The sequence below is a fragment of the Robertmurraya korlensis NBRC 107688 genome (genome assembly GCF_001591645.1).
Classification (GTDB): Bacteria; Bacillota; Bacilli; order Bacillales; family Cytobacillaceae; genus Robertmurraya_A.
Window position 1 is genome coordinate 460,602 of the sequence record NZ_BCVH01000001.1, and the last position, 230,686, is coordinate 691,287.

Below are 230,686 nucleotides of genomic sequence, written 5' to 3' on the forward strand. Positions count from 1 at the left end.
AGCAAGGCAAAGAAGCTCTACGAAGTAGATTTATATAAACCGGTACAGAAGTTTTTTTCTAAGCATGGCTACGAGGTGCATGGAGAGGTTCATCATTGTGATGTAGTAGCGTTAAAGGATAATGAATTGGTTATTGTTGAGTTGAAATTATCATTAACAGTAGATCTTCTTATGCAGGCAACAAAAAGGCAGAAACTAACTGATCAAGTGTATATAGCGATTCCTAAGCCTAAATATAAAATGAACTCAAAGAAATGGCAGGATTTATGTCATTTATTAAAAAGGCTAGAATTAGGTTTAATTGTAGTTTCATTTTTAAAAAGTGGTGAAAAAATGGAAGTTTGTTTTTCACCTCAACCTTTTAACAAACAGAAAAACAGGAATTATCATGTTAGAAAAAGAAAAAAAATGATTGAGGAAATGAAGGGGAGAAATGGAAGTTATAATGTAGGTGGTAGTTCAAAAACAAAAATTATGACTGCTTATAAAGAGAATTGTATACAAATCGCAAGTTTGTTAGAAAGAAACGGTCCTATGTCTCCCAAGGCACTACGTCAGCAGGGGACGGGTGAAAAAACATTATCAATCCTTTCCAAGAATTACTATCAGTGGTTTGAAAAGGTGGCTAGAGGTGTATACACCGTTAATGATTTAGGAAAAAAAGAGTTGAAGGACTATCCTGAAGTCGTCAATCATTTTCTTGTCGCCGAAGATAGTAAGATAAACGATGAGTATATAAACGAAAAATCATAAATTAAGGCTATGAGAATAGGAGAAGCCGTAAAACACAGGGGAGTACATAAATTTTACTCCCATGTGTTTTTACGGCTTTTTTCTATCTTGAAAATGTTTAAGATGATTTTTGTTTTTCCTCTAAATGGATAAGGGACCCTTTTTTAATCCAATATTGGAAGCTGTCAAGAGGGAAAACACCTCGACAATTAGAGTTTTCCATTTGAATCACAACACCATCTCTTGTTAACTCTATAATTTTTAGTTTGTCAGATTTACTAATATTTGGGATGAAACTCTTTGTCATTTCAAATGACATATTGTTTATTAAATCCATATTCTCATGCTCCTTAATGGTAACTTTCTTTCCTCTATAATTTGTCCAAAATTAGATATTATATCCATAATTTAGTAATCATTTTTTTTCAAGAGCCCAAATTTGAACAATGATGTAACAGTCAGTAAAATAAGGGTACAGACCGATACTGCTATAGGAGAAAAAAGATGAAAAAAACTTACGTAAGCATTATCTCTTTCCTATCAATTGGAGCATTCCTAGTAATGCTTTTTGGATTTTTATGGACCATTCAGAATCAGTTGGTTAAAAAAGAAACAACAGTAAGGGAACAAACTCAAGTAGTAGAAGAACCTGAAAAAAGAAATGAAGGAAAAATCATTGTTGCACTTGGTGATTCTCTTACCAGGGGAACAGGTGACGAAGAAGGAAAAGGATATATTGGTTATTTAATTGAAGAATTAGAAGAAAAAACGGATGAAAAGCTTACTCTTCATAATTATGGGGTGAAAGGGTATCGTTCAGAACAGCTGCTTTCTCAAGTTAAAGGGGAAACAATACAAAATCAAATCAAAAATGCAGATGTTATTCTTATGACAATCGGAGGGAACGACTTATTTCAAGGGGGACAAACCCTTGTTAGTCCTGACAAGGAGGCGATTGCTCTTATTAAAGAACAATATTTAAACAACCTAAAAGAAACAATGGATATCATTAAATCAACTAATCAAGATGCCATCATCTATCTAGTAGGCTTATACAATCCTTTTATTGATCTTGATGATGCAGCGATGACAACAAAGGTTGTAAGAGATTGGAATTATTCAACGAATCAGCTTCTTGATCAATACTCGAATTCCGTTTTTGTACCAACATTTGACTTATTTCAGCTGAAGGTGAATGACTACTTGTTTTCAGACAAGTTTCATCCAAACAGCAAAGGATATCGATTAATTGCCGAAAGAGCAGCTTCACTAATAACATGGTAGGAGTTTTTTTATGACGGAGATAACTTTATCTATTAAAGGCTTGCGGAAAAAAATTGGGAAAAGAGAAATTATTAAAGGATTAGATTTTGAACTTAAAAGTGGAGAGGTATTTGGGTTTTTGGGGCCTAATGGTGCAGGTAAGACAACAACCATTCGAATGTTGGTAGGGTTAATCCGTCCAACGGCAGGAAGCATTCAAGTTTGTGGATACGATGTGAAGAAGAATTTTGTTAAAGCGATGAGTCATCTAGGTTGTATTGTAGAAAATCCAGAGCTTTACCCGTATCTAACCGGGCTCGAAAATCTCCAACATTTCTCTCGGATGATTCCGAACTTCGATTCCAACCATTTAGAATATGTGATTAAATTAGTAAGACTTCAAGATCGTATCAATGACCCTGTTAAAACCTACTCACTTGGAATGAGACAAAGACTTGGGATCGCTCAAGCACTACTTGGAAAGCCGAAGGTACTTATTTTGGATGAGCCCACAAATGGGTTAGATCCGATGGGAATACGTGAAATGAGAGAATTTATCCGATTTTTAGCTGAAAAAGAAGGGTTAACCGTCCTCGTTTCAAGTCATTTACTCAGTGAAATACAATTGATGTGTGATCGGGTTGCTGTTATTTCAAAAGGAAAAGTAATAAAGGTGGATACGGTGAAAAATTTATTACATTTTCAAGAGCAGTTAGTTTGGAAGGTGTCTCCCGTAGAAGAAGGGAAAAAGCTCCTACAGACGGTTACAACGGTAAAACTGGATAAGGAGAACAGGTTAGTAACCCCATTATCCGATAAATCCTCTTCATGGAATCACATGCTCGTAGAACATGGTATAGAAGTCCATGAAATTCAAAGGAAAGTGCCTGCACTAGAAGACCTATTCCTGGAATTAACAGGAGGAGAATCCGTTGAATAAGTTAATTTTTAATGAAATGCTAAAAATTATACGCAAGAGAAAACTCATTGTTGTTGTTGCGATTATGGTCGTTTTAATTAGTCTTTTTACATATGCACAATTCCGAGAGGTTCAAAGACAAATTGAAAAACTAGGAGATGTTGATTGGAGAACCACCTTACAGCAACAAATCGTTGATACACAAAATCGTCTAACGAGTAGCGGTATATCTGATGAATGGAAAGCTCAGTTGCAAATTCGAGTACAGCAGCAACAATACTACCTAGATAATAATATTAATCCAGCAGAACCGGGTGCTCCTACATTTGTTCGTAGTTTCGCGCAAGAATCAATTACCCTTTTTGTCCCATTACTTATTATGATTATTGCTGCAGATATAGTATCCTCAGAAAGGAGCGCTGGTACGGTAAAGCTTCTTTTAACGAGGCCGGTAAAAAGGTGGAAGATTCTATTAAGCAAGTATATTGCTCTTTTATTATCCATTTCCATCATTGTCGTCCTTATGGGAGTATTAGCATATCTAATCTCAGGAGTTGTGTTTGGATTTGGAGGATGGAATGCACCTGTCTTAACAGGTTTCACTAGTATTGGCGGAGAGCTTAATACATCAAATGTACAACTAATAGATCAATGGCAATACATTTTGATGGAATTTGGTTTAGTCTGGTTCGTTGCCATCGTGGTAGGAACTCTTAGTTTTATGTTATCAGTTTTACTAAAAAGTACGTCAGCTAGTATGGGAGTCATGCTTGCCGCCTTAATTGCTGGATTAATCTTGAGTAACCTTGTATCCTCCTGGCAGTCTGCTAAATATTTATTTATGATCAATCTTGACTTAACTGGATATATCGCAGGAAGCTCTCCGCCAGTACCCGGAATGACACTTTTATTTTCCATTGGGGTACTATCTATTTGGGCAGTTGGAGCATTACTTATTTCATTTTCTGTGTTTGTCAGACAAGATGTTTACTAAAGAAAAAGTACCACTACACAATTAGTGGTACTTTTTTAAATGACTGCAGGAACATCAGCCTCTATTAGTGGGAGAATCACCTCGAAGGTTGTCCCAATATCAACTTGGCTAGAAATATGTATTTTTCCTTTGTGATTTTCTATAATTTTAAAGCAAGTCGTTAGTCCTAATCCCGTCCCTTTTTCTTTAGTTGTATAAAATGGTTGTCCAATCTTATCAAGGGTGTCCTTAGGAATACCGCATCCTGTGTCAGAGAAATAAATAGAAACTGACTTGCAGTCTTTCACAAGGCTTACATGAACTTTTCCACCATTTTGCATGGCTTCAATGGCATTTTTAATAATATTGATAAAAACTTGTTTCATCTGATTTTCCTCCCCATATACCCATATGGGGTTGTTGTGGTGATTATCTTTCTTCAACATGATCTCAATACTATTCATATTGGCTTTTGTGCTTATAAGTGCAATAACATAGTCCAAAGTATTAATAAGGTCGAATTTTCTAAGATTGACTACTTGTGGCTTGGAGAGAAGAAGCATCTCGCTTAATACGAGTTCGATCCTTTCAATCTCTGAAAATATAACATCAATATACTCTTTTTGAAGATGACGTTGTTCTTTAAGTAACTGAATAAAGCCCGAAATAGAGGTAAGTGGGTTTCTAACTTCATGTGCAATGGCTGCAGACATATTTGCCACCACACTTAACTTGTCAGAGTGGATCGCTAGATCTTCATTTAATTGAAGCAATTTTAGTTCTGAAAGCTTCCAGTCGGTAATATCAGTTAATGTTCCAACCGTTGAAATTAGGTCCCCACTATCGTTAAAGTTAAATTTAGAATTTACTTCAATCCAAACAAAGCCACCATCCTTCTTACGTAGACGGAGTTCTTCTTGGACAATTGGAGTGTTATTCTTTATCGTATCGATAGCCCTTTGGTTCATCCATTCTTGATCTTCATGGTAGACATAAAATAATAAGGAGCGTCCAATACTCTCTAGAGGGGCGTACCCAGTAATAGACTCCCAGGCAGGGTTCAATACGGTAAAACAACCCATGTGATCGGTTTGATAGACAACTTGATTTAAATTGTTAAATAAGTATGTATTTGTTTCTAATAGTTTTTTGTAGTTTTCTTCACTATTTGAGAGCCTTTTAAATAGCACCTTTGATTTGTCAAAATAGGAACCAAGGTACCAAGCTGTAAGAGCAAAGGCCAAAGTGAAAGGAAGATCAAGCCATGGATCGTATTCATAATTTTTTACTACATAGAAAACAATATTCCATGCAGTCATTCCAATTAAAAACGCAATAGTTGAAATTAATCTACCTTTGTAGCGTTCAAACATTGGCCCAACTCCATCTCATAAATACTTTATATCATTCCTAATATAACCTAATTTTGTTATTCTTGGAATAGTAAAACCTTTGATTTCAAAATAAAAATTGGAAAAATTCAAACAACTCACGAAACAAGAGGAAGGGAAGAGACCGCCTAACAGATCTTTCCCTACAAATCTATTAAAATTGCTCGTCTTGAGCGGAAGATGGAATGCTTAGACGTCTTTCAACCGTTCTAAGTCTTTGATTAATGAGACTTAAACGACGAGTGTGTTTTTCATCGTTTTGGTTCAGTGTGACAATTTCTTGATTAATTCTCCCGATTTCTTTATAGATTCTTGTAATTTCTTGATTTTGGCGTGTCAATTCTCGATTTAATCGTTCATTTTCTTTCTTTTGAGTTTCATTTTGGCTTTCTAAAGCTGTTAATCTTCTTTCTAAAACTTGAAATTGAGGGGGTTGCCGATAATGCTCAACTTGGCTTGGAGGTGCTACTACATAACCAGTTGTAAAATAGGTAGGGTAGTGATACATTTGAGGCAGCTCTCCTTTATGTTTTAGTCGGTATAATCTATGAGTTCCATAAAGATTTGACAGGGCAGTTGCCCATGTAGATTTTTGTCATTCCTTACATTATTTCTCGGGAAAGCGCAAGACTTGACATTTCCCGCGAAGTCTGTGTCGGATATTGTAGCACAAGGGGGTTTATTGTCAGAAAATTGTAATAAGTTGTGCGTGCAAGCTGTCAGATGGTGTAATAATATTTATCTTAAAGGGGAAATATCTTCATAGCAAGTTGCTAGTTGATGAAAGAAATTCTACTACATAATGAAGTTGAAAAAAATATTTGTATAAAACGGAAACTTCTTTTGAAAGTTGTCGTATCTATTAGTAGTTTTAGGTCAATTTAGAACAATTACAGTTTGATTTGGGGGAAATGAAGATGAACAATCATGAAATTGATTTTAAGATTTACGGTGATGACATGCAATTTGTTGAAGTGGAACTTGATCCAGGTGAAACGGTAGTCGCTGAAGCAGGGAGTTTAATGATGATGGAGGACCATATCGAAATGGAGACGATCTTTGGTGACGGATCCTCTAGTGGTAGTGGAGGTCTAATGGGCAAATTGCTAGGAGCCGGAAAAAGAATGATTACTGGCGAAAGTTTGTTTATGACAACATTCACGAATCAAGGCAGTGGAAAAAAACACGTATCCTTTGCCTCTCCGTATCCGGGGAAAATAGTTCCTATGGACTTAAGTGAGCTTGGCGGAAAAATAATTTGCCAAAAAGATGCATTCTTAGCAGCAGCAAAAGGTGTATCTGTTGGAGTTGAATTCCAGAGAAAAATTGGAGCAGGTTTTTTCGGTGGAGAAGGATTTATTATGCAGAAGCTTGAAGGAGACGGAATGGCGTTTGTACATGCTGGTGGAACCATTTATAAAAAAGAGCTTTCACCAGGTGAAGTTCTCCGTGTTGATACAGGTTGCTTAGTCGCAATGACGAAGGACGTTGATTATAATATTGAAATGGTCAAGGGCGTGAAAACAGCCTTATTCGGTGGAGAAGGATTGTTTTTTGCTACTTTACGTGGACCAGGAACTGTTTGGGTTCAATCATTACCATTTAGCCGTTTAGCTAGTCGTGTATTTGCTGCTGCCCCGCAGGCTGGAGGAAATGGAAAAGACGAAGGTAGTCTGTTAGGTGGCGTTTTTAGAATGTTAGATGGTGATTGATAATAGCATGTCGTACAGGGAGCTGCTAAGGCAGCTTTTTTTATTTTTATTTAGTCACTGTCCGCCTGAAAAGGACAAAATGACAAAACTGTCCACGAAGGGTGTCTGACACCTATGTAATTCTTTCGTAAATGGAGTTGTTGCGGTATAATATTTCATGTGATTAAGAATAAGCCTATCGAGTAGGCGAAATATGTAGATACAAAGTTGAAAGAGAGTGTTCATTATGGGCCGTAAGTGGAACAATATTAAAGAAAAAAAGGCGTCTAAAGATGCGAATACAAGTAGAGTTTACTCGAAATTCGCATTAGAAATTTATGTAGCAGCAAAACAAGGAGAGCCAGATCCGGAATTAAACCAAGCGCTTAAATTCGTTTTAGAGCGTGCGAAAACGTATAATGTACCAAGAGTAATTATTGACCGTGCGATTGATAAAGCTAAAGGTGGAGCTGAAGAAAACTATGATGAGCTTCGTTATGAAGGCTTTGGACCAAGTGGATCAATGATTATTGTCGATGCACTTACAAATAACGTAAACCGGACAGCTTCTACCGTTCGTGCTGCTTTTGGAAAAAATGGTGGAAACATGGGAGTAAGTGGATCGGTTGCGTATATGTTTGATAATACTGCTGTTTTTGGTATTGAAGGCAAATCATCTGATGAGGTACTTGAGTTGCTTATGGAAGCAGATCTAGACGTGCGTGATATTCTTGAAGAAGAGGATACAGTAATTGTTTATGCTGAACCAGATCAGTTCCACGCTGTACAGGTTGCTTTTAAGGAAGCCGGTATAACAGAGTTTACCATTGCTGAGCTAACGATGCTTGCACAAAATGATATTAGCTTAGACCCAGAAGCTCAGGCACAATTCGAAAAATTAATAGATGCATTAGAAGACCTAGAAGATGTTCAACGAGTGTACCATAACGTTGACCTTGGTGAATAAAAGATAAGAATAGGCCCAAAACTGGGGCCTGTTCTTTTTTATACTCTTATGGTCGATAAATGAAGAAAGGAACCTCTTCAATTCCTAAAAGACGAGCATATGTAAATAATTGCCCTTTATGGTGAATTTCATGATCTTTAGCAAGCTCTAAAATAACCATACCCGGTAAATCCATTCCCGCAAAGGCGATAATGCTATTTAACTGTTCCTCAGTTAATGCCTCAAGTTCTTGTTTTACATTCTCAGTTTGAGCTTCAACCCATTCAATTAATTCCTGTGTACTAGAGACTTCCTTGTTATTAGTTGGAGGTGTAAAAACACCCGTCTTAACTGTGTTTACGAACATCGACGTGGAACCCGAAATATGAAGGGTAAGCTCGGAAAACGACATTCCTTTTTCCCATGGTTTAAAGGAAAGCTGCTCATCATTAACCACTTTTAGTAACTCAAGTAATGCCTTTCTATGCGATAGCCAGCTACCGATGAAACTCGATAATCTGTTCATAACTCTTCCTCCTTTTGTTTGAAAAATAATCACCTAGACTATTATATGATACGAACTCATTTCTAACAATTTTTAACTATTGATAAATAAAATACTTAAATTAGAAAAATAATATAATTGGACAAAAAAATGGCTAAAGTAGTTGAAAAAATGAGGAATCAGACAATTATTGAGTTTATTAAATTTTCTATTGTGGGAGCAATTAATACGGTAGTTGATTTTGGGGTTTTTAGCTTACTAATTTCAAATGGTTGTTCCATTCTATTGTCTCAAACCATCTCTTATAGTTGTGGGATGCTGAACAGTTTTATCATGAACCGCTCATGGACATTTAAGGAAAGCAAAAAAAACGAATATACTGAGCCATTAAAGTACCTAGTAGCTAACGTTACCACATTAATCCTAGTGTCAATGCTGCTACTTCTCTTTATTAATCAGGTGAATCTGCCTGTTCTTGTAGCTAAGGTTGTATGTACAGGAATTGGGATGATAATCAATTTTCTAAGTAGTAAGTTCTGGGTTTTTCAAAGAATGGAAAGAAGTAGAGGGTACGAATAATTCGGAACGTAGGTTTGAAACAGGTTATGTAAGTGGAAATGGGTGAATAAGGAAAGAAAAGTCTTTATCCATGAGATAAAAAAGACAAAGTGAATTCAACACTTTGTCTTTTTTATCTATTTAATCAGCCCAAAGTCTCCACCAGCTGCGTTTTTTTGTTGTTTTTGCTGCGGCCGCTTCACGGAAAGCTGAAACTAGATCTTGAAATCCTTCTTCACGTTGATGAATGTGACTTGTGAATTCTTGGAGCTCGTGGATAGATTCTCGAAGCTGCTGTTGATCCTCATGCAATGAAAAGGCAACGGTTCGAACATCATTTTTTACATCTGCTACTGTTTGGGACACTACTGATAGAAGCTGGTCATTCTCTGATTGAACCGCTTGGTTCATCTGTTCTATTTTTTGTTCAATACTTTCGGAGGTTACTTTTGAATGTTTCGCAATGGTCTCTGACAAGGTTCCGAATGTTTCAGAAGTATATTTTGAATTTGATTGAATCGCTTCAGTGAGCACTTGCATGTCTGCCTTGCGCTTATCATTGGACCTTTGAATAGATTTTGAGATATCAACCACTGTTTGTATAGAGGAATTTGCTAACTCGTGTTTGATTTCATCCAGAAGAATAGAGCGTTGCTCTATCATTTCTCTCCGTACCTCGTGAATAACACCTTCTTTTATGGACTGAAGGCTAGCTTGAATGTCAGTTAATTGTTGCAAGTGCTCGTTTTGAGTTTCCGCCTCCTCTACATCTGTTGATGATAGAACCATTTCGAAGGATTCAGAAGCGGGTTCTGAAGGTGATTGTAGGTGCTTCTCAAGGAGCGTTCGAATCATTCCCTTTCCCACATTTTGAGCTCTCATCGCCTGAATTTTTTCCAGTAGTTTGATTTCAACATTTGTATAATAACGCGCGCCTTGCTTAGTACGCGGAATAATTAAAAGTCCACTTAAATCTTTTTCCCATTGTCTGATCGTTCCAGAAGGAATCCCAAGTAATTTGGATACCTCTTGTATAGAATAGGCTCTTGTAATTTCTTGATTTATCATATTGACGTTCCTTTCTAATAAGTATTTAGTGGTGCCCTATTATTAACAACTATTCTCTATGAAACTAGTGAAATTCCTGCAACAAGACAAAAGCTATCAAAACTAGTGCTCTTTCTCCAAAAGCTGAGGTTTATTGAGTCGGAATGAAAAAAACATCGAAAAAGTGAAGTGCCTCATAAACGAAAATAGGGTGCTTTTAATTTTTTTGAAAAAACCTCTTCTATTTTTTAGACATTTAAAATATAATCAAACTGTACCATCTGTATTACGATTGATAGTACACTAGGTACAGATTGGAGGGTGACCATGTTTGAGCTAGATATTAGAAGTCGAAAGCCAATTTATGAGCAACTGGTAGACAAATTAAAAGAACTTATTATTAGTGAAGTAATGAAAGCAGATGAACAGCTACCTTCTGTTCGGGTAATGGCACAGCAACTAACGATTAATCCAAATACTATTCAAAAAGCGTATCGAGAACTTGAGGTGCAAGGATATATCTATTCAATCAAAGGAAAGGGAAGCTTTGTGAGCCCAGATACTCCAAAGCAAAATGGTGAAAAAATGAATACAATTAAAACAGAGCTAATCAAACTTTTGTCAGAAGCGATGTATCTTGGAATCACAAGTGACCAACTTGTCGAAATGATAAAGGAAGTGGAATCTACCATAGGGGGAGGGAGCAAGATTGATTCAATTTAGTTCTATATGCAAATCCTTTGAGGGGACCGGTGCAGTTGAAAATATTAATCTACATGTCCAAAAGGGATCTATTTATGGGTTGCTTGGAACTAATGGAGCGGGGAAAACCACTCTGTTAAAGCTCTTAGCAGGCATATATGTTCCTGACAATGGGTCGGTAATTGTTGATGAAAGCTCTATCTTTGAGAATAGTTACATAAAACAGCGTGTTTTCTTTATTCCTGATCAGCCATTTTTTTTCTCTCACTACACATTAACTGATATGGGGAAGTTTTATAAGAAAATCTATCATAACTGGAATCAGGAGAGGTATGAGCTACTTGTAAGTGCTTTTAAGATAGATGAAAAGAGAAAGCTTCATAAGTTTTCAAAGGGTGTACAAAGGCAAGCAGCTTTTATTCTAGCATTGTCAACTATGCCAGAAATCCTTTTATTAGATGAGCCAATGGATGGCCTAGATCCTGTTATTCGGAAAAATATTAAGAGTTTAATAATTGAAGATGTAGCCTCGAGGGAAATGACCGTTCTCATCTCCTCCCATAATTTGCGTGAAGTAGAAGATATATGTGATTATATAGGCATTTTGCATAAAGGAGAGCTATTAATTGAAAAAGATCTTGATGACTTAAAGTCTGACACTCATAAAATTCAAATGGCATTTAAGGAAAATGTTCCTGAGGAATTATTTAATGGTGTCAAGCTTTTGCATCAAGAGAAAAGAGGTAGCGTCTTTATCTGTATAGTGAAGGGAAAAGAAGCGGAAATAGTAGAGAAAATCACGAAGTTTCATCCTGTTATTCTCGATATTCTTCCACTGACATTAGAAGAAATCTTTATTTATGAAATGGAGGGTGTTGGGTATGCCATCAAGAACATCTTTGCTTAATCCAGAAATTTTAAAACTTATACTTAGAAGCTCTGGTTGGATATCTATTATTTATTTTCTTGTACTGTTGTTTGCAATCCCATTTGAAATATTAATGACCACCTCAGATAAACGCTTAATGTTTGAACCAGCGAATGTGTTTCAATACAATCTAGAACTTCAATATATTTTACTTGTATCCGTGCCGGTTATATTGCCATTGTTCCTGTTTCATTTTATGCAGTCCAAACAAAGCTCAGATCTCATTCATAGCTTACCGGTAAAGAGAGACATGATTTTCCATCAGTACACGCTTTCAGGTTGGTTTATGGTTAATATACCTGTCGTGGTCATTGCTATAATTGTTTTCGTTCAGCGTAGTGTTTTGAATATACAATCAATACTAGAAATGGACTCTATTTTTTATTGGTTAGGAATGACAATTCTATTTAATACCATCATATATATTAGTACAGTGTTTATTGGAATGATCACGGGCATTTCATTTGTACAAGGCATCCTGTCTTATATTTTTCTGCTTCTGCCAGTAGGATTATTTGTACTAAGCGCGTTTAATCTAAAGTTTTTTATGTTTGGTTTTCCTGATAGTTATCATTTAAATGGAAAAATACAATATTTATCTCCGTTAACTATGCTAGAAGGAATACAAGATATTCCAAATAGGTTACCTTTATGGATCTATGTTGGTATATCTATCTTATTGTATTTCTTGAGTTTACTACTCTATAAAAATAGGAAGCCGGAATCTGTGTCACAAGCTGTTATTTTTCCAGTTTTAAAACCGATATTGAAATTTGGAATGACTGTTTGTTGTGCATTATTAGCCGCTGCATACTTCGGTAGCTACCGTGAGCTATCGGAAGGATGGTTATTTTTTGGCTATCTGTTTGGATCCTTTTTTGGTTATGTTCTAGCTGAAATTCTACTTCATAAAACATGGAGGGTATTTGGTTATCTCAAAGGATACCTATACTATGGAGGGATTCTTGTAGTTATTATTGCTATATTTCAGTTTGACCTGACTAACTTTGAGGATCGTATCCCGGAGATGGAAGAAATTCAGCAGGTACATTTAAGCAATGGGCCGTATCTCTATTTGAATCCTGAGGAGAGTGGCTATTCAAAAGAGACCTTTTACTTAAATGAAAAAAACAATATTCAATTGGTTCGTGAATTGCATGAACAGATACTTTCTAATAAGAACAATAAGAAAGTATCTAATGAACTAAGTGAGTCGGCCTTTTTTGTATATGAATTAAAGAATGGGAAGAAACTGGTTCGAGAATACGAGATTAACAGAGATGATTACTTGGCATATTACAAGCCAATTCACGAATCAAAAGAATACAAAGAGGTAACTTTTCCATTGTTCAATTTAACATCTGATGAAATTAACATGATTACAATTGAGTCAAGTGGATATAAAAATGATCGTGCAGTTATTTCAGAGAGAGCTGAAATTATCGAACTTCTCGCTATTATTAAAGAGGATATTTTATCTTCAACCTATGAGGAGATGTATAGTTCAAAATCTTTTCAATCTCATATTTCTTTTTCTTTAAACAATAGTAAGGAAGGTAAGGAATATTATGGTTACGCAGATACCCGTGCCTTAGTTAGTTATAAAAGGATGCAAGATTGGTTAGAAGGTAAAGAGTTACTTGACAATGCCTTTATTTCAGAAGACGATATCGACTTTGCAGTAGTTCTTAAAAAAGAGGATCTTAAGTTAAATCATGATGGCTATTCAAATATAGAAGTTTTGACAAATATGCATAATCATCCAAGTGCCACTACATTTAAATCGAAGGATCAAATAAAAGAACTGATGGATATTACAGAGGATGCTTATATACCTGACAGTAAAGAGACGTACGTAGTTGCCTACAAAATTAAAAATCAATTGGACCCTTACCTTGGAACGTTTGATCAGAACGAGGCACCAGTGTACGTGAATGATAAGTTTAAATAATTGATAGATGGAAAGGGGAGGGAGTGATCATGAATGAGCAATTATCGAAGGAGGATATGATGGTTATTTGCTATAGTCATCAAAAACTACTCTTTCATATCGCCTTCGGTATCACCAGGGATTACCATTTAGCACAGGACGTTGTCCAAGAAACGTTCATTAAAGCTTATCGAAAATTGGACACAGTCGTTGACGATGCCAAGCTCCGCTCGTGGTTATCCTCCATTGTTACAAGAACAGCAATAGATTTTGTGAGGAAAGAAAAAAGGAGAAAAGAAGTGCTTGAGACGGAAATTACCTACCAAGAGGTGGCTTCTTACAAAAATGTAGAAGAAGAAGTTGATCATTTGTTATTACAGAAGGAAATATCCAAAGCATTTGGTGTGCTTAACCTTAATCAACAATCTGTTCTTCATTTAAAGGTTGTTGAAGGCATGAAGGAAAAAGAAATAGCTGAGGCACTACACCTTAATCAAAATAATGTCAAAACCGTATTATACCGAGCCAGAAAAAAACTATCCATGTATCTAGCAGAAATAAACTATGCATAAAATAAGAGTAATAATAGAACAAACGTTACTGCTATAAGCAGTAACGTTTGTTTATTTCTTTCGAGGATCTGACTCCTCAGCAAATTCAGTTCCGAACGCTAGTTTCTGTGAAGGACGTAGAGGATTTTTTCTTTCTATAGAAGTTGTTTGGGATAATCGTCCTAAAATAATCAAATGTACAGCGACTTCAGTAACACCGATTAATGTTGCGGCCATAATGCTTCCCCACGCAATTTGTTCATAGCTGTGTAATAGAATATTTCCGAAAATCCATACAATTGCATATACAGTGAAAAAGTCAATGACAGCAGCTGCTCGGTTTCCAACCATAGGTAAAATAATTTTATCTCCAATGAAATAGGAAACAATTGTTACTAATATACTGAATGACAAAATTTCGGATGCACCAGCTTCAAAGAATAAATCAAAGGCAATAGTAAATATAATAACACTTGTAATTAACTTAATAAGGATGATTCGAATATCTGTACGCATACCTTCCACTCCTTTTTGCTTAGTGTAAATCGTTAGTTACTATTCCATTCACCAAATGAAATGAAATATAAGAAAAACGAAAATGTCCTCTCTGAAAATACAATTGTCCATCTAATGAGGAAAAAATGCTTGATTCTTTATTACTTTGAAGCGATAATAAATATAAATTTTATTTATCAGGGGATGTTTACATGAAGGTAGCAAAATTCGGAGGATCGTCTTTAGCAAATGGAGAGCAGTTACAAAAAGTATTTCAAATCGTCACAGCGGATCCTAGTCGAAAAGTAATTGTTGTATCAGCACCAGGAAAAAGAAAATCAGATGATATCAAAGTGACAGATTTATTGATCCAATGTGCAGAGTTAGGATTAAATGGTGAGGATACAAGTGCTACGCTCGAGCAAATAATTGATCGTTACGATAGCATCGTAAAGGAACTCCACCTATCATCAGACATTACAGATGAGATCAAGAATACTTTGAACTCTTTACTAGATGCAGATAAATCTAATCCTGACCATTATATGGAGGCTCTTAAAGCAGCTGGTGAGGATAATAATGCGAAGTTGGTTGCGAAGTTCTTTCAATCAAAAGGAGTTCAGGCAACATACATCAATCCAAAGGACGCTGGACTGTTCGTTACCGATGAGACTGGGAATGCTCAAGTACTGCAAGAATCCTATGATCATTTATATAAGCTGCGAGAAAAAGAAGGAGTTTTGATTTTCCCTGGATTTTTTGGTTATACCAAAGCTGGAAATGTTGTTACTTTTTCAAGAAGTGGTTCCGACATTACAGGGTCAATTTTAGCGAATGGAATAAAAGCAGATCTGTATGAAAACTTTACCGATGTAGATGCTGTATACTCAGTGAATCCAAATCTTGTTCAAGGTCCAAAAGAAATTAAAGAACTTACGTACCGTGAAATGAGAGAACTTTCTTACGCTGGATTTTCTGTATTTCACGATGAGGCCCTGATTCCTGCATTTAGAGCAGGGATTCCAGTACAGGTGAAAAACACGAATAACCCGCTTTCACCTGGGACTTTAATTGTTCATGAGCGCAGTGTTCAAAACGGTCCAGTAACAGGTATTGCAAGTGATAAGGGGTTCTGTAGTATTTACGTAGGGAAATATTTAATGAATAGAGAGATTGGTTTTGGAAGTAGGTTATTAAGAATATTAGAAGAGCACGGAATGTCCTACGAACATACCCCATCAGGAATCGATGATATTTCTATTATTTTACGTCAAGATCAAATGGATTACGAAACAGAACAGCGTATTGTTAACCTCATTCTCACGGAGTTGCATGCAGATGAAGTGAAGGTAGAGCATGACTTGGCTTTAATCATGATTGTTGGTGAAGGTATGAGACAAAATGTTGGTACAACTGCTAGAGCAGCAAAGGCACTAGCTGAAGCAGGTGTGAACATTGAGATGATTAACCAAGGTTCATCCGAAGTAAGTATGATGTTTGGAGTAAAAGAAGCAGATGAAAAGCATGCAGTTAAAGCATTATATAATGAGTTTTTTGTAGGTGTACCAGTATAAGCGTAAGAGAAGCATGAAATTTTCATGCTTCTTTTTTTTGAAATAATAATCTTGTTTTTGCGAAAAATAAAGAAAATAGGAAAACAAGAGGTAAGAACAGAATGGAATCTACGTTAACTAGTTGGCTCATAGTAATAGTCGTCTTTACCTTTACAGCTGGTGGTTTACTATTTATTTTACGAAAAAATTATTTAAGATACGGTATTATATCAGGATTAAGTATGGTATTATCCATGATGTTATGTTTGTTCTTTTATATGAATGGATTTTACCGATTTGTTTTGCCTCTCCCAATTATTCTTCCTACCGTTGCAGTAAGTTTCACATTTCTCACGTTATTTTCAATTTATTACAAGCCGAAGTACCACTCGTATGTTTTTTACTTTACTATTATTAATTCTGTCTTTGCGATTGAAATCTTATTAAGACATTTCTTTCATTTCATTGTATATAGAGGTCCCTGGGATACGTGGGATTCATATTCTCTATATTGGGTATACATACGTTTCTTTGCATTTATCGGTGACTGGATCGTCCCATTGAAATATAGAAATCCTATTTCAAGTGAAAGTAGAGCCTATTGGATATCCTTTATAATCGTTATCATTGGTACGATTATGTACATGATATTTATATTGAATCATTGGCATGGAAGATAACATGTTAGTGGAAAAAGGAAAAATTTTTTGGTAAGGTTATACTCAACATAGTTTTGTTTGGAGGATGATTTGTGTTTATAGCCATCATATTTTTTCTTCTTATGTCTTTCTTTCTATCTGGAAGTGAAACGGCTCTAACAGCCGTTAACAAAATGAAACTTAAGACTAAGGCTGAAAACGGTGACAAGAAGGCGCAGAAGCTTTTGTTACTTCTGTCTAATTTGGATGAATTAATTACAGCAATTTTAATTGGCAACAATATCGCTAATATTATGCTTCCTACATTGGTAACGATTATTGCCATTGAATATGGTTGGAGCGTAGGGATTGTGACAGGGATTCTAACGGTCGTATTAATTGTATTTGCTGAAGTATTGCCAAAGTCAATTGCTGCTAGCTTTGCTGATAAAATTGCCTATCTCGTATTTCCAGTTATTCAATTTATTATGATTATTTTCAAACCGTTAACATTTCTGTTATCACGTTTTACAAGAGGAGTAATTAAGCTTTTAGAAAAAGAAGATAAGGACGGAGTGTCAATATCAAAGGAAGAGCTTATTACCATGGTAGACATTGCTGCAACAGAAGGTACCTTCCAAAATGACGAAACGAAAAGTATAAAGGGAGTTATAGATTTTTATAGCTTAGATGTAAGAGACGCTTTGAAAACCCCTCGCATGGAAATTCAAGGCATACCGTTTGACTCGACATTTGATGAAGCGAGAGAAGTGGTAATAAATAATCAATATACCAGATACCCCGTGTATAAAGAGAATATGGATAATATTGTAGGTGTCTTTCATTCCAAGGGGTTATTATCTTGGTCCGTAGAGCCAAATAAACCATTAGAGGATTTCACAGATAATTCGCCATTATTTGTATTTGAATTTCATTCCATTGAGAAAATATTTAAAATGATGCTTAAGGAACGAAAGCATCTTGCGATTGTACTTGATGAGTATGGTGGCACAAAAGGAATTATTACGAACGAGGATATTATTGAAGCCATGATCGGTCTTGAAATAAAAGATGAAACAGATGAAAATGAAGAAATCTTAATCGATGAATTAACGGATTCTCATATTATTTGTAATGGTAAGCTTGCATTAAGAAGATTAAATGAAGTATTTAAAACAAAGATTCCTGAAGATGAAGATGTATTAACAGGATTTTTATTAAAAGAGTTAGGACATTTCCCGGAAGAAGGGGAAACCTTTGAATACCATCATCTCCACTTTGAAATGCTCGTAGTAGAGGATAATAAAATCAAGCAAATCGAAATTAAAAAGAAAACTCCACCATTAGTGTAATAAAACCTCCGTTGCGATTAGCAGCGGAGGTTTTTTTGTAATTATCCAATAATAATACGTTCTTTAGGATAATGGTACTTTTCTCTAACAGGGTTTCCTCGAATAATAAATAGAAACGAGAAGATACCTATACGACCAATAAACATGACCACAATGATGACTAGCTTACTGGCTGTGCTTAAGTCTGCAGTAATTCCCATTGATAAGCCGGTCGTACCAAAAGCAGAACTGACTTCAAAGATAATCTCCATTAACCCTATTGAAGGCTCTAGAACAGCCAAAATGATGACCGAAGCTGAACATATCATAACTGCCGTTGTGATGACAATAAAGGATTTGAGAATGTCCTCTTGTAATACTTCCTTTTTAAATACTTTTATCGTATCTCGACCTTTTGCATATGTAAATATACTTAACATCATTATTGCAAAGGTAGTTGTTCGTATACCTCCACCTACACTGCTTGGAGAAGCACCGATAAACATAAGAATACATAAAAGTAGCAGGGTAGGAGTAGTAAATTCACTTACATCCATGGTAGCTAAACCACCATTTCGAGTAGTAACTGATTGGAATAATGCGTAAAAAAATGATTCATGCCAAGATTTTCCTGCAAAAAAATGATTGTATTCAAAAAGAATGATGAGTAAAGTTCCACCAATAACTAGAAGGAAAAATGTTGTTGATGTAACTTTTGAAAATAAACTAAATCGAAATAGGCTATCTTCTCTTCGAAACAAAAAATGCCGAACCTCAATAAGAACAGGAAAACCGATAGCACCCAAAATTAACAATATGATGTTAACAAGTTGAACAAAATAATCATTAGCAAAAGGAAGAAGGGACTGACCGGTAATATCAAATCCTGCGTTAGTGGTTGCACTAACACTCATGAAAAAGCCATGTAAAAAGGCTTCTTGCCAATTGGGGTAATAATTGATTAAGTAAATACCTAGTACTACACTGCCAATTACTTCAATCAATATAATAAGATAAAGGATTTGTCTCATCAACTGAACAAGTCCAGAAAGAGTAGACTGATTTTGGTCTGTCATAATTAACTTTCGTTCACGAAGTCCAATTTTTTTCCCCATTAGTAGCCAAATAAAAGTACCTAGGGTCATAATTCCAATTCCACCAAATTGAAGGATAAAAGCAAAAATAAAAGTTCCAGTCACACTTAGCTTTTCAGCGATAGAGATGGTAGAAAGTCCCGTAACACTTACCGCACTTGCGGAGGTAAATAATGCATCAATAAAGGAAATTTCCTCTCCAGCTTGTAAAGTAATTGGTAGCATTAAAAGAATAGTTGAAATAACCACAGCAAGTACATAAAATAACACAATGATTTGAACAGATGATAGCTTTTCCATAAAGATTTTTGAACTAATTTTCATTATAAACCTCTTTAAACAATTTCATTTTTGAGCAACAAATATAAACAATGGTCGGTCAATTTCTCCCCATTAATAGTATCCTAATTTTTCTCTTCTACTATACTAACGACATTAGGGAGGTCCTTTTCAATCTGAAAATCTGGGAATCAAGTTCTGACTTATTCTAACTTACCCATGAGTTCCAATTATACAAAAGATGATGATAATCTGGAAGTGATTTCTTCATTTGATCATCAATTTTTTGAGACTCATCCTTGTTGGAGTGGAAAATTAGTAATAATTTGTAACTTTTCCTAAGTTTAACCGTATAGGATAATGTATGCTAAATAAGGATTGAAAGAAGGGTGGAAATGACTCACTATGCTTTAGAAGTTCGAAACCTTACGAAGAAGATAGGGAAGAAAATGATTGTTGAGGATGTAACCTTTCAAGTTGAGAAAGGAGAGATTTTTGGTTTACTAGGCCCTAATGGAGCTGGGAAAACAACTATTATTCGGATGATTGTCCACTTAATGAATCGTACCAGAGGAAATGTGGTTATAAGTGGACATGATCTAGATCAATCTTTTAAGGAGGCAATGGGGGAAGTAGGCGCCATTGTAGAAAACCCTGAATTTTATAAATACATGAGTGGAATGAAAAATCTTAAGCATTATATGAGAATGGCAACAAAGGATATTTCAGATGAACGGCTTAATGAGGTAATACACTTGGTTGGTCTTGAACAGGCCATTCATCAAAAGGTGAGAACGTATTCACTAGGAATGAGACAAAGACTAGGAGTAGCTCAAGCTTTGTTACATAGCCCAAGTATACTTATTCTTGATGAACCTACGAATGGTCTTGATCCGCAGGGGATAAGAGAATTTCGTGATTATTTAAGATTATTAGCAAATCAAGGTATTTCTGTTTTAGTCTCTTCCCATTTACTTTCAGAAATGGAACTGATGTGTGATCGTTTTGCAATCATCGAAAAAGGAAAGCTTACTCATATTTCCCGAATGAATGAAACGGTTGATAATAAAAGTTTAACGAAACAACATGTAACATTTGAGGTTAGTAACGGTGAACAGGCTTGGAATCTTTTAATAAATCATAGTATTGGAGAAGAAGTTAAGGTAGAGGCTGATTTTATTTATGCTTCTATGGACCGGGAGACAGTTGCTAAGGCTAACCAGTTGTTTGTTTCTAACGGATTACAAGTATACGAAATTTCTTATTTAAAAACATCACTTGAAGATCGCTTCCTTGAACTGACCAATAAAGATAAAAAGGAGCAATCGATATGATGGGACTTATTCAAAATGAAATGATAAAAATCTTTGAAAAACGAGCAAGTTGGATTTATATGGCCATTCTAGTTGTTGCGATGGTGATTGGCGGATTTATTTATCAAAGAGTGAACGGTGAAGTAGATGAAAACTGGCGAGAAAATTTAGAAATGCAAAATGCACAGTATCAACATGAAATAACTTCAACGCCCGCAGATCAAGATACAACATGGCTTGAAGATCAAATTAAACAAAATGAAAGATTTCTTGAGAAAGATATTAATCCAACAGCCAAAACAAACTGGCATTTTATGAACGATGTCGTTATAGGGGTTACAATGCTGGTCACCTTGTTTTCCGTAATTGTAGCTAGTGCGGTTGTAGCTGCAGAGTTCTCAGATGGAACAGTAAAACAACTGCTCATTAGACCGCATAAAAGATGGAAGATCCTATTGTCAAAGTATGTTGCAGTTTTATTATACGCACTCCTATTAATGGCAACATTATTTGTCTCAGGCTTTATAGTTGGGATTTTATTTTATGGATTAGGAGACTTCCAGGCACCATTTTTTGAGTATACGTTAGAAGGACAGAAAGAGGCCATCCTTGGTACTCAATTTTTATTAAAGACAGCCTACTATCTTCCTAGCTTGCTTATGATTACTACCATTTCTTTTATGCTGTCCACTCTCTTTAAAAGTCAGGCCGTTGCAGTAGGAATAGGGATTTTTGTTCTATTTGTCTCATCTACATTAGGTGGACTGATTATCATGCTAGCGGAGAAGTATACGTGGGCAAAGTTCCTTATTTTCCCTCATCTAGACTTAACCGTTTTTGCTTTGCAAGATAAGATCTTGCAAAATATTACACTAGCAGGATCACTATCCATTCTTGCAATCTATTATATTGTGTTTATGATCGCGACATTTGTTTATTTTCAAAAGCGTGACGTAAGTATTTAATACCTATAAACAAGTAGAGAGGTAGAAATAGCTACCTCTTTTCTTTTTGTGATAAAGTAGGTGTAGCATTTCTAATTGAAAGAGAGTGTTTATCGTAAAATGACAAAAAAATTATATTATGAAAATGCGTACCAAACCACCTTTGAAGCAACTGTTATGAAGAGTGGAGACGACTATATTGTATTAAGTGAAACGGCCTTTTATCCAACAGGTGGAGGGCAACCACATGATAAGGGAACCATTAATGGACAAGAAGTTACGAATGTGGAAGAAATTGATGGAGAAATTCGCCATTATTTAAATGATTCCATTCCTATTGGTACGATAGTGGAGGGAATAATAGACAAGGATAGACGATTTGATCACATGCAGCAGCATGCAGGCCAGCATATCCTTACTGCTGCATTTGTAGAATTATATGGGTATGAAACAATCAGTTTTCATCTAGGTACACAAATAGTAACAATTGATCTAAATGTGGAGAATATTTCTCCAGTTGAACTAGAAAGAGTAGAGAAATTGGCTAACCAAATGATTCAAGAACAAAGGGAAATACAGACTAAGTGGATTACAAAAGAGGAAGTGAGCCAATATCCATTACGGAAAGACCCTTCAGTTGAAGATCATATTCGTTTGGTAATCATTCCAGAGTTTGACTATAATGCTTGTGGGGGAACCCATCCCCGAAATACGAGTGAGGTTCAAGCCATCTCCATCTTAGGGACTGAAAGACAAAAGAAAAAAACAAGAGTTGAGTTTGTTTGTGGGAATCGTGTACGTAAACAATTACATGATAAGACCACTACTGTTACGAAGTTAACGGGTCTTTTAAATGCCCCTCAAGGTGAGCTTGAAACTGCAGCAAATCGACTTATTAATAGAAATAAAACACTGGAAAAAGAGTTGAAAATGCTTCAAGAAACGGTTTTCCGTTTTGAAGCAATGGACCTATTAAAAGAAATAACGAGCATAGGGAATCAAAGAGTAGTTCAAGCTGTTTTAATAGATAAAAGTCTCCAAGAGCTACAAACCATCTCTCGATTTATTTTGGCTAATAACTCTGAAGTAAATGTTCTTTTAGTATCAGAGATAAATGGGAAACTGCAATTTGTGTGTCAAAGAGAACAGACACCTATCAATATGAAAAATCTTGCTCAATCGGTATTGCCAGCGATCAATGGAAAGGGAGGAGGAAACGAAAAACAGGCACAAGGAGGCGGAGAGGCTAAAACAATAACCTCTGATGCACTCCTCACCATGCTTTTACACCAATTAATGTGATTGTTTAGTAAACGTGAACGTTAATCTACAATAATAGTATTATGTAAACTAAAATACGTGAGGGATTAGCCTTGAATGATGAATTATTGCAAAAAGCGGAAGAGTTTATCACTATTTGCTATTTAGAACTTGAAAAAGACCAAAATACCCTTTTAGAAAGGTTAGAAGAGGTAAAAAGGCCGATTAGTGAGACGGGCACTTATGAGCATACACTAGAGGAACTGTCCCATGGCGCTAAGATGGCATGGAGGAACAGTAATAAATGTATTGGACGTTTGTTTTGGGATTCGTTGATTGTTAAGGATTATCGCCATTTACATCATTCCGAAGATATCATTAATGCACTTTTTGAACATATTAAATTTGCTACTAACAATGGTCATATCAGGCCGACCATCTCTATTTTTAAACAAAAAACCAAGGAACATTCTATTCGAATTTGGAATCATCAGCTTGTTCGGTATGCTGGATACAATACGGAACATGGAGTGATTGGAGATCCTCACTCTATTCCATTTACACGTGTGTGTGAAGAGTTAGGATGGAAGGGTAAACGTACAAAGTTTGACGTTTTACCTCTAGTGGTCCAAATAAATAATCAAAAGCCCGAATGGGTATCCATACCGTCTAGCCTCGTTATGGAGGTAAATCTTTCACATCCAGAATACAGTTGGTTTGAAGAACTTGAATTTAAATGGTATGGTGTACCAATGATTTCTGATATGTGCCTTGAAATTGGTGGGATTCAATATACGGCTGCTCCTTTTAATGGATGGTATATGGGGACAGAAATAGGTGCAAGAAATTTAGCAGATGAAGACCGATATAATGTTTTACCTTTAGTGGCAGAACGGATGAATCTAGATATGGCTAGAAATATCAGTCTTTGGAAAGATCAAGCGTTACTAGAGGTCAATCGAGCAGTTCTTTATTCCTTTAAAAAAGCTGGAGTAAGTATTGTAGACCACCATACCGCAGCTGCTCAATTTAAGTTGTTTGAAGAAAAGGAGAAAGTGAAAGGAAGGAAATTAACTGGAAATTGGACGTGGTTGATACCCCCAGTTTCTCCCGCACTAACACATATCTTTCACCAGCAATATGACAACAGCATTCAATTGCCAAACTATTTTTATCAAGTTCCCCCGTATGAAAAGAAATAGATTATGTCTATTTCTTTTCAATGGAAATAAAACGCTTCCATATCAAAAGAACTATTGTTAATATAGGTATAAAGTAAGTACAACCTATAAATGGGGGAGCAATCATGAATATCACTGTTCGTAAAAAAATTATAGGTAGTTTTGTTATTGTTTTAGTTATGTTAGTAGTTGTAGCAAGTGCTGGGATTATTCAACTTTATTCAGTAAACAACACGTATCAATCATTCTTAAAAGATGAAGTGGGTCAAAAGCTAGAAGTGAAGAATCTACAAGAGCAAATGATTAGAAAATCAGCAGCCGTTCGGAGCTTCCTACTCACTGGAGAAGCTGATTATCTTACAGAATACGATGAGGCAGTAAAGAACTTTGATAACTCTATGAAGAAATTAAAAACAACAATCACTGATAAGGAGTTATTAAATACGTTAACGGCTCTTGACGAAATGTCAAATAATGATTCGAAGTTTGCTCAAGATCAAATACAAATGAAAAAAGACAATGATGAATTAGGTTATTTAATTCTTGCAAAATCAACTGCACAAACGTTAGGTATGCAATTTAATGCAAAAGTAAGTGAACTTCTATCTATTCAAGAAAAACATTTAGACCATGCGAGTAGCTTGACCACTAATAAGATTGATAGAATTGTTACAATAATGATTGTAATAAGTGTAGCTGCGATTCTTGTCGCATTAGCACTAGCAACGATTATTAGTCTACAGATCGCAAAACCAATTGTTCATGCATCTAAGGCAATTGAGAAGGTTGCAAGCGGTGATCTTTCTATAGAAGAAATTCAAGTGAAGAATAAAGATGAGATAGGGGCAATGATACAGTCTGTCAACCTAATGGTTTCTGGATTGAGAGAAGTAGTTGTTCAAGTAAGAGATTCATCAGCTCAAGTTGCAGCTAGCAGTGAACAACTAAGTACAAGTGCACAGGATAGTACTCAAGCAAGTGAACAAATTTCTCATATTGTTGAACAGAATTCAGAGGGTATGGATTTGCAACTTCAACATTTAACCAAAATCCACGCATTAATTGAAGAAATGTCTACTAATATCAGTTTAATTACAAAAAGTAGTGAAAAAATGCTCGTTACAGCAGATAATACGTTTCAAGTTACTGATCAAGGAGCATTATCTATCGAAAAAGTGGTTAACCAAATGAATCTTATCAATGATGGGGTTATAAATACTTCTCAAATCATTCGTCAGTTAGGGAAACGCTCAAACGAAATTACTTCAATCTTAAATATGATTACCACCATTGCAGATCAGACGAATTTGCTTGCTTTAAATGCGGCAATTGAAGCGGCGAGAGCAGGGGAACACGGCAAGGGATTTGCTGTAGTTGCGGATGAAGTAAGAAAGCTTGCGGAGGAATCAAAAAAATCGGCTGATCAAATCACTAAGATGATCTCTTATATCCAGACAGAGACTGAATTAGCTGTTTCAGCAATGGAAGAACAGTCTTATAAAGTGTCTGACGGCTTCGAATATAGTCAGGATGCAAAAAGAGCGTTTACTCTTATTGGTGAATCAATGGGAGACGTAATTGAAAAGGTATCAGACGTTTCATGTGCGATTGAACTATTAAATATGAATAATACAAATGTCGTCCAAGCAATCGGAGAGGTAAAAGGTATCGCAGAAGCAAGCGTTGCTACAACTAGAGAAGTGGCTGCAGGAACAGAAGAAAACGTAGCAACACTCCAGGAAGTAACAGCAAGTGCTCAAGACCTGTCAGGAATGGCTGAAACCTTACAGCAATTAGTCAGCCGATTTAAAATATAAAACACCGAAAAGCATCCAGTTTATTTCTAGATGCTTTTCTAGTTCATTTCTATGGTATAATGAAATGGAATTTATAAACTACATATAATGAAACCACAAGGGGAGCATTTTGCTGAGAGTGAACGTTTGTTCTGACCCTTTGAACCTGTTAGATAATTCTAGCGCAGGGATGTGGACTGACTGAATTTTTTGTGCAATCATGTCTATCTACGCTCTCCTTGGGGTTTCCAAAAAAGGAGAGATTTTTTTATGGGAAACAAACGATTAATTATGATGATTGAAGCATCTTTTTTTGCTGCCTTTGCATTAATCCTAGACCTGCTTCCATCAATCAAGCTGTCACCTAGCATTTCCATTTCATTTGCAATGGTACCAATTTTAATTATTGCTTTTAGATGGGGATTCCTTGCTGCAACCGCTTCTGGATTTATTTGGGGACTATTACAAATCGCTATGGGTGATGCTTATATTCTGACTCCGTTACAAGGTTTTATTGAGTATTTTCTTGCCTTTGCGTTTATTGGATTTGCTGGTCTTTTTATGAAGAAAATTCAGGTATCGTTAACAGAAAATAAGAAAAAAGCCCTTCAATGGATTATTATTGCGACATTCGTCGGAAGTACGGCACGTTACTTTTGGCATTTTATCGCGGGATTTTTATTCTGGGGAGAATATGCACCAGAAGGAATGTCGCCGTTGTTATTTTCACTCGGGGTGAACGGTGGTACGATGATTGGGGCAGCCATCTATTGTTCCGTTATTTTGTTCCTATTAGTGTCTAGCTCACCAAGATTTCTTCTCCACAAAAGGGCTTCCTCTTCAGAGACTATGAAAAAAATATCATAATCTCACACTCGTCCAATATTTTGGGCGAGTTTTTTGTATGGATATTTCTATATGAGAGAAACTATCTCAACAACTAATATTCAAATGGAGGATTTTATGAAAAAAACTTCATTTATCTTTTTATTGGTCATTTTTGCATTGTTCCCTCAACATGGATACGGGCAGGAAATGAAAAAGGCAGCTATTATTATCGATGATTTTGGTGGTGGTGTGGGAGGTGTTAAGGATTTTCTAGAAGGTGATGTGCAAATCACGGCCGCTATTATGCCTTTTAGTGAACTTTCTAAGAAGCATGCAGAATGGGCATATAAAAATGGCTTAGAAATTATGGTGCATTTGCCTATGCAGCCCAAAAAGGGAAAAGCCTCTTGGTTAGGGCCTAAGCCAATAACGAATGACTTATCTAAGAAAGAAGTAAGAAAGAGAGTCATTGATGCCATCGAAAGTGTTCCTTATGCTATGGGGCTAAATAATCATATGGGCTCCCTAGTTGTTGAAAACGAAGAGATTGTAAGAGTCATTGTCGAGGTGGCAAAGGAGAGAAAACTTTATATTGTAGATAGTGCAACAAGTCCAAAATCAAAATTTGAAGAAATTACTGAAGAATTAGATGTACCCTTTATTAAGAGAGACGTGTTTCTAGATGATATCTGTTCTATAAATCAGGTCAAGAAACAAATGCATATTCTTGCAAGAATTGCCGAGAGCAGGGGAACAGCTGTTGCCATTGGACATGTTGGTACATCTGGCAAGGTATGCTCGTTAGGTGTTACTGAGTCAATGCCAGAGTTTAAACATAAGCATATAAAGGTAGTACCTGTATCCGAACTGTTATCTGATTCCATCCGTTCAAAGTATTTTCAACTATATTAAAAAAGGCTGTCCAGTGTGAGGGTTCCCTTACTGGACAGCCTATTTTATTGATATATGCTTGGTACTTGAGTATGTTCAACATTGACATCGTCCGATGTATATATAAGAATTGCTACTGAACCGCCTATTACTTTCGAACGGATCAAAATAGGATGCTTATAGATATTCATAAAAACAAAATCAGGTCCATACCAGCTAACCGTTGCATCCCTACCTGGTGGAACATAAGGAACACGTTTTGAATGGGAGTAGCGTTTAACAATTTTTAACCCAGCACGATCAACGGCATTAAAGAGAGTAGAGGAAACCTGGCATATCCCTCCGCCTATTCCTTCAGAAAGCTCTCCACGAACAATAATAGGGGCTGGCAAATATCCACGTTGTTTGGTCCGTTGACCGACAACCTCGTTAAACGAAAAGCTCTCACCTGGAAAAAGTACGTAGTTATTTATGGCCTCGGATGATTTCCTTATGTTGTTAGTTCTTGAGGCATTGTAGCTATTAAAATAGGTAACATAATATCCGATTGCTTGTTGGCGAATTCTTGATAATAACTCACTATCCACCTCTGGATAAATAGGTCTTTTAGGTACAGTAAGTGTTTTTGCCCCTTTACCATAAAAATAGGATTGATATAGGGTATGGAAGGCACTCTTATCAAGTTGATATCCAAGCTTCTCGGGCTGTATATTTCCATGTTCATCAAGATACGCATTTCTGGGTTCCATGTACACTTGTTGAGAAAGCTCAGCAGTTAATATGTCAAGATGATGTAAGTCCATTAGAGGAGTATCAGGTAGAGGAAATACTAATTCTTCGCGATCAATAGTCATTATTGGCTGATCCTGATCAATCAGTGTAAGTACATCCTGGTTGGTTGGTTGTTGAACTAGCATAAGAATAGATAAAAGTCCTGTAAATTTCAATTGTATCATCCTTCCACATAGGTAGCATGACTATTATTCCTAGTTCATTAATTCCTTATGCGGTGATCGGCAAATGAAAAAGACTGGGAAGATCCCAGTCTTTACAATTAAGCCTTTTCCGTTGTTTCTACCTTTTGTTTTGGCCAGCTTTCTACCCCTTTTAAACCAGGGATGCTATCTTCATAAAACACTGGGTCAAGACCTTGCTTACGCTGATCAAGGTAGTTATCTAGTGTTTTAAACGCAATATTACCAAGTAAACCAATGGCAATAAGGTTTGTAAATGCCATAATGGCCATTGCTAAATCGGCTAGGTCCCATACGATTTGTAAGCTTGCAACGGCTCCAAAAATCACCATTCCAACCGCGAGAATTCGGAAGATGTGTAATGTAGCTTTACTTTTATGAACAAATTCGATATTTGCTTCTCCATAGTAGTAGTTCCCTATAATTGAAGAAAATGCGAACATAAAAATGGCAAATGTTAGGAAGAGACTCGCCCAGCTTCCAAAATGTTCACCTAACGATGCTTGTGTAAGTTCAATACCTTGAAGACCTGTCGTATATGAATCTGATAGCAAAATAATAAATGCAGTCGCTGTACAGACAATAAGTGTATCAAAAAATACGCCTAAAGCTTGAACAAATCCTTGCTTTGCAGGGTGAGAGACAACTGCCGTAGCTGCAGCATTAGGAGCACTACCCATACCCGCTTCGTTTGAGAATAATCCTCTTTTCACACCCATCATAATGGCAGCACCAATCCCTCCACCAATGGCTTGGTCGATACCAAATGCGTTTTTAATAATAAGTGCAAAAACTCCTGGTACTTCTGAAATATTCATAATGATAATGTAACTGGCTAAAATAATATAAAAGAAGGCCATAATAGGTACGATAATAGATGAAAACTTTGCTACACGATGTACCCCGCCAAAAATAATTACAGCCGTTAAAATAGCTAAGACAATCCCTACAGGTAATCCATCGAAACCAAATGAACTATTAAAAGAAGCAGCAATCACATTACTTTGAACAGCAATAAATGTTAATCCGAAAGAAAATATAATACCAAAAGCAAATACTTTACTAAGTCCAACGGATCCTAGCTGTTTTCTCATATAGTATGCAGGACCGCCTTTAAACCCTGAACCATCTTTTACTTTGTAGATTTGTGCTAATGTACTTTCAACAAATGCGCTCGCGCCACCTAAAATGGCAACCACCCACATCCAAAAGACAGCACCTGGACCACCTACAGCTATAGCCATTGCAACCCCAGCAATATTTCCCGTCCCAATTCTTGTTGCAGCACCGATAAAAAATGCCTGTAGGGAGGAAACACCCTTTCCATTTGTTACATCCGTATTTTTATCTTTTAATACGCGAAACATTTCTCCAATTTTTACGATTTGAACAAAGCGCATTCTTATCGTAAAATATACACCTAAGCCTAATAACAATCCAATCAGAACATAAGACCATAAAATATTATTTGCTTGTCCAACCAATGTTTGAATCCATTCCATTGAATATCCTCCTGATGTCGAAATTTGAGTTTTTATGCACATTAGTTGAATTATGTAGAAAATTCTCTTATATGTCAATTGATATTTTTGTAAAAATAAAATGAAATCATACAAAAAAAGACGTTACAGGAACGTCTTTACTTCGTATTTTCCACTTCCTTAAGAATGATAACCTGAATTTTTGAAACTCTTAGTTCATCCAATTGAGTTGCAGTAAACTGTACACCGTTAAATGAAAGGGAAGGTTGCTCATTTTGCTCAGGAAATCTCCCCAACTCTCCAATGAAAAACCCGCTTAATGTTTCATATTGGTCTAAAGGAAGTCCAAGTTTTAACACTTCTTCCACATCATCTAAGCTGGTCGTTCCTAGGATGGTATATTCACCATCATTAACTTTTACTATTTCAATTTCCTCATCTTCATTCTCATCGTATTCGTCAAAAATATTTCCAACAATTTCCTCAAGTAGGTCTTCAATAGTTACAATTCCGTCTGTTCCTCCATATTCATCTAAAACAATGGCCATATGTGTTTTATTCTTCTGTAGTTCCTTAAACACATCATCCGTTCGCATGGATCCAATCACATAAAATGGAGGCCGAATAATATTTTTCATTTCAAAAGGACGGTTATCTTCATGCTCCATAAATTCAATTAAGTCTTTTACATGAAAGAGACCGATGATCGTATCCATGTCCTCTTCATATACAGGGAATCTTGTATATTTTTCCTCATTTACAATTCGTACGACGTCCTTAATGGTTGCTTCAGCAGGAATACCAGCGATGTTTGTTCGGTGGGTCATGATATCAGTAACGTACGTATTATCAAAGTCAAAGATGTTGTTAATCATTACGCTTTCTGTCTCCTGAATAGTCCCTCTTTCTTTTCCAATATCAAGCATAAGCTTGATTTCTTCCTCTGTTGCGTCCTCATCCTCAGCATGTGGGTCTACACCAAAAAAACGAACAATTAGGTTCGTGGATCCTGTAAGCAATTTCACAAAGGGAGAAGACACCTTAGACAAGGTAGTAAGAGGTAAAACGGCAATCATTGAAATGGCTTCTGCTTTTTTCATTGCCAAACGTTTTGGAACTAATTCTCCAAATACAAGAGTAAAGTATGACAAAATGATTGTAATGACAAAAACGGATACGGTGCCTAGCATTCTTTCTGATAATGGTACCCCTAAGGTAAGTAGCAGTTGAGTGAAATCACTAGCAAAGTTTTCAGCTGCAAATGCACTGGCTAGGAACCCAGCTAATGTAATTCCAATTTGTATCGTAGCCAAAAATCGACTAGGTTCACTTAGTAGCTGATGAAGCATCTTAGCCTTTTTATGTCCTTCATCAGCCATTACTTTAATTTTATTATCATTTAAGGAAATAAGGGCAATTTCTGATGCCGCAAAGAAGGCATTTATTAAGATTAATACGACTAATATAATAAGCTCAATGCTCAAAACTAAATCATCCTTTTAAGATAGTTTCTACTTCTATGTATAAAGTATTCTTCTTTCGTTTGTATAAAATACTGTACTATTCTAATATATGAAATGCAAAAAAAACTGTAAAGGTGAAACAAGGATAAAATTTATACCATTCAATAGCGCAAAAATAGGTGAAAACATTGTCTAACTTTGCTGTTCTTTCATATATAAGTAGTAGGGAGGTGAAAAATAAAATGGTTAAAATATTTTTAGACCCTGGTCATGGAGGAGTTGATCCTGGTGCAACAGGGAATGGTCTTCAAGAGAAAAATATAAACCTCAGTGTTGCTTCAACTATCCAAAATATTCTAATAAATGAATACGAAAATGTTGAAGTTCGAATGAGTCGTACGGGAGACCAAACGGTGAGTTTATCTTCACGAACAAATGCAGCTAACTCTTGGGGAGCTGATTTTTTCCTTTCGATTCATGTAAATGCTGGTGGTGGAACAGGCTTTGAAAGTTATATCTATCCTAATGTCGGAGCACCCACAACTACCTATCGACAAGCCTTACATGAGGAAGTGCTTAAATCGGTAAATTTCAATAATAGAGGCCAAAAGCAAGCGAATTTTCATGTGTTAATGGAAACGACTATGGATGCTGTCCTTACAGAGAACGGATTTATCGATAATGCATCTGATGCCGAAAAGTTAAGAAACCCATCGTTTCTTCAAAATTTGGCTAGGGGACATGCAAATGGAGTAGCTCGAGCATTTAACTTAAGAAGAAAATCTACACCTGATCCATCTCCAGTACAAGGAGTTTATCGTGTCCAGATCGGAGCATTCCGTAATAGCGAAAATGCTGAAGAGTTATCCGAAAGGGCCATAGCGAAAGGTTTTCAAACCTATGTGTACCAAGATGATGGACTTTTTAAAGTGCAAATTGGAGCCTTTGCAGATAGAAGTAGAGCTGAAGAGTTAGCAAGTAGAGCAGAGAGAGAAGGGTTTGATGCTTTTGTTCATTAAGGATAAACCGGCAGCACTTCTATAAGGAGTGCTATTCTTTTTATGGACAAGATTGGTGGTCGAGTAATCAATGGTTTTCGCATAGATTTTATATTTATGAGTATACATAGAAGAAAAGTTGAATTTGTTGTTGTAAGGGAGGAGATTCGGTGAATAATGAGGTCGTACAATATTATGTTGTGAACGAGGACTTGAAGCTGTCTCCTGGGAAACTTGCCTCACAAATTGCTCATGCAGCTACTATTTCTACGATAAATATGGTCAGCTCCAAGCAAGCTAGGTTTCCCGATTATTTCGAATATTATGTGGAATGGTACCAGTCAGGCATGAAGAAAATGATATTAAGGGGTAGTGAAAACGAGCTCGAAACGTTAGTGGAAAGTGGGTTCTATGCAGTTCATGAAAAGGGGAAAACAGAAGTACCAAATGGTAAGTTATCAGTCGTTGCCTTACCACCTATGCCTAGACTCTTAAGTAAAAGATTTGTTAGCCAGTTTAAAAGGTTTTAACATAAACGAACGGACTCGCAAAAAACTGCTCAAACTTGCAAAACAAGTCAGCAGTTTTTTCATTATAGTTGATAAAAATGTGAAAAAGAGATAAGGGAGAAGAAGGATTCAAGCAAGATTTGTAGAATAGTATACAGAAAATTATGACAATATGAAATAACTCCTTCTCTTTTTGTATATATTTTATTAAGAAAACGAATAAGGAGGGAATTTATATGGGGAAGATATTGAATACTTGGTCATTTTTCATGGTGTTACTTTCTTGTGGGCTCGTATTTGTTCTTTCTACTAATATACTTACTTCATACTTTATACAATGGGTTGGAGTCCATCCGTTAAAAATCATTTATTATTTTACACTTATTGTTTTTTTCGTTGGCATCATTGGTTTTTCAGGTGTTGCTGATTGGAAAGGGGCGATAAGAAGTGTCATCACAGTAGGCCTAGCTGCGTTTATTATCGTTTTTTTGGCCTATATTATCTATGTTGGGAATTTACTTGAGTAAAAAGGAGGAGACAACAATTGCGTGACGTTGAATTGAAGGCTATTTTTGACCATCACATCGCACAAAAGTATTTGACTAGATCAGGCATTTCCCATGCGATTGCTGTCGCTTACCATTCCTTTCACTTAGCTAAGAAACACTCCGTACCTGTTGATCTAGCAGCAAAAGCTGGTTTGCTGCACGATATCGGTCATTTTACTTGGTATAAAAACGGGAAGTGGGATTACGAGATGTATAAAAAATACGATATCCATCCAATAAAAGGGGCTGAACGAGCTCATAAGTTATTAATTCGCCTCGGTGAAAACCCCGCCTCAGCAAAGGTTATATCACATGCCATTCTTTTCCATACAGACTCGTTTCTACCAACTAATACGATTGTGAGAACTCCCTTACAAGAAATTGTGAAAAAAGCCGATGAAATGGATGAGGAAGAGGGAGGGTTACATCATTACCGTTCGATTTCCAATGAGAGAGCACGAAAGAGTTTAGAAAGATTAGATCAAATGATTGATATAGAATTAAATAGGGGATAAAACACTTTTCTGCTACAGAAAAGTGTTTTATTTTGCCCAAAAATCGTTTAGGTCTGCAACTGTTACAAAATCGCCACAAATAAACAAACGTTGATATATCAACGTTTGTTAGAATGCAGGGAGGTTCAAGTTGCTCGAAAAAAGCCCTCTAAGGGAATTTCTCGAGGTGGGTAGGGAAATCCCCCGATACGGTAAATCAAGATCAAGACATAAAATGAAGATAACTTAAATGGTTATTTTTCAAGGAGGAGCGAAAAAATGCAAGGAGAACTTTCAGCAAATAAAAAAGCAACACATTCAATCGATCGCGCGTTTGCTTCTAAGTTTGCCAAGTCAATGTTTGTAAGTGTCTGCGGACTAGCAATTTTATCATTTATCGGAACGAGAATGTTTACTCATATCGATTTAAATCTATACGGTTACATGGTTGGAACCATTGTTTTTTTAGGAGGATTCTTTTATCGATTTATCGCTTGGGGAGAGAGACCACCTACAAAGATTTTCATAAAAAAGGGATTAAAACTATTGTTTAGAAAGTCTACACCAAAGACGACTACTGAACATCTAGTCACATACCGTTTTATCTGGAATCGTGGGATTTATCGTTGGACTCAACATATTTTAATGGGTTGGGGTTGTGTAATGGCAGCATTCGTAACTTTCCCATTAGTGTTTGGTTGGATGTACTTTACCATGGAAGAGAACGGATACTATACGGTCGTTGGAATGGGAATTGACATCATGACTATCAAAGCGGATGGTGTTTTAGGATACCTCTTCTATAACGCTCTAAACATATCTGCGGTTATGGTGATCACGGGTGTTTGCATGATTATTTATAGACGCTTAAAGAACATGCAGGCTCGAGCAGAACAAACCGTTGTATACGACTTTTTACCATTATACTTATTACTATTTGTTAGTATCACAGGAATTGCATTAACGCTTATCAATATGTTTTTACACGGCTGGGGACATTCAGTTATGTCATTAATTCATCAATATTCCGTCATTGTTACTTTAATATATTTACCATTTGGGAAATTAGCACATATTCCTTTCCGTCCTGTAAGTATTTTTGCTAGAAACTATCGCGAGCATTATGCTGAACAGTCGATGAAGCATTGTAAGGTTTGTGGTGAAGGATTTGTTTCAACAGAGCAATCAAATGATGTCGTACATGTACTTGGCGTGAACCATATGGAATTTAAAAAGGAAGACTTCCATCTAGCTGAATTATGTCTTCCATGTCGGAGAAAATATCGTATCGCTCAGTTCTCTGGCTTCCCTACACATGAAGTGAAAGTTAAGGAGGCAAACCAGAATGCAAAGGGATAAATTTTTTAAAGAAGTGAAAAATCTTCATCATCCAAATGAGAAGTTAGTGAAAACTCATTGTAGTTATTGCGGAATGCAATGTGGGATGAACTTACGTGTAGATACAAAGACAAACAAAATTATTGGGGTAGAGCCTCGTTATGATTGGCCAGTAACAGTTGGGAAAATGTGTCCTAAGGGTGTAACAGCTTATCAACAAACGAATCATGAGGATCGTATTTTACGACCACTAATACGTGATAATCAAGCGTTAAAAGGTACAAAAGAAGGCTTCCGTGAGGCAAGCTGGGAAGAAGCATACGATCTCATCGTTAAGAAATTTCAAGGTTTACAGAAGGATTATGGAAAAGACAGTCTTTCCGTTTTCAGTGGCGTTTCAATGACAAATGAAAAATGTTATTTGACTGGAAAGTTTGCTCGTGTGGGTCTTGGTACCAGATACATCGATTATAATGGCCGCTTCTGTATGGCAAGTGCAGCTGGTGGATTTATGAGATCTCTTGGGGTCGATCGTGGTTCAACGATTCCTTGGACGGATATCCATGAAACAGATTGTTTATTAATTGCAGGTAGTAATACGGCTGAATGTCATCCAACCTCTATGTTCCGCATTTGGAATGTCCAAGAAAGAGGGGGATACATCATTGTAGTTGACCCGCGTGAAACACCGATTGCAAGAAGAGCGGATCTTCACTTGGATCTTCGTCCAGGTACAGACCTTGCCCTTGCAAATGGAATTCTCCATCAATTAATCGAAATGGGATATATTGATGAACAATTTGTGAACAATCACACAAATGGATTTGAAGAAACAAAGGAAGTAGTGAAGGAGTTTACTCCAGAATATACAAGTGAAATTACAGGTGTTGCTCCAGAGAAAATTGTCAGGGCAGCCGAGATTTATGGAAAAGCACCAAATGCAGTTGTGATGTTTGCTCGGGGGATCGAACAGCAGCATAAAGGTGTTGACAATGTATCCGGTTATACCAATTTAGCACTTGTAACGGGCAAGATTGGTCGTCCAAAGTCAGGCGTAGCAACTTTTACAGGTCAAGGAAATGGGCAAGGAGGACGTGAGCACGGGCAAAAGGCTGATGCACTTCCTGGGTATCGAAAAATTGCCAATCCAGATCATGTTCGTGAAGTTAGTAAAGTATGGGGAATCAAGCCAGAAGAGATGCCACAAGCAGGTGTTTCAGCTTATGAAATGTTTGAGCTAATGACAGATAAGACGATAAGAGGCCTCTACTTATTATGCTCAAACCCAGCGGTTAGTGCTCCTAATCTTAATTACGTACGAAATGCCTTAAAAAATCTCGATTTTATGGTTGTTGCAGACTTCTATCTATCAGAATCAGCAGAATTTGCTGATGTAATTCTTCCTACAACTACTTGGTCGGAAGATGAAGGTACTGTCACTAATCTCGAAGGTCGTATTATCAAAATCAACAAAGCTCAAGAGCCAGTTGGCGAATCTAAGCCAGATTGGGAAATACAAGTAGAGCTTGCTGAAAGACTTGGAAGAGGTCAATATTTCAGACACCTAAAAACAGCTAAAGATATTGGAGACGAATTCCGCTTAGCTTCTAAAGGTGGCTACGCAGATTATTATGGAGCCACATGGGATAAGATCGAGAAGCAAGATGGAGTGTTTTGGCCTTGTAAGGATGAGGATGATAAGGGAACTCCACATATGTTCTTAGATAAAAAGTTTTATCATCCGGATGGAAAAGCAAAAATTTGTGCTCTTCCATATCGACCACCAGCTGAAGAGCCATGCGAGGAATATCCATTGCGTTTAACAACTGGACGTGTTGTTTATCACTACCTATCAGGTAATCAGACGAGAAGAATTCAGTTTTTACGTGATATGTGCCCAGAACCGTATGTTGAGGTTCATCCTGATACAGCCACAAAATATGACATTCAGCATGAAGAGGTTGTTCGACTGTTCACTCGCCGTGGAACGGCTGACTACAAAGTGAAAATAACTGAAGCTATAAGAAAAGATACAGTGTTCGTGCCATATCACTTTGGTCACGACAAATCTATTAATCTCCTTACTATTGCAGCACTTGATCCGATGTCAAGAATGCCTGAGTTTAAGGCTTGTGCCGCACAAATAGAAAAACTAGAAATAAAGAAGGTGCAATAAATGAAGAAGAGGCTCTATCTAGAATTAGAAAACTGTATCGGGTGTCGCTCTTGTCTGGCTGCCTGTACGCAGTGCGGAGGACATGAAGAGAAAAACAGAAACTATGTATATGATGTGAATCCTCTTGTAAACCGTCAGACGATGCCTCTCATGTGCCTTCATTGTGTAAATCCGGCATGTGCAAGAAGCTGTCCCGCTCAGGCTATCCAGATTCATGAGACGGGTGCTGTATTGTCTGCATTGGTTGAAAAGTGTATTGGTTGTCAAAACTGTACGATTGCTTGTCCATATGGTATCCCGAAATTTGATACAGAACAAAACCTTATGTACAAATGTGATCTGTGTATTGACCGAACAAAGGACGGAATTCCTCCCATGTGTGCAAGTGTATGTCCATCAAATACATTGCAGTGGCTAACTGATGATGAAATCGAAGCAAAGCAAAAGCAATTTAATCTAGATAATGGTAAATGGGTGACTAGTATGCCTTATCTCGAAGGTGAAACAAATGTACGAGTGAATCTTCCTGGTATTTTACAGGGAGTAACAAAGTTATTTTAGGAGGGATTATCATGACACAAAAAAACAATAAAATCCCCTTTAATGAAGATAATTATACTCATAATATCAATCGGAATAATGAAAGAAAACTAGACCGACGAGGATTTATGAAAACATTGGTAGGAGCAGCTGGTGTATTTGCTGTATCATCTCTGCCTTGGGGAGGGGTAGCAGCAAAGGAGTTAATGGGACTAGGAAATAAGGAATACCCCCACAAAAAGATCGTTGATATCAAAAGTATTCCTATTGGGCATTCTGTTGATTTCAAATTTCCAGGTGAACATGATGATGCAATCTTAATTCGATTAACTGAAACGAAGTATGTTGCTTATCAAAATGCATGTACTCACCTTCGTTGTCCAGTATTTTGGGAAAAGGAAAAAGGGGAGATGTTATGTCCTTGTCATCATGGAAAGTTTGATGTAGAAACAGGAGCACCAACAGCGGGACCTCCTCGTAGACCATTACCTGAAATTGAAGTAAAAGTTGAGAAAGGCGCAGTTTATGCAGTGAAGGTGAAACGTTATGAAGTGTAATTTTCATTTTGCTGCCCTGTTAGTCATTCTTATGTTGAATATTGTTTTTACACAGAAGATGGTGCATCAGTATTATTTTGAAAACTATGTAACTGCTATTATTTATTGTCTCTTGAACCTAGTGTTATTCCCTATTGCATTTGTCATTTACAAACAAGATCAAAAGAAGGCGTGATTGATGATGAATTCGGAAACCTACTTAGACTTCTGTTTTGTAAGAGAGCACAATGGTGAATTCGCTAATCTCATTGACCAATTGTTAACTGATTTGTTTAAAGGAATGCGTGTGAACTGGTATCTTGATGAAAAAGTAGCTGAAGGTGCTGATGTAGTAATTGCAGAGGTAAAGGGAATGACTCGGTTTCAGTCAGAGGAAGAAGTCATTGAGCATATTGAGACACACGCACAGGAGGATTTCTGGAACTATCTACAAGGCTATAAGATGTTTGTTTATCCTAATGGGAAAGGATGTGGAAGCAGCTGTGCAGGGCATTAATCTTGACGAACTAAAGGTCTATGTCAATCAACTGGTTGAGCTTTCTATTCAGGATTATTCCGGGGAAGAACAGGCAGCACCGTTTATAAAAAAATCATTAGTAAAAGTGGGATTATGCCCAGACGAAACACATGTGAGAATCTATTTTGACAACAAAAATTTCTTTGCTATTCCCGGATCTTCTCAAGTAACGGTTAGTGAAAAGGAATGGGTAGCGTTTGATGAAGCTAGTAAACTATATTATGTAATTAGAAAGGTTGATAAACATGAGTAAAGGAAGAATCACTCAATGGAATCCGGAAGATGAGCAGTTTTGGAATAAAGAAGGGAAAAGACACGCCAAAAGAAACTTATTAATCTCAGTTCCATCGTTAATGATGGCGTTCGTTGTATGGCAAATTTGGTCGGTTGTCGCGGTACGCTTAAACGATGTAGGATTTAATTTCACCCCTGAACAGCTGTTTACGCTTGCAGCAATGCCTGGACTTGTTGGGGCAACACTGAGATTTGTTTATACTTTTGCAGTTGGTAAATTTGGTGGAAGAAACTGGACCGTATTTTCTACAGCTATTTTAGCTATTCCAGCAGTTGGTATTGGTTTTGCGGTGCAAAATCCTGATACACCATATACCACTATGCTCATTCTTGCTGCTTTATGTGGACTTGGTGGAGGTAACTTCTCCTCTTCTTCAGCTAATATGAGTTTCTTTTTCCCGAAAAAAGAAAAAGGAACAGCGTTAGGTATTAATGGTGGTTTAGGAAATATGGGTGTATCGGTAGTTCAATTCGTTACCCCTCTAATCATTGCATCTGGTACATTTGCTTTGATTGGTGGAAGTCAAACATTGCCAACAGGCGAAAGTGTTTGGATTCAAAATGCAGCGTTCATTTGGGTTATTCCGATTGCCATCTTGACGGTTGCAGCTTGGTTTGGAATGGATAATATTCCAACAGCAACTCAATCAGTGAAAGATCAATTTATTATCGTAAAGCGTAAGCACACTTGGATTATGACTGTTTTATATGTGGCTACTTTTGGATCCTTTATCGGGTATTCAGCAGCCTTTCCTTTACTATTAAAGTCTCAATTCCCAGAACATGTTGGTTTAGCATTTTTAGGGGCATTTCTAGCTGCAGCTGCAAGACCAATTGGTGGCTGGATTTCTGACAAACTGGGTGGAGCTCTTGTAACTGCTTGGGTTCTAGTAGTGATGGCAATTGGTGCATCAGGAGTTATTTACTTTACAAATGACAAGATGTTTACAGGCTTCCTTGCTTCGTTCTTAATTCTATTTATCGCAGCAGGCTTAGGATCTGGTTCGACATTCCAGATGATTCCTGATATCTTCCCTGTAAAAGAAGCAGCACCAGTGTTAGGATTCACTGCAGCATTCGCAGCTTATGGTTCATTCTTTATTCCAAAGCTTTTCGGTTGGTCAGTAAATTCATTTGGAACACCAGTAAATGCATTCTATTTCTTTATCGCGTTCTATGTCATTTCCATTGTACTAAACTGGTTCTATTACCAACGTTCTACTGTAAGCACAAGTCCATCGAAAAACGTAGCATAAAAAAGGCATATGCCCCATCAGCTGTTTGCAAACACTGATGGGGTATGTGTCTATCTATATTTATATATTAGGGGGAGGTTCCTAATGAAAAATTCACCTACTAAAAATCAAATTAGCTCATACATTATCCAATCACAAGAGGAAGAAATTCAACGTATCGCACTTGAGCTTCATGAAGGTGTTGGGCAAACCCTCTATAGTATGTATACTGGACTTCAGTTTATTGAACAGGCCATAAATGGTTCGGATATGAAATCATATGTAAACGAAATGAGTCAATTACTTGAAAAGACGATACAGGAAATAAGGCTACTGTCAGTCGAACTTCATCCGCCAACGTTAACGACACTCGGATTAGTCCCAGCAATGAAAAGCTACTTACGAATGTTTACGTCGACTTACGGAATTTTAGTTGACCTCGATATTGAAGGGCAGGAACCGAATTTAACGGAACCTCAAAAAATAACACTTTTTCGAGTATGTCAAGAGGCGTTAGGGAATGTGGCGAAATATGCAGATACTCATTTTGTACAACTTTTTTTCTCCTTTCGTGATAAGGAATTAACTATGACGATTAAAGACAATGGAAAGGGTTTTTACGTAGAAAATGAAATGCAACGATCTAGTGGGTTAACTGCAATGACAGAACGGATGAGTCTAATTGGGGGGCACTGCGCAATAACGTCTGAAATAGGGACAGGGACTACTATTGATGTTCTTTTACCGCTATAATAAAAGAAAATAGGGATCATGTTCCTTTTAAGAAGTCATAGGGGGGCTTACCTTGATTAAAATAATATTGTGTGACGATCATGCTGTCGTTCGAATGGGATTAAAAATGCTACTTAGTAATCATCCAGAAATGGAAGTGGTAGGGGAGGCATCTGAGGGTAACGAGGGAATTCAGTTAGCCCAAGAGCTTGAGCCCGATGTCGTCATTATGGACTTAAGCATGCCACATGGCAAGGATGGATTATCAGCTACTTCTGAGCTGAAAAAACTGATGCCAAATGTACAAATACTTATTCTAACGATGCATGATGATGAAGAATATTTATTCCGAGCGATTCAAGCGGGGGCTTCGGGATGTATTTTGAAAAGTGCACCTCATGATGAATTGTTAGGTGCCATAAAAATGGTTGCAAAGGGCAATGCCTATCTTCATCCGTCTGCCACGAAAAGGCTAATGGAAGAGTATATCGACAGTGTAAAGCAAGGTATTCAAGATACCTTTAATCTTCTATCTGACAGAGAGAAAGAAGTATTAACGTTAATTGCAAAAGGTTATGCCAATAAAGAAATTGCTGAAAAGCTTGTTATTTCTGTTAAAACTGTTGAAACCCATAAGGGAAATCTTATGGAGAAGCTTCAAATGAAAACTAGACCAGAACTAGTTGCATTTGCTCTTAAAAAAGGCTTACTGGGTTATGGCATGTAAAGGATGTATTTAATGGTTATGGATAACTTGAACAATCAAACATACATGAAACTAGCTTGTGAACAGCTTCAAGAAACATTTGAATGTGACTTTGTCGGTCTTGCCTTTCAAGAGAGTAAAGGTCCTAATATTGGCTGGAAAGTTGCTTCAGGCAATAGTAATGATAAATATAAGCGAATTACTCTTCGGTATGGCAAAGGGATTGCTGGTAGAGTGTTATCTACTGGAAGACCGATGGAGATAAAATATTTTCCTCAAAATATTTTAGGTAAAGCACTAGAGTATCCCATCCTTTTAGCAGAAAAACTACTGTATGCATACGCTGTTCCTATTTTTATCAATGGTGTACCGAAAGGCGTGTTGCTAGTGGGTTTTAGATCAGAAACATCCATCGATGACACTGGAAAAAAATTAGTTGAGAAAGCGGCTAAGGAATTAGAAAAACAAATTTCTGTCATTTGAAAATTAGAACGAACGATAGAGGGAGGCAATAGAGTTGAAGGATCAATCGATTATCACTGAAAACCAACACTCACCTAATCCTCTTTATGAACTCTCTGAAGAGTTACAAAAATCTGTTCAAGAGTTAAAGGATTTCAAATTTGCGCTAGATGCCTCATCTATTGTTGCTATAACAGATGCTAAAGGGCGTATCACGTATGTAAATGATAAGTTTTCCCAAATCTCAAAGTATTCAAGGGAGGAACTTATTGGTGCTGATCATCGAATTATTAATTCCAGCTTTCATCAAAAGTCATTCTTTAGAGAGCTATGGAAGACCGTATCATCCGGTCAGGTATGGAATGGTGAAATAAAAAATCGTGCAAAAGATGGAACATACTATTGGGTAGACACAACCATTGTTCCGTTTTTAGATTCAGATGGAAAACCATACCAGTATTTAGCCATCCGTCATGAAGTAACAGAAAGAAAGAAGGTAGAAGAAGAGCTACAAAGAATGATGACAAAAATCATTGAAGTTCAAGAAGAAGAAAGAAAAAGGCTCTCTAGAAATCTTCATGATGGAATCGGACAAAATCTGTACAGTCACTTAATTTCAATAAATATACTACAATCGCAATTAGAACATCCTTTACTTGATATGCTACAGAAGGAAGCAACGGAATTGATTGAAGAAGTAAGAAGAATTTCTCAGGAGTTACGGCCATCAGTACTCGATGATCTTGGCCTTGTACCTGCCATACGTTCATACTTAACTCGTTTTTCTGAGCATTATCAAATTGATGTTCAGTTTGATTGTTTTTTACAACAGCGGCTTTCATCAAATAAGGAAATTACCATTTATCGTATTCTTCAGGAAGCATTAATTAATATTCAAAAATATGCAAAGGCGGAGCGGGTTTCTATCATTATTAGAGAGATGGAACAAGAGGTTCGGGTAATCATTGAAGATAATGGGCAAGGGTTTGACCCGTCAACCGTTACCAGAGGGGTAGGGCTTTTTAGTATGGAGGAACGGTCTCGTGCAGTTAAAGGTGAAGTACATATCCATTCCTCCCCAGGTAAAGGTACGAAGATTGTTTTAGAGATCCCAATGTAAAAGTATTGACAATTTTAAGGGGAATAACATAAAATTAGCATATGAATTATATAATTTCTCCTAAAGGGGAGTAGCTTTTACAGCAAAGTCGTCATTTCAGAGGAAACTCTCGGCTTTGTTGGCAACATATTAAAATTGTTGTTAGCAAGACCTTTACCAAATGGTAAAGGTCTTTATTTATGGTCTTTGCCTCCAAGGTAAGGACCATTTTTATTTTATTGATAATAGGATAAGGATAAGGGTAATAAAAAAATATTGAGGGGATTGGGTACCATGATTTTAAGAAAGTATATGTCATTACTAGGAATTGGGTCAGCTACCATTGACTTAAAGCTAGATCATACAAAATTTCAACCGGGGGATTGTGTCACAGGACATTTTCATATTCAAGGGGGAACAATTGAGCAGCAGGTAAAAAGAATCGAATGTGATTTAATAATGAAAAATGAAGAAGAAAACAAAGAAATAATTATTGAAAGTTCAACGATTTATACAACACAAATGATTGAATCTCAAGAACAAAATCAATTGAACTTTCGATTCACATTACCAGTTGAACTTGAAAAATCGTCGTCCAATTTAAAGTATCGATTTAAAACAAAGATGATTTTTGATGCAGGAGTAAAGAGCGAGGATCAGGATATCATCTATATCTCTTAACTTTAGGTATGAAAGGGGAATCGATCAATGAGAAAAGTCTGGAAGAGAATAACATTTGTCGTTAAGTTTTGGAGATTCTTACCCTTCATAAGAGATTTTTATTTTGCACGAGATGTAGAAGTGAAACATAAAGCTTGGCCAGTTGTTTTTATTATTGGGTATTTGTTATTGCCCGTCGACGTAATTCCAGATGTATTTGCCATTTTCGGGTTTACAGATGATTTATTAATTACAACTTTCATCCTACAAAGGTTAGTCAAGATTGCACCCCCGTGGTTAAAAGAAAAATACAATTTAAATGATAAAAAGTTATTGTAAAACTGGAAATAACCCTTCGGATAGTACTTTTCAAAATAGCCTATTATAATGGAGGGGTCATGAGGGTGACCTACTTATATATTGATGATGGAGGGGTCCTTGATGAATACAATGACAAATGGAATCCAACAAATTAATGAATGTCGTCAGCTTGCTCAGCAGTTAATAACCCAAACTCAACAAGGAAGCCAGCAATATCGCCAAATGCTTCAACAAGAACAGCAAAATGCTCAAATGCTTGAACAACTAGTCCAAAGAGAAAGAGTAGCGGTTCAGAACATTCAAAGAAGTCTTGAACAGCATGATCTAGCCATTCGTAAGTGTCAAGATGTCATTAACGTATGTAACCAACTTCAACAAGGAATCACTGGCCAAATGGGGATGCAGCAAACATTCTCCCAACCAGGTACTGGATTCCATACCAACTCTTTTCACCCAACTGGTGGAATCATGAATCACGGTATGCAACAAACAGGATTCTCTCAAGGACATTAATATTGAATTCCCCAGCATTTGCTGGGGAATTTTTCCGATTTATCGGAACCATCCCTTTCTTTTAAACCAAAGATACATACCTCCACCTATTAAGAGCATGATGAAAAGAATTAGAAAGTATCCATATTCCCAGCGAAGCTCTGGCATATGTTCAAAGTTCATTCCATAAATTCCGGCAATAAACGTAAGTGGCATGAAAATGGTAGTGATCACTGTAAGAACCTTCATCACTCGATTGGTTTGATGGGAATTATAAGAAATATAGCTGTCTCGAATATCAGCAGTAATTTCACGGTTTGCATCAATCATTTCAGATAGTTTAAGTAAGTGGTCATATATATCTGCAAAATATTCTTTTTTTCCTTGAATGGTTTCTAAACGATGAGAATTTAGCATCCGATAGAGAAGGTCTCTCATTGGAATAATTGTGTGTCGCAAGCTTAATAAATGATGTCTTGTTTCAAACAATTGCTCAAGTAACTTCTCCATGGATAAATGATTTGAATTGTCTTCAATATCATTTAATGTGTCTTCGATTTCGTATAAAAAAGGAAAATAATTGTCTACAATTTTATCTAGCACGTGGTAGAACACTAAATATGGATTCCAGTCTTTCATCTGCCTAGAATTAAGTAAACGATCCCATACATGATCGATTTCTGGAGAAGGTAAATGGTGATAGGTGACAATAAAATGCTTTTCAACAAAAAAATTTATTTCTTCTTTCTCAAGGCTACCTTCACCTAACCGATGTGTAACATAAAAGGTGTGTTGGTCATAATAGTCTAGCTTGGGACGCTGAAGCTTATTAATACAATCCTCTATAGCAAGAGGATGAAATTGCAAAGGATTATTTAGATAGCCGGTCTCCTCCAAACTGGGCTGATTGAAGTCAATCCAATACCACATCCATTCCTCTGGGGTAAATTGACGGAAACTAATCTCTTTTATGGTAAAATCTTTTGTAATGCCAATCATTCGAATCATAGTAATCTCCTGTTACAATAAATATCTATAGAATATCGGAATTAATCCTAATTGGCAATTTTTATATGATAAGGCGGAGTAGACAAATGAAAAGTTATATGAATGTTATGGAAGAAATCGTAATCGCCTTAGTCACCATGAGTATGGTTGGTCCTGATTACCAAGTATTTTGTAAATGTGAAAAATGTAGAAATGACATTATTGCACTTAGCTTAAACAGCCTACCTAGTCATTATGTAACAACGGAAGAAGGAAGAAAAATGGTTTATGAAACACTGAATACAATTGAGAATCGAAAATGGATAAATAAAAAAATTATTTCCGCCATTCACGTGGTAGGTAAATACCCGAAACATTAAATAGAAAATATACAATTAACAAATAAATTGAAAGGTTTGGTTTTTGGACACGAAATTAACGAAGTTCTGTAACACCTTTCTTTGTTTCAAATGATACAATTAGAAAAAACACTGAGGGGGTTTGAATATGAGTGAAATGACACAGTTAGTGCGGCTCTTAAATGAGATCAATATAAATGTTAACTCAAAATTAGATTCTATTGAATCTCGACTGGCAACGCTTGAAAAAGTAAACAGCATTGAGCACCGAGTTGCTGTAAATCAAATTGACATAGGGGATATAAAAGAATTATTACAAAAGATCGAGGAACATCCCTTTGAAAAAGTGACAGTCGCCATTGAAGAGACGTTAACCAAATTACAGGCTAGCTATCAAAAGAATTTTGATAACATATCAAAAAGACTAGACACTCAACTACTGAAGATAGCGAAAACGGAAGAAGAAATGATTCTTTTGAAGGAATCAATAACTGAGTAAAGAAGCGCAGATAAAAAATCGCGCTTCTTATTTGTTAGAAGAATGGTTTTATAAGTACTCCATTGTCTTTTAATGTAGTAGAAATGATTCGTGCCATTTCAACGGCTTTTATGCCATCGCCATGTAAGCATATAGAGTCAGCTTGTAATGGTATTTCAGTACCTGTAATTGTTTTTACCCGCTTATCTAGGACAAGCTGTAGTACCTGATTGATTGAAGCGATTTCATCACTAATGACGGAACCTTCTAAATGTCTGGGTGCTAGAGTTCCGTTTTCCATGTAGGCCCGATCTGCAAAAACCTCATTTATGGTTTTAAGACCAAGTTTCCTCCCTGCTTCAATTAATCTACTTCCGCTTAACCCATATAAATAAAGGTTTGGATTCACTCGATATACCGCTTCTGCAACAGCCTCGGCAGTAGCCATATCAACTGCACATAAATTATATAATGCCCCATGCGGTTTAACATGTGTTAATAATCCACCCTCCGATCGTACGAACGCCTCTAATGCACCGATTTGATACACAACATCATGATAGGCATCCTTAGGAGAAATGTGAATATTTCTTCGACCAAATCCTCTCAAGTCCGGAAGACCAGGGTGGGCACCAATGGATACCTTATTGGCTAATGCAAGTAAAACTGCATCCCGCATCGTTATTGGATCGCCAGCATGAAATCCACAAGCGATGTTAGCAGATGTTATATATTTCATCATTTCCTGGTCGTTCCCTAGCTGATAAACACCAAAGCTTTCACCTAAATCACAATTAAGATCAACCTCCATATTGAATCACCCCTTTTAGTGCTTCTCTAATGATCGCCTTTTGTACCCGCATGAGAGTATTCATCCTAACATATAATTTCTGAGAATCTTGTAGGGTTATTTCCTCAAAATCTACTATATCTCCAGGTTTTTTCTGTGCTAAATAAGGAAGGTCAACCGATGCGATTTGTGCTATTTTTGGATATCCTCCGGTTGTTTGTCTATCTGATAAAAGAACAATGGGCTGACCATTTGGAGGAACTTGAACAGATCCATGGGTCACTCCTTCAGTAATAAGCTCTTGTTTATCTTGTATTTCTAAGGGAGGCCCAGCTAAACGGATACCCATCCGATTTGAATCTTTAGTTATATGAAAGTCTGATGTGATAAAGTCTTGATGGCTATTGTTCGTAAAAAGATCGTATTGCTTTCCTTTTGTAAATCGTACTTTTCTTTTTTTCGTTACATGGTTATGTAATTCAGGGGAGAGCTTCCAATGAATTGGATGTAATAAATTACTAGAATAGATACGTAAATGATCCTTAGCTTGTAAGGGTCTCCCGTAGTAGCCACCTATTTGAGAGCGAATGTCTGTACTTCGACTCCCCAATACGATAGGAGAATGAATACCTCCACTCACAGCAAGATACGCACGACTACCACTAAGGATGGTAGAAAACGAAAGAATATCACCAGTAGAAATCTGGAGCGGCTTCCCATTTTCTATAAGAATCCCATTGATAGTAGGGGATAAATTAGCCCCGCATATTGAAATGACTGATGAACATTGAAACAGTAGAGTTGGTCCTAGAAGGGTGATTTCAATCGTTGCTGCATGCTCCTCGTTTCCAACAAGCCAATTAGCAAGCTGGTGAGAGTAAAGGTCAAGAGCGCCTGATGTTCCAATACCTTTTGCTTGAAATTGTGTACGTCCTAAATCTTGGATGGTAGTAAGGAGACCAGGCTTAAGAACTGTGATACTCATTTGATACCTCCATTTGGGAAAACTGTTTAGCTGTTATCGGATAAAATCGAATAGTATCGCCTGGTACAAATAGTGTTGGGTCATTTTTGCTAGGAAAATAGATTTGAATCGGTGTTTGACCAATAATTTGCCAGCCTCCAGGACTATCGGTTGGATATATTCCTGTTTGTTCACCAGCAATTCCAACGGAGCCAGCTTTGACCAAGGTTCTTGGACTTCCTTTTCTTGGTGTGGCAATTGATTTAGGTAGCCCTCTTAAAAAAGGGAAGCCAGGTGAAAAGCCTAGAAAGCTAACTTGGTAGATTTGTTTGGTATGATGTTGAATTACCTCTTCCTCGGTAAGTTGGTTAACCTTTGCAACCTCTGTTAAGTCAAGAGAGAAAGGAGGCTCATAGCAAACAGGGATAAGAAAACAATTTCCTTGTCGTCTGTCCGTTGTTACCCCTTTTAAGAGTAGTTTATGAATGTGACTTCTCACTTCTTCATATGGATAACATGATTTTATGAGCGAAGGATCATAGTGGATCGTTAGTGTTGTGTATGCAGGTACCAAAGCAGTCATTCCTGGAATTGACCGCTTTAAAAGTGAATGATAGGCAGAGTGTACGTAGTCATTTGCCTTACCATGTAACCCTGTTGCCGGGAAATCAACTATCAAAGCTGTGTCGCCTAGAGGACTAATTGAAAAATCCATCGTATCACCTTTTAATTTAGTCATTACTGTTATTGTAGTAGAAGAAAAGAAAAAAAAACACAAAAAAGTGTTTAGCTTTTACGCTAAACACTCTCAAGCAACTATCTTAAAACATTAAAGTAACGAGCTTCTGGATGGGAAAATACCATTGCTGTAACAGAAGCTTCGGGTTCCATCATAAATCCTTCGGTCAATTGAATACCAATCTCCTCTGGTTTCAGAAGCGAAAATAACTTTGTTTGGTCTTCAAGTTCTGGACAGGCAGGGTATCCAAATGAGAAGCGTTGACCAGTGTATTTGGCCGAGAATCGGTCCTTCATTGTCATGCTAACCGGATCTGGGAACCCCCAATGGTCACGCATGAGGCGATGAATGAATTCTGCAAATCCTTCAGCAGTCTCTAACGCTAAAGCTTGAAGAGCATGATTTTCTAAAAACTTACCGGCCTGTTTTAATTCTTCTGCTACTTGACGAATGCCAGTGCCTGCAGTTACTGCAAAGAATCCGACATAATCCATCTCACCTGAGTCAACCGATTTAATATAGTCTGCTAAGCACAAATATGGCTCAGATTCCTGGCGAGGGAACGTAAAGGTTTCAAGAATTTCTGAGTGATTTTCAGGGTTATAGATGAAAATACTCTCATCTTTCGATTGCGCAGGATAAAATTGATATACTGCTTGTGGCCTAATCCAACCCTTTTGCTTTGCGTCTGCTTTAAGCTCATCAACCACATTTTTTACCTTCCAAGCTTTTTCATCTTGGGCTGCTAATAGCTTTTCGATCGTTCCTTTTACCCCTAAGTGATGACCAATGAGCATTTGTTCATTGATATATGGTTCAATATGGGCAAGAGAGTATTGTCGTAAAATATGTTTCTTAACGTCTTTAGGAACTTGTACGATAAAATCTTGTGTTACTTTTGATCGCATCTTAACAGCAGTAGCTGTTGAGGTTGCAGTGTTTGATTCAACGGTTGTACTGGCTATGCGTTCTTGTCTTTCTGCATGCTCTATCTTAAGTTTTTTGAACTCCTCTTCATCTTGGAGTTGGTTGGCAAGACTTAACCCATTCATGGCATCCTTTGCGTATAAAACCAGACCATCGTACTCTTTAGAAATTTTTGTATCAGTAAATTTTCTAGATAAAGCTGCACCACCAACCAAAATAGGTACATGAATTCCTGCTTGCTTCATATCCTGAGCAGTTAGGACCATTTGCTGTGCGGACTTTACTAGTAAACCGGATAATCCAACAATATCGGGATTTTCCTTTTTTATCGTTTCAATTAATGTAGTAGGGGTTACCTTTATACCTAAATCAACCACATCATACCCGTTATTGCTTAAAATAATATCCACTAGGTTTTTACCGATATCGTGAACATCGCCTTTAACAGTAGCTAAAATCACTTTTCCTTTTGATGCAGAAGTATCTCCTGCTTCCATATAAGGTTCTAAGAAGGATACAGAGGCTTTCATAACCTCAGCACTTTGAAGTACCTCTGCTACTATTAATTGATTGTCATTGAAAAGGCGACCCACTTCCTTCATTCCATCCATCAATGGTCCATTAATGATATCAAGTGGGGAAGGGTAAGTTGTTAAAGCAAGCTCTAAGTCAGGAATTAATCCTTCTTTTGTCCCCTCAACGATATAGTAAGCTAGCCGCTCATCTAACGTCATATCTGGTAGAGTGCTTTTTGCTTCTTTTTTCTTTCCTCGGTAAAACTCAGTGAAAACAGCTAATGTCTCATCGGTTGTATGGAAAAGAAGGTCTTCAGCTAATTTGACTTCATCTGGTGGAATACTAGCAAATCGTTCGAGTTTTTCTGTATTTACAATCGCGTAATCAAGTCCCGCGACCGTGCAGTGATAAAGGAATACAGAGTTCAATACTTCACGTCCGACAGGTGGAAGACCGAAGGATACATTACTGATTCCCAAAATTGTTTGTGTTTCAGGCATCTTCTCCTTGATCATTCGTATTCCATCAACTGTTGCTTTCGCAGAACCAATGTATTGCTCATCTCCTGTACCGACAGGGAAGACAAGTGGATCAAATATAATATCCTGAGGAGAAACACCATATTTGTTAACGAGTAGATCAAAAGATCGTTCTGCTACCTCCAGCTTTTTCTCAGCAGTTACACCCATCCCTTTTTCATCAATGGTTCCAACAACAACTGCTGCACCATATTGGTGTATTAACTTCGAAACAGATGCAAATTTTTCTTCGCCATCCTCTAGATTGATGGAGTTAATAATCGCTTTTCCTTGAGAGTAACTAAGAGCCTTCTCAAGAACTTGATCATCTGTAGAATCGATAACTAGAGGAACCTTTACCTTCTTAACGACTTCCTTAATGAAATTCTCCATGTCAATGATTTCGTCACGGTCAGGGTCCGCTAAGCAGATGTCAATGACGTGAGCTCCGTTTTTCACTTGAGCACGGGCTACTTCTGAAGCTTCCTCAAATTTCCCATCGCTGATCAATCTTTTAAACTTTCTTGACCCGATAACATTTGTACGTTCTCCAACCATGATTGGTCGTAACGTAGGATCATCGTATACGAATGGCTCAATACCTGAAACCATGTGGGAATGGTTTTCAATCCGTGGACGAGGCTTGTATTTCTTCATTTCATCAGAAATGGCTTTGATATGTTCAGGAGTCGTACCACAGCAACCACCAACAATATTAATCCAACCCTCTGCAGCGAAGTTGCCCAGCTTTTTCGCTAGTAAATCCGGTGTTTCATGATAATGACCTTCTTCATCAGGCAAACCTGCATTAGGATAACAACTAATTGCAGAATTTGATAGGGAAGAAAGGGAGCGAATATGATCCTGCATGAACTCTGGTCCCGTTGCACAATTTAGTCCAACTGCGATTGGATTCATATGTTGGATAGAAATATAAAAGGCTTCGATTGATTGACCAGCAAGCGTGGTTCCCATCGGTTCAATTGTTCCTGAAATCATAATAGGAAGCTTGCGGTTTCGAAGGTCAAAGGCTCTCTGTATTCCTATAAATCCAGCCTTAACATTTAACAAGTCTTGACTCGTTTCAAGCAGTAAAAGGTCAACGTCACCATCAAGAAGACCTAGAACTTGCTCCTCATAGGTCTCAACTAGCGCAGAAAAGGTGGTGCCACCTGTGACACTTAACGTTTTTGTTGTAGGGCCAAGGGCACCAGCGACAAAACGTGGCCACTCAGGAGTAGATATTTGATCCCTTGCCTTTCTTGCTAGCTTGGCGGCAACAACATTAATCTCATAAGCTCTTGAGCCTAAATCGTATTCATCTAATACTAAACTAGTGGCACCGAATGTATTGGTTTCAATAATATCCGATCCAGCACGTAAGTACTCCAGGTGAATCTTTTCAATCACATCAGGAGTGGTGAGGTTTAATATTTCGTTACAGCCCTCATATTCCTCTCCACCAAAATCCTCTGCTGTTAATGCTTCTTGTTGGAGCATCGTTCCCATCGCACCATCCATGATGAGAATTCGTTTATTTAGTTGTTCATTTAACGATGCTGTTTGCATTCAGCTTCCTCCTTACCGCTTGGCTGTTTATCGTATTTGTATAGGTAGTGAGCTGTGCGGTCATCTCATAGCGCATAAAAGGAGTAATTAGATAAATTCCATTAAACAATTCAGAAGCTACGTCAATCAATGACTTTGTAATAGCCACTCCTTCTTTCGCAGACTGAATTGGATCATCCTTTAAAGAAGCCATCAGTTCTCTAATAGAATCCGAAATCTTTATTCCAGGTACCTCGTTATGAAGAAATTCCGCATTTTTACTTGATGTTAGTGGCATTAAACCTATATAGATCGGCTGAGAGATATGCCTCGTAGCATGGTAGATCTCTAACAGCTTTTCCTCTGAATAAACAGGTTGAGTAATAAAATAATCTGCACCGTACTTCGCTTTCTTTTCCAGTCGTAACACAGCTTTATCAATATATTTTACATTTGGATTAAAGGCTGCTGCAACCGAAAAAACTCCTTTTTCCCCTAGGTCTTTGCCGGTAGGGGAAAGACCTTCATTGAACTGCTTAATCATGCTAATAAGTTCAAATGAAGAGACATCATAGACTGATGAGGCACCAGGGAAATCACCGACACGAGCGGGATCCCCCGTAATAGCAAGAATATCGTGTAATCCGAGTGTGTGTAGACCCATTAGATGAGATTGAAGACCAATAATATTTCGATCACGACAAGTAATATGGACAAGTGGTCGAATTCCGATATTTGTTTTTGTTAAATGAGCAAGGCTCGTATTACAAATTCTAGGTGAAGCTAACGAGTTATCTGCTAAGGTTATAGCATCAACTCCTGCTTCTTTCAAAACTTTTGCCCCTTCGAAAAACTTTTTTGTATTAAGCTTTCGTGGAGGATCTAATTCTACGATGACCGAGGATCTTTCCTTCACAATTTCCTGAAGAGGTTGCTCGGTACGTTTCGGTTGAGTAGATTTTACTTGAACTACTTCTTTCTTTATTTCTACTTGCTTTTCCGTTACTGGTGAAGTTCCTTTTAACTCCGTAGCAAACGCCTCTATATGGGCTGGAGTTGTTCCACAGCAGCCTCCTAATAGACGAACACCTTGAGCTCTGAATTCCTGTGCGCTTTTTCGGAAATAATCCGCATCTCCTTCATAATGGAATTTACCATCCGTGTAAGTAGGAAGACTTGCATTTGGATAAGCAGATAATAAAGCAGTTTTTGGTAATTCAACTTGTTCTAAGCTTGCAAGCATATGATGGGGACCCAGTCGACAGTTAACACCCACCACATCAGCGCCAAGACCCTCCAAACGTAAGAGAGCTTCATTAACGGGTGTTCGGTCTTGCATAATCCCAGGGACCTGCATAGAAATTTGAGTAATGATAGGTAAATTCGTTTCCTTTCTCGCAAACGAAAGGACCGCTTCAATCTCATCCAAGTCGTAATAGGTTTCAAATAACAGACCATCAACGTCTGTATCCAATAAGTGATGTAATTGTTGTGAAAAGCTTTGGACAATTTCTTCTAATGAAAAGGAGTTGGGGCGGATTCCACGGTTACCACCAATCGTTCCTACAACGAAACTCTCATTTGTAATGGCTTGTTTGGCAATCTTTACAGCCGCACGATTAATTTTATCGACTGAATCTTCCAGTCCGTATCTTTGTAGTTTTAACGAGTTGGCAGCATACGTATTTGTCTGAATAACATCCGCACCTGCACGTAGATAGGCTTTATGAATGTTTAGGATATCATCCGGATGGGAAAGGTTTAACTCTTCAAAACAACTATCTGTTCCATAGGAGTAGAGAAGGGTACCCATTGCACCATCACCAATGACAATGTCCTTTTTTAATTTATTTAAAAGGTTCATCTTACAATCTCTCCTTGATTATTAGCTGCTATTGCTTCAAGTGCCGCAGAAAAATCCTTGATGATATCATCTGGATGTTCCAATCCAACAGAAAGGCGGAGGAGACTTTGGCTGATTCCTCTTTTTAACCGTTGTTCAATCGGCATGGCCGCATGTGACATTTTTGCTGGATAGGAGAGGATTGATTCAACAGCCCCTAAACTTACAGCAAATACAGGGATTTCCGTTAGCTTAACAAACTGTTTTACATCCTCTTCACTTTCGAGCTCGAACGAAAGGACTGCACCGGCACCTTCTGATTGCTTCTGCTGTAATTCAAATTGGGGATGATTAGAAAGACCTGGATAATATACACTTTTTACAGAAGGGTGAGACTGTAAAAAACTGGCTATTTTTAGAGCAGATTTCATCGAGAAGTCCATTCGAACCGATAACGTCTTTAATCCTCTTAATACTAACCATGCATCTTGGACACCTAACACAGCTCCAAAGGAATTTTGTAGAAAGCCAATTTGTTTTGCTAGGTCAGAATCGTTAACAACAATAGCTCCAGCTACAACATCACTATGACCAGATAGAAACTTCGTGGCGCTATGGAGTACAACATCTGCGCCAAGCTGTAATGGCTTTTGTAGAGCAGGTGTTAAAAAGGTATTATCAACAAAAGTTAAAGCTCCAACACTTTTCGCAATGTCACTGATTGCTCGAATATCTGTCACTTTTAAAAGGGGATTCGAAGGAGTTTCTACATAGAAAACCTTCGTATTAGGACGAATCGCTTGTTTTACAGCTGAAAGGTCTGTCATATCAACAAATGTGTGCTCGATTCCGAAACGCGAAAGGACTTCAGTCACCATTCTGTAGGTTCCACCATACACGTCTTCGGTGATCACTACATGGTCTCCTTGAGAGAGAAGGAGAAAAGCAGTAGAAATGGCTGCCATTCCAGATGCAAAAGCAAATCCATTTGTCCCTTCTTCAAGGTTTGCAATAACCGTCTCTAAAGCTTCACGAGTAGGGTTTGCACTTCGACCATAGTCGTACTTCCCAAACTCTTCTACGCTATGCTGGTGAAAGGTGGATGCGTGTTGAATAGGGACCGATACCGCCCCCGTCGCAGGGTCAAATTTATGTTCATTATGAAGCAGCTTTGTCTCAAATGAGTAGTTATGTTCTTTTTTCATTCCTTACGCCTCCGAATCTAACCGAGAAAGAGCTTGGTCAATATCTTTAATTAAATCCTCTACATCCTCAATACCTACTGAAAAACGTAGAAGTCGATTACAAACACCAATGGAAAAACGAATGTCTTCCGGAATATCCGCGTGTGTTTGTGTAGCAGGGTATGTAATAAAGCTTTCTACTCCCCCGAGGCTTTCTGCAAACGTAACAAGCTTAAGATTTTGTAAAAATGAATTGACCCATTCTTCCTTTTTTATACGGAAGGAAAGCATTCCACCCCGTCCAGGGTAAAGAACATCTATCACATTTTCATGTTTCTTTAAAAAGCTTGCTAGTTCTCTAGCATTTTTTTCATGCTGTTTCATTCTAAGTGCAAGGGTCTTCATCCCGCGAATAAGTAACCAAGAGTCGAATGGACTTAACACAGCTCCAATGGAATTGTGATGGAATCCTAGCTGTTCACAAACCTCTTTTCCTTTTCCGACGATTAATCCTGCTAATACATCATTGTGTCCACCAAGGTATTTAGTGGCACTGTGAATGACAATATCTGCCCCTAGTTCAATTGGTCTTTGAAGCAATGGGGTATAAAACGTATTGTCCACAATTAATAGAATGTTGTATTTTTTAGCGAGTTCAGAGACCGCCTTAATATCCGTTTCTTCCATTAATGGATTAGTAGGTGTTTCAATGAAAATGGCTTTTGTTTTTTCAGTAATGGCTTGTTCAATAATGGCTACGTCATGTGTTTGAACATACGTACTTGATAGTCCCCATTTTTTAAATCCTTGTTCTAGGATTCGATAGGTTCCACCGTATAAGTCTCTTGATACGATCCACTCATCACCGGATTCAAAGAGTGCAAGAATAGTAGTAATTGCAGCCATCCCCGAACTACAAGCAAACCCTTGATCTCCGCCTTCTAGATCAGCAATGGCGGCCTCAACAAGCTTTCTTGTCGGATTACCTGTACGAATATAATCGAAGCCAGTCGATTGACCAATTCCTTCGTGTCGATAAGCTGTAGAAAAGTAAACAGGTGGGTTTACCGTCCCGGTTTGTGTTTCACTTCTATTCCCAATTTGTGCAACTTTTGTTTCGTTTTTATACATTGTAGTCTCTCCCAACATCCTTATAATAAAAAAAAGCCTTCTCTCTAAGAAGAAGACTTTGTGGTTACATGAGCCATTCTTCTTATCTTCCAAGTAAAATACTTGCTGGAATTAGCACCTTTTCAAAAATTGATGGTTGCTGAGGCTTCATAGGGCCAGACCCTCGACCTCTCTTGATAAGAAATCAAAACATTTAATTTTTTCTAACTTTACTACAGTAAATCGCTAAGTGTCAATCTTTTTTACAAATTAACGACAATTTTGTTCACAATTTCCTAAAATTTACTATATGAATATTCAGAAGATTTAATATATAATTGGTTTGAGAACAAAAGTGGAGGGAAATTCATGCAAACGAAAAGCAGATGTCATCATCGTTATATGTTGAGTGAAGATGCCTTTTTTGTTACCGAAGATGGAATTAAATTGTTTATATCAGGTGAGAGTAATCAAAATCATCATGTATGTGGCCATGTGGATTTTCCTCTTGAATCGAGAGAAATAAATGAATCAATCCAAAAGGAGAAACGATTATCGAGTCAAGCATCGCAACAACTTTATTTACACATGTTGGAATTACTATAGACGGGGAAACCCGTCTTGTTTATTTTCATAAGATAAATAACAACCACCGGCATATTATAGCCGGTGGTTGGTTCCTACGATTTTATGGTCGGTTTTAAATTCCTCTTCTCGATTTCCTTTTTCAAAAACTTCGCCCATTCCTTATCCTCATTTGACTTTAATGCATTCCGATACGAGACAACTAACATTTCATTACTCATTATCTTCATTTGCAAGCCTCCTTAAATGGACTGAATTTTCTAGCTTTTTACTATTGTATCGATTTTTATCCCATTTGAAAACCCAAAACGGCGTATTTATTGGCACAAAATTATTAATATTCTGTTACAGAATTTACACTTAATGGTTTTTTTTCGTGATAAGATATTGTAAATAGTTTGATTTATGGGGGAGTAGCATGGATACGATTACACTTTTTGTTTACGGCACATTACGGCGTCACGAAAGTAATCACGGGTTATTGAAGAAAGCTTCCTGTCTTGCTGAACAGGCATGGGTAAACGGTGAGCTTTTTGATACAGGTTACGGCGATCCTACCCTTGAACTAAATGAGTCCGGTAAGGTGTATGGGGAGTTATATCTAGTTAGTAAGGACCTATTACCTCAGCTGGATGCTTTAGAGGATTATGAAGAAGGTAGAGAAACCAACTTGTACGATAGAACAATGGTTACCGTACATACAGATGAAGGCACTAAAAGAGCACTTGTGTATGTGAATGTTGATGAAACGAGTAAGGGAGAAAAAATAATTCACGGAGATTGGAAGTTACATAGATTCATGACAAATCGTCCCGAGCAAATATACTACTTTGCCTATGGTTCATGTATGGATGATGAACGATTCCGAAAAGCAGGAGTGGATCATTGTTTTAAAAACCTGGTAGGTGCTGCCATATTAAAGGGGTACTCGATGAAATACTTATTCAGAATAAGCGATGGTGGGAGAGCGGATATTGTAGAAGATGGTGGTGTAACCGAGGGATTGGTTTATTTAACCTCATATGAAGGGGTGGAATATTTATTTACTAGAGAGGGTTTTTATGGTGGATGGTATCGTCCTACCTTTATAGATGTGGACATCAATGGGGAAAGGGTCAATGATGTTCTAACTTTCCATGTGTATAATAAGATGCCAGAATTGTCACCGCCAGACCATTATTCTACCGAGATTCTTAGAGGCGCAAAAGGAAGGGTAAGTGAGCAATACTATCAGTTTTTACTAATGGAACTTGATCGGCTAAAAAAATAAATCATAATTGAATTTTTCAAGTACACTGGTTTAATACGAGTATCTTTTGTGGTAAACACTTCATATCACCAACTTAAGAAAGTGGGTCAGAATATGAGTGGAAATCGCGAAAATGGCTATTATGAGCTGGTGTATAATAATCAACAATATAAATATCTAGAGTTTATTAGATTAGATACGATATGTGAAATTAGTTATATAACTTTAAAGAATATCTTAACAGGTGAATTTTTTACCTTCGAAGAAAATAAAGTTCGAAAAGTGACAAAAAGAAATTTTCGTATTAGACCTATTAAGAAGCATTTTTTAGAAAAAGTTGCTAAGTAGTTACTTCCTTTCTATAATAAGATAGATAATGTAAAGGGAGTGACTGAAGTGATTCATCTAAAATGGTCAGAGTCGGAAACAATTAAAAAGGTAACTTGTGTTCACACAAAAGCTGAAAAATATATTGTCGATCATAAATTAACACCAGGAAATATGTACGAAGTAAAAAATGAAACAGAAGAATTTTACTTTATTATAGATAATAGCGGGAAAGTCGGCGGGTATTATAAGGATTATTTCAAAGAAGCTTAAACTAAAGTAAGACTACATAATACTGTTAGCATGGTAGCTAACAGTATTTTCTTTTATTCATTTTTTTTATAATAGGGTGAAGTTTATGAGGTTGTTATTTGTTGGAATTGGTGGCTCAATAGGAAGTATGTTGAGATATGTTGTATACCACAGTATGTTAGGATTCAATGGTACATGGTTCCCGTTTTTAGGAACTTTGTTTGCCAATTTGTTAGGAGCGTTTGCGCTTGGTTGGTTTACTTCGAGATTGATACTATCGAAGAAGCTTCCTGATGATTTAGCAGCAGCAATTGGTACTGGGGGAATTGGCTCCTTTACGACTTTCTCCACCTTAAGTGTGGAGTTAAGCTCTCTTTTACAGGAGGGACAATATTTTTTAGCGATAAGTTATGTTTTTATGAGTATGATGGGCGGACTATTCTGCGCGTTTGGTGGTTTTCGATTAGGACAGAGAAGGGTGGTTGCTTCATGAATCTAGTTCTAATTGCTGTAGGTGGGTTTATCGGTGCAAATGTTAGATATATCATTGGTCTACTTGCTAAAAAGTACATAAAAATCCCTATTCCTATCGGGACACTTTTTATTAATGCAATCGGTTCGTTTCTTTTAGGTTTGTTAGTAGGAAAAGGGATAAGGGGGGACGAGTATTCCTTTTTAGGTGTTGGCTTTATGGGTGCTTTTACTACATTCTCAACATTTAAGCTAGAACTGGTACAGCTTTGGGAAACGAAAGAAAAAAATGCATTCATTCTGTATCTGGTATTAAGTTACGGATTAGGTATCGTCCTTGCTATGTTTGGCTTTTTATTAGCATAAAAAAGGTCTGCCCTTTAAAAAAGAGCAGACCTTTTTGTTTATGCTTTTTCTGTATTAGCTGTTAGAGATGGTGCAGGTGTTTGATATAATTTTTTTCCTATCAGTGTTTGTATAATTAGGAATGTCCCTCCAACCGCCCAGTAAAGAGGGAGGGCGGCGGGTGCGTTGAATGAAAACATAACAATCATTATAGGAGAAAGAAGTCCCATGAACTTCATTTGCTGTTGTTGTTGACCAGTCATGTTAGACATGGACACTTTAAACTGCAAATAATAGACGATACCAGCTATAGCAGTAATCCATATATCGGACTGTCCAAGGTTAAACCATAAAAAAGAGTGAGTTGCAATTTCATGAGATCCACGAATAGCGTAGTAAAAACCCATTAGAATGGGCATTTGAATTAACATAGGTAAGCAACCCATTGCTAACGGATTTACTCCATGCTTTTGATATAAACCCATCATCTCTTGCTGTAATTTTTGTTGCTCGCTTTTGTCTTTTGTTTTTTTAATTTTTGATTGAATCATGTCTAATTCGGGTTTTAGAGCGTCCATTTTTCCCTTCATCTGTTGCTGGTTCTTGTATTGCTTTAGCATTAGCGGCATTAGAAGAAGGCGAATAACTAATGTTAGAAATATAATGGATAAGCCGAAGCTTCCGTTAAAAAGCATGGCAATACCATGGATGGCGTTTGAGAATGTATGAACAAAAACTGTTTGAAAAAAATCACTCATTTAACTTTCCTCCGTATCATTTTGTTTTATCTGGCTGAAGGAGGAAAGACACTATCTGTATCATCACTGCCTGCTACTTTTCGTCTAATGTACGTGAATATCCAGACGAGTGCAGGGTGTAGTTGGTGAGAGTAAGTTCGCGCATGAACAATTTTTCTATGTTCCGAGCTTAAATCGGTTGAGGAACAAACCGTATCAAGAAAGTGGAACTCGATGTTCCAAATCCAAACCAATCGAAGAATTAGGCTGATTACGACAGACGCATAAATGGTATACAGTGTTGAAAAATTCGTTAAGTCAAAAAGAATCTCATCCATCGAAAGCACCTCACTTCTTTTGAATGTTTTCCTTATTAGTATAGTAAACCATAAACTCATGTGCAAATACGAAGATAATAAGGATTTATTTTGACATTTTGTCTAAAATCGTGACATTTAAAGGTAGTTTCGCTATGATAAGTTAAAATGCATTTTTGAAGTTAAGGAGATTTTAGTAATGAAACGTGACTATCCAGACGATAGCTTGACCTTACATACGGATTTGTACCAAATCAATATGGCAGAAACTTATTGGGAGGATGGGATTCACACCAAGAAAGCGGTATTTGATTTATATTTCCGAAATTTGCCTTTTGGGAATGGCTACGCTATTTTTGCAGGCTTAGAACGGGTAATTGACTACATAAAAAGCTTTCGGTTTACTGATAGCGATATTGAATACTTAAGAGAAGTTGCCCATTATAAGGAAGACTTTCTTGATTATTTAAAAACGTTAACCTTTACAGGGAATATCCGCTCCATGGTCGAAGGGGAAATTGCTTTTGGGAATGAGCCCTTATTAAGAGTTGAAGCCCCATTAGCTGAGGCACAGTTAATTGAAACCGCATTGTTAAATATAATAAACTACCAAACGTTAATTGCGACGAAGGCATCAAGGATTAAACAGGTGATAGGTGATGGCGTTGGAATGGAGTTTGGTACGAGAAGGGCACAAGAAATGGATGCCGCTATTTGGGGGACGAGAGCCGCATTTATTGGAGGTTTCCAAGCTACCTCTAATGTTCGAGCAGGAAAGATGTTTGGAATTCCTGTGGCAGGTACACATGCTCATTCTTTGGTCCAAGCATATAAGGATGAGTATACTGCGTTTCACAAATATGCTCGACGGCACAAAGACTGTGTGTTTTTAGTAGATACATACGATACATTAAGATCAGGTGTACCAAATGCAATAAAGGTCGCTAAGGAACTTGGTGATAAAATTAATTTTCTAGGTATACGTCTTGATAGTGGAGACCTTGCATATCTCTCAAAAAAAGCTCGTGAAATGCTAGACGAAGCTGGATTTACGGAAACGAAAATTATTGCCTCAAACGATTTAGATGAGTACACCATCATCAACTTAAAAGCCCAAGGAGCTATGATTGATACGTGGGGAGTAGGTACAAAGCTAATCACTGCTTATGACCAAGCTGCGTTAGGTGCCGTATATAAACTCGTAGCGATCGAAGGGGAAAATGGAGAGCTCGTTGACACAATTAAGATTAGTGGAAATCCTGAAAAGGTATCTACCCCTGGCCTAAAGCGGGTGTACCGGATTATTAATAATGAAAACCATAAGTCAGAAGGCGATTATATTACGATGGATGAAGAGCATCCAGAAGCTGAGTCTAGAATTAAAATGTTCCACCCTATCCACACCTATATCAGTAAGTTTATTACAAATTTCACCGCCAAGGACCTTCATGAGGATATCTTTGTAAACGGAAAGCTTGTGTATGAAGTGCCTAGTCTGCAACAAATGCAAAATTACGTAAAAGAAAATCTCCAAGTGTTGTGGGAGGAATATACAAGAGCACTAAACCCAGAGGAATACCCAGTGGATTTGAGTCAAAAATGTTGGGATAACAAAATGAGAAATATAGAAGAAGTTAAGGTGAATATAAAATCTCAGAATATTAGATAAGGAGGAGAAGCGTTGAGAAACATTCAAAGTCTTATTATGAATGAGTTACATGTGAAGCCTTATATTGATGCTCGCCAAGAGGTGAACGATCGTATTGCTTTTTTAAAGGCATATGTGAAGAAAACAAATGCTAAAGGGTTAGTATTGGGAATCAGTGGGGGACAAGACAGTACGTTAGCTGGTCGATTGTCGCAGTTAGCTGTTGAAGAGCTTAGACAAGAAGGCTATGAATGTAAATTTATTGCTGTTCGTTTACCTTATGGGATTCAACAAGATGAAGAAGATGCACAACATTCCCTAAAGTTCATACAACCGGATGAGGAATTTGTTTTTAATATTAAGGAAGCAGTAGACGCAGTAAAGTTTGAATATGATCAAAAAACGGTAGGAGAACCGTTACGAGACTATCATAAAGGGAACGTCAAAGCGAGAATGCGAATGATTGCACAATATGCAATCGGAGGGCAGGAAGGCTTACTTGTCGTTGGTACAGATCATGCAGCTGAAGCTGTTACAGGTTTTTTCACAAAGTATGGAGACGGGGGAGCAGACTTGCTTCCATTGTCTGGTCTGTCGAAAAGACAAGGTAGAGAGCTGCTGAAGGCGCTCGGTGCAAATGAACGGCTTTATTTAAAAGTCCCAACAGCTGATTTATTAGATCAAAAGCCTGGTCAAGCTGATGAGACGGAACTCGGAATTACGTACGAGGAGCTAGATGATTTTCTTGAAGGAAAAGAAGTGGCAAACGAGGTAGCAGAAAAGATTGAACAGCGATATCTCATAACAGAACATAAAAGACGACCGCCGACAACGATGTTTGATGATTGGTGGAAATAAAAAAGAGGGGGAGCAAAATAGCTCCCCCTTTCATTATGCATATTTTACTGTAGCGGTTAGAAGCTCAAGAGCTTCTTGGGCTTCTTCATCGCTTGGTGGTTGAATACCTTTTAGTGGATACTCCATTCCAAGAGCTTCCCATTTATATACTCCAAGCTCATGATACGGAAGAACTTCAACCTTTTTAACATTCGAAAGGCTACCGATGAATTCCCCAAGTTTTTTAAGATCGTCACTATCATTTGAAATGGTTGGTACAAGAACATGACGAATCCAAACAGGAACATTTTGTGCAGATAAGAATTGTGCAAATTCTAAGATATGTTCATTAGCCATACCAGTTAAGGAGATATGCTTCTTTCGATCAATATGCTTAATATCAAGTAAAATTAAATCAGTGTATTGCAACAATTCCTTAAGATTAGCTTGAAAGTGTTCTGCATGTGAGAAACAGCCACCGGAAGAATCAATGGTTGTATGAATCCCCAGCTTTTTACACTCTTTAAATAGTTCAATTAAGAAGGGAATTTGTAGGAGTGGTTCTCCACCGCTAACAGTAATTCCACCACCTGATGATTCAATGAAAGGCAGATATGTTTTTAAATCATCGATGATTTCGGAAACAGACATCTGTTTTCCAGTTCCGATTTCCCAAGTATCCGCATTATGACAAAATTGGCAACGAAGCAAGCAGCCTTGTGTAAATACGACATAGCGAATTCCAGGTCCGTCTACTGTCCCAAATGTTTCGATTGAATGAATGTTTCCGTTCATGATGAAAAACTCCTCTCATTTATCAGGTAGGGAGATAAATGTCATCTTCCTACAAAAGGTTTTTATAGTGAACCATGGAATGTTCTGTTAATAACATCCATTTGTTGTTCTCTTGTTAACTTAATAAAGTTAACTGCGTAACCAGATACACGAATCGTTAATTGTGGATATTCTTCTGGGTGCTCCATTGCATCAAGTAGTGTTTCACGGTTAAAAACGTTAACGTTTAAGTGATGTCCTTGCTTAACTGAATAGCCATCAAGAATACTTACTAAGTTATTTTCGCGGCTGTCGTCATCCTTACCTAATGCTTTCGGTACAATCGAGAAGGTATTGGAAATACCATCCAAAGAGTAGGCATATGGTAGTTTAGCAACAGATGCGAGGGAAGCTAGAGTTCCTTTTGTATCGCGTCCGTGCATTGGGTTTGCACCAGGTGCAAAAGGTTCACCAGCACGACGACCATCAGGTGTATTTCCTGTTTTCTTACCATACACAACGTTAGAAGTGATCGTTAAAATAGACATGGTAGTCATAGAGTTTCTATAAGTTTCGTGCTTTTGAAGCTTTTTCATGAAACGCTCCACTAGATCAACAGCGATGCTGTCTACACGATCATCGTTGTTTCCGTATTTAGGGAAGTCTCCTTCAATTTCGAAGTCAACAGCAATTCCGTTTTCGTCACGAATTGGACGAACTTGAGCATATTTAATGGCACTTAATGAGTCAGCAACAACACTAAGTCCTGCAATACCAGTTGCCATTGTACGAAGGATATTAGTATCATGTAGAGCCATCTCGATTCTCTCATAGCTGTACTTATCGTGCATGTAGTGAATAATATTTAGTGTGTTAATGTAAAGACCAGCTAACCAATCCATTGTAGAGTCAAATTTCGCCATAACCTCTTCATAATCTAGTACATCAGAAGTGATAGGGGAGAACTCAGGTGCTACTTGAAGCTTGTGTTTTTCGTCTTTTCCACCATTGATTGCATATAGAAGTGCTTTTGCAAGGTTAGCACGAGCACCAAAGAACTGCATTTGCTTACCGATTTCCATTGCTGATACGCAACATGCAATACCGTAATCGTCACCCCATTCTGGGCGCATGATATCGTCGTTTTCGTATTGAATAGAACTTGTTTCAATTGACATTTTTGCACAGAACTTTTTAAATCCTTCTGGAAGACGAGTAGACCAAAGTACTGTTAAGTTTGGTTCTGGAGCTGGACCAAGGTTTGTAAGAGTGTGCAAGAAACGGAAAGAGTTTTTCGTTACTAAAGCACGTCCGTCATTTGCTACACCACCGATTGATTCAGTTACCCAGGTAGGGTCTCCACTAAATAGCTCGTTATAATCAGGAGTACGAGCAAATTTTACAAGACGAAGCTTCATTACGAAATGGTCAACCAATTCTTGTGCTTCTTGCTCGGTAAGAACACCGTTTTCTAAATCTCTCTCGATATAAATATCTAAGAAAGTTGAAACACGTCCAAGGCTCATTGCTGCACCGTTTTGTTCTTTAATAGCTGCCAAGTATCCGAAGTATAACCATTGGAATGCTTCAGTAGCTGTAGTAGCCGGTTTAGAAATATCAAAGCCATAGCTAGCAGCTAATTTCTTTAATTCGTTAAGGGCACGGACCTGCTCTGACAATTCTTCACGAAGCTGGATAACGGTTTCCTTCATTACTGGAGTTGTACTAGCAAGATCTTTTTTCTTTTCTTGAATCAAGAAGTCTACGCCGTATAAAGCAATGCGTCGGTAGTCACCGATAATACGACCACGGCCGTATGCATCTGGTAAACCAGTAATGATACCAACTTTACGTGCCATTTTCATTTCATCAGTGTAAGCATCGAATACACCTTGGTTATGTGTTTTACGGTAGTCAGTAAAGATTTTTTCAACTTCTTTATTTAATTCAAAACCATAAGATTCGCAAGATTGTTGTGCCATGCGAATTCCGCCATAAGGCTGTAGTGAACGTTTGAATGGTTTGTCAGTTTGAACACCAACAACTTTTTCTAAATCTTGATTTAAGTACCCTGCACCATGAGAAACAATAGAAGAAACGATTTCTGTGTCCATATCAAGAACGCCACCGTTTTCTCTTTCTTGCTTCGTTAAATCCATTACTTGATCCCATAATTTGGTTGTTGCCTCAGTAGGACCTGCAAGGAAGGAATCATTTCCTTCGTACGTTTTAAAGTTTCTTAGAATAAAGTCTCTAACGTTTACTTCTTTTCTCCAAGTACCTTCTGAAAAGCCTTTCCACTGTTCCATTTGAGTCCACCTCTTAGTAAATGTTTATATAACAGATGATACAAATACATCATACTTGAAGTATAACAGATAATTAGTGAAATACATCACATATTCAAGGTGACATTTTGACAATGTTATGAACATTAGGTTTGTCAAAGGCTCGTTATGTGAAGGAAGGGTGAATATAATGAAACTGTACTATAATGAAATTAAGGGATGTTAGACCTGTTATACAAAAAGTTATTATTAATAACACTATTGTAACGTGATAAATCACTTAACGGTTGATTAGGTTATGGAGATATTTTGACAGTTTGACGCGAAAAAAGACAATCGTGTGTTTATTCACACGATTGTCTACTAGTTAGTTAATTTACAACAATATAGGCTGTCATCGGTCCGTTTGAATCTGAATCATGGTGGGTGAGGCAAACCAATCGATATACACCCTTCTTTTGAAACTGAAGATCGAGTTCGGTTTCTTCTCCTTGAAGGATCTTACCGCTAATATTTGTTCCCTCGATAATAAACGGATGATTGGTACCGTTTATGCCCATAATCTTTAATTTTACCTTCTCGCCCTTTTGAAGAAAGATAGTCCCTGGATCAAAGCGGTACGCTTCTATTTCTTTCCCATCTTTTGTTGTTGCTTCAAACTCACCAGTGACTAAATGTATTTCTCTAGTTGAATCATTGACAGATGTTTGGACAACCGCTTCGCTACCCATGTTTAAATAAATCCAAAGGGAGGCTGAGAAAACCATAACTAACAGAAGAAGTGAAAATATAACAGAACGTTTTTTAACAAATAGAAATTGCATGGTACCCCTCCAAAAATTTATTTCTACTAAATTATATGCATCAGGGTGAGGGAAACTTGTCTATACTTTTTCTATGAATGTAAATGACGACCTTAGTATGGGTGTTTTCGTTATAAAGCACGAAATTATACCTAGTTTTTCAATTTCGTAACAAATGTTTAAATAATAAGTTTACATGCTATTTTTTTGGTACAATCGAAAAGGACTGAATTCAAACAAGGTGTGTGCATACATGATAAAAAAACTATCTTTTATTTTCTGCTCTATTCTCGCTATAAGTACCAATCAAGTATTTGCTGAACAAATGGACGAGCTATCCATCATAAGCGATTCGGTAATATTGATGGATTCACAATCCAATGCGGTCCTCTATTCTAAAAATGAGCATGAACGCATGTATCCTGCAAGTTTAACAAAAATAGCAACTGCCATTTACGCAATCGAAACCGCAAAAATAGATGAAATGGTTAAAGTAAGTGGTGAAGCTATTGAGGTTGAAGGAACAAGAGTATATTTGAATGAGGGAGAAGAAGTTCCTCTAAAGAAATTGATTCAAGGTATGCTTATTAATTCAGGAAATGATGCTGCTGCCGCTATTGCCCTTCATATGGATGGGAGCATGGAGAAATACGAAATAGATATCAATGAATTTCTAAAAGAAAAAATAGGGGTGAAAGATACTCATTTCACGAATCCACATGGACTCTTTGATGAAAACCATTATACAACTGCCTATGATCTTGGTCTAATCACGAATTACGCATTAAAAAATGAAACATTTAAAGATATTTTCGGAACAAAAGAGTTGCCTTGGGATGGTCAATCATGGGATACCACTTTGTATACCCATCATTTACTCTTAAAGGGAGAAATTCCATTTGAAGGCATATCGGGAGGGAAAACTGGCTTTGTAAATGAATCAAGGCAAACGTTGGCAACGACGGCTTCCAATGGTCAAATTGAATTAACGGTCATTGGGTTAGGGGCAACATATAAACGTGATATTTATAATGATACAATTAATTTGCTAAGTTATGGATTTTCGAAATTCAAAACTTCAACGGTCCCTTTGAATACAGCGTTTCAGAATGAGAGCGATAAGTTTGTTTTAACGGAACCATTATATATTACAGAACCTCTTGTAGGAGCTGCAGTTATGGATGTAACAAATGAGGGAGAGTTAGCTGTATTTGATTCCATGAATAATGAGATTCAAACCATTTCTTTAACTAAATATAAGCAAAAATCTGTGGAGGAAAAGTCTTCTGTTATAGGAGAAACTACATCAAGTGATAACTCCATGCCAATTATGAAGAAAGCAATAACAATTGGATTAGGATTCGTGTTCATCGGAGCAATAGTAAGAATATGGAAAAGAAGAATGTTAATAAAGGGGTGAAAAATAGCCATGAGTTTCTCTCATGGCTATTTTATTTGGCTAGATAGATAAAGCATCCCATAGGATAAAAGGATCATTAGAAGGACCCAGCCCCAAGCAAGACTACTATTACCTGACTCGAAGGCAACGTAGATGGCTGTAGGAAGGGTTTGTGTTTTTCCAGGAATGTTTCCTGCGAACATGAGTGTCGCTCCAAATTCCCCAAGAGCTCGGGCAAAAGCAAGAATCGAACCAGAAATGATTGCCTTTCTACTCAAAGGAAGAGCAATTAATAAAAACACCTCCCATTCTCCTGCACCGTCTACTCTTGCTGCATCCTCGATTTCACTATCTACAGTTAAAAATCCAGTTTTACATGACTGATACATAAGGGGGAAAGCAACAACAGTTGAAGCAATCACGGCTGCCCACCATGTAAACATAACGGGTTGCTTAAAAAGCTGTTCAATGAATTGTCCCACAGGGCTCGCCATACCAAAAATCATAATTAATAAAAACCCTACAACGGTAGGAGGGAGGACGATAGGTAAAAGGAGTGCTGTCTCAATAATGGTTTTTCCTTTAAAAGAAGATTGAAACATAATTCTGGAAACGAACACTCCAGTAATGATAACAAAAATTAGTGAAACTGAGGCAACTGTTAAGGAGAGCTGCACGGGTGACCAAAATTCTATATTCATAAAATCATTCCAATACATAAAATCCATATTTTTCAAACACTTGTTGAGCGGCAGGTGTTTGTAAAAATTCAAAAACGGATTTGCTTTTTTCGCTGTTGTTTGTATTTTCTAAGACTCCGTAATAATACATAATAGGAGAATGAAGAGACGAATCAATGTTCTCTGTAACTACTACTTTTTTGGATGTTTTGGCATCTGTTTTATAAACGATTCCAGCATTTACATTTTTTGTTTCTACATATGTAAGGACTTGGGAAACATCCTTTGTATATATTAGTTTTTCTTTAACCTGATTCCATAATTGTGCATTATGTAAAGCTTCCTTTGCATAGCTTCCAGCGGGTACCATTTCTGGTATTCCGATAGCAACCTTTTCTATTGTTTGATCCTTTAGTGTAGTAAGACTCAATTCAGCATGGTTTTCATTTTTCGGTGTGATTAAAACTAGGGAGTTACCTACTAACGGAGAGTGGTAATTGGAGAGAATTCGTTGTTTCTCCACTAACTCATCCATATGATCCTTTGATGCTGAAATAAAAAGATCAACAGGTGCTCCTTGAATAATTTGTTGCTTTAATGCTCCAGAACCACCAAAGTTAAATAGAAGCTCCACTTGATGATCTTGTTCGTATAACTGTTTAAGTTCAGTTAAGACATCTTTCATACTTGCTGCCGCTGAGATCGTTAATTGAATGCGTTCTTCCTTTTCTTGATTACAAGAGCTTAGCAAGCTAACTAAGAATAAAATTAGGATGGCAATGGTTATTTTTCTCACTTGTAAAAAGCCTCCAACGTATTGTACATACAAAAAATTATAGCGGAATTTATGGTGTTGTGACAGTAACAATTATAAAAAGTTTATCTGATGGCCTGGATAAAAACCTTTAAAGTTAAAGAAAATAACAGAGGAGGTGTTGTAATTATGTCAAAAGTAAAAAAAGATCCATCTACCATTGGGTTAAATTCCCCGCAAGTAGAAGGACAAGGAACGACAGAAAATGAAATGACAGGGACCCAAAAAGATAGTGCAAGACGCAAGACAAAAAGACATTAAAAGAGAGCCAATTGGCTCTCTTTAGACTTTATTTATACATTTCTTCAACTTGCTTTTGGATTTCACTATTTTCTAAATACTCATCGTAACTCATTTGCTTATCAACGATACCGTTTGGTGTAATCTCGATAATTCTGTTTGCAATCGTTTGAATGAACTGATGGTCATGTGATGCAAACATAAGTGCACCTTTAAAGTTAATTAACCCATTATTTACTGCAGTAATTGATTCTAAGTCTAAGTGGTTTGTTGGCTCATCCAATAGAAGGACGTTCGCGCCACTTAGCATCATTTTGGATAACATACAACGGACCTTTTCTCCTCCGGAAAGAACGCTAGCCTTCTTTAATACTTCTTCTCCAGAGAACAACATTCTTCCTAAGAAGCCACGAAGGAAGCTTTCACTTTGATCAGCAGGGGAGAACTGTCGTAACCAATCTACCAGGTTAAGCTCACTACCTTCAAAGTAAGAAGTGTTGTCTTTTGGGAAATACGCCTGAGAGGTAGTGACACCCCATTTAAACGTCCCACTGTCAGCTTCCATTTCACCTGTCAAAATCTTAAATAAGGTTGTTTTAGCAAGTTCATTTGCTCCAACAAGTGCAATTTTATCTTCCTTATTCATGACGAAGCTAACATTGTTTAAAACTTTTTCTCCGTCGATTGTTTTTGTTATTCCTTCCACACGTAACAGGTCGTTTCCAATTTCTCTTTCAGGAGTAAAACCAACATACGGATATTTTCTAGAGGATGGACGAATGTCATCCAAAGAAATTTTATCAAGTAATTTTTTTCTTGATGTTGCTTGCTTTGATTTAGAGGCGTTAGCGCTAAATCTCGCGATAAATGCTTGAAGTTCTTTGATCTTTTCTTCTTTTTTCTTATTTTGGTCCTGAGCCATTCTCTGTGCCAACTGGCTTGACTCATACCAGAAGTCATAGTTTCCAACATAGATTTGGATTTTCGAAAAGTCTAAGTCCGCAATATGCGTACATACTTTATTAAGGAAATGTCTGTCATGGGATACAACAATAACGGTATTTTCAAAGTTAATTAGAAATTCTTCTAACCATTGGATTGCTTTTATGTCTAAGTGGTTCGTCGGCTCATCAAGTAGAAGAACATCTGGCTTACCAAATAGAGCTTGAGCAAGTAGTACCTTTACTTTATCAGACCCTGAGATATCTGCCATCTTTTTGGTGTGAAGGTCTTCAGTAATTCCAAGCCCTTTCAATAAAATGGCAGCTTCTGATTCGGCTTCCCAACCATTTAGCTCCGCGAATTCTCCTTCAAGCTCAGCAGCTTTCATTCCGTCTTCATCTGTAAAGTCCGCTTTCATATAAATTGCGTCTTTTTCTTGCATGACTTCATATAGACGCTTATGGCCCATGATTACTACTTTCATTACTTCTTCTTCTTCGAATTCATAGTGGTTTTGCTTTAAAACTGCCAATCTTTCTCCAGGTCCAAGGGAAACTTGACCGGTTTGTGACTCTATTTCACCAGATAGGATTTTTAAAAATGTTGATTTTCCTGCACCATTTGCCCCAATTAATCCGTAGCAATTACCAGGTGTGAATTTAATATTTACATCTTCAAATAGTTTACGGTCACCATATCGTAGGCTTACGTCTGTTACTGTAATCATTTCTTTTCCTCCAAACAAAATAAACAATAATTTTCATTATAACACTTTTTTATGGTTGTTCGCATGAAAATCTATATCATCATCATTGCCAAAAAAATCAACCTTAAATAAAAGTTTTATTTTCATAGAAAAAAATGATAAAATTTCATATTTTTTTCATATTTATCATGTACAATAAAGTTAATCAGATCGGAAAAGGAGTCTTTAATATGGCTAAAAAACAATTAATAGACTTAGTTAATCGGTTAAAAGGATCAGGAATTAAGGTAAGCTTTTCAAAACCTCGGCCCCAATCCATGCTTCTACTACAGCAACAAGCAAAATTATCTTCTACACCAAATTAATAAAACGAGCGGCAATGGATGCCGCTCGTTTTATTGTATTTCCTTCATTATTTTATTAAATACATCTTCTCGGTTAAAATCTTCACCCATAGGAAATTTTTTTATAAATTTATTGTTTTCATCTACTAGAAAAACGAAAGTAGAATGGACATAGAATCCATCACCAGGATCTCTGTATTGAAACTGAAAGGTATTAGCTAGGCGTTCAATATCCTTTTGATCTTCTTTAATATTATCGGGATCACCTGTTAAAAAATACCAGTTACCGTCGTCTATAATATCAAAATGAGACATATGGCTTTTCATTACTTCGGGTGTGTCACGATAGGAATCAATACTAACGCTTAGAAATTGAATCTTATCTCCAAATACCCCTTTCTCTTCAAGCTCCTTTTTCAATTGATTCATTTTTAAGGTTGTTGTTGGACAGATATCAGGACAGTGAGTATACATAAATTCAACAAGTTTAACCTTCTTCTCGGTCTTACTAAAATCAAAGCTTTCGTTGTTCATTGTCGTTAAAACGATATCGTTAGGTATGGTTGCATTTGCATCACGAACTAAAAAAAAGGATATTCCCGCTGTTATTCCAACGATGATAATAATTGAACAAATCATATATATTTTCTTCATGAACATTCCCCCTGTACTAAAGATAATGAATCTTGAGGGAAAATCCTATGGACATATTGTGAACATATTTAATTGAGGAGAATTAGGGCATTTATCTATACCGATGAGGCTCTAGGTGAATAGGATAGGGTGAATAAGACATAGAGGAGGGTATATAAATGAGTGGTTATTATGGCGGAGGCTTCGCTTTAATTGTTGTATTGTTTATCTTGCTAATCGTTGTTGGGGCAGGATTCTTCGGCGGAGGCTATGGTTACTAAAATTTAAAATACCAAAGCGAGAGGGGAGACCCTCTCGCTTTTCTTAATTCATCCCAATCCAAACACTCTTTACTTCCGTATAGTTACTTAGGGCGTAGGATCCCATTTCACGCCCAAGCCCAGACTGCTTATACCCACCGAATGGGGATGCCGCATCAAATGCGTTGTAGCAGTTCACCCATACCGTCCCTGCACGTAAATTGTTTGCCACGTAGTGAGCTTGAGCTACATCTCGTGTCCATAATCCAGCTGCTAAGCCATATTCACTTTGATTAGCTCGTGCGATGAGTTCATCTAAGTCTTCATATGGAAGTGCCGAGATAACGGGGCCAAATATTTCTTCCTTAGCGATCGTCATCTGGTCGTTAACATTTGCAAAAATAGTTGGTGACACAAAATATCCTTGCTCATATGGACTATTTCCACCAACTAATAGCTCGGCTCCTTCGTCAATACCTTTTTCAATATAGCCAAGAACACGTTTTTGCTGTGTACTTGAAACAAGAGGTCCAATTTCCGTGTCAGAGTGTAGACCTGCCCCTTGTTTTATATTCTTCGCATGACTCACCATATCGGCAACAACATTATCAAATTGCTTCTTCTGAATGAATACCCTAGATCCGGCACAGCATACTTGACCTTGGTTAAACATAACCCCATTTAGTGCACCAGGAATCGCTTTAGAAAGATCAGCATCTGGTAGTAAGATGTTAGGAGATTTGCCACCTAACTCAAGGGTTACTCTCTTTAAGGTTTTAGCTGCTCTCTCCATAATCATCTTCCCGATTTCAGTTGAACCGGTGAAAGCAATTTTATCAACCTGTGGATGATCAACAAGTGGTTGACCTGCTGTTTCACCGAATCCAGGAATGATATTGACAACGCCCGGAGGGAAACCAGCTTCTTGAATTAACTCAGCTAAGTATAGTGCAGAAAGAGGTGTTTGCTCAGCTGGTTTTAGAACGACTGTACATCCTGTCGCTAGCGCAGCACCTAGTTTCCACATTGCCATGAGCAGAGGAAAGTTCCAAGGGATAATTTGTCCAACAACACCAACCGCTTCGTGCCGAGTATAGTTAAAATATGGACCATTAACCGGAATGGTTTGCCCAACAATTTTCGTTGCCCAGCCAGCATAATATCTCATATGTTCAACAGCTAAAGGAATATCAGCATTCGTAGTCTCTCTAATTGGTTTGCCGTTGTCCAATGTCTCAAGTTGAGCTAGTTCAGCAGCATTTTCTTCCATTAAATCAGCAAGCTTATACATTAATCTACTTCTTTGTGCGCTACCCATTTTTGACCAAGGTCCTTCATCGAAAGCTTTTCTAGCTGCCTTCACAGCAAGATCCACATCTACTTCATTTGCTTCAAAAACAGTTGCAAGCACTTCACCAGTTGCAGGGTTATAGGTTTCGAAGGTCTTCTGGGTTTTACTCTCCACGAATTCTCCATTAATAAAGAGCTTCTTTTTACCTGATAGGAATTTTTCTACTTTTTCATGCAATTGAACAGTTAATTGGCTCATTGTTTCCCTCCCGCTATTAAATGGTTAAGTAGTATTTTCCAAAGTATGACAACGCTTACAACATTATACTATCATTTTAGAAAACTACTTTTCAATCATAAATATAGTGAATATTCCGATAATGTTTGACACGATTTTTCGACAAAAATAAAATAATCGCCTAATAATAGGCGATTTCAATTAGTCAATATTACAATATTCAATTGGGCAGTTCTCACAATCTATTTCTTTTTTTAAATAATCTAGGTCGTGGACAGTAATTATTTTTTTGCTAATAGAAATGATATGATTCTTCCTTAGTACAGTTAGCATTCTACTAACACTCTCTCTGGCCGTACCACAGAAATTAGCAAGATCTTGATTTGTTAATGGAACAGCTATTTCAATTCCATTTTCTCTTAGTACTCCATAGCTGTTACATAGCCGAATAAGAGTAGAATAGAGCGCACCTTTTTTTCCGTTTAATACTAAATCTCGAAACTTAGTAATGGTCTTTCGTATATGATCATTCATCCATCGAAGGAATTCAAAAGCCAATTGACTATTTTTAAAAAAGGCTTGTTCTAGATCTGCAATATTTATAGCAGCTGCTTCACCATTTTCTATTATTTTGGCATTAAAAATATATCTGGGATCCACTGTAAATAAGGTTAATTCTCCTACAATATCATGGTGCTTACAAAGCCTTAAACTTAGTTCATTACCTTCGGCGTTCATTTTAGATATTTGAACCTTACCTGATAGGATAATATACATTTCTTTTGCTTCTTGTCCTTCTTTAAACAGATAGCTTCCTTTTTTTATAGGTACAATTCGTTCAGCCGATTTTAATAATTCGCCAAGTTCGTAGGACAATTCTTCCTTATATTTTTGAATCACCGTGGGCATCCTCCTTTTAAGCACTGGCCATATATTTTATTTAAAAGAATGTTTGTTAGTGGGTCAATATAGTTTACTTCATAAAGAGTTAACATTTTGTGACAGAAATCACGTTCATTTAATAAACTTTTGTTGCAAAAGTGATATTTGTAACAGGAGGCGGAGGGGAGTTTTTAATGCTCTGATATTGGAAACTCTAGTTTGCAACATTTAAATGATGAAATAAGGAATTTGTAAACGCTTCATAAATAGTCACGAAGCGTTCAATAGTTTTTCTATTAACAAAAGCCAGAATGAGGGGTAAAATGACAGTAAATATTGTGATATTTTTCACATTTTGAAAAGAGAAAGGATCCTGAATATGTATATTGAGCTTACACCCATTGAGGAAGCGGCATTAAACGCCAAGAAGAAAAGAGATACTTGGATGTCATCTAAACTACATTACTTTATTAAAGCAATGCTTGCGGGGGTTTATATTGGTTTTGGAATCATGGTAGCTTACAAAACTGGGGAATTTTTCTATGATGCCGGATCACCCTCTGCTATGATGTTAGTCGCTATTTTCTTTGGGACGGCACTGGTAATGATTATTTACGGTGGGGCAGAGTTGTTTACTAGCAACACTATGACAATGACAATCGGAACCTTAAAAAAGCAAACGACCTGGTATGAGACGTTCCAAGTCTGGGTTGCCTGCTACTTTGGGAATTTAGTAGGTGCATTGTTTTTTTCTCTTCTAATAATGCTCTCAGGGTTATATTTATCTCCGGATAAATCTCAGCTTTTGATGGACGTTGCAAGTTATAAGATGCACGGACATACGATGGAAATCTTTTTTCGTGCCATTCTTTGTAATTGGCTTGTATGTTTAGCTATATGGTTACCAATGCATGTGAAGGGAGACACGGCAAAACTCCTTTTAACCATCTTACTTGTATTTGGTTTTGTTATATCTGGTTATGAACATAGTATTGCAAACATGGCTTTATTTGGGATTGCATTAATGGTTCCACATCCAGATACCATTACAATATGGTCAGCTATTCATAACATCGTTCCTGTAACCATTGGAAATTTAATTGGCGGAAGTATTTTTGTCGGTGCTTTCTATGTTTACCTAAACAAAAAGCCTGTTGTTCAAAATAAGAAAGTAATTGATAAAGAGGTTTCATTTTCAGTTTCAGAAAAGAAAGTAGCAAAAATGTAAGCGATTTGTAACGAGAAAACTTCTCGATCTCATTATTTGTGTACGAAAACTCCTTGACGATGATCAGGGAGTTTTTTGATGAATCTGCCCTGTGCGTCTGTACGATACGTTATACCTGGTGGTTACATAAGATAAATGTGTACAAACCATCGGAGGTGAGACAGTGTCTAATAAAAACTACTATGAAATGTGTCGTGGTGGTGTTGGAAGACCAGTAAGAATAACAACGAGAGACGGAAGAACCCATACTGGTATGATCCATCGAGTTACTAATTCAAGGGTATATTTACAACCATTTGGCCAAGGGAATAGAAGGAATTACGGAGGATTTGCATATCCATGGGGAAGAAGAGGTTATGGCTATGGTGGTTTTGCAGCCGGTATAGCTATTGGAGCAATTGTCGGACTTGCTTTCCTACCATTCTTTTTCTGGTAAGTTGGTGTAATTAAATTAATTAGTAAAAACGCCCATACAAGACAACCTTAGCCCACATATACTGCCCTTAGATGTCATGGGAGGTGGAAGTAATGAGCGCAGAAGCTGGATTCGGCTACGGTGGTGGATTTGCTTTAATCGTCGTGTTATTCATCCTATTGATTATTGTGGGAGCAGCATATGTAGGATGGGGATATTAAATAGTCATTTATATAAAAGGGGTTGAAAGGTATGGGTTTTAACTACGGATATGGTTACGGTGGATTCGGTAGTACTGGATACAGCGGATTCATTTTAATCGTTGTATTATTCATATTACTAATCATCGTAGGGGCTTCTTGGTTATAAAATAAAAAATAACAACCTGCTCTACTAATGGGCAGGTTGTTTGTTTTTGGATATAAAGGAAAAAATACTTTTAAAATATAATAAATTGTACATACTAAATAAAAAGAACGAAAGAATCTCTAGAATGGGGGCAATTGCTATGTTCTTTAACAGAAAAGCTCAAGAAGAAAAACCGGAAGATATTTTAATGGATATTGAAGTGTATACATGTGCTGATAATGATTGCATTGGTTGGATGAGAAAAGACTTTGCAAGCTCCGATTTAAAATGCCCTTTATGTGGGCATGACACAACAATGGAAGTAAGAGAGTTACCCAAAATCAATTAGTAATGGAAGCAAGGCAATAGCCTTGCTTCTTTATTGTGTATCCGGATTGAAGTAATGATCGTTAAATGCTTGTTCCGCGGCGGCTTCAGAAGCATAAAGGGCATCGTCATCTTCAATTACATGAAAGGTCTCATTTAAAAATAAGGCGACTGCTTCGGGATTATGAGGATGTTGTACGATTTCAGCAGCTCTTATATTAGATACAGTCGGAGTATGCGGGTTATTGTATATTACAAATACCTCATCACCTACTTTGACCTCTTTTGGATTGATCATCTCCATATCATGATCACCTCCTTTAGTTGATGAGCATATACATATCGTTCTCATTGAGTTCAAGTGTTATTCTTTTATCAAGTATGAAAACGTTCACATAACTCTCACAGTTTTAGTGAGTATTCCTTATTTATGGTGATATAATAAGGGTGTAAAGAAAAACAAGTCAATAAAAGAAAGGAGTTAACATTTTAGGAGACTCAACCATATAGTGTTCGTTCCGTTTGAAAGTGTATCGAGAACGAGTAAACTATAATGTCAACACATGATAAATGAAGCGGTAATTTAGAAAGGTAAAATGTATAATCCCTATTTTTAAATCACTACTTACTAAGTAAATAGTTACTTTCTAAGTAGAAAAGACCAGAAGCCAATATCTCATTTCAAGTATTGTATCTATCCAGTGTGATGTAATAATTGAACATAATAGTACAAGAAAATGTAAATGGGAATGAAGCCAACGCCTTGGGTTAAAAAATAGACCAAAAACGGAAATTTTGGTAATTGGAAATGACAACTTCCTTTAATGAATTGAAAATAAAGCTTCTATCATGTGAAAATGAGTTACAATTAAAACTAAATAGGTCTGTTTGTTATTCGGAAGGAATACCTTCTCACTTCGTGAAGAAAGTGAGGCCATCCAACGTATCCTAATACGGAACAAACACACATCAGCAAAGTTTTAAATAAGCTTAACCTTGTTATTGGAAGTAGAAAATAACTAAACCGGAAGCAAAGCTGGTGAAAAATGGTTGGGTCCCCTAAGATGTTGACTTTCTCTCTAGTTTAACTAGAGAGTTTTTTTATTTATCTAAAAAAAGCACAGACTACGTAAAAGCGTAATCTGTGCTCATTATTTATTGATAGCTTGCCTCTAACTCATCTATTAATGAACCTACATAGTTTACGGCTTTCTCAATAGGAGCTGGTGTTGACATGTCAATTCCCGCATGTTTTAGAAGGTCTAGTGGACGCATGGTCCCACCAGCTTTTAATACCTCAAGCCAACGGTCAACAGCTGGCTGTCCTTCTTCTTTTATTAACTGAGCCATAGCAGTTGAAGCAGTTAATCCTGCTGAGTAGGTATATGGGTATAGGCCCATATAGTAATGAGGCTGTCTCATCCATGTTAGACTAGCACCTTCGTCTATTTCCACGGTATCACCCCAAAAGTTAGTTAGAACATCTGCTTTTTGTTCGCAAAGCGTTTTTGCTGTTAATGGGATCCCACTCTCTGCTAATTGGTACACTCTTCTTTGGAATTGGCCTTCGAGTAAATGTGTAACAAAATTATGATAATAAGTCCCTAAGAGTTGTAACACTACCCAGCGCTTCATTTGAGTATCACTAGTTTGAGATAGCAAGTAATCTCCAAGAAGCATCTCATTCATAGTAGATGGTGCTTCAATAAAGTACATGGATGGGCGAGTACCCATAATTCGCTGGTGTTTATTAGCTAAATAAAAATGTCCCGCGTGTCCAAGCTCATGTGCTAGAACAAAAGCACCTCTCATCGTATCTGTCCAAGTAATTAAGATATATGGATGGGAGCCGTAAGGACTAGAGCAGAAAGCACCTGTTGATTTTCCTATATTGTCAGCTAAGTCCACCCATCGTTCTGATAACCCTTTTTGCATAATACTGCTGTATTCGGGGCCCATTATTTTTAAAGCATCCATAATTACCTGACTTGCTTCCTCATAAGTGGTAGATGGATTGAACGAAGGATCAAGAGGGGCCTTTAAGTCACAAAACTTCATCGTTTCAAGTCCAAGCACACGTTTTTTTAATAGGGCAAATCTTCTCATATGTGGAGCTAGCTCCCTTTGGATGACATCAAGTTGGTTTTCGTAAGTTGTTTTCTCCACTTTTTGTCCATGTAACAGCATGTCTGTAACCGTGTCATACCCTCTAAGCTTTGACAAGGCCACTTGTTTTTTTACTTCTGTTGCATACACGGCTGCATATGTGTTTTTGTATTGTTGCAACGTTGTCACAAATGAATGATATGCATTTGTTCTAATTACTGGATCAGGTGAAAATTCATAGCGATCCTCATAAAGTGCAAAGCTATTTGGTAATTCATTTCCATCATCATCTAGGAAAGAAGAAAAGGTCATATCAGCTGATTTACTTGTTTGATAAATTTGATAAGGTGCTCCTTGTACTTCCCCTAGTGCCGCAAGCACTTGTTCAGTTTCGGGGGATAAACGATACTTTTTGGTCTCTAGTAAGTCATCTAACATATTTTGAAAAGGGAGGAGATTAGGTTGTTCATTTATATATTGAGAAAGGGTAGTTTCGTTTAGAGTCAATAATTCGGAATCGATAAAAGATAATGTTGAATTTACTTTTGACAGTAACGAGGATAACTTTCCAATATTCGCCTGGTTATTTGGGTTAGTTCCATCTTCTGATTGCTTTAAGGAGGCATAAGTAGAAACCTTGATCACCTTAAGTGTGAGCTTCTCTCGCTCCTCCAAGCAATCTAAGAGTGTGGAGGAGTTTTCTGTTACTTTTCCTTTAAAGGTTTGGAAAGTTAAAAGATCTTGTTCCACTGTCCTTAGGTCTTCTCCCCATTTCTCTTCCGACTCAAATAAATCACGCAAATCCCATGTTAAATGCTCGGGTACCTCTTTTCGCGAATATCTTTTTTCAGATGTTTTTTCCATCCTCTTTCCTCCTTAATTATTTATTTCGCATTCCTAAGTATATACAGTAATATTATATATGATTTTGGGTGACTTTTCTAAATATTTTAATAAATTAACACAAATAAACGGTGAGGTTTTTAACCACACCGCCGTTCTTACTACTCTTCCATTTTTTTTGAGAGACATCTGTCGCATTCCATCAAATACGATTCTGCTTGTTCTTTAACGGTTTGCCCACACTCAGGGCAAACCTTTTTAGGTAAAGTACGGAAAAACTCAATTGGACTTGTTAACATTATTCTTCCTCCTTATATAATACAGTTTGTATTGTTAATACCTTGTTATAGTACAGTATACACGAGGTTTTTTAAAAAGTGTAGGTTTTTTTATAAAAAATCAAAATATTCTTTTAATAAAACGAAGTCGGATATATTATCATTTTTTGTGAAAAAACAAAAGATAATAATGTGACGAAAAACAAAACTTTTTCTTTTATTAACAGCATTTATCAATTAAAATCAAGGAAGAAATAATCTGTTTTAAAAAGGAGGCTCACTAAATATGCAAGAACTTATTGGGTCGTATAATCCAATCTTAGTAATCTCTGCATTTATTTTAACGATTATGGCTTCCTATACTTCAATGAATCTTGTTGCTATGCTTCATACCACTGAAAGAAATAAGGGTTATTTATTGGTTGGTGGCACTTTATCAATGGGAATCGGTATTTGGTTAATGAATTTTATTGGAATGCTAGCCATAGATGTGGCTGCTGCCTATCACTATCATATTCCTCTTACTTTCTTATCATTAATTGTAGGAATATGCTTTGTAGGAGTTGCCTTTTATATAGTTACAAATTATAAGCATCAAAAGTTCAGCCTTTTATTTGGCAGTATACTAATGACTAGTGCTGTTTTGTCCGTTCATATGGTTGGAATGCTAGGATTAGAAATGGTTTTTACGTATGATCCAGTAATTCTGGTCGTGGCTATTGTTCTTATGAGTATTTCTTTTTGGTTTGTGTTTTGGATGCTGTTTTTTGCCAAAAACTTTTCACTTAGTTATCGTATATGGATGAAACCTTTAGCTGCTTTAGTATTAACGTTATCCATAGTTGAAGGACATGTTTTACTTGTAAAAGCGGCGACAATTATAAATTTTGATGGTTTGAACCATTTAGGTAATAGATATGCTGAAACCTTTTTTATTTATATTGTTCTTTTCTTATCCGTTGTCATTTTAATGGGCTTAATATCATCTTCAGCTTTTATTAGTAAAAGGCTAGCTATTTCTGATACAAATCTTAAAGATATTACTGCTGCACTAGACGAATCTTCTATCGTTGCGATTACAGATCCAAAAGGGGAAATTACCTTTGTAAACGATAAATTCATTGAAATCTCTAAGTATACTAGGGAAGAATTAATTGGAATGGACCATCGAATCCTAAATTCAGGCTTTCATCCTCAAAGCTATTTCCAGCAACTTTGGAAAGAAATTAGCTCAGGAAGAGTTTGGAAAGGAGAAATTCGTAATAAAGCGAAGGATGGAAGTTTGTATTGGGTCGATACAACCATAGTGCCGTTTCTGGGCAAAAACTGTAAGCCTTATCAATATGTAGCCATACGCCATGATATAACAAAGAGGAAGTTAGCAGAAGAACAGCTAAAAGACTCTTTAAAAGAAGTTAGTGACATTAATTTTGCATTAGACCAATCTTCTATTGTTGCTTTTACAGACGAAAAAGGAACCATTACGAAAGTGAACGATAAGTTCTGCGAGATCTCAAAGTACTCACGTGAGGAGCTTATCGGTAAAGATCATCAAATATTAAATTCGGGATTCCACTCGAAGGCTTTCTTTAAGGAACTTTGGAGAACCATTGGGAATGGTCATGTTTGGAAAGGTGAACTTAGAAACAAAGCAAAGGACGGAACCTATTATTGGGTTGATACGACCATCGTTCCATTTATGAATGATAAAGGAAAACCGTACCAATATCTTGCTATAAGAAATGATATTACTGAAAGAAAGAAAACAGAGGAAACACTTCACCGCCAGGATAAACTCGCTGCTGTCGGTCAATTAGCTGCTGGTGTAGCACATGAGATAAGAAACCCTTTAACATCTATGAAGGGATATGGAGAATTCCTTTTAGAGGATGAAACTGATCCACAAAGAAGAGAGTTTATTGAGATTATTCTTGATGAGATTAGCCGAGTGAACACGATTGTTGAGGATTTCATGGTGCTTGCAAAACCTAAAGCAGTAGCACTGGAAGAAAAAAATATAGTGACAATCATAAAGAATGTATTCTCATTATTGGAATTTGAAGCTCGAAAAAAGCAAGTGAAAATGAGTTTTGAAGCAAATGAGGAAATTATTCAAATCGAGTGTGATGAAGACAGACTAAAACAGGTGTTTCTTAACTTTGTGAAGAATGGTATCGAGGCAATGCCTAATGGTGGGGAATTAACCGTTAAAGTGAGTGTCGAGGACAACCAAGTACAAATCTCAATCCAAGATACGGGTGTCGGGATACCAGAGGATAAGCTTAAAAAAATTGGTGAACCATTCTATACGACCAAAAAGGAAGGGAATGGTCTAGGGTTAATGGTTAGCTTTAAAATCATAGAAAGCCACCAAGGAAAAGTATATATTGAAAGTGAAATAAACAAAGGAACGACCTTTAATATCATTTTACCTGCAAAAACTGCTTAATAAAACTCAGGCCCTAGTCATTTGACTGGGGTTTTTGTCGTATTTGTGTCATTTGAGGAATATATTCCTGTATTTCACTGTTAGGTGATTTAATAGAATATTAATAAACATTAAAATATGAATAAGAGGAGGAGTAACAAGAATGGTCAACCAAATTAAAACAATCTGCGGGTACTGTGGAACGGGCTGTGGTCTCATAGTTGAAGTCGAAAATAACATCATTAACAAAATCCGTGGTGATAAAGAGGCACCAGTAAATAAAGGACAGACCTGTGTGAAGGGGGCTTTTGCCTTTGAATATGTTCATTCGAAGAATCGACTAACAACACCCTTGATTAGAAAACAAGGTGTGCTTGTTGAATCTTCATGGGAAGAGGCATTGACCTTGATCGGAGAGAATTTGCAGAAAATAAAGGAAAAATGGATGCCCAATGCAATTTCTATGTTTGCCTGTGCACGTTCAACAAACGAATCTAATTATATTACTCAAAAGTTCATGAGAGCTGTGATAGGTTCAAATAATATTGATGGATGTAATCGAACGTGACACGCTCCTAGTGTTGCCGGTCTGGCAACTATTTTTGGAAGTGGTGCACCAACAAATACTCTTGATGATATTGATAAAGCAGAAGTGTTACTTTTAATGGGGTCAAATACAACGGAAGCACATCCCATTATCGCGAACCGCATGAAAAAAGCGGCGAAGCAAGGGTTAAAGATTATTGTTATTGACCCAAGAAAAACGGATATGGCAAAAATCTCTCATAGACACTTACCAATTGAAGTTGGATCTGATATTGCTCTGATTAACAGTATAATTCATGTCATTCTTCGTGAAAAATTATATGACCAAAAATGGGTCGCACACCATACAGATAATGTCAGGGAACTTGCAATACAAGTGGAAGCGTTTACTCCGGAATACGCTGAAGCCATTACAGGTATTAGTGCTGAGGATATAGTCGCCACCGCACGAGAATATGCAACAGCTAGCAGAGGGATGATTGCCTATACACTTGGCATTACTGAGCACCATTGTGGGGTAAATAATGTACTAGACATTGCTAATTTAGCGCTCTTATCAGGTCATATTGGTAAGGAAGGTACCGGAATTATGCCACTTAGAGGCCAGAATAATGTGCAAGGTGCAGGGGATATGGGTTGTTTACCTAATATGTTAACTGGGGCCGTATCCATTTCCAATGATCATTATCGTAACCGTTTTGAAAATTATTGGGGTGTGGAAATACCATCCAATATTGGAGACACCCAGACAAGAACCTTTGAAAAAATGGAAAACGGTGAAATTAAGGCATTGTTTGTGATTGGTGAAAATCCTTTAGTGGCTGATGTTCATTTAAATCATACAAGAAAGTTATTTGATAAATTAGAACTTCTTGTTGTTCAGGACATATTTTTAACTGAAACCGCCAAAGTGGCAGATGTTGTTCTTCCTGCGAAATCTTGGGGAGAGGTAGAAGGAACCTATATTAATACGGATAGAAGAGTGCAAAGGGTACGAAAAGCGGTTGATGCTCATCCATCTACTAAAGAAGATTGGGAGATCCTATGTGACCTTTCTAATATAATGGGTTACGAAATGAAATACAGTAATAGTAAGGAAATCTGGGATGAAATAAGGTTATTAGCATGGGAGCAATATGGAGGAATTAGTTATGAGAGACTCGAAGCATGTTACTCCATCCATTATCCGTGTCCTTCTGAAGATCATCCAGGTACCAAAGTTCTTCATGAGCATTTTCACCAGGATGCAAATAGCAATTCTGAGAAAAGAAAGTTTGTCCCTGTTACGTATACACCACCCATTGAACAACCGGATAAGGATTTTCCTTTTATATTAACAACCGGAAGAAGGTACGAGTCATACAATACTCACACCCAAACAAGATATTATGCTAGTGGGATTAAAATAAAACAAAAAGAAGAAACGGTCGATATCCACCCGAATGATGCAGATCGTTTAAATATCGAGGATGGGGAAATGGTTGAGGTGTCTTCACGAAGAGGGAATTTACAAGTAAAAGCAAAGATAACGGAGCAAGTTGCTCCTGGGCTTGTATTTATGAGTTTCCATTGGATTGAAGTACCTACTAATGTTTTAACCATTAATGAATATGATCCTATATCTGGTACAGCCGAGTTTAAGGCATGTGCTGTGGCCATTAAAAGGCTATAGAATACAAATAAGAATAGCCATCAGGAATCTTTGGCTATTCTTATCCTGTTTATTTTTGCTCGTTTTTTTCTTTCTGAACAAAAAAACGATGGACGGGTTTAGTCACTTTGTTAAAGTTCGACTCGAGTTTTTCTGCCAAATGAGATGCTCTCTCATAAACCGCTGTTTTTAAATGATCAAGTTGCCTTTGGATTTTATCCGATATTGCTTCTTGATGGTCAAGCCTCTCCATTACTGTTTGATGAAATACTTCTTGCAATCCTAGTTTTTCTGTAATCTCTTCATACATATTTTCTTGAACATGTAGTTGCTTCGTCAACTCGACGGTTTGATGTTCGTGCATAGACAGTGTTGAGCTGAGCTCGAGTAAACGCTGATCTTGCAATGACAGTTGATCGACCATTGCTTCATGCATGAGACCTTCTTTGGTAATCTCGTTAAGGACAAGTTCATTTTCCTTTTCTAACTTATCAAGTCTCTCAAGAATTTTTTGATTGGTTTTCCCCTGATCGATCATAATTGAGGCAATTTCGCGCAAAGTATGTTCTGCCCGGCCAACTTCTTGTAGTAACTCATTAAATTTTATATGTTGTGAGGTTGTTGTTTCACTAAGTGTACTATGAAATGATTCGATCGACTCAGATAGGGTAGAATTAGTAATCTTTTGATGTTGTAGTACTTCTTGAAAATAAGAATAGCGGAAAATCGTCTGATTGGAGCTTGGTTCTCCTTGATTAGAAAGTATTAACGGATTTTGATTATTTAGCGTCATCAAATCTCTCCTTTATGGAATATAAAGTAAATAGGTGGAACCCTTCCTTTATGGTATGATAAGAGCGATTATTTGTTTATGGGCGTCCTGTAAAACGGGTTGAAATGTCTTTTAAAAAGAGGGGGCATTTTTGTGGAGTTATTTTCTTTAGATCCTTCTGTTGAAACAAAAGATATACAGTTGAGGGTGAATTCGGAGTTATTAATGTATTGGATTCATTTTTCATCCTTTCAATTACATTGGCGTGGTTATGAAGTGGAAGAAAACCAATATATTGATGATGTTGAAAGGGATCATCTGTACCATGAGCTGCAGTTCTTTGATTTTCTATATCACAAGTTTCTAATGTATGTTCCAGAAACACACGAGGTAGAAGAAAATAAGCAATTAACTTATATTTCGCTTCCTTTATCGGTGGTTGAGACAATTTTTTATGAATTAGATGATTTTATACAGTATTGCCAGGTATATGAAGAGAAAGATTTATTAACAATTAGCAAAAATTATAAGACCACCTTCTCCACTTTATTTCAAAATGATAACTCGAACATATATCACTAAATACTGCTTAAATTACTGGAACTTTTTGAGCTCCGGTTTTTTTTATACCAAAAATGTGGGACTCGTTTTATAATTTAGAAATACGAAATAAAAGGAAGTGTGAACATAGTGATTGATTTACGAAGTGACACGGTAACGAAACCGACAAAGGAAATGAGAGAGGCCGCTTTTTTTACTGAGGTTGGTGACGATGTATATGGAGAAGATCCTGCAGTTAACAAATTAGAAGAGGAAGCAGCTGCCATTCTTGGGAAGGAAGCCGCTCTATTTGTAACGAGTGGGACACAAGGTAACCAAATTGCAGTCTTAACCCATTGCAGACCGGGGCAGGAGCTTTTACTAGAAGCAGAATCACATATTTTTTATTATGAATCAGGAGCTGTGTCGGCTTTAGCCGGCGTACAAACAAGGACCATTCATGGCTCAAAGGGTGCAATGGATCCCCAGTTGGTTCGTTCGGCCATACGAGAAAATGATATACATTTTCCTGATACAGGATTAATTTGCTTAGAAAATACCCACAATCGAGCGGGTGGAGCTGTTATTCCAATCGAAAACATGAGGCAGATCTATGACATAGGAATTGAAAATCATATTCCTGTTCATGTCGACGGGGCTAGATTATTTAATGCAGCTGCGGCTTTAGGAGTACCCGTCACAGATTTTACTCAGTACTGTGATACTGTACAAGTATGCTTATCAAAAGGGCTAGGAGCACCTGTTGGTTCAATCTTGGCAGGAGATAAAGAGTTTATTCTGAAAGCAAGAAAGTGGAGAAAACGATTAGGTGGGGGATTACGTCAAGCTGGAATGATTGCTGCACCAGCGTATGTAGCTTTAACAACCATGAGAGAAAGACTTGTTGAAGATCATAACCTAGCTAAGAGCTTATCTGATGGCCTTATGGATATTAATGGACTTCGAGTGGTTAATCAAGTAGAGACGAATATTGTTGTTGTTGATGTGGCTCATTTACAAATGACCTCTCAAGCATTTGTAAGTGAGTTAGAGAAAGAAGGAGTATTAGCAGTCTCCTTTGGCCCAACCTTTGTAAGGTTTACCACTCATCATCAGGTGAGCAAACAAGATATTGGCCGAACCATTGATATAATAGCAAGGATTTCCGCTGTACCTTTATAATAATCTTTGGATAGCCTTTCATGGGCTATCTTTTTTTATTGTCATTTTTCCTGATATCTGCCATTTTATTCTCGGTTTTTCCCATCAATGTTTTGTCTCTAAAGAGAAACAATACATATGTAACACTTATTTATATAAAGGAGGGGTTTACATTGAACAAGCGTCTGCTTTCTGTAGGTTTTTCATTAATGTTACTAACTGCTTGTAATAACAATGCAGCCGAAGATACTAATAATCGTACAACTGGTACTTCGGATGTAGGGTTTACAAGTGACCAATCAACACGATATACAACAAACAGAACACAAAGAGTGAACAATACAGATATGAATCCTCTCGTTCGTTTAGGAAGAGGAGATCACCAATATCATATGGACTCGGATTACCGCGAGGGCAGAGAGATTGGTCGCACGGATGTAGGTACTGGTCCGTCACCTACCGACGATAATCGTTATGTGAAAAAGGGTAGAGGTGAGGATCGAGGGTTCGGAGCTGCTGGCATGAACGGGTCAACAGGAAAAGGAAACTCCAAAGCGCAAGCACATAATGGAGACATTTTAAAAATTAAAAATGGCGTTATCACAATTGACCCCAATGCTTATAGTACGAGCACACCAAGTAGTAAATATCCACACAGCAAGTTCATTAAACAAGGTCAATGGAAGTTTGTTAGCCAGCCTGGGCAGCAACAGCCAACACAGCAACAACAGCCGAGAGCGACACAGCCACAGCAAGCACCAACACAAAATCAAAATCAAAATCAAAATCAACCGGCTCCTGCTGCTCCAGCCCCAGCACCAAAAACGACGCCTGCTGCTGGATCCATTAGCACCATTGAGTCGAGAGTAATTGAGTTAACAAATGCGGAACGAAGAAAAGCAGGTCTTCCTGCCCTTCAAGCAGATACTCAACTCAGTAACGTAGCTCGTGAAAAATCACGTGATATGCAAACCAAAGGATATTTTTCACATACAAGTCCAACTTACGGTTCTCCATTCGATATGATGCGTGATTTCGGAATTACGTATCAAAGCGCTGGGGAAAACATCGCAAAAGGTCAAAGAACTCCTGAGGAAGTTGTACAGGCTTGGATGAATAGTGAAGGACACCGTAAAAACATTCTAAGTGGAAACTATTCTCATATTGGTGTTGGATATGTTGAATCTGGAAACCATTGGACCCAGATGTTTATTAAAAAATAAAAATAAAATAAAGCTCCCAACTTGGGGGCTTTTTTTATGCTAAAACAAAACAAAATGGAATAATTACGGTAATAATGCAAAAGTTAGGAATGGAGCTTTTTTGAATGAGGTGGCTAGTTTGTTTAATTTTTCAACTACTTTTGAAAGAAGAATGTTCGTGTTTGCTTTATTAGCGATAACGGTATATTTGTTGCCGTTATTTGTATTAGGTGAAAATGCACATATTCGAGTTCATGATAATCTGGATTCCAATCTTGCTTGGTATAAGGTCCTTTCCCGAAGCGGCGAAATATTTGGAGGGATTGATGCTGTCATCCCACAAGTAATAAATGGCCTTCCAAGAAATGCATTTGGAACTGAATTTAGTGGTATTGTCTGGCTTCATCATTTTCTTCCGACGATGACAGCCTATGCAATTAGCCAGGCGATTACTCGCTTTTTTGCCTTTCTTGGCATGTACTTATTGCTGCGGGACTACTTTGTTCAAGATGCTTCTAATGCCGTGATACGAATAGGTGTCGCATTAGCATTTGCCTTAACTCCCTTTTGGCCGTCAGGGATGTTAAGTACACTAGGTATGCCTTTGGCTTTATGGGCTTTTTTAAATGTTCGTAGCGGAAAGAAAACATGGAAAAACGGTATCATTTTTACTTTATTACCTCTGTATTCTAGCTTTGTACTTGGTTTTTTCTTCTTTTTGGTTGCAATGGGTATTTTCTGGTTTTATGATCTATTGACGAGTAAAAAACTACAAGTTCGTTTGTTTCTTTCGATCGTGTATATGACAGTCATTTTTTTGCTTGTGGAATATCGTCTAGTTAGTTCTTTTCTCGTTGCTGGAGAACCTAATAGTCGTGATGAATACATTCATGCTACGTTACCTTTACATAGGGTTATTCGCTTGACCTTTAAGAATTTTATCCTAGGACATACCCATGTCATGACCGTTCATGGGTTAATCATCCTTCCGATTCTCTTGATTGCCCTTTTCTTAGTTCTAAAAAATAAGAGTTGGAAAGTGGACAAAGTATATATCTGCTTATTGTTAGTAAACTTTTTCTTATCGCTTTGGTACGCCTTTTGGTTTTTTGAAGGTTGGGTGCCAATCGTTGAAAGATTTCACTTTTTGAATACGTTTAACTTCGCGCGTTTTCACTTTCTTAGGCCGCTTATTATCTATATCAACTTTGCACAGGCTTTGTTTATTATTAAGAGGTGTATTCAAAGAAACGGATATATACGGTACATCCTTCTTGCACAAATTCTGCTGTTATTTGCATTTAATGAAGAAATTATTAACCACCGTAAACCAACCGTAAAGGAATTTTACGCAACTGAACAATTTACTGCTATAAAAACGTTTATTGGTAGACCAGTAAGTGATTACCGAATTGTAAGTATAGGAATTCACCCAGCGATTTCGCAATATAACGGCTTTTATACGCTAGATACGTATAATAACTTTTACCCTTTGACTTATAAGCATCAATTTCGAACGATTATAGAGAAGGAATTAAAGAAGAACAAAAAGATCAAAAGGTATTTCGATGAATGGGGTGGCAGGTGCTACATATTTACAGCTCAAATCGGAAAGCATTATATGATCAAAAAGAACTCCTCCAAAACGCTAAAAAAATTAGAACTACAGCCTTCTAAATTAAAAGAGCTAGGTGGAGAATATGTATTTTCAGCCTTGCCTATCAAAAATGCTTCTGAAAATAAATTGCAGCTTGAAAAAATATTTCAATCGGAAAGCTCTGCTTGGACCATTTACCTATACAAACTATATTAACTATCTAGGAGGATCACTACTTTGAATCCAACAAACTTAACGATTGTTGTACCTTGTTACAATGAGGAAGATATATTACTAAAAACATTTTGTGAATTATCCAGTTTAGTGACTAGCATGGTAGATGAGGGGCTAATTTCTCCTAAAAGTAAGATTTTGTTTGTAGATGATGGTAGCAAAGATCAAACTTGGAATTTAATTTATAAAGAAACGTTAAAAAACGGTGTGATTAAGGGTGTAAAGCTGTCTAGAAATGTGGGGCATCAAAATGCCTTACTAGCAGGAATTCACATCGCAACAGAAACTTCGGATGCAATTATTACGATTGATGCTGATTTACAGGACGATATTCACGTGATGAGGGAGTTTATCGAGAAATATCATATGGGCTATGAAGTTATTTACGGTGTTAGAGAAAAGCGTGATTCGGATACATTCTTTAAAAGATTTACTGCAGAAACTTTTTATAAGGTAATGAACAAAATGGGGGTTGACCTTGTATATAATCACGCGGACTATCGTTTATTGAGTAAGCGAGCAGCTGAGTATTTACAAGGGTTTGAAGAGGTAAACATGTTTTTAAGAGGAATTATTCCTCTACTTGGGTTTCAATCTACCAAGGTATTCTATGAAAGAAAAGAACGAACAGCTGGTGAAAGTAAATACCCTTTGCGCAAAATGCTATCGTTTGCGTTTAATGGAATTACGTCATTCTCAGTTACACCAATACGTCTGGTACTAGTGGGAGGTTTATTATCATTTTTTATTAGTCTCTTCTTTGCACTATATTTTCTGTGTTTAAAGTATTTTGGAAATACCGAGCTTGGTTGGACGTCCCTTATTACTTCTATTTGGTTGATAGGGGGCCTTCAGTTAATCGCAATCGGTTTAATAGGGGAATATATTGGAAAAATCTACAAGGAGTCCAAAAGACGGCCTAAATATATCGTTGATGTTGATATGTTTCAGTTACCTTTGGGACGAAACTTGGCTCTTGAAGATGGTCAAGAATTCTTTAAGGATGACCATTTACAAATCCAAAGGCTATCTAAATATAACAATTAAACCTATTTTTTAATCCTGATTAAAGCTATAATATAGGTCGAACAAAACTCAGTGTGATATGCCCTGAGTTTTTACTTTTAATAAAAGGGAAGACTACAATGGCAGCATACTTACAAGTTTGGCAAAAGGCCATTCAGATGGAAATAGCATACTTAAAAAAATACGGAAGCACTAAGTATCGTCTTATACATGGCTATGCAATTAATGAGAAGGAACCTTATATTTATTATTTTAATACAGCATCAACTACGACAAGTATTCCTATCGGATCCAAAGTGACACTATGGTGGGGAGAACGGAAAATAGCAGGAAGGGTTTTATCATCTGAAGGGAAAAGTATAATGGTAGAGGTTGAACAATATATGGGGGCCGTCTTAAGTGAACTTATGCTCCAATATGATCCGTGGGAGCTTCTTGATGAATTAATCAATCGCCTTCAGGAAATTCGTTCAAGCAAGAAGAAAAGGGCTCGGATTCATAAAATGATGGATCCAAGTATGTTGTCACGCCATCCTCTAGAGAAAATAAAATCAAATGTACATGAGCTTGTCCTTCGATCAAAATATAATCCGATTACTTTTGTTTGGGGTCCCCCTGGAACCGGAAAGACCTATACTTTAGCTCGTGTTGTTGCAAATAAATATTTAAAAGGGAAAAAGGTTCTTGTTCTCTCTCAAAGTAACCAAGCAGTTGACGTGTTAATGTTAGAGATACTACGTTTTGTTAGCAAACAAAATAAGCTACAGGTTGGGGAACTTCTTCGATACGGATCGCAGGTTAGTGAAGTATTACAGGATACGCCTTTAACCATAGATTACTTATTAAAAAGAAACCATCCCGAACTTTCTGAGCAAAGAGAAGAAATAAGGAATGAAAGACACTTATTAAAAAAGGATTTAACAGGGTCCTTCACAACTAGGGACTCTCAAGCACTATTAGAAGTAGAGAAAAAGCTAGGGCAGATAATAGATAAAATTCGTTCAAAAGAAATAGCGTTTGTAAAAGATGCAGAGGTAATTGGAACGACACTTGCTAAAGCCGCCACCGATCCCTCAATTTATGAGAAGGAATATGATTTGGTCATTCTCGACGAAGTGAGTATGGCCTATATACCACAAGTTGCTTTTGCGGTTTCACTTGGGAAAAAGAGCATTGTATGTGGTGATTTTAAACAGCTTCCACCAATTGCTCATTCTAAACACCCGTTAGTTAATGAATGGTTAAAAGAGGATGTGTTTCATAAATCTGGTGTTGTAAGAGGGTTGGATGAAGGGATATTGCATCCTCATTTATTTTTGCTCTCAGAACAAAGAAGGATGCATCCAGAAATCTCGGCATTTACAAATCGCTTTGTTTATATGGGGCTTGTAAAAGATTACGAAAGTATGTATAGAGTAAGAGAGCCGATTGCGAATAGAGCACCTTTCCCGAAGATGGCATCAATTTTATTAGATACGAGCCATATGGGGGAGTATTGTATGCGTTCCACTACAGGATCTCGATTTAATATTTTGCAACTCTTACTTTCATTCCAGGTTATTCATGAATTATATCAAGGGGGTTCTAGAGACATTGGGTATACAACTCCGTACCGTGCCCAAGCAGAATTAATGGGAATACTGTTACAAGATCTGTATAATCAGCAACTTGGGAATGGGGAAATCTTTGCGGCAACCGTACATAAATTTCAAGGCAGCGAAAGGGAAGTAATGGTTTTTGATACGGTTGATTCATTACCTGAGGCTAGACCGAGTATGTTATTAACTGGGAAAGAGAGTGAGCGGTTAATAAATGTGGCAGTGACAAGAACAAAGGGGAAATTCGTCCATATTGTTAATCGTACATACATAAATCAGAAGGTATACAGAGATAAAACGATTCGAAGGTTAGTGGAATTTCAAGAACAAATGAATCAAGTGGTAACACCAGGACAAATAGGCACCTGGATAAAAAATCAACACACAGATGTATCCTGGATGCATGCGAAGAAGCTTGAAAAAGTGATGAGCGATGTAATCTCAGCAAAAACGGAAATAATTGTTTCACTCCCAGAGGGAAAGCAATTATCAAATGAGTGGAACCGATTTTTACAACGGAGTAACGTTAAGTACAAACATCTGAAAAAAGAGAACCAGCCCCCATTTCCTATTGTCATGGTTGATCAGAAGATTCTCTGGATTGGGGTCCCTTATGAAGCGGTCAGTGGAACATTACCGCCATATGTATCAGTACGAGTATCTTCAGAGGCTCTTTGTACCTATTTTCTATCACAGTTGGAGAATATATAAAAAAAGAAAAGACCCCAAAAGGAGTCTTTTCTGCGTATTGCGGCGACGAGACTACACGCCACATTCGTGTATTCCAATTAAGGAGCGTCTCTCGACTTATGCAATTCAGCTCATCGCTTTATTACTATAACATGTCTTTACATTTAGTACAACGTAAATATTATTTATTTGCATTAAGAAGAAAAATAATGCACAATAAAGTAAATGCTTTTAATTTGAGATATTTTAATTAAAGATAAGGAAGTGTGAAATATGGAGCAGTTATTGCCTTTAAAAGGTCAACACCATGTATCGGCCATTACAGCCAATGCAAAGGGGAATTATGAATTTTATACAAAAACACTTGGACTACGACTTGTGAAAAAAACAGTAAACCAAGATGATACCTCTGTATATCATTTGTTTTATGCTGATGAGAGAGGAAATCCAGGCACCGATCTAACCTTTTTTGAAATACCAAATGCAGGGCAAACGAGATATGGTACCAATAGTATCTCAACCACTTCTCTACGTGTCTCATCAGATTCTGCTATCCAATATTGGAAGGAAAGATTCGCTTCCTTAGGTATTGATTTTGAAGAAACCAGGATATATGAGAGACTATCTCTAGCTTTTAAGGACTTTGAGGGACAGAGACTCATGCTTGTTTCAGATGAGAATAACCGTGGTGTTGAAGGCGGGAAGCCTTGGGAGAAAAGTCCCGTTCCTGTTGAACACGCAATTATAGGGTTAGGTCCCGTGATGTTGACGGTTGCAAAGCAGGAATCAACTGCTATGATATTAACCCGAGTATTAGGGTTTCGTGAAGTGGGAACGTATATGCTAAAAGAAAAGAAAGTTACGGTGTATGAAACGGGGTTAGGTGGTTCAGGGGCTGAATTGCATGTTATTGAGGAGGCTGACCTTCCAGTTGAAAGACCAGGAAGAGGGAGTGTTCACCACGTAGCTTTTCGTGTTGAAGATGAAGATCAATTGCGAAAGTGGGTCCAGTATTTAAAAGAGTTACGAGTTCCTAGTTCAGGGTTTGTAGAAAGATATTACTTTAAGTCTTTATATTTTCGAGAGGCTAATGGAATTTTATTTGAATTAGCTACAGACGGTCCAGGGTTTGAGGGTGATGAATCATTTGAGAATCTAGGAGAAGGGCTCGCGCTACCTCCGTACTTTGAAGCTCAACGAAGCAGCATAGAGGCAAAGCTAAAGCCTTTAGATACAAAAGAATAAATGAGTAAAAAGGATGTCAATAAAAAGACATCCTTTTTTGATAGACATTGGTATATTAATTGATATAATTGTGTTAGCAGATGCTAGCACTATGATGAAAAGGTAATAGGAGGATGGTTGCGGGAATGGGAGTAGAGAAAAGAGTTCAACTAAACGTACGTGTGACAAAAGAGACACTAGAAAAACTAGATGAAATTGTTGAGTATTATCAGGAGCATACAAAGATCGGAAGAGTTTATAAAGGTGACGTACTTACTGATATTATTGATAAGTCTTACGAGGTCATGAATAAACAAAAGAAAAATAGTAGAAAAATATAAAAAACTTCGAGTCATTGAACTCGAAGTTTTCATTTTCCTAGAAAATCATATTAAGGAAATAATAACATAAAGCTGCAATTGTTGCAGAAATTGGTAATGTAATTACCCAAGTTATGAGCATTCTTTGAGCGGTTCCCCACTTAACACCCTTTAGGCGGTGAGAAGCACCAACTCCTAAAATAGAAGACGAAATAACATGAGTGGTACTTACTGGTAGATGAATATACGTCGCACCAAAAATTATCATGGCACCAGTTAAGTCAGCTGCTACCCCATTAACAGGTCTAATTTTCATAATTTTACCGCCGACTGTCTTGATGATTTTCCACCCACCAACACTTGTGCCTAACCCCATCGCCAAAGCACAGGAAAATTGAACCCAGAAAGGAATATCGGTAGAAGTAGTGAATCCGTTGGCGATTAATGCCATCGTAATAATTCCCATCGCTTTTTGAGCATCATTGGTTCCGTGTGTATAAGCTTGTAAGGCTGCTGTGAAAATTTGAAAAATACGGAAATTTTTATTAGTCTTAGCTAAATTATTATGTTTGAAGATTACTTTAAAAATGCTATAAACAATATATCCTGCTACAAACGCAAGGATGGGAGAAAAAAGTAAAGCCTGTAAGATTTTTAGGAATCCTGTGTAATTCAGAGAAGTAAATCCTGCAGCGGCAATCGCTGCTCCCGCAATAGATCCAATAATCGCATGAGATGAGCTACTTGGAATACCATAGTACCAAGTTAGTAAGTTCCAAAAAATAGCTGCAATTAAGGCGGCTAAAATAACTAGTGAACCGTTTTGAAGAGTAAAGGGATCCACAATATCTTTTGTTATTGTTTTTGCAACACCTGTGAATGTCATTGCTCCTAAGAAATTCATGACTGCTGCAAGTATGATCGCGTGTCTAGGTTTTAATGCTTTTGTAGAAACAGCAGTCGCAATCGCATTTGCTGTATCGTGGAAGCCGTTAATGAAGTCAAACGCTAGAGCACCGATTACTATTAAAATTGTTATCACAAATAATGCATCCATATTAATAAGTCCCCTTATGCATTTTTCATGATGATGGTTTCAAGTGTGTTTGCCACACCTTGACAGCTATCAGCAATTTCTTCAAGTTCTTCATAAATTTCCTTGTATTGAATAACACGAATTGGATCTTTTTCTACTGAGAATAAATGCTTGATTGACTGACGAAGAATTCCATCACATTTTGATTCATAATCTTTAATTTTAATAGCATGTTCACGGATAGCCGGTAGCTTTTTAGTAGAGAGCAATTCAACGGACTGTTGGATTTCAATTGCACAGCTTCTGATTGCTTCCACAAACTTCACCATAAATTCGTCAGCTTGAGTAATATTGTACATTTCAAACATTGCTGAACAATGCTCTATCCCATCAATCACATCATCCATACTCATAGCTAGAAGGAGAATATCTTCACGCTCAATTGGAGTAATAAAAGCGTTATTTAACTCTCTTATTACTTCGTGTACATATGAATCTCCTTTAGTTTCGTAATCCTTTAACGTCTCGGAGAATATTTTTAAATCGCTCACATTTTTTAATTTGTAATCAGCGAAATAATCTGCACCTTCTTTTAGATTTTGTGCAATGCTGCTTAACAAAGTATTAAACTTGTCTTTCTTCTTGAAAACCATCATGTAACCTCCAATAATATATCACTTCATCCAAACGAGATTAATTTTATATGAAAACTATTAAATAGGAAAGAATAATGTCGAAAAAATAGAGGTGTTTTCACAAAAATTTCTATTTTTATAAAAAAACCTAGTTTGTGGAAAAGAATACTTGCTTTTAAGATATTTATATGTCTTACATGCTCATTTCTCTTAAAAGGGACAAAAAAAAAACACATCTTAGATGCTAAGAGCTGTGTTGGGTGGAAGAACGAAATATACTTTGTAGGATATTCTGTTTTTTCTGCCTTCTAGGTTTGATATTTATTGGTTGTTCGGATGGATCGACAAGGGTTGAAGGGGGGACTTGCGTTGCTTCTAAGACACGTATTCTTTCTTCAAGTTTTTCGAGGGTAGCTTGCATTTCCTCCATTTCTCGTCGGTGTTGGAGAATCTGATAAGCGACAACTTGGTCTGCCTTTGTCTGAACAATGGATTCTAAACACTTGATGCGGTTTAATAGAAAAGAATTCTCATCTACAATTGACGAATGAACAGTTCCTACACGTGCAAACTCTTTACCAGCCGCTATTTCATGGTATACAAGTAAAGCTTCGTTTTGCTGTTCCTTGTAAGTCATTAAAAGGTCTACGTCTTCTTGCCGATAAGTGAAATGACCCATTTCATTTCTATCAAGGTTCAGCTTTAATTGTTTTACCCAACGTTTAACGGTGCTAGAGGATACTCCTAATTGTTTTGCAACCGAACTCGTATTCATATTCTCAACTCCTTTTATAGTAATGTTCTTCCTTAAAAATTGAATTCCTATCTTAGCGACAAAACTTCTTTAAATTCGTCAAAAGAAGTGTAAATTTTTAAAAATAAAAAGCAGAAGGTCTCTCCCTTCTGCTGAGCTAATTATTTCCTATTTGCATATTCTTCGACCATTTCCTTTGTTACAAGTTTTCGAGGAGGAAGATTTTCAATTTGTTTAGAGAGTTTGTTCATCTGGGTTGTAATCGAATTAATATTATCAGTAGCGAAGGGAAGGCCTCTTTCATAAAGAGATAATGCTTCTTCTATATGCAATTCCCGTTCACGGTCTAGATTTGCGTATTGGGTTAGAATAGAATTTAGTTTTTTCGCATGATTAGTTAATGCTTTATGTACACTCACAGAATTCGCCCCTTTTGTTATTAAAAATGGTGTCTGCATAGCAGACACCAACTCCCTCCGTCCGTACATGGTTAAGTGTCCCGCAACAAGCGAATGTTCGGAGGGAGCAAAGTAATCATAGCATCTTTTTAGACGAGACGCAAAGGTGAAAAAGGATAAAAATCCATATGATTTAAAACAATATCAATTAATGGTATGGTTAATCGAAAGAGATACCTATTTGGAGGTAGAAAAATGTCATTGGAAAAAATACATGGTGAAAGTATCGTACATACAAAAATGAAAATCCATCAGGATATTGAGTCCTTCTTTGAACAACAGCAAGATATTCCTACTTTTGAGGAATATATCCGTTCGAGGGGACATTATCTTGATCAAATTTGGGTGAATGTGTGGTTAACAAGAGTATCTAACCAGGTTCCCCGCGTTGATAAAAAAGAGTTTTTACAGGAGCTTGGGATAGACACCGAGGGAATGGCTAGAAAATTGATTGACCACCTGTTTCGCACAGAGGTGAGAGATTATGAACCATTTAAAGTAACAGATTGGCTAGAGGAAACATACGGTCAAGAATATGAAAAATGGAATGATTTATATAAGCTTACGATGGAGCAGGTTCAAAAAAGGGAAGAAGCTAGTCAAAAACTAATTAAAAGGGAGTCTGTTCTAGAAGCGATAAAGGATAAGGCTTCTGAAGTATTCTCTAGTGGATATAACAGTCTTTATCTTTATATTAGATACCTAGTCGGTTTACAAATGAAAGCTGACATTCAATCAAAGCCTAGATATAAAAGGCTAGATACATATGCACTAGAAGAGAAGCTTGAAATAGAAGGTAGCTTAGAGGAAATGGGGGAACAGTCTTTTTCTTCCTTTTTGGATGAGTTAACAGGTGATATTCAGAAAACGAATTATGATGGCAGGTTTTATTATGAGTATGAAACATATGGTGACTTGTATAGTTCTTTTATTTGGAAAAATTTACTAGGTCTTGCCCCTTCAAAGGTGCTGACGAATCTTGATGATGATACAAAAAGTGATTTTACCCAGCTAACTGGGCAAGCTCTTTCCAAATCAAAGATTAAGGAACTAGTGGAAGATGAGTTAGAATCTTTATTTTCCAAAATGATATCTGAATTAGAGGAAGAATACATTGATCACTTGCTTCACGCTGTAGAAACTCCTTATGATCTAGACTTTCATAAAAAGTTATATGAAGAGCAAAAAACGGAAAGACAGAAACGTAAAGTAGAGGAGGAAGCTGAACGACGTAGAAAAATTGAAGAAGAAGAGCGGATGATGGACGATATATTTGGACGGGAATATGGAGTGATCTATGATCCAAGTGTCGAATACATCATTCATGTGGGAGAAACAAATACGGGTAAAACGTATCATGCTTTAGAAAGAATGAAAAGGGCGTCAAGTGGCTTGTACCTTGGTCCGCTTAGGCTTCTTGCGCTTGAGGTATATGATAAATTGAATGCGGATGGTATACCATGTTCTTTAAAAACGGGTGAAGAGGAGAAATTGACTCCAGGTGCAACCCACATTGCTTCAACCGTTGAAATGTTTCATGAGAAGGATCGTTATGATGTAATTGTTATTGATGAGGCGCAGATGATTACGGATAAGGATCGAGGTTTTTCATGGTTTAAGGCTATTACAAAAGCTAGAGCTCGTGAAGTACATATCATAGGTAGTAGAAATTCAAAAAATATGATACTACAGCTACTAGGAGAATCCAAAACGGAAATTCATGAGTATAAGCGTGACATTCCACTAGAAGTAGAGGGGAATGAATTTTCAATCAAACAAGTTCGAAAGGGAGATGCTTTGATTTGTTTTTCCCGTCGTAGGGTTCTAGAAACGGCATCAAGACTTCAAAACGATCGGCATTCTGTCAGTGTTATATACGGAAGCATGCCTCCTGAGACAAGAAAAAAACAAATTCAACAATTTATTGAGGGGAAATCAAAGGTGATCGTTTCGACTGACGCAATTGGGATGGGTCTAAATTTACCGATTCGTCGAATTGTGTTTCTAGAAAATGAAAAATTTGATGGAACAAGAAGGCGACTTTTGACTTCACAGGAAATCAAACAAATTGCTGGAAGGGCAGGACGAAAAGGAATTTATGATGTTGGAAAAGTGGCATTTACAAAGGATATCCGGCTAATGAGAAGAAGATTGGAACAAGAGGATGAACCTGTACACACCTTTGCCATTGCACCTACAACGGGTGTGTTAGAAAGGTTTCAAACGTATTACCGGGACTTGGGGACATTTTTTGAATTATGGGATCGTTTCAAAAATCCTAGGGGAACGGAAAAGGCAAGCTTAGCTGAAGAGCGGGAGCTATATGAAATTGTTAAAGGAACAGAAATAGAAGCACGTCTCTCCTTGCAAGATTTATATGGATTTTTACATCTTCCGTTTGCCTCAAGAGAGCAAGCATTAATTCAGCAATGGTATGAGACCATATTTGCTATTATTAATAACGAAGACCTGCCTGAACCCTTTATTAAAAAGCGAACATTGGAGGACCTCGAGTTATCGTATAAAAAGTTAGGATTGCATTTATTGTTTTTGTATCGATTAGATCGGAGAACAGAAGCAATTTATTGGGAAAGAGTAAGGAATGAGTTGAGTGACGAGGTCCATGAAAAGCTTCAAACAGATGTTGGTTCATTTGCGAAAAGATGTCGTGTGTGTGGACGCCATTTACCATGGAATTACGATTTTCCTATTTGTGATCACTGTCATGCAGCACGCCATAAAAGATCGTAGGTTATTTTGTATATCGGTTGGCGTAACTGGAGGCAACGAAAGAATCAGGTTTGATCTTGGGTTCAAAACCCATTGATTCAATTCTTGTCACCATTTCTTGCACGTATTCACGCGTTTTGTTTCGCTGACCAGAACCAATATCAATATGTCCTTCCATTGTAAACGAGGCACCGTGGTATATATGAGGAAGAACAATATCAATAAGATGGTTTTTATGAGCTTCGGTGAATAGAGAAACAATTCTTTCTGTAAGTGTCGTTTCGTAGGAAATCCGTTCATGAAGCTGTTTCATTTCTCGAGGTTCTACCACTTTACGAATACACGCCCAGGCACCTTTTCCGATATTTTGAATGACGACCCCACTAATAAAAAGGGTACGATTGGGGTGAACCTGTGAGTCTGTTCCAACCATTAGACGATAGTTTCCACTGGGTTGCAGCCGCATAAACGAAATAATTCTTTGGAAAATATCTTCGAAAGACATATGATTTTCTTGAAGGTTTTGAAACTGAAATATTTCCTTTTGGTTTTGAGACAAACCGCCACCTACTTTCGCATACTCTTAAAAAAAGTATATGGCTTAGACTCCCTGAAGTTGTCATCTTTCTTGATTATGAAAAAAACGGAGACCAAATATGGTCTCCGTTTTTGTATTTACTGCATTTTTTCATTTAATTGAATGGCTGTATCAGAGGTATTACGCTCTAAATGCATTTGTTCGGCAAATTGGTGTGGATAATAGTAGCCATTTTCAATCATGTATGTGCTTATCGTTGCATGTGTGTCTATTGCGACTCTAAGTTGAGATCTAAGCTCCTGCTTCACTTCTGGCGTTGCCGATTCTGTAAAAGCAAAGGCTAAATTTCTAACACCTGCTTTTGTGGATATGAGGAAGTCGGTGGCAATTACTTGATCGGTCATACCACCCATTCCTGTTATCTTCTTAATTAAATTATTCATTTCTCATTCACCCCCTGGGTATGTAGCAGCACTACTACTATTTTTCATTTCTTTCCTCCGGTTATGCACGCTCCATTATTTTACAATAACAAATAGAATTAATACTATTCGGACTTGGAAATAATACAAATGGCTAACTATGGAAGAGGTGAAAATATGGATAAATCCTATTTGGCGTACCACGAGACAATGGATTTGCATGAAATCCTAAACATGAAAACAGTCTCTTTACTAAAATCAAAATTAATCCAAGGAATTGTATTTGATCAAGATTTGCGAGCGCTGATGGAGAAGGATGTTCAACAATCCATTCAAGCAATTAATGAGTTAAGAGACCTTTACGAGCATATCCCTAATTTACACTAGGAGGTGTTTTATATGAACGATGATTTTTTAGATGTTGATAATGCCGTTGATATGCCTGACCAAGCGGATTCAGCTCTTGCCTTAGATTTTTTATTAACAATTAAAAACGCTATCCGTAATTATGCAATAGCCATTACAGAAACAACTACGTCAGAAGTACGTGCTGTTTTAGTCAAACAGATGGAGCAAGCCATGGATCTTCATGAGGAAGTCTCAAATTATATGGTTCGTCGTGATTGGTTAAATCCTGTCGATGTCCAAAACCAATTTGCTGTGGATTTAAAGGCTGCTGATACAGCTGTGAAAATAGCCAAGATGAAACTTTTTCAAGAGGATACGTCTAGGCTTGGACTATTTGCAACACCAAATGACTAATCGGGAAGGAGGTAGGTAGAAATGAAAGCAGTAACATATCAAGGGATTAAAAATGTTAAGGTGAAAGAGGTCTCTGATCCAAGAATAGAAAAAAAAGACGACATTATTGTTAAAATCACGACAACAGCAATTTGTGGATCAGACCTACATCTTATTCACGGGATGATTCCGAATTTCCCGGAAGATTACATAATTGGCCATGAGCCTATGGGGATTGTCGAAGAGGTAGGGCCTGAGGTAACCCATGTGAAAAAAGGAGATCGGGTCATTGTTCCCTTCAATGTAAGCTGTGGGGAATGTGTGTACTGTAAAAGTGATTTAACTAGTCAATGCGATAACTCTAATCCTCATGGGGATGCAGGTGCTTATTTTGGTTATTCAGAGACATTTGGTGGATACCCTGGTGGCCAGGCGGAGTATTTACGTGTTCCATACGGGAATTTTACCCCTTTTAAAATACCAGAAAACTGTGAGGTTGAAGACGAGTTGCTATGTCTTCTAAGTGATGTCATCCCCACCTCATACTGGAGTGTGGATAATGCGGGTGTGAAAAAAGGAGACACCGTTATTATTCTAGGTTGTGGTCCGATTGGATTGATGGCACAAAAGTTTGCTTGGCTAAAAGGAGCAGAACGAGTAATTGCCGTAGATTATGTTGACTACCGATTAAGCCATGCAAAACAGCATAACAAAGTTGAAACCATTAATTTTGAGCAGGAAAAGGAAATCGGACTTCATTTAAAGGAAATTACAAACGGTGGGGCCGATGTAGTCATTGACTGCGTAGGTATGGACGGGAAAATGTCACCGTTAGAGTTTCTTGCGACAGGAATGAAGCTTCAAGGAGGAGCACTTGGATCAGTTGCGATTGCTGCCCAAGCGGTTCGTAAAGGCGGAATGATTCAGCTAACTGGTGCTTATGGAGCCAGATATAACGCTTTTCCACTAGGAGATATCTTTAATCGAAATGTGAATATACGTACAGGACAAGCGCCGGTTATTCCATATTTACCGCAATTGTATAATATGATCACGGAAGGTGTATTTGATCCGGGAGATATCATCACTCATAAGCTCTCTCTTGATGATGCCAAAAAAGGCTATGAAGTGTTTGATACAAAAACGGATGGCTGTATAAAGGTAATTTTAAAACCATAAAACCTAGTCAAGGTGCCCCGATAGGGTCCTTGGCTATTTTTTGTTAAAATGAGGTATATGATTTTATGGGGGAAGAAACATGGGGGATAAAAAAATTGCCATAGTCACAGGTGCATCAAGTGGTTTTGGTATGTTAACAAGTATTGAGCTTGCCAAACAAAACTATTATGTACTCGCGACGATGAGAAATGTAAATAAAAAGGTAGCCTTACTCGAGAAAGCAGAAGAGGCAGCGGTTACAAAGATGGTAGAAATCTATCCTTTGGATGTGACGGACGAAAACTCCATACTAGCTTTGAAAGAGAAACTTAAAAAGCTTGGTCGAGTGGATGTGCTAGTGAATAACGCAGGCTTTGCTGGAGCTGGATTTTCAGAAGAAATTCCGATTGAGGAGTATCGCCAACAATTTGAGACGAATGTATTCGGAGCCATTTCTGTTACACAATTATGCCTTCCTTATATGCGTTTTCAGAAGACGGGGAAAATCATTAATGTAAGTAGTATTAGTGGAAGAGTTGGCTTTCCAGGGCTTTCACCATATGTAGCATCCAAGCATGCGTTAGAGGGCTGGAGTGAAAGCTTAAGGTTGGAGGTACACCCTTTTGGAGTTGATGTAGTGTTAGTTGAACCCGGTTCTTTCCAAACGAGTATTTGGTCGTCTGGAAAGTACATCACAGAGAGATCCTTACAAAACCATTCACCTTATTCTTCTTATATGAAGAAGCTTTCTTTACAACTAGAAAAAGGAGAAGCCTCCTATGGAGACCCTATAGAGGTGGCGAAACTCATTACAGAAATATGCCAGAAATCTACAACTAAGTTAAGGTACCCAATAGGAAAGGGAGTAAGACTTACTTTGTTTCTAAAGGGCTGTCTCCCTTGGAGAATATGGGAGCGTATAGTAATGAAAAAAATACAGTAGATTTACATAGATACAATTTCTATAACATATATTAGTAGGAAATACGATTAATATAAAGGAGCTTAGATATTGTACTGGTACAAACATATTTTCATCGTTTTAACTCTACTACTTACATGGTTTTTACCTGCTATTACTGCTTCCGCTCCTCATGTAAAAGCAAATACTCAAGCCTCTGTTCTTAATCAGAAATTAGATACGCTGATAAAGGAAGAGCCCCTTTTTTATGGAGCGATGGTAGGGATAAGTATTAGAAACCAGCAAACGGGTGAACTAATTTATGATCATCTCGGTTCAATGAGACTTCGGCCCGCTTCCAACTTAAAGCTATTAACGGCAGCAAGTGCATTGGAAGTGCTAGGAGAAAATCACACATTCTCTACCAAGCTATATGTAGATGGGTCTATTGCGAAAGGGAAGCTAAACGGCAATTTAATTTTACAAGGGGGTGGAGACCCTACACTACAGCAAGCTGATTTAAAAGAATTTGCTCAAATAGTTAAGGAAAAGGGAATTAAAAGGATTAGCGGAAAAGTCATTGGAGACGATACACGATATGATGATATTCGCTATTCCATTGATATGCCCTGGAGTGACGAAGAAGCATATTATGGGGCCGAAATTTCTGCATTAACTGTATCTCCGGATAACGATTACGATGCAGGTACAGTAGTACTAGAAGTAAAACCGGCTAAAAAGGTAGGAGGAAAAGTAAGCTATACAATAAAGCCAGAAAATACATATATTAAGGTCGTAAATGAAGCAGTAACTAGCGAAAGGGATAGCAAGGAGAATCTTACATTTTCTAGAGAACACTCAACCAATTCAATTATGATATCAGGTCAAATTCCTCAAGGCTCGACAAGTGAACGTGAATGGATAGCGGTATCCAATGCTAGTAAGTTTGTTGTACATCTTTTTGTAGAGGAGTTAAAAAAAGCTGGCATTAAAGTGGACGGAGGTTATGGCTTAGGAGTAACACCTAGTGAAGCAAGTTTAATAAACGAGCACAAATCTATCTCATTATCTGAGCTATTACTATCGTTTATGAAGCTTAGTAATAATGGCCATGGTGAGATCTTAATGAAGGAAATGGGGAAGGTAGTGAAAGGAACGGGTAGTTTTGAAGCTGGACTAGCTGTTATGAATGAAAAGTTAACTCCACTTGGAGTCGATTTTAGTAACCAATTGATACGAGATGGTTCTGGTATCTCTCATGTGAACTTGATCCAACCCAATGACCTTACGGAGCTGTTATTCTCCATTCAATCGAAGAGCTGGTTTCCAAGCTATTTTTGTTCCTTGCCGGTGGCTGGAGAAAAGGAAAAGCTTGTAGGTGGAACACTTCGGTACCGCATGAAGGAAGAACCTTTAATAGGAAATGTTGTGGCAAAGACTGGCACACTTACGACAGTAAGTTCCATTTCAGGTTATGTAAATACGAAAACAAAGGGGAAGTTAATATTTTCCATTCTAATAAATAATGTAATGGATGAAGATAAAGCAAAAAAGGTGGAGGACCGAATCATAGCGATATTAGCGAATCAATAAAGAACCTAGAAGAAATACTCTAGGTTCTACTTCTTTTCTTTTACCTGGTACTTTAATAACTTCATCAGTTTCTCTGTTGAGGTACTAAAAGTGTAAAAGTGAGGCAGGTTTTCATCATCCCAAATGAGTATATAGGGATCCTCCTCCTCGTATGAAAAAATAAGAACAGCTTCATCTACCAAATCATTAAACCATTCATTTTTAACTGATATGGGTGGATCTAAGGGTATCTTTACCATCACACCTTTTTTCGGGAGAGGATCTAGATTTTTGTATACGCCGGAAATACTTTTCATCATTTTTTCAGTTTCCTTTTGTATATCAGAAGTGGTAGGGCTCTCCTGAACCACTTTTCCTTCTTCGATATCAAAGATCTCAACAGGTTTTTGTTCGGCTAAACTAGTAAGAGGGGCAAAAAGGAGAAATACGAAACAAATAATAAGAGATTTTATTTTCATCATTTATCACCTCATAGTTATTATTCCCAATTCAACCGAAATTTTGCTAAAATAAGAGAAGTTTAAAAAGGAGGTGTCAATAATGAATATTATTCATGCTCATTTGAAAATAAAGCCAGAGAAACGTGAAGAATTCCTACAAGTGGTTAAGCCGTTGGTAGAGGGTTCACAAGCCGAAGAAGGAAATATCCGTTATGAATTATATGAGTTAACCACTGACAGTAATACATTTGTTGTCCTAGAAGAATGGAAGGATATGGCTGCAATTGCATTCCATAATGAAACTCCACATTTTAAAGATTGGGGGAAAGTGAGTTCAACCTATCTAGCTGCTTCCCCAGTAGTGTCCGTTTTTGAAGCAACTAAGAAAAATTAATGATCTTGTAGAAAACAATCATACATATGGTTGTTTTTTTTTCGATTGGGGGAAGTTAAGGAAGAATGGAGGAGCATGCATATGATATTTGGATGTCATGTTAGCATTAAGGAAGGCTACTTAGGTGCAGCAAAGCTTGCATACAAAAAGGGGGCTTCTGCTTTTCAATTCTTTCCGAAAAATCCAAGGAGTTTAGTAGTGAAAGAATTTGATCATTTAGATGCTTTGGGCTGCAAGGAATTTTGTGAAAAGTATCAGCTTCAATCAATCATTCACACACCTTACCCAACTAGTCTTACTCCAACAGTTGACAAAAGGAATCTTACTATCCAATCCATTATTAATGACCTATCTATTGCAGATGCGTGTGGGGCGATAGGGGTGGTCGTTCATTTTGGCTCTCCTATAGATACGACTAATCCTTTAGAAAGCTATCATCTAATGATTGATATGCTAAATTCGGTATTAGAACAGTGGGATGGACAGGCATTAATTTTGTTAGAGAATATTGCTGGAGGTTCCATGGGGGTTACCTTAGAGGAACATGTCCAAGTTCGTAGCCTTAGTCTCTTCCCCGAAAAAATTGGTTTTTGCTTTGATACATGTCATGCCTTTGCGAGCGGTTTATGGAATGGGGAAAACACGAAGGAACTGTTACAAAAAGGAACCACCTTAAACTACTGGTCGGAAGTAAAGGCATTTCATTTAAATAATTCAAAATATAACACGGGTTCTGGAAAAGATCGTCATGCGAATATTTTTCAGAATGGATTTATTAAAGAAACTGAATTTGATGACTTATTAACTTCTCCTATGTTTCAACATTTGCCCTTTATACTTGAAACCCCAAAGGATGATGGCATTTCTTATGAAGAGGAGTTGGTTCAATTGCAACAAAGATGGGGAGGCCTTAAGGAACATTAATATACATATAAAAGGTGAAAACATGAAGATGTTATGTATTGATGGTGGAGGCATTCGAGGGGTATTTGCAGTTGCCATCCTAGAAGAATTAGAAAAGGATATAGGAAGAAGCATTCGTGAATCCATCGACCTTGTTGCAGGTACAAGTACGGGTTCAATTATAGCTGCTTCGATTGCTGTAAATAGGGAAATGGGTGAACTCCTTGAGGATTATCGTCATTATGGGAGGAAAATATTTAAACGTCGGGCAAGAATTGGCTTGTTTCGCAGTATTTATAGCAATCGTGATCTACGTCGCTTTGTCCAAAATGCCTTCAAGGAGAAAACACTTGAAGAAGTAGGTGTTCCCCTTTTAATTCCTGCAGTTAATGTAACAAAGGGAAAACCATATGTTCATCGCTCACACTATGGGATTCATGAAAGAGGCGAAAATGATCATATAAAGCTCTGGGATGCTGTTCTTTCCTCATGCTCTGCTCCTATTTATTTTCCACCTAACAATATAAATAATCAAGTCATTACAATTGATGGTGGCCTATGGGCTAACAATCCGTCACTCGTTTGCATTACAGAAGCAAAAAACTATTACGGATTAGGGATGGAAAAGATAAGGATTTTATCGATTGGACTTGGCCAGCAACGAGTCCAGTTACCTTCAAAAAAAACACATTTGTGGGGAATTAAGCAATGGATGCCGTTTCAGTTGCAGACGATGAGTTTTACACCGAAGTTACTAGACCTTGCACTCGATTTATCTTCAGAATCCATTTCCTTTCAGTGTCAACATTTGCTTGGAGAAAACTATCTACGTTTAAATACGGAGTTAGGAAAAGAAGTCCCTTTTGACCAGGTTGAAATCGTTGAATGGTTGATTGAATTAGGAAGACAAGTATATAAAGAGAAAAAGCAGGAAATTCTTCAGTTTTTACAAATCTAACTAAGAGGGTGCAGAACCATGCATCCTTTTCATTTTGGACAGACGTTTTAAATTATAGTAAAATGAGCCTCAGATTTAAAAAGAGGAGAAAGATAGATGAAGTTTATATCTTGGAATGTTAATGGTTTAAGGGCTTGTGTTAAAAAGGGCTTCCTAGACTATTTTAATGAAATGAATGCAGATTTCTTTTCGTTACAAGAAACGAAGCTACAAGAAGGTCAAATTGACCTGAAGCTAGAGGGTTATTATCAATTTTGGAATTATGCAGAAAAGAAAGGCTATTCAGGTACGGCTATTTTTACAAAACATAAACCTCTCTCTGTTTCATATGGAGTGGGAGAACATGAATCACAGTCAGAAGGACGAATTATTACCCTTGAATATGATAAATTCTATCTAGTGAATGTATATACACCGAATTCTCAACGTGATCTAGCTCGGTTACCTTATCGTTTACAATGGGAGAGCGACCTGTCCGATTACTTACATCAACTAGATAAAAAAAAGCCAGTCATCTATTGTGGGGATTTAAATGTTGCCCATGAAGAGATTGATTTGAAAAATCCCAAAAGCAATATGGGGAATTCTGGTTTTACGACGGAGGAGAGAGGGAAAATGTCTGATTTGCTAAATTCTGGCTTTGTCGACTCTTTCCGCTACTTATATCCAGAACAAAAAGAAACGTACACATGGTGGTCGTATATGAGCAAGGTTCGCGAGAGAAACATTGGCTGGCGAATTGATTACTTCATTTTATCAAATAGGATCGCTACTAGTATAATAGACTCTCAAATTCATTGCGATGTAATGGGGAGTGATCACTGCCCTGTATGCATTGAAGTGAGTTTGTAAAAACTGAAGATAGCAATTACTTAGGAGGATTCTCTATGTTAAAAGAATCATTAGAAAATTTATTAAAAAATCAAAGCAGGGTTGAATTGTATCCAGAGGAATACGAGTTTGTGATTCGCAACGGATTAAGTAATTCTGATACGGAAGTTGTTAAAATTGATGAGAAATCAAGGTTTTTTGACGCTTATATAGAACGTTCAAATAAGGAAACGGAAGAATTTCTTGGAGAAGAAAATGCTGAATTTCTAAATCAGCCGATTACGTATTTCAAGGAACATATGAATGAGTTTCTATATATGGAATCAAAATGGTTTGCGTTAATTGGGATTGATGCGATTTCCTTTGAAGTTGATGACTTATTTGGAAGTTATGATGTAATGCTCGGCCTCAAGATCAAAAAGAAGTATTCTTCGGAGCTTAGAGATTATTTTACTCAATACTCAGAGGATCCTGAAGAGCCTGTAGATTTAATGTTTGACAGCCAAGAGGGGATTTGGAATATTAATTTTTCCCTTCATACACTGCCAGGTTTTCGAGAAGATATGACCGTTGCAGAAGCCTACCAACTGGTGTACTCCTTTATCTTTTCATTTGTTCAAACGATTTAATTTATGTGAAATATAAATAAGTCAAGAACATAGGATAGAGAGTACATGCTTAACACTATTAGGAGGAAAGAAAATGAAGCAGCTAATAAAATGGATTTGTATGGTGGCACTAGCTTTTGGAGTAGTCAATTCAAATCAATTGGCTTATGCCTCAACGGATTCAAATAATGAAGAAAGTATCAATGAGAAATTTGGTCTTCCGATTGTGGTTTATGGCGAAGCGTTATCCGATAGTCAAAAAGCAGAGGTAAGAGACCTACTTGGGATTAAGGATACTAGTAAGGTTACTGAAATTACCGTAACTGGCAAAGACCTTGTATATTATATTGATGGTGATAAAAATTCGAATATGTACTCTTCCGCTAAAATTACTCGTAAGGAAAAAGGTGAAGGACTTGTTATTAACCAAGTCACACCAGAAAATATTACAGAAGTAACAAGTGAAATGTATGCAAATGCTCTATTGACTGCGGGAATTGAGGATGCTGTCGTAGATGTAGCATCGCCAGTAAAAGTAAGTGGACACTCCGCTCTCGTGGGTATATATAAAGCCTACGACGAGGGTGAAGGTACAGAGCTGAATAAAGAGCGTACCGAAGTAGCGAATGAAGAACTAACGCTAGCTACAGATCTAGCCAAAAAAGAAGGGCTCGATGAAGATAAGGTAAGTGAGCTGCTAACGGAAATAAAGAAAGAAATTGCCGAACAAAAACCAGCAACAAAGGAAGAGCTTGAGCAATTGATTGACGAAAAGCTCCAAACCTTAAATGTTCAATTAAGTGCTGATGATCGTCAGCTATTAATTGACCTCTTTGAGAAAATGCGTAATCTGAATATTAACTTTGATAATGTTCAATCACAGTTAGAAAATTTATCTAAGGATATCCAAAATCGAATTGAAAATGCAATTAGTGAAAACAAAGGATTTTTAGACACTATTGCCAACTTCTTTAAGTCATTTATTGATAGTTTAAAGAGTTTGTTCTCATAAATCTTTGATTTCCAAGGTATCTCAAAATAGTAGTGCGATAGAAAAAGAATGAAGGAGTGATTAAGCTGAAGTTAGAGGGAAAGAAAATTATACAGTTAGTTAGCAATGATTTTGAGGATTTAGAATTATGGTATCCTGTTCTCCGACTACGTGAAGAAGGGGCAATTGTTGATATTGTTGGGGACAAAGCGGGAGAAACATATATAGGGAAGTATGGCGTACCTATCCAATCGAATCTGGCTTTTACAGATATTAACCCAGATGATTACGATGCCATTCTTGTACCAGGTGGCTGGTCGCCGGATTTATTAAGAAGGTTTGAACCTGTTCTTTCCATGGTTCGTTCGATGGATCAATCAGAAAAACCGATTGGTCAAATCTGTCACGCTGGATGGGTCTTAATCTCTGCTAAAATTTTATCTGGAAGAAAGGTAACAAGTACACCAGGTATCAAAGATGACATGATTAACGCGGGAGCTGAGTGGATAGACGTTCCTGTTATCGTCGACGGACATATTATATCAAGTCGACGTCCACCGGATTTACCTGATTATATGAGAGAATTTATAGCAGTTTTAGCTAGTAAGTAGTATCCAATCATATAAGATAGTTGAAAAAAGGTCTCGGGAGCATAGTCTCTTGAGACCTTTTTTCGTTCTTTAATATGAATATTGGGAGTTTAAGATATGTGGATTCCAGAAATTAGTGGAATCGGTGAACAAAGTTTGGGTTTAGGACATGTTGGTTCCAGAAATTAGTAGAATAGGTGAACTAAGTTCAAAATTAGGGACCTGTAAATTGCAAGAAATAATAGAATGGGTGAACTAAATTAGATTTTAGGAACTGAATCTTTTTAAACATGAATCCGTATATTAGATAAGTTAAAAGCAAGCCAGTTAGGGGGAATGTTTAGTGAAACAAAAGAAACTGTATTTTTCCGATTCATTCTTTTCTACGGGGAAGACGGATATTTTTACCGGAGAGGAAGAAAAGATTGGAGAAATCGATCTTAAAAGCATGTTTTCTTCTTCTGTAGATATATTAAACGGAAATCAAGAAATTTTGTTGAGTGGAAAGTTTCCGATGCTGGGTATTCATTGGAGAATACTAGATAGAGACGGTACAGAGATAGGTATATTAAAGGAGAAATTAACGTTTTTTTCGAAAAAATATGCGTATGAGGCTTATGGAAGAGAAACGTTTTTGATCCATTCTGAATTATTTTCAAAAGAATATGTAATCAAGCATGAGCAAGACGAAGAGGTAACTGCGACCTTTAAAAAAGTTAGTGGTATCTTTTCGTCTGCCGCCTATGAGTTAGACAATTTTTCTAATACTCTAACATCACCGGAAATTATAGCTGTAATTATGGGGGTCAACGCAATACAAAAGCGGAATAACTCAACAAATGCCGCAACATAATCTAAAGTTCGTTAACTAAGATTGCTCGTTACAGGCAATCTTCTTTTCATTTCTTAAAGATATGATAATATATAGAAAAAGATGGTAGGAAAATGAGGTTTGATTCGTGTTAACAAAACCAATATTCAAAAGAAATTGGGGCATTTCGCCATATATATGGAGTGTTATAAGTATACTCCCTTTTTATTTTATCTTTCAATCTTCATCCACTCCTGAGATTATCGCTGGAGTCATTTTAACTGTCATATTCTTTATCACATTGCGATTTGCGTTCTTATCTAAAAGATGGCCAGTCTATTTATGGACCATTATATTGATATGTATTTCTATTACAATGGCGATTCTTTTCTCCTTTGTGTATTTTGCTTTTTATATAGCTTACTACAACGGAAATATAAAAAAACGTGTAGCGTTTATGACTGTATACGTCATCCATCTTGTCGCAACAACCTTTGCAATTAATTACAATGTTGTTCTACAAAATCCTGAGTTTATAAAACAGTTGCCATTTGTCATTATTATTTGGATAAGTGTCATTTTGTTACCCTTTAATATATATAATCGAAAAAAGCAAGAGGTGCTTGAGGAGAAGTTAGAGGATGCAAACAAGCGGATTGCCGAATTGGTGAAACAAGAGGAAAGACAACGGATTGCCCGTGATTTACATGATACTTTGGGACAAAAGCTTTCGCTAATTGGGTTAAAAAGTGATTTAGCTCGAAGGTTAATTACTAAGGATCCTGAACAGGCAAAGGATGAGTTAAAGGATGTACAGCAAACCGCAAGAACCGCATTAAATGAGGTTCGACAGTTGGTGTCACAGATGAGAGGGATTCGGTTAGATGAAGAAATTGTACTTGTTAGACAAATATTAAAAGCAGCGGAGATTGAGTTTATTTATAGTCAGGAAAAGCCTGTTACAAATGTATCTCTGTTTCTTGAAAACATATTAAGCATGTGTATTAAGGAAGCGATCACGAATGTCGTTAAACATAGTCAAGCAAATGTCGTTCAGTTGACCATCAAACAGTCTCTTAAAGACATAACGATCATCGTTCAAGACGATGGAGTAGGTCTTTGGCAAAAGCCGAATCAAACATCAGGCCATGGTTTAGTAGGTATGCAAGAAAGATTAGATTTTGTTAATGGAAGTTTAAAGATTATCGGAGATGGAGGGACTAAGTTAATTATGAAGGTGCCTCTAGTTCAAGTAGCAAAGGGGGAAACGAAGGTTTGATCAAAATTGTTATAGCAGAAGACCAACGAATGCTTCTAGGAGCCTTAGGTTCGCTTCTAAGCCTAGAGGATGATATGGAAGTGATAGGGAAGGCCAATAATGGAAACGAGGCAGTTGCACTTGTTAATCAATTAAAACCTGATGTATGTATAATGGATATAGAAATGCCAGAAAAGACAGGACTCGAAGCGGCAGAAGAGCTGAAGGGTGGAAGTTGCAAAGTCATTATTCTAACTACATTTGCGCGTTCAGGCTATTTCCAGCGGGCTTTAAAAGCTGGAGTAAGAGGATATCTGTTAAAAGATAGCCCGAGCGAGGAATTAGCAAGCTCGATCAGAAATATTGTTGGTGGGAAGAGGATTTATGCACCTGAACTAATGGACGACCTTTATACAGAGGAAAATCCTTTAACCGAAAGAGAACGAGATGTACTCGAGCTTATTGCTGAAGGTAGGAATACAAAGGAAATTGCTGAACAGCTAAACATTAAAACGGGAACAGTAAGAAATTACATTTCAGCAATATTAGAGAAACTTGAAGTTACGAACCGGATTGAAGCCATTACACAATCTAAAGAAAAAGGCTGGTTTAAATAATTCTTTTATACAAAAGCCATTTACCTACCATAGGATTTATATCCTATGGTTTTATTTTTTCATTAAAAATTGGTCAAATACCCTTAACACATCAAGAAGTATCGTGACATAACCTATATAAAAAGGTAGGAGGGATAGGAATGAGCAATAAAGAAGAGTTTGAAAAAATTTCGAAGCAAAGTATGGATTTATTAATTAATGCTACACTAAAAAGACATGGCATTAATCTGGATACAAAGCCACAGCTTTCGGATGAAGAAAGAGAAGAGCTAAAAAGTCTAATTGAAGGGCTTAAGCAAAACGTGGAGTCCTTAACTAATATTACAAAAAAGGAATGAGCGAAGTGGTTGCGATAAGCAACCACTTTTCTAGTTTTTTACCCAAAGAAAAGACTAGTCTATAGTCCATTTTTCTATAAAAATAGTCTTTTGCCCTGACAGACCGGGGCAAACTTACATATACCAATAGTGTAATAACTAAAATCAATAAGGAGGAAATCATATATGAGTTCAAAAGTATGGAGAGGCCAAGCGCCAGTTCTTGCTGATAACAGAGGATGCGCACCAGAAAGATTTAATGCATTAGACCCTAGCAGCACACACCCTTGGGATTGTTTTGAAGACACAGCACAAGTAGCAGATCAAACAACTAAAAACGTGCAAGCATCATATGAATCTATCGTAATTAAAGATTCTTGTGATGTAGAAGTAATCACTACTGATACGCAAGCAGCCATTAACCTTCAAGTTGCTCTTCAAGCGGCTATTCAACTAGTGATTAGCATTTCTATTGCAAGCAGCGAGCAAGCTGAAGTATTAACGCAAGAATTAACTCAAAAACTTATTAATAAGCAAGTAAACCGTCAACAAACGTATATCGAAAACTCTCGTGGCGTAAAAGTAACGACTACTGATACAGACCTAGCTGTTAACGTTCAAGTGCTTTTACAAGTTCTACTTGCTCTAGTCGCTAGATTAGACATCCTATAATTGGGAGAAAACAAGGAGCTTTCTCAAGAGCTCCTTGTTTCTTTTTATCTGACTCCAGCAGCCTGTTCCACTTGGACCTGATGAGAAGGATCTGATTTGCCATCAATATGTCTTGTGCTGTCTGAAAAATACACATCGAAATGTCCTGTTATCCCGTTATCCATAATGTATTCCCTCTCATGGGGGTAGAAGCTCATGCTTGCAGCCAGTTTTCTACCATCCACTTCAATAATGACCGCTCGTGGTGTCCAGGAGTAACCACCCCAAATGCCTTTGGCGGTATTTGAATCGCTCACTGTTACCGTTTCACAATCGGCATGGTTCGCACCGATGGTCCTTTTTATTGAAAATGTTTTCCCTGTAGCAAGATCTGTTACCTTTGCTACTTTGCCAATTGTAAATACATATTGCGCTTCCGTCCACCAATTTAACAATTCACCATGATTCGGACTGACGGTTTCTTTTACTGGTATATTGTGAACTGGGACTCGTAGCTCTTGTCCGATTGAAAGCATACTTGATGTGGTTAACCCATTTACTTGTAACAGTTCAGACTGTGGAATTCCATACTTTATGCTTAGACTCCAAATCGAATCACCAGATTGAACTTTATGTGTGGTAAAGCTAACTGTACTGATAGGTGAGGAGACGGCTTTATCACTTATATTTAAGACTTGCCCAATCCGTAATACATCACTAACTAATTGGTTACGAGCTCTTAGCTCATCAACCGTTAATCCAAACTTTAATGCGATTGAATACAAACTATCCCCACTAACAACCGTATACGTATCAGGGAGGGTTGGGGTAGTAGTAGTCGGTTCGGGAATTGGTGCTACTGTTTGTGTTGAAGGAATCGTTAATCTTTGTCCCAAACTTAATACATCACTCGTTAATTGGTTATTCTTTTTTAGAGCATCCACTGTGGTATTGTATTTTTTGGAAATGCTATAAAGTGTATCTCCAGCAACAACCGTGTGGGTAATACTGGTAGGTACGGATGTGGATTCTGTAGCAATTGGTGTTTGTGGTATTTCTAACACAGCTGGAATAATCAATTTATGATTAATAGAAAGATTCGTGGATGTCAATTGGTTTGCTTCTTTTATGTTATCAACGGTCGTATTGTATTTTCTCGATAAACTATATAGAGTATCTCCAGATTGGACCGTATGTATTGCTTTTGGAATAACGAGCATTTGGCCAATGGTTAACGTCACGGAAGGGAGGTTATTCGCTGTTTTAATCAGATCAACTGATGTCCCAAACCTCTTGCTTAATCCCCATAGAGTATCGCCAGGAGCAACAGAGTAAAAGAAGTTAGAATCTGATTGCTGAATGGAGGTATTTGCAAAGGCTCGATCAGCTGCAACTGGCAAAGTGCTAATTACGAAACCACCTAGTATTACCTTTACAACTGTAATTCTTATAGAAGGATAACGATTGTTTAGCAAAAGTGTTGCTTGCCTGATAATATCAAAGCGTATAGATGACTTTGTTCCTAGCTCCTGTGAAAATTCTGTTAATGTATCGTCAAGATAAAGAATGAGTTCATATTCTCCATCATGATTTTTTAGTAACTTATGCCTTGTAAAAGTGTCCATTCGAATACCTCCTTAGTAAGACTACCTAAGAGGTATTTTCCACAGTAAAGAATTAGTTATGCATGAATGGTCTTATTCGCTAGGTTTCTTTATATACTTCCGCTCATAATTGCAAATGGTAAGAAGTGGCCAAATGTAGTTATAGCTATGATAATGAATATAAAATCCCCCCGGCAAGCCTCCACCTGTTGGATAATCCATTGTCCAATTGGTTTTTTCTAAAGATGATACAAGAAATTGTATTCCGTTTTCTATTTCTTTTGTTGGTTTATCAAAGTAACAAATCAGTGCATCTAGTGCCCATGCAGTTTGCGATGGAGTACTCGCATATAGTGGAGTATATTTCTTCTTCATGTCACTAGAGCATGATTCACCCCATCCGCCATTATTGTTTTGAATGGAAATTAACCAGTTTATTGCTCGTTTGATGGACGGGGCAGATCGGTTAACTCCACACGCTAATAAACCGGTCAAGGCAGCCCAAGTACCATAAATATAGCAGATTCCCCATCTGCCATACCACGATCCATCCTGTAACTGATGATTCGTTAGCCAGTTAATCCCTTTTTTTATTGGTAAAGAATGTAGGTCAATATCCGTGTATTCTCCAAGAAAATGAAGTGTTCTACCTGTCAAGTCAGCGGTGGATGGATCAAATAACACCCGATCCTCGTACCGAAAGGGGATAAAGGAAAGCCACTTGTTCGTAATGTTTTTTTCAAAAGCTGGCCACCCGCCATCTTTGTTCTGCATCGAAAGAACCCAATTAGTCCCTTTATCCCAAAAAATTGAAGGAATTGCTTTTGTAGAAGTTAGAGGTGCAATTCCGCGCAATGCGGCGGTCGTATCATCAACATCTGGAACCAAGATGTTAATGGGTGAAAAGCCCCAACCACCAGGTGGGGTATCTGGACAGTTTATAGCCCAATCGCCGAAGGTTGTGTGTTGATGGTTGCATATATAGTCAGTAGAGCTTAGGATCATTGGATCGGAATTATCTACACCTGCGAGATGTAAGGCACTAGTGATTAGGGCTGTATCCCAAACCGTAGAAGGTGAATTTTCAATATAAAAGAGCTCGTTCTCTTGAAAAAGAAAAGACTTCATCCCTTCGATGGCATTTAGAATAATAGAGTGATCTTTTTTGTAACCGAGAGCTAATAGGGAGTAAATCATAAAAAAGGTAGAGCTAAAATAACTATATAAAGTTCCGTTCGACTCTATTCTTTCTAGCATATATGCTTCACCTTTTTGAAAGGACTCTTCTCGAATTCTCTCGGGTATTTGTGCAAGTTTCATAGCTTCTGATTTAATATTCGAAATAAATTTCATGGATCGCTCGTCTACTAGTGACTGATCCTCCTCCCTATTTATATTTAAATATTCAAGGGAGGGACAATGTGGATCTACATTCTTAAATCGTTTATTAGAACAAATAATGATGGGAACCCAGTGAGCTCTTGCATAGCCAACAATATCAAAAATTGAAATGGGAGACCAAGATGGTAAAAGCATGATTTCAATTGGAATCAATTTAATAATGGATGGCCAAGATATTTGCCCCGTACATGCTAACATCGCTTTTGTTAGCCATTCCGCTTTTTGAAGGCCGCCATTATTTAGGATAAACGTTTTGGCCCTTTGTAGAACATCTGAATTACTTGGTAAGTAACCTGAATAGAGTAAGGCAAAATAACATTCTATCGTATAGGATAAATTTCCAAATCTTTCATCATAATAAAGCTTCCATGCGCCATTGTTCTCTTGTCTTTTACATATTTCATGCACCAGCTGTTTAATGAGTGTCTCCTCCGATTGGATGTTCAACGATCGTAGCAAAATAATCATATAAGCATTTGTCATCAAACTTCCTTCAAAACAAAACCTCCACGAGCCATCTTTTTTTTGCTTTTTTCTAAGGCCTTCAATTAAATCGTCTTTCGTCTTGAATAACTTTTCCTTTTGCATAAGCACACACCTCTTATCCGAGATAGTTTGTAAAAAAATATGTAGGTGGATCGGAAAACATACGAATTCATGGAAAAGAACTTTTTAGACATAGTGACAAGCAGCAATCGAGTATATTTTAAAAAACTGTGTTAAAAGAGGTGAAAATTATGGCTAATCAGCCTAAACAAATGTTTACAAAAACAAAAACGTATCAGCCATACCACAGTCCTTTTGATCCTTGTCGTCCGATTGGAGTTAAATATTACTCAACACCACCAAATCTATATGTAGGATTTCAACCACCTAATCTTCCGCAATACTCCCCAAAAGAAGCATTACGAAAAGGCACCTTATGGCCTATTTTTTATGATTATTATGACAATCCATATGAAGTAAAAAGGAGGGAGGATAAGTGAAGCAGCTTCCTGAAAGATATTATCAATTAATGGAAGAAATCCAAGCGATTGACTTCGCTCTGGTAGAACTCACATTGTACTTAGATACACACCAAACAGATCAACAAGCAATGCAGCAGTTTAATCAATATGCCCAATACAGTAAACAGCTTAAGCAACAGTTTGAGGCAGAGTTTGGTCCCCTTCTTCAATACGGAAATAGTTATACGGATGCAAAATGGAGCTGGGGAACGACTCCGTGGCCCTGGCAGGTGTAAAAAAGGGAGGAGAAGAAAATGTGGGTATATGAGAAGAAGCTACAATATCCGGTAAAGGTAACGACCTGTAATCCAACCTTAGCAAAATTTTTAATAGAACAGTATGGTGGCGCAGATGGAGAGTTGGCTGCTGCATTAAGATACTTAAATCAAAGATACACCATTCCAGATAAGGTGATTGGCCTTTTAACTGATATTGGAACAGAGGAATTTGCACATTTGGAAATGATTGCAACCATGATTTATAAATTAACAAAGGATGCTACTCCGGAACAATTAAAAGCAGCAGGTATTTCAGAGCATTATGCAAATCATGATTCAGCAATCTTTTACCACAACGCGGCAGGAGTACCTTTTACAGCATCCTATATTCAAGCAAAAGGTGACCCGATAGCGGATTTATACGAGGATATTGCAGCAGAAGAAAAGGCACGTGCTACTTATCAATGGATTATAAATATGTCAGATGATCCAGATTTAAATGATTCCCTTCGCTTTTTAAGGGAAAGAGAGATTGTTCACTCACAAAGGTTCCGGGAAGCTGTTGAGTTAGTGAAGGAAGAAAGAAATCAGAAAAAGATATTTTAATATAGTATTTGATAGGAAATGCCAGCATACATATGTAGCTGGTATTTCTTATTTTGGTCATTCTATGTCCCTTTAACAGGGTAGTAAACTACCATTCTAATATACTAAAATTTACCAATTTTTCATTGACCTTTCTGAAATCCCCCCCTTACAATAGAATTATAAAAACTTTCAGAATATATCTTTAGATAATCACTTATAGAGGTGAAGTTGGAGGGAGCATCATGAAGGTTGTATTAACAGGTCAATCCTTAACCCTTTCGCAAGTAAAAGATATTTGCTATGGGTATGCAATGGTAGAAATAGCAGAATCGAGCAGAAGGAAAGTAGAGGCGTCTCGACAATCTGTTGATGATATCGTATTAAATAAGCGAACGATATATGGGATTACTACTGGTTTTGGAAAATTTAGTGATGTCATGATTGCGGAAAAAGATGTAAACGATTTGCAGTTAAACTTAATTCGTTCCCACGCGTGTGGAGTGGGTGATCCATTTCCGGAAGTGGTCTCACGTGCAATGGTACTCCTCCGTTTAAATGCTCTTCTCAAAGGTTTTTCCGGAGTAAGGGTGGAGATTGTTAACCAACTTAAAACCTTACTAAATGAGAGAATTCATCCGGTTGTGCCACAACAGGGTTCCTTAGGTGCATCAGGAGACCTAGCACCCTTATCCCATTTAGCGCTCGTTCTTATCGGTGAGGGTCAAGTACATTTTAAAGGTCAAATATATCAAACAAAAGATCTACTAAAAGAAAAGGGAATTCAACCGATTACGTTGAAGGCAAAGGAAGGGTTGGCATTAATAAATGGAACACAAGCAATGACTGCACAAGGGGTCATTAATTGGATTGAATCCATGAGATTATTTTATCAAAGTGAAATGATCGCAGCTATGACGATGGAGGGGTTGGAAGGAATTATCGATGCCTTTCATCCTGCGATACATGAAGCGCGTGGATATGTTCAACAGACTGAAGTTGCGGCTAGAATGTGTGAGCTCCTTAAAGAAAGTAAGCTAATAACTAGCCAAGGTGAAAAGCGAGTCCAGGATGCGTATTCTTTACGGTGCATACCTCAGGTCCATGGCGCAACGTTACAAGCACTAGATTATGTGAAAGAAAAGCTAGAAATTGAAATGAATGCAGCAACTGATAACCCGCTTATTTTTGATAGTGGGGACATGGTTATTTCAGGTGGTAATTTCCATGGTCAGCCAATTGCGTTTGCTATGGACTTTATGAAAATTGCCATGGCTGAGCTGGCCAATATATCAGAACGACGAATTGAGCGACTTGTGAATCCAGGATTAAATGATCTCCCACCGTTTTTAAGTCCCCGGCCGGGTCTACAATCAGGAGCAATGATCATGCAGTATTGCGCGGCTTCTCTCGTTTCAGAAAACAAAACCTTAGCTCATCCTGCAAGTGTTGACTCCATCCCTTCCTCAGCTAACCAAGAAGACCACGTAAGCATGGGAACCATTGCTTCACGTCACGCTTATATGATTATTCAAAATGTCCGTCGTGTTTTAGCAATCGAATGCATCTGTGCTCTTCAAGCTGTACAATACCGTGGAATTGAAAAAATGGCTCCGACTACCATGTTTTTTTATAAAGAAGCAAGAAAAATTGTCCCATCGATTGATAGTGATCGTGTGTTTTCAAAGGATATTGAGGAAATGACAGCATGGTTGAAACAAAAGGAGTTGGGTTATTAGTCGGGACCCGACCGAACAGCAACTCTAATTGGAAAAAAGGAGGAATTATTCAATGAATGCAAATCAAAAACGTGTAGTGATAGCCAAACGAGGCAACAACTTAGAGTGCAAGGGATGGGAACAAGAAGCGGCTCTTCGTATGCTTTGTAATAATTTAGATCCAGATGTGGCCGAGAAACCGGAGGAACTTGTGGTTTACGGTGGGATTGGGAAAGCAGCTCGGAATTGGGAAGCTTTTGATGCAATTGTTGAAACATTAAAAAGACTGGAAAACGATGAAACGATGCTCATTCAATCAGGAAAACCGGTAGCCGTTTTTAAAACGCATGTTGCTGCACCTCGTGTCCTTTTATCCAATTCAGTCATTGTTCCTAAATGGGCGCACTGGGATCATTTTCACGAGCTGGATCAAAAAGGGCTGATGATGTACGGACAAATGACAGCTGGTAGCTGGATATATATCGGAACACAAGGGATTTTACAGGGTACTTATGAAACATTTGGCGAATTAGCAAGGCAGCATTTCGGTGGTTCCCTACAAGGGACCATCACATTAACTGCGGGTTTGGGTGGAATGGGAGGGGCTCAGCCTTTAGCAGTCACGATGAATCGGGGAGTTTGTATCGCGGTGGAGGTCGATAATGAGCGGGTGCAGAAACGAATCAAAACAAATTATTGTGACCGAGTCACACATTCAATAGATGAAGCAATTGCCTGGGCACAAGAGGCAAAAGCAAACGGTTACCCTTTATCTGTCGCACTGGTTGGTAATGCTGCAGATATTCATCATGAACTGTTACAGCGACATATTGCTATTGACATCGTTACGGATCAAACATCCGCTCACGATCCATTAAACGGTTATATACCAAGTGGCCTTTCACTTGAAGAAGCTAAAGAACTCCGTGTTCAAGATCCAAATCAATATATAAGTTTGGCAAAGAAATCTATGAAGTCTCATGTGCAAGCAATGCTTGAGTTTCAACAGAGAGGTTCAGTTACTTTTGATTACGGAAATAACATCCGTCAGGTTGCGTTTGATGAAGGAGAACGTCATGCATTTGATTTTCCAGGTTTTGTTCCTGCATATATTCGGCCGTTGTTTTGCGAAGGAAAGGGACCTTTTCGCTGGGCTGCTCTATCGGGAGACCCAGAAGATATTTACCGAACCGATCAGTTAATTAAAGAGCTTTTTCCTGAAAATGAACCTTTACAAAGGTGGATTACTATGGCTCAAGAGAAGGTTAGCTTTCAAGGGCTCCCGGCTCGCATTTGCTGGTTGGGCTATGGAGAGCGTGTAAAAATGGGTCTTGCCATTAATGATTTGGTTCGTAAAGGGGAGCTCAAAGCACCAATCGTAATCGGGCGTGACCATTTGGATTGTGGCTCAGTTGCATCACCAAATAGGGAGACAGAAGCAATGAAGGATGGGAGTGATACGATAGGGGATTGGGCCATATTAAATGCATTACTCAATGTGGCCGCTGGGGGATCGTGGATTTCTGTTCATCACGGAGGTGGTGTAGGAATGGGCTATTCCCTTCATGCCGGTATGGTTGCTGTAGCTGATGGGACAAAACTAGCCGACGAAAGATTAAAGCGTGTACTAACAACCGATCCAGGAATGGGGATTGTTCGCCACGCCGACGCTGGGTACGAGAAAGCCATAGAAGTGGCAAGAGAAAAAAACGTTGATATTCCGATGCTCCGCCATAAGAACTGATATTTAGAGAGGGTGATAGCAATGTATGATTTACTATTATTTAATATCGGACAGCTACTTCTACCGGCTTCCACATCTCGTCCACTAAAGGGCGAAGAAATGAAGCATCTACAGGTCATTGAGAAAGCGGCGATGGCTGTAAAAGATGGAAAGGTTGCATGGATTGGTCAATCAGAAGAAGGGGAGAAGCTGGAAGCGATTTCTTATCTAGATGTACAGGGCAAAGTCGTATCCCCTGGTTTAGTAGATCCACATACACATTTCGTATTTGGAGGATCCCGTGAAAATGAATTGGCATTAAAGCAAGCGGGGGTTCCTTATTTAGATATACTAGCCTCTGGTGGCGGAATTCTATCTACCGTCCAATCTACGAGAAATAGTACCGAAGAGGAGTTGTTTTTGAAGTCCTCCTTTCATCTAGAACGGATAATTTCTTACGGTGTAACAACGGTGGAAGGAAAAAGCGGCTATGGACTTGATCGAGAAACGGAGCTTAAACAGTTAAAGGTAATGAAGAAACTTCAGGAAAAGTATCCAATCCGAATCGTTTCCACTTTTCTAGGTCCTCACGCTGTTCCGCCTGAGTTCAAAGGGAAAAGTGATCTGTTTCTAGAAGAAATGATCTCAATGTTAGAGGAGATAAAAGAACATTCACTTGCAGACTATGTAGATATTTTTTGTGAAACGGGTGTTTTCACCGTCGAGCAATCTAAAGCATTTTTAGAAGCAGGGAAGAAGCTCGGTTTTGGCATGAAGATTCATGCAGATGAAATTGATTCTCTAGGTGGAACCGAGTTAGCGGTAAAAGTAAGAGCAACCAGTGCCGATCATTTGGTAGCTGCTTCTGAAGAGGGAATTAAACAGTTGGGCAAAAGTGATACAGTGGCGGTATTATTGCCTGGCACTACCTTTTACCTCGGGAAAGAGCAGTATGCAAAGGCGAGAAAAATGATTGATACAGGAGTAGCGGTTGCATTGGCAACGGACTTTAATCCTGGTAGCTGCGTAACGGAGAATCTTCAAATGATTATGTCCTTAGCGGCATTAAAGTTAAATATGTCGGCGGAGGAGATTTGGAACGCCGTTACAGTAAACGCTGCCTTTGCCATTGGGAAAGAGGATGTGGCTGGAACGCTGACTACTGGTGCACAGGCCGATTTTGTAGTATGGGAGATACCCAATTATCAATATCTTCCGTATCATTTTGGAGTGAATCATGTACACTCCGTCTATATCGCTGGGGAAAAGGTACGGAGGAAGAAATATGAGCTTTGAGTATGTAAACTTTGGGAAAGAAGCTATTTTTCAAGATCGACATGTGACAAAGGTTTCCGAAACAATCTCTCCGTTTGTTTTAGGTGATAAAGGACAGATTGGCATAATTGGTCTTCCTTTATCAAAAACATCCATTTCCCTTTCGCAGGCAGCTGAGGCACCGCAAAAAATTCGCTCTCATTTGAAAAGCTTCACCACTTTTTCTTCTGAAGTAGATCAAGACTTTAATTATGTGAAAATTATAGATTTTGGTGATTGTCTAACTCATCCAACTGATTTAACTGAATCTACCGAACGGTTGTATAAAAGTGTGTCAGACATGCTTGAGGTTAATGCTTGTGAACGGTATGTTCTCTTAGGGGGTGACCATGGAGTCACTTTTCCATCGGTTCGTGCCTTTTCTGAAAAGATGGGTCGAGTAGGAGTCATTCAATGGGATGCCCATCATGATGTACGAAGCTTTGAAAATGGCGGAAGAACAAATGGTACTCCTTTTCGAAGCTTGATTGAAGGTGGACATCTAAAGGGAGAGCATCTAGTCCAAATGGGAATTAGAGATTTCTCCAATTCGAAAGTTTATCATGATTATACAATAGAAAAAGGGATACATGTTTACTCAATGGGTGCCATAGAAAAAGTAGGATTGCCTTCAATTCTTTCAACCGAATTGACTCGGTTAGAGAAAGAGGTAGATTGCATTTACTTGTCCGTAGATATGGATGTCGTGGATCAAGCCTTTGCTCCTGGCTGCCCCGCCGTTGGTCCCGGTGGCCTGACGAGTAGAGAACTACTTACTTCAATAGAAATTGCTGCTAACCATCCAAAGGTAATGGCAATGGATATTGTTGAAGTCGACCCATCAAAGGATATCCGGGATATGACGACTAGGCTAGCTGCATATATAATGATAAAGTTTATGTATCTTCCTATTTATTGAATTAAAAGCTAATGCCTTAGGAAAACTATTCCCAACGAAATTCGACAACGAGGAGGATGAATGTTGGAATATAGTTGGGTATGGAAAGCAGTTCTCATTGTTCTTGTAGGTACCTTTCTTTTACGTGTAGCAGGACGGAAGTCAATATCACAAATGACTCTTGCACAAACAGTCATTATGATTGGGTTAGGTTCACTTCTAGTCCAACCGGTTACTGGAAATGGATTATTTGAAACCTTTGGTGTTGGTGGAGTTCTTGTGGCAACTCTTTTTGTTATGGAGCTTCTTCAGGTGAAGTCGGATAAATTTGAAAAATTCATTACTGGTAAAGCAAAAATACTAATTGAAAAAGGACAATTAAATGAAAAAAATATAAAGAAGGTTCGAATGACAGTTGATCAGCTTGAAATGTCATTAAGGCAAGCAAATGTTAGTAAATTAACCGATGTGGAATGGGCTACACTAGAACCAAATGGACAAATTGGTTTTATATTAAAACCATCGGCACAGCCTGTTACCACTAAGCAATTTGAATCTCTACAACAAGATGTACAAACGATCAAGACTTTTTTAGAGGCACTTGTATTATCAGATACTAGTGCTCCGAAACGTCCGAAACAAGAGGCTTCACAAACCGAAAATGAATTGTTTAAAGAGGTAAAAAATAAGGACCATGATTATAACGTACCGAAGCATCTACAATAGTATAAAAGGAGCTGCTAGTAAGCAACTCCTTTTTATTATTATTTTTTTAAAGCTTCTGCTACAATTTCGTAAGACTTCAGTCTTGCATAATGGTCAAAAATTTGTGTGTGAATCATTAGTTCATCCGCCTGTGTCTCATTTAAAAACTCTTCGATCTTTGCTTTTACCATGACCCGGTCACCAACAATTGGTTCACCAAATTGCTGTATGAGAGTTGCCTTTTCATAAGGACTCCAAACCTCATCCATATTATCTACTGGTGGTGGAAGCTGACCAGGGGTTCCTCTTATGAGATTAAGAAATTGCTGCTGCATGCTTGTCGCTAGTTTTTTCGCTTCTTCGAAAGTATCTGCAGCAACAACATTTGCAGCCACCATTGCATAAGGCTTGTCTAACACTTTAGATGGACGGAAATGCTCTCGGTACAATTGCAAAGCAGGTAAGGTATATAAGGGAGAAAAATGACTAGCAAAGGCAAACGGAAGCCCTAGTTGTCCAGCTAGCTGCGCACTAAATCCACTGGAACCTAATAGCCAGATAGGAATTTGTTGTCCTTCTCCAGGAAAGGCACGAACCCTTTTATCACCACTTGGTAGGAAGTAGGATTGTAATTCCTCAAGCTGTTCAGGGAAATCATTCCCATCACTTCTTCGATCTCTTCTAAGTGCATGTGCCGTGACTTGATCTGTCCCTGGAGCGCGACCGAGTCCTAAATCAATTCGCCCAGGAAACAATGCGTCTAGTGTACCAAACTGTTCTGCAATGACAAGGGGAGCATGGTTAGGTAGCATGATTCCACCTGAACCAACACGAATGGTTGAAGTATGTCCTGCCACATGAGAGATAACGACTGATGTTGCGGCACTTGCAATCCCTGGCATATTATGATGCTCTGCTAGCCAAAAGCGATGATAACCCAATGATTCTACATGCTTTGCTAGAGCGGCTGAATTACTTAAAGCTTGTGAGGCAGAACCTCCCTGTACGATGGGTACTAAATCCAATACAGAAAGAGGGATGTTTCTATAATCACTCATATTTATCATCTTCTTTCGTTTTCCTAAATAATGAACAGTTGTATTTTAGCAAGTAATTGATTTTTATCAAAATGATTTGCTTCATAAGTATGATAAAATCATTTTATTGAAATTAAGTATTGGGGATGAAACAAATGACAAAAGTCGGTTTAGTAATGAGAAAAATACAGTATAGTGAAGCGCAGGGTCCTCGCATATTTGCTGAACGTTTAAAAGCAATTGCCAGTGAACTCGGAGTAGAAATCGTATTCATTTCCCCTGAAAGACATGTAAGTGGATATGATTGGCTTCCAGGATATGAACATGAAAAAGGAGATCTTGTCAATTATGATATCGTCTTAGACCAAATCTATTCCCAAAATATTGACCATGTGATATATACGGTCTCAGGGTTTACCTTTTTAAAAATGTTCTTAAAAAATAGTGTTTTATTTCCACATAGCTTTCCAGATCCAGCGCTAACGGGATATGAAATGATGAAGCCATTTTACTCGATAGTAGACAAGGCTATCGTCCAAACAGAATTTTTAAAAGGAGAAATGGCGAGGAATTTCGGCGTTCACGATGTGACAGTGATACCGATTGGATTCAATGAGGGGCTTGCAAACAAGTACTATGATCCCTCACAAGTAGTAAACAACCGTCTCCTTTGGATTGGAAGAGATGAAGAGAACAGGCGTCCAGATCTCGTGATTGATTATGCAAAACAAAACCCTCAAACGGAGGTTTATATGGTTTTTGGTGGGGAGCGCTATAGAGAAAGTATGAAGAAATATGATATCCCATCAAACGTAAAGTTAAAGTTTGCACTTACACAAGATGAGGTCTTTACTTTGATGAACTCATCCAAGGTGTATTGGAGCAGTTCAAGGTTTGATACTTTTGCCATGCCACTAACAGAGGCGCTTGCAATGGGCAAGATTGTTGTAAAGCCAGAACATCCTTGCTACAACCATATAAGTGCACCACACTCATTTGCTGGTAATGAGAAGAATTGGTTTGAGCTTGTGAACATGGCATTAAGTTCTCCTATTCAATCGTCTAGCTCCAATCGGGAATATGCGTTTAGTGCATTCTCTAGTACGGTGATGAAAAAGGGATATGAAAAGTTTTTCGAGAGCTGGATCAAATAAAGAAGAAAGCATAACAACCCAACCGAAGAGCACAATAAGAAGGGTGTTACATCACCAAATAACGATGTGTGGAGGGATTTGAGCGATGAATATACGCGAAGGGTTAATTCCAACTGCATTAGGTTCTGCTGTGACTGCCACTGGGTATGCATTGAAACAAAAACGAGGTTCAAACAAAATGGTTGCGAATACCGTTTTTGGTTTCGGCTTAGCACATATCGTCTTAGGGGTTATTGACCTAGTCCAACACCGTCGTTAATAGGGACGAGCAGCGAATGCTGCTCGTTTTTTAAGTAATCACTCTTTTTATTTACAATAATATTATTATGTAAACTAAAATGATTTGACGACCAATTGGACGAACCACTTTTTTTGTTTATTAGTCTTCCATGGAGTGAAAGTACGCTAACTCTGATTCAATTTCCTGAAGTTTTGTTTCCAGCTGTTCGATCGATTGATTAAAGGTTTCGAGCTTCTCAATATCGTTTTGAATTTGTACATATTCAATTTTAAGCTCTGATATCTTTTGTTCAATTTCTTGATTTGTCATATTTACACCACTTTCTCTTTTCATATGCATAGTTTTAGTGTAGCGCAGAAACCTATAATGTACAAAAAACAAAGTAGGAGGTAGTAATATGAGTGATTGGAATGAACAAGGAGCACCAAATAATAATCTTTCTCCTAAAACCATTCGTACTTCTAATCTTGTCGGAAACAATCCTTCTAACTCACATGAGTTTTCAGAAGAACTAGCAGATGGCGGAGAAAGAGATGATATCATTAATAAACAGTTAAAAAGCCATCAGCCAGGTATGGGCTGATCTTTAGTCGTGGAGCACCCTTATTGGGTGCTTTTATAAGTTTTCATTTTGCTGTTTAATTTCATCTCCAGTGATCATTTGATTGGCCACTTCTTGATCCTTGTGTTCATCAACTGAGTCCCCGGGGATATTTTTTAAATTAGGAAAGTCTCCTCCATTTTGGATGGTTACTTGATTTTGCCTAGCTGCATTGGTTAAGTATTCGTTATTTTTTTTCAACCATATCAACTCCTTTTTTCAATAGCCTTTGACAATTTTCCCTAGCTTATGCTTTTTGAGTTCTGCAGGATTTTCCATGCTAGTTCATCTTTTATAAGGAGAAAATAAAAATAAGATAGGAGGGTACATATGAGAATAACTGACAAAAGGATTAAAGATATTGAAAATCATTCCGTTCGTTTTGATTCTTATGAGGGTTTATCAGATATTGTTGATAAAGCTGGTGAAGCAGACTTTGTTTTATTAGGAGAGGCAACCCACGGAACAAGTGAATTTTATACTGTTCGTGCTGAAATCACTAAGAGATTAATTGAAGAAAAGGGTTTTTCCTTTGTGGCCGTCGAGGGAGATTGGCCCTCATGTTTTACGGTTAATGAATATGTGAAGGGCTACCGGGATGGGGAGCTGAGGGATGCCTTTACAAACTTTAATCGATGGCCTACCTGGATGTGGGCAAATGAAGAAGTATTAGATTTTATTGGTTGGCTAAAGCAACATAATGAAAGGAAACAAGCTCAAGTAGGTTTTTACGGAATCGATGTGTACAGTCTTTGGGAGTCAATGGATGAAATTATTCATCAGCTAAAAACAGTTGCACCTTCTCTTGTGGAACCTGCAAAAAAAGCATTCGAATGCTTTGAACCATTTAATCGTAAAGCAGAAGACTATGCAGTGTCTGCCGCTTTTTATGGCGAAGGCTGTACAGAAGAGGTGCTAAATGTTTTAGTGACTTTACAACAAAATAAGCACAAATATGATGGAGATCACGAGCAAAGCTTAAATATAGACATAAACAGCTTGGTCATGTTAAATGCAGAACGATATTATCGCGCCATGGCTAAAAGGGGCCCAGATGACTGGAATATAAGAGATGGACATATGGTAACAGCGATTGAAAAAATCAGAGCCTCCAATCCAAAAAATTCGAAATGTGTGGTATGGGAACATAATACCCATCTAGGGGATGCTCGTGCGACAGATATGGCGAAGGAAGGATTAGTAAATGTAGGTCAATTATTACGAGAGAAATATGGAAATAGTGTGTACGCGGTTGGATTTGGTACGCATCGTGGAACGGTTATTGCGGCACGCGAGTGGGGTGGAACCGTTGAGGAGCTTCCTGTTCCGAATGCCAGGAAGGGCAGCTGGGAGTATTTACTCCATGAAGCGGGTCCTTTTAATAAATACATTGTATTTGATGAAAAGAACAGAGAACTGTTTAATGATGTCATTGGACATCGTGCCATTGGCGTAGTATACAATCCAGAAGTTGAGCATTTAGGGAATTATGTCCCAACAAGAGTCTCAGAACGGTACGATTGTTTTATACATGTGGATGAAACAAAAGCATTAGCACCGATGTTTACAAAACAAACGGTTAAAATATAAAATCGGTTGGGTTCTCCCAACCGATTTTATATTGTTTCTTGCTTATCTTCCTACTCTTTCGTCCACCTGACGACATACTTCATCGGCTGATAAACCGTTAGCTTCAATTACTGGTCCTTGAATGCTAGTATCTGACATTCCCATTACATTTGAGTCTAAACCTGTAACTACGCAGCAATCACAGCCTTGAACATCAGCCTCTTGCTTTAGTTCAACCACATCGTATCCCTTATCACGAAGGGCACTTGTGATATTTGATAAAGATTCCTCAACTCCAACTCTTGGCATATGTACCACCTCCTCCAACTCTAAGTTTCCCAATTGGTTTCGGTTTAATTCCATCATTTAAAGGTGCTTTATAAATCCCTATAAGGTAACAATAAAAATAACGGTTAAGTTTAATTTGTATAAAGGTGTGATTACTAAATGAAAGAATCAAAAACAGTAATAGATATACAAGTAAGAAAGGAAATAGAAGAGGCAATAGAAACAATAAAATTCACGAAAAACTTTCGATCGGCTACAGCGGAAGAGTGGTATATATTTATGAAACATTACGTGGATCCACAGAGTGGGGGGGCGGCTGGTAAAGTGATTATTCATTACAACTTATATGGAAACAAAGAGATATTTATCAATACGACTATTATTTTTGACGACCATAGACTCTTTGATCCATCACTTCATTCACTAGTTTACAGTGTTGCAGATGAAGTCGTAAATCGACTGGTTGGTTATGCGGATACTCTCTTGTCTGTCCATGCAGGACCAAATTCATATCAGGCAGAATACAAATCAAATTCATAAGAATCTGAGGTTATCACATAATATAATGGGAGGTGAAGGATTTGAAAACGAAGGACGATTTTTCAAAAGGGGCAAAGATTACGGATGATGGTCATACATTTGGGCCACCAAACGGTGGAAGTGTCAACCATCATTCTCCACAGTCTGTTCCAAATACTGAAGTAGCTAAAACCGGAAAACAACAAAAGTAATTAAATAAGAAAACGGAAGCATGTATTGTTACTTCCGTTTTTTTGATTTATCGAATGAAGCCATTAGACATTCAATAGCTGTTCCAGAAACCTCCCCGTCTCCTTGGACTCCATGACCGTCTCCAAGTGAAAACCAGTGCTCCTTTAATAGAAAAAGGCAAAAACAACTACAGGAAACCGTGTAGATTCTTATTATTCAATGGTATTTTATGAATCATTGTTTCACTCCTCATGTTATTCTGTTTTACATATTCTTGGTCTACCGATTAAATTGTGTTTGTATGGACTTTTGACAGAAATATGAACAAAACAAAAATAAACAAATATTTATTGTTTTGTTTTATTGATTTTACTTTTGTTTCAGTTTATTATAATAGTATAAACAAATAAAAACAAAAGTCATAAAACAATACTGAAAACAGGTGATTATAATGAATAAAGATATTTTACAATCAAAATTTGTTAAGGAAATGAAAGATGCGACAGCTAACTTATACCGTTTAGGTTGGGATGAAAGAAATGGTGGCAACATTAGTTATCTACTTACAACTGAAGAAGTATATCCTTATTTAGATACAGAAACAGAGGTTCGTACAATACCAATGAATTTCGATGCTTCGTCTCTTGCAGGGAGATATTTTATCGTAACTGGTTCAGGGAAATACTTTAAAAACGTTACAAATGACCCTGCAGTTAACCTTGGATTAATTCGAATCACTGGGGACGGAAGACATTATGACATTCTTTGGGGCTTTGAAGATGGTGGTGTAGCAACGAGTGAATTACCGACTCATTTAATGAACCATATGAAACGCTTGGCTGTAGATCCTAACCATCGTGTAATCATGCATTGCCACGCGACTCATTTATTAGCAATGACTTTTACCCACAGTCTCGACGAGAAGGACTTTACAAAAACTCTTTGGGAGATGTGTACAGAATGTATCGTTGTTTTCCCTGATGGGGTGTCTATTATTCCTTGGATGGTACCAGGAACAGATGCAATTGGCGAGGAAACCGCTGAAAAGATGGAAAATGCAAGACTTGTACTATGGCCACACCATGGAGTATTTGGAGCTGGAACAACAATCGACGAGACATTCGGATTAATTGAAACTGCTGAAAAGGCAGCTGAAGTTTACACAATCATTTGTTCACAAGGTGGAAAGAAACAGACGATTACAGATCAACAGCTTCAAGATCTAGCTGATGCATTTAAAGTTACTCCAAAAGTTGGAATATTAAAATTAAATCATGTTAACAATCAATAAATAGAAGAACCATTTGTAAGCAGTAACCTTACAAATGGTTTTTTGTTTGTATTTTAACACGGCATTATTTTTCAGAATCACAACTCTTGTAAATGGATCTTTCTTAGAAGATATTAAGTAGTAATAGAATTTATTTCCTATACTATTTATAGGTCTTTTATACTAAAATGGATATATAACTAAAAAATACTAATTATTTATTTTTAGAGAAGGGTGAATAGCATGAGTAACATGAATCCATTCTCGTTATTTGATTCGAAGGCAATTCTAACTGAGGACCTACTTAACTTATTTGAAAATGAAAAACAACTTCGCTTTCTTATTGACATGATACAAGAGTTTATCGTTGTCAAAGATGGATTTGGCAGGTGGTTAGTAACAAATCTAAAAGTTTTAGAGGCTTATGAGATAGAAGAAATCGACTACCGAGGAAAAACAGATTTGGAATTAGCAGAACTAAAACCAAAATTTAGAGAGTCTTTTGAATTTAACATGAGTACTGATGAACATGCTTGGAAAAAAGGTTCAGCGATAAAAATTGAAAAAACCATTATGGGTGAAGTATGGGAAGTCATCAAAACTCCTTTTTTTGATGACTTTGGTGAGCGACATCATTTAGTCATTGTTAGTAGAAACATAACCGAGCGGAAAAAGGCTGAGGCTAAGCTTCAAGAAAGTGAGAGGAAGTACCGATTAATTGCTGAAAATATGAAGGATATTATTATTACGGTTAATGAAAAAGGAAACGTTCAGTACACATCTCCTTCCTTTGAACATATACTTGGTTACTCTGCTGAGGAGTTCATTGGTAAACCATTGCTTCCAATCATTCATACCGATGATGCAAGGAGAATGAAGCAAATGATTGAAGATATTGTTGATAGCAATATTCTGAAAAATAAGATTGAATGTCGAGTACAAAAAGCTGATGGAGAGTATATATGGTACGAATCTGTTTGCTCTGGTGTCAATAAAGATAATGGCGTATTTGATCATATTATTATATCGGCTCGAGACATCACTGATCGGAAAAATAATGAATCATACCTAGAAAAGCTTGCTTACCAAGATGCGCTAACAGGTGTTTATAACAGACGCTATTTAATGGAAAAACTCCCGAACATACTAGTAGACTCTGAAATAAATGGTACGAAGGTAGGTTTTATTTACCTTGATATTGATTCATTTAAAGATATTAATGATACGATGGGGCATGAAAAAGGGGATCAATTACTGATTCAATTCGTAAGACGGGTTCAGTCCAATCTTCGATTCACGGACCCAATCGTACGAATTGGGGGAGATGAGTTTATTGCGATAGTTCTTAACTTACCAAGTGATCATTATATTATTCCTATCGCGGATATGTTATGTGATTCTTTAAAGAAGCCGTGGTTGTTAAATGGCCAAACAATTGAAGCATCCTCATCGTTGGGAGTTGCGGTTTACCCTAAGGATGGAGATAGTGTGCCAAGTATATTATCAAATGCGGATAAGGCTCTCTATAAGGCAAAGCTCAAAGGGAAGAGCAGGGTTGAATTTTATAAGGACGAGTTGAAAAAATAAAGGCTTAGCAAGGGGCCTTTATTTTTTTTATGGAATAAGTTAATAAATAATTAAAATATGCTATAATTTTACATATAGCTAGAAAGGGATGATGGGTGAACGATGAAGAACTAATCTTTATTTTTAACGTTTGAAATTCTATATTTCAAATCACACAAAAAATAGGATTAGTCTGCCCATGACCTATACGTTGCCAGCTTTTTACGGAAAAGCTTTATTTGATTGTGTATGTTACGACTAATCCTTCCAATTCAGATGGGAGGATTTTTTTATTCTCCCTGTAAACCGAGGGGTTGATATAATGAGAGAACTTTTAAAATGTATAGATGTTAGCTATGAAATCAACGACGTGATTCTTTTTAAAGATGTAAATGTTCATGTTCATGAAGGGGATGTTATAGGTATTATAGGAAAAAATGGTGCTGGGAAGTCCACCCTATTACATGTTATATCCAACCATTTAGCTCCTACTAAAGGACATATTCAGTGGGTAGAAGGAAAGGTAAATATGACCTTAGTCGAACAAGAAACGGAAGTCTTTTTTGTGGAGGGAGAGTCACCTGTTTTTAACAAAAAATGGACAGTGCCAATACACACGGATTATTCAAATCTAAGCGGTGGGGAAAAGCTAAAGTATCGATTAGCACATGGCTTTTCTAAAGAATCTGACCTTTTGTTATTGGATGAACCTACCAATCATTTAGATAAACAAAGTATACAGCTCTTGATCGAGCAAATAAAAAATTATCAAGGTTCAATAATTCTAGTTTCACATGATCGGTATTTTTTAGATAAAATCACTACAAAAATTTGGTCTATTGAAGGAACTAAAGTTTTTGAACATAAAGGAAATTATTCTAGTTATATATCAGCTCGTGAACAGAAAAGACTATCGCAGCAGCGAGAATATGATAAACAACAAAAAATGGTGAAACGAATGGAAGCCCAAATGAATGAGCTCACTTCTTGGTCACAGAAAGCACATGCACAGTCCACGAAAAAGGAAGGATTTAAAGAATATTACCGTGTAAAAGCAAAACGGATGGATGCCCAAGTCAAGTCAAAACAAAAGCGTCTTGAAAAAGAGTTAGAAAAAACGAGAGTGGAGCGCGTTGAACCAGAGTATGATGTCCGTTTTTCGATTGCAAATCATAAAAAGGTTGGAAAACGTTTTTTAGAAGTGAAGGACTTAACAAAGAATTTTGAAGGTCGAGTGTTATTTCAAAATGTCAATTTTACCATTCTTCATGGTGAGAAAATTTCTATAACTGGTCTGAATGGAAGTGGAAAAACAACTTTGTTAAACATTCTGCTTGGTCAAGAAAGGGCTAAAGGGGAAGTATGGATTTCTCCGTCAGCAACGATTGGTTATTTAACGCAGGAAGTCTTTGATTTACCATTAGAAAAAACACCGGAAGACATTTTTTACAAGGAAACCTTTGAAGCTAGAGGAAAAGTTCAAAATCTAATGAAGCATTTAGGTTTCACAGCTTCTCAATGGAAAGAACTCTTAAAGAATATGAGCATGGGTGAGCGGGTTAAGTGTAAACTGATGAGATATATTCTAGAAGAAAAAGATGTACTCATATTAGACGAACCAACTAATCATCTTGACTTGCCTTCCCGAGAACAGCTTGAAAGGACTTTGGCAGAGTATAGTGGTACGCTACTAATGGTTTCACACGATCAATACTTCCTTGAAAAGACGACGAATACAAAACTTGTTATTGAAAATCAGACTATTCATAAGCAAATAAGTGACGAAACATATAAAACGAGCAATAAAGACGAATTATGCTTGAAGCTTGAAACAGAGAGACAAGAAGTTCTTGGGAAACTTAGCTTTTTGACGCCTAAAGATCAAGCCTATAAAGAATTAGATACTAGATTTAATGAACTTACAAGAAGGTTAAAAGAGCTTACTTGATCGTAAGTTGGTTAGGAGACAATGCCTGAGATCTTTTAATAAAGCAAAATTTGAGAGCCTTTCTCATTAGAGAGGTTCTTATTTGAATTTCCATGAAGGTAATCTTATAATGTGACTAGTACCATACATTTGGTACTATGCTATAATCATCATCATATTACTAATAATCAGAGACTGATAAAAATAAGTTTCTGAAAAATTAAAAAATGTTATAATAGTATTGTTATACAAATTTGTGAGGTGGCGAACATGCAACGAACTGCAGATAAAATTTCAGAACAAAAAAAGGAAGAGACTATGGCTTATTCAAGAACTAATCCATTTCAAGCAAAGGTTCTTAAAAATATTAATTTAAATGGACCTGCTTCAAATAAAGAAACAAGACATATTGAGTTATCGTTAGAAACTTCTGGCCTTTCCTATGTACCGGGAGACTGTCTTGGGATTTTTCCGCAAAATGATCCTGATTTAGTTGCTTCTATTCTTGAGGATATGAAGTGGGATGCAGAAACGCCTGTAATTATTGATAAAGCGGGTACAACACAACCACTAAAAGAAGCTTTATCTACTCACTTCGAAATTACTTTATTAACCAAGAAGATTTTACAACAAGCTGCGGAACTAACAGAGAACGAAGAGCTAAAGAGGTTAGTAGCCGCTGAAAATATAGCTGAATTAAAGGAATATGTAGATGGACGTGACTTACTTGATTTGTTACATGACTTCGGACCATGGAACGGATCAGCTCAAGAAATCGTATCTCTTTTAAGAAAATTACCACCTCGCCTTTATTCTATTGCAAGCAGTTTTGTTGCTAATCCTGGGCAAGTACACTTAACAATTGGTGCTGTAAGATATACAGCACATGGTCGTGATCGTAAGGGAGTATGTTCAGTACAATGTGCGGAGCGATTAGATGAAGGGGATACGATTCCAGTTTTTATTCAACAAAATAAGCACTTTAATCTTCCTGAATCTGGTGAAATAGATATTATTATGGTTGGACCAGGAACAGGTATTGCTCCTTTCCGTTCATTCATTCAAGAACGTGCTGTCAATAAAGCTTCAGGTAAATCATGGTTATTCTTTGGGGACCAACATGCTGAAACTGATTTCTTATACAAAGAAGAGTTAGAAGGCTATGTAAAGGAAGGTTCTTTAACAAAGCTAGAAACGGCATTTTCTCGTGATACAGAGCAAAAGGTGTATGTACAACACAAAATGCTTGAAAATAGTAAGGAAATTTATCAGTGGCTTGAAAAAGGTGGATACTTCTATGTATGTGGAGATAAGACCTATATGGCTAAGGATGTACATGAGGCTCTGATTACCATTATTGAAACGGAAGGTTCGATTACCCGTGAAGAGGCTGAAAGCTATTTAAATGATTTGAAGAAGCAAGGTCGTTACCAACGCGATGTTTACTAATTAATAGAAAGAGAGCCATTCGATCATTCGAATAGCTCTTTTTAAGTTGAACTTTATGAACGTAGTTCCTATTTTTCTCTGGGATCAAGTGTGTTATAAATATCCAAGTAGAAAATCCTTGTGGTATAAATATACTGCATGGATTTTTTTGTTTTTCTCGTTAGAGACAAAAACCTAATTGTGGGATAATATTTTTACTATTTATTAATCATACGGTTTTGGAAAAAACTTACTTGACGCTAGTTTATTATAATATTATAAATAGAAACAATATAATAACAACTGATTTAATGAAAAGGGGTTACCTATTTGACACAGACAAAATTTGACTCGAGAGTTCTTTCTATACTAGAAGATAAAATCCAATTAATTAGAACGGATAAAGGAGCAATCTATTTAGTAGGACCGATAAAGCTACCGGTTAACCTCTATGGTGAAACAGTCGTTTTTCAATGGTATTGTTGGTTAAATTGTGATGAAGTAACAGAAGACTTCGAAAGAGTTATTAATAAATTATCCTCTGTTAATTTAGCAGAACTACAGCAATCGAGCGTACTAGCATATGGAGATTTTGCTTATGGGGACGAAGCAATTATTCGAATGCATTCTATCTGTCATACCGGAGATATTTTCGGCAGCAAGCGATGTGATTGTGGGTACCAATTAAAACAATCAATGAAAATGATTGTCGACCATGGAACGGGAGCATTATTTTACTTAGCCAACCATGAAGGAAGAGGGATTGGTTTATTTAGTAAAGCAATGGCCTATATTCTTCAAGAAAATGGGTACGATACGGTTGATGCCAATGAGAGTCTTGGATTTGTGGATGATTCGAGAAATTATTCTGATGCCATTCACGTACTTAAGGCACTTCGTTCTAAACCAGTTACACTTATGACAAATAATCCTAAAAAGCTAGAAGCTTTAAAAAATGCTGGGTTAACAGTCTCAGACAGAAAGCCTTTATGGGGAGATGTATCCGAGTACAATGAAAATTATCTTCAAACAAAAATCAAACGTTCCGGCCATTTAGAAGAAGAGGGGAATTGTCCAAATGACTAACGATGAATTTTATATGGATTTGGCATTGAATAATGCCGTAGCGATGAAAGGGCAGACCGATCCTAATCCATTAGTTGGATCGGTAATCGTCAATAATAACCGGGTAGTAGGGATTGGTACGCATTTAAAAGCAGGTGAACCGCATGCTGAAATCCATGCATTACGAATGGCGGGTGAACAAGCAAAAGGCGGAACCATCTACGTAACGCTTGAACCATGCTCTCATTATGGGAGAACAGGTCCTTGTGCAGTCGCGATTGTAGAAGCAGGTATTAAAAAGGTGGTTATCGCTACCCTCGACCCAAATCCTGTTGTTTCTGGTAATGGTGTGAAAATCCTAAAGGATGCGGGAATTGAAGTAGTTGTTGGGGTAGGAATGGAAAAATCTCAACGAATGAATGAAGTATTTAATAAATTTATTGTTCAAAAAAAGCCGTTCGTTACATTAAAATCAGGAATTACACTGGACGGAAAAATTGCGACACACTCCTCTGATAGCAAATGGATTACTTCAGGGGAGGCTAGAGAGGATGTTCACCAACTAAGAAATCAAAACATGGCCATATTAGTTGGAGTAAATACCGTAATTAAGGATGATCCGGAATTAACAGCTCGTATCCCAAATGGACGCAATCCTATTCGAGTCATTATGGATTCAACCTTAAGAATTCCTCTTGAAGCTAAGGTAATAACAGACAAACAGGCAGAAACATGGGTTTTTACTAGTGAAGCCTACGACATAGAAAAGAAAAACGTATTAGAATCCTTAGGAATAACTGTGTTTCATACTTCTGGAGAAAAACAAGTAAATCCAAAGGAAGTGGTTAGCCTATTAGGTGAAAAACTTGTATCTTCCTTATTTATCGAGGGTGGAGGAGGAATTAATGCTTCTTTCTTTGAAAATCAATTGATTGACAAAGTTGTTCTTTATATGGCACCGAAATTAGTCGGTGGAAGTCTATCTCCCTCGTTCCTAGAAGGTACTGGAGTAGATAAAATGAAGGATGCTGTAGAGCTTTCCAATGCTTCAGTCACACAAGTGGGGAAAGATTTTAAATTTGTTGGGTATCCGATATATAAATGAACTTTTTGTTAGAATAAGTGACTAACATTGCCCGTTTACAGTTAAATATAGTAAAATGAATGGAGTTCATTCATTTTGAGGTGGTAATGATGAGTCACTCCAATGAAAAATATAATAAAATTTTACAAGCAGCAATTCATGTGATTTCTGAAAAGGGTTTAGACAAAACATCCATTTCAGATATTGTTAAAAAAGCTGGTGTTGCACAGGGGACTTTTTATCTCTATTTTCGATCGAAAAATGCTCTTATTCCAGCCATAGCTGAAAATTTACTCGTGTATTCACTTAGTAATATAAAAAAGAGAGTAGTAGATACATCGACCTTTTGGGAGAAAATAAAGGTGTTTATTGACGAAACGTACCGAATTACGGATGAGTACAAGGATGTTCTTGTTCTATGTTATTCGGGGCTTGCTCTAGAATATTCTTTAGAAACGTGGGAAACGATTTATAAGCCTTATTATCAATGGTTTGAGGAAATTTTACAGAATGCGATTGCCCATGAAGAAATTATTAGTAGTTTCCACGTGGAGTGGACGTCGAAAATGATTATTAACCTCGTTGAAAATGCAGCAGAGCGTTTTTATATAGCTAAAGATCAAGAAATGCAGCTTGAAGACTCAAAAGAAGAACTTTTCCGTTTTTTAGAAAGGTCATTTTCATTAAAATAAGTAAAATCCGATACACAAAAAACGACAAAAACACTGATTTTGTCGTTTTTTATTTGCCTTTTAGAATATATTCTTATTAGAAATATCTTGCAATCGCTTCCACCATGAAATAAGATAATCTCATGAAATCGCTTTCAAAAGGATGCGTAGTTGATTTATGTTAGATAGTCTAACAAAGAAGTGGAAAGACATGAAAAGTATGAGTATATTAAATAAAAAGGTTATCCATTTGCAACTTTATGAATGACGTTCAGTCATTTAAGGAAACTTAGAGAAAGGAGATGAAGAAATCATTTAGATCTTTACCAGAAGGGGAGGTTTTGCTTTTAATTTTCTAAATATTCTATAAATAATATTTTGACTGGGGGAAGATACATGACGGCTGAAAAAATTGAATTAAGAAGGTCCCTTAAGCTATCACATATTGTATTAATGGGTATTGGCTATATGACACCAATGGTTGTTTTTGATACCTTTGGTATTGCTTCGGAAGCAACAGCAGGACATGTTCCTACTGCTTACATCCTTGCTTTAATTGCCATGTTGTTAACGGCACTCAGTTATAAGCAGATGATTCAAGTATACCCAACCGCAGGATCTGCGTATACCTACACTCAAAAGTCAATCAATTCCCATTTAGGCTTTCTAGTTGGATGGGCAGCTTTAATGGATTATCTATTTTTACCGATGGTCAATGCCCTAATTTTTCAAATCTATTTATCTTCAATCTTTCCGGCCGTACCAGAGTGGATTTGGGTAGCAGGATTTGTTATGGTAGTAACCTTCTTTAACTTAATGAGTATTAATTCAACGGCAAACTTTAATACTTTCTTAGTGATTCTTCAAGGAACGATTATTTTATTATTTATTGGAGTCGCTATTAAATATTTATTAAGTGATGGTGGTGTAGAACAAGCATTCTCCGTTCAGCCATTTTTTGAACAAGGGTTAGACTCATCCCTTCTCATTGCTGGTGCGACGTTAATGTGTTTTTCTTACTTAGGGTTTGATGCGGTGGCTATGCTAGCAGAAGAAACACCTAACCCGAAAAAGACGATTCCAAAAGCCATTTTTCTCACAGCGCTATTAGGTGGATTGATGTTTATTGTCACCTCGTATTTTATTCAACTCGTTTTTCCTAATCCACAAGACTTTACTGACCTAGAAGCCTCATCTCCAGAAATTGCTGCCTCGATTGGAGGGTCTTTATTTCAGATTATCTTTATTGCAGGTGGAATAGCTGGAACCCTTTCATCTGGTATTGCTTCTCATGCAAGCGTGTCGAGGCTGCTGTATGTCATGGGTAGAGATAAGATCCTGCCAGAGAAAGTCTTTGGGTATGTACATCCGAAGCTTAGAACTCCAGCATTAAATATTATCATAGTTGGAATTGCTTCTCTTTCCGCCATCTTCTTTAGCTTGGCAACAGCCGCATCATTTATAAATTTTGGAGCTTTGATTGCTTTTACATTTGTTAATTTATCAGTTATTGCCCACTATGCTTTTAAGAAAAAGCAATATACAACACTAAAGGGCATGTTTTCATATATCATTATGCCATTGCTAGGTGCCGGCGCGATACTGATTTTGTGGTTAAACCTTGAAAAGAGCTCTCTTATTCTTGGAGCTGTATGGCTGGCCGTCGGACTTTTGTATTTATTGTATCTCACAAGAATGTTTACTAGAAAAGTTACTACTATCGAATTTAATGAAATGGAAGAACTTGAGCCAACTACTTTCATTAAGATGTAAGTCTTTGTCTGAAATAGAAGAAGGGGTGCGAGAAGAAAGTCATGCACCTAAACATAATAACAACCAGCCCCTTCCATTTGTAAAATAGTTGAAGATATCACTTGATATTTTTTTGATTTTGAATTATATTCAGATTATTGAAAATAATTTTTAGGTTGTTATTTTTTTAAGTGTAAAAATGAATGACAGTCATTCATAATCTTAAACAGAAAGTTGAGGCGATAAGATGAACATGTTACATTTTTTGATTCCAGTACTCCTTTCAATGAATTTAATCTTGATTGTAAAGCATCTGATTAAATTAAATGACTGGAGGAATATAAAAAATGAAATATCCATTATCGCCAGAGGTCAAACCTGAATTTTGTACAACGGGATCATTTGTTAGATTACCTGAACACAGAGAGAATGCAAAATTAGCCATTATTGGCATGCCTTTTGATACAGCAGCATCATTTCGGGTAGGTGCCCGGTTTGCTCCACAGGCCATTCGCCAAGCATCTATGACCTTGTTTCCCTACCATCCCATTCATAAGGTCTATCCTTTTGATGAAACAAATGCGATTGATATCGGAGATGTTTCGGTCATTCCACATAATATTCATAAAAGCTACGAACTTATGGAAGAAGCAGTGAAAGGTCTGATGGAAAAGGACATCATTCCTATAGGCCTTGGAGGAGATCATTCGATTACCCTAGCTAGCTTACGTGCGGCAGCAAAGGTCCATGGACCAGTTGCGATGATTCATTTTGATTCCCACACGGATACGTGGGATACGTACTATGAAGAAAAGTATTGGCATGGGTCTCCCTTTATCCGAGCACACGAAGAAGGGTTGGTTGATCCATCTAAGGTCTTTCAAATCGGTATTAGAGGTACGCTTAATCACCCTGGGGATGTTCAAGAAAGCTATGAACTAGGATATAACGTGATAACTACACATGAACTAGAACAAATAGGATTTGAGAGCGTGCTTACAAAAATGAGAAACGTAATTGGGGATACTCCCGTATTTTTAACCTTTGATATCGATTTTGTTGACCCCTCCTGTGCACCAGGGACCGGTACCTTAGAGGTTGGTGGATTTAGTAGTAGGGAGACATTACAAATGATTCGATCGTTAACGGGTTTTAACTATATTGGATTTGATGTAGTAGAAGTATTACCTCAATATGATCAAACGCAGATCACCTCCTTATTAGCAGCTACCATTGTCCATGATTTTGCCAGTTTAGCTGCATTGAAGATAAAAGAGAACAAGCAATAGAATGAGAGAGAGGGAGATAAGGTACTTCCTCTTTTTTGTTGTTTGAAAAATAGTGTTTGATAAATAAAAAATCTTGGGAACTTTCAGAAACTATGGTATTTTATTAAACAAGAGTAAACGGTTACATTTATGAGGCAGGTGATATAATGCGGATAACGTCTGAAGTAGCACATTCAATATTAGTTAAGCTTAAAAAACTAGTAAACTATAATATTAATATTATGAACAGTGATGGGGTTATTGTCGGGAGTACAGATTCCTCAAGATTACATCAAATACACCAAGGGGCATTAATGGTTTTTGATACTAAAAAAGCAATCTTTATCTATTCTGAAGATGAAGCACATTTTACTGGAGCAAAGCCTGGTGTTAACTTGCCAATTGAAATACAGCAGAAAATTATTGGCTGTATAGGTGTTACGGGGGAACCAAATGATGTCATACAATTTGCTCAAATTTTGAAAGTTACTGTTGAAGTCATGCTTCAGGAAATGGAATTATTTAATCAATTACAATACGAGAATAAACTTACTGAAAAATGGGTGTTAGATTTTGTTCATCCAACTCATTTTCACGCTTCAAAACTTGAAGCAGATGGCTTGCACTATTTAAATCTTAATTTTGAAATAAAAATTACCATTTTGCTGATTCGTTTTCCTGATTTATTAACAAGTACTAAACATCAAGACATGGATGAAGTGGTAAACAGCAGAAAAAAGAAAGACGAGCGTCTACATCTATTAAAAACCCTACTTCCTTCAATTGTTTTTGCAAGCTTTTTGGAGGACGATAACTGTATCATTGCGATTCCGCCCACAAAAAATAACTACCAAACGGCCGCAGATTCTATTCACACCTATTTTATGAACCAAGGGATTAAGAGTAAGATTGGAATTGGTGGATCCTATAATGGAATAGAAGGTTATCGAAAATCCTATGTCGAAGCTTGTAACAGTTTAAAATTGCTCGAAAAGTTTCCTAAAACTAACGGAGTAGCCCATATATCTGATTGGGGGATAATTACTCTTTTTCAACAAGTACCTGAAGAAACATTAAAGGGTTTTTATGCACAATACCTACCTGAAGAAGTTACTTTGAATGAAGAGCAGATACATACATTAGAAGTCTTATATGCTAACGCATTAAATATGAAAGTTACTGCTGAGGAGCTTCATATTCACCGAAATACACTATTATATCGGTTGGATAGTATTTCTAAAAAGACTGGTTTGGATCCTAAAAACTTTCATGATGCCTTACTATTAAGGGTGTTATTAGTAATAAAAAAATTAACCTTTCGATAATAGTTGTGCAACTGCACAACTATTATCTTTTTTTCTCGAGATATTTTGTGCGGGTACCCGATGATTTCGACTACGTTAATATAGTTTAATTAAGTTGTTCTAATATTCAGAGAAAAAGGTGGTACTATGAAAATCCTAGTAGCTCCAGATTCCTATAAAGGCAGCTTATCCGCACTTCAAGTGGGGACGATTATTAAGGATGCTTTTAGTAGGGAACTACCAGATCTAGATGTAGAAATCATTCCAATGGCTGACGGAGGTGAAGGTACACTAGAAACGCTTGTTTTTGCAACAAAAGGGGATCGAATTAAGGTCAGAGCAAGAGGACCATTGCAACATTCGGTAGAAACAGAATTTGGTGTTTTAGGTGATGGAAAAACAGCCGTAATAGAGGTAGCGGCAATATCGGGATTGCCAATGGTTCCATTACGGGAGCGTAACCCTAAAAATACAACTACATATGGTATTGGGGAAGTAATATTACATGCGATAGAAGATGGGTACCGAGAATTTATTGTGGGACTTGGGGGAAGCTCGACCAATGATGGGGGCATGGGAATGTTACAAGCTCTTGGTGCAACGTTCTCTAATGAAAAAGGGGATTTACTTCCACCAGTTGGAGAATCTATTTTCCATGTGGAAAAGGTAGATTTATCCTCATTACATCCTCTTCTAAAAGAATGTAAGTTTACAATCGCGAACGATGTCACCAATCCTCTTTGTGGGAAGAATGGTGCCTCTTATGTCTTTGGACCTCAGAAGGGGATTGAACAAACCAAACTAGAAGAGTTTGATTGTGCAATGAAACAATACGCAATTCTAATTGAAAATCAGTTAGGTACGGAGTTAAAACATATAGAAGGTGCTGGTGCAGCAGGTGGATTAGGTTTTGCTTTTCTTATCTTAAACGGAATCATGAAATCTGGTTCGAAAATTGTTGCGGAAGTTACAAAATTAAGTCATTCAATTAAAAATGCAAATTACGTTATTACGGGTGAAGGGCAAAGCGATTTTCAAACACTGTATGGGAAAGTCCCTATCTATATAGCGAACCTGGCGAATGAAGAGGGTGTTAAGACGATTCTACTTTCAGGAAGCCTGGGAGAAGGATATGAGAAACTACATGACTACTTTATGAGTTGTCATTCCATAGCAGTAGGACCCATATCGCTAGAGGATTGTATGAACAATGCTGAACAGCTTCTGTATAATCAGGCAAGAAATATTGCTTTGTTTATGAAAGGAATATTAAGTGATACAGACCTTTTATTAACTAAAAATGGATGACTATAAACGGCAGTTTTTTTACTACTAAATAGTAAGCGTTTACAACTATATAAAAAAGGGGTGCTAGAGTAATGAAAAAAGTGTGGGTTATGCTTTTTGTACTTTTGCTAGGTGCTGTTTTAGCTGGTTGTGGGAAAGAAGAAGCTTCAGGCAATGAGGACTCTACGAAGGTTGATGTCTCTAGAGTACGAGTATTAATTGGATCAAGCTCGACAGGTGGGGACACGTACCAAAATGCTGATGCAGTTACAAGATATTTAGAAAAAGAACTAGATACAAATGCGAAAGTGGATGCCGTTGGGGCAAATCGCGCCTTTGATGAGCTAGCAAAAGCAAAAACGGATGGCAGTTCAGTGATGTTCTTCCATGATATGGCTTATCTAGGAGTAGAATATGGTAGCTTTGATGAAAAATACTCTCTAGAAAATTGGACAGTAGGACCTGTTGTTGCCTTAAATCCAGGAAATGCATTCCTAGCAAAGGCCGATGCTCCCTTTGATACAATGGCTGAATCCGCTGAATGGCTAAAAAGCAACCCGGATAAAACGATAAAGGTAGCAATTGAAGCGGGTGGAGTATCTCAAATTGGTTTTGATGCTTACTACTTATGGGTGAAAGAAGAGTACGGTACCGAAGTCTCTGATCGTATCAAGGTGTACGTCACTGGTTCTCAAAGTGATAAAGACCAAGCTTTATGGGATGGAAATGTGGATATTATTCATGGCTCTGTTTCATCCAATGCACAGTATACTGAAGAGGGAGTAGAAGACAAGATTAAGATGAAATTTGTTGGTATTACTTCTTCTGAAAGATTAGAAGGTTACGAAATTCCAACCTTTGCAGAGCAAGGTATTAAAGTGGATGGAAAGGAATTTACCTTCGACAAAGAATACTTCTTCCTTCTACCTAAAGACATTGATCAGGCGTTTGTAGACAAATTGGATCAAGCAATCGCTGAGGTAGTAAAAAATCCAGATTATGCTAAGGATTTAAGTGTAAACGCTTTCGTTGTAAACCATATTCCAATGGAAGAAGCAGAAGCTCATCTTACTGAAAAAAGAGATATCTTAAGTAACATTATTAAAAATGGTCCAGATCTTAATGAAATAACTGCTAACTAATAGACTAGTAAGAAGTACCACTTTGACTAGTAGTACTTCTTAGAATAAAGATCACCATAGAATGTAAGGGGCAGGTGGAAAAAATGAAAGATTTGCTCACCATGGAAATCACGTATAGTGAGTACCATCTAATCTTTCCGAAAATTATTCAGACCATTTTAATTATCTTATTGCTAGCGATTCTTGTACAACAAGTATCCAAGAGAATAAGAAGTGGGAATAAAAACATATTTTTTAAAAAAATGATGGTAGAAAACTTTGATAAATTGAAGTTTTTCGGAACCATTCTATTATTGTTTGGTTATGTGTTTTTCCTTGAAGTGATTGGTTTTATTGCTGCATCGATTATTTTTATGTTTGTGTTAACGATTCTCTTAAGAGGAAATCTGAAGCGGAATACTTTGATCATTTCACTAGTGAATTCGGTGACTACATCGGTTCTTGTATGGTTTTTCTTTGGATACTTATTTGATATTACTCTACCGTAAAGGCGGTGAATACTGTGGAAGCGTTTGAGATTTTAACTCCGTTGTCTATCATTCTATGTATAGTTGGGGTCTTTGTAGGAATTATATTCGGGGCTATCCCAGGGATGACAGCAACAATGGCAATTGCTATCTTTCTGCCAATTACTTATGCACTAGATTTAATTGACTCTTTGGGTTTATTACTGGGTCTCTATGTGGGAGGGATTAGCGGGGGGTTAGTACCGGCAATCTTAATGAATATTCCGGGGACTCCTTCCTCTATCTGTACCACTTTTGATGGTTATCCGATGACACAAAAAGGGCAAGGAGAAAGTGCACTAAAGGTAGGGATTACAGCTTCCTTAATAGGTGGAATCTTTAGTTTAGCTATCCTATACTTCTTTGCACCAGTTCTCGCTTCAGTAGCGATAGACTTTTCATCCGTGGAAAAGTTTCTGATTATCCTGTTTGCCCTAACCGTTATTGCTTCATTATCTAGTGGTAGCTTATTAGGAGGAATTTTTAGTGGTTTTCTGGGGGTGTATATAAGCTTAATTGGGTTCTTTGCGGACAATAATCAATTGAGATTAGTACCTTCGTTATTAGAAAATGAATTGTATTATGGATTTGCCTTATTACCAGTGCTTATCGGGCTTTTTGCAATTACTCAAATCCTGCAAGAAGCTGAAACGGGTATGAAGTCTTCTCCCTATCAAAAATTTGAGTTTAGTAAGAAGGATAAATTTTCGTTTAAGGTGTTTAATGGGCAATGGATGAATACACTTCGATCTTCTGCGATTGGAACCTTTGTTGGTATCCTTCCTGGTGTGGGGGGAAGTGCTGCATCAATCCTAGCTTACTCTCAAGCGAAAAACTTTTCTAAACATCCAGACAAATTAGGAAAAGGAGAACCTGAAGGGGTCATAGCAAGTGAAGCATCGAATAATGGGTTAACGGGAGGCGCATTAATTCCTCTTTTATCATTAGGGATACCTGGAGACAGCACAACTGCTGTTTTAGTGGGCGCTTTTTTACTTCAAGGAATCCAAGTTGGACCACTATTTATTACGTCAAACCCAGATCTTTGGAGTGGGATTGTCTACGCCCTTCTTATTGCAAATGTCATTATGTTTTTCATGATGTTCTTGGCAATCAAATATATGGCGAAATTAGTGTATGTTCCTAAACAAATTATTTATCCGATCATCATTGTCATGTGTGTAGTCGGTGCTTATGCCATCAATAATGGAGTAATTTTTGATGTTTGGACATTGCTCTTATTTGGTTTAGCTGGCTTTGTATTTACAAAGATAGGTATTCAAGTAGCACCATTTCTAATTGGATTTATCCTTGGGAAAGATTTAGAGAAGTACTTTATTGATTCTCTAAAAGGGAGTGGAGGAGATGTTACAATCTTTTTCACAAAAGGACCGATTGCTCTAGTTCTATGGGGGCTAATCCTTATTTCCATTGTGTTCTCACTAGTACAAAGTAGAAAAACAAAGCATGCGAATAATGGAGTGGATACTCCGGTATAAAAAATGTTCAAAGGGAGGAATTTAAATGTTTCAGGCTAAAGGGGTTATTCCAGCTCTTGTGACTCCATTGGATCAACAAGGGAATTTATTAGAGGATGGGCTTCGCCAAGTAATTGATTATACCATTCAAGGTGGCGTTCATGGAGTCTTTGTATTAGGTAGTACGGGAGAAATTTATGGCTTAAGTGATCAGCAAAAAAAACGTGTATTAGAGATAACCGTTGAACATACAGCAGGACGTGTCCCTATCTATGCGGGGGCAAGTGAGATTACAACAAGAGATTGTATCAAAACGGCTCGTTTAGCGGAGGAAGTTGGGGGGATTTCTGCCGTTTCCGTTTTAACCCCCTATTTTGTCACACCGAATCAAGAAGAACTCAAAGAGCATTATAAAGAAATTGCAAAATCTACTAGCCTCCCTGTTATTTTATATGGAAATGATGAAAAAACGAACGTCAGTATTTCTCCGGATACATGTGTAGAGCTATCTAAAGTAGATAATATTATCGGAATCAAAGATAGCAGTGGAGATATGACAAAGATGGCTGAGTATATAAGATTAACGCAAGGTAAGGATTTTCAGGTTCTGGCTGGAAGAGATACATTGATTTTTGCAAATCTTTGTTATGGCGGAACGGGTGGAATTGCTAGTACTGGAAATGTAGCACCAGCGATTGTTGCAGGAATTTACGATGCATATGTAGCAGGTGAGTTTGAGAAAGCAAGGGAACTTCAATTTAAACTTGCTCCATTACGATTAGCCTTTGGATTGGGTAGCTTTCCAGTGGTTATGAAGGAAGCGTTAAACCTTGTAGGAGTTAATGCAGGGGTTACGTTAGGTCCAGTCAAAGAGCTAACTCCGGAAAATAAGACAAAACTTATTGAAGTTCTAAAACAGCTAGATGTATACCAAAAAGTACAGTAAAAAAGGAGTGGATTATATGAAAATAGGATTTATCGGTCTTGGGATTATGGGAAAACCAATGTGCAAGAATTTGATAAAAGCAGGTTATAACCTAGTAATAATTGATAGAAGAAAAGAAGTAACAGAGGAACTGGTGGCGTTAGGAGTAGAAACGGCCGCTACTTCTAAAGAGGTTGCAGAAAAAAGTGACGTGGTAGTTTCCATTCTTCCCAACTCTCCTCAGGTGAAGGAGGTTGTGCTGGGAGAGAATGGACTTATTGAGGGATTGTCACAAGGAAAGGTATTTATTGATATGAGCTCTATTGCCCCGATAGCTTCAAAGGAGATTGCTTCTGCTTTACGTGAAAAAGGGGTCGAAATGTTAGATGCACCAGTGAGTGGAGGCGAGCCAAAAGCGATTGATGGTACATTATCGGTCATGGTTGGTGGAAAGAAAGAAGTGTTCGATCAGAACTACGAAATCATGAAAGCGATGGCGGGATCTGTCGTCCATGTTGGTGAGATTGGAGCAGGAAATACAGCGAAATTAGCGAATCAAGTAATTGTTGCTATTAATATTGCAGCTATGTCTGAGGCACTGGTGTTAGCTAGTAAAGCGGGAGTAAGTCCTGACCTCATTTTCGAAGCGATAAGAGGTGGTTTAGCTGGTAGCACGGTTCTAGAAGCCAAAGCTCCATTAGTTATGGATAGACAGTTCCAGCCAGGTTTCCGTATTGATTTACATATAAAGGACTTACTAAATGCTTTAGAAACAAGCCATGAAATAAATGCACCATTACCATTAACTGCGTCAGTTCTTGAAATGATGCATGCCTTAAAAGCAGATGGATATCACATTGAAGATCATTCAAGCCTAGTTAAATACTATGAAAAACTCGCTAATATTGAAGTGACCCGATAGAGAAAGGGGAAACCAAGATGAATACAATGATCCAAAAGGTTAACACAACTCCTATTATTACGGATATGACAGTTATACCAGTTGCAGGACACGATAGCATGTTACTAAATCTTAGTGGAGCACATGGGCCATATTTTACTAGAAACATAGTCATACTCATAGACAGCAGTGGGAATACAGGGGTAGGTGAGGTACCTGGCGGAGAAGGAATTCGGCAAACATTAGAGGATGCTAAATCCCTAATCGTTGGCTCTTCTATTGGAAACTATAACAATACCTTAAATTCAATTCGAAGAAATTTTGCAGACCGCGATGCAAATGGGAGAGGCCTCCAAACATTTGATTTACGAATTGCAATACATGCAGTTACAGCAGTAGAAGCTGCTTTATTAGATTTACTTGGGAAGTTTTTGAATGTCCCTGTAGCAGCGTTACTCGGTGAAGGCCAACAACGAGAAAAAGTAAAAACACTGGGGTATTTATTTTACATTGGCGATCGTAAACTGACAGACTTACCTTATTATAGCAATGAATTAGCCACAAATGATTGGTACCGATTGCGTCATGAGGAGGCATTAACTTCTGAGGCAGTTGTTCGACTAGCAGAAGCCGCTCAAGAACAATATGGCTTTAAGGACTTTAAGCTAAAAGGTGGAGTTCTCGAAGGGAAGGAGGAAATTAAGGCAATCCGGGCATTAGCAGAAAGATTTCCTGATTCTAGAATCACCTTAGACCCAAATGGAGCCTGGTCACTAGAGGAGGCAGTCCATCTCTGTAAAGATATGAAAGGTATTCTTGCCTATGCAGAAGACCCGTGTGGAGCAGAAAATGGATACTCGGGTAGGGAAGTAATGGCTGAATTCAGAAGACAAACAGGGCTCCCGACAGCTACCAATATGATTGCAACGGATTGGAGACAGATGGGCCATACCATTTCCTTGCAATCGGTGGATATCCCTTTGGCAGACCCTCACTTCTGGACCATGCAGGGATCAGTTCGAGTTGCTCAAATGTGTCATGACTGGGGATTAACCTGGGGCTCACATTCTAATAACCACTTTGATATCTCATTGGCAATGTTTACCCACGTTGCAGCTGCAGCACCTGGTGAAATTACCGCAATTGATACTCACTGGATTTGGCAGGAAGGAATTGAACGTCTAACGAAAGAGCCTTTAAAAATAGTAGATGGTAACATCTCAATTCCTAATAAGCCTGGTTTAGGAATTGAAATCGATATGGATCAAGTGTCTAGAGCTAACGAAGTATACAATAACATGGGGTTAGGTGCGAGGGATGATTCGGTTGCCATGCAGTACCTAATTCCCAATTGGGCGTTTAATAATAAGAGACCCTGTCTAGTTCGATAAAAAATAAGAACTGAATATACAGTACCTGTTCAGGTATAATGAGCTAGCTGTTTATGACCTAACATACTCCGCCAATTAATAGGAAATCCTTAAATTGTAGGAGGTGATAGTAATGGCTAAAAAAGACGTGGGTGCAGATCGTCGTGATGATTTAGGTAGATACTCAGGTATTGATAAAGAATATGATTTTACCAATGCTCCTGTAGGAAATGCTGAACCTCAAAGTGAACAAAACCTAAAAAGAAATAATGTGTCTGATTGATTCTACCCTACATTGTGTAGGGTTTTTTATTTGTAAATTCCAGATGAGGATAGAGTTCACTATAAAAGTAAATCTTAAACATAGTGATTACAGAGACTTTGGTAATTAGAGTGTAATCAAAAAAATTCAAAAGTGAGGAATTAAATTATATGGAGCATTTTCTGGAGAGAGACTATATTACAATCGAAGATAACGAAGGAAATAAAAAGGAATTCTCTGTCGAAGGAATCATTCATCAAGGTGAAAAAACTTATGCCCTATTAAAAGGTGACACGGAAACAGTCTTTATGAAGGTAGAGGAAGAGGGAGACGAGCAATACCTTGTCGGAATTGAGGATGAGGAGGAAGCAGATTCCATATTGAGTGCTTATGAAATAGCTTTAGAAGGTACAAATCAATTGGAATAAGCAGTTTTTAGGGAGGTCTGGTACAGGCCTCTTTTTTTATTATTGGACAGAAGAAGATCTTGATACTTTAAAGAGAAATGCTTCCAAAAACGACTTTATCGGTCTGAATTATTATCAACGATTCGTGTGGAAAATTTAGGAAGTCTTAGAGGATTAACAAAAGATTTGACTTCAAAAACTATAGACACAAAAATCTTGGACTTACGTGTAATAGAAGCAGATGAAGACAAAGCAAAGCAACTGAGATGTGAAAACGGTTCAAAGCTATATTTTTGTAAAAGACTTCGAGTAGTGGACGGGGAACCTTTTTCCATTGAGTTAAGTTATTTTAACAAAGACATTGTGCCCTATTTAAATGAATATATTGCGAAAACTTCTATATATAGTTACTTGATTGATGACTTAAAGCTCCCAATTAGCTTTGCTGATAAAATAGTTACCTGTGAAAAGATTAATGAAGATATGGCAAAATTGTTGAATGTAATTCCGGGAGATCCTGCCCTAATTATTGAGAATACGGTATGTTTAGCGAACGGGACCGTGTTTGAGTTATCACAATCAATCTTTCATTTTCAAAAAGCAAAGATATTAAACAGGATCAATTTTAAATAAGAGATAGGGAGTAGATACGAAATAAAACTACTCCCCTTACAATTAATATTAAAACGGATATTTTCTATCAGTTGTTTGAACGGATATCCATTTTGTCACAGTAAATTCCTCGACAACCCATGGGTTTCCAAATCTCCCTAAACCGCTTGCCTTATTGCCGCCGAATGGAATATTGGGTGCATCATTTACAGTTTGATCGTTTACATGGGTCATTCCAGCATCAATTTGAAGAGCTAATTCCTCGCCACGCCCTAAATCACTAGTAAAAATGGATGAGCTTAACCCGTATGCAGTGTCATTAGCGATTTCGATGGCTTCATTATCTGTCCGTGCCTTAATAATAGAAGCAATCGGAGCAAATAGTTCAGTTTGAGCTAGTTTGCTAGAATTTTCCACGTTTGTGAATACATATGGTGTGAGCACATTCCCAACCCTTTTTCCTTCTAAAGCGACCGTGGCACCTTCCTGTTTTGCCTCTTCAATGTATCGAAGAGCCTTGGTTAATTGGTGTTCATTAATAAGTGGACCAATTATTGTTTTTGGATCACTTGGATCTCCATAGGGAAGTTCTTTGGCCCTTGCAACAAATTTTTCAACAAATTCATCATATTTATCTTGGTGTACGATAATGCGGTTAACGATCATACAGATTTGACCTTGGTGGATAAATTTCCCGAATATTGCAGCGTTAACAGCCTGGTTTACATCTGCATCGGAGAGGACAACCAATGGGCTATTCCCTCCTAATTCAAGGGCAACACGCTTCAAGTTTTGACCGGCAATTCCGCCAATATATCTTCCGACAGTAGAAGAACCGGTAAAACAGATTAAATCTAACTCCGGATTAGTTAACATTCCATCACCAATTTCTTCAATATCCGTCAATATGACATTCAAAACACCTTTTGGAAGACCGGCATGCTCAAATGCTTTTGCAATAATGGCACCTCCAGAAAGTCCAACCTTAATATCAGGTTTATGAACAATACTATTTCCTAATGCAATTGCAGGAGCGATCGCTCTCATCGAAAGGTTTAATGGAAAGTTAAAAGGTGTAATAGAAGAGATCACCCCAAGAGGAAGTTTATAAATATGATTTAACTTCTCTGGAGAACCCGGGATTTTTTTAATTTTATAAATTTCATCAGCATATTTAATTGCTTCTTTTAAAAAATCAATTGCTAAGTGATGTTCAACATTTGCCTTTAGTACCGTACCACCGGTTTCAGAGATGATTGTATTTACAATATCCTCCTTGTTCGCAGCTAAATAGTCTAAAGCGCGTTGGAGTACCAATCTTCGTTCTTCCACCGTCGATTTAGCCCATTCTTTTTGGGCCGCCCTTGCTATCTTAAATGTTTCATCGAGCTGTTCACTTGTTGCCAATCTAACAGATGTGACTATAGAACGGTCGTAGGGATTTAAAATATCATAGGTTCGTGTGCTCTCACCTTCGGTCCATTCACCATTAATATAACTTTTGTTTAACATCTTTACAGATTGCATACTCATTCCTCCTCTAGTTTTATTGTTGATAGCGCTTTCAAATAACTGCATCAAAATAAGTAGTGTTGTTAGGAATTATATGAGTATGTAAATGGGTTGTAAACGTCCTTATTGCTATATATGCAACTGGCTAATAATATTAAATTTTTTTTAACCATTAAGTTTTGAAGGTAATAACGCTAGTGTCCTACATGGTAACTTATAGTAGTAAGGGCTTATTAATTCATTCCTCCGCGTATATTACTTTGTTAATTTCCTCTAAGAAAAATGGAATCGAAGGGTTTGAACTGTTTTCTTTCCAAGCAGCTACGATATCAAACTGACTTATCTCTCCCTCTATATCTAAAAAATGGAGTCCGGAGTTAGCAAAGGATTTTACATTTTTGGGCATAATAGCTATTCCTAACCCGCCCTCTACTAATAGTAAGACGGCATCCAAAAAGGACGTTTGATTTACGATATTAGGTGAAAATCCACTATCTGTACACATTTTAAGAAAGCGATCATATGCTTGAGGCGAAACCTCTCTTTTTTGAGTAATAAAGGATTCCTCGCTTAATTCTGCCATTTTTACCTTCTTAACTGATGCCAGCGGATGGCCCTCGTATACCACGACTGAAGATATATCACTATAAACCTTTAATAATTCCAAGTTAGGAATATTTTGAAGTCCGAAAGAACTAGTGAAAGTAATATCTAACTCGTCGTTTTTTAGAGCTTCATTCAATCTTCCATGAGAATAGCGGTCTAGCTTTAGTTTAATTAATGGGTATTGTTTTCTAACTTTGTTAATTACTTTGGGTAGAAATTGATTAACAGAATATCCTAAGAAGCCAATATTTAACGTACCTTGAATTCCGGAGTCTGCTTGCCGAGTTCGCTCCGTTGCTTCTTCAAATTTTTGTAGTAAATATGTCGCTTCTTTTAAGAATACTTTCCCTGCGGAAGTTAACTGAACGGATCTTTTGTTCCGTGTGAAGAGCTTTACCCCTAGTGTTTTTTCTAATTCTACAATCCTTTGACTTAGCGATGATTGTGCGATAAATAATTGGTTGGCAGCTTCAGTAAAGTTTAAATGTTCTGCTACAGCCATGAAATACCTAAATTGTTTTATGTCCATCTCCATGACCTCCTCTATTACAAAATATATGAGTTTAATAGGTAAAAACGATTACAGATATCGTATCTAAATATTTAGAAAATTACAACTTTTGGTTTATCATTTTAATTGAATTAGCCCTTTTGCAAATGTGACTACCTAAGAAATCTCTTGTGAGGATAGTAAAATAGGGAGGTGTTTTACATGCTATAAGAATTAATGGGTGATTTTTTCTTAAGACTTCCTAAATATCAATGAGGGGGATCAATATGAAAAACGTATTAAAATTCGTATTTTTTATAGCTTGTTTTCTAGGGTTAGTTGCATGTTCTAGTAGTCAAACAAATTCAGATTCTAGTACTAATACAAATCAAAGTTCTCCTAGTAAAGACCAAGAACAGTCTACCATGGAACCTATTGTTTTGAAAGCGAGTACACATTCACCACCTGGAGCTTTAACTAATGCCTTTGATGTATTTTTAGACGAGATTGAGAAAAGAACAGATGGTTTAGTAAAGTTTGATCGATTTTACGGAGGAACACTAGCTGCTCCTCAGGATATTATTGATTCGATTTCAAGTGGAGTAGTTGATGTTGCAGTAATTAACCCATCACAGCAATCAGGTAGGCTACCATTGAGTTCTGTAGCATCTAATCCTGCTCTGTTTTCAGACTCATGGGTTGCTATTAAGACACTGAATGAACTGCATGAGACTTTTCCAGAGATTCAAGCTGAGTGGGATAACGCTGGAGTAGTAAGTATTGGAACTTATGCAACACCTCCAATGAACGTCATGTCAACTAAACCCATTTCTAGTTTTGATGATTTAAAAGGGCAACGAATCCTTACCTCTTCACGTCCAATAGCTACGGTGATAGATGAACTAGGAGCAACTCCTGTTGGATTGTCTTTCAATGAAGCATACGAAGCAGTCTCTAAAGGTACGGTCGATGGTGCTGTTATGAGTGTGCAAGCGGGGTTAGCATTTGGAGTTCATGAGGTAGTAGACTCAGTTTGGACCTTGCCTATAAGTGGAGGACCAGGGTTTTATGGGATGAACAAAAGTATCTGGGATGAACTACCAAAGGATATTCAAGAAATAATTCTAGAAGTTAAAAATGAGTTTCAACCTGAATCCTTCTATCAAATTTACCAAGTAGAAGATGGAGTGAAAGCTTTGAAAGCGTTTACAAGCGAAGGCGTATCAATTAATGAACCTAGTGATGCCGACATTGAGTTCATTATGGATGGTGCTGCATCAAAAGTATGGAATGATTGGGTGGAAGAAATGAAAGAGCTAGGGTTACCTGGACAAGAAGTTCTGGATGCTTTTATAAAGGCTGCAGAAAAATATGAAACTGAAAAAACCCATTAAGTAAAAAAGAATGGGCAGTCATCATCAAGGGTATGGAGATGTACCCTTGATGATAGATGGGAGGCCGGTATGAATCTTTTATTGGAAAAAATAGAAGAGAAATTTAGCAAAGTAGAATTTTTCTTATTAATGATTGCTGGTGTTACCGTTATATTTGCCATGTTTTTAGTAACGGTCGATGTTATCATGAGGAATTTCTTTAACAAGCCAATTGCTGGTGTTATTGAAATCATGAATATAGCGTTAATTATAATAGTCTCTCTTGGATTTTCATATGTTCAGGGGAAGAAGGAAAATATCATAATCGAAATTTTTACAAACAGGCTACCGAGATTTTATAGGAATATATTTGATTTATTAGGGTTTTTAATAGGGTTGCTTGTCATGTCTGTTATTACATGGAAATGTGGATCAAATGTTCTTACATCCTTTACTGTTCATGAGCACACAATGGGGTTAATCAAAATTCCCTTATGGCCATCCAAAGCATTGCTTGCCATTGGAATGGCGGTATTAAGCATCAGGTTGTTACTGGACTCTTTATTAATGATTTTTATTCTAATCAATGATAGGAAAGTTACTCATACCAAGTACAGAGAAGAAAACATTGTGAAAATTAAATCAATTTAATTACTTTTTTGGCAAAAAGTCTACTTACAAAGGAGTGAGGAAATGGAGTTAAGCCCACAACTTATAGGAGTAATAGGTGTTTTACTTTTATTCTTATTAATGTTTGTAAGAATTCCGGTTGCATTCACAATGGTTTTTATTGGGTTTTTCGGCTTCTGGTTAGTAAGTGGGTTAAAACCCAGTTTAACTATAATGGGCTCAACATACTATCAAGAGCTTGGGAAATCTAGTTTTACTGCTGTTCCCTTATTTGTATTTATGGGGTACTTAACTTATTACACAGGAATCGTTACTAAGTTGTTTGACACATCTAGTAAATGGATTGGTCATTTCTCTGGAGGATTAGTACAAGCGACCATACTGGGAGGGGCTGGCTTTGGAGCGATTTCTGGTTCAGGAACTGCATCAACGGCTACCTTGGCACGTATAGCCATTCCGGAAATGATCAAATCAGGTGTTGATAAAAGGTTAGCATATGGCACTGTGGCTTCGGTCGGGCCTTTAGCTTCACTGATTCCCCCGAGTGTGTTAATGATTGTGGTCGCCATTGCAACAGAACAATCAATTGGAAAAATGTTAATGGGGGGATTGCTACCTGGGCTATTAGCTGCCTTTGTTTATATGGTTCTAGTATTTATTTTAGTTAAACGAAACCCTGCTATTTCAAAGCCAATCTCGAAGGCGTCCTGGAAAGAAAGGATTATATGCTTGAAGCAAATTGGTAGCTTCATCCTCTTGGTCTTTTTCATTGTTGTAGGACTATACACTGGAAAGTTCACTCCTACCGAGGCTGGAGCCATTGGTGCGTTCGTGGTTTTTATTATGTTTTTAATAAAACACAAATTAAATTTCGTAATGCTAAAAGATGCTTTGATACAAACGATTAAAACAACTAGTATCATTTTCCTTGTCATTGCAAGCTCATTTATTTTCAGTTATTTCTTAACGGTAACAAGAATACCTGCCATATTATCTGACTTTTTAGTAACCCTTCCAGTCCCACCCATTATCACCTTAATAGCTGTAGTAATCATGTACTTGATAATTGGGATGTTTATGGACATGATTGCAGCCATGTTTATAACCATGCCTATCATTTTTCCAGCTATTGTAACCTTAGGCTTTGACCCAATATGGTTTGCTGTAATGGTTGTATTTCTAGCAGAGGTTTCTCTTGTTACGCCTCCTTTTGGCTTAAGCTTATTCATCATAAAAGGAGCAATGCCTGATAGTGATTTACGAGATATATACACAGGCAGTTATCCTTTTATACTAGCTGATTTGGTTATTATTACTCTATTAATTTTATTTCCTCAGATTGTTACATTATTACCATCCTTAATGTAAGTACGCTTTTAGTGAATGAATTTCAAAAAACTAGTTTTTACATTATGAAAAGATAGGAGAAATAAAATGAAAATGACCGGTGGAGAAATATTATTACGTTCTTTAAAAGTTGAAAACGTTCCTTTCGTTTTTGGGATCGTCGGCGGAAGGTTTATGTCCTTTTTGAGACAAGTAGCGTTAGAACCAACAATGGAGTATATCGGGACACGTCATGAAGCATCTGCTGCTCATATGGCGGCTGCTGTTTTTCATTCTACTGGGAAAATGGGAATTTGTTTGGGAGAAATGGGTCCAGGGTCAGTGAATTTAGTTCCCGGAGTTCAAAGTGCCTATAACAATAATATCCCCATGCTGGTCATGACTTCAAATAATCCAAACAGGAGTTCATATCCTTTTCATGGAATGTTTATGGATTTTGATGCTGAAAATTTATTTAAACCTATTACAAAATGGAATGCTGTCGTAAGAGACGGAAAAAGAATCCCCGAGTTAGTACAATGGGCGTTTCGAGAGGCACTTTCGGGTAAGCCAGGGCCTGTACATTTAGATTTTTCAGCAGATGCTTTATCACATACTGTAGAGGTGGATGAAAGTATTTTTGATGTTGAACCTCAGCAATATCGTGTAATTGAAAGACCCCGTTCTAGTGTGAAAACAATAACACAAGCTGTAGATATTTTGATGAAAGCTGAAAGACCGCTATTGTTAGCAGGTGGTGGTGTGGTAGCCTCCCAAGCAAAGGAGGAATTTAGAAAACTGGCAAAATTTATAAATGCACCGGCAACAGCAACTCAAATGGGAACGGGAGTGGTTTCTACCACAGACCCTAATTATATAGGGCAGGGAGGAATCATTGGGGGAGACGCAATTACTCGTGCATTACAGGAGTCAGATGTTATTCTCGCTGTAGGTTGTCGTTTTTCTTCATGGCTTTGGGGGAAAAACGGTCCGCTTAGCCCTGGAGGCCCCTTGCAGAAAGTCATTCATATCGATATCGATCCTTCTATAATTGGAAAATTAACTCGAGTAGAAGTTGGGATACATGGTGATGCAAAGGCAGTATTAAGGGATATTCTTGATTTATTATCCATGAAAAATGTAGAAGCAGATGATCGTGAGTGGACAAAATCATTGGTTGAGACGTATCGTACGTATCGCGAACAGCTTAGCCAGTTACTTTTTGATGATCACCCTGTTTTGCATCCCGCGATATTAGCAAAGGAAATTGGAGAGTTTTTACCAGATCAATCACTTGTCGTTTTTGATGGGGGACATACAACATTTTGGAGTAATGATTTTACACCTATTCTTGAACCAAGGACAAGATTTCATGAACCTGGTAATTCCCAGTTAGGATATGGAACTCCATATGCACATGCAATTAAATTACTATATCCAGACCGCCCAGTGTTTAGTATTACAGGGGATGGGTCGTTTGGATTTTCATTACAAGAACTAGACACCGCCAGACGTTATGGCATACAAGTTATTCATATCATTCATAATAATTCTGCTTGGGGAATCCAACAAAGTAGTCAACGAAATATGTATAACTACTCTTATGGAGTGGATCTTTCTGAGACAAATTACGCGAATATTGCAAGAGGGTTTGGCTGTTACGGGGAGAGAGTTTCGCACGTAGATGAGATTAAACCAGCAATTAAAAGGGCGCTTGCATCAGGATTACCCGCTGTTATTGATGTAGAAGTTCGTTTTGAGCCACATCCAGCTAAAAAATATATAGGGGCAATGAGTTCAGCGGGTCTAAAAACAACGATAAAATAAATCAAATATCACAGTGAAAGGAGAAACGTGATGAAAAGTAATATAGCTACCCTTCATTTACCTATGAATTCAAATGGAGAACAAAAAATCATTCATCCAACCCTGATTTGGGATGATGAAGAGGTGATTTTAATAGACACAGGTGTTCCAGGGCAACTAGATGTCATTCGTACCGAGATGGAAAGGCTTGCTATCCCTTTTTCAAGATTGACTAAGATTATTCTTACACATCATGATTTTGATCATATTGGCACTTTACCTGAAATTCTTATGAAATCTGAACAAAAAATATCAGTTTTAGCACACCAGTTGGCAAAGCCCTATATCGAAGGGGAAAAACGGTTATTAAAACTAAAAGACGACTCCAATTTTGTTCCCCCAATGGCAAAGGTTGATCAGGTAGTGGAAGATGATGAGGTATTACCTGAATGTGGAGGGATTAAGGTTATATTTACGCCAGGGCATACACCTGACCACATTAGTTTGTATCATATCGAAAGTAAAACCTTAATTGCAGGGGATGCAACCATCGCCGTTAATGGGGAATTACTAGGACCGAATCCCCATTACACACTTGACATGAATGAGGCCAACAATAGTATTGGTAGGCTGTTAGATTATGAAGTCGAACAAATAATCTGTTATCATGGTGGAATTTGCAAAGGATCTGAAATAAAAAGACTTGAAGAAATTTACTATACGAATAAATGAGAATAGCTACAAAGTGGCTGGTATGTTTTTCTTGAAATAGGATGGTTATTAATAATAAATTTTATGTTATTATTCGAATAGAAACCAATAGCATTGAAAATTGTTATTTGTAAACACCTACGGAGATGATAAGCATGGTCTGGACTATTTTGTTTTTAATTCTTATAAGTCTAGTAAAAGTATTACCAACCGTTCTTCCACTAGGAGCGGTTGAATGGATTATGAGCAAGTTTGCAACTCATGCGAAGCTTGATGATCAAAAGGTTGAAGTAACTATAGATAACCATTCTTTAGATCATGAAGAGAAGATGGTATTTATTAAGTACTTTAATGAAGCGATCTTTATGGAAAAATATTATATTTATCCAGGAACTGAACACTCATTTTTACCACCAGAAAAGAATGGAAAACACATCATTATTGACGCGGAAATGGGGAACATCGAAGTAAGACTATATCTATTTAATGAGAGAAATTCAATCGATGTAATCAAACAGTTCAAGAAAAAGGTAATAGCGTATAATATCCATTCAGAAAATTTACAAGAGTACTTTATATCAAAAGGTGAGAGAGTAATTTAATCTCAAACAAAAACACCAATGTAGGTGCCTGATTCTTCAAGCAGATGATTTGCCTATCATTAATTGCCCTTGGAGATATATATGGTGGAAAACGTAAATCTTATAACAACTAATACTGAACTACCAAAGATTTTTTGGTAGTTTTTCTATTTCACTTGACAGTAGAGGTGGAATAGGAGTAATTTATCTAATAGGGTTAGATAAATTAGAAGGGAGCTTATAATGGATTATAGAGAGTTGGCGGAAGAGCTGTTACGTAATATGACAAGAACAGCAAAGATGCCATTTCAGAAAAAAGTGGAAGATATCTCACATGGAGAAAAGAAAATATTAGGGTTCCTAACGTTTGCAAAGAGCAGTGCTACTTCAGGTGAACTGAGTGAGGTACTATATCTAACAACTCCTCGAGTGGCCTCGGCACTCAAGAGCTTATCCAAAAAAGGGTTTATTGAACGAAGCAGAGATGCTAATGATAAACGCGTTGTCATTGTTACCATTACCGAAAAGGGAATTCGCTTTATGGAAGAGGAACGCAAAGAGGCGTTATCGATGATAGAGCAAACCCTTGAAAAGCTTGGAGAACATGATGCACAAGAATTTGTTCGTATCTTGAAAAGAGTAACCGACATTACAATAGAAAATGAGTAATAATTAATGCAGGCACCCAATATAAGTCTGCTTTTAATTAGTAAAGTATCTAACACTATTAGATTTATAGAAAAATGTATTGTTAGGGGGGAAATGAATGATAAAAATATTTAAGCATCTTCAGGGGAAAGACTGGTTATTAATTATGTGCAGCTTGGTGTTCATTGTCGCACAGGTGTGGCTTGATTTAAAACTCCCTGACTATATGTATGAAATCACCATGCTCGTCCAGACAGAAGGTAGCAAAATGAGTGAGGTTTTCGTACAAGGTGGATATATGCTTCTTTGTGCAGTGGGTAGCATGATAGCTGCTATGATTACTGGCTTTTTTGCTGCAAAAGTTGCAGCCGGATTTTCTGTTCGTCTACGTGGAATGGTATTTGAAAAGACGATGTCTTTCTCAATGGAAGAAATCAATGGTTTTTCCACCTCGAGTTTGATTACACGATCAACCAATGATATTACCCAAATTCAACTACTAATCGCAACCGGACTTCAAGTCTTAGTTAAAGCACCCATTTTAGCGGTTTGGGCAGTTCTTAAAATAATGGGGAAAAGCTGGCAATGGACAGCTGCTACTGGTTTTGCCGTATTGTTTCTCATTGTCATGCTATCCGTCATTATTATAGTCGCTTTGCCAAAGTTTAAAGTGATTCAGAGCTTAACGGACAATTTAAACCGAGTGACAAGAGAACACTTGTCTGGGATTCGGGTTGTTCATGCCTACAATGCTGGAAGCTATCAGGAAGAGAAATTTGACAAAGCGAACAAAGATCTCACGAACACGAATTTATTTACAAGCCGAGTCATGGCGATATTGATGCCGACAATGGGACTCATCATGTCTGGCCTCGGCCTAGTTATTTATTGGATAGGCGCATTTTTAATCAACCAGGCCGCCGTACCTGATCGATTATCCTTGTTCTCAGACATGGTTGTATTCTCGTCATATGCGGTGCAGGTAATCATGGCCTTTATGATGCTTTCGTTTGTGTTTATCATGCTTCCTCGTGCATCTGTGTCTGCCAAACGTATTAACGAAGTACTAAATACAAAGGCAAAAATTATAGATGGAAACATGACGGATGGTAAGGAAGGTCTTTCTGGAGAAATTGAATTCCGTAATGTTAGCTTTAAATATCCAGACGCAAAAGATTATATCCTTCGTAACGTCAGCTTCTCAGCACATCAAGGAGAAACGGTGGCAATTATTGGGTCAACTGGTAGTGGGAAAACTTCATTAGTTAATCTGGTCCCTCGATTTTATGATGCTACGGAGGGAGAAATAATCATTAACGGAGTGAACGTGAAGAATTATTCTCAGGAAGCATTACACGATAAGTTAGGGTATGTGTCTCAAAAAGCCGTTTTATTTAGGGGTACTGTGACTTCCAATGTAGCCTATGGTCACAATTCAAACAATGATTCAAACACAGCGAGTATTAAAAAAGCAATTGAAATTGCACAAGCAACAGAATTTGTTGAAAAAATGGAGAATCAGTACGTAGGTGAAATTGCTCAGGGCGGTACTAATATTTCTGGCGGACAGAAACAAAGATTGTCTATTGCACGTGCGATTTTCAAACAACCCGAAATTTATCTGTTCGATGATTCATTTTCAGCATTAGATTATAAGACAGATAGAATATTGCGTTCGTTACTCAAAAAAGAAATCAAAGATGCCACAACGATCATTGTTGCACAACGAATAGGGACCATTAAAGATGCAGACCGAATTGTTGTTTTAGACAATGGGGAAGTCGTCGGCATGGGAACGCATCAAGAGCTTATGATCGATTGTGAGGTCTATCAAGAAATTGCTTATTCTCAATTGTCAAAGGAGGAGCTTGAAATTGGATAAGAAGACACATAACCCTCATGCAATGAAGCATCCTCAACATGGAGGATTACCCCCTTCAAAAGGGAACAATAAAACCTCCTTAAAGCAACTCATATCCTATTGTAAAGCATATATTCCAATTATATCTGTTGCCTTGGTCCTGGCTATGCTTGGTTCAGTTTTCAATATCGTTGGACCAGAACTGCTTAGTCAAATAACAGATTTCATTACAGAGGGCTTGATGACAAGTATTGATCTGGATGCTGTGGTTCATATTGCAACGATTCTTGCTTTTCTATATGGATTAGGGTATATTTTCAACTACATCCAAGGGTATATTATGGCGACTGTTACTCAGAGAGTGTCCAAAAAATTACGATCAGAGATTTCAACGAAAATCAATCGATTGCCTTTAAAATATTTTGACTCAACAAGTACAGGAGACGTGCTTAGCCGTGTAACAAATGATGTTGACATGATTGGACAAACGATGAATCAGAGCTTAAGTACATTGGTATCAGCTATTACCATGTTTGTTGGCTCACTGATTATGATGTTTTACACGAACTGGATTATGGCTCTTTCAGCTGTTCTTTCTACCATTTTAGGGTTTGCACTCATGACATTTATCATTTCAAAATCTCAAAAATACTTTGCACAGCAGCAAAAAGAGCTAGGGATATTGAATGGTCATATTGAAGAAATATATACAGGGCATAACGTAGTAAAGGTATATAACGGAGAGAAAGAAGCAAAGGAAACGTTCCACGAAATTAACACACGCCTATACAATAGCGCATGGAAATCTCAATTCATGTCTGGTCTAATGATGCCGCTTATGATGTTTGTTGGTAACTTCGGATATGTGGTGGTTTGTTTAGTCGGAGCTGTGCTTGCGGTTAATGGTAGTATTACATTTGGTGTGATTGTTGCCTTTATGATTTACATTCGTCTCTTCACACAACCATTATCACAGCTTGCACAAGCAGCTACAAATCTTCAGTCCACAACCGCTGCGAGTGAACGTGTATTTGAATTTCTTGGAGAAGAAGAACTGGCGAACGAAAGCGGCAAGACACGAAGACTGGAAAGTGCAAAAGGTAATGTGGAGTTTAAGCATGTTAAGTTTGGATATAATCAAGACAAAATGGTTATTAAGGACTTTTCCGCCAAGGCAAATGTAGGGCAAAAAGTGGCGATTGTCGGCCCTACAGGTGCTGGAAAGACCACTTTGATTAATCTATTGATGCGTTTTTATGAAGTAAACGGTGGGGAAATCTTAATCGATGGTGTTCCAACTAGTAACCTCACACGACAAAATATTCATGAACTATTCTGTATGGTCCTACAAGATACATGGTTGTTTGAAGGGACGATTCGAGAAAATATTGTATACTCCAGGAAAGGAGTATCAAATGAACAGGTAGAGGAAGCCTGTAAGGCAGTGGGTTTGCATCACTTTATTACAACCCTTCCTTATGGATATGACACAGTACTAGATGATAAAGCGAATCTTTCTGCGGGACAAAAACAGTTAATTACCATCGCTCGTGCCATGGTAGAGGATGCTCCGTTGCTGATCCTTGATGAAGCAACAAGCTCCGTTGATACTCGTACCGAATTATTGATTCAAGAGGCAATGGATAAGCTGACAGTAGGCAAAACTTCATTTGTAATTGCACACAGACTTTCAACTATTAAGAATGCAGACTTAATTCTTGTAATGAAGGATGGAGACATAATTGAAAGTGGGAAGCATCAAGAATTGCTATTGAAAAATGGATTTTATGCTGACTTATATAATAGTCAGTTTGAAGATGCATCATAAAAATATAATAAACACCCTGGAAGATCCATTTCTCCAGGGTGTTTATTATTTATTGAAGCATATGCTTTCTCTGATTTTCTTCCATTAAAAATTGAATAAAATGATTGATCGCATGAGCGTTTGGCTGCTCTCTAATAAGATTAATATATTCTTTCTTGTGGTAATCAGTGGCGACTTCACTATTTTTAATTCGATCAATAATGTATGCCGAACTTTGCTTCTGAATTTCTTTTTGGTGGAATCTTAGCTCCCGAAATAAAGCGAATCCAAGTGCACCGATTACAGCGTAGATAAGTATGGTAGGAAGAGTATCCTGAGTGATCTCACCGAAAAATAATACATATCCAAGATTAAATAGCGATACCCAAATTAAGGGCATGGTCCATAAAGCGTATCTAGATACTTTCTTCATTAGTGGAGAAAGTTTTTCCTGCATGAGTTCGATTTCTCTTTTAATATAATTGGGCATTTCCTTCGTGAAAAGGTTCATTTGATTCTTCCTTTCCCTTGATTTATTGATTAAAAGCAAAAAGACCTTTACCAAAATAAATTTGGTAAAGGTCTTGCTAACAACAGTAGTTGCCAACAAAGCCGAGAGCCAAACGCTCCGTAATGACGACCTTGCTGTAAAAGCTACTCCCCTTTTGGAAGTATGGAATTTATAATTTTATTATAGGGAAATGGGGTGTTTCTGTCAATTTGGAACTGTGATTCGTTTTGTCTAAAAATGGTATAATGATTGACATGAAATAACTGATAAGGGTGGGAACGATGTCTATAGAGATTCATACATTTCCAAATCTTGAAACGGATAGATTAGTATTGAGAAAAATTACAAAAGACGATGCGACCAATATATTTAGCTACCTTTCTGATGACGAAGTAATGAAATATTATGGATTGGAACCGTTTAAAACTATCAACGACACATTGGACGAAATATCATGGTATCAATCCCTTGAAAATAACAAAACAGGATTAAGATGGGGAATTACGTTAAAAGAAGAAGGGAAAATTATTGGTAGTTGTGGTTTTCATAACTTTGTTTCACAACATTTGCGTACAGAGATTGGATTTGAAGTGAGCAGAGATTTCTGGGGAAAAGGAATAGCTGGAGAGGCATTAAAAACAATCATTGCCTATGGTTTTCAACAATTCGGGTTTCAAAGGATAGAAGCGTTAATTGAACCTCCTAACCTATCATCGCAAAGGTTAGTGGAGAAACAGGGATTTATTAGAGAAGGTTTACTTAGAAAATATGAGTATACTCGCGGAATTTTTGATGATTTATATATGTATTCATTGCTAAGAGAGGATTTTTCTAAATTGGAATTTTGATTGATCCTACATTAGTTGAGTGGACTGCCCTTAAGGCAGTCCTCTTTTTTATTTAAATATCAATCTAGTTGAAAAATATTCTCAATTACTGTTGACATTATTTGTGTATCATTATAACATGAATATATGAAAATGATAATCATTATCAATACATAAAAAGGAGACAAAAAAATGAAAAAATTAGGTTTATTTTCTCTTATTTTCACCATGCTGTTTTTATTAGCGGCTTGTGGAAATAAGGAGGAAGCGAGTACAACCACTAATGAAAGCACGGAAGCAGTAGAAGAATCTAAGGAAGTTACCTTCACACATGAATATGGTGAGGTAACACTTGAGAAAAATCCTGAGAAAGTCGTTGTTTTTGACTTTGGAATACTAGATGCGTTAGATGCATTAGGTGTAAAAGTAGCCGGACTTCCGCAAGCGATTGTACCTGAGAGTCTAGAAAAATATAAAGGATCAGAATATACAAATGTAGGTAGCTTAAAAGAACCTGACTTTGAAGCTATCCATGAATTACAACCAGATGTTATTTTTATTTCAGGAAGACAAGCAGAGTTATATGATCAATTTGCTGAGATTGCCCCAACAATATTTGTTGATGTTGATTATGCGAATTACATTCCTTCTTTAGAGGAAAACTTTAACCTTGTTGCTGAGCTGTTTGAAAAAGAGGATGTACTAGAAACGAAAATGGAAGAGCTACAAGCAAGTATTGATGAGGTAAATAAAGAAGCATCTGCATCAGATAGTAAAGCTCTGATTTTATTAGCTAACGAAGGAAAAGTAAGCGCGTATGGACCAGGTTCACGTTATGGGTTCGTTCATGATGCATTTGGATTTAAGGCAGTAGATGAAAACCTTGAGGTTTCTCAGCACGGTCAAAGTATTACATTTGAATATATTCTAGAAAAAAATCCAGATATTATTTTTGTAATTGACCGCTCTGCTGCTATAGGTGGAGAAGTAGGGGCGAAAGAAACAATTGAAAACGAGCTAGTGAAGAAAACCAATGCTTATAAAAATGGTAAAATTATTTATCTAGATGCAGTTAACTGGTATATTGCTGGGAATGGTATTACATCTACACAAGCAATGACACAAGAAGTAAAAGCAGCACTAGAATAGGGAGGAAGCCGGGACAAATGTTCCGGTTTTTCATTAAATTAATGGGAGGAATTATCTTGAACATGTTAGAAATCATTTATTCCAGACGTAATATTAAAAAATTCAAACCAGATATGGTGAATGTAGAACAAATTAATAAATGGCTAGAAGCCGGAACAATGGCTCCTAATCATAAAATGACCCAGCCATGGGAAGTGTATATGATTGGACCAGAAACAAGAACAAAATTAAATCATAAAACAAATTTTTGTCATGCACCTATTGTACTGGCGATCCTGTCCAAACATGGATCAACAGAGATAGAGACATATGAAAATGCTCTTGCCACTGCTTGTTTTGTTCAGAATGTTAATTTAGCTGCTTGGGCAGAAGGCGTAGGAACTTTCTGGTCTTCCATGGGGTATGCAGCGAAAAATCGTGAAATCATGGGTATTCCAGATGGTTACGATGTTATTGGGGTGTTTGGCCTAGGCTATCCAGAAGAGATTAGTCAACCAAAAGAGAGAACGTCTATACAAGAGAAAATTAAGTATCTTCCATAAAAAATAGAAGTTTGACAACAGTGACTCTAATAGGGAGGTCACTGTTTTTTTATTGTAAAATTGGTAGTATTTGTGTTGTAGAAAACGGTTATTTTTAAAATATAGTATTTCCTCTAAATCTATTAAAGTGTAAAATAGTGGTGAATACTGAAAGGGGATACATACCTTGAATCCAAAATATCTAGATTTACTGGCCCAAAAATATGATTGTGAAGAAAAAGTTGTTACGGAAATTATTAATCTTGAAGCGATCCTTAATCTTCCAAAGGGAACAGAACATTTTGTTAGTGATTTACATGGGGAGTATCAAGCTTTTCAACATGTATTAAGAAATGGATCAGGAAATGTAAAGGAAAAAATAAAAGATTTATTTCAAGATGTTTTAACTGAAAAAGAAATGAATGAGTTTGCTACATTAATTTATTACCCTGAAGAAAAATTACAGTTAGTAAAAAATACTTTTAGAAGTGATCAAGAGGTTAATCAATGGTATATAGTAATCATCTATCGTATGATCAAGCTCATATCTTATGCCTCTTCCAAATATACACGTTCGAAATTACGTAAAGCATTGCCCAATCAGTTTGTTTACATAATTGAAGAGTTACTCTATAAAGCAGATGATTCTAATAATAAGGAACAATATTATACGAAGATTGTTCAACAAATTATTTCTTTAGGACAGGCCGAAAAACTCATAATTGGTCTAGCTTATACTACTCAAAGATTGGTAGTCGACCATCTTCATGTAGTTGGGGATATTTATGACCGCGGACCTGAACCTGATAAAATAATGGAAACTCTAATTAATTATCATTCCGTGGATATACAATGGGGAAATCATGATGTTTTATGGCTGGGGGCATTCGCTGGTTCAAAGGTGTGTCTAGCTAATATCATTCGTATCTGTGCCCGGTATGATAATTTGGATATTATTGAAGATGTATATGGAATCAATCTTAGACCGCTTCTTAATCTTGCAGAAAAATACTATCATGACAATCCCGCTTTTAGACCAAAGGCACATTCAGATAAGAAACTCACAGACCATGAACGACTACAAATTACAAAAATTCATCAAGCCATTTCTATGATTCAGTTTAAACTAGAGATGCCTATCATAAAGAGACGACCAAACTTTAATATGTCAGAAAGGCTTTTGCTTGAGAAAATTGATTACGACAAAAACGTAATAACCCTTGATGGTAAACCATACCCACTAGAAAATAGCTGCTTTGCAACGGTTAATCCAGAACAACCCGATCAATTAATAGAGGAAGAAGCTCAGGTGATAGAAAGACTGTTATTTTCTGTCCAGCATTCGGAAAAGTTAGCAAGACATATGAATTTTCTAATGAAAAAAGGCAGTCTTTATTTGAGATATAACGGAAATTTATTAATACATGGCTGTATTCCTTTAGACGAAGAAGGAAATATGGAGAAAATGGAGATTAAGAATAGAACCTATGCTGGTCGGGAATTACTTGATAAATTTGAACATTACTTACGTTATGCTTTTGCTAATCCAGAAGAGACGGATGACTTAGCGACAGATATGGTCTGGTATTTATGGACAGGGGAGTATTCCTCTCTCTTTGGAAAAAGAGCCATGACAACATTTGAGCGATACTTCATTAAAGATAAGGAAACCCATAAGGAGAAAAAGAACCCATACTACCATTTACGTGAAGACGAGGACATCTGCCGTAAAATTTTGGAGGAGTTTGATCTGAATCCAGATCAAGGTCATATTATTAATGGCCATACACCAGTAAAGGAAATTGAAGGAGAAAATCCAATTAAAGCAAACGGTAAGATGCTTGTCATCGATGGAGGCTTCTCCAAGGCGTACCAATCAACAACGGGGATAGCGGGTTACACGTTATTATATAATTCCTATGGTATGCAGCTGGTGGCACATAAGCAATTTAATTCAAAACAAGATGTACTTTGTAATGGAACAGATGTTTTATCAGTAAAAAGATTGGTAGATAAAGAATTAGAGAGAAAAATGGTAAGAGAAACAAATGTTGGTGAAGAGTTATTGCAGGAAATCTCTATTTTGAACAGTCTAAGAGAATATCGATATATGAATTAACAAAGGAAAGACATTATCCAGTACAGTAAAGGATAATGTCTTTTTTGGCTTCATTTATTTTTGGTTGTTAGTTATTGGGTACTTTATGAGTTAATGTGTCAGTTTTATATTATAATTTGGTTAATATTAGGTGTAATAATGGATTAAAATCAAAATAATTTTGAATTTACAGAAAAATATTGACTGAAAACGCTTTTATTTATATAATTTAATCAATTAGTACCCAATATATATCCAATAAGTAACAATCTAGAGGGGAATTTACTGTAAGGAGGATGATTTTATGGTCTGGCAGTAGATAAGAAAATGGTTCAGTTGCCTCGTTAAGAATGTTTGCTTGAAGAATAGAGAGTATCAAGGGAAACACGTTATTAAAAATGAAAATGCTTTCAAAACTAGAACTGATGGTTACGAAAGAAAGTTGTCAATTTCTGATTTAAATTTTCTGAAAATATTAAATTTTCTGTTCTGTCTTCAAAAAGATAACATTTTGTCAAAGTCTTTCATCACGATGGGAGCAAGTGAAACTTATATTAATTAAATTTGTTGGGGGTATTCTTAATGAAATTTCATAAAAGTATAGTAATAATTTTAAGTTTGATTGTTTCACTAGTGTTATCAGCATGTAATAGGGGAGAACAAGTAGCAGGTGGATCTGATAGTAAAAAAGTGATTGGAATCGCTGAAGCTAATATGAGTAATGAGTTTATCACATATATGATCGATGCCATGAAGGAAGAAGATAAAAAACATAGTAGCGATTTTGAATTTGTCTATACAGATGCTCAAAATGATAGTGCAAAACAAATGAACCAAATTGAAAATTTTATTTCTAGAAAAGTAGATGCAATCATCTTCAATCCTGTTGATACCGTAGCTGCAGTAGACATTGTGTCCCGTGCAAATGAAGCTGGTATTCCAATTATTGTTGTAAACCGAACATTTGATGGAGTTGATAAAGCTACTGCTTATGCTGGCTCACAATCGATCGAATCAGGTTTAATTCAAATGGAGGAAGTGGCCAAGCAAATGAGTGGCAAGGGAAACATCGCAATTATGGACGGGGAAATGGGTCATGAAGCACAAATTAAACGAACAGAAGGAAATAAGGAAATTATTAGTAAGAACCCGGATATGAAAGTTGTTTTACAAGGAACGGCAAAGTTTAGTCGTGCAGATGGAATTAAATTGATGGAAAACTGGCTTCAAACAGGTGAGAAGATTGATGCGGTTGTAGCAAATAATGATGAAATGGCAATTGGAGCTATTATGGCTTTAGAAGAAGCCGGCAAACTTGATGAGATTTTGGTCGCAGGAATTGATGCAACACCAGCAGGTTTGGAGTTTGTGAAAAATGGAAAGCTTAAAGTAACAGTATTCCAAAATGCAACAGGTCAAGGAAAAGCGGCCATTGATCTAGCTGTAAAAGCAGCTAAGGGAGAAAAAGTAGAAGATCAAATAATTCCTTATGAACTTGTTACGAAAGACAATGTTGATGAGTTTATTGCTAAATATAACAAGTAATTATTTTGAAATGAAAGGAAACTAGATTTATAGTTTCCTTTCATTAAATGAATCCTAACGAAAAGTAGGAGGGCTCCAAATGGAAAATAATTATATTCTTGAAATGGAAAATATCACAAAAGAGTTTCCGGGTGTAAAGGCTTTAGATAATGTACAGTTGAAAGTTCGAAAAGGGACTGTTCATGCGTTAATGGGAGAAAATGGAGCAGGGAAATCTACCTTAATGAAAATCATTATTGGGATGTATACCCCAGATAAAGGAAGAATGATTTTCGATGGTACTGAGATAAAACTAACAAATATTCATGATGGATTGGATAGAGGCATCTCAATGATTCATCAGGAATTAAGTCCTATACCTGAGATGACAGTTGCGGAGAATATCTTCCTAGGTAGGGAACCAACAACATTTGGAGGTTTCATAGATCGTAAAAAATTAACTAGTATGACACTAGATTTACTAAAAAGTATTGGGATTAATATTGACCCCAATCTGAAAATGAAGGAATTAAGTATCGCCAATACTCAAATGATTGAAATTGCAAAGGCGATCTCATTTAATTCAAAACTTGTAATAATGGATGAACCTACCTCTGCAATTACAGAAAAAGAGGTAGCTCAGTTGTTTCGAGTAATAAAATCACTTAAAGAAAAAAACGTAGGAATTATCTATATCACTCACAAAATGAGTGAATTATACGAGATTGCTGATGATATTTCAGTATTCAGGGATGGTAAATATATCGGTACAGAAAGAGCTGAAAAATTAAATAAAGAAGACTTAATTAAGATGATGGTAGGTCGAGAATTGACCCAGCTATTCCATAAACCAAAGTCGAAATTTGGTGACGTGGTATTGTCAGTACAAAATTTATCTGCAAATGGCCATTTTCAAGATGTTAGCTTTGAGGTTCGTAAAGGTGAAATACTGGGTTTTGCCGGATTAATGGGATCAGGGAGAACGGAAATTCTTGAAGCAATATTCGGATTAAGAAATCCAGATCAAGGTGAAATTCATATTCATGGGAAAAGGGTTAATATTAAAAGCCCACAAGATGCGGTAAAGAACCATTTAGGTTTTCTAACGGAAGATCGAAAATTATCGGGTTTATTTCTCCCACTTGGAGTAGGCGATAATATGATTACGGTTCATATTGATAATTATGTAACAAAGGGATTTCTTAACAAGAACAGAATCAAATCTGACTGTCTTAAAAAAAAGGAGCAGCTACTAATAAAAACACCTAGTTTAGAACAAGCTGTTGCAAATTTAAGCGGAGGAAATCAACAAAAAGTATTGTTAGCGAGATGGTTATTAAAAAATCCAGATATTTTGTTTTTAGATGAACCTACCCGGGGGATCGATGTTGGTGCAAAGTCGGAGTTTTATGATTTGATATTTGATTTAGCAAATCAAGGGAAAGCAATTATAGTTGTATCATCTGAAATGGTAGAAATCCTTGGTTTGTGCGATCGTATTGCAGTTATGCATGAAGGTCACTTGGCAGGTGAATTAACTCGCAAAGAAGCAACTCAGGAATTAATCATGCACCTTGCAACAGGTCATTCATTGGATGAATTAGATAATAAATTAGAAGTGATGGAATCAATTTTAACATAAAAAGTTAAAATCTAGGAATCAAGGTTTGGAGGAAGATAGATGAGCGCGAATATTGAAAATATTAAACAGAATCCTTTGAATGACAAGCAACTCTTAAAAGGTCGTTCAAAGAATGTAATGCAAAAATACGGTATTCTTTTAGTTCTACTATTTCTTTGCGTATTAATGTGGATTCTTACCCCTCATTTTCTAACAGTAACGAATCTCGTTAATATTGTTAGACAAATGTCTACCATTGGGATTATTGCCATTGGTGTTACGCCAATTATCATAACGAAGGGGATAGATTTATCTTCTGGTTCCCTTGTTGCATTAGTATCAGTTATTGTAGCTAGTTTTGCACAAGGTAATTATCCGTTACTGATTCCTATATTAATGGCTGTAGTGGTTGGTGTAGCTGTAGGTCTAATTAACGGCACAATAATTGCAAAGGGATTACTAGCACCCTTTATTGCTACATTAGGAATGATGACCGCGGCCCGTGGAGCAGCGATGCTTTACAGTGACGGAAGACCAATAGGGGGATTATCAGAATCCTTTAAATTCATTGGCCAAGGGACGATTCTTGGAATTCCTGTTCCGGTAATCATTTTTGCTCTCGTTGGGGTAGCTACATGGATTATTTTGAATAAAACTAAAATAGGTAAGTATATTTATGCAATTGGTGGTAATGAACATGCGGCTGTGACAGCAGGGATCAATGTGAAGAAAGTATTAATTTTAGTATATGCTTATGCAGGGCTTTTAGCTGGTTTAGCAGGGATGACTCTTACTTCTAGAATTGCATCTGGACAGCCTCAATCTGGATTAATGTTTGAGCTAGATGCGATAGCAGCAACAGTTATTGGTGGAACAAGTCTCTTTGGAGGAATTGGAACTATTGGTGGCACAATCATAGGAGCGCTGATTATAGGTGTGGTAAACAACGGTCTGGACCTAATGGGCGTAAGTTCATACTGGCAACAAATAGTGAAAGGTGCCATTATCGTTGCTGCTGTTTACGTTGATTCTAGAAAGAATAGAACAAAGTAATCTTAAACCACGCGTTCTCACGCGTGGTTTAATTGGTTCATATCTGCATATAGGTAATTATATTTCGTATTTCGTAAAAAAAAGTAATGAACTTTTGGGTATTTCTTGATAATATATGTGTATAGGTATTTTAAAGTTCATCAAAATGAAAACGATATTAATATATTAGGGTGGAAAAAATGATAAAAGATATACGTATAAAAGAAATTCAGGAATATGTGATGAAGAATGAATCAGTATCATTAGATGAATTAATGACTGTTTTTGATGTATCCAAAAATACAATAAGACGGGATGTACAAGAGCTAGTTGACCGTGGAGAGCTAAAAAAGGTTTATGGTGGGGTATCCGTAATTCGTAAAAAACTCGAATCTTTTCAAGATAGAAAAGTTCGCAATCAAGGAGTTAAAGAAAAAATTGCGAAAGAAGCTGCTAGTTTTATAGAAGAAGGCGATTTTATTTTTATCGATTCAGGTACAACTACTATAGAAATGTTTGACTATTTAAAGGATAAACACTTAACCATTTTCACTAATAACATCGATATGATTAGTCTAGCCGTACCTTTTAAAAATCTGAATGTGATTACTTTCGGCGGGATGCTTGACCGTAAAACCAAATCGTTTGTCTATCAAAGAAATATGGATGTTTTAAAAGACTATAATATTAAAAAAGCATTTATGGCATCAACTGGTATCTCGCTAACAAATGGGGTAACAAATGCTTCTCCTATGGAAAGTGAATTAAAAAAGACAGTTGTTAGTAGAAGTTCAGAAGTCTATTTATTAGTTGATCATGACAAATTCGATAAATATGGCTTAATAACTTATTGTGGCTTGGATGAGGTTGATTACTTGGTTACTGATTCAGTCCCAAATAATATCTATATAGAATATGCAAAGAACAATAATATTCAACTTGTCGTACCTAAATAATCCAACCTGTTTTAGTTCCTCTTTTCTAATGGTTCGAAAGAAAAGAGGAATTCTTTTAAAAAAATGGTTGATTGTTAGCGTTTACCATATTAATATGTACATATAGATAACCAAGAGTTAACCAAGAAATTATAATTGTAAAGTTAGAAAGGGGAAATAAAAATTGCGTTTGGCTTATGATCCATCACATTATCGTGATAATACTAGTTTAAAAGATACGATTGATGCCGTTGCTAGATTAGGGTATGAATGGGTAGAGTTATCTCCTCGGAAAGATTTTATTTGGTTTTATGAATACCCTAAGGTAGATAAACAGCTGATAAAGGATTTAAAGCGATATTGTTCTGATGCTGGAGTGAAAATCTCTTCGGTACTTCCCGTTCAGCAATGGTCTTCTCCGAATGAAGAAGAACGTCAAGCGGCAGTTCGAAATTGGAAACGCTGTATTGAAATCACTTCTGAATTGGGAGTTGATTTAATGAACAGCGAATTTAGCGGGGATAAAAGTCGCCCAGTTGAAAGTGAAGCAGCATTTGTAAAATCAATGGAAGAGCTAATGCCTGTTTTTGAAAGAGAAGGGATTCATTTGAATTTACAGTCCCATCCAAATGATTTTATTGAGTTGAACATTGAGGCTATACGGATGATTCGTGCATTCGATAAAGATTGGATAAAATTAGTCTATTCTGTTGCACATGCCTTCTTTTATGACGATGGAATTGGCGATGTAGCGAAGCACCTTGATGAAGCTGGGGATTTACTTGCACATGTACTTATTGCAGATACACTTAACCATAAAGCAGCGTTTGGTTTACGTTATATCGTTAACCCGCCTAATGCGAATGTGACTATACATCAGCACTTAAATCCTGGTGAAGGAGAAATAAACTTTGACGCATTATATAAGAAATTAAGAGAAATGCGATTTGATGGTATTGTAACAAATTCAGTATTTGCTTATCCGGATAAACCAGAGTGGTCGAATGAATTAACATTGAAATCTATTAAAGAGGGATTACATATATAATAAATCCTAAAAAGCAGAAAGCTTCTTCTCAGTGAAAATGAGGAGGAGCTTTTTTGATAACCAGGATAAAAATTTATATTAAAAAAGGAAAAGTAAGGATGGAAACTCTAAAAAAAAATATGATATAATCAAAATATAATCAATATATAACCAATAAGTAATGTTTGTTGTTTATAAAAGGAGGAGAAACTATGCCGTTAGTTCGATTTGATTTAATTGAGGGACGAGATGAAAAGGATTTAAGAGAATTGTTGGATGCTTCCCATAGGGCAGTAGTTAATGCTTTTGGAGTACCTGAAAGAGACCGTTACCAAATAGTCAATCAACATTCTGTAAATGAATTGATCATTGAGGATACAGGATTAGGGTTTGATAGAAGCCGGAATATGGTCATTGTTAGTGTGACTAGTACACAAAGAAGCGATAAGCAAAAGAAAAACTTCTATAAATTACTCGCCCAAGAGCTAGGTGAAAGCTGTGGGATAGAACCAAATGATATTATGGTTTCCATTGTTACAAACGGTGCGGGTGACTGGAGCTTTGGATTCGGTGAGGCTCAATTTTTAACAGGGAAATTGTAAAAAAAATGTTGACTGAAAGCGTTTTTAGTAATAAGATGGTACTAAAGATAACCAAAAGTTAACCAATATATAACAATTATCATTGTGGTAGTTTGTTAGCTTTCTAAATGATTAGATGTTCTTGTAATTACAAAAATAGTAATTTTAGAGGAGGAAGAAACATGTCTACAGTTTTACTACAAGTGGAAAAGCTAAAGAACTACATAAATGGTGAGTGGGTTGAGAGCAAAACCTCCCAATATGAGAAGGTATATGATCCAGCTAAAAATGAAGTGATTGCAGAAGTTCCCCTTTCTACAAAAGAAGAGGTGGATGATGCAGTACAAGTAGCTGCAGAGGCTTTCCATAAGTGGAAGAATGTCCCGGTGCCAAAACGTGCTAGAATTCTATTTAACTATCAACAACTTTTACAAAAAAATAAGGAAGAATTAGCTCGTATCATTACAATTGAAAATGGGAAAAACCTGACGGAAGCACTTGGTGAAGTAGGCCGTGGAATTGAAAACGTGGAATTTGCTGCAGGAGCTCCTACCCTTATGATGGGAGACTCTTTGACTTCAATAGCCACTGATGTTGAAATTACAAATTATCGTTATCCAATTGGTGTTGTTGGTGGAATTACTCCCTTTAATTTTCCAATGATGGTGCCTTGTTGGATGTTCCCAATGGCGATTGCTGTGGGTAATACTTTTGTACTTAAACCATCTGAAAGAACTCCTTTATTGGCTCAAAGATTAGCTGAGTTATTAGAGGAAGCGGGTCTTCCGAAGGGAGTATTCAATATTGTACATGGTGCCCATGATGTGGTAAATGGTTTATTAGATCATCCTGAAGTAAAAGCTATTTCTTTCGTTGGTTCACAACCAGTTGGAGAATATGTGTATAAGCGAGGAAGTCAGAACTTAAAACGTGTTCAGGCTTTAACAGGTGCTAAAAATCATTCAGTTGTCTTAAATGATGCAGATTTAGAACTTGCAACAACTAACGTTATTGCTTCCGCTTTTGGATCAGCAGGAGAGCGATGCATGGCCTGCTCGGTTGTCACTGTCGAAGAAGGAATTGCTGATACATTTATAGAAAATTTAGTAGAAAAAGCGAAAAAATTAAGCATTGGGCATGGATTAGATGAGGGAGTATTCCTAGGGCCAGTAATTCGTGAACAAAATCAACAACGCACTTTAGGATATATTCAAAAGGGAGTGGAAGAAGGCGCTACTTTGGTGTGTGATGGCCGAAACGACCTTCCAGAAAACGGATACTTTGTTGGTCCAACTATTTTTGATGGTGTGACAACAGATATGACCATCTGGAAGGATGAAATTTTTGCGCCAGTGTTATCAATTGTTCGTGTTAAGAATTTGAAAGAAGCAGTTGAGACAGCTAATCAATCAGAATTTGCAAATGGTGCATGCATATATACATCAAATGCTTCATCCATCCGTTACTTCCGTGAAAATATAGATGCAGGTATGCTTGGTGTTAATTTAGGCGTTCCGGCTCCAATGGCATTCTTCCCATTCTCTGGTTGGAAATCTTCATTCTATGGAACATTGCCTGCAAATGGTAAGGATAGCGTTGAATTCTATACACGTAAAAAAGTTGTTACTGCAAACTACAAAGCTCCAACCTTTGAATAAGTCCTTATAAACTATTGGCTATGATCCTAGTAAAAACTAAGATCATAGCTAGTTACATATTATATCGCAGGAGGAGATTACAAGATGAGTAAATTGCTCCGGAAGCCTATTCCAAACGAAGTGTCACTAGGAGTAACCATTGTACATGATGTGACAGGTAACAATTCACCATTAGAATATGTGGGTTTCAAAGTTATTGATCTAGCTCAAGGGGCTATCTATAAAGAGGAATTAGGAAAAGTCGAATGTTGTATCGTTGCTCTAACAGGAAAAATAAATGTATCTGATTATGATCAAGTGTTTAAGAACTTAGGAACGAGAGAAAGTGTGTTTGAAAAGAAACCAACAGATAGTGTTTATGTTTCAAATGATCGTTCCTTTGAAGTGGAAGCCCTAACCCCTGCTCGTGTTGCTCTTTGCTACTCTCCATCTCACAATCCGTTGCCTACCAAATTAATAAAGGCTGATGATAATGGAACTGAGCAACGGGGAAAATATTACAATCAACGATTGGTTCATAATATTTTACCTGATTCCGACCCATCTGCTAATAGTTTACTAGTTGTAGAGGTATATACAGAAAGTGGGAATTGGTCCAGCTATCCTCCTCATAAACATGACCAGGATAACCTGCCGCATGAGTCATTTTTAGAAGAAAGCTACTATCATGAGTTAAATCCGCGACAAGGTTTTGTCTTTCAGCGCGTTTATACAGATGATCGTTCACTGGATGAAACGATGGCTGTGGAGAATGGTGACGTCGTACTAGTTCCAGCTGGATACCATCCAGTCGGTGTTCCAGATGGATATCAATCCTATTATTTAAATGTAATGGCGGGTCCGAAACGCATATGGAAGTTTCATAATGATCCTGCCCATGAATGGATATTAGACCGTAAATAGAGGGGAGTTAGTAGAAAATGAACATTTCATTTCATTCAGAAAGAGAATTTGACCTTATCGCGATAGGCCGTGCTTGTATTGATCTAAACGCAGTGGAATATAACCGTCCAATGGAAGAAACGATGACCTTTAAAAAATATGTGGGTGGTTCACCAGCAAACATTGCCATCGGATCTTCAAAGCTTGGTTTAAAAGCTGGATTTATAGGAAAACTTGCCGATGATCAGCACGGGCGTTTTATCGAACAATATATGCGCAGTGTAGGTGTAGATACATCTCATATGGAAGTTGATCATGAAGGTCACAAGACAGGATTAGCCTTTACAGAAATTAAAAGTCCTGAAGAATGCAGTATTTTAATGTATCGTGATGAAGTGGCTGATCTATACTTACATCCATCTGAGGTAAGTGAAGAATACATTAAAAGAGCAAAAGTACTTCTAGTTTCCGGTACGGCCCTGGCAAAAAGCCCTTCACGGGAAGCGATCTTAAAAGCCATTCAACTGGCTAAGAAGAATGACGTGAAAGTAATTTTTGAGTTGGACTATCGCGGGTATACATGGACATCGCCTGAAGAAACATCTGTTTATTATTCTCTGGTGGCAGAGCAAGCCGATGTTGTGGTTGGTACTCGTGATGAATTTAACGTTATGGAAAATGTCGAAGAAGGATCTAACGACGTAACCATTCGAAACTTATTTAAATATTCTCCAGAGCTAGTTGTAATAAAACATGGGGTAGAAGGTTCTTATGCTTACACCAAAAATGGAGAAACCTTTAGGGGTCAAGCATATCTTACAAAAGTGTTAAAAACATTTGGTGCAGGCGATTCCTATGCTTCCGCTTTCTTATACGCTTTATTAACTGGTAAGGATATCGAAACCGCTTTAAAATATGGTAGCGCGTCAGCAGCAATTGTCGTAAGCAAACATAGCTCTTCAGAGGCTATGCCAACAGCTAATGAAATTCAACAATTCATTACTGAGAGATCCGAAAAAGTGGAACAAGTCAGATAGAGGTGAGATTTCCATGGGGAAAATTAGATTAACAACCGCACAGGCACTTATAAAATTTTTAAATCAACAATATATCCATGTAGATGGGGAAGAGTTTCCATTTGTAGAAGGAATTTTCAACGTATTTGGACATGGAAATGTGCTAGGGATTGGCCAAGCGCTTGAGCAAGACTCAGGGCATTTAAAGGTTATTCAAGGAAAAAATGAACAAGGCATGGCACACGCCGCAATTGCTTATAGCAAACAAATGCTTCGTAAAAAAATCTATGCCGTCACGACATCTGTTGGTCCGGGCTCTGCCAATCTGGCTGCAGCTGCTGGAACAGCATTGGCAAATAATATTCCAGTCTTGTTCATCCCAGGTGATACTTTTGCGTCAAGACAGCCGGACCCGGTTTTACAACAGGTTGAGCAGGAGTATAGCTTAGCTGTTACCACCAATGATGCATTAAAACCTGTATCTCGTTATTGGGATCGCATTACTCGGCCTGAGCAACTAATGTCGAGCTTAATTCGTGCTTTTGAGGTAATGACTGATCCAGGAAAAGCCGGTCCAGCTACGGTATGTATTGCGCAAGATGTAGAAGGGGAAGCGTTCGATTACGATGAGAAATTCTTCGAAAAGCGTGTACATTATATAGATCGAAAAGCACCAGTAGAACGTGAACTTCATGGTGCTGTAGCACTGATCAAAGGTAGTAAAAAACCAATTATTTTAGTTGGTGGTGGAGCAAAGTATTCCGAGGCACGTGATATTTTGGTGGCGCTTTCTGAAAAACATAATATCCCATTAGTTGAAACACAAGCCGGCAAGGCAACGGTTGAATCCCATTTCAAAAATAATTTGGGTGGAATGGGTATAACAGGTACACTTGCTGCAAATAAAGCCACTCGTCAAGCGGATCTAATTATTGGAATTGGTACGAGATACACTGATTTTGCAACTTCTTCCAAAACGGCTTTTAATTTCGAGCAAACCAAGTTCTTAAACATTAATGTCAGCCGATTACAAGCTTATAAAATGGATGCGTTCCAGGTTGTAGCTGATGCTAAAACAACTTTACAACAATTGTCTCCACTGCTTGAAGGGTATGAGAGTGAGTTCGGGAATGAAATTACTAGTTTGAAAGAAGAATGGAATATAGAACGTGAACGTTTAAGTAACGTGACATTTACTAGAGAACAATTTGATCCAGAAGTAAAAAATCACTTTTCACAAGAAGTCCTAAATGAATATGCAGATGCACTTCAAACTGAACTTCCTCAAACAACAGCATTACTAGCTGTAAATGATACCATTTCACCTGATAGTGTGATTATTACTGCTGCAGGATCTCTTCCAGGAGATGTACAGCGTATTTGGAATACATCACAACCAAATACCTATAACGTGGAGTATGGGTACTCTTGTATGGGATATGAAGTATCTGGTGCGTTAGGTGTGAAATTGGCGGAACCAGCAAAAGAAGTATATTCACTGGTAGGGGACGGTAGCTTCTTACTGTTGCATTCCGAATTAATTACCGCTTTACAATATGGACAGAAAATCAATATTGTACTGTTTGATAATTCAGGTTTTGGCTGTATAAATAACTTGCAGATGGATCATGGTGGGGGCAGTTATTTCTGCGAATTTAGAACACATGATAACAAAATTCTAAATATCGATTATGCAAAAGTGGCTGAAGGATATGGTGCTAAAACCTATAGGGTCAACACTATCGAGCAATTGAAGGAAGCCTTGGAGGATGCGGCGAATCAGAACGTATCTACACTTATTGATATTAAAGTCCTTCCAAAAACAATGACGGATGGATATGACAGCTGGTGGAATGTTGGTGTAGCTGAAGTATCAAATAAAGAGAGCATCCAAAAGGCTTATGAAGCTAGAAAACATAAATTAGAATCTGCGAAACAATATTAATGTAGGTTTAACAAATACGAGGGTCAAAAAGCCCTCGTTTTTATTAAACACTCACTTTTTATTATCGTGTTAAGAGAGGTGATGGGCGAGATGACAACAGAAGTATCACCGAGGCTCGTTTCAATGAAGGAGATGCTAACAAAAGCAAAAGAAGGAAAATATGCCATCGGGGCATTTAATATAAACAGTTATCAATGGGCGGAAGCCATATTAGAGGCTGCACAAGAAGAACAATCTCCAGTTATTGTTTCGTCTTCTGACCGCCTTGTAGATTATTTAGGTGGCTTTAAAACCATTTCTGCTATGGTAACGAGAATAATAGAAGAAAAGAAAATTACGGTCCCGGTAGCATTGCATTTAGATCATGGGATGAGTGTAGCTCGTTGTAAAGAAGCCGTTGATGCAGGATATACTTCTGTTATGATTGATGGTTCACATTTTCAAATTGACCAAAACATAGTGATGACAAAGGAAGTCGTAGATTATGCACACCCTCGTCAAGTTTCTGTTGAAGCGGAAGTGGGGACAGTTGGTGGTAATGAAGATGGTCTAATAGGCGGTATAAAATATGCAGATCCGCATGAATGCTTACGAATGGTAAATGAAACAGGGATAGATGCATTAGCGGCTGCACTGGGTTCTGTTCATGGACCATACCAAGGTGAGCCAAAGCTTGGTTTTGAAGAAATGAAGGAGATTTCAGAGCTTACGAATATTCCACTAGTTTTGCATGGCGGCTCAGGTATCCCTTCTTATCAAATTCAAGAATGCATTGAACTTGGTCATGCCAAAATCAATGTGAATACAGAGTGTTTACAAGCGTGGACGAAAGCAGTGAGAGACGTGTTGTCCAAAGATCGAAGTGTATATGATCCGCGTAGCATTCTTACACCAGGAAAAGAAGCGGTAAAAGAAACGGTTAGAGAAAAAATCCGAGAATTTAAGTCAAGTCATAAGGCATTCTAGATGGGTTGGGGGATATCTATTACAACGGTAGATATCCCCTGCAAATATGAAAGAAGATGAGCTAATGAGTTCTTCTCGAAATAAAAATCTTTTTATCGTTGTTTCCTTTTTTTTATGGTTTCCGCATTTTTTATACGTGCCAATCTTGTCTCCTTATATAAAATCACTTGGAGGGAACTATTCCTATATAGGAATAGTTTTAAGTAGCTATGGTCTCATGCAGTTGCTCTGTAGACTTCCAATCGGAATCATTTCAGATCTTATAAAGATGAGGAAACCATTTGTTATGTTTGGAATGGTTGCGAGTGCTTTTAGCTGTTTTATTTTTTTATTTACAGCCAGCCTTGAATGGATACTCATTGCCCGTGCTCTCGCTGGAGTAGCTGCGGCGTCATGGGTTGCATTTTCTGTATTGTATCCCAATTATTTCGCTGCTGACGAAGTCCATCGCGCAATGGGGAGTATCTCATTTATAGTCGTTTTAGCACAATTTTTGGGAATGGCTTTTAGTGGATATATTGTCGATGTATGGGGATGGAAAGCTCCGTTTTGGATAGGTGCTGGGTTTAGTATCCTAGGTGCCATTCTGTCTTTCTTTATTCTTGAGCCAAGAGAAGGGCGAATGAAAGAACCTGTAAGAGTGAGAGATTTAATGATAGTTATGAAGGAACCCTTGTTGTTAAAGATTGCTCTCTTATCAATCCTAGCACATAGTATTATTTTCTCAACGATATTTGGTTTTAGCTCTAATTATGCATTGGAAATCGGCTTTAAACCTGCTGAAATCACATTTATGGTATTTGCCTTTATGATTCCGCATGCTATTGCAACTCTTTTTATGGGCCGTGTGTTTGTTCCTTTGTTAGGGGAATGGAAATCATTGAGGCTTGCTTTTTTCATGACTTCAATTATCACTTTACTCATTCCTTTTGTTCAGACAAAAGCTTTATTCTTATTCATACAAATGATTAGTGGATTTTCATTGGGTTTAATTTTCCCTCTTTTGTTAGGTATGGCTATTGATAGGATTGAATCTGAGAAACGAGCAACTGCAATGGGAGCATATCAAGCGTTATATGCAATCGGAATTTTTGTTGGTCCTTTTTTAGTAGGAATCTTCAATTCTCTTATGGGAATTAAGGCAGGATTCTATTTTGTCGGAATTCTGGGTATGGTCGCAACCGTCTTAATCATCGGTTGGAGCATGGGTGAGGTTAATTCAAAAGCTAGTAAGGAAAAAGGAAATACAGAAAACTATTATTCTATATTTAGGAGGAAAAACAATGTTAGAAGAAGCTAAAATTACATTTGGATGTGCACCAATCGCTTGGACGAACGATGATATGCCAGAACTAGGCAAGGAAAATACATTTGAACAATGTATAAGTGAAATGGCGTTAGCAGGATACACAGGAACCGAAATAGGGACTAAATATCCTCGTGACCCCGAAACATTAAAAAGATATTTAGAACCAAGAAATCTACGAGTTGCAAGCGCGTGGTTTAGCTCATTTCTAACAACAAAACCATTTCAAGAAACCAAACAAGCATTTATCGAACACCGTGATTTCCTCCATGCAATGGGGGCAAAAGTAATCGTTGTATCGGAACAAGGTCATAGTGTTCAAGGTCAAATGAGCACCCCAGTATTTAAAGAAAAACCAGTTTTCACGGATTCAGATTGGAATAAATTAACACAAGGGTTAGAGGCATTAGGCGAACTAGCTCATGAAAAAGGGATGGAGATTGTTTATCACCACCACATGGGAACCGGTGTTCAAACTACTGAGGAAATTGACCGTCTGATGGGAAATACTTCTCCAGAGAAAGTATCCTTATTATTCGACACGGGTCACCTTGTATTCTCAGGTGAAAATCCAATTGAAATCTATCGTAAATACCAAACACGAATCAAGCATATTCATTTCAAAGATATTCGAGAGCTAGTGGCAGAAGAGGTTAAACTAAATCAGGATAGTTTCCTAGAGGCTGTAAAAAAAGGTGTATTTACTGTTCCAGGTGATGGTATGATTAATTTTGCTCCGATTATGGAAGTAATTGTTGAAAGTGGCTATAAGGGATGGATTGTTGTGGAGGCAGAGCAAGATCCAGCAAAGGCGAATCCATTTGAATACGCATTAAAAGCAAAGAAGTATATTAATCAATTATTACTTCAAAAAGAATTAGTATAGTATAACAAGGGATGTCTTTACATGAAGACATCCCTTGTAATATATTCAGCTTTTTTTGGTAAACATATAATCTCGATATTTCTTAGGTGATAAATTTGTTTGATTTTTAAAGGTGGTGACGAAGTGAGAAACACTATTAAATCCACACTTAAAGGCAATTTCATTTACGGTTAGATTTGAAGTAAACAGAAGCCCTTTTGCGTGATTCACGCGATAGTTAATCAAATACTGATGAGGTGTAAAATTGGTATGTTTTTTAAATACCCTAGAAAAATGATAAGGGCTTAATCTTACATAATTTGCGATATCACTTAAATTTAATTCCTCGCTATAATGGGTCTCAATGTACGCAACCGCATTCCTAACGGTCTCTTCTATACTATTTATTGTCAGGTTCGATGCTTTTTCTAATTCGCAAAGTATTCGATGTATCATGACAGAAGCCTCATGTTCTTCAACCCTTTCATTTTCCATCATACTAATGATCCTGTTCAAGCATTTTGGGGCTTCCCAATTATTGTTTAACGAAAAGACGCAACCGTTTTTTTCAAAAAGCAAATCATAATATTCATCTGTTGCATTTCCTTTAAAATGAATCCAATTATGCTCTGTATCCTTTAACGTTTTATAGAGATGGGGCTTATTACAATTAAGAAATACAAAGGAATTCTCACCAGCAATAAACACGTGTTCATTATAATGAATTTCCATTTTGCCCTTTATAATATGGATGAGTAAATACTGTTCGAAATGATTTCTTTTAGTTTCATATACGTCTGAAAGAATATAAGTTCCGCCACTACAAGGATAATAGAGAGCTTTTTTTGCAAAATTACTAGGTGTATGGAAAAAAAGTTTTGAACCTGGCAATACTCCTTTTTCGCCCAATTGTTTCAGCCTCCTGAAAAACTTAAATAGCAAGATTTCTAAAAAAAAGCGCATATTTCTGTAATGTTACTATTACTTTAAGTATATTGATAAATCCGTATTATAGCAATATTTTACAATAGGAGATAGATGTAATGTTTATCTCCTATTTGTCGTGTATTTTTTTAAAAAAAGGTGTTGACTGTAAGCGTTTTACACATTATTATTTACACATAGATGATCAATAGTTACCCAAAATATAATAAACTTTTAATAAACTAGTAAAATTTTTAAGTTTAGTTGGAATCGCTTTCTTTGTATTTCCAAGTATGTTTAACTCTTTGGTTATTAACGATGTTCCCTGTGGGACCTACATAGCAGAGCTTGGGGGTGACGGATAGTAGAGAGATCCTTTTATTGAAAAATAAGTGATGAAAACTTGAAAGATAGGTTTAGTTAACAAATTACTATTGTTAAATGGGGGAGGGTAACATGAGTAATCAACTAACTACTAACAAGAGTCTAAAACACCAAAAGGCATTAAAAAAGATAACAATTATATCCACTTTTGGGGGATTACTGTTCGGATATGATACAGGTGTGATTAACGGAGCGTTGCCTTATATGGCTCGACCAGATGAACTTAATCTAACCCCTGTAAGTGAAGGACTAGTAACAAGTTCACTATTATTTGGAGCAGCATTAGGCGCGGTGTTTGGGGGACGTTTATCAGACCGTTTTGGCCGCCGGAAAATGATTCTTAATCTCTCGCTTCTGTTTTTCCTAGCAGCACTCGGTTGTACTCTTGCACCTTCTGTAGGTGTTATGATTGTATTTCGCCTTTTATTAGGTCTAGCGGTCGGTGCTGCATCTGTAATGGTTCCATCCTTTTTAGCGGAAATGTCTCCTGCTGAAAGAAGGGGTAGGATGGTTACCCAGAATGAATTAATGATTGTATCAGGACAGCTATTAGCCTTTGTTTTTAATGCCATTCTTGGAACTGCGTTTGGCGAAGAAGTAGCACATGTTTGGCGTTATATGTTAGTCATTGCTTCACTACCAGCTATTATCTTATGGTTTGGAATGCTATCTGTACCAGAAAGTCCTCGCTGGCTAGCTTCAAAAGGAAAAATTGGAGACGCGTTACGCGTTCTTAAGGAAATTCGTGAACACAATCGTGCTGAAGCGGAACTTAAGGAAATTCAGGATAATATATCACAAGAAACAGGGATAAAACAGGCTACTTTTAGTGATCTAAACATACCTTGGGTACGCCGGATTGTTTTTATTGGAATCGGTATTGCGATTGTTCAACAAATTACAGGTGTTAACTCTATTATGTATTATGGTACTCAGATACTTCAACAGTCAGGTTTCTCAACAGATGCTGCACTGGTTGGTAATATTGCAAATGGTGTTATCTCAGTAATAGCCACATTCGTAGGTATTTGGCTTCTAGGAAAAATCGGTCGTCGACCAATGCTTATAATCGGATTGGCTGGAACGACTATTGCACTTACTTTAATTGGAATATTCTCTGTATTACTTGATGGATCTGCAGCACTTCCGTTCACGGTTCTCGCTATGACTGTCACATTCCTTGCTTTCCAACAAGGCTTTATCTCGCCAGTTACTTGGCTTATGCTATCAGAAATATTCCCGCTTAAATTACGAGGGCTTGGAATGGGTGTAACCGTATTCTGCTTATGGATTACCAATTTCCTTGTTGGGTTTTCATTCCCAATACTACTAAGTGCAGTAGGCTTATCTGCAACATTCTTTATATTTGCTGTTCTTGGAATAGGGGCTATTGCTTTTGTAAATAAATACTTACCAGAAACAAAGGGCAAGTCACTTGAACAGTTAGAAGCTTATTTCCGTGATCAAAATAAACCAGAATTACGTAACACTGTAAACCAATAAAGGTTAAAAATACTCTACTAGAATCAGTTCTACATATATTCAAATGTTTCGATATCTTTACTTCTAGAATTAATACTAAGAATAGTAGAGTCAATTATATATAGGGAGGAAAAAGTCATGACTTTAGGATTTGGTGTAGTTGGAACAGGAGCAATTGGAAGAGAACATATTGATAGAATCACAAACAAATTATCCGGTGGGAAAATTGTCGCAGTAACGGACGTAAATCAGGAGTCAGCAAAACAAACAGTAGAGCATTACAAATTAGATGCTGTTATTTATCCGGATGATAAGACATTGATTGCCGATGAAAATGTTGATGTGGTACTTGTAACAAGCTGGGGACCTGCACATGAAGCAACTGTAGTAGCAGCAGTTGAAGCTGGTAAATATGTATTCTGTGAAAAACCACTTGCGACAACTGCAGAGGGCTGTATACGTATTGTAGAAGCAGAAATGAAACAAGGGAAAAAATTAGTACAAGTGGGATTCATGCGTCGTTATGATAGTGGATATGTTCAACTAAAAGAAGCGATTGATAAAGGTGAGATTGGTCAACCATTAATGATCCGTGCGGTCCACCGTAATCCAGAGGTTGGTGAAAACTATACTACTGATATGGCAGTAGTAGATACATTGATTCATGAAATTGATGCTTTACACTGGTTAGTAAATGATGATTATAAGTCAGTTCAAGTAGTGTTTCCGAGAAAAACAAAATATTCACATGATAAATTACAGGATCCTCAACTTTTTACCATTGAAACAAACGGTGGAATTGTTATGAATGTTGAGGTGTTTGTAAATTGTAAGTATGGTTATGATATTCAATGCGAAGTGATTGGCGAAGATGGTGTAGCATATTTACCAGAGTTTCCTAGTGTTGTCACTCGAAAACAAGGTAAGTTGAGCTCTGGTATCTTAATGGATTGGAAATACCGTTTTATGGATGCATACGATGTAGAAATTCAAGACTTTATAGATTCTATCGTGAAAAAAGGGGAGCCCCAAGGCCCTAATTCTTGGGATGGATACATCGCTGCAGTAACATCAGACGCATGCGTAAAAGCACAAAATACCGGTCAAAAAGAAGCTATTAAACTTCTAGAAAGACCAGCATTTTATTCTGAAAACTCAGTAATGGAAACTGTCTAATTCATTGCTGTAAAAGGCATATTTCATACAATTGATAAATTAGGTTACAACAGCCAAAAAAAAAATGGAGGCGATCCCTTTGAAATTATGTTTTAATCAGGCTACCACATTGGAAAACTCTACTCTTGAAAAGGATTTAGAGCTTTGCGAAAAATATGGGTATGATTTAATTGAAATACGTACAATGGATAAATTACCTGAATATTTAAAGGACCATACCATCGAGGATTTAGCGAATTATTTTCAAAACCATCACATTAAACCATTAGCATTTAATGCTTTAGTATTCTTTAATAATCGTGACGAGGAAGGCTATAAGGCTATTATTGAGGAATTTAAAGGCATGATGGAAGTAGGTAAGAAAATCGGAGTTCAATATGTGGTAGCAGTACCTTTAGTGACAGACAAAAAAATTCTTAAAGAAGATATTAATAATAGCTGTGTGGAAGTTTTGAAGGAGTTATCAGATATTGCTGAGCCCTATGGAATAAAAATTGCTGTTGAGTTTGTTGGACATCCACAGTGTACGGTAAATACTTTTGGTCAGGCTTATGAAATAATCGAAACGGTCGATCGTGACAATGTAGGATTAGTGTTGGATTGTTTCCATTTCCATGCAATGGGATCGAAAATGGAAGACTTGAAAAAAGCAGATGGTTCTAAAATCTTTATTTTACACATGGATGACACAGAAGATTTCCCAATTGGATTTTTAACTGATGATGATCGATTATGGCCTGGATTAGGTGCAATTGATTTAGATGGTATTCTATCGGCATTAAAAGAAATTGGTTACTCGGATTGTGCATCAGTTGAGTTATTTAGACCGGAATATTATCAACTAGATGCTGAAGAGGCAATTAAAACAGCAAAAGACACCACTTTACAAGTGTTATCAAAGTATTTTGCACCGAATGCTGTTACGGTAGACTAAAGAGAAAGCTAAAGGTCTTTGGAGAATACTCCAAAGACCTTTTTTATTGGGCAATCATAAGTTGAATATCGTTCTTTTCCAAATAATTTTGGTACACTTCACTAGGAAGGGTATCTGTGATAAGGGTATTAATTTTATCTAACCCACAATAAGTCATTAACCCATATTTATCGAATTTATCGTGATCTATTAATAGGAATACTTCAGGGCTTCTATTAACCATAAAAGTTTTTAATTCGCTTTCAAATGGTGAAGCATTTGTCACTCCGTTTGTTAAGGAAACTCCTGTTGATGCCATAAATGCCTTGTTAACATTAAATGTATTCAGAATATCCATGTTTTTCAAATTGCCAAAAGAATTTGTTTTTCTTTCTAGGATTCCGCCAGCTGTAATCACATTTAGATTATCAAAAGGAAGTGCACGCACGATAAAATCGAGATTATTAGTGAGTACGGTGACCTCTTTTTTATTGATAAATTCAATCATCTCAATTGTAGTTGTTCCTGAATCAATAAAAATGATATCTCCATCATTCACGTAACTTGCGGCTGCTTTCCCAATCCTCTCTTTTGCTTTTTCATTACGTACTTTACGGTCCTGATAAGATTCTAACTTCGCATGCTTATCCTCTTTTACCGCAACTCCACCGTAAACCTTTTTAAAATCCCCTTTTTCAACGAGTTCCTGAACATCACGGCGAATGGTGTTTTTTGACACGTTAAATACGCTCATTAATTCATCTAATGACACAGATTTATTCTTAGTAATATATTCCTCAATTTTATTAATTCTTTTATCTTTAATCATGTTATTCACCCTTTAATTTCAAATACAGATGTAGGAACTCAACGCTAATGGAACATTATAATTATATTTTACCAACAAGTAGTTAAAACTTCATCATTTTAATAAGTATTTCTAGAAATGATAGCTTAAAAGAAATTTAAGGTTTTGTTAAGGTTGATCTTACATAATAGGCTCATCAAGAAAAGAGGAGCTTACTAATGATGAAAAGAAAATTTACAAAATTACTTGCACCACTTTTATGTACAACGATATTATTTGCTTGTGGTAATAGTGAAGATTCAACAACAGTAACATCAACTAATTTAAATGCAGAAGTAAATATTGACACATTAAGTACAATTGGTGATGGTGATATTCAAACGGTTGTAAGTGATCTAGCTACTTACAGCGATGATGACCTTTATACAGAATGGAAGGGTCAAGATCCAACGTATATTCAATTGAATGGGGGGACAGCCACCTATGAAGGATCAGGAGCTGTGGTTGTTTCTGAAAGTACTATTTACATCCGTACGGGTGGGGTATATGTTCTAAGTGGAACATTAGATGATGGACAAATCGTTGTGGAAGCAGAGGATAAAAGTACTGTTCGACTGGTCTTAAATGGAGTAGACATTCATAACAGTGCGTCCGCTCCTATTTATGTAAAGGATGCGGAAAAGATGGTGATCTCCTTACCAGAGGGGACAGAAAATACAATTTCTGATGGAACAAAGTATGTATACAATGATAAAGAAAAAGAGGAACCAAATTCTGCCATTTTTAGTAAAGATAATTTAACCATTAATGGAGATGGGAAGCTTATTGTAGAGGCGAACTTTAATGATGGAATCATCGGGAAAGATGAGTTAAGAATTACGGGTGGCAATATTGAGGTAACAGCTGTAGATGATGCCATTGTGGGACGAGACTTAGTAGCTGTTCAAGCTGGGAATGTAACACTTACAGCTGGCGGTGATGGTATTAAGTCAACTAATGATGAAGATGCAGAAAAAGGAAATATAGCCCTTGAAGGTGGAACATATACCATTATAGCTGACAATGATGGCATCCAAGCGCAAACTTCACTGTATATATTGGATGGAGCCTTTACCATTACAACGGGTGGTGGAAGTCCGGAAACGATTGGAGTCAATGAATTCGCTGATGGAGGACATTCCGATGACTCGGCAACCGCTACAGAAACAACAAGCTCAAAAGGTTTGAAGGCAACATCGACGCTAGCGATTGGTGGAGGAACATTTACGATTGATTCATACGATGATGCCATTCACAGTAGCAATAGTGTTTTATTCGAAGCTGGGGAACTTACAATTGACTCTGGAGATGATGGTATTCATGCTGATTCTTCAGTGGTGACTAAGGGTGGAGATATTACAATTACAAAGACTTATGAGGGAATTGAAAGTAAAATTGTAGCGATTGCCGGAGGTACGATCGACATTACTTCTGCGGACGATGGTCTAAATGTAGGTGGTGGAGCTGATTCTTCAGAAGATAACATGCTAGAATCCACTTCAGAGGAGCACCTTATTCAAATTACAGGTGGATATGTATCTGTTAACTCATTGGGAGATGGTTTGGATTCAAATGGATCATTTATTATGACAGGTGGTACAGTAGTAGTAAATGGACCAACCGATGCTGGGAACGGTCAAATAGACTATGTTGATACGTTTGAAATCTCAGGCGGTGTATTAGTTGCTGCGGGCAGCACGAAAACACAGGCATCCTCCGAGATGTCTGGACAGAATGCAATTTTGATGACATTTCCCAAAATGCAGGCTGCAGGAACAATCGTTCATCTAGAGGACAGTGAAGGTAATACGATCGCCACATTTGCGCCAGAAAAAGATTATCAGTCCCTATATATAAGTTCACCGGACTTAGTAAATGGTTCTAGCTATACGTTATTTTCAGGAGGTTCTTCAACAGGAACTGAAAGGAATGGTTTATACACAGGTAGCGAGTACACCGTTGGAACAAAGGTAGTAGAGTTTACAATCTCAGAGGTCGTGACAAGTCTGAATGGGTAAAAGAAGGTATGTTAAGAGGGTGATAGCATCCTCTTTTCTATTTTATAACCTAAAAAAATGAAACTATTAATTCCTCAAGTTCGTCTATTTCTTATAAGATCTACTTTTTGAAAGGAAAGGCAACCATGAAAAGATTTTGGATGTTCATTTGCATGATTCTAATTGCAATCATTATATATTATCAATATATTAAAGAAGACGTGCCATTGCCAACTGCTCTTCACCCGGTAGTAGAAGAGAGGACAAATTTACTCATTCAAAATATGGCGGATAAGGGAATTACCGTTTTGATTACAGATGGATTCCGTAGTGTGGAGGAACAGGATATCCTATATGAACAAGGTCGGACGACAGAAGGAAGTATTGTTACCTATGCAAAAGGTGGCGAGTCGCTTCATAACTTTGGACTGGCAGTGGACTTTGCCTTAAAGACAGGGTCAGGACAGGTCATTTGGGATATGGAGTTCGATGGAAATGGGAATGGTGTGGCCGATTGGATGGAAGTTGTTGAAAATGCGAAGGAACTTGGATTTGAGTGGGGGGGAGATTGGATCGGATTCGAAGATTATCCCCATCTACAATTAGATTTTGGATTAAGTCTTCACGAATTACAAAGAGGGAAAATGCCTTCGGAAAAAGCACTAACAGCATATTGATAAAAGATTAAACACATCATATTGTTTATCTGTCTACCCTAAAGGGTAGAAACAAAATATGAACTCTCTTAAATCAATGGGCGACAAACAACTGTATTTAGCTATTCAAGAAGCAAAGAAACACAATTTAGACTTTGAATTCATTGCTATCCTAAAGAGTGAAGCAAGAAGGAGGGTAGAGTTTCATAAAAAAAAAGGAGGATTTGAGAACCTAGAGATTACTTTATTAAAAAAGGTACTTTGACTCACTGAAATCTAAGTTAGTACACACCCCTTTTATTAAAGGGGTGTTCTACTTTCCACCATTTGTAAAATTAACTATACTTCCTTCGATGATAATGGCAAGAATAGTTTAACTCCCCGTTTATTCACCGGTAGTATTTTTAGATCTGCTAGTAAGTGACTTATGTAACCGCCAAGACAGGTAAAGAACACACCCTTAATTCCAAGTGTAGTTTCTAAATTTGCTGCTATACATCCAAAGAAAACAACGCCAACTATCGAATGGGTATAGCTACGGTGAGAAGAAAAGGAAGCCATTACAATAAATATTCCTAATAGAATTAACCATAATTCGTCTAAAGAAAACCCTCCCACTAAGACAGCAACCCCTGTGATTGTTAGCATATGTCTTTGTTTAATCAAGGAAGCTATCAAAATAACCAAAAAGCCTATGCCTATTCCTAGCCACCTCTCATTTTCTGCTTTTTCAAAGAAACTATAGACAGCCATCATCATTCCAATAATTAGCGCAGATAACTGAATCACCTTATGCGACAAAGTTATTTTTCCACGAAGCTTCCCGTCAATATCTAGGTCAGGCATTAACCCTGAGACGCCTCCTAGTCCGACGAGAAAAAGTGTTACTGACGGGGAAGTTTGCAAAGAATTAGCAATTACAAATCCCGTTGTTGATCCAATTACTGCATGTGTTGTACCATTCAATTGTTTGCACCTCTATTATTCTATTGTTGTTGATATATCAGATCAACTTTTCTATTTTACAACAAAACACCTGTTCTGTTTAGGGGTTTAAGAACTTTATGGTTAACACTTTCCTTTTTGTAGAGAGTCTTTTACTATAGAGGTTATACATAAGAACGAAAGACGAGGGAAATAGCTGATGATTGAAATCGAAAATGAATGGTTAAAAGTGGGCATAGAAAGAAATGGAGCAGAGGTACGTAAAGTAAAGCATAAGAAAAATAATCTAGACTATATGTGGACAGGTGATCAAGCATATTGGGGACGAGTGTCTCCGGTCTTGTTTCCGATAGTTGGACGGTTAAAAGATGACCAATATCAAATTAATGAGCGAACGTATAAGCTGTCACAACATGGTTTTTTACGTGATGTTGAGTTCGATGTACTAGAGCAGACAGCAACAAGCGCTGATTTTATTTTTGAATCTACTGGTCGTTTTATTGAAGTGTATCCTTATGAGTTTAAAGCTATCATCCGATATATGCTTAATGATGACTCCCTGATTGTAAAATGGGAAATTGTGAATGAAAATGAGCAGGAAATGTATTTTTCTATTGGTGCTCATCCTGCTTTTAAGATCCCGCTTTTAGAAAATGAAACCATTGAGGATTACGGTCTGCAGTTTACCCCTGCTGCAGATAAGAATGTGACGGAATATGAACTGACGAACTCTCTGCTTCACGAGAAACGAAACATTAATGAGATTAAAACCCTGCAACTAGGGAACTCATTATTCTCGCATGATGCTCTCGTATATAGCAATATCGATAAAATTATGTTGGTATCAAATAAAACCAGTCATGGTGTAGAGGTTATGTTTGAGAATTTCCCGTTTGTTGGAATTTGGTCAAAATATAACGAGGAAGATGGCAGTATTGCCCCATTTGTATGTATTGAGCCATGGTACGGGGTTGCTGATAGGTATGGTACATCCGGGAACTTTAAAGAAAAATTCGGAGTAAACATGCTTGAACCTGGCCAAACATTCCAAGCTGAATATAAAATGAAGTTTAATTAGTATAGGTATTTGTTAATGGGGAATTGTATCGCTAAACAGGTGGACCTAGTTCGCTAGTTCCACCAATAATTGGAAATTGCATCCTGAAGAACAAATTAGTTCACTGATTACACCAATTATTGGGGATTATATGTTCTAAGGAGCAACTTAGTTCATTGATTCCACTAATTATTGGAAAATCTGTGTCATAAAGAGCAAATAAGTTCATTAAATTCACTAATTATTGGAAACTACATGTCGTAAAGGGTAAATTAGTTCATTGAATCCACTAATTACTGGAAACCCCATCCTAAAACAACTTAGTGCATCAACTCCACTAATTATATGGAAAAAACATGCCCTAAATTAGTCAAACTTATTTCTATAAATGGATTGAGGGTATCTGAAGTTGTGATTTTCAATCTATAAGATAGATTGGAAGAAGTATGTAAGGACTAGGAGAAATCCCAGAAATGAATACTACGATTACTGAAATTACCTCTAGGAAGATACTTACTGAAGCAAAGGGATATTTGGATGTTGGATTTACCCATTCATTGAATCCTTATAGTGGGTGTGGATTTTCTTGTAAGTATTGTTACGTAAGAGAAATGCCAATTCAAAAGTATAAAGAAATTCCATGGGGGAATTGGATAGACATAAAAACAAATGCGGTGGAAAACTACCAGAAGGAAATAAAACTACTTCGTAAGAGAAACAAATCTATCAATATTTTTATGTCTTCTGCCACTGATCCCTACCAACCTATTGAACGTAGAGTGAACATTACACGAGGAATATTGGAAGAAATGATTGAAAATCCACCAGATTTTCTCCAAATCCAAACACGAAGCCCTTTAGTCACTAGAGATATTGATTTGTTAGGAAAATTAAAAGAAAAATGTGAAGTCCTAGTATCAATAACGATAGAAACGGATAGAGAAGATATCAAACAAATCTTTGCTCCACTTGCTCCTGGTATTCAGTTACGGCTAAAAGCGTTACGAGAAGTGAATAAGGCAGGGATTCCTACCCAAGCTTCTATTTCACCTGTTTTGCCCTTTACTCCTGACTTCCCAAAAATATTCAACGGTATCGTCAATCATATTTGGATTGATACGCTTTCAATTGGAGACGGGTTAATGGGGAAGCGTTCAGAACAGTTAGGAATGCCTACGCTGTTTGAAGAACATAACTTATCAAAGTGGTACCAAAAAGATCTACATGTAAAAGTAGAAAAATACTTTAGGAAATATTTCTCGAATACCATGATCCGAGTGTCAAAATATAACGCTTTCCCAAGATAGTGAAAAACTAACAAGGTCAGAAGAAGAAGGAGCATCCAGTGGATCCTCCTTTTTCTATTGCTTACATAACAATACCGTGTGAAATCACATCAACTTTTACTTTAGTAGTGAATTTGACATTCTTAAAATAATCTTTTTTATCTTGCATTTCCCAAGTCTTTGGATGAAACGCCATTAACCTCCTCCCGATACCGAATGCATCACAATTCGCCTGTTGTAGTGTATTTATTACCCGGTCGGCGTCAGTTGTGAGCTCTTTTGATAGTACCTCATTAAGGCGATTGATTTGTTCTGGTACATCACCCTTCGGATATTCTTCAATATTAATCTTTACATTTAGATTAAGATAAACAGAAACGACTCCATCATTAACTTGAACCTTTAATTTTCTTTTTAACTGTTGAACGCTAAATGAAATATAATTATTTATGTCGAACTCCTCTTCATCGTTTACTTTAGTTGTAAATCGTGCGTACTTTCCTATTTTATCTTTCAACAAGAGAAGGAGGGTTGAATCTTGTGGTGATAAATTTCCTGAATATTTCCTTTCATCCATTAAGGCAAGTCCAACAACTATAGCACTTTTTTTACTATTCGATTTAAGATAGGGGAGCACTACATCTTCACCCGGATCTAGCAACTCTGAAGCAAGTGTCTGTATAGTTTCATTTGGAACGATAGTGTTTTCTTCTGCACTAGTAAGGGCGTCTTGAATATATTCACTAACATTTGTCTTATGCTTCGGTTTTATTTTAAGCAGGTCTACTGCTTTTCCTTCTACAATTCCTAAGGTGGCCCCTAGTGAATTTCTTGGGTCTCTCCAAATGACATCTAATGAAGGATAAATATCAGTAGCAGCCATTTGTTCACCGAAAAGGATTAATTTATTCTTTGATGTATCTAATGTACCAGATATTTCTCGAGCTATTTTCTTCCGAGAATCCCTGGGTGTTAGACCTACTGCGGAGAATGTTTCACTTTGTACCAAGGCTTGTGCTCCTCCCGAGGGGTCTTCGATGATAGGGATAGAAACTCCTAATAAAAAATCATCGTTATCTTCTAAATCATAACTCAAAATCTGTACCAGTATAGCATTCTTCATCAGATGTTGGTCCCAACAGCCTGTAAGTAATATACAAAAGAGTAAGAGGATAGGTAGTTTCCTTTTCATCCCCTGTTCACCTCTTCCTTTTTCGACAAAACTAACGAAACTATTAATAGAAGAAAAGGAATCATGATAATAAAAATATAGTGAGATGGCCCAAGGAATTTATTAAAGCTCTCAAAGTCCCTTTCTTGGTCAGGAAGAAGAGCCAAAACTAGATAGATTCCTGCTACAAGTGGCAGAAACGAGGTATAAGGTATTTTCTTAAAAAGGCTGGCAAAGCCCATTGCTGATAAAAACAGCCAGTTTGCAATGGAAGTAGCAACGACTATGAGCCAGAGTGATAAGAAAAATAAATCCGTTCTTTCTAAAACCTGAAAAGAGTATGCTTTAATCATATATAATAATGGCTCGGGAGTCAGTGCGATATCAGTATTGGTTTCGAAATATACAAGGCTTGCAAACACCATAAAGGTATAATAGGTTGTGACAAATATATTAGCAGTGGTAATGGCTTTTAGCTTACCCTTCCCAGAAGCTTGTACAAATGGATGGATAAATAAAAAGAGTTCAAAGCCTAACATAGAGAAAGCTGCTTCTTTTGTACCTTTAAATATCGTTTGGAGATCAGTGCCTCCTATTGGAAAAATATAAAGAAAGTTTGCATCTTTGAGACTATAGGAAATCAATACGATTAACAAAAATAGTATAGGAGACACAAGTACATAGAATCGAGCTATGCTGGTTACACCTGCACCAACAATGTAAATGCATGTAATTAGTACTAAAACCATAGTAATCCAATTGGGTGTCCGAGGTAAAATCCATTTATCAATGATATCACTATATCTTGCCAAAACTAAGCTCCCTGTTACCATAAAATAAAGGGCATAGCTAAGCGTAATGAATTTCCCTAACACTTTCCCAAGTAAGTTAGGAAGTATTTGATATAAAGATAAGGAAGGGAATCTTCTACAAAGTCCCCAAATAATCAAAATAATCACTTGTGAGATTACGCCAGCTAGTAGAGTGGAAATCCACCCATCCTGCTTGGCTACTAATGCTACATCATGTGGCAAAGATAGAATTCCTACACCAATTTGAGCTTGGATAATCATGAATACAAGCTGTTTATTTGTGACTTTATTTTTGTTTTTTTTCATTAAACTTCCATCCTCTAGCCATAGATTGTCTATCATTGGTGGTTGACCTCGCATCAAATGGCCTTGAATTAAATTTCCAGATAGGTAAGCGGATAAAAGTATCTTTCAAGTCCTTAAAATGAAAAGGAGCCCAAGGTGAAAAATAGGGGGTTCCGAAAGATTCAAGTCGACATAAATGTGATAATATCATCATTGTTCCAAAAGCAATCCCAACAAAGCCAAAAGTAGATGCTAGTAACATAAGAATAAAGCGCAAAAAACGAACGGCATCACTCATGGCAGAGGCAGGAATGCTATAGGCAGCAACCGCTGTAATGGCAACAACAACAATCATGGTATTCGAAATAAGACCGGCACGGACAACTGCATCACCAATAACAAGCCCTCCAACAATACCAATTGTTTGTCCGATTCTTGATGGAAGGCGTACCCCTGCTTCACGAATTAATTCAATGGTCAACTCCATAACAAGTGCTTCGATTAAAGGTGGAAAGGGTATATTCCTAATGGAACTAATTACTGGAAGAATTAATTCATCTGGTAGTACTTCGAAATGAAAACCGATTACAGCAATATATACAGCAGGTAAATTAACCGCGATAACAATACTCAAGAATCGCAAGGAACGAACAAACGAGCCAATGATCCAACGTGAATTATAATCATCAGGGGAATGGAAGAAGGCAAAAAACGTGATAGGTATGAGTAAACAAGAAGGACTTCCTTCGATAAAAACTGCAACTCTTCCTTCATTTAAGTGACCTACCACACGGTCTACTCTCTCTGTATATAATATTTGGGGAAAGGGCGACCAGGTCGAATCTTCAATTAACTCCTGTAAATATCCAAAACTAGGTATATAATCTATAGAAATACCAGCAATTCGCTTTTTGAATTCTTTTATTAGTTCTTTATTAGCAAGATCTTCCCGATAAACCAGAGATATTTGAGATTGAATCTGGTCTCCAATTTTTAGATTCTCCATTCTTAGGTTGGGAGTTTTGAGCGCTTTCCTAATTAAATGAAGATTAGTTAATAGATTTTCGACAAACCCTTCATGGGAGCCTTGAATGACTTGTTCGTTACTTGGTTCCTGGACTGGCCGGTCTTTGGATATGGAAACATCCAACATGTAACATTCCTTGCTCCCCTCAAATAGCAAAATACAAGCACCATTTAATAGTTCTCGTTGAGCATGGAACAAGTTATCCGACTTCTGGAATGTAGATTTCAGTACATCTTCAACCAGGTTAGGTTCTGCTTCCATAATAGGTTTTAAGATATTCTTTTGGATTTTTTCCTTATCTGCCATGGTTTCTAAATAGACTAAAATTCCACTTCTATTTCTAACATTTATATCATTTATTTTTAAATCATCTGAACCAGAAAATGCTTGTTTAAAAAATGAAGTATTTCCTTCTAATGTGCGCAGTACCTCTTGAACTGGTTGGGAGTTCTGTTGGGAAGAATTTTGTTTGGTATCCTTATTCTTGGACTTATTGAAGATAAGGGAAGTGAGTTTCATTTTCCTACTCCATATCATAATGTTTCCATTATTTTTCCCAATATTGGTATAACTATGTAATAGGGCTATAATTATCTAGAGTGGATGTAACTCGAAGATTAACCAGATTTGATTCAAATCACGTTAATGAAAACAATAGTAGTTTATTATTAAGTTATCGATAAGAATTAGTACAGGAGAGGGTGTTATACTTGTTTTATCGAATTACTTTATATGTACTAGGAATCTGTTGTGTAGATAGCCTATCTTTAATTAAGAAAGAAATTGAGGGAGTCGTTGGGGTTATTTCCTTTAAAGGGTCTTCACCAAAAGGAAAACTTGTTATTGAATTCAAACCTAACTCTGTAAGTTCTTTGGATATAGTTGATAAGATTGAGGATCAAGGATTTGCGGTAATCAAGAAGGTACAGAGGGAGTATATGCAGGAAATGTATAATTAAATTTATTTCACTTGTACCAGTCAAAATAAATAAGTAAAAACAGTCTATTTGGCTGTTTTTTTTTATAGGAAATGAAACCAATCCGGCAATAAACAAGTATAATTAATTCAACATTCATAAATAGAGAGTGAAGAAGGATGGAGCGTGTATCAGGTGAAGATTTTAACTGTTGATGATTTAGTTCGCAAATTTTCATTAAAAATATTAACTGGAGATAATAAATTAAAACAACAAATTAAGCAACCACGATCCCATCGCCCGGGTTTAGAATTTGTTGGCCACTTTGATTTTTTTCCCACTGAACGGGTTCAAATACTTGGAAGAAAAGAAATTACTTATTTGCACAAATTAAGTATAGACGAACGTCAAATGCGAATAGGTAATATTGTAAAATACCACCCACCATGTTTTATAGTTACAGCTGGACAGGAAGGGTTAACCTATTTAACACAGTATTGTAAAGAAGAGGGAATCCCCTTGTTATGTACAAACGAGCATCAAACAACTTCTGAGTTCATTACAACCTTGGATGATTTTATGCTGAAAACTTTGGCTCCAGAAATTGCAGTACACGGGGTTTGTATCAATGTGTATGGAATGGGCATTTTACTTCGGGGTAACTCAGGTGTAGGGAAAAGTGAAACGGCACATACAATGATTGGGAGAGGTCACCGACTTGTGGCTGATGATATTGTAGTGTTAAAAAAACTCAGCCCACGAACCATTCTCGGAACCCATGATGGGAAAACAAAAGAGTTTCTAGCTCTACGAAGTATTGGGCTATTAAATGTAGTCCGATTATATGGAAGAAAAGCGTTTCAAGATGAAACGAGGATCGCTCTTGATATTGAGTTAACAAAATGGCAGAAAAATTCTCTGAACAATGAATTAGATCACGAACCAAAATATACAGAATATATGGGGGTTCAAATTCCTCATATAGAGATTCAACTTCAACCTGGTCGGGATGTGGCTGGTTTAATTGAAGCTGCGGCAAATAACTGGCTTCTTAAGCAACAAGGGTATAGTGCGGCAGAAGAGTTCATGAGACGGTTAGAAACCGATTTCTAGTGATACGTGAGGTTAAAATAAATAGTCCTACCAACATTCATTCCTATCAGGGGTGGGTGTTTTTTTATAGAAAAGTAAGAGAAAAAATATCTATTTCCAAAATTAGGCTGTTAGGCAAGCTACCAAAGCAAGCTTCGGTTAATAAGTTACTTGTATAAGCCGAAGGGGTGAGAATATGGGTAGAAGAATAAAACATACTTCACGTGACGTGGAGGAGTTAGCAAGGCTCATGCTGGCAGAAGCAATAGGCGAAGGAGCTCAAGGGATGAACAAGGTAGGGACAGTTGTTGCCAACCGGGTCGAGGCTGATTGTGCTCCTGACTTCAAAAACCTTCGTAATATTAGGCATGCAATCTATCAAACGATACCTGGAACTGGAATTCCTCACTTCGAGCCCGTCTTAAACGGAGCATTGTATACACAACGGCCCGACGAAGCTGACCTCCAGAGGGCTAGAAATTTGTTGCAAGGTCATAGGGAACCTCGGTCTAGAATGAATTTGTGGTTTTTTAACCCTAGTCCTGGGAAAAAGTTCCGAGCCCCTTGTAGCCCTACGATGCCAAGATCACCCATGACGAAGTTCGATTATGCATACAAGAATCATTGCTTCTATGTCGCTGTCCCGGGCTACTGTGAAGAGTTTTATAGATAAATTATAAGGAGCTGATTTTTCATGTCTTGCCAAGGCTTTAGCAATTATCAAATGAATTATCTAGGTTATTATCCATCTTCCCTGATGAGGGAAACTGTCCCACAACCTACCGGCTTTGCTGGGGCAATGTCCCCGGGTTATCCGGGGGGGACTATGCCATCCGGCGGCTATCCTGGAACTATCCCTTCAGGTTCAACTGGGGCTATGCCTTCTGGACCTTCATACGGAGTTCCGGTGGTTCCGATGGGGACCGGACAGCAATTTCTAGGTGGTACGGTGGAGGAATCATTTATTGAAAATATTCTACGATTCAACAAAGGTAAAATTGGTACATTTTATTTTACCTATCAAGGTAATAACAAATGGAACTCGATGGTTTACTATGGCCGTGTAGAAACAGCAGGTCGTGATCATATCATCATTAGTGATCCAACTAGCGGCAAACGCTACCTTCTGATGATGGCAAATCTTGATTGGGTAGAATTTGAAGAAGAAATTAACTATCCGTATCCAGCAATCGCTCCAGGTGTCCAGGCAACTCTGACAACTACGGGCTGAGTTTATAGAACACTTAGAAACCCGCTTACTTGTATTTAAGAAAATAAGCGGGTTTTAAATTGTATAAAATATAACTTATTTACAAAAAATTTACAAAAAATTCGTTGTTTATTTACAAATTTATGGTAATTTTAACCTTGTCGAATAATGACAGAAGGAGAGGAAACCATGGTACCTACATACGAGAATATGGAATCTTATCATCTGGACAATTCTGATTATTATAATAATCGAGAGTTAAGTTGGTTAGACTTTAATAAAAGGGTGTTGGAAGAGGCAGTAGATAATGGAAACGCCTTATTAGAAAGATATAAGTTTTTAGCTATCTTCAGTTCTAATTTAGACGAGTTTTTCATGGTCCGAGTTGCTGGTTTACTTGACCAAGTGAAAGCTGGATTTAATAAGCCTGAAAACAAAGCAGGATTAACCCCAAAAGAGCAACTAAGTGCTATATCTGAAATAACGCATAATCTTGTACAGCAGCAAGACCATGTGTACTTAGATGAACTATCCCCTCTTTTAGCTAAAGAACAGGTGGAAATTTTGAAAATTGATCGATTATCTTCTAAGGAGTTACAATTTATAGAAGATTTTTTTGATGAGCAAGTATATCCTGTTTTAACTCCGATGGCAATTGATGCCTACCGTCCCTTTCCTATGATATTAAATAAATCTTTAAATCTAGCAGTCATTATTGAAGAAAAGGCGCTAGATAAAAAGAAGCATCGAGAGTTGGATGGTCATTTAGTGATTGTCCAAGTACCCTCAGTGATCGATCGCTTGGTAGAACTTCCCCAAAAGGGTAATGCGAGGAAATTTATACTCTTAGAAGAAGTCATCTCTCATTTTATTCAAAAATTATTTAACGGTTATCAAGTTTTATCCGTTACCCCTTTTAGAATTACTCGAAATGCCGATCTTACCATTCATGAAGATGAAGCAGTGGATCTATTGGAGGAAATTGAGGAAGAATTAAAAAAACGCAAATGGGGAGCTGCCGTCAGGTTAGAAGTACAGCAGCGGGATAGTGATGTAAAGCTGATTGATTTCCTTAGTGAGGAATTAGAGATTCATAGTAAAGATGTCTATCTTGTAAAAGCACCTTTGGATTTAACATTCTTGTTTTCACTTAGTAAAATAGTACAGGCATCTCATGAGAGTTTAGCTGCACGTTCATACATTCCTCAGCATCCACAAGATTTAGATAGAGAAGCGAACATATTCGAAGAAATTGAAAAAAAGGATATTTTACTTCATCATCCATACGAATCTTTTGAACCGATTGTTGAGTTTATGTCACAGGCGGCTGACGATCCCAATGTATTAGCAATTAAGCAAACTCTTTACCGTGTCAGTGGAGATTCACCAGTCATAAGAAGCCTCAAACGTGCTGCCGAAAACGGAAAGCAAGTAACCGTTCTTGTAGAGTTAAAAGCACGATTTGATGAAGCAAATAATGTACAATGGGCAAAAGAATTAGAACAAGCTGGCTGTCATGTGATTTATGGAATGACACATTTAAAAACCCATAGCAAAATTACTCTAGTGGTCCGTCGTAAAAAGGGGAAGATACAGAGGTTTGTACATTTGGGGACAGGGAATTACAATGATGCTACAGCAAGGGTTTATACAGATATGGGACTACTTACTAGTAACCAACAGATAGGGATAGATGCTGTTAATTTTTTTAATTATTTAAGTGGATATATGGAAAAGCCAGTATATCATCATTTATCAGTATCTCCGTTTGGGATTAGAGAGACCTTCCTTGAACTAATTGATAAAGAGATTCAATACCACAAACAAAATGGTCATGGTAAGATTATAGCGAAAATGAATTCCTTAACTGATAAAAAAATTATTAAAAAACTCTATGAAGCCTCAATGGCCGGAGTGAAAATTGACCTTATCATTAGAGGCATCTGTTGTCTAAGACCAGGAATTGAAGGGGTTAGTGAAAATATAAAGGTTCGTAGTATTGTAGGGACGTTTTTAGAGCATACAAGAATTTTTTATTTCCATCATAATGGTAACTGCAAGATGTTTTTATCATCGGCAGATTGGATGACTCGTAATATGGAAAAACGTGTTGAGATCCTCTTTCCAATTTTGAAGGATCACTTGAAAAGCCGGATTTATGACTCATTGACACTGATGTTAAATGATAATTGTAAGGCTCGCGAACAAGATTCTAACGGCAGGTATAACTATGTTCACAGGAGAAATAACGATGAGCAAATAAATAGTCAACTACTATTGTGCCAAGAATCATATCATCACAACTCCCTTAGCGCAGAGCAGACAATACCATTAGGTATGCTTCTTAAGGATAAATTAAAACAATGGCGGCTTTCATATATGATTAAACTGCGTGAAATTTATAGAGCTCTTGTTTAATTTGTTAATGTTCTTAACGAGTTACAGGAAAAAAAAGTCATTAAAATGTAGATTCCGAACACATTATTTTTCCATGCCCTAAGTTATGATTTAGTGCCCGCGTATACCAGAAATTAGGATAATGAGGTCACTAAAAGTTAATTTAGTGCCCGTGGATACCAGAAATTAGTAGAATGAGGTCACTAAAAGTTGGTTTAGTGCCCGTGGATACCAGAAATTAGTAGAATGAGGTCACTAAAAGTTAATTTAGTGCCCGCGTATACCAGAAATTAGTAGAATGAGGTCACTAAAAGTTGGTTTAGTGCCCGCGTATACCAAAGATTAGGATAATGAGGTCATCAAAAGTTAATTTAGTGCCCGTGGATACTATAGGACATTTAAAGTATTACTTTAATGTATATGAATAATAATATAGAAATGAGGGGGTGTTAACGATGGGAGCACGAGCTGTATTTTTAGATAGAGACGGAGTAATAAACGAAGTGTTGACGGAAAGGGTTAAGTTTGTAAACAAGCCTTCGGAATTATACTTCTTACCCGGTGTTCCAACAGCCATTCGAAAACTAAATGAGGTTTTTGGAGACAATATTTTTGTTGTTACCAATCAAGGTGGAGTCGGGCTAGGATTCATGAAAGTAAATCAACTTGAAAAAATCCATGAACACATGATAGTCGAACTTAAAAAAGAGGGAGCTGTCATCAAAGATGTGGCATACTGTCCTCATAAGCCAAAAGTAGGATGTGAATGCAGAAAACCTGGTACGAAAATGATCACCGAATTAGCCGAAAAATATAATATTGACCTTGCTCAGTCCTATATGGTTGGAGATACTGATACAGACATCCAAGCAGGGAAGAAAGCAGGAACAAAAGGCATTTTTCTTGGAGAGAGTGACCCCCTAGCTGATGCAGTATTTCCTGATTTATTAAGCGCATCTGACTGGATTATTGAAGATGTTACAAAATCTAATACATAAATTCTGCTAGATTCTCATTCACAAATAAACATGGTGAATAAAAACCATATTTGCCCCAACTCTTTAGAGAAGGGGCAAATATTATGTTTTTTAGGAAACGTCTGGTATATTTCGATAACCTGTATCTTTTGTGGAAATATATAATTGTCCTATCATTTTACCTAGATTCCTAACATATCCCTCTATTTCGGGAGGTGTATATTCAACTGATCTCCACACAGATTCTCTTCCTCCAAACATACCTACTGGTCTTTTGGGTATTTCTCCATATTGAAGATAAACTTCCCACAACCATTGATAGTGATCTTCGGTACTAATTCCTACCATTTTGAGATTTGACCAATTTTATTAGTATCTCCTAGTTTGTTTAACTTGTGAATCTCAATACAACAACCCCTTATGAATATGTAAAACATTATTGACATATTAAAGGGAGTTTATTATTGATAATTTGGATGGGCTCCTGTGGGAATAGATGCTGACTATCCTAGAAAAGCTTATAGGTAGTTTTTTACAAATATAGTTAAAATTGTATCTAAACTGTGTTAACATTATATGTGAATTGTTTCGCAATGATTTATTACTATCTCTTAGGATTGGAGAGAAGGGTATGTGGACTAATAGAATGAAGGTGGTAATCGTATCACTCTTCCTTTCGTTACTTGTTTTGCCTCTTCTAAGTGGGGTTTTTGAACCATTAGTAAGGGGTGAGGGAGATGTAACTGTTTTTGAGGAATATTGGCTCCTATTATTGGCATTTGCTATGTATGCTACACCTGTTATTCTCTGTACAGCTGTCCCAGTCAATTTAATAGCAGGTTTTGTTACAAAAAAAGTAAAACATTTTAAGCTTTTAATGAGTTTCTTGATACATATTATCCCTGCTGGTTTAATTGGGCTTATGGGAGGGATAGGTTTTACTAGTTTAACGCTCTTTGTGGCTCTTATCTTTTTTGGTGTAGATTATCTAATCTTCCATAGGGAAAGTTCCATAAAGTTTAGATATGTTACTTTAGTCCCTTTTGCTATCATCCTGTTTTCTATTCTACCCGAAATAATGGAGAGAGCAGAAGATTCTATTGACTATACCGTTATAAAAAATAAAAAGACTCCTCAAATTGGTTTATATGTTAATCAGAAGAGAGCATCTATTCATCCAAGCTCCTGTTGGACTAATAATAAGAGTGAGGGCTGCATGGTGGACAAAGAACCATATATTTTACCAATTAGTCCTGTTGGTATTGATGAAATGGTTGTTTCGGGTGATGTAGAGGTGGAAGTGATTATAGCAAATGAAGAAAAACACTTGCCTATGGACGCTTATTATATTGACGGAAACGAAATTGTAAAAGCCAATGTCACAAAAAACACATTTACTTTACCTGCACATATTAAAGAACAGGTGGTGAAAGTGGTAATCACAACAGAGACGAGTCAAAAACTTTTCTTTTCCTTTGGAATTAGGAATGGGAATAGAGACATTTGAAGGTTTCAACAGCACCTGCTACTCAGTTTATAACATATGCCGAGCTTGCTGCAGTCTGAGTCTAAAGAAGGTTTGACTCAGACTGTGTAAATATCTAGCTTAGGAACACTTCAATTCAAAGACTCATAAAATTAAAAGTATTCTTTATTCCAGGTTTGCATGCTTTCCGTACATCTTACTAGAGTCTAATTCTTTAATCTCCATAAATCTTAATATTAATGCGTCATAAAATAACAGCATTGTCTGTTCAAATAGAGAGCCCATTGGTTGAATAGTATGGTAATCACTGTTTGATTTATCTTTCTGTGCACCCGGTAGTGGAACAATGATATCCGCTAGTTTTCCAAGTGTAGATTCAGGTGAGGCTGAAATTAACGCTACCATTCCACCTAACTTTTTCGCTTTTTCTGCAATTGCAATTAACGTACTCGTTTCTCCAGAGCCTGAACCAATAATCAGGAGGTCTCCTCGTTCTAAATTCGCGGTAACCGTTTCTCCTACCACATAGGCATCAATTCCCATATGCATCATACGCATTACAAATGATTTGCCCATTAAGCCAGATCTTCCTGCACCAGCCACAAAGACTTTTTTTGATTCTAAAATGCTTTTTAATAATTTTTCAGCTTCTAATTCAGGAATTAAATCAACGGTTTTATTTAATTCCTGTACTATTTCTCCTAAATAGTGCGTTATATTCATGCTTGATTATCCTTGTAAAACTGCTTCTTTAATTAGTTCTTGCATCCTTGCTGCTACTGCCTTTTTGTCCTCTTTTCCAGTAATCCCACCGCCTACAATAACAAGGTCAGGTTGTTGATCAATTACCTCTGGAAGTGTTTCTAGTTTAATTCCTCCAGCAACAGCTGTTTTCGCATTTTTTACCACACTCTTTATTGTTGCAAGGTCTTCAAATGAATTTTTACCAACAGCTTGCAGATCATAGCCAGTATGAACGCAAATATAGTCGACTCCGAATTCGTCTAATTGTTTTGCACGTGTAGCAATATCCTTTACAGAAATCATATCAACTAGGATTTGTTTCCCTTGTTTTTTCGCTTCTTCAACAGCACCTTTAATTGACTCGTCTTCAGCTACACCTAAAATGGTGACGATATCTGCTCCAGCAGCAGATGCTTGACTTACTTCATAGCCAGCAGCATCCATAATTTTCAAATCGGCTAATACCGTTAGATTAGGAAAAGCTGCCTTTACTTCCTTTACTGCTCGAAGACCTTCATTGATTACAACTGGAGTTCCAATTTCGACTACATCAACATGTTCCTCTACTTCTTTCACTAATTCAATAGCTCCTGGGATATCAACTAAATCTAATGCTAACTGCAATTTCATAAATTTTTCGCTCCTTTTTTGTTTTGTTGTGGCATGAGCTTATTATAAATACAAAATAATCAGTAAGTGAAGTACGCACATTAAACTCATATAGTAACAAAAAGTATACTGTGCAGACATAAAAAAAACATGTACGTTTTACCGTACATGTGCTTTTTCTTATTTCATTTGTACCTCTTCATCCGTATGCGTTTCTATAAATTCTTTATAATCTTTTCCCCATTCATACATGGCCTCGAGAATGGGCATTAATGTTTTTCCTCGCTCTGTAAGGGAGTACTCCACTTTCGGAGGGACTACAGGGTATACTTCTCGGTGAATAATAAAGTCGGATTCGAGCTCACGTAGTTGGTTCACTAACATTCTTTGGGTAATAGAAGGCATTAAGTTTTTTAATTCATTGAAGCGTTTTGTACCTTCCTTGCCTAGATACCACAGAATTAACATTTTCCATTTTCCACCAATGACAGCTAACGTTAGTTCCTTTTCACAACTATACTCACGATAACAAACATGACCCAATTTCCACACCCCTTGAATTGTTTAGTATACTTTTTGTCGCTATATAATAAGAATGTACGTACTTACTTAGAGGAAGTATAGCAGTTATGCTCAAAACTGTACAGATTTTCCATTCATGATCATTGTTGCATAGCAAAAAAAAAGGAGGTTGAAAAAGGGGTTTAAATTATCTATTAATTTTATAGCTTGTACATTCTTGTTAACTAAAATAATGTGTTAATTTAGTAACTGAGTATATTAAATGTTGGTAGGTGGGTTCTCCAAAAACCAGTATAATGTAGAGACTACCTTAAAGATCAACAAGTTATATAGGAACTCAAAAAAACTATTGATTGATTTTACAACTTATTTTTCATATATTTAGGTAAAAATACTTAGGAGACATTACTCAATGGATAAGAAATTAGATTCAAAAGAAAAAATTCTTCAAATCGCCTCAGGGCTTTTCCAACTCCAAGGGTACCATGCTACAGGTATCAATCAAATTATCAAGGAAACGGGTTTACCGAAAGGGTCCATTTATCATCATTTTCCAAACGGGAAGGAAGAACTAGCATTAGCAGCAGTAAAGTTTACAAGTAAATATATTGAAGATAGGATTATATTCTTTATTAATAAGGAGCTAGACGTAGTGGATGCCATGCAAGCTTTCATTATAGACTCAGCTAATCAATTCAGAAATCCAGAGGACATCGAAGGAATCCCACTTGGTTTACTTGCTTGTGAAACGGCTTTAATCAGTGAACCTTTAAGACTAGCATGTATGCAAGCATTTCAGAATTGGGAACAGATTATTGTCAATCAGTTTATAAAAGAAGGATATGAAAAGGATGTTGCAGCCAAAGCGGGAATTCTTTTCAATTCATTAACGGGCGGAGGGATTATTCAATCTTTAACCAATAAGGATCCTGGGCCCCTTTTAGCTGTTGCGGAAGCCATTCCATTAGTATTTCCAAAAAAGGGGTAGATTTTTTACTTCCTTTCCCCTACAATTAGACAGACCGGTCTATTCAATAATTTGAAAGGGGAATGGAAAAATGACAACAAGACTTTACCAAGGATTACCACAAGAAAAAGTACCATACTTACTGAGAAGTGGTGATGGAAAAAGATATCTATTCGGACGACAAGTAGCTACAGTGATGGCAGATGCCTTAAGTACTGATCATATATTTGAAATGGTTTTACTTACTGGAGGGAAAGGTGATTCTTTTCCTTCCCATAAGCACAACGAGATTCATGAAGGAATATTTGTGCTAGAAGGAAAACTAGAACTCTCCGTGAATTATGAACTGTATCTCCTATTACCAGGTGATTATGCTCATATCCCTGCAAATACCATACATAGTTATTGCATCAGAGTCATAGAACCAAGTTTGTCTCTTATACATCTAAAGGAAGCCTTGCACAACTTTACTCTATGATTGGTGAACCATATGACAAGGTAGAATACCCCCCTCATATAAAAAATGAAATCCCTAATGAGCGATATCAAGAGGCTACGACTACTACTGATATTGAGTTCTTCTTTGATATCAAACCAAGTGGAGGGAGAATGCTTGTTGAAAATCATGTAGTTCCCGGTAGAATGGTCCCTTATGTTCTAGAATCTGGTGAAGGTGATCGTCTGTTAACTGGTGATCAGCTGCATAGAATTATTGCCACACAAAAGAATACGGATGGTCAATTTATCATTGTTTCTTCTGAGGGACCGAAAGGAGAAAGAATAGTAGATCATTATCATGAACATCACACAGAGACATTTTTTTGCCTAGAAGGGCAGATGACGATGTGGGCGAATGGAGAAGAAATAAAAATGAATCCAGGTGATTTCCTCCATGTTCCTGCCTATACTTCTCACTCTTATCGATTAGACTCTCATTGTACGAAGGTATTGGGCTTATTAGCGTCTGGTTTGTTTGAGCCTTTCTTTCGTATTTTAGGAGATCCATATGAACATCATATTTTCCCTAGCGAACCAAGCCCACTACGGTTTGATCGGGTGATACAAAATATTGACATGCTAGATTTAAAAATGTCTAAATAAGTGACAAATCAAAACTAACAGTAGCACTGAACAGGAAGGGAAAGGACATTTCCCTTCCTTCATTATGATTATTACTATAGATGGAGGTACTTATGATAAAATCTGAACATTCACATAGAGATAAACTCATTTTCTTACTCTCTTTTACTTTAGTTATCTCTGTGATGAACTCAACCATGTTCAATATGGCTGTCCCTACTATAACGAGAGATTTTCATCTGAAGCCTTCTCAAGCTGGATGGATCATTACTGGTTATATTGTTGTTTACGCAATCGGAACGGTTATGTATGGCAAACTAGCAGATAAATACAAGTTAATGAACTTACTAACGTTTGGACTTAGCCTTTTTGCTGTTGGTTCCATTGTTGGGTTTTTGGCTATTAATTTTGAAATCACGGTTCTCGGAAGAATGCTACAAGCAGCAGGTGCCTCCGTTATGCCAGCTTCATCGCTTATTATTCCATCTAGATACTTCTCACCAGAATCTCGGGGGCGCGCATTAGGTATCGTTTCGGCTGGAACGGCTTTAGGAACTGCTATTGGCCCCATAGTAGCTGGAGTAGTCATAAGCTTTATCAGTTGGCGCTATTTATTCATTATCTCACTTTTATCAATCATTACTTTGCCTTTATTCAGAAAATATCTAAAAGAAGAAGTCCAACATAACGAGACAAAGACAGATATACTTGGAGCTATCTTCCTAGCTGGTACAATTTCCCTCAGTCTACTTGCCATTACCCAAAGGTCAGTATGGTTTGCTTCCTTTGGACTAATGATGTTTGTTCTTTTTATATGGAGAATACGTAAAGCAAGAGAACCGTTTATCAATATTACTGTATTTAAAAACAAGAATTACTCATTGGCCATTTTAGTATCAGGATTGAGTACTGGTATAGGATTCGGGATTCCTTATTTAACTCCTCTCCTTTTACAAAATGTTAATGGTATTTCTCCATTCATGAGTGGGTTAATAATGTTTCCAGGAGCACTGTTAGCCGCATCATTAGGAAAACAAGGTGGACGGATAGCAGATTATAAAGGTAATCGATTCTTAACCTATACCGCATTAACATGTTTTTTCATCGGTTATAGTCTTCTTTCCATATTTTCAGGGCTATCACCATATGTAATTATGTTTGTTCTCCTATTTGCCTGTATAGGTCAAACGTTTACACAAATAGCCCTCGCAAATACGGTTTCTAGTTCTTTGCCTAAAGAACAATCAGGTATAGGTATGGGAATCTTTATGATGACAAATTTCATTGCTGGAGCCGTTGCCACTACTTTCATTAGTATCGCAGTAGAAAGAAAGGCAGATGTCATGCAGTTAAATCCTTTATTAATCGATTCTAATGGGGTAACTTATAGTAATATCTATACAAGTTTGGCCATTCTTATTTTATTGATTATCGTCTTATATGCTAATAGCTTTCGCAAAAGCTCTTCAGGCAGCTTAAAAAAACAACTAGATCGTGTTATATAAAAAATAAGTATATTTACTGCTTCCTAAGCAATAAATATACTTATTTTTTTCTATTTTATTGTTCAAGTAAACTGGTTACAGAAACAGTTTGCTTTTTAGTAGGTTCATCTAGGGGATGAATAGTGGCCATTCCTTTTTGTTGATCAACATGTTCTATGTAGATTTGTTTTCCATTATAAGTTACATTGGTCATTACTGATGAAAACGATATTTCTTGTGCCCTTTGTGAGTCCATAATTTTTTCTTCCTCCTTTTTGATTTACAATATATTTTAATATTTACAAGAGGGGAACAGATTATGTGAAGGATCATTAATACAGCTTACGCGCAATTTGTGAAGAAACTCACTTAAGTTATAGGAGCATTGATTTTAATGCCTAGTTATGGAATCTCTTATTGTAGAAAAGGATAGCATTAGTTGAATAAGATGTCTGGTTTTTTATGGTAAAATATATAAAGCAAAGCAAAAGAGTGAGCGGAGAGGTGTTTTTAGTGACAAAGAGAAAGAATGTACTATCATTAATCGTTTTAGCCTTACTGATATTAACAGCAGTGTTAAATCTTAATACGTATAATTACGCAAAAAATGCTTGCATTGAGAACGGCAAGACTCCAATAGTTGACTCGACTTTTTTATCATTTAATTGGAGTGTTTCTTGTGAATAATGTATCCTACGTTATTTAACAAACGAGGGAGGTTTGTGAACATAATAATATTTATTTAGATATGAACGAATATAGCATAGATTCAACTAGGGAATTAGATGAACAAATAAAGGAATGCGCAAAGGTAGATGTGGCTCCTTTGGTTAAGGTTTACGAATCGAAAACCAGTAATTTTAAAGATTTTAGACTGTACAAAGAATATAAATTCAAGGAATATGAGTGCGGTTGTGACGGTAGTGAAATTTAAATGGTATTCGAGTACAGGATGATAAGTATTGAATATATTTAGAAAATTAAAAATATGGGGTTTTTTTATGAAAAGAAATCTTGCCATTTTATCTATATTTACTATTTATTTAATAACTCTTATCGGGTGTTCAAATGAAGACACTGAAGAGTTTGATTTAAACCAACTAACTAGAGTAGATGTACAAATATTCACAGGTGAAAACAGTGACAATGAAACGATAGTAACAGAGAAAGAAAAGATGAAAGCTTTAAGAGGATTATTTGCAAGAATTAAGTGGGAACAGAACTTTAAGGCTGAAATGGCTAGAAAAGAAGATGTAAAAACCACTTTATTCTTCAATTTTGATAAAAATATGCCTGAAAGATTATTTGAGTATATTATATGGTTTAATCAAGGCGAGGCATCAGCGACGATTATTGACAGAGAAAACAATACCTTAGGAACTTTAGAAAAAGAAGATGCCCAAAAACTAAGAGATATTCTGGTGAATAACTAAAAGAGCAGGCATGCCTGCTCTTTTTTTGTGATTTGGTATGTTAATTTAGTTTTAGCGTATTTAAATATCAATTTAACATTGAGTTATTGTTGAAGCCCTTTTTCTTTTTAACAATAGGGGCAGCATTCCTGTATTAAATGAAAAAATAAAATCATAAATAGTAATCATTGTGAAGTAGTTGTGAAGTTGAAGTTGGTATAATAGAAAAGCATTTGATCTAGATAATACCTGCATCAACTGCTTTTTTGTTTATAAACCTACCATTCAGGACCGTTTTTCGTTAAAATAAATATTACCGTTTTTCACAAATTAATGTCCAAAGGTATTTGTGTTTGATAATAAGGTATTAAGCATGATATAAGTGTAACAGAAGTTGAATTTTTGCTTTATAGTTTTTGACTGAGAGTCTGAAGATGTATCCATTGTGAGAGGATTTGAGTTTGAAATGATAGATAATTTTTGGCGTGATTTACCACGACCATTTTTTGTACTTGCACCCATGGAAGATGTGACAGATGTTGTTTTTCGTCACGTAGTAAGTGCAGCCGGTCGACCGGATGTATTTTTCACAGAGTTTACCAACTCGGATAGCTATTGTCATCCAGAGGGCATGAAAAGTGTGCGTGGCCGTTTGACTTTTACAGAAGATGAACAGCCAATGGTGGCACATATTTGGGGAGATAATCCCGAATATTTCCGTCAAATGAGTATTGGCATGGCAGAGCTAGGATTTAAAGGCATCGATATTAATATGGGCTGCCCTGTACCGAATGTGGCATCGAGAGGGAAAGGGAGTGGCCTTATTCTGCGTCCAGACGTAGCGGCAGAACTGATTCAAGCAGCAAAAGCGGGTGGACTGCCTGTCAGCGTGAAGACACGACTTGGCAATAAGGAGGTTTCTGAGTGGGAGGAGTGGCTTACGCATATTTTCAAACAGGATATTGCGAACCTTTCTATTCATTTGCGTACTAGAAAGGAAATGAGCCAAGTAGATGCACATTGGGAGCTCATTCCGGAAATCAAAAAATTGCGTGACCGTATTGCACCAAATACGCTTCTAACCATCAACGGAGACATTCCTGACCGTAAAGTTGGGCTGCAACTCGCTGAACAATATGGGATTGATGGCATTATGATCGGGCGAGGTATATTTAAAAATCCTTTTGCTTTTGAAAAAGAGCCAAGAGAGCATAGCAGTAAAGAATACCTTGATTTATTAAGACTGCAGCTTGATCTTCAAGATCAATATGCAGAATTAGTACCACGTTCAATCACAGGACTTCATCGCTTTTTCAAAATTTATGTCAAAGGATTCCGTGGCGCTGGTGAATTAAGAAATCAATTGATGACCACGAAATCAACTGATGAAGTGCGTGCATTGCTTGATAACTTTGAAAAAGAATGTTAATGCGACGGGGACAGTGAGTTGATGTAACTCTCAAATTCTTTACAGCTGCAACTTTTGTTTTTGATAAAGTCTGTTTTCTGAAAGATACAGTTCTCAAGAGAAAACAATAAACTCACCAGCACCCCTTGTGGGCCACATAACCTCTGCACGGTGTAAGGCTGTGGCGAAAATTAAATTGGTATGAGAGTAACAGCTTTGTCATTTAGGGATAAGGCTGTTTTTACGTAATTTGAGTGGAATCTGTAGCTGTTTTTCTTTGCGAAAAATTAAGAGGAAGTCACCGCTTGTTTCTCCCGGCATTGCAACGAAGTTAAATTAGAAAAGCACTCTTTATCAATTACAGATGACAATTATTGTCCTAAAATGGTAACATATATTATCCATTTATAGAATTGAGGTAAACTATGGATTACAAAGTTGCTAACGATTTGCTTGCATTAGTTAACTCACTAATTGACGGAAAATTTTTCTTTATTTCAAAGATACGAAATAATATGTTCACACTTGTGAAAGTTTTGGATAATGGAATGAACCTACAATTAAATGACGGGGATACTTTAAGTACCTCTGATTCTTATTGCCAACAGATTGTGAATATGAAAGAGTCGTGGGTTATTGATGAAGCACAAACCCATCCTTTTACTAGTAAATTGGCTCTAACGAAGGAATATAATATCCAATCCTATGTAGGTGTACCGGTTTTTTATAAAGATGGAGGCCTGTACGGGACTATCTGCGCTTTAGACACGGAGAAGTCAAAGTTTACTGATAAAGAGGTTGATATTCTTACTAGATTCTCTAATCTGTATACGAGTGTTGTTGAGCTAGAGAAAAGGGTGAAATATGACAAATTAACTACTTTGCACAATAGAGATTTCTTGTATGATAACTTCGAGAAACTCTTTCACAAAGGTTCTTTGCTTCTATTAGATCTAGATGGTTTTAAAGAAGTAAACGATCAATACGGCCATGAAGTCGGGGATTTAGTTCTGAGAGAGGTTGGAGAACGAATAAGAAACTTTGTTGGACTAGATGGTGCAGGGTTTAGATTAGGAGGAGACGAATTTGTTACCATCTTTCCTGATGTGACAGAGAAAAATGTGATAGAAGATAAAGCAACTAGTCTATTGAAGATACTAGCTGATTGGGAAGATTTCCATTACGAAATCGGAATTAGTGCAAGTATTGGTATTTCTTTATTTCCAATAGATGGCTCTAGTATCTCTCAGTTACTCAAAAAAGCTGATATCGCAATGTATCAAGCAAAACAAATGGGGAAAAATGCTTTTCGTATGTATAGAGCGTCTGCTTAGTCGTTGTCCATTATTGGCGATAATTTAAATCATTGTATATGTTTAACCCACTTATCTCACTAAGTGGGTTTTTCGCCTTTATTCGCCTTGCTCTACTAGCCCTCCTATAATGAAAGGACTGACCAAGGGGGTAATATTACGTGGAACAAACACGATTCATAACATTTACAATAATGTTTATATGAAAAGTAGAGGGGATTCATTACCGTTCTGTTCAAGTTTGTTTCTATTTTACATAATATCTATTAGGAAAGTCAGTAACTTGACTTAACGTTTAGTATCCATAAATAGTGGTTCGGTATAGGAGCTTATTGAATACGACCTTAGAAATTATGGTCATTTTAATAGGCCATAATATATTATATTTTAACCATATTTGCTAACTGTAAAAATAACATAAAAATGGGTAATTTATAATAAGAGATTTTATTATTCATTTTTGGTATAGGTAGTGAAGGGGCCTTTTTATTAAGAAGGCCCTTTTATTATTTTGATTCATTATCAGTTTAGAGAGTGACCACTATACTGCAAGAGGAAATTCTATTGAAAAACTGAGTAAAATACGTTCAAGTAAAAAATCAATTAAGTCTGATATATCAAGGTTTTTGGTATTCTATTATTTATTTAAGTTGGTTTATTTTGGATTTAGGTAACTTTGTAGATGAACACGTTTTAAGTCCTGATATTGTTAATGGTGGAGACCTTGGCTTGCAATTGATTGGTTAGGATTATTTTGCTACTAACCTTGTGTATAGTATCTGGTATTAGTATTTTTAGAGCATGCCCTTTTGTTTATGATTGAAACTATGAATTGACATAAATAATTTATTTAATTGAATCCAAATTTATATAGTGTTCGTCTTTTTAATTATAAATACCTATTTTGAGAAGGTGATTTGTCCAATGAATATCCCCCTTAATGATAAGAATGAAGATAAGAAAAAAAGTATAGAGGAGTTAATTGATGAATTCGGAAAACCAATGATGAATTTAGCCTATACATATGTAAAGGATTGGAGGCTAGCTGAGGATGTAATGCAGGAGGTTTTTATTAGTATCTACAAGGATATCGACAATTTACCGAATATTACTTCATACAAAGCTTGGATATACAGAATAACAGTAAATAAGTGCAAGGATTTGTTAAGAAAGAAATTTTTCAAGAAAGATATAATTTTCGATTTTTTTGGACACTTCAGTAAAAGCGAAAAACTTACACCAGAAGAACAATTATTGGTTTCTACAGAGAGAAAAAGTTTATCACTTTCAGTGTTAGAACTTCCAGTGAGATATCGAGAGGTCATTATTTTATATTATTATGAAGACTTTAGTACAGCTGAAATCGCTGAACTACTATCTCAAAATGTCTCAACAGTAAAAACTAAATTAAACCGAGGCCGTCAACTGCTCAAAAGTAAACTTAATAGGGGTGATTGGTTTGAATACTAAGGAACTGTTTAAAAATGCTTTAGATGAAGATATTTTTAAAGATAACCCATTTGACACAACAGTAAAGGAAAGAACAATTAGGAAAATAAACAGATTAGAAAATCGTAGAACTTCAAATAAACGATTCCAACTAATATTTAACCGGTTACTCACTGTTAGTGTTTGTGCCGTTTTAATAATAATAACTATTAATATGATAAATAATAACAACCTTTTTAACAAGAATGGGAAGGAGGGGAGTCAAACAGCGAATGAAGGACAGAAAGAAAACTCATTAACAACAAATGAAAAAAATATGTTAACTAATAAAGATGCACTTGAAGAGTATAAAGGACTACCAGAAAATATTAGAAATATTTTTACTGAAAACTTACTCCACTATTATAATAAAGATTCCGATTTTAGAGAAAAGGTTGCAATTGCACTAACCATGACAGATTATCTATCTGTCTATAAACTTGAAGCAATGACAGACAAAGTACCTGGCCCAAACTTTAATTGGGGATTTACTTATACCAATGAGAAAGTTTACGTTATAGGGGAAGACTGGATAGAAATCGAAAATAACTTTATAAACTTAAATGATAATTCAACATCCAGATTAAAAGAGCACCTAAATCAAATTGGAAAAGAATATGTTATAAATACGGGCGAATTAGATTTTCCAGAAGGAACAGATATATTTAAGCCCAAGCTTTCTCATAACAATTTAGATCAATCTATCATAAGTAACATCGTTAAGGATGTTGAAAAAAAAATTGTCGGGTTAAATGAGATTTCAGGAAGTATGGGGGAAAGAGATAATTTAATATACACTAAAATAAACGATTTTCTTAGTTCCTATCAAGATATTCAAGGGATAGATAATCAACAAGAGTTAGACACTTATTTTCAAGTCAGTCGTGATTTCTATATATTTTCTCTAATTATTTTAAGACCTGTTGAAGTTGAAGTTTTAAAAGAACCAAAGTATCTCTCAAATGAGGAACAAGTAAAAGATATCGTAGAGAATTATCCGAGGTAATTTTTAAAAACAGTATAGAGGGTTTCTCTATTCTATTTCTGTTTTTCCTTTTTTCTTAGTGGGGAAATTTGAATAGCATAATGCTATAAGAACGATTTGACTTGGGGGTAAAAAAATGACCTTTCACCAAAAGTTAAGGACTGAGGATATAAAAGCATTTCGAAAGAACGTTAAAGAAACATCGAAACAATTGAAGAATAGGTATTTGTTGGTCGGTGCAATTAGTTCGATAATCTATTTTCTATATCTACTGAATAAAACCTATACTGTGCCGGATATTTACTCATTGAGTTGCTCCCGACATATTCTAAATGGGGTTTTGATGTATTTCATCTAGTTTCGTTCATCTTTATTATTTATCCTGTTCTTGTTGAGTAATCTTATTCCTTTACATGGGGCAAATTTAATCTCTTCCTTAGTAATATGAACTTAGAGAAGAGATTAGCTATATTCTGTAAATGATAACTAGGAGGAGCCATGTGCGTTATAGCGCAAGCGCGGTTCTGTGAGGGGGAGGACAAGGGGTGATTTTTTGGAGAAAAACATTGGGGATGTAGATAATTTTTTAAACAAGTAGTAAAAAAACTTTGCAAAAAAAATAATATTTCCCTCAGAAACCTAAATTTGAAATCATCGAGAACACATAATGTTTATTAGCAGTAAGAACCACTAGTCTTCGGACAAGGTCCGTCCCCAGAGGCAGTTAGATGTCCGGAAAAGGGGTTGATTCGGACAAAGACCGTCCCCAGAGGCAGTTAGATGTCCGAATAAGGGGTTGATTCGGACAGAGACCGTCCCCAGAGGCAGTTAGATGTCCGAATAAGGGGTTGATTCAGACAAAGTTCGACCAGTTTTTTGTAGTAAAACTTCTATTTATACTGCTCCAACCGATTAAAAAACTGAATCAAAAACTGATAAAAGTTACTTTCAGCGGGTGCCAGTTCTCGATGCTTTGGAATAATCACCCCAACCGTACGCATCGCTTTTGGCGTTTCAATCGGTACCTTAACCGTGAACCGGGGGGTAGAGTCATAGAACGTGCTCTCAGGCAATAGACTAACTCCGATTCCAGCAGAAACAAGGCCTTTTAACGCATCCATGTCCTCACCTTCAGATGTAATCTCTGGTTCAAAACCTGCTTCACGACACGCCTCCACTGCAAGCCTTCGAAGAACATACCCCTTAGGAAATAGGACGAACTTGTCTGTACGTAAGTCACTAAGATGAATGCTTTTTTTCTCAGCCAGTGGATGCTGGGAAGGAATCAAAGCAACGATGTTTTCCATAAATAAAATCTTTGTCTCTAAGTCCGGATCATTCGTAGGGACGGGGCCAAGGAAGGCTAAATCAATTTCCCCATTTTTTACGGCATCGATTAAGTTGGCATACGAGCCTTGACGCAGATGGAAGTTGACGTTTGGTACGTCATTCTTATAAGCGGAAATCACGGTAGGAAGCCAATATCTAGAAAGGCTGGTCGGATAGCCAATTTTAATCGTCCCTGCTTGCGGATCAAGATATTCGTCTATTTTATCCTTGGCTTCATCCAGCTTTTTCAAGGAGCTTTTTACATACTTCAAAAAGACATAACCAATCTGTGTGACCTTAATATTTCTTCCGACTCGTTCGAGTAGCTTTACGCCTAACTCCTCTTCTAGCTTCGTAATTTGATAGCTGACCGCTGATTGTGCCACATTTAAATTATCTGCTGCTTCTGTCATATGTTCTCGTTCTGCTACTTCTATAAAATAGCGCAATTGACGGAGCTCCATTTTGGTCTCTTCTCCTATTCATATGTTTTTTCGATTAATTTAATATAAATTATATATTGTTTATATGATTTTGAAAACATAGAATGTTGTTATATGAATTTTTCGACAACAATCGGCAGGGAGAGAAGAATATGACATATCATCAATTACCAAAAGCACAAGGTCTCTACCGTCCTGAATTTGAACATGATGCATGTGGAATCGGCTTATACGCTCATATAAAAGGGAACGCCACACATGATATAGTGGCAAAAGGACTATCTATGCTTTGTCAATTGGATCATCGTGGTGGACAGGGAAGTGACCCGTTCACAGGCGATGGCGCAGGACTTATGGTTCAAATACCAGACCTGTTTTTCAGAAAAGAATGTGCTGACATGAACTTACCTGAAAAAGGGAAGTACGGTGTGGGAATGCTCTTTTTCTCAAAAGATGACAGAGAGCGGGAAGAAATAGAAGCGCAAATTAATAAATTAATAGAACAAGAAGGTCAAACGGTGCTTGGCTGGAGAAACGTTCCAGTTGATGCTAGCAAAATTGGGGTAACTGCTCAGGAAAGCTGTCCAGTTGTTCGCCAGGTGTTTGTTGGAGGTAACGAAAATGACTCTCTAGCGTTTGAACGCAAATTATACGTAATTCGTAAACAAGCAGAAAACTGGGCAAAGGTTTCTGACTATCGTTTCTATTTTGCGAGTTTTTCAAGTAGAACGATTGTGTATAAGGGATTATTAACTCCTGAACAAGTGGATCAATTCTATTTGGATTTGCAGGATGAGAGCTTTGTATCTGCTTTTGCTTTAGTGCATTCACGCTTCAGTACAAATACCTTCCCAAGCTGGGAAAGAGCGCATCCAAACCGTTACTTAATTCACAACGGAGAAATCAATACGCTTCAAGGAAATATACACTGGATGAAGGCACGTGAAACTCAATTCATTTCTGAAGCATTTGGTTCAGATTTAGAAAAAGTGTTGCCAATCCTTGATACAGACGGTAGTGATTCGTCAATTTTAGATAACGCACTTGAATTTTTGGTGCTTGCCGGCAGAAAGCCTGCACATGCGGCCATGATATTAGTACCAGAGCCTTGGTCTGAAAATCCTCATATCACAGATGAAAAGAGAGCTTTTTATGAGTATCACAGCTCGTTAATCGAGCCGTGGGATGGACCATCAGCGATTTCGTTTACAGACGGAAAACAAATTGGTGCCGTTTTAGACCGTAATGGACTTCGACCAGCTCGTTATTATGTAACGGAAGATGATTATATTATCTTTTCATCAGAGGTTGGGGTAATTGATGTTGAGCCGGAAAAGGTGTTATACAAAGAGCGCCTTCAACCAGGAAAAATGCTTTTAATCGATCTAGAAGAAGGTCGTATTATTTCTGATGAGGAAGTTAAATCAGAAATGGCTCAAGCGAAGCCTTACCAGCAATGGTTGAATGACGAGCTTGTAAGATTAGAAGATTCAGTAGAGGCTGAGGGAGAAATTCCAGAGAATTACCTAGTTCTTCAAAAAGCGTTTGGATATACGTATGAAGATATTCAAAAATACATCCTTCCAGCTGTAACGGAAGGAAAGGATCCGCTTGGAGCGATGGGGAACGATATGCCGCTTGCGGTCTTATCCGATAAACCACAGAATTTGTTTAACTACTTTAAGCAATTATTCGCTCAAGTAACGAATCCACCAATTGACGCGATTCGTGAAGCGATTGTAACGTCAACCGTTTCTTACTTAGGGGCAGAAGGAAATCTGCTACATCCATCAGCAGAAAATTGCCGTCGTATTCAGTTAGAAACACCAATTTTGACAAACAGCCAGCTTGATGCTTTAAAAAATGGTACAGAATTTAAAAGTGTAGTCATCGAAAGTGTGTTCCATAACGATCTAGAAAGCAGTCTGAACAACCTTTGCCGTCAAGCAGAAGAAGCCATTGCAGGTGGAGCAAGTATACTGATTTTATCAGACCGCAACATTAATGAAACAACCGTTGCGATTCCTTCCCTTCTAGCAGTGAGTGCTCTTCATCAGCATTTGATTCGTGAGGGGTTACGTACGAAAGCTAGCATTCTAGTGGAATCTGGAGAGGTAAGAGAAGTTCATCATTTTGCGGTGTTACTTGGATATGGTGTGGACGCAATCAACCCTTATCTAGCATTCTCGATTTATCAGCAAGCTGTTTCCGAAGGCGCATTACCATTTACCTATCAAGAAGCGGTGAAAAAGTACGTCGTTTCTATGAGTGAAGGTGTGGTTAAGGTTATGTCGAAAATGGGGATTTCTACGGTACAAAGTTACCGCGGTGCTCAAATTTTTGAAGCGGTTGGAATCAGCTCAGATGTAATTGACCGTTACTTCACAGGAACAGTTTCACAGCTTGGAGGAATTGGCTTAGAAACGATTGCTGAAGAGGCGAAGCTGCGTCATGCGGAAGCTTACTCTTCATTAGATCATACCTTAGAATCCGGCAGTAACTTCCAATGGAGACATGATGGAGAACACCATGCCTTTAATCCTGGAACCATTCATACATTGCAATGGGCTTGCCGTAACGGTGATTATGACTTATTTAAAAAATATTCGACACTTGCCAATGAAGAACGACTCGGCTTTTTACGTAACCTATTCTCTTTCAATGGTTCAAGACAACCATTACCTATTGAAGAGGTGGAAAGTGTGGATTCAATCGTTCGCCGCTTCAAAACAGGTGCAATGAGCTTTGGATCCATCAGTAAGGAAGCGCACGAAACCTTAGCAATTGCCATGAACCGTTTAGGTGGAAAGAGCAATAGCGGTGAAGGTGGAGAAGATGCAAGTCGTTTTGTTCCTGATGAAAATGGTGATAACCGAGGAAGTAAGATTAAGCAAATTGCTTCCGGTCGTTTTGGTGTGAAAAGTCATTATTTAGTAAATGCCGAAGAGCTACAAATTAAAATGGCTCAAGGAGCGAAGCCTGGTGAAGGCGGACAGTTAATGGGGAAAAAGGTGTACCCATGGGTAGCCGACGTTCGTGGATCGACACCTGGTGTTAGCTTAATTTCACCACCACCACATCATGACATCTACTCAATCGAGGATTTGGCTCAATTGATTCATGATTTGAAGAATGCCAATCGTCAAGCTCGCATTAGCGTCAAGCTAGTATCGAAGGGCGGAGTTGGAACGATTGCTGCTGGTGTTGCGAAGGCTGTAGCGGACGTAATCGTGATTAGCGGATACGACGGCGGAACAGGTGCTTCACCGAAAACAAGCATTCAGCATGCTGGATTACCGTGGGAGCTTGGGTTAGCTGAGGCACACCAAACGTTGATGCTTAATGGACTTCGTGACCGTGTTGTCCTTGAGACAGACGGGAAGCTAATGACAGGTAAAGATGTGGTTATGGCGGCCTTACTAGGTGCCGAGGAATATGGATTTGCTACAGCACCACTAGTTGTTCTTGGCTGTGTCATGATGCGTGTGTGTCATTTGGATACATGTCCTGTTGGAATCGCGACTCAAAATCCAGAGCTTCGTAAAAAGTTCACAGGTGAAGCAGATTATATCGTGAACTATATGCGCTTTGTGGCACAGGAAGTTCGTGAGATGATGGCTGAGCTTGGATTTAGAACGATGGAAGAAATGGTTGGCCGTACCGATGTATTAACGGTGAGTGAACGAGCAAAATCACACTGGAAGGCGCAGCATTTAGATTTAACAGCACTGTTGCACAAGCCTGAAGGAGCAACAACCTTTAAGCGTCCACAAAACCATCGAATTGATGAAACACTTGATGTGAAATATATATTACCGG

General features: G+C 37.1%; 231 protein-coding genes, 4 pseudogenes and 2 riboswitches (2 of these 237 only partly in view). Of the genes and pseudogenes, 173 read left to right on the forward strand and 62 right to left on the reverse strand.

The genetic code is table 11. The annotated features are described in order from the left end of the window. Window positions 1-753, forward strand: the 3' portion of a protein-coding gene (locus tag BKO01S_RS02310; protein WP_066048055.1) for a DUF2161 domain-containing phosphodiesterase. The gene continues 6 nt to the left of window position 1, outside the view; only the last 753 of its 759 coding nucleotides appear in the window; its start codon lies off the left edge, out of view; the stop codon is at window positions 751-753. 97 nt (window positions 754-850) lie between these two features. On the opposite strand, the gene BKO01S_RS02315 is transcribed toward BKO01S_RS02310, so the two are convergent. Then, window positions 851-1,069, reverse strand: coding sequence for a hypothetical protein (locus BKO01S_RS02315; RefSeq protein ID WP_066048057.1), 219 nt, complete (start codon window positions 1,067-1,069; stop codon window positions 851-853). A 167-nt stretch (window positions 1,070-1,236) separates the two neighbouring features. Between BKO01S_RS02315 and BKO01S_RS02320 the strand changes: the two genes are divergently transcribed. The 3 genes from BKO01S_RS02320 to BKO01S_RS02330 are packed head-to-tail and all read left to right on the forward strand — an operon-like array spanning window position 1,237 to window position 3,908. Continuing rightward, window positions 1,237-2,016: an SGNH/GDSL hydrolase family protein gene (locus tag BKO01S_RS02320; RefSeq protein ID WP_066048059.1), complete on the forward strand. Its 780-nt coding sequence runs from the start codon at window positions 1,237-1,239 to the stop codon at window positions 2,014-2,016. 10 nt (window positions 2,017-2,026) lie between these two features. Beyond that, window positions 2,027-2,935 carry an ABC transporter ATP-binding protein gene (locus tag BKO01S_RS02325; protein WP_066048061.1) on the forward strand — a complete coding sequence of 303 codons (909 nt, stop codon included), beginning with the start codon at window positions 2,027-2,029 and terminating at the stop codon, window positions 2,933-2,935. After that, window positions 2,928-3,908, forward strand: coding sequence for an ABC transporter permease (locus tag BKO01S_RS02330; RefSeq protein WP_066048063.1), 981 nt, complete (start codon window positions 2,928-2,930; stop codon window positions 3,906-3,908). The genes BKO01S_RS02325 and BKO01S_RS02330 overlap by 8 nt, the downstream gene beginning before the upstream one ends. A gap of 35 nt (window positions 3,909-3,943) precedes the next feature. Here BKO01S_RS02330 and BKO01S_RS02335 read toward each other — a convergent pair whose 3' ends face one another. Both BKO01S_RS02335 and BKO01S_RS02340 read right to left on the reverse strand, forming a co-directional pair. Beyond that, entirely contained in the window at window positions 3,944-5,260 is a 1,317-nt protein-coding gene (locus tag BKO01S_RS02335) for an ATP-binding protein (RefSeq protein WP_066048065.1), read from the reverse strand. 172 nt (window positions 5,261-5,432) lie between these two features. Then, window positions 5,433-5,786, reverse strand: coding sequence for a hypothetical protein (locus tag BKO01S_RS02340; protein WP_066048067.1), 354 nt, complete (start codon window positions 5,784-5,786; stop codon window positions 5,433-5,435). Between the two features lie 409 nt (window positions 5,787-6,195). Here BKO01S_RS02340 and BKO01S_RS02345 point away from each other — a divergent pair, with 409 nt between their 5' ends. Both BKO01S_RS02345 and BKO01S_RS02350 read left to right on the forward strand, forming a co-directional pair. Next, complete coding sequence (locus tag BKO01S_RS02345) at window positions 6,196-6,990, forward strand: TIGR00266 family protein (RefSeq protein ID WP_066048069.1); 795 nt, start codon at window positions 6,196-6,198, stop codon at window positions 6,988-6,990. 226 nt (window positions 6,991-7,216) lie between these two features. Beyond that, entirely contained in the window at window positions 7,217-7,936 is a 720-nt protein-coding gene (locus BKO01S_RS02350) for a YebC/PmpR family DNA-binding transcriptional regulator (protein WP_066048070.1), read from the forward strand. A gap of 46 nt (window positions 7,937-7,982) precedes the next feature. Here the strand turns inward: BKO01S_RS02350 and BKO01S_RS02355 are convergent, their stop codons facing one another. Continuing rightward, window positions 7,983-8,441: a DinB family protein gene (locus BKO01S_RS02355; protein WP_066048072.1), complete on the reverse strand. Its 459-nt coding sequence runs from the start codon at window positions 8,439-8,441 to the stop codon at window positions 7,983-7,985. A gap of 150 nt (window positions 8,442-8,591) precedes the next feature. On the opposite strand from BKO01S_RS02355, the gene BKO01S_RS02360 reads away from it, so the two are divergent. Further along, the gene (locus BKO01S_RS02360; RefSeq protein WP_198158752.1) at window positions 8,592-8,999 is read left to right on the forward strand and encodes a GtrA family protein; all 408 of its coding nucleotides are present in this window, start codon (window positions 8,592-8,594) and stop codon (window positions 8,997-8,999) included. Between the two features lie 120 nt (window positions 9,000-9,119). Here the strand turns inward: BKO01S_RS02360 and BKO01S_RS02365 are convergent, their stop codons facing one another. Beyond that, complete coding sequence (locus tag BKO01S_RS02365) at window positions 9,120-10,046, reverse strand: MerR family transcriptional regulator (protein WP_066048078.1); 927 nt, start codon at window positions 10,044-10,046, stop codon at window positions 9,120-9,122. 306 nt (window positions 10,047-10,352) lie between these two features. Between BKO01S_RS02365 and BKO01S_RS02370 the strand changes: the two genes are divergently transcribed. The 4 genes from BKO01S_RS02370 to BKO01S_RS02385 are packed head-to-tail and all read left to right on the forward strand — an operon-like array spanning window position 10,353 to window position 14,157. Further along, a complete protein-coding gene (locus BKO01S_RS02370; protein WP_066048079.1) occupies window positions 10,353-10,748 on the forward strand; it encodes a GntR family transcriptional regulator in 396 nt (131 codons plus the stop codon). Then, the gene (locus BKO01S_RS02375; protein WP_066048082.1) at window positions 10,735-11,634 is read left to right on the forward strand and encodes an ABC transporter ATP-binding protein; all 900 of its coding nucleotides are present in this window, start codon (window positions 10,735-10,737) and stop codon (window positions 11,632-11,634) included. The genes BKO01S_RS02370 and BKO01S_RS02375 overlap by 14 nt, the downstream gene beginning before the upstream one ends. Beyond that, window positions 11,609-13,606 (forward strand): DUF6449 domain-containing protein, encoded by a 1,998-nt coding sequence (locus BKO01S_RS02380; protein WP_066048084.1) that lies wholly within the window; start codon window positions 11,609-11,611, stop codon window positions 13,604-13,606. The genes BKO01S_RS02375 and BKO01S_RS02380 overlap by 26 nt, the downstream gene beginning before the upstream one ends. 29 nt (window positions 13,607-13,635) lie before the next feature. Further along, on the forward strand, window positions 13,636-14,157 hold the full coding sequence (locus BKO01S_RS02385; protein ID WP_066048086.1) for an RNA polymerase sigma factor: 522 nt from the start codon (window positions 13,636-13,638) through the stop codon (window positions 14,155-14,157). 51 nt (window positions 14,158-14,208) lie between these two features. Here the strand turns inward: BKO01S_RS02385 and BKO01S_RS02390 are convergent, their stop codons facing one another. Beyond that, window positions 14,209-14,652: a DUF2512 family protein gene (locus tag BKO01S_RS02390; RefSeq protein ID WP_066048088.1), complete on the reverse strand. Its 444-nt coding sequence runs from the start codon at window positions 14,650-14,652 to the stop codon at window positions 14,209-14,211. Between the two features lie 191 nt (window positions 14,653-14,843). Here BKO01S_RS02390 and BKO01S_RS02395 point away from each other — a divergent pair, with 191 nt between their 5' ends. From BKO01S_RS02395 to BKO01S_RS02405, 3 genes are all read left to right on the forward strand, one after another. After that, the gene (locus BKO01S_RS02395; protein ID WP_066048092.1) at window positions 14,844-16,205 is read left to right on the forward strand and encodes an aspartate kinase; all 1,362 of its coding nucleotides are present in this window, start codon (window positions 14,844-14,846) and stop codon (window positions 16,203-16,205) included. Between the two features lie 101 nt (window positions 16,206-16,306). Beyond that, window positions 16,307-16,864, forward strand: a complete 558-nt coding sequence (locus BKO01S_RS02400; protein ID WP_066048095.1) for a hypothetical protein — start codon at window positions 16,307-16,309, stop codon at window positions 16,862-16,864. Between the two features lie 71 nt (window positions 16,865-16,935). Continuing rightward, window positions 16,936-18,174 (forward strand): hemolysin family protein, encoded by a 1,239-nt coding sequence (locus BKO01S_RS02405; RefSeq protein WP_066048096.1) that lies wholly within the window; start codon window positions 16,936-16,938, stop codon window positions 18,172-18,174. A gap of 41 nt (window positions 18,175-18,215) precedes the next feature. On the opposite strand, the gene BKO01S_RS02410 is transcribed toward BKO01S_RS02405, so the two are convergent. Continuing rightward, window positions 18,216-19,571, reverse strand: coding sequence for a TrkH family potassium uptake protein (locus BKO01S_RS02410; RefSeq protein ID WP_066048097.1), 1,356 nt, complete (start codon window positions 19,569-19,571; stop codon window positions 18,216-18,218). A gap of 350 nt (window positions 19,572-19,921) precedes the next feature. On the opposite strand from BKO01S_RS02410, the gene BKO01S_RS02415 reads away from it, so the two are divergent. The 7 genes from BKO01S_RS02415 (at window position 19,922) to BKO01S_RS02445 (ending at window position 27,760) form a co-directional block, all read left to right on the forward strand. After that, window positions 19,922-20,860 carry an ABC transporter ATP-binding protein gene (locus BKO01S_RS02415; RefSeq protein WP_066048099.1) on the forward strand — a complete coding sequence of 313 codons (939 nt, stop codon included), beginning with the start codon at window positions 19,922-19,924 and terminating at the stop codon, window positions 20,858-20,860. Further along, on the forward strand, window positions 20,857-21,804 hold the full coding sequence (locus tag BKO01S_RS02420) for a DUF2705 family protein (protein WP_066048101.1): 948 nt from the start codon (window positions 20,857-20,859) through the stop codon (window positions 21,802-21,804). Before BKO01S_RS02415 ends, BKO01S_RS02420 begins: the two co-directional genes overlap by 4 nt. Window positions 21,805-21,903: 99 nt before the next feature. Beyond that, window positions 21,904-23,085 (forward strand): alanyl-tRNA editing protein, encoded by a 1,182-nt coding sequence (locus BKO01S_RS02425; protein WP_066049507.1) that lies wholly within the window; start codon window positions 21,904-21,906, stop codon window positions 23,083-23,085. 71 nt (window positions 23,086-23,156) lie between these two features. Further along, complete coding sequence (locus tag BKO01S_RS02430) at window positions 23,157-24,245, forward strand: nitric oxide synthase oxygenase (RefSeq protein WP_066048104.1); 1,089 nt, start codon at window positions 23,157-23,159, stop codon at window positions 24,243-24,245. Between the two features lie 104 nt (window positions 24,246-24,349). Next, window positions 24,350-26,041 carry a methyl-accepting chemotaxis protein gene (locus BKO01S_RS02435; protein WP_066048106.1) on the forward strand — a complete coding sequence of 564 codons (1,692 nt, stop codon included), beginning with the start codon at window positions 24,350-24,352 and terminating at the stop codon, window positions 26,039-26,041. 88 nt (window positions 26,042-26,129) lie between these two features. Beyond that, a riboswitch (TPP riboswitch) is annotated at window positions 26,130-26,228 on the forward strand. Between the two features lie 62 nt (window positions 26,229-26,290). Beyond that, the gene (thiT, locus tag BKO01S_RS02440) at window positions 26,291-26,887 is read left to right on the forward strand and encodes an energy-coupled thiamine transporter ThiT (protein ID WP_066048108.1); all 597 of its coding nucleotides are present in this window, start codon (window positions 26,291-26,293) and stop codon (window positions 26,885-26,887) included. A 96-nt stretch (window positions 26,888-26,983) separates the two neighbouring features. Then, complete coding sequence (locus BKO01S_RS02445) at window positions 26,984-27,760, forward strand: divergent polysaccharide deacetylase family protein (RefSeq protein ID WP_066048109.1); 777 nt, start codon at window positions 26,984-26,986, stop codon at window positions 27,758-27,760. A gap of 44 nt (window positions 27,761-27,804) precedes the next feature. On the opposite strand, the gene BKO01S_RS02450 is transcribed toward BKO01S_RS02445, so the two are convergent. From BKO01S_RS02450 to BKO01S_RS02460, 3 genes are all read right to left on the reverse strand, one after another. Next, window positions 27,805-28,695 carry a VanW family protein gene (locus BKO01S_RS02450; protein ID WP_066048112.1) on the reverse strand — a complete coding sequence of 297 codons (891 nt, stop codon included), beginning with the start codon at window positions 28,693-28,695 and terminating at the stop codon, window positions 27,805-27,807. 98 nt (window positions 28,696-28,793) lie between these two features. Then, window positions 28,794-30,215: an alanine/glycine:cation symporter family protein gene (locus tag BKO01S_RS02455; protein ID WP_066048113.1), complete on the reverse strand. Its 1,422-nt coding sequence runs from the start codon at window positions 30,213-30,215 to the stop codon at window positions 28,794-28,796. A gap of 137 nt (window positions 30,216-30,352) precedes the next feature. Beyond that, on the reverse strand, window positions 30,353-31,678 hold the full coding sequence (locus tag BKO01S_RS02460; protein WP_066048115.1) for a hemolysin family protein: 1,326 nt from the start codon (window positions 31,676-31,678) through the stop codon (window positions 30,353-30,355). Between the two features lie 221 nt (window positions 31,679-31,899). On the opposite strand from BKO01S_RS02460, the gene BKO01S_RS02465 reads away from it, so the two are divergent. The 19 genes from BKO01S_RS02465 to BKO01S_RS02555 all read left to right on the forward strand — a co-directional run bounded on the left by BKO01S_RS02465 (window position 31,900) and on the right by BKO01S_RS02555 (window position 45,356). Beyond that, on the forward strand, window positions 31,900-32,676 hold the full coding sequence (locus BKO01S_RS02465) for an N-acetylmuramoyl-L-alanine amidase (protein WP_066048116.1): 777 nt from the start codon (window positions 31,900-31,902) through the stop codon (window positions 32,674-32,676). A 149-nt stretch (window positions 32,677-32,825) separates the two neighbouring features. After that, the gene (locus BKO01S_RS02470) at window positions 32,826-33,185 is read left to right on the forward strand and encodes an aminoacyl-tRNA hydrolase (RefSeq protein ID WP_066048117.1); all 360 of its coding nucleotides are present in this window, start codon (window positions 32,826-32,828) and stop codon (window positions 33,183-33,185) included. Between the two features lie 215 nt (window positions 33,186-33,400). Beyond that, window positions 33,401-33,691 carry a hypothetical protein gene (locus BKO01S_RS02475; RefSeq protein WP_066048118.1) on the forward strand — a complete coding sequence of 97 codons (291 nt, stop codon included), beginning with the start codon at window positions 33,401-33,403 and terminating at the stop codon, window positions 33,689-33,691. 17 nt (window positions 33,692-33,708) lie between these two features. Beyond that, on the forward strand, window positions 33,709-34,227 hold the full coding sequence (locus BKO01S_RS02480) for an HD domain-containing protein (RefSeq protein WP_066048119.1): 519 nt from the start codon (window positions 33,709-33,711) through the stop codon (window positions 34,225-34,227). Between the two features lie 258 nt (window positions 34,228-34,485). Beyond that, window positions 34,486-35,565: a hypothetical protein gene (locus BKO01S_RS02485; protein WP_066048120.1), complete on the forward strand. Its 1,080-nt coding sequence runs from the start codon at window positions 34,486-34,488 to the stop codon at window positions 35,563-35,565. Beyond that, window positions 35,552-37,720 carry a molybdopterin oxidoreductase family protein gene (locus BKO01S_RS02490; RefSeq protein ID WP_066048122.1) on the forward strand — a complete coding sequence of 723 codons (2,169 nt, stop codon included), beginning with the start codon at window positions 35,552-35,554 and terminating at the stop codon, window positions 37,718-37,720. The genes BKO01S_RS02485 and BKO01S_RS02490 overlap by 14 nt, the downstream gene beginning before the upstream one ends. After that, window positions 37,721-38,281, forward strand: coding sequence for a 4Fe-4S dicluster domain-containing protein (locus tag BKO01S_RS02495; RefSeq protein WP_066048124.1), 561 nt, complete (start codon window positions 37,721-37,723; stop codon window positions 38,279-38,281). Between the two features lie 11 nt (window positions 38,282-38,292). Continuing rightward, window positions 38,293-38,817 (forward strand): QcrA and Rieske domain-containing protein, encoded by a 525-nt coding sequence (locus BKO01S_RS02500; protein WP_066048126.1) that lies wholly within the window; start codon window positions 38,293-38,295, stop codon window positions 38,815-38,817. After that, the gene (locus tag BKO01S_RS02505; protein ID WP_066048130.1) at window positions 38,807-38,992 is read left to right on the forward strand and encodes a hypothetical protein; all 186 of its coding nucleotides are present in this window, start codon (window positions 38,807-38,809) and stop codon (window positions 38,990-38,992) included. The genes BKO01S_RS02500 and BKO01S_RS02505 overlap by 11 nt, the downstream gene beginning before the upstream one ends. Before the next feature lie 3 nt (window positions 38,993-38,995). Beyond that, window positions 38,996-39,313: a hypothetical protein gene (locus BKO01S_RS02510; RefSeq protein ID WP_369690969.1), complete on the forward strand. Its 318-nt coding sequence runs from the start codon at window positions 38,996-38,998 to the stop codon at window positions 39,311-39,313. Next, window positions 39,288-39,587, forward strand: a complete 300-nt coding sequence (locus BKO01S_RS02515) for a hypothetical protein (RefSeq protein ID WP_157077264.1) — start codon at window positions 39,288-39,290, stop codon at window positions 39,585-39,587. Before BKO01S_RS02510 ends, BKO01S_RS02515 begins: the two co-directional genes overlap by 26 nt. Next, on the forward strand, window positions 39,580-40,884 hold the full coding sequence (locus BKO01S_RS02520; protein ID WP_066048135.1) for a NarK family nitrate/nitrite MFS transporter: 1,305 nt from the start codon (window positions 39,580-39,582) through the stop codon (window positions 40,882-40,884). Before BKO01S_RS02515 ends, BKO01S_RS02520 begins: the two co-directional genes overlap by 8 nt. Window positions 40,885-40,968: 84 nt before the next feature. Then, the gene (locus BKO01S_RS02525; RefSeq protein ID WP_066048137.1) at window positions 40,969-41,616 is read left to right on the forward strand and encodes a sensor histidine kinase; all 648 of its coding nucleotides are present in this window, start codon (window positions 40,969-40,971) and stop codon (window positions 41,614-41,616) included. A 52-nt stretch (window positions 41,617-41,668) separates the two neighbouring features. Then, window positions 41,669-42,322 (forward strand): response regulator, encoded by a 654-nt coding sequence (locus tag BKO01S_RS02530; RefSeq protein WP_066048138.1) that lies wholly within the window; start codon window positions 41,669-41,671, stop codon window positions 42,320-42,322. 12 nt (window positions 42,323-42,334) lie between these two features. Next, a complete protein-coding gene (locus BKO01S_RS02535; RefSeq protein WP_066048143.1) occupies window positions 42,335-42,784 on the forward strand; it encodes a GAF domain-containing protein in 450 nt (149 codons plus the stop codon). A 34-nt stretch (window positions 42,785-42,818) separates the two neighbouring features. After that, the gene (locus BKO01S_RS02540; protein WP_066048145.1) at window positions 42,819-43,883 is read left to right on the forward strand and encodes a PAS domain-containing sensor histidine kinase; all 1,065 of its coding nucleotides are present in this window, start codon (window positions 42,819-42,821) and stop codon (window positions 43,881-43,883) included. Window positions 43,884-44,156: 273 nt separating this feature from the next. After that, window positions 44,157-44,543: a sporulation protein gene (locus tag BKO01S_RS02545; RefSeq protein WP_066048147.1), complete on the forward strand. Its 387-nt coding sequence runs from the start codon at window positions 44,157-44,159 to the stop codon at window positions 44,541-44,543. Between the two features lie 27 nt (window positions 44,544-44,570). Beyond that, the gene (locus tag BKO01S_RS02550; protein WP_066048149.1) at window positions 44,571-44,861 is read left to right on the forward strand and encodes a YkvA family protein; all 291 of its coding nucleotides are present in this window, start codon (window positions 44,571-44,573) and stop codon (window positions 44,859-44,861) included. Window positions 44,862-44,963: 102 nt separating this feature from the next. Next, a complete protein-coding gene (locus tag BKO01S_RS02555) occupies window positions 44,964-45,356 on the forward strand; it encodes a hypothetical protein (protein WP_066048151.1) in 393 nt (130 codons plus the stop codon). A 39-nt stretch (window positions 45,357-45,395) separates the two neighbouring features. On the opposite strand, the gene corA is transcribed toward BKO01S_RS02555, so the two are convergent. Beyond that, window positions 45,396-46,343, reverse strand: a complete 948-nt coding sequence (gene corA, locus BKO01S_RS02560) for a magnesium/cobalt transporter CorA (RefSeq protein WP_066048153.1) — start codon at window positions 46,341-46,343, stop codon at window positions 45,396-45,398. Between the two features lie 86 nt (window positions 46,344-46,429). Here corA and BKO01S_RS02565 point away from each other — a divergent pair, with 86 nt between their 5' ends. Both BKO01S_RS02565 and BKO01S_RS02570 read left to right on the forward strand, forming a co-directional pair. After that, window positions 46,430-46,702: a late competence development ComFB family protein gene (locus BKO01S_RS02565; RefSeq protein ID WP_066048155.1), complete on the forward strand. Its 273-nt coding sequence runs from the start codon at window positions 46,430-46,432 to the stop codon at window positions 46,700-46,702. A gap of 127 nt (window positions 46,703-46,829) precedes the next feature. Next, the gene (locus BKO01S_RS02570) at window positions 46,830-47,180 is read left to right on the forward strand and encodes a hypothetical protein (protein ID WP_066048159.1); all 351 of its coding nucleotides are present in this window, start codon (window positions 46,830-46,832) and stop codon (window positions 47,178-47,180) included. A 34-nt stretch (window positions 47,181-47,214) separates the two neighbouring features. Here BKO01S_RS02570 and BKO01S_RS02575 read toward each other — a convergent pair whose 3' ends face one another. From BKO01S_RS02575 to BKO01S_RS02605, 7 genes are all read right to left on the reverse strand, one after another. Continuing rightward, complete coding sequence (locus BKO01S_RS02575) at window positions 47,215-47,970, reverse strand: LamB/YcsF family protein (protein WP_066048164.1); 756 nt, start codon at window positions 47,968-47,970, stop codon at window positions 47,215-47,217. Next, on the reverse strand, window positions 47,960-48,934 hold the full coding sequence (locus tag BKO01S_RS02580; protein ID WP_066048169.1) for a 5-oxoprolinase subunit C family protein: 975 nt from the start codon (window positions 48,932-48,934) through the stop codon (window positions 47,960-47,962). Before BKO01S_RS02580 ends, BKO01S_RS02575 begins: the two co-directional genes overlap by 11 nt. Continuing rightward, a complete protein-coding gene (gene pxpB / locus BKO01S_RS02585) occupies window positions 48,915-49,628 on the reverse strand; it encodes a 5-oxoprolinase subunit PxpB (protein ID WP_066048172.1) in 714 nt (237 codons plus the stop codon). Before pxpB ends, BKO01S_RS02580 begins: the two co-directional genes overlap by 20 nt. A 101-nt stretch (window positions 49,629-49,729) precedes the next feature. Then, on the reverse strand, window positions 49,730-53,182 hold the full coding sequence (gene metH / locus BKO01S_RS02590) for a methionine synthase (RefSeq protein WP_066048173.1): 3,453 nt from the start codon (window positions 53,180-53,182) through the stop codon (window positions 49,730-49,732). After that, window positions 53,160-55,025, reverse strand: coding sequence for a bifunctional homocysteine S-methyltransferase/methylenetetrahydrofolate reductase (locus tag BKO01S_RS02595; RefSeq protein ID WP_066048176.1), 1,866 nt, complete (start codon window positions 55,023-55,025; stop codon window positions 53,160-53,162). Before BKO01S_RS02595 ends, metH begins: the two co-directional genes overlap by 23 nt. Next, window positions 55,022-56,209: a cystathionine beta-lyase gene (gene metC, locus BKO01S_RS02600; RefSeq protein ID WP_066048179.1), complete on the reverse strand. Its 1,188-nt coding sequence runs from the start codon at window positions 56,207-56,209 to the stop codon at window positions 55,022-55,024. Before metC ends, BKO01S_RS02595 begins: the two co-directional genes overlap by 4 nt. Window positions 56,210-56,212: 3 nt before the next feature. Further along, entirely contained in the window at window positions 56,213-57,319 is a 1,107-nt protein-coding gene (locus tag BKO01S_RS02605) for a methionine biosynthesis PLP-dependent protein (protein WP_066048182.1), read from the reverse strand. 79 nt (window positions 57,320-57,398) lie between these two features. Continuing rightward, window positions 57,399-57,502: riboswitch (SAM riboswitch) on the reverse strand. Between the two features lie 165 nt (window positions 57,503-57,667). On the opposite strand from BKO01S_RS02605, the gene BKO01S_RS02610 reads away from it, so the two are divergent. Continuing rightward, entirely contained in the window at window positions 57,668-57,904 is a 237-nt protein-coding gene (locus tag BKO01S_RS02610) for a hypothetical protein (RefSeq protein ID WP_066048185.1), read from the forward strand. Window positions 57,905-57,978: 74 nt separating this feature from the next. On the opposite strand, the gene sda is transcribed toward BKO01S_RS02610, so the two are convergent. Next, window positions 57,979-58,113: a sporulation histidine kinase inhibitor Sda gene (gene sda, locus BKO01S_RS02615; protein WP_066048189.1), complete on the reverse strand. Its 135-nt coding sequence runs from the start codon at window positions 58,111-58,113 to the stop codon at window positions 57,979-57,981. Window positions 58,114-58,301: 188 nt separating this feature from the next. Between sda and BKO01S_RS02620 the strand changes: the two genes are divergently transcribed. From BKO01S_RS02620 to crcB, 5 genes are all read left to right on the forward strand, one after another. After that, a complete protein-coding gene (locus tag BKO01S_RS02620; RefSeq protein WP_066048192.1) occupies window positions 58,302-59,153 on the forward strand; it encodes a gamma-glutamylcyclotransferase family protein in 852 nt (283 codons plus the stop codon). Window positions 59,154-59,246: 93 nt separating this feature from the next. Beyond that, on the forward strand, window positions 59,247-59,480 hold the full coding sequence (locus BKO01S_RS02625; RefSeq protein WP_066048195.1) for a hypothetical protein: 234 nt from the start codon (window positions 59,247-59,249) through the stop codon (window positions 59,478-59,480). A gap of 48 nt (window positions 59,481-59,528) precedes the next feature. Beyond that, entirely contained in the window at window positions 59,529-59,732 is a 204-nt protein-coding gene (locus BKO01S_RS02630; RefSeq protein WP_066048200.1) for a DUF6501 family protein, read from the forward strand. Between the two features lie 85 nt (window positions 59,733-59,817). Next, entirely contained in the window at window positions 59,818-60,204 is a 387-nt protein-coding gene (locus tag BKO01S_RS02635) for a fluoride efflux transporter FluC (protein WP_066048204.1), read from the forward strand. Then, on the forward strand, window positions 60,201-60,548 hold the full coding sequence (gene crcB, locus BKO01S_RS02640) for a fluoride efflux transporter CrcB (RefSeq protein WP_066048205.1): 348 nt from the start codon (window positions 60,201-60,203) through the stop codon (window positions 60,546-60,548). The genes BKO01S_RS02635 and crcB overlap by 4 nt, the downstream gene beginning before the upstream one ends. A gap of 38 nt (window positions 60,549-60,586) precedes the next feature. On the opposite strand, the gene yidC is transcribed toward crcB, so the two are convergent. Next, on the reverse strand, window positions 60,587-61,285 hold the full coding sequence (gene yidC, locus BKO01S_RS02645; protein ID WP_066048206.1) for a membrane protein insertase YidC: 699 nt from the start codon (window positions 61,283-61,285) through the stop codon (window positions 60,587-60,589). Between the two features lie 26 nt (window positions 61,286-61,311). Next, window positions 61,312-61,602 (reverse strand): hypothetical protein, encoded by a 291-nt coding sequence (locus tag BKO01S_RS02650; protein WP_066048209.1) that lies wholly within the window; start codon window positions 61,600-61,602, stop codon window positions 61,312-61,314. Between the two features lie 178 nt (window positions 61,603-61,780). Here BKO01S_RS02650 and BKO01S_RS02655 point away from each other — a divergent pair, with 178 nt between their 5' ends. Further along, window positions 61,781-63,250, forward strand: coding sequence for a nicotinate phosphoribosyltransferase (locus tag BKO01S_RS02655; protein WP_066048212.1), 1,470 nt, complete (start codon window positions 61,781-61,783; stop codon window positions 63,248-63,250). A gap of 36 nt (window positions 63,251-63,286) precedes the next feature. Next, window positions 63,287-64,087, forward strand: a complete 801-nt coding sequence (gene nadE / locus BKO01S_RS02660; RefSeq protein ID WP_066049513.1) for an NAD(+) synthase — start codon at window positions 63,287-63,289, stop codon at window positions 64,085-64,087. A gap of 33 nt (window positions 64,088-64,120) precedes the next feature. On the opposite strand, the gene pflA is transcribed toward nadE, so the two are convergent. From pflA to BKO01S_RS02675, 3 genes are all read right to left on the reverse strand, one after another. Beyond that, entirely contained in the window at window positions 64,121-64,861 is a 741-nt protein-coding gene (pflA, locus tag BKO01S_RS02665) for a pyruvate formate-lyase-activating protein (RefSeq protein ID WP_066048213.1), read from the reverse strand. Window positions 64,862-64,923: 62 nt separating this feature from the next. Continuing rightward, entirely contained in the window at window positions 64,924-67,149 is a 2,226-nt protein-coding gene (pflB, locus tag BKO01S_RS02670; protein ID WP_066048216.1) for a formate C-acetyltransferase, read from the reverse strand. 350 nt (window positions 67,150-67,499) lie between these two features. Next, entirely contained in the window at window positions 67,500-67,952 is a 453-nt protein-coding gene (locus tag BKO01S_RS02675; RefSeq protein WP_066048220.1) for a cupredoxin domain-containing protein, read from the reverse strand. A 232-nt stretch (window positions 67,953-68,184) separates the two neighbouring features. On the opposite strand from BKO01S_RS02675, the gene BKO01S_RS02680 reads away from it, so the two are divergent. Further along, window positions 68,185-69,351 carry a D-alanyl-D-alanine carboxypeptidase family protein gene (locus tag BKO01S_RS02680; RefSeq protein ID WP_066048223.1) on the forward strand — a complete coding sequence of 389 codons (1,167 nt, stop codon included), beginning with the start codon at window positions 68,185-68,187 and terminating at the stop codon, window positions 69,349-69,351. A gap of 26 nt (window positions 69,352-69,377) precedes the next feature. Here BKO01S_RS02680 and modB read toward each other — a convergent pair whose 3' ends face one another. Continuing rightward, window positions 69,378-70,031, reverse strand: a complete 654-nt coding sequence (gene modB, locus BKO01S_RS02685; protein ID WP_066049517.1) for a molybdate ABC transporter permease subunit — start codon at window positions 70,029-70,031, stop codon at window positions 69,378-69,380. Between the two features lie 4 nt (window positions 70,032-70,035). Then, window positions 70,036-70,806, reverse strand: a complete 771-nt coding sequence (modA, locus tag BKO01S_RS02690) for a molybdate ABC transporter substrate-binding protein (protein WP_066048225.1) — start codon at window positions 70,804-70,806, stop codon at window positions 70,036-70,038. A gap of 147 nt (window positions 70,807-70,953) precedes the next feature. Between modA and BKO01S_RS23770 the strand changes: the two genes are divergently transcribed. Continuing rightward, window positions 70,954-71,085 carry a YuzL family protein gene (locus tag BKO01S_RS23770; RefSeq protein ID WP_084361913.1) on the forward strand — a complete coding sequence of 44 codons (132 nt, stop codon included), beginning with the start codon at window positions 70,954-70,956 and terminating at the stop codon, window positions 71,083-71,085. Between the two features lie 28 nt (window positions 71,086-71,113). On the opposite strand, the gene BKO01S_RS02695 is transcribed toward BKO01S_RS23770, so the two are convergent. After that, window positions 71,114-72,733: an ABC-F family ATP-binding cassette domain-containing protein gene (locus BKO01S_RS02695; RefSeq protein ID WP_066048228.1), complete on the reverse strand. Its 1,620-nt coding sequence runs from the start codon at window positions 72,731-72,733 to the stop codon at window positions 71,114-71,116. Window positions 72,734-72,942: 209 nt separating this feature from the next. Here BKO01S_RS02695 and BKO01S_RS24950 point away from each other — a divergent pair, with 209 nt between their 5' ends. After that, a complete protein-coding gene (locus BKO01S_RS24950; protein WP_269748492.1) occupies window positions 72,943-73,077 on the forward strand; it encodes a hypothetical protein in 135 nt (44 codons plus the stop codon). A 30-nt stretch (window positions 73,078-73,107) separates the two neighbouring features. Here the strand turns inward: BKO01S_RS24950 and BKO01S_RS02700 are convergent, their stop codons facing one another. Beyond that, window positions 73,108-73,710, reverse strand: coding sequence for an SCO family protein (locus BKO01S_RS02700; protein WP_066048231.1), 603 nt, complete (start codon window positions 73,708-73,710; stop codon window positions 73,108-73,110). Window positions 73,711-73,868: 158 nt separating this feature from the next. On the opposite strand from BKO01S_RS02700, the gene BKO01S_RS23775 reads away from it, so the two are divergent. After that, complete coding sequence (locus BKO01S_RS23775; RefSeq protein WP_084361914.1) at window positions 73,869-73,970, forward strand: YjcZ family sporulation protein; 102 nt, start codon at window positions 73,869-73,871, stop codon at window positions 73,968-73,970. Between the two features lie 43 nt (window positions 73,971-74,013). On the opposite strand, the gene BKO01S_RS02705 is transcribed toward BKO01S_RS23775, so the two are convergent. Next, window positions 74,014-75,498 (reverse strand): aldehyde dehydrogenase family protein, encoded by a 1,485-nt coding sequence (locus BKO01S_RS02705; RefSeq protein ID WP_066048234.1) that lies wholly within the window; start codon window positions 75,496-75,498, stop codon window positions 74,014-74,016. Between the two features lie 180 nt (window positions 75,499-75,678). Further along, window positions 75,679-76,386 (reverse strand): Crp/Fnr family transcriptional regulator, encoded by a 708-nt coding sequence (locus BKO01S_RS02710; RefSeq protein ID WP_066048235.1) that lies wholly within the window; start codon window positions 76,384-76,386, stop codon window positions 75,679-75,681. 352 nt (window positions 76,387-76,738) lie between these two features. On the opposite strand from BKO01S_RS02710, the gene BKO01S_RS02715 reads away from it, so the two are divergent. The 5 genes from BKO01S_RS02715 to BKO01S_RS02725 all read left to right on the forward strand — a co-directional run bounded on the left by BKO01S_RS02715 (window position 76,739) and on the right by BKO01S_RS02725 (window position 78,699). Continuing rightward, a complete protein-coding gene (locus BKO01S_RS02715) occupies window positions 76,739-77,587 on the forward strand; it encodes a formate/nitrite transporter family protein (RefSeq protein WP_066048239.1) in 849 nt (282 codons plus the stop codon). 163 nt (window positions 77,588-77,750) lie between these two features. Beyond that, window positions 77,751-78,023: a hypothetical protein gene (locus BKO01S_RS02720; protein WP_066048242.1), complete on the forward strand. Its 273-nt coding sequence runs from the start codon at window positions 77,751-77,753 to the stop codon at window positions 78,021-78,023. A gap of 92 nt (window positions 78,024-78,115) precedes the next feature. Beyond that, complete coding sequence (locus tag BKO01S_RS23780; RefSeq protein ID WP_084361915.1) at window positions 78,116-78,223, forward strand: YjcZ family sporulation protein; 108 nt, start codon at window positions 78,116-78,118, stop codon at window positions 78,221-78,223. A 31-nt stretch (window positions 78,224-78,254) separates the two neighbouring features. Beyond that, window positions 78,255-78,371: a YjcZ family sporulation protein gene (locus BKO01S_RS23785; protein WP_084361916.1), complete on the forward strand. Its 117-nt coding sequence runs from the start codon at window positions 78,255-78,257 to the stop codon at window positions 78,369-78,371. Between the two features lie 46 nt (window positions 78,372-78,417). Next, the gene (locus BKO01S_RS02725; RefSeq protein WP_232311143.1) at window positions 78,418-78,699 is read left to right on the forward strand and encodes a cold-inducible protein YdjO-related protein; all 282 of its coding nucleotides are present in this window, start codon (window positions 78,418-78,420) and stop codon (window positions 78,697-78,699) included. A gap of 30 nt (window positions 78,700-78,729) precedes the next feature. On the opposite strand, the gene BKO01S_RS02730 is transcribed toward BKO01S_RS02725, so the two are convergent. The 3 genes from BKO01S_RS02730 to yhfH form a co-directional block, all read right to left on the reverse strand. Further along, window positions 78,730-78,981 (reverse strand): transcriptional regulator SplA domain-containing protein, encoded by a 252-nt coding sequence (locus BKO01S_RS02730; RefSeq protein WP_066048247.1) that lies wholly within the window; start codon window positions 78,979-78,981, stop codon window positions 78,730-78,732. 851 nt (window positions 78,982-79,832) lie between these two features. Further along, complete coding sequence (gene pepF, locus BKO01S_RS02735) at window positions 79,833-81,647, reverse strand: oligoendopeptidase F (RefSeq protein WP_066048248.1); 1,815 nt, start codon at window positions 81,645-81,647, stop codon at window positions 79,833-79,835. A gap of 140 nt (window positions 81,648-81,787) precedes the next feature. Continuing rightward, window positions 81,788-81,925: a protein YhfH gene (gene yhfH, locus BKO01S_RS23790; RefSeq protein WP_084361917.1), complete on the reverse strand. Its 138-nt coding sequence runs from the start codon at window positions 81,923-81,925 to the stop codon at window positions 81,788-81,790. A gap of 265 nt (window positions 81,926-82,190) precedes the next feature. On the opposite strand from yhfH, the gene BKO01S_RS02740 reads away from it, so the two are divergent. From BKO01S_RS02740 to fdhF, 3 genes and pseudogenes are all read left to right on the forward strand, one after another. After that, window positions 82,191-84,353: a PAS domain S-box protein gene (locus tag BKO01S_RS02740; RefSeq protein ID WP_066048251.1), complete on the forward strand. Its 2,163-nt coding sequence runs from the start codon at window positions 82,191-82,193 to the stop codon at window positions 84,351-84,353. Between the two features lie 142 nt (window positions 84,354-84,495). Further along, window positions 84,496-84,651, forward strand: a pseudogene (locus BKO01S_RS25125) (hypothetical protein); the annotation flags it as partial. Then, entirely contained in the window at window positions 84,628-86,550 is a 1,923-nt protein-coding gene (gene fdhF / locus BKO01S_RS25130; RefSeq protein ID WP_369690982.1) for a formate dehydrogenase subunit alpha, read from the forward strand. The pseudogene BKO01S_RS25125 and the gene fdhF, both read left to right, overlap by 24 nt. A gap of 49 nt (window positions 86,551-86,599) precedes the next feature. Here the strand turns inward: fdhF and BKO01S_RS02755 are convergent, their stop codons facing one another. Beyond that, window positions 86,600-87,322, reverse strand: a complete 723-nt coding sequence (locus tag BKO01S_RS02755) for a hypothetical protein (RefSeq protein WP_066048261.1) — start codon at window positions 87,320-87,322, stop codon at window positions 86,600-86,602. A 132-nt stretch (window positions 87,323-87,454) separates the two neighbouring features. Here BKO01S_RS02755 and BKO01S_RS02760 point away from each other — a divergent pair, with 132 nt between their 5' ends. The 8 genes from BKO01S_RS02760 (at window position 87,455) to BKO01S_RS02795 (ending at window position 96,914) form a co-directional block, all read left to right on the forward strand. Beyond that, the gene (locus tag BKO01S_RS02760) at window positions 87,455-87,883 is read left to right on the forward strand and encodes a hypothetical protein (protein WP_066048264.1); all 429 of its coding nucleotides are present in this window, start codon (window positions 87,455-87,457) and stop codon (window positions 87,881-87,883) included. Window positions 87,884-87,991: 108 nt separating this feature from the next. Then, window positions 87,992-89,023: a low-specificity L-threonine aldolase gene (gene ltaE, locus BKO01S_RS02765; protein ID WP_066048265.1), complete on the forward strand. Its 1,032-nt coding sequence runs from the start codon at window positions 87,992-87,994 to the stop codon at window positions 89,021-89,023. Window positions 89,024-89,175: 152 nt separating this feature from the next. Continuing rightward, window positions 89,176-90,225 (forward strand): CAP domain-containing protein, encoded by a 1,050-nt coding sequence (locus tag BKO01S_RS25135; RefSeq protein ID WP_066048267.1) that lies wholly within the window; start codon window positions 89,176-89,178, stop codon window positions 90,223-90,225. 151 nt (window positions 90,226-90,376) lie between these two features. Next, window positions 90,377-92,017 carry a DUF6044 family protein gene (locus tag BKO01S_RS02775; RefSeq protein WP_066049520.1) on the forward strand — a complete coding sequence of 547 codons (1,641 nt, stop codon included), beginning with the start codon at window positions 90,377-90,379 and terminating at the stop codon, window positions 92,015-92,017. 21 nt (window positions 92,018-92,038) lie between these two features. Next, window positions 92,039-93,082 (forward strand): glycosyltransferase family 2 protein, encoded by a 1,044-nt coding sequence (locus BKO01S_RS02780; protein WP_066048270.1) that lies wholly within the window; start codon window positions 92,039-92,041, stop codon window positions 93,080-93,082. A gap of 98 nt (window positions 93,083-93,180) precedes the next feature. Next, the gene (locus BKO01S_RS02785) at window positions 93,181-95,370 is read left to right on the forward strand and encodes a DEAD/DEAH box helicase (RefSeq protein ID WP_066048273.1); all 2,190 of its coding nucleotides are present in this window, start codon (window positions 93,181-93,183) and stop codon (window positions 95,368-95,370) included. Between the two features lie 252 nt (window positions 95,371-95,622). Next, window positions 95,623-96,594: a ring-cleaving dioxygenase gene (locus BKO01S_RS02790; protein WP_066048276.1), complete on the forward strand. Its 972-nt coding sequence runs from the start codon at window positions 95,623-95,625 to the stop codon at window positions 96,592-96,594. A gap of 125 nt (window positions 96,595-96,719) precedes the next feature. Then, window positions 96,720-96,914: a hypothetical protein gene (locus BKO01S_RS02795; protein ID WP_066049525.1), complete on the forward strand. Its 195-nt coding sequence runs from the start codon at window positions 96,720-96,722 to the stop codon at window positions 96,912-96,914. A gap of 37 nt (window positions 96,915-96,951) precedes the next feature. Here BKO01S_RS02795 and BKO01S_RS02800 read toward each other — a convergent pair whose 3' ends face one another. The 4 genes from BKO01S_RS02800 to BKO01S_RS02815 all read right to left on the reverse strand — a co-directional run bounded on the left by BKO01S_RS02800 (window position 96,952) and on the right by BKO01S_RS02815 (window position 99,737). After that, a complete protein-coding gene (locus tag BKO01S_RS02800; protein WP_066048279.1) occupies window positions 96,952-97,950 on the reverse strand; it encodes an inorganic phosphate transporter in 999 nt (332 codons plus the stop codon). A gap of 14 nt (window positions 97,951-97,964) precedes the next feature. Then, entirely contained in the window at window positions 97,965-98,582 is a 618-nt protein-coding gene (locus BKO01S_RS02805) for a DUF47 domain-containing protein (RefSeq protein ID WP_066048282.1), read from the reverse strand. 226 nt (window positions 98,583-98,808) lie between these two features. Next, window positions 98,809-99,339 (reverse strand): MerR family transcriptional regulator, encoded by a 531-nt coding sequence (locus BKO01S_RS02810; protein ID WP_066048284.1) that lies wholly within the window; start codon window positions 99,337-99,339, stop codon window positions 98,809-98,811. A 140-nt stretch (window positions 99,340-99,479) separates the two neighbouring features. After that, window positions 99,480-99,737: a DUF2533 family protein gene (locus BKO01S_RS02815; protein ID WP_066049528.1), complete on the reverse strand. Its 258-nt coding sequence runs from the start codon at window positions 99,735-99,737 to the stop codon at window positions 99,480-99,482. Window positions 99,738-99,971: 234 nt separating this feature from the next. Here BKO01S_RS02815 and BKO01S_RS02820 point away from each other — a divergent pair, with 234 nt between their 5' ends. Continuing rightward, window positions 99,972-102,527 carry a helicase-related protein gene (locus tag BKO01S_RS02820; RefSeq protein ID WP_066048286.1) on the forward strand — a complete coding sequence of 852 codons (2,556 nt, stop codon included), beginning with the start codon at window positions 99,972-99,974 and terminating at the stop codon, window positions 102,525-102,527. 1 nt (window position 102,528) lies between these two features. On the opposite strand, the gene BKO01S_RS02825 is transcribed toward BKO01S_RS02820, so the two are convergent. Then, window positions 102,529-103,011 carry a ribonuclease H-like YkuK family protein gene (locus BKO01S_RS02825; protein ID WP_066049531.1) on the reverse strand — a complete coding sequence of 161 codons (483 nt, stop codon included), beginning with the start codon at window positions 103,009-103,011 and terminating at the stop codon, window positions 102,529-102,531. A 170-nt stretch (window positions 103,012-103,181) separates the two neighbouring features. Further along, the gene (locus tag BKO01S_RS02830) at window positions 103,182-103,487 is read right to left on the reverse strand and encodes a spore coat protein (RefSeq protein ID WP_066048291.1); all 306 of its coding nucleotides are present in this window, start codon (window positions 103,485-103,487) and stop codon (window positions 103,182-103,184) included. Between the two features lie 156 nt (window positions 103,488-103,643). On the opposite strand from BKO01S_RS02830, the gene BKO01S_RS02835 reads away from it, so the two are divergent. The 5 genes from BKO01S_RS02835 (at window position 103,644) to dacB (ending at window position 107,859) form a co-directional block, all read left to right on the forward strand. Further along, entirely contained in the window at window positions 103,644-103,853 is a 210-nt protein-coding gene (locus BKO01S_RS02835; RefSeq protein ID WP_066048292.1) for a spore coat protein, read from the forward strand. Window positions 103,854-103,865: 12 nt separating this feature from the next. Continuing rightward, a complete protein-coding gene (locus BKO01S_RS02840; protein ID WP_066048295.1) occupies window positions 103,866-104,228 on the forward strand; it encodes a spore coat protein in 363 nt (120 codons plus the stop codon). 21 nt (window positions 104,229-104,249) lie between these two features. After that, entirely contained in the window at window positions 104,250-105,386 is a 1,137-nt protein-coding gene (locus BKO01S_RS02845) for a zinc-dependent alcohol dehydrogenase (protein WP_066048298.1), read from the forward strand. Between the two features lie 79 nt (window positions 105,387-105,465). Further along, window positions 105,466-106,308, forward strand: coding sequence for an oxidoreductase (locus BKO01S_RS02850; RefSeq protein ID WP_066048300.1), 843 nt, complete (start codon window positions 105,466-105,468; stop codon window positions 106,306-106,308). Window positions 106,309-106,377: 69 nt separating this feature from the next. After that, window positions 106,378-107,859: a D-alanyl-D-alanine carboxypeptidase/D-alanyl-D-alanine endopeptidase gene (gene dacB / locus BKO01S_RS02855; protein ID WP_066048303.1), complete on the forward strand. Its 1,482-nt coding sequence runs from the start codon at window positions 106,378-106,380 to the stop codon at window positions 107,857-107,859. Between the two features lie 26 nt (window positions 107,860-107,885). Here the strand turns inward: dacB and BKO01S_RS02860 are convergent, their stop codons facing one another. Beyond that, window positions 107,886-108,320, reverse strand: coding sequence for a hypothetical protein (locus tag BKO01S_RS02860; RefSeq protein WP_157077266.1), 435 nt, complete (start codon window positions 108,318-108,320; stop codon window positions 107,886-107,888). 79 nt (window positions 108,321-108,399) lie between these two features. Here BKO01S_RS02860 and BKO01S_RS02865 point away from each other — a divergent pair, with 79 nt between their 5' ends. The 12 genes from BKO01S_RS02865 (at window position 108,400) to BKO01S_RS02920 (ending at window position 117,249) form a co-directional block, all read left to right on the forward strand. Next, a complete protein-coding gene (locus BKO01S_RS02865) occupies window positions 108,400-108,693 on the forward strand; it encodes a putative quinol monooxygenase (RefSeq protein ID WP_066048309.1) in 294 nt (97 codons plus the stop codon). Between the two features lie 81 nt (window positions 108,694-108,774). Then, window positions 108,775-109,617 carry a deoxyribonuclease IV gene (locus BKO01S_RS02870; protein ID WP_066048312.1) on the forward strand — a complete coding sequence of 281 codons (843 nt, stop codon included), beginning with the start codon at window positions 108,775-108,777 and terminating at the stop codon, window positions 109,615-109,617. 22 nt (window positions 109,618-109,639) lie between these two features. Then, window positions 109,640-110,554 carry a CBASS cGAMP-activated phospholipase gene (locus BKO01S_RS02875; RefSeq protein WP_066048315.1) on the forward strand — a complete coding sequence of 305 codons (915 nt, stop codon included), beginning with the start codon at window positions 109,640-109,642 and terminating at the stop codon, window positions 110,552-110,554. Window positions 110,555-110,650: 96 nt separating this feature from the next. Further along, window positions 110,651-111,406, forward strand: coding sequence for an exodeoxyribonuclease III (locus BKO01S_RS02880; protein ID WP_066048317.1), 756 nt, complete (start codon window positions 110,651-110,653; stop codon window positions 111,404-111,406). A 35-nt stretch (window positions 111,407-111,441) separates the two neighbouring features. Next, window positions 111,442-112,014, forward strand: a complete 573-nt coding sequence (locus tag BKO01S_RS02885) for a hypothetical protein (RefSeq protein ID WP_066048320.1) — start codon at window positions 111,442-111,444, stop codon at window positions 112,012-112,014. 73 nt (window positions 112,015-112,087) lie between these two features. After that, window positions 112,088-113,005 carry a DUF1002 domain-containing protein gene (locus tag BKO01S_RS02890; protein ID WP_066048323.1) on the forward strand — a complete coding sequence of 306 codons (918 nt, stop codon included), beginning with the start codon at window positions 112,088-112,090 and terminating at the stop codon, window positions 113,003-113,005. A 65-nt stretch (window positions 113,006-113,070) separates the two neighbouring features. Further along, a complete protein-coding gene (locus tag BKO01S_RS02895; protein WP_066049534.1) occupies window positions 113,071-113,595 on the forward strand; it encodes a type 1 glutamine amidotransferase domain-containing protein in 525 nt (174 codons plus the stop codon). Between the two features lie 322 nt (window positions 113,596-113,917). After that, on the forward strand, window positions 113,918-114,427 hold the full coding sequence (locus BKO01S_RS02900) for an LURP-one-related/scramblase family protein (protein ID WP_066048326.1): 510 nt from the start codon (window positions 113,918-113,920) through the stop codon (window positions 114,425-114,427). Between the two features lie 106 nt (window positions 114,428-114,533). Next, window positions 114,534-115,664, forward strand: a complete 1,131-nt coding sequence (locus BKO01S_RS02905; protein ID WP_066048329.1) for a sensor histidine kinase — start codon at window positions 114,534-114,536, stop codon at window positions 115,662-115,664. Beyond that, window positions 115,661-116,260: a response regulator transcription factor gene (locus BKO01S_RS02910; RefSeq protein WP_066048331.1), complete on the forward strand. Its 600-nt coding sequence runs from the start codon at window positions 115,661-115,663 to the stop codon at window positions 116,258-116,260. Before BKO01S_RS02905 ends, BKO01S_RS02910 begins: the two co-directional genes overlap by 4 nt. 140 nt (window positions 116,261-116,400) lie before the next feature. Next, window positions 116,401-116,598 (forward strand): hypothetical protein, encoded by a 198-nt coding sequence (locus BKO01S_RS02915; RefSeq protein WP_066048334.1) that lies wholly within the window; start codon window positions 116,401-116,403, stop codon window positions 116,596-116,598. A 165-nt stretch (window positions 116,599-116,763) separates the two neighbouring features. Next, a complete protein-coding gene (locus BKO01S_RS02920; protein WP_066048337.1) occupies window positions 116,764-117,249 on the forward strand; it encodes a spore coat protein in 486 nt (161 codons plus the stop codon). A gap of 44 nt (window positions 117,250-117,293) precedes the next feature. Here the strand turns inward: BKO01S_RS02920 and BKO01S_RS02925 are convergent, their stop codons facing one another. After that, the gene (locus tag BKO01S_RS02925; protein ID WP_066048339.1) at window positions 117,294-118,853 is read right to left on the reverse strand and encodes a muramidase family protein; all 1,560 of its coding nucleotides are present in this window, start codon (window positions 118,851-118,853) and stop codon (window positions 117,294-117,296) included. 72 nt (window positions 118,854-118,925) lie between these two features. Then, entirely contained in the window at window positions 118,926-120,821 is a 1,896-nt protein-coding gene (locus BKO01S_RS02930; protein ID WP_066048342.1) for a terpene cyclase/mutase family protein, read from the reverse strand. A gap of 149 nt (window positions 120,822-120,970) precedes the next feature. On the opposite strand from BKO01S_RS02930, the gene BKO01S_RS02935 reads away from it, so the two are divergent. The 8 genes from BKO01S_RS02935 (at window position 120,971) to BKO01S_RS02970 (ending at window position 128,422) form a co-directional block, all read left to right on the forward strand. Continuing rightward, complete coding sequence (locus tag BKO01S_RS02935) at window positions 120,971-121,219, forward strand: spore coat associated protein CotJA (RefSeq protein WP_157077268.1); 249 nt, start codon at window positions 120,971-120,973, stop codon at window positions 121,217-121,219. Continuing rightward, window positions 121,216-121,476, forward strand: coding sequence for a spore coat protein CotJB (locus BKO01S_RS02940; RefSeq protein WP_066048345.1), 261 nt, complete (start codon window positions 121,216-121,218; stop codon window positions 121,474-121,476). Before BKO01S_RS02935 ends, BKO01S_RS02940 begins: the two co-directional genes overlap by 4 nt. An 18-nt stretch (window positions 121,477-121,494) precedes the next feature. After that, window positions 121,495-122,064, forward strand: a complete 570-nt coding sequence (cotJC, locus tag BKO01S_RS02945) for a spore coat protein CotJC (RefSeq protein WP_066048348.1) — start codon at window positions 121,495-121,497, stop codon at window positions 122,062-122,064. Between the two features lie 224 nt (window positions 122,065-122,288). After that, window positions 122,289-123,782, forward strand: coding sequence for a histidine ammonia-lyase (gene hutH / locus BKO01S_RS02950; protein ID WP_066048351.1), 1,494 nt, complete (start codon window positions 122,289-122,291; stop codon window positions 123,780-123,782). A 52-nt stretch (window positions 123,783-123,834) separates the two neighbouring features. After that, complete coding sequence (hutU, locus tag BKO01S_RS02955; RefSeq protein WP_066048354.1) at window positions 123,835-125,505, forward strand: urocanate hydratase; 1,671 nt, start codon at window positions 123,835-123,837, stop codon at window positions 125,503-125,505. 21 nt (window positions 125,506-125,526) lie between these two features. Further along, the gene (gene hutI, locus BKO01S_RS02960; RefSeq protein WP_066048357.1) at window positions 125,527-126,780 is read left to right on the forward strand and encodes an imidazolonepropionase; all 1,254 of its coding nucleotides are present in this window, start codon (window positions 125,527-125,529) and stop codon (window positions 126,778-126,780) included. Beyond that, window positions 126,770-127,717: a formimidoylglutamase gene (hutG, locus tag BKO01S_RS02965; protein ID WP_066048360.1), complete on the forward strand. Its 948-nt coding sequence runs from the start codon at window positions 126,770-126,772 to the stop codon at window positions 127,715-127,717. The genes hutI and hutG overlap by 11 nt, the downstream gene beginning before the upstream one ends. Window positions 127,718-127,780: 63 nt before the next feature. Next, entirely contained in the window at window positions 127,781-128,422 is a 642-nt protein-coding gene (locus BKO01S_RS02970) for a DUF421 domain-containing protein (RefSeq protein WP_066048363.1), read from the forward strand. A gap of 38 nt (window positions 128,423-128,460) precedes the next feature. Here BKO01S_RS02970 and BKO01S_RS02975 read toward each other — a convergent pair whose 3' ends face one another. Then, window positions 128,461-129,459: an LLM class flavin-dependent oxidoreductase gene (locus BKO01S_RS02975; RefSeq protein WP_066048364.1), complete on the reverse strand. Its 999-nt coding sequence runs from the start codon at window positions 129,457-129,459 to the stop codon at window positions 128,461-128,463. Window positions 129,460-129,593: 134 nt separating this feature from the next. Here BKO01S_RS02975 and BKO01S_RS02980 point away from each other — a divergent pair, with 134 nt between their 5' ends. Together BKO01S_RS02980 and BKO01S_RS02985 are read left to right on the forward strand one after the other, a co-directional pair. Continuing rightward, window positions 129,594-130,592, forward strand: coding sequence for a glycosyltransferase (locus BKO01S_RS02980; protein ID WP_066048367.1), 999 nt, complete (start codon window positions 129,594-129,596; stop codon window positions 130,590-130,592). 85 nt (window positions 130,593-130,677) lie between these two features. After that, complete coding sequence (locus BKO01S_RS02985) at window positions 130,678-130,851, forward strand: asparagine synthase (RefSeq protein ID WP_066048370.1); 174 nt, start codon at window positions 130,678-130,680, stop codon at window positions 130,849-130,851. 120 nt (window positions 130,852-130,971) lie between these two features. Here the strand turns inward: BKO01S_RS02985 and BKO01S_RS24560 are convergent, their stop codons facing one another. Next, complete coding sequence (locus BKO01S_RS24560; protein WP_198158754.1) at window positions 130,972-131,142, reverse strand: SE1832 family protein; 171 nt, start codon at window positions 131,140-131,142, stop codon at window positions 130,972-130,974. Between the two features lie 88 nt (window positions 131,143-131,230). Between BKO01S_RS24560 and BKO01S_RS02990 the strand changes: the two genes are divergently transcribed. After that, the gene (locus BKO01S_RS02990; RefSeq protein ID WP_066048373.1) at window positions 131,231-131,416 is read left to right on the forward strand and encodes a hypothetical protein; all 186 of its coding nucleotides are present in this window, start codon (window positions 131,231-131,233) and stop codon (window positions 131,414-131,416) included. Between the two features lie 33 nt (window positions 131,417-131,449). Here the strand turns inward: BKO01S_RS02990 and BKO01S_RS02995 are convergent, their stop codons facing one another. After that, window positions 131,450-131,635 carry a hypothetical protein gene (locus BKO01S_RS02995; protein WP_066048376.1) on the reverse strand — a complete coding sequence of 62 codons (186 nt, stop codon included), beginning with the start codon at window positions 131,633-131,635 and terminating at the stop codon, window positions 131,450-131,452. Between the two features lie 129 nt (window positions 131,636-131,764). On the opposite strand from BKO01S_RS02995, the gene BKO01S_RS03000 reads away from it, so the two are divergent. Beyond that, the gene (locus BKO01S_RS03000; protein ID WP_066048379.1) at window positions 131,765-133,024 is read left to right on the forward strand and encodes an erythromycin esterase family protein; all 1,260 of its coding nucleotides are present in this window, start codon (window positions 131,765-131,767) and stop codon (window positions 133,022-133,024) included. Between the two features lie 42 nt (window positions 133,025-133,066). On the opposite strand, the gene BKO01S_RS03005 is transcribed toward BKO01S_RS03000, so the two are convergent. Beyond that, window positions 133,067-133,312, reverse strand: a complete 246-nt coding sequence (locus BKO01S_RS03005; protein WP_066048381.1) for a YkuS family protein — start codon at window positions 133,310-133,312, stop codon at window positions 133,067-133,069. Window positions 133,313-133,450: 138 nt separating this feature from the next. Between BKO01S_RS03005 and BKO01S_RS03010 the strand changes: the two genes are divergently transcribed. Together BKO01S_RS03010 and BKO01S_RS24215 are read left to right on the forward strand one after the other, a co-directional pair. After that, entirely contained in the window at window positions 133,451-133,831 is a 381-nt protein-coding gene (locus BKO01S_RS03010; protein WP_066048386.1) for a hypothetical protein, read from the forward strand. A 41-nt stretch (window positions 133,832-133,872) separates the two neighbouring features. Continuing rightward, window positions 133,873-134,022, forward strand: coding sequence for a hypothetical protein (locus BKO01S_RS24215; RefSeq protein WP_157077270.1), 150 nt, complete (start codon window positions 133,873-133,875; stop codon window positions 134,020-134,022). 49 nt (window positions 134,023-134,071) lie between these two features. On the opposite strand, the pseudogene BKO01S_RS24770 reads toward BKO01S_RS24215, so the two are convergent. Further along, window positions 134,072-134,189, reverse strand: a pseudogene (locus tag BKO01S_RS24770) (acetamidase/formamidase family protein); the annotation flags it as partial. A gap of 264 nt (window positions 134,190-134,453) precedes the next feature. Here BKO01S_RS24770 and rhaD point away from each other — a divergent pair. The 20 genes and pseudogenes from rhaD to BKO01S_RS03105 form a co-directional block, all read left to right on the forward strand. After that, window positions 134,454-135,293, forward strand: coding sequence for a rhamnulose-1-phosphate aldolase (gene rhaD, locus BKO01S_RS03015; protein ID WP_066048389.1), 840 nt, complete (start codon window positions 134,454-134,456; stop codon window positions 135,291-135,293). Window positions 135,294-135,515: 222 nt separating this feature from the next. Then, window positions 135,516-136,859, forward strand: a complete 1,344-nt coding sequence (locus tag BKO01S_RS03020) for a sensor domain-containing diguanylate cyclase (protein WP_066048392.1) — start codon at window positions 135,516-135,518, stop codon at window positions 136,857-136,859. Between the two features lie 301 nt (window positions 136,860-137,160). Further along, window positions 137,161-138,786, forward strand: coding sequence for a ribosomal protection-like ABC-F family protein (gene abc-f / locus BKO01S_RS03025; protein WP_066048395.1), 1,626 nt, complete (start codon window positions 137,161-137,163; stop codon window positions 138,784-138,786). 249 nt (window positions 138,787-139,035) lie between these two features. After that, window positions 139,036-140,214 carry a sulfite reductase subunit alpha gene (locus BKO01S_RS03030; RefSeq protein ID WP_066048398.1) on the forward strand — a complete coding sequence of 393 codons (1,179 nt, stop codon included), beginning with the start codon at window positions 139,036-139,038 and terminating at the stop codon, window positions 140,212-140,214. A 309-nt stretch (window positions 140,215-140,523) separates the two neighbouring features. Next, window positions 140,524-141,279, forward strand: coding sequence for a GTP cyclohydrolase II (locus BKO01S_RS03035; protein ID WP_066048401.1), 756 nt, complete (start codon window positions 140,524-140,526; stop codon window positions 141,277-141,279). Continuing rightward, window positions 141,272-142,363, forward strand: a complete 1,092-nt coding sequence (gene ribD / locus BKO01S_RS03040) for a bifunctional diaminohydroxyphosphoribosylaminopyrimidine deaminase/5-amino-6-(5-phosphoribosylamino)uracil reductase RibD (protein ID WP_066048403.1) — start codon at window positions 141,272-141,274, stop codon at window positions 142,361-142,363. Before BKO01S_RS03035 ends, ribD begins: the two co-directional genes overlap by 8 nt. 86 nt (window positions 142,364-142,449) lie before the next feature. After that, a complete protein-coding gene (locus BKO01S_RS03045; RefSeq protein WP_066048404.1) occupies window positions 142,450-143,034 on the forward strand; it encodes a TetR/AcrR family transcriptional regulator in 585 nt (194 codons plus the stop codon). Between the two features lie 375 nt (window positions 143,035-143,409). Next, complete coding sequence (locus BKO01S_RS03050; RefSeq protein WP_066048408.1) at window positions 143,410-144,786, forward strand: APC family permease; 1,377 nt, start codon at window positions 143,410-143,412, stop codon at window positions 144,784-144,786. Between the two features lie 326 nt (window positions 144,787-145,112). Then, window positions 145,113-146,054, forward strand: a complete 942-nt coding sequence (gene speB / locus BKO01S_RS03055; RefSeq protein WP_066048411.1) for an agmatinase — start codon at window positions 145,113-145,115, stop codon at window positions 146,052-146,054. Between the two features lie 146 nt (window positions 146,055-146,200). Continuing rightward, window positions 146,201-147,358, forward strand: a complete 1,158-nt coding sequence (locus tag BKO01S_RS03060; RefSeq protein ID WP_066048414.1) for a CdaR family transcriptional regulator — start codon at window positions 146,201-146,203, stop codon at window positions 147,356-147,358. A 126-nt stretch (window positions 147,359-147,484) separates the two neighbouring features. Beyond that, the gene (locus tag BKO01S_RS03065; RefSeq protein WP_066048417.1) at window positions 147,485-148,645 is read left to right on the forward strand and encodes a glycerate kinase; all 1,161 of its coding nucleotides are present in this window, start codon (window positions 147,485-147,487) and stop codon (window positions 148,643-148,645) included. A 71-nt stretch (window positions 148,646-148,716) separates the two neighbouring features. Continuing rightward, a complete protein-coding gene (locus BKO01S_RS03070; RefSeq protein ID WP_066048420.1) occupies window positions 148,717-149,766 on the forward strand; it encodes a tripartite tricarboxylate transporter substrate-binding protein in 1,050 nt (349 codons plus the stop codon). A gap of 83 nt (window positions 149,767-149,849) precedes the next feature. After that, a complete protein-coding gene (locus tag BKO01S_RS03075; protein WP_066048422.1) occupies window positions 149,850-150,254 on the forward strand; it encodes a tripartite tricarboxylate transporter TctB family protein in 405 nt (134 codons plus the stop codon). Window positions 150,255-150,268: 14 nt separating this feature from the next. Then, window positions 150,269-151,771: a tripartite tricarboxylate transporter permease gene (locus BKO01S_RS03080; RefSeq protein WP_066048424.1), complete on the forward strand. Its 1,503-nt coding sequence runs from the start codon at window positions 150,269-150,271 to the stop codon at window positions 151,769-151,771. A gap of 25 nt (window positions 151,772-151,796) precedes the next feature. After that, on the forward strand, window positions 151,797-152,696 hold the full coding sequence (dapA, locus tag BKO01S_RS03085; RefSeq protein ID WP_066048427.1) for a 4-hydroxy-tetrahydrodipicolinate synthase: 900 nt from the start codon (window positions 151,797-151,799) through the stop codon (window positions 152,694-152,696). Between the two features lie 16 nt (window positions 152,697-152,712). After that, window positions 152,713-153,597, forward strand: coding sequence for a 2-hydroxy-3-oxopropionate reductase (gene garR / locus BKO01S_RS03090; RefSeq protein WP_066048430.1), 885 nt, complete (start codon window positions 152,713-152,715; stop codon window positions 153,595-153,597). 17 nt (window positions 153,598-153,614) lie between these two features. Further along, the gene (gudD, locus tag BKO01S_RS03095; protein ID WP_066048434.1) at window positions 153,615-154,967 is read left to right on the forward strand and encodes a glucarate dehydratase; all 1,353 of its coding nucleotides are present in this window, start codon (window positions 153,615-153,617) and stop codon (window positions 154,965-154,967) included. A gap of 112 nt (window positions 154,968-155,079) precedes the next feature. Continuing rightward, window positions 155,080-155,229: a hypothetical protein gene (locus BKO01S_RS24225; RefSeq protein WP_157077272.1), complete on the forward strand. Its 150-nt coding sequence runs from the start codon at window positions 155,080-155,082 to the stop codon at window positions 155,227-155,229. Between the two features lie 149 nt (window positions 155,230-155,378). Further along, window positions 155,379-155,636: a DUF1292 domain-containing protein gene (locus tag BKO01S_RS03100; RefSeq protein WP_066048438.1), complete on the forward strand. Its 258-nt coding sequence runs from the start codon at window positions 155,379-155,381 to the stop codon at window positions 155,634-155,636. A 132-nt stretch (window positions 155,637-155,768) separates the two neighbouring features. Continuing rightward, a pseudogene (locus BKO01S_RS03105) lies at window positions 155,769-156,248 on the forward strand (GntR family transcriptional regulator); the annotation flags it as partial. A gap of 48 nt (window positions 156,249-156,296) precedes the next feature. On the opposite strand, the gene BKO01S_RS03110 reads toward BKO01S_RS03105, so the two are convergent. Together BKO01S_RS03110 and BKO01S_RS03115 are read right to left on the reverse strand one after the other, a co-directional pair. Next, entirely contained in the window at window positions 156,297-157,754 is a 1,458-nt protein-coding gene (locus tag BKO01S_RS03110; RefSeq protein ID WP_066048439.1) for an aldehyde dehydrogenase family protein, read from the reverse strand. A gap of 223 nt (window positions 157,755-157,977) precedes the next feature. Further along, entirely contained in the window at window positions 157,978-158,874 is an 897-nt protein-coding gene (locus tag BKO01S_RS03115; RefSeq protein WP_066048440.1) for a LysR family transcriptional regulator, read from the reverse strand. A gap of 248 nt (window positions 158,875-159,122) precedes the next feature. Between BKO01S_RS03115 and BKO01S_RS03120 the strand changes: the two genes are divergently transcribed. From BKO01S_RS03120 to BKO01S_RS03160, 9 genes are all read left to right on the forward strand, one after another. Then, window positions 159,123-160,229: a C4-dicarboxylate TRAP transporter substrate-binding protein gene (locus BKO01S_RS03120; protein WP_066048443.1), complete on the forward strand. Its 1,107-nt coding sequence runs from the start codon at window positions 159,123-159,125 to the stop codon at window positions 160,227-160,229. Between the two features lie 69 nt (window positions 160,230-160,298). Continuing rightward, complete coding sequence (locus tag BKO01S_RS03125) at window positions 160,299-160,859, forward strand: TRAP transporter small permease (protein ID WP_066048446.1); 561 nt, start codon at window positions 160,299-160,301, stop codon at window positions 160,857-160,859. 42 nt (window positions 160,860-160,901) lie between these two features. Next, a complete protein-coding gene (locus BKO01S_RS03130) occupies window positions 160,902-162,206 on the forward strand; it encodes a TRAP transporter large permease (RefSeq protein ID WP_066048449.1) in 1,305 nt (434 codons plus the stop codon). A gap of 66 nt (window positions 162,207-162,272) precedes the next feature. Further along, window positions 162,273-163,991, forward strand: a complete 1,719-nt coding sequence (locus BKO01S_RS03135) for a thiamine pyrophosphate-binding protein (RefSeq protein WP_066048452.1) — start codon at window positions 162,273-162,275, stop codon at window positions 163,989-163,991. A gap of 30 nt (window positions 163,992-164,021) precedes the next feature. Then, on the forward strand, window positions 164,022-164,702 hold the full coding sequence (locus BKO01S_RS03140) for an MBL fold metallo-hydrolase (RefSeq protein ID WP_066048455.1): 681 nt from the start codon (window positions 164,022-164,024) through the stop codon (window positions 164,700-164,702). Between the two features lie 134 nt (window positions 164,703-164,836). Next, window positions 164,837-165,283 (forward strand): YfmQ family protein, encoded by a 447-nt coding sequence (locus BKO01S_RS03145; RefSeq protein ID WP_066048458.1) that lies wholly within the window; start codon window positions 164,837-164,839, stop codon window positions 165,281-165,283. Window positions 165,284-165,505: 222 nt separating this feature from the next. Continuing rightward, a complete protein-coding gene (locus tag BKO01S_RS03150; RefSeq protein ID WP_066048461.1) occupies window positions 165,506-165,931 on the forward strand; it encodes a MarR family winged helix-turn-helix transcriptional regulator in 426 nt (141 codons plus the stop codon). 97 nt (window positions 165,932-166,028) lie between these two features. After that, on the forward strand, window positions 166,029-167,792 hold the full coding sequence (locus BKO01S_RS03155) for an ABC transporter ATP-binding protein (protein WP_066048464.1): 1,764 nt from the start codon (window positions 166,029-166,031) through the stop codon (window positions 167,790-167,792). Window positions 167,793-167,814: 22 nt separating this feature from the next. Further along, a complete protein-coding gene (locus BKO01S_RS03160) occupies window positions 167,815-169,599 on the forward strand; it encodes an ABC transporter ATP-binding protein (RefSeq protein ID WP_066049540.1) in 1,785 nt (594 codons plus the stop codon). Between the two features lie 49 nt (window positions 169,600-169,648). Here BKO01S_RS03160 and BKO01S_RS03165 read toward each other — a convergent pair whose 3' ends face one another. Next, window positions 169,649-170,089 carry a DUF5392 family protein gene (locus tag BKO01S_RS03165; protein WP_066048468.1) on the reverse strand — a complete coding sequence of 147 codons (441 nt, stop codon included), beginning with the start codon at window positions 170,087-170,089 and terminating at the stop codon, window positions 169,649-169,651. 281 nt (window positions 170,090-170,370) lie between these two features. On the opposite strand from BKO01S_RS03165, the gene BKO01S_RS03170 reads away from it, so the two are divergent. The 17 genes from BKO01S_RS03170 to iolE all read left to right on the forward strand — a co-directional run bounded on the left by BKO01S_RS03170 (window position 170,371) and on the right by iolE (window position 190,063). Beyond that, the gene (locus BKO01S_RS03170; protein ID WP_084361922.1) at window positions 170,371-170,937 is read left to right on the forward strand and encodes a GNAT family N-acetyltransferase; all 567 of its coding nucleotides are present in this window, start codon (window positions 170,371-170,373) and stop codon (window positions 170,935-170,937) included. Window positions 170,938-171,108: 171 nt separating this feature from the next. After that, the gene (locus BKO01S_RS03175; protein WP_066048471.1) at window positions 171,109-172,065 is read left to right on the forward strand and encodes a siderophore ABC transporter substrate-binding protein; all 957 of its coding nucleotides are present in this window, start codon (window positions 171,109-171,111) and stop codon (window positions 172,063-172,065) included. A gap of 56 nt (window positions 172,066-172,121) precedes the next feature. Beyond that, complete coding sequence (locus BKO01S_RS03180) at window positions 172,122-172,607, forward strand: nitroreductase family protein (protein WP_066049546.1); 486 nt, start codon at window positions 172,122-172,124, stop codon at window positions 172,605-172,607. Window positions 172,608-172,773: 166 nt separating this feature from the next. Beyond that, the gene (gene fbp / locus BKO01S_RS03185) at window positions 172,774-174,705 is read left to right on the forward strand and encodes a fructose-1,6-bisphosphatase (protein WP_066048473.1); all 1,932 of its coding nucleotides are present in this window, start codon (window positions 172,774-172,776) and stop codon (window positions 174,703-174,705) included. A 561-nt stretch (window positions 174,706-175,266) separates the two neighbouring features. Continuing rightward, window positions 175,267-176,229, forward strand: coding sequence for a sugar ABC transporter substrate-binding protein (locus BKO01S_RS03190; RefSeq protein WP_066048476.1), 963 nt, complete (start codon window positions 175,267-175,269; stop codon window positions 176,227-176,229). A gap of 79 nt (window positions 176,230-176,308) precedes the next feature. Continuing rightward, the gene (locus tag BKO01S_RS03195; RefSeq protein WP_066048479.1) at window positions 176,309-177,850 is read left to right on the forward strand and encodes a sugar ABC transporter ATP-binding protein; all 1,542 of its coding nucleotides are present in this window, start codon (window positions 176,309-176,311) and stop codon (window positions 177,848-177,850) included. A 39-nt stretch (window positions 177,851-177,889) separates the two neighbouring features. Further along, window positions 177,890-178,882, forward strand: coding sequence for an ABC transporter permease (locus BKO01S_RS03200; RefSeq protein WP_084361923.1), 993 nt, complete (start codon window positions 177,890-177,892; stop codon window positions 178,880-178,882). 179 nt (window positions 178,883-179,061) lie between these two features. Continuing rightward, the gene (locus tag BKO01S_RS03205) at window positions 179,062-179,817 is read left to right on the forward strand and encodes a DeoR/GlpR family DNA-binding transcription regulator (RefSeq protein WP_066048483.1); all 756 of its coding nucleotides are present in this window, start codon (window positions 179,062-179,064) and stop codon (window positions 179,815-179,817) included. A 163-nt stretch (window positions 179,818-179,980) separates the two neighbouring features. Beyond that, window positions 179,981-180,844, forward strand: a complete 864-nt coding sequence (locus tag BKO01S_RS03210; protein WP_066048486.1) for a sugar phosphate isomerase/epimerase family protein — start codon at window positions 179,981-179,983, stop codon at window positions 180,842-180,844. 191 nt (window positions 180,845-181,035) lie between these two features. Then, window positions 181,036-181,425 (forward strand): tautomerase family protein, encoded by a 390-nt coding sequence (locus tag BKO01S_RS03215; RefSeq protein WP_066048489.1) that lies wholly within the window; start codon window positions 181,036-181,038, stop codon window positions 181,423-181,425. Window positions 181,426-181,586: 161 nt separating this feature from the next. Beyond that, window positions 181,587-183,062 (forward strand): CoA-acylating methylmalonate-semialdehyde dehydrogenase, encoded by a 1,476-nt coding sequence (locus BKO01S_RS03220; RefSeq protein WP_066048491.1) that lies wholly within the window; start codon window positions 181,587-181,589, stop codon window positions 183,060-183,062. Window positions 183,063-183,146: 84 nt separating this feature from the next. Further along, window positions 183,147-183,965, forward strand: coding sequence for a 5-deoxy-glucuronate isomerase (gene iolB, locus BKO01S_RS03225; RefSeq protein ID WP_066048495.1), 819 nt, complete (start codon window positions 183,147-183,149; stop codon window positions 183,963-183,965). A gap of 17 nt (window positions 183,966-183,982) precedes the next feature. After that, a complete protein-coding gene (iolC, locus tag BKO01S_RS03230; protein WP_066048498.1) occupies window positions 183,983-184,981 on the forward strand; it encodes a 5-dehydro-2-deoxygluconokinase in 999 nt (332 codons plus the stop codon). 13 nt (window positions 184,982-184,994) lie between these two features. Next, entirely contained in the window at window positions 184,995-186,905 is a 1,911-nt protein-coding gene (iolD, locus tag BKO01S_RS03235) for a 3D-(3,5/4)-trihydroxycyclohexane-1,2-dione acylhydrolase (decyclizing) (protein ID WP_066048501.1), read from the forward strand. Between the two features lie 90 nt (window positions 186,906-186,995). Continuing rightward, a complete protein-coding gene (gene fba / locus BKO01S_RS03240) occupies window positions 186,996-187,871 on the forward strand; it encodes a class II fructose-1,6-bisphosphate aldolase (RefSeq protein ID WP_066048505.1) in 876 nt (291 codons plus the stop codon). 64 nt (window positions 187,872-187,935) lie between these two features. Next, a complete protein-coding gene (locus tag BKO01S_RS03245; RefSeq protein ID WP_084361957.1) occupies window positions 187,936-189,171 on the forward strand; it encodes an MFS transporter in 1,236 nt (411 codons plus the stop codon). Next, the gene (gene iolE, locus BKO01S_RS03250) at window positions 189,155-190,063 is read left to right on the forward strand and encodes a myo-inosose-2 dehydratase (protein WP_066048508.1); all 909 of its coding nucleotides are present in this window, start codon (window positions 189,155-189,157) and stop codon (window positions 190,061-190,063) included. The genes BKO01S_RS03245 and iolE overlap by 17 nt, the downstream gene beginning before the upstream one ends. Window positions 190,064-190,108: 45 nt before the next feature. Here iolE and BKO01S_RS03255 read toward each other — a convergent pair whose 3' ends face one another. Beyond that, window positions 190,109-190,951 (reverse strand): AraC family transcriptional regulator, encoded by an 843-nt coding sequence (locus BKO01S_RS03255; RefSeq protein WP_066048510.1) that lies wholly within the window; start codon window positions 190,949-190,951, stop codon window positions 190,109-190,111. Window positions 190,952-191,422: 471 nt separating this feature from the next. Here BKO01S_RS03255 and BKO01S_RS03260 point away from each other — a divergent pair, with 471 nt between their 5' ends. From BKO01S_RS03260 to iolI, 3 genes are all read left to right on the forward strand, one after another. Further along, window positions 191,423-192,853: a sugar porter family MFS transporter gene (locus tag BKO01S_RS03260; protein WP_066048513.1), complete on the forward strand. Its 1,431-nt coding sequence runs from the start codon at window positions 191,423-191,425 to the stop codon at window positions 192,851-192,853. A gap of 117 nt (window positions 192,854-192,970) precedes the next feature. Continuing rightward, window positions 192,971-194,008, forward strand: a complete 1,038-nt coding sequence (gene iolG, locus BKO01S_RS03265) for a bifunctional inositol 2-dehydrogenase/D-chiro-inositol 1-dehydrogenase (RefSeq protein ID WP_066048517.1) — start codon at window positions 192,971-192,973, stop codon at window positions 194,006-194,008. Between the two features lie 79 nt (window positions 194,009-194,087). Next, complete coding sequence (gene iolI / locus BKO01S_RS03270) at window positions 194,088-194,942, forward strand: 2-keto-myo-inositol isomerase (RefSeq protein ID WP_066048524.1); 855 nt, start codon at window positions 194,088-194,090, stop codon at window positions 194,940-194,942. 43 nt (window positions 194,943-194,985) lie between these two features. On the opposite strand, the gene BKO01S_RS03275 is transcribed toward iolI, so the two are convergent. Next, window positions 194,986-195,750 (reverse strand): DeoR/GlpR family DNA-binding transcription regulator, encoded by a 765-nt coding sequence (locus BKO01S_RS03275; RefSeq protein ID WP_066048526.1) that lies wholly within the window; start codon window positions 195,748-195,750, stop codon window positions 194,986-194,988. A 197-nt stretch (window positions 195,751-195,947) separates the two neighbouring features. Between BKO01S_RS03275 and BKO01S_RS03280 the strand changes: the two genes are divergently transcribed. The 3 genes from BKO01S_RS03280 to BKO01S_RS25140 all read left to right on the forward strand — a co-directional run bounded on the left by BKO01S_RS03280 (window position 195,948) and on the right by BKO01S_RS25140 (window position 198,686). After that, entirely contained in the window at window positions 195,948-197,786 is a 1,839-nt protein-coding gene (locus tag BKO01S_RS03280; protein WP_066048529.1) for a carbohydrate-binding domain-containing protein, read from the forward strand. Window positions 197,787-197,911: 125 nt separating this feature from the next. After that, entirely contained in the window at window positions 197,912-198,442 is a 531-nt protein-coding gene (locus BKO01S_RS03285; protein ID WP_066048532.1) for a M15 family metallopeptidase, read from the forward strand. A 76-nt stretch (window positions 198,443-198,518) separates the two neighbouring features. Further along, window positions 198,519-198,686 carry a sporulation histidine kinase inhibitor Sda gene (locus BKO01S_RS25140; protein ID WP_369690983.1) on the forward strand — a complete coding sequence of 56 codons (168 nt, stop codon included), beginning with the start codon at window positions 198,519-198,521 and terminating at the stop codon, window positions 198,684-198,686. 74 nt (window positions 198,687-198,760) lie between these two features. Here the strand turns inward: BKO01S_RS25140 and BKO01S_RS03295 are convergent, their stop codons facing one another. After that, window positions 198,761-199,387: a metal-dependent hydrolase gene (locus tag BKO01S_RS03295; RefSeq protein WP_066048538.1), complete on the reverse strand. Its 627-nt coding sequence runs from the start codon at window positions 199,385-199,387 to the stop codon at window positions 198,761-198,763. Window positions 199,388-199,565: 178 nt separating this feature from the next. Here BKO01S_RS03295 and BKO01S_RS03300 point away from each other — a divergent pair, with 178 nt between their 5' ends. Both BKO01S_RS03300 and BKO01S_RS03305 read left to right on the forward strand, forming a co-directional pair. Next, complete coding sequence (locus tag BKO01S_RS03300) at window positions 199,566-200,444, forward strand: aldose 1-epimerase family protein (RefSeq protein WP_066048541.1); 879 nt, start codon at window positions 199,566-199,568, stop codon at window positions 200,442-200,444. Between the two features lie 452 nt (window positions 200,445-200,896). Then, on the forward strand, window positions 200,897-201,730 hold the full coding sequence (locus tag BKO01S_RS03305; protein ID WP_066048543.1) for an SPL family radical SAM protein: 834 nt from the start codon (window positions 200,897-200,899) through the stop codon (window positions 201,728-201,730). Window positions 201,731-201,791: 61 nt separating this feature from the next. On the opposite strand, the gene BKO01S_RS03310 is transcribed toward BKO01S_RS03305, so the two are convergent. The 3 genes from BKO01S_RS03310 to BKO01S_RS03320 are packed head-to-tail and all read right to left on the reverse strand — an operon-like array spanning window position 201,792 to window position 205,523. Next, window positions 201,792-202,901, reverse strand: coding sequence for a Ger(x)C family spore germination protein (locus tag BKO01S_RS03310; protein ID WP_066048546.1), 1,110 nt, complete (start codon window positions 202,899-202,901; stop codon window positions 201,792-201,794). Continuing rightward, window positions 202,898-203,998: a GerAB/ArcD/ProY family transporter gene (locus BKO01S_RS03315; protein ID WP_066048547.1), complete on the reverse strand. Its 1,101-nt coding sequence runs from the start codon at window positions 203,996-203,998 to the stop codon at window positions 202,898-202,900. Before BKO01S_RS03315 ends, BKO01S_RS03310 begins: the two co-directional genes overlap by 4 nt. Further along, window positions 203,979-205,523: a spore germination protein gene (locus tag BKO01S_RS03320; protein ID WP_066048551.1), complete on the reverse strand. Its 1,545-nt coding sequence runs from the start codon at window positions 205,521-205,523 to the stop codon at window positions 203,979-203,981. The genes BKO01S_RS03315 and BKO01S_RS03320 overlap by 20 nt, the downstream gene beginning before the upstream one ends. A gap of 191 nt (window positions 205,524-205,714) precedes the next feature. Here BKO01S_RS03320 and BKO01S_RS03325 point away from each other — a divergent pair, with 191 nt between their 5' ends. The 7 genes from BKO01S_RS03325 to BKO01S_RS03360 all read left to right on the forward strand — a co-directional run bounded on the left by BKO01S_RS03325 (window position 205,715) and on the right by BKO01S_RS03360 (window position 213,104). Further along, on the forward strand, window positions 205,715-205,963 hold the full coding sequence (locus BKO01S_RS03325) for a heavy-metal-associated domain-containing protein (RefSeq protein WP_066048554.1): 249 nt from the start codon (window positions 205,715-205,717) through the stop codon (window positions 205,961-205,963). 153 nt (window positions 205,964-206,116) lie between these two features. Further along, window positions 206,117-207,034: an HPr(Ser) kinase/phosphatase gene (gene hprK, locus BKO01S_RS03330; protein WP_066049552.1), complete on the forward strand. Its 918-nt coding sequence runs from the start codon at window positions 206,117-206,119 to the stop codon at window positions 207,032-207,034. 175 nt (window positions 207,035-207,209) lie between these two features. After that, window positions 207,210-207,686: a cell wall hydrolase gene (locus BKO01S_RS03335; protein WP_066048557.1), complete on the forward strand. Its 477-nt coding sequence runs from the start codon at window positions 207,210-207,212 to the stop codon at window positions 207,684-207,686. Window positions 207,687-207,707: 21 nt separating this feature from the next. Beyond that, on the forward strand, window positions 207,708-208,244 hold the full coding sequence (gerQ, locus tag BKO01S_RS03340; RefSeq protein WP_066048559.1) for a spore coat protein GerQ: 537 nt from the start codon (window positions 207,708-207,710) through the stop codon (window positions 208,242-208,244). A 168-nt stretch (window positions 208,245-208,412) separates the two neighbouring features. Further along, entirely contained in the window at window positions 208,413-210,641 is a 2,229-nt protein-coding gene (locus BKO01S_RS03345) for an RNA degradosome polyphosphate kinase (protein WP_084361927.1), read from the forward strand. Window positions 210,642-211,075: 434 nt separating this feature from the next. Continuing rightward, a complete protein-coding gene (locus tag BKO01S_RS03350) occupies window positions 211,076-211,618 on the forward strand; it encodes a D-glycero-alpha-D-manno-heptose-1,7-bisphosphate 7-phosphatase (protein WP_066048562.1) in 543 nt (180 codons plus the stop codon). A gap of 610 nt (window positions 211,619-212,228) precedes the next feature. After that, entirely contained in the window at window positions 212,229-213,104 is an 876-nt protein-coding gene (locus BKO01S_RS03360) for a hypothetical protein (protein ID WP_066048569.1), read from the forward strand. A gap of 144 nt (window positions 213,105-213,248) precedes the next feature. Here BKO01S_RS03360 and hxlB read toward each other — a convergent pair whose 3' ends face one another. The 3 genes from hxlB to BKO01S_RS03375 form a co-directional block, all read right to left on the reverse strand. Further along, window positions 213,249-213,806, reverse strand: coding sequence for a 6-phospho-3-hexuloisomerase (gene hxlB, locus BKO01S_RS03365; protein WP_066048572.1), 558 nt, complete (start codon window positions 213,804-213,806; stop codon window positions 213,249-213,251). A gap of 6 nt (window positions 213,807-213,812) precedes the next feature. Next, the gene (gene hxlA / locus BKO01S_RS03370) at window positions 213,813-214,457 is read right to left on the reverse strand and encodes a 3-hexulose-6-phosphate synthase (RefSeq protein WP_066048577.1); all 645 of its coding nucleotides are present in this window, start codon (window positions 214,455-214,457) and stop codon (window positions 213,813-213,815) included. A 159-nt stretch (window positions 214,458-214,616) separates the two neighbouring features. Then, window positions 214,617-214,979, reverse strand: coding sequence for a winged helix-turn-helix transcriptional regulator (locus BKO01S_RS03375; protein WP_066048579.1), 363 nt, complete (start codon window positions 214,977-214,979; stop codon window positions 214,617-214,619). Window positions 214,980-215,370: 391 nt separating this feature from the next. Here BKO01S_RS03375 and BKO01S_RS03380 point away from each other — a divergent pair, with 391 nt between their 5' ends. The 3 genes and pseudogenes from BKO01S_RS03380 to BKO01S_RS03390 all read left to right on the forward strand — a co-directional run bounded on the left by BKO01S_RS03380 (window position 215,371) and on the right by BKO01S_RS03390 (window position 218,510). After that, window positions 215,371-215,946 (forward strand): TetR/AcrR family transcriptional regulator, encoded by a 576-nt coding sequence (locus tag BKO01S_RS03380; RefSeq protein WP_066048582.1) that lies wholly within the window; start codon window positions 215,371-215,373, stop codon window positions 215,944-215,946. Window positions 215,947-216,016: 70 nt separating this feature from the next. Continuing rightward, window positions 216,017-217,026, forward strand: a pseudogene (locus tag BKO01S_RS03385) (quercetin 2,3-dioxygenase). Window positions 217,027-217,118: 92 nt separating this feature from the next. Then, on the forward strand, window positions 217,119-218,510 hold the full coding sequence (locus BKO01S_RS03390; RefSeq protein WP_232311144.1) for an MFS transporter: 1,392 nt from the start codon (window positions 217,119-217,121) through the stop codon (window positions 218,508-218,510). 55 nt (window positions 218,511-218,565) lie between these two features. Here BKO01S_RS03390 and BKO01S_RS03395 read toward each other — a convergent pair whose 3' ends face one another. After that, window positions 218,566-218,745: a small acid-soluble spore protein H gene (locus tag BKO01S_RS03395; RefSeq protein ID WP_066048590.1), complete on the reverse strand. Its 180-nt coding sequence runs from the start codon at window positions 218,743-218,745 to the stop codon at window positions 218,566-218,568. Between the two features lie 257 nt (window positions 218,746-219,002). Here BKO01S_RS03395 and BKO01S_RS24230 point away from each other — a divergent pair, with 257 nt between their 5' ends. The 6 genes from BKO01S_RS24230 (at window position 219,003) to BKO01S_RS03425 (ending at window position 225,116) form a co-directional block, all read left to right on the forward strand. Then, window positions 219,003-219,176, forward strand: a complete 174-nt coding sequence (locus BKO01S_RS24230; RefSeq protein ID WP_157077274.1) for a hypothetical protein — start codon at window positions 219,003-219,005, stop codon at window positions 219,174-219,176. A gap of 314 nt (window positions 219,177-219,490) precedes the next feature. Then, window positions 219,491-219,922, forward strand: coding sequence for a hypothetical protein (locus BKO01S_RS03405; protein WP_066048597.1), 432 nt, complete (start codon window positions 219,491-219,493; stop codon window positions 219,920-219,922). Between the two features lie 445 nt (window positions 219,923-220,367). Further along, window positions 220,368-221,330, forward strand: a complete 963-nt coding sequence (locus BKO01S_RS03410; protein WP_198158764.1) for a tRNA dihydrouridine synthase — start codon at window positions 220,368-220,370, stop codon at window positions 221,328-221,330. A 404-nt stretch (window positions 221,331-221,734) separates the two neighbouring features. Continuing rightward, entirely contained in the window at window positions 221,735-222,643 is a 909-nt protein-coding gene (locus BKO01S_RS03415) for a sensor domain-containing diguanylate cyclase (RefSeq protein WP_066048603.1), read from the forward strand. 903 nt (window positions 222,644-223,546) lie between these two features. After that, window positions 223,547-224,092 (forward strand): sigma-70 family RNA polymerase sigma factor, encoded by a 546-nt coding sequence (locus BKO01S_RS03420; protein WP_066048606.1) that lies wholly within the window; start codon window positions 223,547-223,549, stop codon window positions 224,090-224,092. After that, window positions 224,082-225,116 (forward strand): hypothetical protein, encoded by a 1,035-nt coding sequence (locus BKO01S_RS03425; protein WP_066048609.1) that lies wholly within the window; start codon window positions 224,082-224,084, stop codon window positions 225,114-225,116. Before BKO01S_RS03420 ends, BKO01S_RS03425 begins: the two co-directional genes overlap by 11 nt. Before the next feature lie 869 nt (window positions 225,117-225,985). On the opposite strand, the gene gltC is transcribed toward BKO01S_RS03425, so the two are convergent. Next, window positions 225,986-226,888 (reverse strand): glutamate biosynthesis transcriptional regulator GltC, encoded by a 903-nt coding sequence (gene gltC, locus BKO01S_RS03435; protein WP_066048614.1) that lies wholly within the window; start codon window positions 226,886-226,888, stop codon window positions 225,986-225,988. 131 nt (window positions 226,889-227,019) lie between these two features. Here gltC and gltB point away from each other — a divergent pair, with 131 nt between their 5' ends. Beyond that, window positions 227,020-230,686: the 5' portion of a glutamate synthase large subunit gene (gene gltB / locus BKO01S_RS03440; RefSeq protein ID WP_066048619.1), read on the forward strand. It continues 872 nt past the right edge of the window; 3,667 of the gene's 4,539 nt are visible here — the first part of the coding sequence; its start codon is at window positions 227,020-227,022; the stop codon falls past the right edge of the window.

Excerpts from the sequence above, each read along its gene's own strand:
- BKO01S_RS02980 (WP_066048367.1), top strand. The coding sequence starts at position 129,594 with ATGACAAAAGTCGGTTTAGTAATGAGAAAAATACAGTATAGTGAAGCG.
- BKO01S_RS03120 (WP_066048443.1), top strand. The coding sequence starts at position 159,123 with ATGAAAAACGTATTAAAATTCGTATTTTTTATAGCTTGTTTTCTAGGG.
- BKO01S_RS02925 (WP_066048339.1), bottom strand. The coding sequence starts at position 118,853 with ATGGACACTTTTACAAGGCATAAGTTACTAAAAAATCATGATGGAGAA.
- BKO01S_RS02565 (WP_066048155.1), top strand. The coding sequence starts at position 46,430 with ATGAAAAGTTATATGAATGTTATGGAAGAAATCGTAATCGCCTTAGTC.
- sda (WP_066048189.1), bottom strand. The coding sequence starts at position 58,113 with ATGAAGATAATGAGTAATGAAATGTTAGTTGTCTCGTATCGGAATGCA.
- BKO01S_RS02840 (WP_066048295.1), top strand. The coding sequence starts at position 103,866 with ATGAACGATGATTTTTTAGATGTTGATAATGCCGTTGATATGCCTGAC.
- BKO01S_RS02845 (WP_066048298.1), top strand. The coding sequence starts at position 104,250 with ATGAAAGCAGTAACATATCAAGGGATTAAAAATGTTAAGGTGAAAGAG.
- BKO01S_RS02635 (WP_066048204.1), top strand. The coding sequence starts at position 59,818 with ATGAGGTTGTTATTTGTTGGAATTGGTGGCTCAATAGGAAGTATGTTG.
- BKO01S_RS02860 (WP_157077266.1), bottom strand. The coding sequence starts at position 108,320 with ATGATGAAAATAAAATCTCTTATTATTTGTTTCGTATTTCTCCTTTTT.
- BKO01S_RS02350 (WP_066048070.1), top strand. The coding sequence starts at position 7,217 with ATGGGCCGTAAGTGGAACAATATTAAAGAAAAAAAGGCGTCTAAAGAT.
- iolE (WP_066048508.1), top strand. The coding sequence starts at position 189,155 with ATGTTAGAAGAAGCTAAAATTACATTTGGATGTGCACCAATCGCTTGG.
- BKO01S_RS02625 (WP_066048195.1), top strand. The coding sequence starts at position 59,247 with ATGAGTGGAAATCGCGAAAATGGCTATTATGAGCTGGTGTATAATAAT.
- BKO01S_RS02915 (WP_066048334.1), top strand. The coding sequence starts at position 116,401 with ATGAGCAATAAAGAAGAGTTTGAAAAAATTTCGAAGCAAAGTATGGAT.
- hutH (WP_066048351.1), top strand. The coding sequence starts at position 122,289 with ATGAAGGTTGTATTAACAGGTCAATCCTTAACCCTTTCGCAAGTAAAA.
- BKO01S_RS02890 (WP_066048323.1), top strand. The coding sequence starts at position 112,088 with ATGAAGCAGCTAATAAAATGGATTTGTATGGTGGCACTAGCTTTTGGA.
- hxlB (WP_066048572.1), bottom strand. The coding sequence starts at position 213,806 with ATGAATATAACGCACTATTTAGGAGAAATAGTACAGGAATTAAATAAA.
- BKO01S_RS03145 (WP_066048458.1), top strand. The coding sequence starts at position 164,837 with ATGGTCTGGACTATTTTGTTTTTAATTCTTATAAGTCTAGTAAAAGTA.
- nadE (WP_066049513.1), top strand. The coding sequence starts at position 63,287 with ATGAATGAGTTACATGTGAAGCCTTATATTGATGCTCGCCAAGAGGTG.
- BKO01S_RS02570 (WP_066048159.1), top strand. The coding sequence starts at position 46,830 with ATGAGTGAAATGACACAGTTAGTGCGGCTCTTAAATGAGATCAATATA.
- BKO01S_RS02740 (WP_066048251.1), top strand. The coding sequence starts at position 82,191 with ATGCAAGAACTTATTGGGTCGTATAATCCAATCTTAGTAATCTCTGCA.
- BKO01S_RS02575 (WP_066048164.1), bottom strand. The coding sequence starts at position 47,970 with ATGGAGGTTGATCTTAATTGTGATTTAGGTGAAAGCTTTGGTGTTTAT.
- BKO01S_RS03060 (WP_066048414.1), top strand. The coding sequence starts at position 146,201 with ATGCGGATAACGTCTGAAGTAGCACATTCAATATTAGTTAAGCTTAAA.
- BKO01S_RS02875 (WP_066048315.1), top strand. The coding sequence starts at position 109,640 with ATGAAGATGTTATGTATTGATGGTGGAGGCATTCGAGGGGTATTTGCA.
- BKO01S_RS02395 (WP_066048092.1), top strand. The coding sequence starts at position 14,844 with ATGAAGGTAGCAAAATTCGGAGGATCGTCTTTAGCAAATGGAGAGCAG.
- BKO01S_RS02865 (WP_066048309.1), top strand. The coding sequence starts at position 108,400 with ATGAATATTATTCATGCTCATTTGAAAATAAAGCCAGAGAAACGTGAA.
- BKO01S_RS03205 (WP_066048483.1), top strand. The coding sequence starts at position 179,062 with ATGATAAAAGATATACGTATAAAAGAAATTCAGGAATATGTGATGAAG.
- BKO01S_RS02410 (WP_066048097.1), bottom strand. The coding sequence starts at position 19,571 with ATGAAAATTAGTTCAAAAATCTTTATGGAAAAGCTATCATCTGTTCAA.
- BKO01S_RS03360 (WP_066048569.1), top strand. The coding sequence starts at position 212,229 with ATGTGGACTAATAGAATGAAGGTGGTAATCGTATCACTCTTCCTTTCG.
- BKO01S_RS02550 (WP_066048149.1), top strand. The coding sequence starts at position 44,571 with ATGAGAAAAGTCTGGAAGAGAATAACATTTGTCGTTAAGTTTTGGAGA.
- metC (WP_066048179.1), bottom strand. The coding sequence starts at position 56,209 with ATGAAAAAAGAACATAACTACTCATTTGAGACAAAGCTGCTTCATAAT.
- BKO01S_RS02820 (WP_066048286.1), top strand. The coding sequence starts at position 99,972 with ATGTCATTGGAAAAAATACATGGTGAAAGTATCGTACATACAAAAATG.
- BKO01S_RS02435 (WP_066048106.1), top strand. The coding sequence starts at position 24,350 with ATGAATATCACTGTTCGTAAAAAAATTATAGGTAGTTTTGTTATTGTT.
- pflA (WP_066048213.1), bottom strand. The coding sequence starts at position 64,861 with ATGAACGGAAACATTCATTCAATCGAAACATTTGGGACAGTAGACGGA.
- BKO01S_RS03150 (WP_066048461.1), top strand. The coding sequence starts at position 165,506 with ATGGATTATAGAGAGTTGGCGGAAGAGCTGTTACGTAATATGACAAGA.
- hutG (WP_066048360.1), top strand. The coding sequence starts at position 126,770 with ATGAGCTTTGAGTATGTAAACTTTGGGAAAGAAGCTATTTTTCAAGAT.
- BKO01S_RS02490 (WP_066048122.1), top strand. The coding sequence starts at position 35,552 with ATGCAAAGGGATAAATTTTTTAAAGAAGTGAAAAATCTTCATCATCCA.
- BKO01S_RS03320 (WP_066048551.1), bottom strand. The coding sequence starts at position 205,523 with ATGAAACTCACTTCCCTTATCTTCAATAAGTCCAAGAATAAGGATACC.
- BKO01S_RS03045 (WP_066048404.1), top strand. The coding sequence starts at position 142,450 with ATGATGAGTCACTCCAATGAAAAATATAATAAAATTTTACAAGCAGCA.
- BKO01S_RS03395 (WP_066048590.1), bottom strand. The coding sequence starts at position 218,745 with ATGGACTCACAAAGGGCACAAGAAATATCGTTTTCATCAGTAATGACC.
- BKO01S_RS02700 (WP_066048231.1), bottom strand. The coding sequence starts at position 73,710 with ATGAAGAAAATATATATGATTTGTTCAATTATTATCATCGTTGGAATA.
- speB (WP_066048411.1), top strand. The coding sequence starts at position 145,113 with ATGAAATATCCATTATCGCCAGAGGTCAAACCTGAATTTTGTACAACG.
- BKO01S_RS03345 (WP_084361927.1), top strand. The coding sequence starts at position 208,413 with ATGGTACCTACATACGAGAATATGGAATCTTATCATCTGGACAATTCT.
- iolD (WP_066048501.1), top strand. The coding sequence starts at position 184,995 with ATGGGGAAAATTAGATTAACAACCGCACAGGCACTTATAAAATTTTTA.
- iolC (WP_066048498.1), top strand. The coding sequence starts at position 183,983 with ATGAACATTTCATTTCATTCAGAAAGAGAATTTGACCTTATCGCGATA.
- BKO01S_RS02755 (WP_066048261.1), bottom strand. The coding sequence starts at position 87,322 with ATGACGCTAAATAATCAAAATCCGTTAATACTTTCTAATCAAGGAGAA.
- BKO01S_RS02465 (WP_066048116.1), top strand. The coding sequence starts at position 31,900 with ATGGTTAAAATATTTTTAGACCCTGGTCATGGAGGAGTTGATCCTGGT.
- BKO01S_RS02805 (WP_066048282.1), bottom strand. The coding sequence starts at position 98,582 with ATGGTTTTCAAGAAGAAAGACAAGTTTAATACTTTGTTAAGCAGCATT.
- BKO01S_RS02360 (WP_198158752.1), top strand. The coding sequence starts at position 8,592 with ATGAGGAATCAGACAATTATTGAGTTTATTAAATTTTCTATTGTGGGA.
- BKO01S_RS03280 (WP_066048529.1), top strand. The coding sequence starts at position 195,948 with ATGATGAAAAGAAAATTTACAAAATTACTTGCACCACTTTTATGTACA.
- BKO01S_RS02400 (WP_066048095.1), top strand. The coding sequence starts at position 16,307 with ATGGAATCTACGTTAACTAGTTGGCTCATAGTAATAGTCGTCTTTACC.
- BKO01S_RS02775 (WP_066049520.1), top strand. The coding sequence starts at position 90,377 with ATGTTCGTGTTTGCTTTATTAGCGATAACGGTATATTTGTTGCCGTTA.
- BKO01S_RS03215 (WP_066048489.1), top strand. The coding sequence starts at position 181,036 with ATGCCGTTAGTTCGATTTGATTTAATTGAGGGACGAGATGAAAAGGAT.
- BKO01S_RS03310 (WP_066048546.1), bottom strand. The coding sequence starts at position 202,901 with ATGAAAAGGAAACTACCTATCCTCTTACTCTTTTGTATATTACTTACA.
- BKO01S_RS03065 (WP_066048417.1), top strand. The coding sequence starts at position 147,485 with ATGAAAATCCTAGTAGCTCCAGATTCCTATAAAGGCAGCTTATCCGCA.
- BKO01S_RS02835 (WP_066048292.1), top strand. The coding sequence starts at position 103,644 with ATGGATAAATCCTATTTGGCGTACCACGAGACAATGGATTTGCATGAA.
- BKO01S_RS02715 (WP_066048239.1), top strand. The coding sequence starts at position 76,739 with ATGTATATTGAGCTTACACCCATTGAGGAAGCGGCATTAAACGCCAAG.
- BKO01S_RS03195 (WP_066048479.1), top strand. The coding sequence starts at position 176,309 with ATGGAAAATAATTATATTCTTGAAATGGAAAATATCACAAAAGAGTTT.
- fba (WP_066048505.1), top strand. The coding sequence starts at position 186,996 with ATGACAACAGAAGTATCACCGAGGCTCGTTTCAATGAAGGAGATGCTA.
- BKO01S_RS02325 (WP_066048061.1), top strand. The coding sequence starts at position 2,027 with ATGACGGAGATAACTTTATCTATTAAAGGCTTGCGGAAAAAAATTGGG.
- BKO01S_RS02990 (WP_066048373.1), top strand. The coding sequence starts at position 131,231 with ATGAGTGATTGGAATGAACAAGGAGCACCAAATAATAATCTTTCTCCT.
- BKO01S_RS02425 (WP_066049507.1), top strand. The coding sequence starts at position 21,904 with ATGACAAAAAAATTATATTATGAAAATGCGTACCAAACCACCTTTGAA.
- BKO01S_RS02870 (WP_066048312.1), top strand. The coding sequence starts at position 108,775 with ATGATATTTGGATGTCATGTTAGCATTAAGGAAGGCTACTTAGGTGCA.
- BKO01S_RS02650 (WP_066048209.1), bottom strand. The coding sequence starts at position 61,602 with ATGGATGAGATTCTTTTTGACTTAACGAATTTTTCAACACTGTATACC.
- modB (WP_066049517.1), bottom strand. The coding sequence starts at position 70,031 with ATGAATATAGAATTTTGGTCACCCGTGCAGCTCTCCTTAACAGTTGCC.
- BKO01S_RS23775 (WP_084361914.1), top strand. The coding sequence starts at position 73,869 with ATGAGTGGTTATTATGGCGGAGGCTTCGCTTTAATTGTTGTATTGTTT.
- BKO01S_RS24225 (WP_157077272.1), top strand. The coding sequence starts at position 155,080 with ATGGCTAAAAAAGACGTGGGTGCAGATCGTCGTGATGATTTAGGTAGA.
- BKO01S_RS03335 (WP_066048557.1), top strand. The coding sequence starts at position 207,210 with ATGGGTAGAAGAATAAAACATACTTCACGTGACGTGGAGGAGTTAGCA.
- gerQ (WP_066048559.1), top strand. The coding sequence starts at position 207,708 with ATGTCTTGCCAAGGCTTTAGCAATTATCAAATGAATTATCTAGGTTAT.
- BKO01S_RS02930 (WP_066048342.1), bottom strand. The coding sequence starts at position 120,821 with ATGCAAAAGGAAAAGTTATTCAAGACGAAAGACGATTTAATTGAAGGC.
- BKO01S_RS03010 (WP_066048386.1), top strand. The coding sequence starts at position 133,451 with ATGAAAGAATCAAAAACAGTAATAGATATACAAGTAAGAAAGGAAATA.
- thiT (WP_066048108.1), top strand. The coding sequence starts at position 26,291 with ATGGGAAACAAACGATTAATTATGATGATTGAAGCATCTTTTTTTGCT.
- pxpB (WP_066048172.1), bottom strand. The coding sequence starts at position 49,628 with ATGGATTTTTCAATTAGTCCTCTAGGCGACACAGCTTTGATAGTTGAT.
- BKO01S_RS03405 (WP_066048597.1), top strand. The coding sequence starts at position 219,491 with ATGAAAAGAAATCTTGCCATTTTATCTATATTTACTATTTATTTAATA.
- iolG (WP_066048517.1), top strand. The coding sequence starts at position 192,971 with ATGACTTTAGGATTTGGTGTAGTTGGAACAGGAGCAATTGGAAGAGAA.
- BKO01S_RS02445 (WP_066048109.1), top strand. The coding sequence starts at position 26,984 with ATGAAAAAAACTTCATTTATCTTTTTATTGGTCATTTTTGCATTGTTC.
- BKO01S_RS03130 (WP_066048449.1), top strand. The coding sequence starts at position 160,902 with ATGGAGTTAAGCCCACAACTTATAGGAGTAATAGGTGTTTTACTTTTA.
- BKO01S_RS03410 (WP_198158764.1), top strand. The coding sequence starts at position 220,368 with ATGATAGATAATTTTTGGCGTGATTTACCACGACCATTTTTTGTACTT.
- BKO01S_RS02880 (WP_066048317.1), top strand. The coding sequence starts at position 110,651 with ATGAAGTTTATATCTTGGAATGTTAATGGTTTAAGGGCTTGTGTTAAA.
- gltC (WP_066048614.1), bottom strand. The coding sequence starts at position 226,888 with ATGGAGCTCCGTCAATTGCGCTATTTTATAGAAGTAGCAGAACGAGAA.
- BKO01S_RS02355 (WP_066048072.1), bottom strand. The coding sequence starts at position 8,441 with ATGAACAGATTATCGAGTTTCATCGGTAGCTGGCTATCGCATAGAAAG.
- BKO01S_RS02390 (WP_066048088.1), bottom strand. The coding sequence starts at position 14,652 with ATGCGTACAGATATTCGAATCATCCTTATTAAGTTAATTACAAGTGTT.
- BKO01S_RS02675 (WP_066048220.1), bottom strand. The coding sequence starts at position 67,952 with ATGCAATTTCTATTTGTTAAAAAACGTTCTGTTATATTTTCACTTCTT.
- BKO01S_RS02500 (WP_066048126.1), top strand. The coding sequence starts at position 38,293 with ATGACACAAAAAAACAATAAAATCCCCTTTAATGAAGATAATTATACT.
- BKO01S_RS03070 (WP_066048420.1), top strand. The coding sequence starts at position 148,717 with ATGAAAAAAGTGTGGGTTATGCTTTTTGTACTTTTGCTAGGTGCTGTT.
- BKO01S_RS02385 (WP_066048086.1), top strand. The coding sequence starts at position 13,636 with ATGAATGAGCAATTATCGAAGGAGGATATGATGGTTATTTGCTATAGT.
- BKO01S_RS02935 (WP_157077268.1), top strand. The coding sequence starts at position 120,971 with ATGGCTAATCAGCCTAAACAAATGTTTACAAAAACAAAAACGTATCAG.
- pflB (WP_066048216.1), bottom strand. The coding sequence starts at position 67,149 with ATGGAACAGTGGAAAGGCTTTTCAGAAGGTACTTGGAGAAAAGAAGTA.
- BKO01S_RS02455 (WP_066048113.1), bottom strand. The coding sequence starts at position 30,215 with ATGGAATGGATTCAAACATTGGTTGGACAAGCAAATAATATTTTATGG.
- BKO01S_RS02345 (WP_066048069.1), top strand. The coding sequence starts at position 6,196 with ATGAACAATCATGAAATTGATTTTAAGATTTACGGTGATGACATGCAA.
- BKO01S_RS02985 (WP_066048370.1), top strand. The coding sequence starts at position 130,678 with ATGAATATACGCGAAGGGTTAATTCCAACTGCATTAGGTTCTGCTGTG.
- BKO01S_RS02415 (WP_066048099.1), top strand. The coding sequence starts at position 19,922 with ATGACTCACTATGCTTTAGAAGTTCGAAACCTTACGAAGAAGATAGGG.
- BKO01S_RS24560 (WP_198158754.1), bottom strand. The coding sequence starts at position 131,142 with ATGACAAATCAAGAAATTGAACAAAAGATATCAGAGCTTAAAATTGAA.
- BKO01S_RS02505 (WP_066048130.1), top strand. The coding sequence starts at position 38,807 with ATGAAGTGTAATTTTCATTTTGCTGCCCTGTTAGTCATTCTTATGTTG.
- ribD (WP_066048403.1), top strand. The coding sequence starts at position 141,272 with ATGACTAACGATGAATTTTATATGGATTTGGCATTGAATAATGCCGTA.
- BKO01S_RS03005 (WP_066048381.1), bottom strand. The coding sequence starts at position 133,312 with ATGCCAAGAGTTGGAGTTGAGGAATCTTTATCAAATATCACAAGTGCC.
- BKO01S_RS03165 (WP_066048468.1), bottom strand. The coding sequence starts at position 170,089 with ATGAACCTTTTCACGAAGGAAATGCCCAATTATATTAAAAGAGAAATC.
- crcB (WP_066048205.1), top strand. The coding sequence starts at position 60,201 with ATGAATCTAGTTCTAATTGCTGTAGGTGGGTTTATCGGTGCAAATGTT.
- BKO01S_RS03100 (WP_066048438.1), top strand. The coding sequence starts at position 155,379 with ATGGAGCATTTTCTGGAGAGAGACTATATTACAATCGAAGATAACGAA.
- BKO01S_RS02620 (WP_066048192.1), top strand. The coding sequence starts at position 58,302 with ATGGATACGATTACACTTTTTGTTTACGGCACATTACGGCGTCACGAA.
- BKO01S_RS03175 (WP_066048471.1), top strand. The coding sequence starts at position 171,109 with ATGAAAAAATTAGGTTTATTTTCTCTTATTTTCACCATGCTGTTTTTA.
- BKO01S_RS03200 (WP_084361923.1), top strand. The coding sequence starts at position 177,890 with ATGAGCGCGAATATTGAAAATATTAAACAGAATCCTTTGAATGACAAG.
- BKO01S_RS02365 (WP_066048078.1), bottom strand. The coding sequence starts at position 10,046 with ATGATAAATCAAGAAATTACAAGAGCCTATTCTATACAAGAGGTATCC.
- abc-f (WP_066048395.1), top strand. The coding sequence starts at position 137,161 with ATGAGAGAACTTTTAAAATGTATAGATGTTAGCTATGAAATCAACGAC.
- BKO01S_RS02830 (WP_066048291.1), bottom strand. The coding sequence starts at position 103,487 with ATGAATAATTTAATTAAGAAGATAACAGGAATGGGTGGTATGACCGAT.
- gudD (WP_066048434.1), top strand. The coding sequence starts at position 153,615 with ATGAATACAATGATCCAAAAGGTTAACACAACTCCTATTATTACGGAT.
- BKO01S_RS02655 (WP_066048212.1), top strand. The coding sequence starts at position 61,781 with ATGAAACGTGACTATCCAGACGATAGCTTGACCTTACATACGGATTTG.
- BKO01S_RS02420 (WP_066048101.1), top strand. The coding sequence starts at position 20,857 with ATGATGGGACTTATTCAAAATGAAATGATAAAAATCTTTGAAAAACGA.
- BKO01S_RS02705 (WP_066048234.1), bottom strand. The coding sequence starts at position 75,498 with ATGAGCCAATTAACTGTTCAATTGCATGAAAAAGTAGAAAAATTCCTA.
- BKO01S_RS03285 (WP_066048532.1), top strand. The coding sequence starts at position 197,912 with ATGAAAAGATTTTGGATGTTCATTTGCATGATTCTAATTGCAATCATT.
- BKO01S_RS03260 (WP_066048513.1), top strand. The coding sequence starts at position 191,423 with ATGAGTAATCAACTAACTACTAACAAGAGTCTAAAACACCAAAAGGCA.
- BKO01S_RS02920 (WP_066048337.1), top strand. The coding sequence starts at position 116,764 with ATGAGTTCAAAAGTATGGAGAGGCCAAGCGCCAGTTCTTGCTGATAAC.
- BKO01S_RS03315 (WP_066048547.1), bottom strand. The coding sequence starts at position 203,998 with ATGAAAAAAAACAAAAATAAAGTCACAAATAAACAGCTTGTATTCATG.
- BKO01S_RS03020 (WP_066048392.1), top strand. The coding sequence starts at position 135,516 with ATGAGTAACATGAATCCATTCTCGTTATTTGATTCGAAGGCAATTCTA.
- BKO01S_RS02730 (WP_066048247.1), bottom strand. The coding sequence starts at position 78,981 with ATGGAGATGATCAATCCAAAAGAGGTCAAAGTAGGTGATGAGGTATTT.
- yidC (WP_066048206.1), bottom strand. The coding sequence starts at position 61,285 with ATGAGTGATTTTTTTCAAACAGTTTTTGTTCATACATTCTCAAACGCC.
- BKO01S_RS02695 (WP_066048228.1), bottom strand. The coding sequence starts at position 72,733 with ATGATTACAGTAACAGACGTAAGCCTACGATATGGTGACCGTAAACTA.
- BKO01S_RS02380 (WP_066048084.1), top strand. The coding sequence starts at position 11,609 with ATGCCATCAAGAACATCTTTGCTTAATCCAGAAATTTTAAAACTTATA.
- BKO01S_RS02315 (WP_066048057.1), bottom strand. The coding sequence starts at position 1,069 with ATGGATTTAATAAACAATATGTCATTTGAAATGACAAAGAGTTTCATC.
- BKO01S_RS02810 (WP_066048284.1), bottom strand. The coding sequence starts at position 99,339 with ATGAATACGAGTTCGGTTGCAAAACAATTAGGAGTATCCTCTAGCACC.
- BKO01S_RS02580 (WP_066048169.1), bottom strand. The coding sequence starts at position 48,934 with ATGAGTATCACAGTTCTTAAGCCTGGTCTCCTTACTACCATCCAAGAT.
- BKO01S_RS02610 (WP_066048185.1), top strand. The coding sequence starts at position 57,668 with ATGCAAACGAAAAGCAGATGTCATCATCGTTATATGTTGAGTGAAGAT.
- BKO01S_RS03420 (WP_066048606.1), top strand. The coding sequence starts at position 223,547 with ATGAATATCCCCCTTAATGATAAGAATGAAGATAAGAAAAAAAGTATA.
- BKO01S_RS02885 (WP_066048320.1), top strand. The coding sequence starts at position 111,442 with ATGTTAAAAGAATCATTAGAAAATTTATTAAAAAATCAAAGCAGGGTT.
- BKO01S_RS02545 (WP_066048147.1), top strand. The coding sequence starts at position 44,157 with ATGATTTTAAGAAAGTATATGTCATTACTAGGAATTGGGTCAGCTACC.
- BKO01S_RS03275 (WP_066048526.1), bottom strand. The coding sequence starts at position 195,750 with ATGATTAAAGATAAAAGAATTAATAAAATTGAGGAATATATTACTAAG.
- BKO01S_RS03050 (WP_066048408.1), top strand. The coding sequence starts at position 143,410 with ATGACGGCTGAAAAAATTGAATTAAGAAGGTCCCTTAAGCTATCACAT.
- BKO01S_RS03190 (WP_066048476.1), top strand. The coding sequence starts at position 175,267 with ATGAAATTTCATAAAAGTATAGTAATAATTTTAAGTTTGATTGTTTCA.
- BKO01S_RS02475 (WP_066048118.1), top strand. The coding sequence starts at position 33,401 with ATGGGGAAGATATTGAATACTTGGTCATTTTTCATGGTGTTACTTTCT.
- BKO01S_RS02485 (WP_066048120.1), top strand. The coding sequence starts at position 34,486 with ATGCAAGGAGAACTTTCAGCAAATAAAAAAGCAACACATTCAATCGAT.
- hutI (WP_066048357.1), top strand. The coding sequence starts at position 125,527 with ATGTATGATTTACTATTATTTAATATCGGACAGCTACTTCTACCGGCT.
- rhaD (WP_066048389.1), top strand. The coding sequence starts at position 134,454 with ATGAATAAAGATATTTTACAATCAAAATTTGTTAAGGAAATGAAAGAT.
- BKO01S_RS24950 (WP_269748492.1), top strand. The coding sequence starts at position 72,943 with ATGGCTAAAAAACAATTAATAGACTTAGTTAATCGGTTAAAAGGATCA.
- BKO01S_RS02520 (WP_066048135.1), top strand. The coding sequence starts at position 39,580 with ATGAGTAAAGGAAGAATCACTCAATGGAATCCGGAAGATGAGCAGTTT.
- BKO01S_RS02595 (WP_066048176.1), bottom strand. The coding sequence starts at position 55,025 with ATGAACCTTTTAAATAAATTAAAAAAGGACATTGTCATTGGTGATGGT.
- pepF (WP_066048248.1), bottom strand. The coding sequence starts at position 81,647 with ATGGAAAAAACATCTGAAAAAAGATATTCGCGAAAAGAGGTACCCGAG.
- BKO01S_RS03160 (WP_066049540.1), top strand. The coding sequence starts at position 167,815 with ATGAAGCATCCTCAACATGGAGGATTACCCCCTTCAAAAGGGAACAAT.
- BKO01S_RS03030 (WP_066048398.1), top strand. The coding sequence starts at position 139,036 with ATGCAACGAACTGCAGATAAAATTTCAGAACAAAAAAAGGAAGAGACT.
- BKO01S_RS02795 (WP_066049525.1), top strand. The coding sequence starts at position 96,720 with ATGGGAGTAGAGAAAAGAGTTCAACTAAACGTACGTGTGACAAAAGAG.
- cotJC (WP_066048348.1), top strand. The coding sequence starts at position 121,495 with ATGTGGGTATATGAGAAGAAGCTACAATATCCGGTAAAGGTAACGACC.
- BKO01S_RS03380 (WP_066048582.1), top strand. The coding sequence starts at position 215,371 with ATGGATAAGAAATTAGATTCAAAAGAAAAAATTCTTCAAATCGCCTCA.
- BKO01S_RS23770 (WP_084361913.1), top strand. The coding sequence starts at position 70,954 with ATGTCAAAAGTAAAAAAAGATCCATCTACCATTGGGTTAAATTCCCCG.
- BKO01S_RS03170 (WP_084361922.1), top strand. The coding sequence starts at position 170,371 with ATGTCTATAGAGATTCATACATTTCCAAATCTTGAAACGGATAGATTA.
- BKO01S_RS02525 (WP_066048137.1), top strand. The coding sequence starts at position 40,969 with ATGAAAAATTCACCTACTAAAAATCAAATTAGCTCATACATTATCCAA.
- yhfH (WP_084361917.1), bottom strand. The coding sequence starts at position 81,925 with ATGTTAACAAGTCCAATTGAGTTTTTCCGTACTTTACCTAAAAAGGTT.
- dapA (WP_066048427.1), top strand. The coding sequence starts at position 151,797 with ATGTTTCAGGCTAAAGGGGTTATTCCAGCTCTTGTGACTCCATTGGAT.
- BKO01S_RS02850 (WP_066048300.1), top strand. The coding sequence starts at position 105,466 with ATGGGGGATAAAAAAATTGCCATAGTCACAGGTGCATCAAGTGGTTTT.
- BKO01S_RS03000 (WP_066048379.1), top strand. The coding sequence starts at position 131,765 with ATGAGAATAACTGACAAAAGGATTAAAGATATTGAAAATCATTCCGTT.
- BKO01S_RS02975 (WP_066048364.1), bottom strand. The coding sequence starts at position 129,459 with ATGAGTGATTATAGAAACATCCCTCTTTCTGTATTGGATTTAGTACCC.
- BKO01S_RS02340 (WP_066048067.1), bottom strand. The coding sequence starts at position 5,786 with ATGTATCACTACCCTACCTATTTTACAACTGGTTATGTAGTAGCACCT.
- BKO01S_RS03135 (WP_066048452.1), top strand. The coding sequence starts at position 162,273 with ATGAAAATGACCGGTGGAGAAATATTATTACGTTCTTTAAAAGTTGAA.
- BKO01S_RS02335 (WP_066048065.1), bottom strand. The coding sequence starts at position 5,260 with ATGTTTGAACGCTACAAAGGTAGATTAATTTCAACTATTGCGTTTTTA.
- hutU (WP_066048354.1), top strand. The coding sequence starts at position 123,835 with ATGAATGCAAATCAAAAACGTGTAGTGATAGCCAAACGAGGCAACAAC.
- BKO01S_RS02320 (WP_066048059.1), top strand. The coding sequence starts at position 1,237 with ATGAAAAAAACTTACGTAAGCATTATCTCTTTCCTATCAATTGGAGCA.
- BKO01S_RS03140 (WP_066048455.1), top strand. The coding sequence starts at position 164,022 with ATGAAAAGTAATATAGCTACCCTTCATTTACCTATGAATTCAAATGGA.
- BKO01S_RS02495 (WP_066048124.1), top strand. The coding sequence starts at position 37,721 with ATGAAGAAGAGGCTCTATCTAGAATTAGAAAACTGTATCGGGTGTCGC.
- BKO01S_RS03300 (WP_066048541.1), top strand. The coding sequence starts at position 199,566 with ATGATTGAAATCGAAAATGAATGGTTAAAAGTGGGCATAGAAAGAAAT.
- BKO01S_RS03125 (WP_066048446.1), top strand. The coding sequence starts at position 160,299 with ATGAATCTTTTATTGGAAAAAATAGAAGAGAAATTTAGCAAAGTAGAA.
- BKO01S_RS03155 (WP_066048464.1), top strand. The coding sequence starts at position 166,029 with ATGATAAAAATATTTAAGCATCTTCAGGGGAAAGACTGGTTATTAATT.
- BKO01S_RS02605 (WP_066048182.1), bottom strand. The coding sequence starts at position 57,319 with ATGTATAAAAACGAAACAAAAGTTGCACAAATTGGGAATAGAAGTGAA.
- BKO01S_RS02510 (WP_369690969.1), top strand. The coding sequence starts at position 38,996 with ATGATGAATTCGGAAACCTACTTAGACTTCTGTTTTGTAAGAGAGCAC.
- BKO01S_RS03415 (WP_066048603.1), top strand. The coding sequence starts at position 221,735 with ATGGATTACAAAGTTGCTAACGATTTGCTTGCATTAGTTAACTCACTA.
- BKO01S_RS03245 (WP_084361957.1), top strand. The coding sequence starts at position 187,936 with ATGAGTTCTTCTCGAAATAAAAATCTTTTTATCGTTGTTTCCTTTTTT.
- BKO01S_RS02370 (WP_066048079.1), top strand. The coding sequence starts at position 10,353 with ATGTTTGAGCTAGATATTAGAAGTCGAAAGCCAATTTATGAGCAACTG.
- BKO01S_RS02710 (WP_066048235.1), bottom strand. The coding sequence starts at position 76,386 with ATGCCCACGGTGATTCAAAAATATAAGGAAGAATTGTCCTACGAACTT.
- BKO01S_RS03115 (WP_066048440.1), bottom strand. The coding sequence starts at position 158,874 with ATGGACATAAAACAATTTAGGTATTTCATGGCTGTAGCAGAACATTTA.
- BKO01S_RS03390 (WP_232311144.1), top strand. The coding sequence starts at position 217,119 with ATGATAAAATCTGAACATTCACATAGAGATAAACTCATTTTCTTACTC.
- BKO01S_RS23785 (WP_084361916.1), top strand. The coding sequence starts at position 78,255 with ATGGGTTTTAACTACGGATATGGTTACGGTGGATTCGGTAGTACTGGA.
- iolB (WP_066048495.1), top strand. The coding sequence starts at position 183,147 with ATGAGTAAATTGCTCCGGAAGCCTATTCCAAACGAAGTGTCACTAGGA.
- BKO01S_RS03075 (WP_066048422.1), top strand. The coding sequence starts at position 149,850 with ATGAAAGATTTGCTCACCATGGAAATCACGTATAGTGAGTACCATCTA.
- BKO01S_RS02555 (WP_066048151.1), top strand. The coding sequence starts at position 44,964 with ATGAATACAATGACAAATGGAATCCAACAAATTAATGAATGTCGTCAG.
- BKO01S_RS02535 (WP_066048143.1), top strand. The coding sequence starts at position 42,335 with ATGGTTATGGATAACTTGAACAATCAAACATACATGAAACTAGCTTGT.
- BKO01S_RS25140 (WP_369690983.1), top strand. The coding sequence starts at position 198,519 with ATGGGCGACAAACAACTGTATTTAGCTATTCAAGAAGCAAAGAAACAC.
- BKO01S_RS02680 (WP_066048223.1), top strand. The coding sequence starts at position 68,185 with ATGATAAAAAAACTATCTTTTATTTTCTGCTCTATTCTCGCTATAAGT.
- garR (WP_066048430.1), top strand. The coding sequence starts at position 152,713 with ATGAAAATAGGATTTATCGGTCTTGGGATTATGGGAAAACCAATGTGC.
- BKO01S_RS02790 (WP_066048276.1), top strand. The coding sequence starts at position 95,623 with ATGGAGCAGTTATTGCCTTTAAAAGGTCAACACCATGTATCGGCCATT.
- corA (WP_066048153.1), bottom strand. The coding sequence starts at position 46,343 with ATGATTCGAATGATTGGCATTACAAAAGATTTTACCATAAAAGAGATT.
- BKO01S_RS02825 (WP_066049531.1), bottom strand. The coding sequence starts at position 103,011 with ATGTCTTTCGAAGATATTTTCCAAAGAATTATTTCGTTTATGCGGCTG.
- BKO01S_RS03110 (WP_066048439.1), bottom strand. The coding sequence starts at position 157,754 with ATGCAATCTGTAAAGATGTTAAACAAAAGTTATATTAATGGTGAATGG.
- BKO01S_RS03220 (WP_066048491.1), top strand. The coding sequence starts at position 181,587 with ATGTCTACAGTTTTACTACAAGTGGAAAAGCTAAAGAACTACATAAAT.
- BKO01S_RS02785 (WP_066048273.1), top strand. The coding sequence starts at position 93,181 with ATGGCAGCATACTTACAAGTTTGGCAAAAGGCCATTCAGATGGAAATA.
- hxlA (WP_066048577.1), bottom strand. The coding sequence starts at position 214,457 with ATGAAATTGCAGTTAGCATTAGATTTAGTTGATATCCCAGGAGCTATT.
- BKO01S_RS03305 (WP_066048543.1), top strand. The coding sequence starts at position 200,897 with ATGAATACTACGATTACTGAAATTACCTCTAGGAAGATACTTACTGAA.
- BKO01S_RS02450 (WP_066048112.1), bottom strand. The coding sequence starts at position 28,695 with ATGATACAATTGAAATTTACAGGACTTTTATCTATTCTTATGCTAGTT.
- metH (WP_066048173.1), bottom strand. The coding sequence starts at position 53,182 with ATGCAAACAGCATCGTTAAATGAACAACTAAATAAACGAATTCTCATC.
- BKO01S_RS23780 (WP_084361915.1), top strand. The coding sequence starts at position 78,116 with ATGAGCGCAGAAGCTGGATTCGGCTACGGTGGTGGATTTGCTTTAATC.
- BKO01S_RS03350 (WP_066048562.1), top strand. The coding sequence starts at position 211,076 with ATGGGAGCACGAGCTGTATTTTTAGATAGAGACGGAGTAATAAACGAA.
- BKO01S_RS02800 (WP_066048279.1), bottom strand. The coding sequence starts at position 97,950 with ATGGATGCATTATTTGTGATAACAATTTTAATAGTAATCGGTGCTCTA.